At 30.0% G+C, this 230686-nt stretch carries 209 protein-coding genes and 2 pseudogenes (1 of these 211 only partly in view); 89 read left to right on the top strand and 122 right to left on the bottom strand.

Features of this window, described 5'->3' with window-relative positions; translation table 11 throughout:
- The first annotated feature begins 74 nt into the window (after positions 1 to 74).
- The 6 genes from JOP69_RS14185 (at position 75) to JOP69_RS14160 (ending at position 3063) form a co-directional block, all read left to right on the top strand.
- Positions 75 to 410: a hypothetical protein gene (locus JOP69_RS14185; protein WP_203394810.1), complete on the top strand. Its 336-nt coding sequence runs from the start codon at positions 75 to 77 to the stop codon at positions 408 to 410.
- A gap of 44 nt (positions 411 to 454) precedes the next feature.
- On the top strand, positions 455 to 1078 hold the full coding sequence (locus tag JOP69_RS14180) for a thiamine diphosphokinase (RefSeq protein ID WP_249989666.1): 624 nt from the start codon (positions 455 to 457) through the stop codon (positions 1076 to 1078).
- A 9-nt stretch (positions 1079 to 1087) separates the two neighbouring features.
- Entirely contained in the window at positions 1088 to 1321 is a 234-nt protein-coding gene (locus JOP69_RS14175; RefSeq protein WP_203394808.1) for a hypothetical protein, read from the top strand.
- A 99-nt stretch (positions 1322 to 1420) separates the two neighbouring features.
- Complete coding sequence (locus JOP69_RS14170) at positions 1421 to 1795, top strand: hypothetical protein (protein ID WP_203394807.1); 375 nt, start codon at positions 1421 to 1423, stop codon at positions 1793 to 1795.
- A gap of 110 nt (positions 1796 to 1905) precedes the next feature.
- Positions 1906 to 2403, top strand: coding sequence for a hypothetical protein (locus JOP69_RS14165; RefSeq protein WP_203394806.1), 498 nt, complete (start codon positions 1906 to 1908; stop codon positions 2401 to 2403).
- A gap of 276 nt (positions 2404 to 2679) precedes the next feature.
- Positions 2680 to 3063 carry a VOC family protein gene (locus tag JOP69_RS14160; RefSeq protein ID WP_203394805.1) on the top strand — a complete coding sequence of 128 codons (384 nt, stop codon included), beginning with the start codon at positions 2680 to 2682 and terminating at the stop codon, positions 3061 to 3063.
- A gap of 20 nt (positions 3064 to 3083) precedes the next feature.
- Here JOP69_RS14160 and JOP69_RS14155 read toward each other — a convergent pair whose 3' ends face one another.
- The 5 genes and pseudogenes from JOP69_RS14155 to JOP69_RS14140 form a co-directional block, all read right to left on the bottom strand.
- The gene (locus tag JOP69_RS14155; RefSeq protein WP_203394804.1) at positions 3084 to 3638 is read right to left on the bottom strand and encodes a thioredoxin family protein; all 555 of its coding nucleotides are present in this window, start codon (positions 3636 to 3638) and stop codon (positions 3084 to 3086) included.
- Positions 3639 to 3777: 139 nt separating this feature from the next.
- Positions 3778 to 4989, bottom strand: coding sequence for an NAD(P)/FAD-dependent oxidoreductase (locus tag JOP69_RS14150; protein ID WP_203394803.1), 1212 nt, complete (start codon positions 4987 to 4989; stop codon positions 3778 to 3780).
- Positions 4990 to 5044: 55 nt separating this feature from the next.
- A complete protein-coding gene (locus JOP69_RS14145; protein WP_203394802.1) occupies positions 5045 to 5971 on the bottom strand; it encodes a GYDIA family GHMP kinase in 927 nt (308 codons plus the stop codon).
- The gene (locus JOP69_RS18845; RefSeq protein ID WP_368378388.1) at positions 5971 to 6321 is read right to left on the bottom strand and encodes a DUF1569 domain-containing protein; all 351 of its coding nucleotides are present in this window, start codon (positions 6319 to 6321) and stop codon (positions 5971 to 5973) included. The genes JOP69_RS14145 and JOP69_RS18845 overlap by 1 nt, the downstream gene beginning before the upstream one ends.
- Positions 6322 to 6429: 108 nt before the next feature.
- Positions 6430 to 7698: pseudogene (locus tag JOP69_RS14140) on the bottom strand (hydroxymethylglutaryl-CoA reductase, degradative); the annotation flags it as partial.
- 145 nt (positions 7699 to 7843) lie between these two features.
- Here JOP69_RS14140 and JOP69_RS14135 point away from each other — a divergent pair.
- The 4 genes from JOP69_RS14135 (at position 7844) to JOP69_RS14120 (ending at position 13973) form a co-directional block, all read left to right on the top strand.
- Positions 7844 to 10045, top strand: a complete 2202-nt coding sequence (locus tag JOP69_RS14135; RefSeq protein WP_203394800.1) for a S9 family peptidase — start codon at positions 7844 to 7846, stop codon at positions 10043 to 10045.
- Positions 10046 to 10057: 12 nt separating this feature from the next.
- A complete protein-coding gene (locus tag JOP69_RS14130) occupies positions 10058 to 11617 on the top strand; it encodes a peptide MFS transporter (protein ID WP_203394799.1) in 1560 nt (519 codons plus the stop codon).
- A gap of 75 nt (positions 11618 to 11692) precedes the next feature.
- The gene (locus tag JOP69_RS14125; RefSeq protein WP_203394798.1) at positions 11693 to 13258 is read left to right on the top strand and encodes a peptide MFS transporter; all 1566 of its coding nucleotides are present in this window, start codon (positions 11693 to 11695) and stop codon (positions 13256 to 13258) included.
- 196 nt (positions 13259 to 13454) lie between these two features.
- Positions 13455 to 13973: a DUF255 domain-containing protein gene (locus tag JOP69_RS14120; protein ID WP_203394797.1), complete on the top strand. Its 519-nt coding sequence runs from the start codon at positions 13455 to 13457 to the stop codon at positions 13971 to 13973.
- Between the two features lie 275 nt (positions 13974 to 14248).
- On the opposite strand, the gene JOP69_RS14115 is transcribed toward JOP69_RS14120, so the two are convergent.
- The 6 genes from JOP69_RS14115 to JOP69_RS14090 all read right to left on the bottom strand — a co-directional run bounded on the left by JOP69_RS14115 (position 14249) and on the right by JOP69_RS14090 (position 19352).
- Complete coding sequence (locus JOP69_RS14115; RefSeq protein WP_249989690.1) at positions 14249 to 15094, bottom strand: hypothetical protein; 846 nt, start codon at positions 15092 to 15094, stop codon at positions 14249 to 14251.
- A 137-nt stretch (positions 15095 to 15231) separates the two neighbouring features.
- Positions 15232 to 16020 (bottom strand): YgcG family protein, encoded by a 789-nt coding sequence (locus JOP69_RS14110; RefSeq protein ID WP_203394848.1) that lies wholly within the window; start codon positions 16018 to 16020, stop codon positions 15232 to 15234.
- Positions 16021 to 16067: 47 nt separating this feature from the next.
- Positions 16068 to 16505, bottom strand: a complete 438-nt coding sequence (locus JOP69_RS14105) for a TPM domain-containing protein (protein ID WP_203394795.1) — start codon at positions 16503 to 16505, stop codon at positions 16068 to 16070.
- A 1-nt stretch (position 16506) separates the two neighbouring features.
- Entirely contained in the window at positions 16507 to 17118 is a 612-nt protein-coding gene (locus tag JOP69_RS14100) for a LemA family protein (RefSeq protein ID WP_203394794.1), read from the bottom strand.
- A 118-nt stretch (positions 17119 to 17236) separates the two neighbouring features.
- Positions 17237 to 17566 (bottom strand): MerR family transcriptional regulator, encoded by a 330-nt coding sequence (locus JOP69_RS14095; RefSeq protein ID WP_203394793.1) that lies wholly within the window; start codon positions 17564 to 17566, stop codon positions 17237 to 17239.
- A gap of 817 nt (positions 17567 to 18383) precedes the next feature.
- Positions 18384 to 19352 carry a M23 family metallopeptidase gene (locus JOP69_RS14090; protein ID WP_203393160.1) on the bottom strand — a complete coding sequence of 323 codons (969 nt, stop codon included), beginning with the start codon at positions 19350 to 19352 and terminating at the stop codon, positions 18384 to 18386.
- A 160-nt stretch (positions 19353 to 19512) separates the two neighbouring features.
- Between JOP69_RS14090 and alaS the strand changes: the two genes are divergently transcribed.
- The 5 genes from alaS (at position 19513) to JOP69_RS14065 (ending at position 26942) form a co-directional block, all read left to right on the top strand.
- Positions 19513 to 22131, top strand: coding sequence for an alanine--tRNA ligase (alaS, locus tag JOP69_RS14085; RefSeq protein WP_203393161.1), 2619 nt, complete (start codon positions 19513 to 19515; stop codon positions 22129 to 22131).
- Positions 22132 to 22236: 105 nt separating this feature from the next.
- The gene (locus tag JOP69_RS14080) at positions 22237 to 23874 is read left to right on the top strand and encodes a DUF1800 family protein (RefSeq protein WP_203393162.1); all 1638 of its coding nucleotides are present in this window, start codon (positions 22237 to 22239) and stop codon (positions 23872 to 23874) included.
- Position 23875: 1 nt separating this feature from the next.
- Entirely contained in the window at positions 23876 to 25462 is a 1587-nt protein-coding gene (locus JOP69_RS14075) for a DUF1501 domain-containing protein (protein ID WP_203393163.1), read from the top strand.
- Entirely contained in the window at positions 25463 to 26410 is a 948-nt protein-coding gene (locus JOP69_RS14070) for a GSCFA domain-containing protein (RefSeq protein ID WP_203393164.1), read from the top strand.
- 106 nt (positions 26411 to 26516) lie between these two features.
- Positions 26517 to 26942 (top strand): hypothetical protein, encoded by a 426-nt coding sequence (locus tag JOP69_RS14065; RefSeq protein WP_203393165.1) that lies wholly within the window; start codon positions 26517 to 26519, stop codon positions 26940 to 26942.
- Positions 26943 to 27013: 71 nt separating this feature from the next.
- On the opposite strand, the gene JOP69_RS14060 is transcribed toward JOP69_RS14065, so the two are convergent.
- Positions 27014 to 27298: a rhodanese-like domain-containing protein gene (locus JOP69_RS14060; protein WP_203393166.1), complete on the bottom strand. Its 285-nt coding sequence runs from the start codon at positions 27296 to 27298 to the stop codon at positions 27014 to 27016.
- Positions 27299 to 27713: 415 nt separating this feature from the next.
- Here JOP69_RS14060 and gpmI point away from each other — a divergent pair, with 415 nt between their 5' ends.
- Genes gpmI through JOP69_RS14030 form a run of 6 tightly spaced genes read left to right on the top strand, consistent with a single transcriptional unit; the run spans position 27714 to position 32291 of the window.
- Positions 27714 to 29231 (top strand): 2,3-bisphosphoglycerate-independent phosphoglycerate mutase, encoded by a 1518-nt coding sequence (gpmI, locus tag JOP69_RS14055; protein ID WP_203393167.1) that lies wholly within the window; start codon positions 27714 to 27716, stop codon positions 29229 to 29231.
- Between the two features lie 16 nt (positions 29232 to 29247).
- The gene (locus JOP69_RS14050) at positions 29248 to 29790 is read left to right on the top strand and encodes a thioredoxin family protein (RefSeq protein ID WP_203393168.1); all 543 of its coding nucleotides are present in this window, start codon (positions 29248 to 29250) and stop codon (positions 29788 to 29790) included.
- Positions 29791 to 29793: 3 nt separating this feature from the next.
- Entirely contained in the window at positions 29794 to 30195 is a 402-nt protein-coding gene (locus JOP69_RS14045; RefSeq protein ID WP_203393169.1) for a BT0820 family HAD-type phosphatase, read from the top strand.
- A 56-nt stretch (positions 30196 to 30251) separates the two neighbouring features.
- Positions 30252 to 31055 carry a type I methionyl aminopeptidase gene (gene map, locus JOP69_RS14040; RefSeq protein WP_203393170.1) on the top strand — a complete coding sequence of 268 codons (804 nt, stop codon included), beginning with the start codon at positions 30252 to 30254 and terminating at the stop codon, positions 31053 to 31055.
- A 59-nt stretch (positions 31056 to 31114) separates the two neighbouring features.
- Positions 31115 to 31492: a GxxExxY protein gene (locus JOP69_RS14035; protein WP_262501899.1), complete on the top strand. Its 378-nt coding sequence runs from the start codon at positions 31115 to 31117 to the stop codon at positions 31490 to 31492.
- Positions 31493 to 31520: 28 nt separating this feature from the next.
- A complete protein-coding gene (locus JOP69_RS14030; protein WP_203393171.1) occupies positions 31521 to 32291 on the top strand; it encodes a class I SAM-dependent methyltransferase in 771 nt (256 codons plus the stop codon).
- Between the two features lie 179 nt (positions 32292 to 32470).
- On the opposite strand, the gene JOP69_RS14025 is transcribed toward JOP69_RS14030, so the two are convergent.
- Together JOP69_RS14025 and JOP69_RS14020 are read right to left on the bottom strand one after the other, a co-directional pair.
- Positions 32471 to 33607, bottom strand: coding sequence for a hypothetical protein (locus JOP69_RS14025; protein WP_203393172.1), 1137 nt, complete (start codon positions 33605 to 33607; stop codon positions 32471 to 32473).
- 68 nt (positions 33608 to 33675) lie between these two features.
- On the bottom strand, positions 33676 to 34641 hold the full coding sequence (locus JOP69_RS14020) for an FAD:protein FMN transferase (RefSeq protein WP_249989030.1): 966 nt from the start codon (positions 34639 to 34641) through the stop codon (positions 33676 to 33678).
- Between the two features lie 142 nt (positions 34642 to 34783).
- Here JOP69_RS14020 and JOP69_RS14015 point away from each other — a divergent pair, with 142 nt between their 5' ends.
- From JOP69_RS14015 to JOP69_RS14005, 3 genes are all read left to right on the top strand, one after another.
- Entirely contained in the window at positions 34784 to 35632 is an 849-nt protein-coding gene (locus JOP69_RS14015) for an OmpA family protein (protein WP_203393173.1), read from the top strand.
- Positions 35633 to 35713: 81 nt separating this feature from the next.
- Positions 35714 to 36433 (top strand): 3-ketoacyl-ACP reductase, encoded by a 720-nt coding sequence (locus JOP69_RS14010; RefSeq protein WP_203393174.1) that lies wholly within the window; start codon positions 35714 to 35716, stop codon positions 36431 to 36433.
- Between the two features lie 218 nt (positions 36434 to 36651).
- Positions 36652 to 37542: a leucine-rich repeat domain-containing protein gene (locus tag JOP69_RS14005; RefSeq protein WP_203393175.1), complete on the top strand. Its 891-nt coding sequence runs from the start codon at positions 36652 to 36654 to the stop codon at positions 37540 to 37542.
- A gap of 75 nt (positions 37543 to 37617) precedes the next feature.
- Here the strand turns inward: JOP69_RS14005 and JOP69_RS14000 are convergent, their stop codons facing one another.
- Positions 37618 to 37983 carry a Na(+)-translocating NADH-quinone reductase subunit F gene (locus JOP69_RS14000; protein WP_166387593.1) on the bottom strand — a complete coding sequence of 122 codons (366 nt, stop codon included), beginning with the start codon at positions 37981 to 37983 and terminating at the stop codon, positions 37618 to 37620.
- Positions 37983 to 39341, bottom strand: coding sequence for a DEAD/DEAH box helicase (locus tag JOP69_RS13995; protein WP_203393176.1), 1359 nt, complete (start codon positions 39339 to 39341; stop codon positions 37983 to 37985). The genes JOP69_RS14000 and JOP69_RS13995 overlap by 1 nt, the downstream gene beginning before the upstream one ends.
- Before the next feature lie 100 nt (positions 39342 to 39441).
- Here JOP69_RS13995 and JOP69_RS13990 point away from each other — a divergent pair, with 100 nt between their 5' ends.
- The 8 genes from JOP69_RS13990 to JOP69_RS13955 all read left to right on the top strand — a co-directional run bounded on the left by JOP69_RS13990 (position 39442) and on the right by JOP69_RS13955 (position 51684).
- Positions 39442 to 40206 carry a TatD family hydrolase gene (locus JOP69_RS13990; RefSeq protein ID WP_203393177.1) on the top strand — a complete coding sequence of 255 codons (765 nt, stop codon included), beginning with the start codon at positions 39442 to 39444 and terminating at the stop codon, positions 40204 to 40206.
- A complete protein-coding gene (locus tag JOP69_RS13985) occupies positions 40207 to 40728 on the top strand; it encodes a methylated-DNA--[protein]-cysteine S-methyltransferase (protein ID WP_203393178.1) in 522 nt (173 codons plus the stop codon).
- A 56-nt stretch (positions 40729 to 40784) separates the two neighbouring features.
- Complete coding sequence (locus tag JOP69_RS13980; protein WP_203393179.1) at positions 40785 to 44162, top strand: hypothetical protein; 3378 nt, start codon at positions 40785 to 40787, stop codon at positions 44160 to 44162.
- Between the two features lie 306 nt (positions 44163 to 44468).
- Positions 44469 to 44855 (top strand): hypothetical protein, encoded by a 387-nt coding sequence (locus JOP69_RS13975; RefSeq protein WP_203393180.1) that lies wholly within the window; start codon positions 44469 to 44471, stop codon positions 44853 to 44855.
- Between the two features lie 83 nt (positions 44856 to 44938).
- On the top strand, positions 44939 to 49258 hold the full coding sequence (locus JOP69_RS13970) for a CusA/CzcA family heavy metal efflux RND transporter (protein WP_203393181.1): 4320 nt from the start codon (positions 44939 to 44941) through the stop codon (positions 49256 to 49258).
- A 39-nt stretch (positions 49259 to 49297) separates the two neighbouring features.
- The gene (locus JOP69_RS13965) at positions 49298 to 50434 is read left to right on the top strand and encodes an efflux RND transporter periplasmic adaptor subunit (protein ID WP_203393182.1); all 1137 of its coding nucleotides are present in this window, start codon (positions 49298 to 49300) and stop codon (positions 50432 to 50434) included.
- A 112-nt stretch (positions 50435 to 50546) separates the two neighbouring features.
- Complete coding sequence (locus tag JOP69_RS13960; protein ID WP_203393183.1) at positions 50547 to 51110, top strand: DUF3575 domain-containing protein; 564 nt, start codon at positions 50547 to 50549, stop codon at positions 51108 to 51110.
- Positions 51111 to 51180: 70 nt separating this feature from the next.
- On the top strand, positions 51181 to 51684 hold the full coding sequence (locus JOP69_RS13955; RefSeq protein WP_203393184.1) for a DUF3575 domain-containing protein: 504 nt from the start codon (positions 51181 to 51183) through the stop codon (positions 51682 to 51684).
- A 614-nt stretch (positions 51685 to 52298) separates the two neighbouring features.
- On the opposite strand, the gene JOP69_RS13950 is transcribed toward JOP69_RS13955, so the two are convergent.
- Together JOP69_RS13950 and JOP69_RS13945 are read right to left on the bottom strand one after the other, a co-directional pair.
- Positions 52299 to 54263, bottom strand: a complete 1965-nt coding sequence (locus tag JOP69_RS13950) for a hypothetical protein (protein ID WP_203393185.1) — start codon at positions 54261 to 54263, stop codon at positions 52299 to 52301.
- A 130-nt stretch (positions 54264 to 54393) separates the two neighbouring features.
- Positions 54394 to 57195 (bottom strand): TonB-dependent receptor, encoded by a 2802-nt coding sequence (locus tag JOP69_RS13945; protein WP_203393186.1) that lies wholly within the window; start codon positions 57193 to 57195, stop codon positions 54394 to 54396.
- A gap of 336 nt (positions 57196 to 57531) precedes the next feature.
- On the opposite strand from JOP69_RS13945, the gene JOP69_RS13940 reads away from it, so the two are divergent.
- The gene (locus tag JOP69_RS13940; protein ID WP_203393187.1) at positions 57532 to 58761 is read left to right on the top strand and encodes a porin; all 1230 of its coding nucleotides are present in this window, start codon (positions 57532 to 57534) and stop codon (positions 58759 to 58761) included.
- A gap of 74 nt (positions 58762 to 58835) precedes the next feature.
- Positions 58836 to 61091, top strand: a complete 2256-nt coding sequence (locus JOP69_RS13935; protein ID WP_203393188.1) for an inorganic phosphate transporter — start codon at positions 58836 to 58838, stop codon at positions 61089 to 61091.
- Between the two features lie 212 nt (positions 61092 to 61303).
- On the opposite strand, the gene JOP69_RS13930 is transcribed toward JOP69_RS13935, so the two are convergent.
- Together JOP69_RS13930 and uvrC are read right to left on the bottom strand one after the other, a co-directional pair.
- The gene (locus JOP69_RS13930; protein WP_203393189.1) at positions 61304 to 63505 is read right to left on the bottom strand and encodes a patatin-like phospholipase family protein; all 2202 of its coding nucleotides are present in this window, start codon (positions 63503 to 63505) and stop codon (positions 61304 to 61306) included.
- The gene (gene uvrC, locus JOP69_RS13925; RefSeq protein WP_203393190.1) at positions 63502 to 65298 is read right to left on the bottom strand and encodes an excinuclease ABC subunit UvrC; all 1797 of its coding nucleotides are present in this window, start codon (positions 65296 to 65298) and stop codon (positions 63502 to 63504) included. Before uvrC ends, JOP69_RS13930 begins: the two co-directional genes overlap by 4 nt.
- A gap of 173 nt (positions 65299 to 65471) precedes the next feature.
- Here uvrC and JOP69_RS13920 point away from each other — a divergent pair, with 173 nt between their 5' ends.
- The 12 genes from JOP69_RS13920 to JOP69_RS13865 all read left to right on the top strand — a co-directional run bounded on the left by JOP69_RS13920 (position 65472) and on the right by JOP69_RS13865 (position 76390).
- Positions 65472 to 65834: a hypothetical protein gene (locus JOP69_RS13920; protein WP_203393191.1), complete on the top strand. Its 363-nt coding sequence runs from the start codon at positions 65472 to 65474 to the stop codon at positions 65832 to 65834.
- Positions 65835 to 65844: 10 nt separating this feature from the next.
- Positions 65845 to 66498 carry a hypothetical protein gene (locus tag JOP69_RS13915; RefSeq protein WP_203393192.1) on the top strand — a complete coding sequence of 218 codons (654 nt, stop codon included), beginning with the start codon at positions 65845 to 65847 and terminating at the stop codon, positions 66496 to 66498.
- A 103-nt stretch (positions 66499 to 66601) separates the two neighbouring features.
- Positions 66602 to 67417 carry a sensor histidine kinase gene (locus tag JOP69_RS13910; RefSeq protein ID WP_203393193.1) on the top strand — a complete coding sequence of 272 codons (816 nt, stop codon included), beginning with the start codon at positions 66602 to 66604 and terminating at the stop codon, positions 67415 to 67417.
- On the top strand, positions 67404 to 68084 hold the full coding sequence (locus JOP69_RS13905) for a response regulator transcription factor (protein ID WP_203393194.1): 681 nt from the start codon (positions 67404 to 67406) through the stop codon (positions 68082 to 68084). Before JOP69_RS13910 ends, JOP69_RS13905 begins: the two co-directional genes overlap by 14 nt.
- 166 nt (positions 68085 to 68250) lie before the next feature.
- Positions 68251 to 68859 (top strand): phage tail protein, encoded by a 609-nt coding sequence (locus JOP69_RS13900; RefSeq protein WP_203393195.1) that lies wholly within the window; start codon positions 68251 to 68253, stop codon positions 68857 to 68859.
- A 152-nt stretch (positions 68860 to 69011) separates the two neighbouring features.
- On the top strand, positions 69012 to 72566 hold the full coding sequence (locus JOP69_RS13895) for a T9SS type A sorting domain-containing protein (protein WP_203393196.1): 3555 nt from the start codon (positions 69012 to 69014) through the stop codon (positions 72564 to 72566).
- A 24-nt stretch (positions 72567 to 72590) separates the two neighbouring features.
- Entirely contained in the window at positions 72591 to 72752 is a 162-nt protein-coding gene (locus tag JOP69_RS13890) for a hypothetical protein (RefSeq protein WP_203393197.1), read from the top strand.
- 278 nt (positions 72753 to 73030) lie between these two features.
- Positions 73031 to 73201 carry a hypothetical protein gene (locus tag JOP69_RS13885; protein WP_203393198.1) on the top strand — a complete coding sequence of 57 codons (171 nt, stop codon included), beginning with the start codon at positions 73031 to 73033 and terminating at the stop codon, positions 73199 to 73201.
- A gap of 50 nt (positions 73202 to 73251) precedes the next feature.
- A complete protein-coding gene (locus tag JOP69_RS13880; RefSeq protein ID WP_203393199.1) occupies positions 73252 to 74169 on the top strand; it encodes a hypothetical protein in 918 nt (305 codons plus the stop codon).
- A 2-nt stretch (positions 74170 to 74171) separates the two neighbouring features.
- A complete protein-coding gene (locus JOP69_RS13875) occupies positions 74172 to 75047 on the top strand; it encodes a hypothetical protein (RefSeq protein WP_203393200.1) in 876 nt (291 codons plus the stop codon).
- On the top strand, positions 75013 to 75627 hold the full coding sequence (locus tag JOP69_RS13870) for a hypothetical protein (RefSeq protein ID WP_203393201.1): 615 nt from the start codon (positions 75013 to 75015) through the stop codon (positions 75625 to 75627). Before JOP69_RS13875 ends, JOP69_RS13870 begins: the two co-directional genes overlap by 35 nt.
- 1 nt (position 75628) lies before the next feature.
- A complete protein-coding gene (locus JOP69_RS13865) occupies positions 75629 to 76390 on the top strand; it encodes a phytanoyl-CoA dioxygenase family protein (protein WP_203393202.1) in 762 nt (253 codons plus the stop codon).
- Here the strand turns inward: JOP69_RS13865 and JOP69_RS13860 are convergent.
- The 6 genes from JOP69_RS13860 to JOP69_RS13835 all read right to left on the bottom strand — a co-directional run bounded on the left by JOP69_RS13860 (position 76387) and on the right by JOP69_RS13835 (position 83197).
- Complete coding sequence (locus JOP69_RS13860) at positions 76387 to 76983, bottom strand: DUF4230 domain-containing protein (RefSeq protein WP_215602607.1); 597 nt, start codon at positions 76981 to 76983, stop codon at positions 76387 to 76389. The two genes, JOP69_RS13865 and JOP69_RS13860, sit on opposite strands and share 4 nt — an antisense overlap.
- A 105-nt stretch (positions 76984 to 77088) precedes the next feature.
- Complete coding sequence (locus JOP69_RS13855; protein WP_203393204.1) at positions 77089 to 77694, bottom strand: lipoprotein signal peptidase; 606 nt, start codon at positions 77692 to 77694, stop codon at positions 77089 to 77091.
- A 43-nt stretch (positions 77695 to 77737) separates the two neighbouring features.
- Positions 77738 to 78316, bottom strand: coding sequence for a hypothetical protein (locus tag JOP69_RS13850; protein ID WP_203393205.1), 579 nt, complete (start codon positions 78314 to 78316; stop codon positions 77738 to 77740).
- Between the two features lie 144 nt (positions 78317 to 78460).
- Positions 78461 to 78838: a TraR/DksA C4-type zinc finger protein gene (locus JOP69_RS13845; RefSeq protein WP_203393206.1), complete on the bottom strand. Its 378-nt coding sequence runs from the start codon at positions 78836 to 78838 to the stop codon at positions 78461 to 78463.
- 5 nt (positions 78839 to 78843) lie between these two features.
- Positions 78844 to 82251 (bottom strand): isoleucine--tRNA ligase, encoded by a 3408-nt coding sequence (ileS, locus tag JOP69_RS13840; protein ID WP_203393207.1) that lies wholly within the window; start codon positions 82249 to 82251, stop codon positions 78844 to 78846.
- A 181-nt stretch (positions 82252 to 82432) separates the two neighbouring features.
- Positions 82433 to 83197, bottom strand: a complete 765-nt coding sequence (locus JOP69_RS13835; RefSeq protein ID WP_203393208.1) for a TerB family tellurite resistance protein — start codon at positions 83195 to 83197, stop codon at positions 82433 to 82435.
- 377 nt (positions 83198 to 83574) lie between these two features.
- Here JOP69_RS13835 and JOP69_RS13830 point away from each other — a divergent pair, with 377 nt between their 5' ends.
- The 5 genes from JOP69_RS13830 (at position 83575) to JOP69_RS13810 (ending at position 87895) form a co-directional block, all read left to right on the top strand.
- Positions 83575 to 83985 (top strand): BrxA/BrxB family bacilliredoxin, encoded by a 411-nt coding sequence (locus JOP69_RS13830; RefSeq protein ID WP_203393209.1) that lies wholly within the window; start codon positions 83575 to 83577, stop codon positions 83983 to 83985.
- A 231-nt stretch (positions 83986 to 84216) separates the two neighbouring features.
- Complete coding sequence (locus tag JOP69_RS13825; RefSeq protein WP_203393210.1) at positions 84217 to 85173, top strand: hypothetical protein; 957 nt, start codon at positions 84217 to 84219, stop codon at positions 85171 to 85173.
- A 9-nt stretch (positions 85174 to 85182) separates the two neighbouring features.
- Complete coding sequence (locus JOP69_RS13820; RefSeq protein ID WP_203393211.1) at positions 85183 to 86325, top strand: hypothetical protein; 1143 nt, start codon at positions 85183 to 85185, stop codon at positions 86323 to 86325.
- Positions 86326 to 86337: 12 nt separating this feature from the next.
- Positions 86338 to 87180 (top strand): universal stress protein, encoded by an 843-nt coding sequence (locus JOP69_RS13815; RefSeq protein ID WP_203393212.1) that lies wholly within the window; start codon positions 86338 to 86340, stop codon positions 87178 to 87180.
- A gap of 55 nt (positions 87181 to 87235) precedes the next feature.
- Positions 87236 to 87895: an HD domain-containing protein gene (locus tag JOP69_RS13810; protein ID WP_203393213.1), complete on the top strand. Its 660-nt coding sequence runs from the start codon at positions 87236 to 87238 to the stop codon at positions 87893 to 87895.
- A 7-nt stretch (positions 87896 to 87902) separates the two neighbouring features.
- On the opposite strand, the gene JOP69_RS13805 is transcribed toward JOP69_RS13810, so the two are convergent.
- Positions 87903 to 88772 (bottom strand): AraC family transcriptional regulator, encoded by an 870-nt coding sequence (locus tag JOP69_RS13805; RefSeq protein ID WP_203393214.1) that lies wholly within the window; start codon positions 88770 to 88772, stop codon positions 87903 to 87905.
- 209 nt (positions 88773 to 88981) lie between these two features.
- Between JOP69_RS13805 and JOP69_RS13800 the strand changes: the two genes are divergently transcribed.
- The 6 genes from JOP69_RS13800 (at position 88982) to JOP69_RS13775 (ending at position 93771) form a co-directional block, all read left to right on the top strand.
- Positions 88982 to 89560, top strand: a complete 579-nt coding sequence (locus tag JOP69_RS13800; RefSeq protein WP_215602605.1) for a hypothetical protein — start codon at positions 88982 to 88984, stop codon at positions 89558 to 89560.
- 259 nt (positions 89561 to 89819) lie between these two features.
- On the top strand, positions 89820 to 90398 hold the full coding sequence (locus JOP69_RS13795; RefSeq protein ID WP_215602601.1) for a hypothetical protein: 579 nt from the start codon (positions 89820 to 89822) through the stop codon (positions 90396 to 90398).
- Between the two features lie 260 nt (positions 90399 to 90658).
- Positions 90659 to 91237 (top strand): hypothetical protein, encoded by a 579-nt coding sequence (locus tag JOP69_RS13790; protein ID WP_215602603.1) that lies wholly within the window; start codon positions 90659 to 90661, stop codon positions 91235 to 91237.
- A 259-nt stretch (positions 91238 to 91496) separates the two neighbouring features.
- On the top strand, positions 91497 to 92075 hold the full coding sequence (locus JOP69_RS13785) for a hypothetical protein (protein ID WP_215602601.1): 579 nt from the start codon (positions 91497 to 91499) through the stop codon (positions 92073 to 92075).
- 257 nt (positions 92076 to 92332) lie between these two features.
- Complete coding sequence (locus JOP69_RS13780) at positions 92333 to 92917, top strand: hypothetical protein (protein WP_203393215.1); 585 nt, start codon at positions 92333 to 92335, stop codon at positions 92915 to 92917.
- Positions 92918 to 93186: 269 nt separating this feature from the next.
- Complete coding sequence (locus JOP69_RS13775) at positions 93187 to 93771, top strand: hypothetical protein (RefSeq protein ID WP_203393216.1); 585 nt, start codon at positions 93187 to 93189, stop codon at positions 93769 to 93771.
- Between the two features lie 90 nt (positions 93772 to 93861).
- On the opposite strand, the gene JOP69_RS13770 is transcribed toward JOP69_RS13775, so the two are convergent.
- From JOP69_RS13770 to JOP69_RS13705, 14 genes and pseudogenes are all read right to left on the bottom strand, one after another.
- The gene (locus JOP69_RS13770; protein WP_203393217.1) at positions 93862 to 94635 is read right to left on the bottom strand and encodes an enoyl-CoA hydratase-related protein; all 774 of its coding nucleotides are present in this window, start codon (positions 94633 to 94635) and stop codon (positions 93862 to 93864) included.
- Positions 94636 to 94685: 50 nt separating this feature from the next.
- On the bottom strand, positions 94686 to 96095 hold the full coding sequence (locus JOP69_RS13765) for a PAS domain-containing sensor histidine kinase (RefSeq protein WP_203393441.1): 1410 nt from the start codon (positions 96093 to 96095) through the stop codon (positions 94686 to 94688).
- 50 nt (positions 96096 to 96145) lie between these two features.
- On the bottom strand, positions 96146 to 96610 hold the full coding sequence (locus JOP69_RS13760; protein WP_203393218.1) for a hypothetical protein: 465 nt from the start codon (positions 96608 to 96610) through the stop codon (positions 96146 to 96148).
- Between the two features lie 57 nt (positions 96611 to 96667).
- Positions 96668 to 97789, bottom strand: coding sequence for an NTP transferase domain-containing protein (locus tag JOP69_RS13755; RefSeq protein WP_203393219.1), 1122 nt, complete (start codon positions 97787 to 97789; stop codon positions 96668 to 96670).
- 281 nt (positions 97790 to 98070) lie between these two features.
- Positions 98071 to 98550 carry a cyclic pyranopterin monophosphate synthase MoaC gene (moaC, locus tag JOP69_RS13750; RefSeq protein WP_203393220.1) on the bottom strand — a complete coding sequence of 160 codons (480 nt, stop codon included), beginning with the start codon at positions 98548 to 98550 and terminating at the stop codon, positions 98071 to 98073.
- 145 nt (positions 98551 to 98695) lie between these two features.
- Positions 98696 to 98985 (bottom strand): annotated as a pseudogene (locus JOP69_RS13745) (GIY-YIG nuclease family protein).
- A gap of 241 nt (positions 98986 to 99226) precedes the next feature.
- Positions 99227 to 100414 carry a molybdopterin molybdotransferase MoeA gene (locus JOP69_RS13740; protein WP_203393221.1) on the bottom strand — a complete coding sequence of 396 codons (1188 nt, stop codon included), beginning with the start codon at positions 100412 to 100414 and terminating at the stop codon, positions 99227 to 99229.
- An 88-nt stretch (positions 100415 to 100502) separates the two neighbouring features.
- Positions 100503 to 101495: a GTP 3',8-cyclase MoaA gene (gene moaA / locus JOP69_RS13735; protein WP_203393222.1), complete on the bottom strand. Its 993-nt coding sequence runs from the start codon at positions 101493 to 101495 to the stop codon at positions 100503 to 100505.
- Complete coding sequence (locus JOP69_RS13730) at positions 101496 to 101909, bottom strand: YeeE/YedE thiosulfate transporter family protein (RefSeq protein ID WP_203393223.1); 414 nt, start codon at positions 101907 to 101909, stop codon at positions 101496 to 101498.
- Between the two features lie 2 nt (positions 101910 to 101911).
- Positions 101912 to 102469 (bottom strand): YeeE/YedE family protein, encoded by a 558-nt coding sequence (locus JOP69_RS13725; RefSeq protein WP_203393224.1) that lies wholly within the window; start codon positions 102467 to 102469, stop codon positions 101912 to 101914.
- A gap of 1 nt (position 102470) precedes the next feature.
- On the bottom strand, positions 102471 to 103703 hold the full coding sequence (locus JOP69_RS13720) for a 3-deoxy-D-manno-octulosonic acid transferase (RefSeq protein ID WP_203393225.1): 1233 nt from the start codon (positions 103701 to 103703) through the stop codon (positions 102471 to 102473).
- 94 nt (positions 103704 to 103797) lie between these two features.
- Positions 103798 to 104058, bottom strand: coding sequence for a 50S ribosomal protein L27 (gene rpmA / locus JOP69_RS13715; RefSeq protein WP_036782547.1), 261 nt, complete (start codon positions 104056 to 104058; stop codon positions 103798 to 103800).
- Between the two features lie 40 nt (positions 104059 to 104098).
- Positions 104099 to 104737 (bottom strand): 50S ribosomal protein L21, encoded by a 639-nt coding sequence (gene rplU, locus JOP69_RS13710; RefSeq protein ID WP_203393226.1) that lies wholly within the window; start codon positions 104735 to 104737, stop codon positions 104099 to 104101.
- A 147-nt stretch (positions 104738 to 104884) separates the two neighbouring features.
- Positions 104885 to 105760, bottom strand: a complete 876-nt coding sequence (locus tag JOP69_RS13705) for a DMT family transporter (protein ID WP_203393227.1) — start codon at positions 105758 to 105760, stop codon at positions 104885 to 104887.
- 161 nt (positions 105761 to 105921) lie between these two features.
- Here JOP69_RS13705 and JOP69_RS13700 point away from each other — a divergent pair, with 161 nt between their 5' ends.
- Complete coding sequence (locus JOP69_RS13700) at positions 105922 to 106254, top strand: heavy metal-associated domain-containing protein (RefSeq protein ID WP_203393228.1); 333 nt, start codon at positions 105922 to 105924, stop codon at positions 106252 to 106254.
- Between the two features lie 90 nt (positions 106255 to 106344).
- Here the strand turns inward: JOP69_RS13700 and JOP69_RS13695 are convergent, their stop codons facing one another.
- Positions 106345 to 107886, bottom strand: coding sequence for a glycine--tRNA ligase (locus tag JOP69_RS13695; RefSeq protein WP_203393229.1), 1542 nt, complete (start codon positions 107884 to 107886; stop codon positions 106345 to 106347).
- Positions 107887 to 107931: 45 nt separating this feature from the next.
- Positions 107932 to 108474 (bottom strand): class I SAM-dependent methyltransferase, encoded by a 543-nt coding sequence (locus JOP69_RS13690; protein WP_252191120.1) that lies wholly within the window; start codon positions 108472 to 108474, stop codon positions 107932 to 107934.
- Positions 108475 to 108546: 72 nt separating this feature from the next.
- On the opposite strand from JOP69_RS13690, the gene JOP69_RS13685 reads away from it, so the two are divergent.
- Positions 108547 to 109233 (top strand): ComF family protein, encoded by a 687-nt coding sequence (locus JOP69_RS13685; protein ID WP_203393231.1) that lies wholly within the window; start codon positions 108547 to 108549, stop codon positions 109231 to 109233.
- 56 nt (positions 109234 to 109289) lie between these two features.
- Positions 109290 to 110912, top strand: coding sequence for an Ig-like domain-containing protein (locus tag JOP69_RS13680; protein WP_203393232.1), 1623 nt, complete (start codon positions 109290 to 109292; stop codon positions 110910 to 110912).
- A 339-nt stretch (positions 110913 to 111251) separates the two neighbouring features.
- On the opposite strand, the gene JOP69_RS13675 is transcribed toward JOP69_RS13680, so the two are convergent.
- The gene (locus JOP69_RS13675; protein WP_203393233.1) at positions 111252 to 112400 is read right to left on the bottom strand and encodes a cystathionine gamma-synthase; all 1149 of its coding nucleotides are present in this window, start codon (positions 112398 to 112400) and stop codon (positions 111252 to 111254) included.
- A gap of 154 nt (positions 112401 to 112554) precedes the next feature.
- Complete coding sequence (locus tag JOP69_RS13670) at positions 112555 to 113010, bottom strand: DinB family protein (protein WP_203393234.1); 456 nt, start codon at positions 113008 to 113010, stop codon at positions 112555 to 112557.
- Positions 113011 to 113051: 41 nt separating this feature from the next.
- Here JOP69_RS13670 and JOP69_RS13665 point away from each other — a divergent pair, with 41 nt between their 5' ends.
- Positions 113052 to 113399: an arsenate reductase family protein gene (locus JOP69_RS13665; RefSeq protein WP_203393235.1), complete on the top strand. Its 348-nt coding sequence runs from the start codon at positions 113052 to 113054 to the stop codon at positions 113397 to 113399.
- Between the two features lie 36 nt (positions 113400 to 113435).
- Here JOP69_RS13665 and JOP69_RS13660 read toward each other — a convergent pair whose 3' ends face one another.
- The 3 genes from JOP69_RS13660 to JOP69_RS13650 all read right to left on the bottom strand — a co-directional run bounded on the left by JOP69_RS13660 (position 113436) and on the right by JOP69_RS13650 (position 114517).
- Complete coding sequence (locus JOP69_RS13660; protein WP_203393236.1) at positions 113436 to 113735, bottom strand: type II toxin-antitoxin system RelE/ParE family toxin; 300 nt, start codon at positions 113733 to 113735, stop codon at positions 113436 to 113438.
- A gap of 15 nt (positions 113736 to 113750) precedes the next feature.
- The gene (locus JOP69_RS13655) at positions 113751 to 113975 is read right to left on the bottom strand and encodes a type II toxin-antitoxin system ParD family antitoxin (RefSeq protein ID WP_203393237.1); all 225 of its coding nucleotides are present in this window, start codon (positions 113973 to 113975) and stop codon (positions 113751 to 113753) included.
- 65 nt (positions 113976 to 114040) lie between these two features.
- Entirely contained in the window at positions 114041 to 114517 is a 477-nt protein-coding gene (locus JOP69_RS13650) for a DUF4252 domain-containing protein (protein WP_203393238.1), read from the bottom strand.
- Positions 114518 to 114645: 128 nt separating this feature from the next.
- Between JOP69_RS13650 and JOP69_RS13645 the strand changes: the two genes are divergently transcribed.
- Together JOP69_RS13645 and JOP69_RS13640 are read left to right on the top strand one after the other, a co-directional pair.
- Positions 114646 to 115254 carry a DUF4254 domain-containing protein gene (locus JOP69_RS13645; protein WP_203393239.1) on the top strand — a complete coding sequence of 203 codons (609 nt, stop codon included), beginning with the start codon at positions 114646 to 114648 and terminating at the stop codon, positions 115252 to 115254.
- 8 nt (positions 115255 to 115262) lie between these two features.
- Positions 115263 to 116273 carry a glycosyltransferase family 9 protein gene (locus tag JOP69_RS13640; protein ID WP_368377950.1) on the top strand — a complete coding sequence of 337 codons (1011 nt, stop codon included), beginning with the start codon at positions 115263 to 115265 and terminating at the stop codon, positions 116271 to 116273.
- Here JOP69_RS13640 and JOP69_RS13635 read toward each other — a convergent pair.
- Entirely contained in the window at positions 116270 to 117232 is a 963-nt protein-coding gene (locus JOP69_RS13635) for a hypothetical protein (protein WP_203393240.1), read from the bottom strand. The two genes, JOP69_RS13640 and JOP69_RS13635, sit on opposite strands and share 4 nt — an antisense overlap.
- A gap of 100 nt (positions 117233 to 117332) precedes the next feature.
- On the opposite strand from JOP69_RS13635, the gene JOP69_RS13630 reads away from it, so the two are divergent.
- The 3 genes from JOP69_RS13630 to mscL are packed head-to-tail and all read left to right on the top strand — an operon-like array spanning position 117333 to position 119514.
- On the top strand, positions 117333 to 117953 hold the full coding sequence (locus tag JOP69_RS13630; RefSeq protein ID WP_203393241.1) for a thymidine kinase: 621 nt from the start codon (positions 117333 to 117335) through the stop codon (positions 117951 to 117953).
- Positions 117954 to 119051 carry an alanine racemase gene (gene alr / locus JOP69_RS13625; protein ID WP_203393242.1) on the top strand — a complete coding sequence of 366 codons (1098 nt, stop codon included), beginning with the start codon at positions 117954 to 117956 and terminating at the stop codon, positions 119049 to 119051.
- A gap of 52 nt (positions 119052 to 119103) precedes the next feature.
- The gene (mscL, locus tag JOP69_RS13620) at positions 119104 to 119514 is read left to right on the top strand and encodes a large conductance mechanosensitive channel protein MscL (protein WP_203393243.1); all 411 of its coding nucleotides are present in this window, start codon (positions 119104 to 119106) and stop codon (positions 119512 to 119514) included.
- Positions 119515 to 119590: 76 nt separating this feature from the next.
- Here the strand turns inward: mscL and truB are convergent, their stop codons facing one another.
- From truB to JOP69_RS13580, 8 genes are all read right to left on the bottom strand, one after another.
- On the bottom strand, positions 119591 to 120295 hold the full coding sequence (gene truB, locus JOP69_RS13615) for a tRNA pseudouridine(55) synthase TruB (RefSeq protein WP_203393244.1): 705 nt from the start codon (positions 120293 to 120295) through the stop codon (positions 119591 to 119593).
- 9 nt (positions 120296 to 120304) lie between these two features.
- Positions 120305 to 121114: an undecaprenyl-diphosphate phosphatase gene (locus JOP69_RS13610; protein WP_203393245.1), complete on the bottom strand. Its 810-nt coding sequence runs from the start codon at positions 121112 to 121114 to the stop codon at positions 120305 to 120307.
- A gap of 2 nt (positions 121115 to 121116) precedes the next feature.
- Positions 121117 to 121359 (bottom strand): DUF3098 domain-containing protein, encoded by a 243-nt coding sequence (locus JOP69_RS13605; protein ID WP_203393246.1) that lies wholly within the window; start codon positions 121357 to 121359, stop codon positions 121117 to 121119.
- A 4-nt stretch (positions 121360 to 121363) separates the two neighbouring features.
- Positions 121364 to 122242 carry an ABC transporter permease gene (locus JOP69_RS13600; RefSeq protein ID WP_203393247.1) on the bottom strand — a complete coding sequence of 293 codons (879 nt, stop codon included), beginning with the start codon at positions 122240 to 122242 and terminating at the stop codon, positions 121364 to 121366.
- 74 nt (positions 122243 to 122316) lie between these two features.
- Entirely contained in the window at positions 122317 to 122718 is a 402-nt protein-coding gene (gene mce, locus JOP69_RS13595) for a methylmalonyl-CoA epimerase (protein ID WP_203393248.1), read from the bottom strand.
- A gap of 93 nt (positions 122719 to 122811) precedes the next feature.
- On the bottom strand, positions 122812 to 123261 hold the full coding sequence (locus tag JOP69_RS13590) for a hypothetical protein (RefSeq protein ID WP_203393249.1): 450 nt from the start codon (positions 123259 to 123261) through the stop codon (positions 122812 to 122814).
- A 99-nt stretch (positions 123262 to 123360) separates the two neighbouring features.
- Positions 123361 to 124785: a DUF5689 domain-containing protein gene (locus JOP69_RS13585; RefSeq protein ID WP_203393250.1), complete on the bottom strand. Its 1425-nt coding sequence runs from the start codon at positions 124783 to 124785 to the stop codon at positions 123361 to 123363.
- Between the two features lie 20 nt (positions 124786 to 124805).
- A complete protein-coding gene (locus JOP69_RS13580; RefSeq protein WP_203393251.1) occupies positions 124806 to 127562 on the bottom strand; it encodes a carboxypeptidase-like regulatory domain-containing protein in 2757 nt (918 codons plus the stop codon).
- Between the two features lie 141 nt (positions 127563 to 127703).
- On the opposite strand from JOP69_RS13580, the gene JOP69_RS13575 reads away from it, so the two are divergent.
- The gene (locus JOP69_RS13575) at positions 127704 to 128759 is read left to right on the top strand and encodes an endonuclease/exonuclease/phosphatase family protein (RefSeq protein ID WP_203393252.1); all 1056 of its coding nucleotides are present in this window, start codon (positions 127704 to 127706) and stop codon (positions 128757 to 128759) included.
- Positions 128760 to 129367: 608 nt separating this feature from the next.
- On the opposite strand, the gene JOP69_RS13570 is transcribed toward JOP69_RS13575, so the two are convergent.
- From JOP69_RS13570 to JOP69_RS13545, 6 genes are all read right to left on the bottom strand, one after another.
- Positions 129368 to 130891, bottom strand: coding sequence for a ribonuclease E/G (locus JOP69_RS13570; RefSeq protein ID WP_203393253.1), 1524 nt, complete (start codon positions 130889 to 130891; stop codon positions 129368 to 129370).
- Positions 130892 to 131182: 291 nt separating this feature from the next.
- The gene (locus tag JOP69_RS13565; protein ID WP_036824254.1) at positions 131183 to 131473 is read right to left on the bottom strand and encodes an HU family DNA-binding protein; all 291 of its coding nucleotides are present in this window, start codon (positions 131471 to 131473) and stop codon (positions 131183 to 131185) included.
- Between the two features lie 150 nt (positions 131474 to 131623).
- Positions 131624 to 132910 (bottom strand): DUF4302 domain-containing protein, encoded by a 1287-nt coding sequence (locus JOP69_RS13560; protein WP_203393254.1) that lies wholly within the window; start codon positions 132908 to 132910, stop codon positions 131624 to 131626.
- Positions 132911 to 132921: 11 nt separating this feature from the next.
- A complete protein-coding gene (locus JOP69_RS13555) occupies positions 132922 to 133773 on the bottom strand; it encodes a substrate import-associated zinc metallohydrolase lipoprotein (protein ID WP_203393255.1) in 852 nt (283 codons plus the stop codon).
- Between the two features lie 2 nt (positions 133774 to 133775).
- Positions 133776 to 135251: a RagB/SusD family nutrient uptake outer membrane protein gene (locus tag JOP69_RS13550; protein ID WP_203393256.1), complete on the bottom strand. Its 1476-nt coding sequence runs from the start codon at positions 135249 to 135251 to the stop codon at positions 133776 to 133778.
- Between the two features lie 20 nt (positions 135252 to 135271).
- Positions 135272 to 138610 carry a SusC/RagA family TonB-linked outer membrane protein gene (locus JOP69_RS13545; protein WP_203393257.1) on the bottom strand — a complete coding sequence of 1113 codons (3339 nt, stop codon included), beginning with the start codon at positions 138608 to 138610 and terminating at the stop codon, positions 135272 to 135274.
- Positions 138611 to 138784: 174 nt separating this feature from the next.
- Between JOP69_RS13545 and mutY the strand changes: the two genes are divergently transcribed.
- From mutY to JOP69_RS13510, 7 genes are all read left to right on the top strand, one after another.
- Positions 138785 to 139828 carry an A/G-specific adenine glycosylase gene (gene mutY, locus JOP69_RS13540; RefSeq protein ID WP_203393258.1) on the top strand — a complete coding sequence of 348 codons (1044 nt, stop codon included), beginning with the start codon at positions 138785 to 138787 and terminating at the stop codon, positions 139826 to 139828.
- Positions 139829 to 139994: 166 nt separating this feature from the next.
- A complete protein-coding gene (locus tag JOP69_RS13535; RefSeq protein ID WP_203393259.1) occupies positions 139995 to 140438 on the top strand; it encodes a single-stranded DNA-binding protein in 444 nt (147 codons plus the stop codon).
- A gap of 19 nt (positions 140439 to 140457) precedes the next feature.
- On the top strand, positions 140458 to 141780 hold the full coding sequence (locus JOP69_RS13530; RefSeq protein WP_203393260.1) for a gliding motility-associated protein GldE: 1323 nt from the start codon (positions 140458 to 140460) through the stop codon (positions 141778 to 141780).
- Positions 141773 to 142324 carry a gliding motility lipoprotein GldD gene (gene gldD / locus JOP69_RS13525; protein ID WP_203393261.1) on the top strand — a complete coding sequence of 184 codons (552 nt, stop codon included), beginning with the start codon at positions 141773 to 141775 and terminating at the stop codon, positions 142322 to 142324. The genes JOP69_RS13530 and gldD overlap by 8 nt, the downstream gene beginning before the upstream one ends.
- Before the next feature lie 46 nt (positions 142325 to 142370).
- Positions 142371 to 143228 carry a DMT family transporter gene (locus tag JOP69_RS13520; RefSeq protein ID WP_203393262.1) on the top strand — a complete coding sequence of 286 codons (858 nt, stop codon included), beginning with the start codon at positions 142371 to 142373 and terminating at the stop codon, positions 143226 to 143228.
- Between the two features lie 298 nt (positions 143229 to 143526).
- The gene (locus JOP69_RS13515; RefSeq protein WP_203393263.1) at positions 143527 to 145938 is read left to right on the top strand and encodes a TonB-dependent receptor; all 2412 of its coding nucleotides are present in this window, start codon (positions 143527 to 143529) and stop codon (positions 145936 to 145938) included.
- A 24-nt stretch (positions 145939 to 145962) separates the two neighbouring features.
- The gene (locus tag JOP69_RS13510) at positions 145963 to 147270 is read left to right on the top strand and encodes a hypothetical protein (protein WP_203393264.1); all 1308 of its coding nucleotides are present in this window, start codon (positions 145963 to 145965) and stop codon (positions 147268 to 147270) included.
- A 204-nt stretch (positions 147271 to 147474) separates the two neighbouring features.
- Here the strand turns inward: JOP69_RS13510 and JOP69_RS13505 are convergent, their stop codons facing one another.
- Positions 147475 to 148542, bottom strand: a complete 1068-nt coding sequence (locus JOP69_RS13505; protein ID WP_203393265.1) for a hypothetical protein — start codon at positions 148540 to 148542, stop codon at positions 147475 to 147477.
- Positions 148543 to 148562: 20 nt separating this feature from the next.
- Complete coding sequence (gene dprA, locus JOP69_RS13500) at positions 148563 to 149663, bottom strand: DNA-processing protein DprA (RefSeq protein ID WP_203393266.1); 1101 nt, start codon at positions 149661 to 149663, stop codon at positions 148563 to 148565.
- 96 nt (positions 149664 to 149759) lie between these two features.
- Here dprA and JOP69_RS13495 point away from each other — a divergent pair, with 96 nt between their 5' ends.
- The 3 genes from JOP69_RS13495 (at position 149760) to JOP69_RS13485 (ending at position 151770) form a co-directional block, all read left to right on the top strand.
- On the top strand, positions 149760 to 150671 hold the full coding sequence (locus JOP69_RS13495; RefSeq protein WP_203393267.1) for an SPOR domain-containing protein: 912 nt from the start codon (positions 149760 to 149762) through the stop codon (positions 150669 to 150671).
- A gap of 74 nt (positions 150672 to 150745) precedes the next feature.
- Positions 150746 to 151255, top strand: coding sequence for an acyl-CoA thioesterase (locus JOP69_RS13490; protein ID WP_203393268.1), 510 nt, complete (start codon positions 150746 to 150748; stop codon positions 151253 to 151255).
- Between the two features lie 11 nt (positions 151256 to 151266).
- Entirely contained in the window at positions 151267 to 151770 is a 504-nt protein-coding gene (locus tag JOP69_RS13485; RefSeq protein ID WP_203393269.1) for a mechanosensitive ion channel domain-containing protein, read from the top strand.
- A gap of 1 nt (position 151771) precedes the next feature.
- Here the strand turns inward: JOP69_RS13485 and JOP69_RS13480 are convergent, their stop codons facing one another.
- Genes JOP69_RS13480 through JOP69_RS13465 form a run of 4 tightly spaced genes read right to left on the bottom strand, consistent with a single transcriptional unit; the run spans position 151772 to position 155789 of the window.
- Positions 151772 to 153016: a murein hydrolase activator EnvC gene (locus tag JOP69_RS13480; protein WP_203393270.1), complete on the bottom strand. Its 1245-nt coding sequence runs from the start codon at positions 153014 to 153016 to the stop codon at positions 151772 to 151774.
- Positions 153016 to 153786, bottom strand: a complete 771-nt coding sequence (locus JOP69_RS13475; RefSeq protein WP_203393271.1) for a DUF4292 domain-containing protein — start codon at positions 153784 to 153786, stop codon at positions 153016 to 153018. The genes JOP69_RS13480 and JOP69_RS13475 overlap by 1 nt, the downstream gene beginning before the upstream one ends.
- 2 nt (positions 153787 to 153788) lie before the next feature.
- The gene (locus tag JOP69_RS13470; RefSeq protein WP_203393272.1) at positions 153789 to 154772 is read right to left on the bottom strand and encodes a lipopolysaccharide assembly protein LapB; all 984 of its coding nucleotides are present in this window, start codon (positions 154770 to 154772) and stop codon (positions 153789 to 153791) included.
- Positions 154773 to 155789, bottom strand: coding sequence for a sugar phosphate nucleotidyltransferase (locus JOP69_RS13465; RefSeq protein WP_203393273.1), 1017 nt, complete (start codon positions 155787 to 155789; stop codon positions 154773 to 154775). It abuts the gene before it with no gap.
- A 235-nt stretch (positions 155790 to 156024) separates the two neighbouring features.
- On the opposite strand from JOP69_RS13465, the gene JOP69_RS13460 reads away from it, so the two are divergent.
- Complete coding sequence (locus JOP69_RS13460; RefSeq protein WP_203393274.1) at positions 156025 to 157884, top strand: ABC-F family ATP-binding cassette domain-containing protein; 1860 nt, start codon at positions 156025 to 156027, stop codon at positions 157882 to 157884.
- A gap of 208 nt (positions 157885 to 158092) precedes the next feature.
- Here JOP69_RS13460 and JOP69_RS13455 read toward each other — a convergent pair whose 3' ends face one another.
- Positions 158093 to 158809, bottom strand: coding sequence for a 3'-5' exonuclease (locus tag JOP69_RS13455; protein ID WP_203393275.1), 717 nt, complete (start codon positions 158807 to 158809; stop codon positions 158093 to 158095).
- A 94-nt stretch (positions 158810 to 158903) separates the two neighbouring features.
- On the bottom strand, positions 158904 to 159674 hold the full coding sequence (locus tag JOP69_RS13450) for a T9SS type A sorting domain-containing protein (RefSeq protein ID WP_203393276.1): 771 nt from the start codon (positions 159672 to 159674) through the stop codon (positions 158904 to 158906).
- 253 nt (positions 159675 to 159927) lie between these two features.
- Here JOP69_RS13450 and JOP69_RS13445 point away from each other — a divergent pair, with 253 nt between their 5' ends.
- Together JOP69_RS13445 and JOP69_RS13440 are read left to right on the top strand one after the other, a co-directional pair.
- Complete coding sequence (locus JOP69_RS13445) at positions 159928 to 160626, top strand: response regulator transcription factor (protein ID WP_203393277.1); 699 nt, start codon at positions 159928 to 159930, stop codon at positions 160624 to 160626.
- Positions 160627 to 160636: 10 nt separating this feature from the next.
- Complete coding sequence (locus JOP69_RS13440) at positions 160637 to 161677, top strand: cell wall metabolism sensor histidine kinase WalK (protein ID WP_203393278.1); 1041 nt, start codon at positions 160637 to 160639, stop codon at positions 161675 to 161677.
- On the opposite strand, the gene JOP69_RS13435 is transcribed toward JOP69_RS13440, so the two are convergent.
- The 18 genes from JOP69_RS13435 to rnpA form a co-directional block, all read right to left on the bottom strand.
- Complete coding sequence (locus JOP69_RS13435; protein WP_203393279.1) at positions 161642 to 162700, bottom strand: glycosyltransferase; 1059 nt, start codon at positions 162698 to 162700, stop codon at positions 161642 to 161644. The genes JOP69_RS13440 and JOP69_RS13435 overlap by 36 nt on opposite strands.
- A 180-nt stretch (positions 162701 to 162880) precedes the next feature.
- Positions 162881 to 164155: a phosphoribosylamine--glycine ligase gene (purD, locus tag JOP69_RS13430; protein ID WP_203393280.1), complete on the bottom strand. Its 1275-nt coding sequence runs from the start codon at positions 164153 to 164155 to the stop codon at positions 162881 to 162883.
- Positions 164156 to 164267: 112 nt separating this feature from the next.
- Positions 164268 to 165038: a glycosyltransferase gene (locus tag JOP69_RS13425; protein ID WP_203393281.1), complete on the bottom strand. Its 771-nt coding sequence runs from the start codon at positions 165036 to 165038 to the stop codon at positions 164268 to 164270.
- 3 nt (positions 165039 to 165041) lie between these two features.
- On the bottom strand, positions 165042 to 166352 hold the full coding sequence (locus tag JOP69_RS13420; RefSeq protein ID WP_302850207.1) for an exopolysaccharide biosynthesis polyprenyl glycosylphosphotransferase: 1311 nt from the start codon (positions 166350 to 166352) through the stop codon (positions 165042 to 165044).
- Positions 166353 to 166430: 78 nt separating this feature from the next.
- Entirely contained in the window at positions 166431 to 167597 is a 1167-nt protein-coding gene (locus JOP69_RS13415) for a glycosyltransferase family 4 protein (RefSeq protein ID WP_203393283.1), read from the bottom strand.
- A complete protein-coding gene (locus JOP69_RS13410; RefSeq protein WP_203393284.1) occupies positions 167590 to 168135 on the bottom strand; it encodes a putative colanic acid biosynthesis acetyltransferase in 546 nt (181 codons plus the stop codon). The genes JOP69_RS13415 and JOP69_RS13410 overlap by 8 nt, the downstream gene beginning before the upstream one ends.
- Before the next feature lie 2 nt (positions 168136 to 168137).
- Positions 168138 to 169202: a glycosyltransferase family 4 protein gene (locus JOP69_RS13405; RefSeq protein ID WP_203393285.1), complete on the bottom strand. Its 1065-nt coding sequence runs from the start codon at positions 169200 to 169202 to the stop codon at positions 168138 to 168140.
- A 2-nt stretch (positions 169203 to 169204) separates the two neighbouring features.
- On the bottom strand, positions 169205 to 170449 hold the full coding sequence (locus JOP69_RS13400) for an O-antigen ligase (protein WP_203393286.1): 1245 nt from the start codon (positions 170447 to 170449) through the stop codon (positions 169205 to 169207).
- Positions 170446 to 171834, bottom strand: a complete 1389-nt coding sequence (wzy, locus tag JOP69_RS13395) for an O-antigen polysaccharide polymerase Wzy (protein ID WP_203393287.1) — start codon at positions 171832 to 171834, stop codon at positions 170446 to 170448. Before wzy ends, JOP69_RS13400 begins: the two co-directional genes overlap by 4 nt.
- Positions 171831 to 173132, bottom strand: coding sequence for a lipopolysaccharide biosynthesis protein (locus JOP69_RS13390; protein WP_203393288.1), 1302 nt, complete (start codon positions 173130 to 173132; stop codon positions 171831 to 171833). The genes wzy and JOP69_RS13390 overlap by 4 nt, the downstream gene beginning before the upstream one ends.
- Entirely contained in the window at positions 173125 to 173928 is an 804-nt protein-coding gene (locus JOP69_RS13385; protein ID WP_215602599.1) for a glycosyltransferase family 4 protein, read from the bottom strand. The genes JOP69_RS13390 and JOP69_RS13385 overlap by 8 nt, the downstream gene beginning before the upstream one ends.
- A 413-nt stretch (positions 173929 to 174341) precedes the next feature.
- Entirely contained in the window at positions 174342 to 174920 is a 579-nt protein-coding gene (gene rfbC / locus JOP69_RS13380) for a dTDP-4-dehydrorhamnose 3,5-epimerase (RefSeq protein ID WP_203393290.1), read from the bottom strand.
- Positions 174917 to 175774 carry a glucose-1-phosphate thymidylyltransferase RfbA gene (gene rfbA / locus JOP69_RS13375; protein ID WP_203393291.1) on the bottom strand — a complete coding sequence of 286 codons (858 nt, stop codon included), beginning with the start codon at positions 175772 to 175774 and terminating at the stop codon, positions 174917 to 174919. The genes rfbC and rfbA overlap by 4 nt, the downstream gene beginning before the upstream one ends.
- Positions 175775 to 175776: 2 nt before the next feature.
- Complete coding sequence (gene rfbB / locus JOP69_RS13370) at positions 175777 to 176784, bottom strand: dTDP-glucose 4,6-dehydratase (RefSeq protein ID WP_203393292.1); 1008 nt, start codon at positions 176782 to 176784, stop codon at positions 175777 to 175779.
- A gap of 4 nt (positions 176785 to 176788) precedes the next feature.
- Positions 176789 to 177826 (bottom strand): hypothetical protein, encoded by a 1038-nt coding sequence (locus tag JOP69_RS13365; RefSeq protein WP_203393293.1) that lies wholly within the window; start codon positions 177824 to 177826, stop codon positions 176789 to 176791.
- Positions 177827 to 177862: 36 nt separating this feature from the next.
- Entirely contained in the window at positions 177863 to 179542 is a 1680-nt protein-coding gene (locus tag JOP69_RS13360) for a hypothetical protein (RefSeq protein ID WP_203393294.1), read from the bottom strand.
- 27 nt (positions 179543 to 179569) lie between these two features.
- A complete protein-coding gene (locus JOP69_RS13355) occupies positions 179570 to 181201 on the bottom strand; it encodes a S41 family peptidase (protein ID WP_368377940.1) in 1632 nt (543 codons plus the stop codon).
- Positions 181188 to 181580, bottom strand: coding sequence for a ribonuclease P protein component (rnpA, locus tag JOP69_RS13350; protein WP_203393295.1), 393 nt, complete (start codon positions 181578 to 181580; stop codon positions 181188 to 181190). Before rnpA ends, JOP69_RS13355 begins: the two co-directional genes overlap by 14 nt.
- A 171-nt stretch (positions 181581 to 181751) precedes the next feature.
- Here rnpA and JOP69_RS13345 point away from each other — a divergent pair, with 171 nt between their 5' ends.
- Positions 181752 to 182930: an acyl-CoA dehydrogenase family protein gene (locus tag JOP69_RS13345; protein WP_203393296.1), complete on the top strand. Its 1179-nt coding sequence runs from the start codon at positions 181752 to 181754 to the stop codon at positions 182928 to 182930.
- A 155-nt stretch (positions 182931 to 183085) separates the two neighbouring features.
- Positions 183086 to 186535, top strand: a complete 3450-nt coding sequence (locus JOP69_RS13340) for a hypothetical protein (RefSeq protein ID WP_203393297.1) — start codon at positions 183086 to 183088, stop codon at positions 186533 to 186535.
- A 298-nt stretch (positions 186536 to 186833) separates the two neighbouring features.
- Here JOP69_RS13340 and JOP69_RS13335 read toward each other — a convergent pair whose 3' ends face one another.
- Entirely contained in the window at positions 186834 to 187649 is an 816-nt protein-coding gene (locus tag JOP69_RS13335; protein ID WP_203393298.1) for a universal stress protein, read from the bottom strand.
- Between the two features lie 183 nt (positions 187650 to 187832).
- On the opposite strand from JOP69_RS13335, the gene JOP69_RS13330 reads away from it, so the two are divergent.
- A complete protein-coding gene (locus tag JOP69_RS13330) occupies positions 187833 to 190571 on the top strand; it encodes an outer membrane beta-barrel protein (protein WP_203393299.1) in 2739 nt (912 codons plus the stop codon).
- Positions 190572 to 190762: 191 nt separating this feature from the next.
- Here the strand turns inward: JOP69_RS13330 and JOP69_RS13325 are convergent, their stop codons facing one another.
- The 5 genes from JOP69_RS13325 to JOP69_RS13305 form a co-directional block, all read right to left on the bottom strand.
- Entirely contained in the window at positions 190763 to 190972 is a 210-nt protein-coding gene (locus tag JOP69_RS13325) for a DUF2892 domain-containing protein (RefSeq protein WP_203393300.1), read from the bottom strand.
- Positions 190973 to 190992: 20 nt separating this feature from the next.
- Positions 190993 to 191298, bottom strand: coding sequence for a hypothetical protein (locus tag JOP69_RS13320; RefSeq protein WP_203393301.1), 306 nt, complete (start codon positions 191296 to 191298; stop codon positions 190993 to 190995).
- Positions 191299 to 191398: 100 nt separating this feature from the next.
- Entirely contained in the window at positions 191399 to 194593 is a 3195-nt protein-coding gene (locus JOP69_RS13315; RefSeq protein ID WP_203393302.1) for an efflux RND transporter permease subunit, read from the bottom strand.
- Between the two features lie 236 nt (positions 194594 to 194829).
- Entirely contained in the window at positions 194830 to 195909 is a 1080-nt protein-coding gene (locus tag JOP69_RS13310) for an efflux RND transporter periplasmic adaptor subunit (RefSeq protein ID WP_203393303.1), read from the bottom strand.
- Between the two features lie 54 nt (positions 195910 to 195963).
- Positions 195964 to 197274, bottom strand: coding sequence for a TolC family protein (locus tag JOP69_RS13305; RefSeq protein WP_203393304.1), 1311 nt, complete (start codon positions 197272 to 197274; stop codon positions 195964 to 195966).
- Positions 197275 to 197514: 240 nt separating this feature from the next.
- On the opposite strand from JOP69_RS13305, the gene JOP69_RS13300 reads away from it, so the two are divergent.
- Both JOP69_RS13300 and pncA read left to right on the top strand, forming a co-directional pair.
- Positions 197515 to 198912 (top strand): nicotinate phosphoribosyltransferase, encoded by a 1398-nt coding sequence (locus tag JOP69_RS13300; RefSeq protein WP_203393305.1) that lies wholly within the window; start codon positions 197515 to 197517, stop codon positions 198910 to 198912.
- A gap of 65 nt (positions 198913 to 198977) precedes the next feature.
- Positions 198978 to 199583, top strand: coding sequence for a bifunctional nicotinamidase/pyrazinamidase (gene pncA / locus JOP69_RS13295; RefSeq protein ID WP_203393306.1), 606 nt, complete (start codon positions 198978 to 198980; stop codon positions 199581 to 199583).
- A 99-nt stretch (positions 199584 to 199682) separates the two neighbouring features.
- On the opposite strand, the gene JOP69_RS18740 is transcribed toward pncA, so the two are convergent.
- From JOP69_RS18740 to JOP69_RS13200, 20 genes are all read right to left on the bottom strand, one after another.
- Positions 199683 to 199817, bottom strand: coding sequence for a hypothetical protein (locus JOP69_RS18740; protein WP_302850181.1), 135 nt, complete (start codon positions 199815 to 199817; stop codon positions 199683 to 199685).
- A gap of 117 nt (positions 199818 to 199934) precedes the next feature.
- Positions 199935 to 201392, bottom strand: coding sequence for an NAD(P)/FAD-dependent oxidoreductase (locus tag JOP69_RS13290; protein ID WP_203393307.1), 1458 nt, complete (start codon positions 201390 to 201392; stop codon positions 199935 to 199937).
- A gap of 69 nt (positions 201393 to 201461) precedes the next feature.
- Entirely contained in the window at positions 201462 to 203072 is a 1611-nt protein-coding gene (locus JOP69_RS13285; RefSeq protein WP_203393308.1) for a T9SS type A sorting domain-containing protein, read from the bottom strand.
- A gap of 71 nt (positions 203073 to 203143) precedes the next feature.
- Positions 203144 to 205327, bottom strand: coding sequence for an amino acid permease (locus JOP69_RS13280; protein WP_203393309.1), 2184 nt, complete (start codon positions 205325 to 205327; stop codon positions 203144 to 203146).
- 138 nt (positions 205328 to 205465) lie between these two features.
- Positions 205466 to 206587 carry an ABC transporter permease gene (locus JOP69_RS13275; protein ID WP_203393310.1) on the bottom strand — a complete coding sequence of 374 codons (1122 nt, stop codon included), beginning with the start codon at positions 206585 to 206587 and terminating at the stop codon, positions 205466 to 205468.
- A gap of 162 nt (positions 206588 to 206749) precedes the next feature.
- Entirely contained in the window at positions 206750 to 207856 is a 1107-nt protein-coding gene (locus JOP69_RS13270) for an ABC transporter permease (protein ID WP_166383458.1), read from the bottom strand.
- Between the two features lie 206 nt (positions 207857 to 208062).
- Positions 208063 to 208449 (bottom strand): GxxExxY protein, encoded by a 387-nt coding sequence (locus tag JOP69_RS13265; protein WP_203393311.1) that lies wholly within the window; start codon positions 208447 to 208449, stop codon positions 208063 to 208065.
- Between the two features lie 105 nt (positions 208450 to 208554).
- Positions 208555 to 209283 carry an ABC transporter ATP-binding protein gene (locus JOP69_RS13260; protein WP_203393312.1) on the bottom strand — a complete coding sequence of 243 codons (729 nt, stop codon included), beginning with the start codon at positions 209281 to 209283 and terminating at the stop codon, positions 208555 to 208557.
- Positions 209284 to 209339: 56 nt separating this feature from the next.
- Positions 209340 to 210242, bottom strand: coding sequence for an ABC transporter ATP-binding protein (locus tag JOP69_RS13255; protein WP_203393313.1), 903 nt, complete (start codon positions 210240 to 210242; stop codon positions 209340 to 209342).
- 10 nt (positions 210243 to 210252) lie between these two features.
- On the bottom strand, positions 210253 to 210630 hold the full coding sequence (locus tag JOP69_RS13250; RefSeq protein ID WP_203393314.1) for a hypothetical protein: 378 nt from the start codon (positions 210628 to 210630) through the stop codon (positions 210253 to 210255).
- Positions 210631 to 210632: 2 nt separating this feature from the next.
- Positions 210633 to 211070, bottom strand: a complete 438-nt coding sequence (locus JOP69_RS13245) for a hypothetical protein (protein WP_203393315.1) — start codon at positions 211068 to 211070, stop codon at positions 210633 to 210635.
- 14 nt (positions 211071 to 211084) lie between these two features.
- The gene (locus tag JOP69_RS13240) at positions 211085 to 211990 is read right to left on the bottom strand and encodes an HlyD family secretion protein (RefSeq protein WP_203393316.1); all 906 of its coding nucleotides are present in this window, start codon (positions 211988 to 211990) and stop codon (positions 211085 to 211087) included.
- A 37-nt stretch (positions 211991 to 212027) separates the two neighbouring features.
- A complete protein-coding gene (locus JOP69_RS13235; RefSeq protein ID WP_203393317.1) occupies positions 212028 to 213278 on the bottom strand; it encodes a TolC family protein in 1251 nt (416 codons plus the stop codon).
- 1 nt (position 213279) lies between these two features.
- Positions 213280 to 213894 (bottom strand): TetR/AcrR family transcriptional regulator, encoded by a 615-nt coding sequence (locus tag JOP69_RS13230; RefSeq protein WP_349666051.1) that lies wholly within the window; start codon positions 213892 to 213894, stop codon positions 213280 to 213282.
- A gap of 91 nt (positions 213895 to 213985) precedes the next feature.
- Positions 213986 to 214285: a hypothetical protein gene (locus JOP69_RS13225; protein WP_203393318.1), complete on the bottom strand. Its 300-nt coding sequence runs from the start codon at positions 214283 to 214285 to the stop codon at positions 213986 to 213988.
- A gap of 15 nt (positions 214286 to 214300) precedes the next feature.
- On the bottom strand, positions 214301 to 215374 hold the full coding sequence (gene cydB / locus JOP69_RS13220; protein WP_203393319.1) for a cytochrome d ubiquinol oxidase subunit II: 1074 nt from the start codon (positions 215372 to 215374) through the stop codon (positions 214301 to 214303).
- A gap of 3 nt (positions 215375 to 215377) precedes the next feature.
- Positions 215378 to 216709, bottom strand: a complete 1332-nt coding sequence (locus JOP69_RS13215) for a cytochrome ubiquinol oxidase subunit I (protein WP_203393320.1) — start codon at positions 216707 to 216709, stop codon at positions 215378 to 215380.
- A 100-nt stretch (positions 216710 to 216809) separates the two neighbouring features.
- Positions 216810 to 217253, bottom strand: a complete 444-nt coding sequence (locus JOP69_RS13210) for an OsmC family protein (RefSeq protein WP_203393321.1) — start codon at positions 217251 to 217253, stop codon at positions 216810 to 216812.
- 112 nt (positions 217254 to 217365) lie between these two features.
- On the bottom strand, positions 217366 to 218091 hold the full coding sequence (locus JOP69_RS13205; protein ID WP_203393322.1) for a peroxiredoxin: 726 nt from the start codon (positions 218089 to 218091) through the stop codon (positions 217366 to 217368).
- A 191-nt stretch (positions 218092 to 218282) separates the two neighbouring features.
- On the bottom strand, positions 218283 to 219626 hold the full coding sequence (locus JOP69_RS13200; protein WP_203393323.1) for a rhodanese-like domain-containing protein: 1344 nt from the start codon (positions 219624 to 219626) through the stop codon (positions 218283 to 218285).
- Between the two features lie 228 nt (positions 219627 to 219854).
- On the opposite strand from JOP69_RS13200, the gene JOP69_RS13195 reads away from it, so the two are divergent.
- On the top strand, positions 219855 to 220229 hold the full coding sequence (locus tag JOP69_RS13195; protein WP_203393324.1) for a hypothetical protein: 375 nt from the start codon (positions 219855 to 219857) through the stop codon (positions 220227 to 220229).
- Positions 220230 to 220293: 64 nt separating this feature from the next.
- Positions 220294 to 222396 carry a TonB-dependent receptor gene (locus JOP69_RS13190; RefSeq protein WP_203393325.1) on the top strand — a complete coding sequence of 701 codons (2103 nt, stop codon included), beginning with the start codon at positions 220294 to 220296 and terminating at the stop codon, positions 222394 to 222396.
- 85 nt (positions 222397 to 222481) lie between these two features.
- Here JOP69_RS13190 and JOP69_RS13185 read toward each other — a convergent pair whose 3' ends face one another.
- Positions 222482 to 223063 carry a methyltransferase domain-containing protein gene (locus tag JOP69_RS13185; RefSeq protein ID WP_203393445.1) on the bottom strand — a complete coding sequence of 194 codons (582 nt, stop codon included), beginning with the start codon at positions 223061 to 223063 and terminating at the stop codon, positions 222482 to 222484.
- 104 nt (positions 223064 to 223167) lie between these two features.
- Between JOP69_RS13185 and nadA the strand changes: the two genes are divergently transcribed.
- Positions 223168 to 224163 (top strand): quinolinate synthase NadA, encoded by a 996-nt coding sequence (nadA, locus tag JOP69_RS13180; RefSeq protein WP_203393326.1) that lies wholly within the window; start codon positions 223168 to 223170, stop codon positions 224161 to 224163.
- Between the two features lie 9 nt (positions 224164 to 224172).
- Entirely contained in the window at positions 224173 to 225762 is a 1590-nt protein-coding gene (gene nadB / locus JOP69_RS13175; protein WP_252191118.1) for an L-aspartate oxidase, read from the top strand.
- Positions 225763 to 225814: 52 nt separating this feature from the next.
- Here the strand turns inward: nadB and trxA are convergent, their stop codons facing one another.
- From trxA to JOP69_RS13150, 6 genes are all read right to left on the bottom strand, one after another.
- A complete protein-coding gene (gene trxA, locus JOP69_RS13170; RefSeq protein WP_203393327.1) occupies positions 225815 to 226117 on the bottom strand; it encodes a thioredoxin in 303 nt (100 codons plus the stop codon).
- Between the two features lie 20 nt (positions 226118 to 226137).
- A complete protein-coding gene (locus JOP69_RS13165) occupies positions 226138 to 227139 on the bottom strand; it encodes a DUF3365 domain-containing protein (RefSeq protein ID WP_203393328.1) in 1002 nt (333 codons plus the stop codon).
- A 51-nt stretch (positions 227140 to 227190) separates the two neighbouring features.
- Positions 227191 to 227823, bottom strand: coding sequence for a Crp/Fnr family transcriptional regulator (locus JOP69_RS13160; RefSeq protein WP_203393329.1), 633 nt, complete (start codon positions 227821 to 227823; stop codon positions 227191 to 227193).
- A 123-nt stretch (positions 227824 to 227946) separates the two neighbouring features.
- Positions 227947 to 228078: a hypothetical protein gene (locus JOP69_RS18735; RefSeq protein ID WP_284041315.1), complete on the bottom strand. Its 132-nt coding sequence runs from the start codon at positions 228076 to 228078 to the stop codon at positions 227947 to 227949.
- A gap of 66 nt (positions 228079 to 228144) precedes the next feature.
- The gene (locus tag JOP69_RS13155) at positions 228145 to 229473 is read right to left on the bottom strand and encodes a TolC family protein (RefSeq protein WP_203393330.1); all 1329 of its coding nucleotides are present in this window, start codon (positions 229471 to 229473) and stop codon (positions 228145 to 228147) included.
- Positions 229460 to 230686: the 3' portion of an efflux RND transporter permease subunit gene (locus JOP69_RS13150; protein WP_203393331.1), read on the bottom strand. 1974 nt of this gene lie beyond the right edge of the window; 1227 of the gene's 3201 nt are visible here — the last part of the coding sequence; its start codon lies beyond the right edge, outside the window; its stop codon occupies positions 229460 to 229462. The genes JOP69_RS13155 and JOP69_RS13150 overlap by 14 nt, the downstream gene beginning before the upstream one ends.

The following is a 230686-nucleotide window of genomic DNA, read 5'->3' as shown; positions in this document are numbered from 1 at the left end:
TATCCAATTGTCTCAATTATATTATAAGAACAAACATTCTTACTCTTTTAAAAACGAACTTTAAAACATATACTATGGAAACAATCACAAACGGAGATCCTTTATTTATAATCCCATTATTTATCATTTTTATTATTACTATCATTTTACTTATAAAAAGCATTAAAAATAATACACAGAAAAACAGAGAACTTGTTAAAGGAGCAAGCCTATTTGCTTTAGTTTTTGGATTTGGATGTCTTTTTCAAGAATTGTTTTGGATATTCGAAGTAGTTGCAATTGCTACAGACTCATCAGCTGGAGTTCTAGGAATAGGTTTAAAATTTGCTATAACACCAACAATAATTGGTATGACAATTTTTTTAATTGCTAGATTAGGAATAATCGGACTTATTATAAAAGAAAAATAAACCTTAATAATCACTTTCAAAACACCCATTTCATTAATTTTGAAATGGGTATTTTTGTATCCATGAAAAAAGGAAATGTCTTTTTACTTTTAAACGGAAAACCACCAAAAACACTCCCTGATTTAGACAAATATGAAATTATTTGTGCTACAGATGGAGCTTATAAATATTTAAAAGAAAACAATATTAAACCCAATTTTATTAGTGGCGATTTTGATTCTTTAGAAAATTTACCAAAAGACATAGAAGTTATTCATACTCCGAATCAAGATTTTACAGATTTTGATAAAATTCTTCAAATTCTATTTGATAAAGGTTTTAAAAACATTGATATTTATGGTGGAAGCGGACAAGAACAAGATCATTTTTTAGGAAACTTGCACACAACAATTCAGTGGAAAAACAAATTGCAGCTTACTTTTTTTGATGATTATAGTCGTTATTTTTTAGCTGATAAAAGCACCAAAATTACTAATTGTAACGATAAAATAGTTTCTTTGGTTCCTTTCCCTAAAGCAATAAATATTACTACAGAAGGATTGCAATATCCTTTAAAAAAAGAAGATTTATCTTTCGGAGAACGAATTGGTACAAGAAACAAAGCAACTAATAACCAGATTAAAATTAATTTTGAAAGTGGTGAGTTATTCATTTTCATCAACCATTAAAACAAATAAATGTCTAGAAAAATAAAATTATTGTGGGATTTTAGAGGTCCAGATGCAGCACAAACAGCAAAACATCATACCATTCATTTAAAAGAATTTGCAGAAATAGAAAACTTAACGTTCTTTGAAATTGATATTGAAGAAAAGAACCCAATGTTGTTTGCTGCTTTTATTACTGTTGCCGAAAAAGATATGAAAATTTATAGAGATGCTTTAAAACCGCATCGTGGAGAAGTTGGGTGATTTTGTTTTCTTAAAAAAATCATAATAAACAAACTTTTTAAACATCCTAAAATAAAAAAAACTAAGTTTGTACCGTCTAAGTCTTTAGACAAAGAAATAATGAAGCAGAAACACCAAATTCTAAAAGTACTATTACTCATTTCAATTTATTGTTCTGGGATGTACCTTTCTGCAAATACGTCATCTTATTTTAACACGCATAATGTTGCTGAAAATAAGGAAAAGGCTACGTATTTAGAAACTGCTTCTAAAGTATTTTACACTCACACACAACAATCAGAAAATTCAATTTCTGAGCTTACTGAGTTTTCATTACCTAGTTTTCAATTGTCTTCAGACGATTTTTTGACAATTACGTATTCTAATAAACTAGAGTTTAATTCTAAGTTTAAACAGTATAAAAATTACTTAAATACTACTCGAATCAGACACCGAAAATCTGATCTTATATTTCCTTTCCATAATTTTTGGTAATACTTCTCTTTATTAAAACTACCTTTTACGTAGTTAATTAAAGTATTGATATGTTGCGATTTACCGCCTCATATAAAAATTAGTATATCAAAAAATTAAAAAAACACAACATGGATTTAGGAACAATCATTATAGGAATTATTTGTATAGTAATATGTGCATTACCTTTTGTACTAACAAATAAAAACAAAAAGAAAAAAGAAAAAGAGTTATTAGACTTACTTAAAGATTTTGCAAAAGAGCATAATTCTGAAATTACAAATCATGAAATTGGAGAACATTACGCCATTGGTATAGATGAATCTAAAAATGCCATTTCTTTTCTACAAAAAACAAAAGAAAAAAATAATCTTCAATATGTAGATCTTACAACTATTAAAAGTTGTGAAATTAGTAATATCAGTAAATCTTTAGGAAAGAACGAAACAACACTGGATAAATTAAATTTAAAATTGAATGCTATTGATAAAAATAAACCGAACGTTATCCTAGAATTCTACAATTCTGATATTAGCTTTCAACCAGTTAACGAGTTCGATGTTATAGAAAAATGGAATAAACTAATTGGCAATCTTCTTAGTACTAAACTGCAAAGTAAAGCAGCATAAACATCTTAAAAACAAGAAAGAATCTTACATACTAACTAAAAATTAGCGCGTAAGATTCTTTTTTTTTTAGGCGTAATTAGTATTAATACCTTTTAATTTCTTATTCTATAAAATCCGTTTTCAAAAAAATACATTTTAATAATAAATACATCTCTTATCTATTTCATCTAAAAATTAGTCTTGCTATTATTAATTTGGAAACCTTAAAAATTAAATTATTTACTTTTTTAACCCTTAAGTTTGCTCCTATTAAATCAAAATAATAAACTTTTATAAATGCATACTTTCGTATTCAATCACATAGCCATTTCTGTTAAAGACGTAGATATATCTATTGCCTTTTATCAAAAAGTACTGCAACTTAAAGAAATTAAGAATACTGCTTCTAATTCTAAAACTAGATGGTTATCACTTGGAGAAGGTAAACAGCTTCACATAATTCCGCGTCCAGATGCCGAAATAAAAACGAACAAAGCCGTTCATTTTGCTTTAACAACCGTAAATATAGATTCATTTGTAACGCATTTAAAAGAATTAAAAATAGAGTATTCTGATTGGCTAGGTACACCTAATAAAGATTACGTTAGAAACGATGGTATTAAACAAGTGTATTTTCAAGACCCAAATGGGTATTGGATTGAAGTAAATGATGCTATTTAACAATTTTGATTAAAGCAAAACTACTTCCACTTTATTCCACAACCCATACTTGGTTTTTGATTTTCTACTGCAGATTTATTTTCTAATAAATTGTCTAGAGAATTACGTAAATCAATTCCTGTAACAGGTTTTCCATTTCCTGGTCTTGAGTTATCTAATTGACCATGATACACGGCTTCTAAATTGTTGTCAAACACATAAAAATCAGGCGTACAAGCAGCGTCATACGCTTTTGCTACATCTTGAGTTTCATCATACAAATAAGGAAAAGGATAGTTTTCATCCTTGGCAAGCTGCTTCATTAATTCAGGTGAATCTTGCGGATAATTATCCACATCATTAGCACTTATAGCTATAAAATTAATTCCTTTTTGCTGATAATCATTCGCCATTTTTACCAACTCCGCATTTACATGAATTACAAACGGACAATGATTACAAATAAACATAATTACCGTTCCCTTTTCTCCTTTTGCATTTTCGAGCGAAAGAAAAGTATTATCAACCGTATTTAATAAATTGAAATCGGGTGCTTTTGTTCCGTTTTTAAACTCGTTAGATTCTGCTCTTGCCATTAGAATAGTTCTTAGTTTTTAGTCGTTAGTTTATCATTCCGAAATAAGCCTTTTTAGGCGATTGAGGAATCTCACCCAATCGATAAGATTCTTCTTCGTTCCTCATTCGGAATGACACGATTATAAATTTTATACTGTATTAATCTTCTGCCAAAGCGTTCGCACAAATAAAACCTCCTGTCCACGCATTCTGGAAATTAAATCCTCCAGTAACAGCATCAATATTTAAAACTTCACCTACAAAAAAGAGGTTTTTATGTTTTCTACTTTCAAAACGTTTAAAGTTTATTTCCTTTAAATCTACCCCTCCAGCGGTTACAAATTCGTCTTTAAAAGTAGTTCTTCCGTTTGCGTTAAAAACACCTTTTGTCAATTGATTTGCTAAACCTTCTAATTGAGCGTTATTTAAATCTGCCCAATTCTGAGTTGCACTTATGCCTGCTGCAATTACAAAACGTTCCCATAATCTTTTAGAAACCTCAGCAAAAGGCGATTTTAAAATAGCTGTTTTTCTAGGTTCTTTCTTTTTTAAATTCAACAAAACATTCAATACTTTATCCGTTGGTCTAGACAACCAATTTACTTCTACGTTATATTGATAGTTTTTATCCGCTAAAATTCTTGCGCCAAAGGCGGATAATTTTAAAACCGCTGGCCCGCTCATTCCCCAATGGGTAATTAATAACGGTCCGGAAGCCTCTAATTTTGTTCCAGAAATGGTAACCGTAGCATTTGACACAGAAGTCCCTAATAAATCTACCAAACGTTTATCATTTATATTAAATGTAAACAAAGACGGAACAGGCTCAACAACAGCGTGATCTAAAGTCTCACACAATTCCCACACTTTTTTAGAACTTCCTGCAGCGATTACTAATTTATCAGCTTCAAAAACTTGTTCTTTTGTGTTGATAACCCATTTATTATCTTGTTGAGAAACCGAATTTACACCACAGTTTGTCAACACTTTAATTCCTAAGTTATCAACAGCGTTTTGAAAGCAATCTATAATTGCCTGACTGGTATTTGCTTCCGGAAAAACACGATTATCATCTTCTATTTTTAAAGGAACTCCTCTATTTTCAAACCATTCAAAAGTGTCGCCTGTCATAAACTGGTGAAAAGGCCCTAACAATTCTTTTTTTCCTCTTGGATAGAACTCGCAGAGTTCTTTTGGTTCAAAACATGCATGCGTAACATTACATCTTCCACCTCCAGAAATTTTTACTTTCTGTAAAACATCATTCCCTTTTTCGAGAATCGTAATATCTAATTCAGGATTATTTTCTTTTGCGTTTATCGCTGTAAAATATCCTGCTGCTCCACCTCCAATAATTATTACTTTTTTCATGTTTTTTATTTTGACACCTCACAGGTTTTTAAAACCTGTGAGGTCTTATGTGAGTTTATAAAACCATCTGACTGTAAGTCAATATGGTTTCAAATCCTTTATTTTTAAAATAGCTTGGTGTTTCTGGATTTCCTGTTACTAACACAAAATCTCCTCCCCAAGCTCCTAAACTTTTTATCGCTCCAAAATAATCTGGAAACAATTTTTCTTTAACTGTTTTTAGTTTTATAATTGAACTGATAATTTGTTCATGCTCAACTATTAATTTTTCGAATTCTTCTAATGATTTTATTTTTAAAAATGCATCAGAAATTTCTGAAATTCTTTTTATTTCTTTATCAAAATTGATATTGCTTTCTCTAAACTTTGCAATTCCTTCTTTAGAATCTTGTTTCTGATTTAAATGTACAAAAAACAAATTCTCTTTAAAACTCGGGTTGAATTCAATTGGTTCAACGATAGGTTCTTTATCCTTAATTTGATAAAAAACTGGCATATCATTTTGTGCACAAGCAATATCATAACCACTTCCTTTAAAGGAATTCCATAATAATTTAAAAGCATCTACTTTTGCCCAAGAAGCAACAGAATTTATTAATGTTGATGAAGTTCCTAATCCCCAATTTCTTGGAAATGTAAGGTTTGTTTTTACAACATATCCGTTTTCTGCTGCTAAAAAATCTGGATTTAAGTTTTTAGCTTCTTTTAAAATATCTAACAACGTTTCGGCAATTACTTCTCCGCTTCCTTCTTTATCAGATTTGAAGGTACAATTTTTCAAACGTAGTTTTTTTAAATCGAAAACAGCCTCAAACCAACATTCTCCTGTATGTGTAAAACTCCCCCAAATAATCTCTGGTTCTTTTATTCTTTCCACGACTAAATCTTGTCCAAATTTAGTTGGAATTGCCAAAGATTTTGCGCCATCTAAAACAAGATATTCTCCTGTTAATAATAATTTTCCGTTTGAATAAAAATTCATTATACCAATCCAAATTGTTTAAAATGATGTGTAAAATGTTTTACATGAAATTTTTGCCAATAAGCATAATCTAATTCTCCAAAAAATGGATGATTTTCAGCTTTAGCTGTTTCAAAATGAATTTTAAAAGCATCTATTTGAATGAATAAATCCTTTATTGCTTTACCCACAGAATTAAATTTTAAGGCATTTGGTTCTTCAGACAACAGAGGTGCTTTAAATCCTACTTGCAATTCACCTTCTGTATTTAAAAAAGGTTTTCTTCTTGCTGATTTTTCATCAGAAACATAATAATCTGCAGCTACTTTGCCATTAGAAATTTGTAATAAAAAGCTTAAATGTTCTATCATTTGTTGCCCATTCATCTTACCGAAAAGTGGTTTTGAGTTTTCATCAATCTTAGATAATTTAGAACGTACCAAATTTTTATCAAAAAAATCAATCCAATTAATGGTCGGTTTCCGTAACTCATCTATTTTTTCTACCACTGCAGAATGTGTCACCGTTTTTTTATCAAAAAAAGCAGTAACTATTTCTTTTTCTTCTTCTGTAGCATTAAATTGATTTAAGATATTCTGCAAATGCATTTTCATGTGTCCATGCTGAATTCCCTTAGTAGTTAAAGCTCTTAAGGCTGCAAAGTTCTGTGCCAAACCTGCTGCTGCCATAATTTGCATTAAAGTTCTAGCAGATGGTTTTTGCAACATTTCTAACGATAATTTTGCTAATGGATGTAAACCTGTTAAACCACCAACAGTTCCTAGAGCTAACGGAATTTCAATCCAAAATTTAAAAATCCCATCATCAATAGTACAATGAGACAAGCTAGAATATTGTCCGGATCTTGAAGCGTAGGCATGTACACCGGCTTCCACCGCTCTAAAATCGTTACCTGTTGCCAAAACAACAGCATCAATTCCGTTCATTATTCCTTTGTTATGCGTTACCGCTCTATAAGGTTCTATTTCTGCAATTTTTATTGCTTGGTAAAATTTCTCTGCAAATTTCTGTGGGTTTTCGCCTCCCAATTCTTCAATTGTACAACTCACTTCTGCTCTTACTAAACATTCTGGAACATAGTTAGAAAGAATGCTCATTACAATTTCTACATCGTCTTTTTCAAACTTTTTAGCAATGGCTTCTAAACAAGAGTTTATAAAATTTGCACCCATTGAATCTTTCGTTTCAAAGGTTGCATGCAGTTGGTAATAATTTTCTAATTTATCAGTTTTATCAACTAATTTTATATCTAAAATTCCACCGCCACGTTTTTCCATATTTTTAGTAATGGAAGCCGTTGCGGCAAATAATTCCGTTTTATTTTTATTAAAATACGATTCAAGTTCCCTTTTATCTCCTGCATACATAAAATGGACTTGCCCAATTTTAGTAGTACCAATAACCTTCGTTTTAAAACCACCTCTGGTGCTCCAAAACTTACCTACCAAAGAAGCTGCAGCAACCACAGAGCTTTCTTCTACAACCATAGGAATCACATAAGTTCTATTATTAATTACAAAATTTGGTGCAATACCAAAAGGCATGTAGAAATTAGAAATTGTATTTTCTATAAAATCATCGTGTAATTGTTGTAAATCACTATTGTCATTCCAATACTGTTTTATAATTTCTTCTGTTTCGTGTTTATTATGGAAATAATTTTCAGTTAACCACGTAATCTTTTCATCTTTCGTTAACTTAGAAAAACCAGAAATAAGTTTGCTCATTCATTTGGGTATAAAACTATCAGCAACAAAGATAAGTGAAACTGTTAAAACATTAAGGGATATCTAAGTTTTCTCCTTTTTTAAGATATTTTTTATGGATTTTTCCGTAAACTTGGCAAACTTTTATCAAATCCCAAGGTCTACAATGAGAAAAGGAGTAACACTAACAACTATTCTACTATTAATTAGTTGTATAGCATTTTCACAGCAAAATGCAAATCAAACATTAAACAAAAAAGAAATTACATTAGAAGAAATCTGGAACGGAACGTTTTCTGCAGAAAGAATGAATTCTTTAAACTCTATGAATGGCGATTTTTATGCGGTTTTAGATTTTAATAGATTAACAAGATCGGTAACAGTAGACAAATACAGCTATAAAACTTTAGAAAAAGTTGAAACAATTGTAAATAGTGCAGATTTAAAAGGGCTAAATAGTTTCTCTTCTTATAGTTTTAATAATGATGAAACAAAACTAATTTTAGGTACTAACTTCCAGCAAATTTATCGTCATTCTAAGAAAGGAACTTATTATGCCTATGATATTGCTTCTAAAGAATTGACGTTAATTGGAGAGGATATTCAAGAACCTGTTTTTTCTCCTGATAATAAAAATGTAGCCTATGCAAAAGATAATAATATTTTTATTAAAAATGTAGCTTCAAACAAAATTACTCAAGTTACTACGGATGGAAAAATAAATGAAATCATCAACGGAATTACAGATTGGGTTTATGAAGAAGAATTTGCTTTTGTAAGAGCTTTTGAATGGAATAAAACCGGAACTCATTTAGCATTTTTACGTTTTGATGAAACAAATGTCCCTACTTTTTCTATGGATATTGTTGGCACCCAATTATACCCAACACAACAAGTTTTTAAATACCCAAAAGCAGGAGAAAAAAATGCAGCTGTAACATTACACATGTATACACTTGCATCAAAAAATACTAAGAAAATTTCTTTAGGTGATTACGAATATATTCCTAGAATTAAATGGTCTAAGGATGCAGATGTTTTAGTGGCAACTACTTTAAATCGTCATCAAAATAATTTAAACTTATATAAAGTGAATGCTGCACAAGCTAATACTACTTTATTACTTAACGAAACGGACAAAGCATATATTGATATTACAGACAATCTTACTTTTTTAGCCGATAACAGTTTTATTTGGACTAGCGAAAAAGATGGTTACAACCATATTTATCATTATGATTTCAGTGGAAAACTAATCAACCAGATTACAAAAGGAAATTGGGAAGTAACCAACTATTATGGTTTTAACGAAAGTAAAAAAACTATTTATTATCAATCTGTAGAAAATGGATCTATCAATAGAGGTGTTTATTCCATTAATTTAAACGGAAAACATAAAAGCTTATTAAGTAATAAAGACGGGCAAAACACGGCTGCTTTCAGTAAAAATTTAAACTACTTTATCAATACGTATTCATCAGCAGAAACACCACCTATTTATTCTTTATACACTGCTAAAGGAAAAATGTTAAAGGTGATCAAAAGTAATGATGCTTTAAAAGAAAGACTATCAACGTATAAGATGAGTCCGAAAGAATTTTCTACCATCAACATTAACGGAAACGATTTAAACATGTGGATGGTGAAACCGTTAGACTTTGATGCTAATAAGAAATATCCTTTATTAATGTTTCAATATTCTGGTCCAGGTTCTCAACAAGTTGGAAATACTTGGAACGGTAGCAATGATTACTGGCACAATATGTTAGCTCAAAAAGGAATTATTGTGGTTTGTGTTGATGGACGCGGAACTGGTTTTAAAGGTGCTGACTTTAAAAAAGTGACTCAAAAAGAATTGGGTAAATATGAAGTTGAAGATCAAATTGCTGCGGCTAAAAAATTAGCAGCACGTTCTTATATCGACAAAAACAACGTTGGTATTTGGGGTTGGTCTTTTGGTGGTTTTATGAGTACAAACTGTATTTTAAAAGGAAATGACATTTTTACTACAGCTATTGCGGTCGCACCTGTTACTTCTTGGCGTTTTTACGATTCTGTTTATACAGAACGTTATATGCAAACTCCGCAAGAAAATGCTAGTGGTTATGATGATAATTCACCAATAAACTATGCAGAAAAATTAAAAGGAAAATACTTATTGGTGCATGGAACTGGTGATGATAATGTACATGTACAAAACTCTTATAGAATGATAAACTCTTTAATTGAAGCCAATAAACAGTTTGATATGTTTATTGTACCAGACAGAACACACGGAATTTATAAAGGAAGAAATACTCGTTTAAATTTGTTCACAAAAATGACTAACTTTATCGACGAAAATTTAAGTAACAAATCAACTAAATAAAAGAATAATTATATGAGTAATACCGCTAAACTACCACACCAAAAAGAACTATTTGGACATCCTGTAGGTTTATATATATTATTTTTTACAGAAATGTGGGAACGCTTTTCTTATTACGGAATGCGCTCTATATTAGTTATTTACATGATTGCACAAGCCTCAAATGTGAATGGTCCTGGTTTAGAATGGACTGAACTTGAGGCCTATCAATTATATGGTTGGTATGTAATGTTGGTGTATCTTATATCTATTCCAGGAGGAATACTAGCAGACAAAGTGTTGGGGCAAAAAAAGACTGTAATGTTAGGAGCTATATTATTATCAATAGGACATGGTGTTCTAGCTATTGAAGCTGATTGGGCATTTTTTACTGGTTTATTATTCATTATTGCCGGAGTTGGGTGTTTAAAACCTAATATTTCTACAATGGTTGGAGGTCTATATCAAAAAGGAGATATAAGACGAGATAAAGGATTTAGTATTTTTTATATCGGTATTAACTTAGGCTCTTTGTTAGCAACTACCTTTATAGGTTTAGTTGTTGCTAAGTGGGGATGGCATGCAGGATTTGGTCTTGCAGGAATTGCCATGATTCTTGGTTTACTTGTATATATTTGGGGCCAAAAATTTATTACTCATGTAGGTAATAAAATGTCTGTTAAAGAAAAAGAAAATGATGTTTCTATAGGGAAAGTATTTGGTAATATTTTTAAATCGCCTATACACTTAGGGATTATGACCGTTTTAATTATCATATCATTATATGTTGGATATACTAAAGAAGGTGTTGATCATTGGGGTTACGGTGCTCTTTTTGTCTTTTTATCTTTTGTTATAGGACTTCTAATGATGATTTATAAAGATTTAGAGTCAAAAATTATGAAAGATAGATTCTTAGTTCTTTTATTATCATTTCTATTAGTGGTTGTTTTCTGGGGAGCATTTGAACAAGCAGGAGGATTAATGAGTGTTTATACAGAGCAGAAAACAGATAGAATGTTATTTGGTTATTTAATACCAACACCAATGTTTCAAGGATTAAATGCTGGTTTTATTATTTTGTTCGCAGTTTGGATTGCAAATATTTGGGCAAAAAGAAAACTTAATAATAAAGAAGCATCCTCATTGTTTAAAATGGCAACAGGAACTATTATCATGGGACTAGGTTTTGTCTTTATGATCTTAGCCGTAAGAGAGTATGAGGCTAATGGTAGTTCTGGAATGCAATGGTTAATTCTTGCTTATCTATTTCATACCATTGGAGAATTATCTTCATCTCCTGTATCCTTATCATTTGTTACCAAATTAGCACCCGTAAAATATGCATCATTAATGATGGGATTATATTTTGCCGCTACTGGGCTTGGAGGAAAAGTAGCAGGTATTTTAGGTGAAAAATCAGCTCAGTTTGGAGAATACACCATTTTTACAGGAATCGTAGTTTTTACCGTAATTTTTGGATTGATCGTTATTGCTTTACTGAAACCTCTAAAACGTTTAACGCATGGAGCAGAAGATAACGAGGGAACAAAAATGGAGGACAACGAAGGTTTCGAATTAGCCGATAATTAATAAAACAAAATAACAAACTTCATACACTATATCTTAATGAGATTTGTTATTCTTAAATAAATTTAATTTTTTTACATGAATACAGCTAAATACAGATTTGAAGGTTCAGAAATGAACAATAAATTACTGCTAGGACATCCCGCAGGTTTATTTATTTTATTTTTCACAGAAATGTGGGAACGTTTTTCATACTATGGAATGCGGGCATTATTAGTTATTTTTTTAATTTCATCTTTAACAGATGGAGGTTGGGCTTGGAGCAGAGAAGAAGCTTTAGGTTTATACGGTACTTACACCATGTTGGTGTACTTTACCCCTATTATTGGAGGAATATTAGCCGATAGGATTTTGGGTTACAGAAATGCCGTTGTTATAGGAGCTTTATTAATGACACTTGGACATGCATCCATGGCATTTGATACTCCTTGGGCCTTATATGTAGGTATTGGTTTATTAATTGCAGGAAATGGGTTTTTTAAACCAAATATTACTTCAATCATTAATGGTATTTATATAAATGCTCAAGACAAAAAAGATGGAGCCTTTACTATTTTTTATATGGGTGTAAATGCTGGTGCTTTTTTAGGGATTATGCTTTGTGGTTATGTAGGTGAAACCTATGGTTGGCATTTTGGTTTTGGTTTAGCGGGTATTTTTATGTTCTTAGGAATGTTACAATTTTATTTTGCGCAAAGTATTTTTGGTAATGTTGGTCTAAAACCTAGTAAAGTAGCTGATTTATCTGATGCAATTAACAAAGATGAAAAAAGTTATGACGATGTACCAAATAATGTGCAAAGAGACCGATATATTGTTGTTGGTATTTTAGCATTTTTTACTATTTTCTTTTGGGCTGCATTTGAACAAGCTGGTGGTTCTATGACTATTTTTGCTAAAGATTATACTAATAGAGTGCTAGAAGGTAGTGCTGCTACTGTTTTTAGAATAGCAAATACACTACTTACGATTGTTCCGTTAATTATTATTACTTATGTTTTATTTAGTTTGTTTAAAATAACCTTTAAAAAATACGCTTTATCAAATACTTTTTTAGGTATTAGTTTTGCTATAATTTGGATTATCGTAATTACAATGCTAAAAAACCAGTTTAGTGAAGTTTCTACGGAAATACCTGCTTCTTGGTTTGGTATTTTAAATTCATTCTTTATTATAACATTTGCTCCATTATTTTCTAAAATTTGGGAAAGCAAATACAATCCACCTGCAACTATAAAATTCGGTGTTGGATTAATACTATTAGGATTAGGTTTCTTAGTCTTAGCTTATGGCTCTGCTAGTATTCCTCAAGGTGCAAAAACAGCATCTGTTAGTGTTATTTGGCTAATTTTAGCATATTTACTTCACACTTTAGGTGAGTTAAGTTTATCTCCAGTTGGTTTGTCTTATGTATCTAAATTAGTACCCGGAAAAATGATAGCAATGATGTTTGGTCTTTGGTATATTGCCGTTGGTATGGGTAATAAATTAGCTGGTTCTATGGGAGGAATGATTGATGAAATAACAACTAAATACTCTATGAGTACTTTCTTTTTAATATTTACTTTTGTACCTATAATTGCAGGTCTTTTAGTAATGAGCTTAACACCTTTATTTAAAAAATTAATGCACGGAGTAAAATAAACTTCACAGAAATATATAATGAAAGAGGCTGTCTAAAAAGTGAGTTTTTTGTCAATCTAAATTTATTTTAGATTCTTAAGAGTACTGAAATTCAGTAAATTTAAATACTGAAACAAGTGAAGTATGACAAGATTTAATACTTTTTAGACAACCTTTTTTTTTGTAAATTAGACCAAATTATTACGACTTATTAAGCATGAAAAAACAGATATTACTCATTGCAATTTCGATATTTTATATAAATACTTATGCACAAGAAAATATTAAATGGCTTGGTTTTGAAGAAGCTATTGAATTAAACAAAAAGAACCCGAAACCTATTATAGTAGATGTATATACGGATTGGTGTGGCTATTGTAAAAAAATGGACCTCAACACCTATTCTAATATAACAATTGGCGAGTATATAAATAAAAACTTTTATGCCGTTAAACTAGATGGTGAAGACAAAAAAGATATTGTTTTTAATGATCATACGTTTAAGTTTCAAAAAGAAGGAAGGCGTGGTTATCATCAACTAGCAGCTACTTTAATGAATGGAAAAATGTCGTATCCTACTACCTTATTTTTGTCTGAAGAAGTAGAGTTAATAGATAGAATTCCGGGCTATTTAAATAAAGAAGTGATGGAAAAAGTATTAGTCTATTTTTCTGATGAATTATACAAAACAAAGAAATGGGACGAGTTTATAAAAGATTTTAAAAGTAACTTGTAAACACTGGTTACCAAAAATAAAACCACCCTATTTATACATTATTTTTGGTTTTCGTATTTCTGATATAGTAGAAATCTAATCTAAAAAACAAGAAAGGACACTAAAATGTATACTTTCTTATTTAATAGGACCTGCTATTATAGAAACTTATTTATAAAAAGCATCTAAATTAAGAGCAGAAAACCCATTATCGAAGCTGTAGATATTACATACAACAACACCACTACTAATTTAGTAGATAAATTAAAAGAGCGTTACGGGGTTTAGAAATGAAACTATATTTTAAGTTCATAAAAATTACCGCCAGCTCCATGTGCTTTTTCATCGGTAATTAATAATGTACTGTTATTTTTAAAAGCAATTCCTTCTTTTTGTGATAGATGATTTAAAGGTGTTTTTGTTAGTTTTCCAGATAAAAAATCATCGTTTTTGTAATCTGTAAAAATTAAAACCGCAGCTGGAGATAACAACGCTACTTTACTTCCATCCTTAGAAATATCTGCAGAAGTAATCCAAGAATCCATATCGTTACCATTATTAAATTCAGAAATAAATACTGCTTCATGTTTTCCTTCCTTAGCCGGAATTCGATACAAAGAGGTTTTACCAAACTCATTTTTTACTCTACTTTTAGTAAAAATATAAAATGAATTGTTATAGTAGAAAAAAGATTCAGCATCAAAAAAAAGTTGTTTCTTTTTAGGTGGAAACTTCGTTTGATTTGGATATGAAAACTTAATTTTTTCTATTTCAATTTTTTTAGAACTGTTTAAATCTTTCTGTTTTACTTTTAAAATAACTAAATTTTTTCTTTTACTATCGTTGTTTCCAAAATCACCAATATAGAGGTTTCCTTCTTCATCAGAAGTTAAATCTTCCCAATCGTTATTTTTAGCTTTTATAGTAATCTCTTTTATAATCTTCCCACTCTCCGAAACCCCATAAATTCTAGGTTTGTTTCCGCTATCATTTAGCATCCAAATTAAATTAGAGTTAGCAACCACTTCTGTACCAGAAACTTCTCCTAAGTCTTTAGCTAAGTCTGAAATAAGTTTTAAACTACCAAAATTCTGACAACTAACTAAGAACAGAAAACTAAAAATTGCAACTATTTTTTTCATCAATGCTAAAATCTATAATTAATACTTTAATAAAGAAACCCTTCAAGTTTTATAAAATCTGAAGGGTTTAATATCTATTTATTCTTTTATGTAATACGGTTTATATATCCTTCAAAAAAAAAAGGAAACTCGCTTTTCTACCAACCTCCAGAAGCGCCACCTCCACCAAAACTACCTCCACCGAAACCGCCACCAAAGCCGCCTCCGCCAAAACTACCTCCACCAGAAGAGCCTCCAAATCCGCCACCAAAGCTTCCGCCGCCTCTACCGGCGTTACTTAAAATAATGGCATCGAAAATACTTTCTGCAACAGAACCTCTTCTATAACCTCTGCCACCTTTTCCGTTATTTTTATTTCCTCTAGAAATTAAAATAAAAATGATGATCACTATAATAATAAAAATGATAACTCCAGGATCAAACCCTTCGGCATCTTTTTGACGTGTTCCTTTGAATTCGCCATTTAATGTTTTAAAAATATAATCAGATCCTTTGTCTAAACCACTATAATAATCTCCTTTTTTAAACTCCGGAATTATAATTCTTTCAATAATTCTTTTAGATAGAAAATCAGTTAAAAGATGCTCTGTTCCTCTACCTGCTTGAATGGCAATTTTTCGATCATCTTTTGCCAATAACATTAAAATACCATTGTCTTTAACCGCATCACCTATACCCCATTTCTCTCCCCAATTAGCAGCTAAATAATTAATATTTTCACCTTCGGTGGATGCTATAATTGCAATTACAATTTGTGTAGATGTAGTGTCTGAATACTGTACTAATTTACTTTCTAGACTTGTTTTTTGGTCTGCAGTTAATAATCCTACATAATCGTAAACACTAGTTTGAAATTTTGGAATTTCGGGAATTTTATATCCTTGAGAAAAAAGATTTATTCCACAAAAAAGAATTGCAAATAACATCAATTTCCTACTAAAAACTGCCAACCGAATACTGCCTACTAAATTACTCATCCTTTAGAAATTTCATTAGAAAGTTCATCTTCATCATCAATTTGCCAAGGAAAATGAACTTGTAGTTCTTTTCCTGCCTTTAAGATTCCGTCAACAATTCCTTGTTTAAAATCACCTTGTTTAAAATGATTTTGCATTACATCTTTGGTACTATTCCAAAAATCTGTAGGTACTACTTTGTTAATTCCTTTATCACCATAAATAACAAACTTCTTATCTTTTACGGCAACGTAAATCAATACCGCATTATCATCTTTGGTGTTGTTCATTTTTAGCAGGTGAAATACTTCTAACGCTCGTTCATCATGCTGCTTCTCTGAAGAAGCTTCAATATGAATACGGATTTCGCCAGAAGTATTTGTCTCTGCAACTCTAATAGCAGAAATAATTTCTTGTTCTTCTTCTGGAGATAGAAACGCTTCTACTTTAGACATATTATTGATTTTTCTTATTAAAATCGAAGTTTACATCAGGCGCATTTTCAGAACCAGCGTTTGCTTTATAACGATCCATGGCATCAAAATTAAACAGACCTGCTAATAAAGAACCTGGAAACACTTTAATGTGTTTATTATAATTATTTACACCTTCATTAAAACGATCTCTAGCAACGTTAATTCTGTTTTCTGTACCTTCTAACTGGCTTTGTAATTCTAAAAAGTTTGCATTCGCTTTTAAATCTGGGTAACGTTCTACTGAAACCAATAATTTAGATAAAGCACCACTTAAACCAGATTGCGCTTGTTGAAATTGCGCCATTTTTTCTGGAGTTAAATCTCCTGCATTAATATTTACAGAAGTTGCTTTTGCTCTTGCATTAATAACATCTGTTAACGTTTCTTTTTCAAAATCTGCTGCTCCTTGTACTGTTTTTACCAAATTACCAATTAAGTCGTTTCTACGTTGGTAAGCACTCTCTACATTAGACCATGTTGTTTTTGCATCTTCTTGTAAAACAACAGCTGTATTGTTAAAGTTTTTCCCCCAATTGTAAAGTCCGAAAACAACAACAAGGATTACTATTACTGGAATTAACCATTTTTTCATAATTTCTAAATTTTAATTTTTGATTGATTTTTTGTACTACAAAACTACCTAATATTCTTGAGAATGTAAAGAATACAAGCGTCTATCCTACAAATTAGACACACAATTACAGTAAATGTTACAATTGATTTTTAATTTTAATCAGTTCTGCCTTAACCCCTTCTAAACGGGTTATTATTTCTTGATGATCAAAAGTAGATTCTGGATTTTTTTTAAGCTTTTGTTTTGCTCCTTCTAAAGTAAAACCTCGTTCTTTTACAAGACTAAAAATTAATTTAAAATTTTTAATATCTTCTTGGGTAAATAAACGATTTCCTTTAGCATTTTTTTTAGGCTTGATAATATCAAACTCCTTTTCCCAAAAACGAACTAAAGAGGTATTCACGTTAAACGCGTTAGCTACTTCACCTATTTTATAATACCTTTTCTCTGGTAAATCTACGTACATATATTCAGTATTCAGTATTCAGTATTCAGTATTCAGTATTCAGTATTCAGTATTCAGTATTCAGTATTCAGTATTCAGTATTCAGTATTCAGTATTCAGTATTCAGTATTCAGTAGTATTCAGTATTCAGTATTCAGTATTCAGTATTCAGTATTCAGTATTCAGTATTCAGTATTCAGTATTCAGTATTCAGTATTCAGTCAGTATTCAGTATTCAGTATTCAGTATTCAGTATTCAGTATTCAGTATTCAGTATTCAGTATTCAGTATTCAGTATTCAGTATTCAGTATTCAGTATTCAGTATTCAGTATTCAGTATTCAGTATTCAGTATTCAGTATTCAGTATTCAGTATTCAGTATTCAGTATTCAGTATTCAGTATTCAGTATTCAGTATTCAGTATTCAGTATTCAGTATTCAGTATTCAGTATTCAGTATTCAGTATTCAGTATTCAGTATTCAGTATTCAGTATTCAGTATTCAGTATTCAGTATTCAGTATTCAGTATTCAGTATTCAGTATTCAGTATTCAGTATTCAGTATTCAGTATTCAGTATTCAGTATTCAGTATTCAGTATTCAGTATTCAGTATTTCAGTATTCGTAAAATTTCGAAAAAAAAAAATCTTAGTAATACTAATTCGAATTTCCTTAAAACTTATTAACTTTTTTAAAAGATTTATTTTTCTCTTTTCACTCTTGATTCTTGATTCTTGATTCTAAAACTTTGAAAAAACTAACAAATAGTCACATAAAAAACATAGATTTAGTCTTTTCGCTATTATCTAATCTCTTGTTTATTCTTTGTAAACAAAACCTTAATCGTAAGATTGTCCTTCCTCTTCTGCTGCTTTTTGCATTGCAGAAAACTCTTCTGGAGATAAATCTCCATAATAAAAACTAATAGGATTTACTGCTACACCATTTTTATGAACTTCATAATGTAAATGTGGACCAGCAGATAATCCGGTATTACCAACATAACCTATTAAATCTCCTCTTTTTACGATTTTACCTTTTTTAATTACAATTTTTTTCATGTGAGCATAAATGGTTTCATACCCATAACCATGTTCTATATAAACAACATTACCAAAAGAACTACTTCTTTGTGCTCTAATTACTTTACCGTTTGCAGTGGCATAAACAGGTGTACCAACACGCGCCGTAAAATCCATACCTTTATGCATCTTTTTGTACTTTAATATTGGATGCATTCTCATACCATAGCCAGAAGCCATTCTTGTTAAATCTTGTATCTTAACAGGTTGAATTGCAGGAATAGAAGCCAACATTTTTTCTTTTTCTTTTGCTAAAGTTACTATTTCATCTAAAGATTTAGATTGTACCACTAACTTTTTAGAAAGTATATCTATATTTTTTGTTAGCTCGGTTATCATATTAGTATTATCGAAACCTTCTAAATATTTGTATCTGTTTACACCTCCAAAACCTGCAGATCTTTGCTCTTCAGAAATAGGGTTTGCTTCAAAATAAGTTCTATATATATTATTATCTCTTACTTGCAATTGCCCCAGAATAGAAGAACTTTCATCCATTCTTTTAGAAAGCAACTCATAATGCAACTTTAAGTTTTCTAACTCTCTTTTTTGAGATCGCTCTCTTGGCGACATAATAAACTGACTAAAAATAATAAAACCAAAGAAAGCCGTTAAAAGCAAAGCTAAAACTCCGAAAACAGTTTTCTTATAGTAATCACCCTTATTTACAGCAATTTTCCTGTAAGAAAGCGTGTCTGCATCGTAATAATATTTTACTTTTGCCATATTGCTAAATATACTATTTTTGTTTTATAATGTGAGTTTTATATTTGAAACTCATTTTTATTAATTTACGAAATTACAAAATGTTTTACAACTGCTTTTTATTCGCAGTTTATTTTAAAAATAATTTAACATAATCCAACTTGTTGGAAACTTCTTTTATATGAAATCACAAGATATCCGCGCTACTTTTTTAAATTTTTTCCAAGAAAAAGCACACTTAATTGTTCCTTCTGCACCAATGGTAACCAAGGACGACCCAACTTTAATGTTCGTAAATTCTGGGATGGCGCCTTTTAAAGAATATTTCTTAGGAAATGGAGTTCCTAAAAAGAATAGAATGTCTGATTCTCAAAAATGTTTACGTGTTTCTGGTAAACATAACGATTTAGAAGAAGTAGGATATGATACCTATCACCACACTTTGTTCGAAATGTTAGGAAACTGGTCTTTTGGCGATTATTTTAAGAAAGAGGCAATTGCTTGGGCTTGGGAGTTATTAACCGAAGTTTACAAAATTGATAAAGATATTTTATATGTAACCGTTTTTGAAGGATCTGATGATGCTGATAATCTAAAAATGGATACCGAAGCATTTGATATTTGGAAACAATTTATTACTGAAGACCGTATTTTAAAAGGAAATAAAAAAGATAATTTCTGGGAAATGGGAGAGCAAGGACCTTGCGGACCGTGTTCTGAAATTCATGTAGATATTCGTTCTGCAGAAGAAAAAGCGAAAGTGGATGGTAAAACTTTAATTAATGAAGATCATCCTCAAGTAGTTGAAATTTGGAACCTTGTTTTTATGCAATACAATAGAAAAGCAAATGGTTCTTTAGTAGATTTACCAAACAAACATATTGATACAGGAATGGGATTTGAACGTTTATGTATGGTGATGCAAAACGTAAAATCTAATTACGATACAGATGTTTTTACACCGATTATTAGAGAAATCGAAATGATTACTGATGTAAAATATGGTAAAAACTTAGAACAAGATATTGCTATTCGTGTAATATCTGACCACGTTAGAGCTGTTGCATTTTCTATTGCAGACGGGCAATTACCAAGTAATACTGGTGCTGGTTACGTAATTAGAAGAATTTTAAGGCGTGCCGTGCGCTACGGTTTTACATTCTTAAACAAAAAAGAGCCTTTTATTTATAGATTAGTAGATGTTTTAAGTAAAAAAATGGGAGATGCTTTCCCTGAATTAAAAGCACAAAAACAACTAATAGAAAACGTAATTAAGGAAGAAGAAACTTCTTTTTTAAGAACTTTAGATCAAGGTTTACTTTTATTAGATAGAATTATAGAAAACACTTCTGGTAAAGAAGTTTCTGGTGATAAGGCTTTTGAATTGTATGATACTTATGGTTTTCCAATCGATTTAACATCTTTAATTCTTTCTGAAAAAGGATTCACTTTAGATGAGAAAGGGTTTGAAACTGAACTTCAAAAACAAAAAACAAGATCTAGAGCTGCTAGCGAAATGTCTACAGATGATTGGACCATCTTGGTTGATGATTCTATAGAAGAATTTATTGGTTATGATGCCTTAGAAGCAAATGTAAAAATTACAAGATACAGAAAAGTAACTTCTAAAAAAGATGGTGAAATGTATCAATTAGTATTTAACTTAACACCTTTTTACCCTGAAGGTGGAGGACAAGTTGGAGATAAAGGATATTTAGAAGATACTCGAGGAGATGTTATTTATATTCTAGATACTAAAAAAGAAAATAACGTTATTATTCATTTTACTAAAAATTTACCCAAAGACATTAAGGGTCTTTTTAAAGCTGTAGTTGATAAAAAACAACGATCTAAAACAGAATCTAATCACACAGCTACTCACTTATTACACCAAGCACTAAGAGAAGTCTTAGGAACGCATGTAGAGCAAAAAGGTTCTGCTGTACATTCTAAATATTTACGTTTCGATTTTTCTCATTTTTCTAAATTAACCGCGGAAGAATTACGCGAAGTAGAAAATTTTGTAAACAGAAGAATTGAGGGAAAACTTCCGTTAGAGGAAAGTAGAAATATTACTATGGAAAAAGCAATTGCAGATGGTGCTATGGCTTTATTCGGAGAAAAATATGGAGATACTGTTAGAGCTATAAAATTTGGTAAATCAATTGAACTTTGTGGTGGAACACACGTAAAAAACACCAGTGATATTTGGCATTTTAAAATTAAATCTGAAGGTGCCGTAGCTTCTGGAATTAGAAGAATAGAAGCGATAACGAATGATGCTGTAAAAGATTTTTATTTTGAAAATAATAAAGCTCTTTTCGAAATTAAAGATTTATTAAATAACACTAAAGAACCTGTAAAAGCTGTTCAGAAATTGCAAAATGAAAATACTGCTTTACAGAAACAAATAGAACAATTATTAAAAGATAAAGCTCAGAATTTATCTGGCGAATTAAAAAATCAAATACAAGAAATTAATGGCGTACAGTTTTTAGCTACAAAAGTAGACTTAGACCAAAACGGAATTAAAAATCTTGCTTTTGAAATAGGAAAAGAACATAAAAATGCATTCTTATTCTTTGCTTCTTCTGCAGCAAAAGACAAAGCTATGTTAACGTGTTACATTTCTAAAGAACTGGCTATTGAACGTGGCTATGATGCTGGTAAGGTAGTAAGAGAATTAGGAAAATTAATACACGGTGGTGGTGGTGGACAAAATTTCTTTGCAACAGCCGGAGGTAAAAACCCTGGTGGAATTCCGAAGGCTTTAGAAAAAGCTAAAAATTATCTAGTATAAGCATAATACTTATTTTTAAATTTAAGTTATTGATATTGCTACAGTTACTCAAAAAAAGTTATAAATTTGAAAAATTATAATTATTTTCATCTATTAATCTAAACTATGCCCCATTTAGATACTTATTCTGGTAATTGGACCACAAAACAAGCAAGTCATTTATTAAAAAGATCCTCGTTCGGTGTAACACAAAAATTAGTTACGTCCTCGGTTTCATTAGGTTTATTGGAAACTATCAATACCTTATTTAAAGAAACCCCACTACCAGGCCTTCCATTAAAATATCAATATGACGGAAAACCTGGTAGTAATGATGAAATAGAGGATCCTGGTGCAAAATATGAAGAAAGCTGGGTAAATGCACCTCCATACCCCGTAGACATACCTAGTGGTGGAAATAGAGAAAAGATTTTCGCTTCTAGAAAAAACTCTATGTATGCTTGGTCTTTTCTACAAATGCAAAATGAAGAAATGTCTATTAAGGAAAAACTCACATTATTTTGGCACAACCACTTTGTAGCTCAACATGACAATCCACACAGAGAGTTCGTTTATACAAACCTATTACGAGAAAATTCTTTAAAGAACTTTAAAGAATTGGTAAAGCAAGTAACGGTAAATCCAACCATGATGCAATACTTGAGTAATGCTTTCAACTCAGCGATTGCTCCAAATGAAAACTATGCAAGAGAATTATTAGAACTTTTTACGATTGGAAAAGGAAAAGCCGTTGGTAATGGAGATTATACAAATTATACAGAAGATGATGTTGTGGCCATCGCAAAAGTACTAACAGGATGGAGTATTACATCTTTACTTGATTCAGATCCCTTAAAACCTTATTTCAGAGATCATCGGCATACACAAGGAGATAAAATTTTATCACACAGATTTAATGATGCTATAATTTTAGAAAACGGAGAAAATGAATATAAGGATTTAATTGATACCATATTTAAACAAGATGAATGCTCAAGATTCATTACTAGAAAACTCTACAAATGGTTTGTAAGACCTGAAATAACTGCAGATATTGAAATTAATATAATTGAACCTTTATCTAAAATTGTAAGAAACAATAATTACGATATTGTACCTGCTTTAAAAACACTATTAGCATCAGATCATTTCTTCGAAAACACCTTCTGTATGATAAAAAGTCCTATAGATTTAATGTTTTCCGTTACAAAATCATTACAAGTTTCTGCTCCAACAACTTCTGTTAATGAAGAATATAATTATGCCCTATTATTATATAATACTTGTACAGATTTAAATCAGTCAATATTTCATCATCCAAATGTGGCTGGTTGGAAAGCTTATTACCAAGAACCATTATTTGATAAAATTTGGATAAACAGTTATCTACTACCTAAAAGATTAGATTTTTGCAGATTAATGGTAACGGGTGGAGATTTACTTATAGATAATCCGTATAAATCATATACCATTGCTCCTTTAGTTCCTGTTCTACAAATTGCTTCTGAAATAACAAATTCTGAAGATCCAAACATTTTAATAACAGAATTATCTAATCAGTTATTCAATTACCCTATCTCACAAAATCAAATTGATGATTTAAAAGACATCTTAATTCCTGGTTTACCAGATTATGAATGGAAAGTAGAATATACTAATTTTTTAAAGAACTCTTCAAATGAAGGTATACGAATTTCTGTAGAAAACAAACTTAGAAATTTAATTGCAATGATGGTACAAATGTCTGAATTTCAAATAATGTAATATGAAGAAGTCAAAAAAACTAAATAGAAGAGATTTTTTAAAATTAAGTACATTAGCTACTGCTTCTTTACCAATTGCACTAAGTGGTTTTCCGTTATTTGCAAGTGAAAAACCCAAAGACTTCCAATTTCTAGAAGACAATGAAAATATATTGGTTTTAATACAATTACAGGGAGGTAATGATGGCTTAAACACCGTTTTTAATAATAATCAATATGATAATTTACAGAGCGTACGTTCTAACATTATAGTACCAGAAGCTAATTTATTAAGTCTAGATAATGGCGTAGCCCTTCATCCTTCTTTAGCTGGTCTAAAAGAAATCTGGGATCATGAAAAGTTATCTATTATCCAGAATGTTGGATATCCGAATCAAAATGGATCTCACTTTAGATCTACTGATATTTGGAATTCTGCGTCCAGTTCTAATGAAAACATTACTTCTGGTTGGCTTGGACGTTTTTTTGGTGAAGAAAACTCTGAATACCCAGTAAACTATCCAAATAAAGATCATCCACACCCATTTGCAATTACTATCGGAAAAGTAGTATCAGAAACTTGCCAAGGAAAATCCGCTAATTTTTCTATGGCAGTATCAGATCCTAATAACCCAGGAACTGCTTTATTATCTAGTACAGGGGAGATTTCTTCTAATTGTTACGGAGATTCTTTAAATTACATTAATAATACAATTTCACAAACAAATGCCTATGCAGATATCGTTAAAAACGCATCTGAATCAGGTAATAATTTATCAACCAAATACGAAAATACTAACAACACTAAGTTAGCAGGAAAATTAAAAAATGTTGCAAAACTAATTTCTGGCGGATTAAAATCAAAAGTATACATTGTACAATTAGGTGGCTTTGATACTCATAACAATCAAGTTGAAGGAGGAAATGTTACAGAAGGAATTCATAGTCGATTATTAAAGGAATTATCTGATGCCATAGCGGCTTTTCAAGAAGATTTAGAATTACTAAATATTGATCAGAAAGTAGTTGGAATGACGTATTCTGAATTTGGAAGAAAAATTCGCTCCAATAATAGTTTAGGGACAGATCACGGTGCTGCTGCTCCTTTATTTTTATTTGGAACTTGTGCTAAGAACCAAGTTTTGGGTGATGCCCCAGAAATTGACACTAAAGTAGACGAAAAAGAATCAGTACAAATGCAATACGACTTTAGAAACATCTATAGTACAATTTTAACAGATTGGCTAGGTGCTACTAAACAAGAATCTACCTCCGTTTTATTTAATGAGTTTGATGCACTTCCTATATTTAAAAAAGGTTGTTCTGCTTCACTTTCTAGTGATGATTTTTTATTAAAAGAATTAGAGATCTCTGTGTATCCAAACCCTACAATTGATTCGGTTAATATTAAATTTTTAGGAAATAACGAAATCGTAAAAATTACTTTATACAATAGTATTGGTGCCGTTGTAAAACAAATTACAAGCGAAAAATATAGTTCTATACAGCATAATTTAAAAGTTGATGTTCATAATTTACCTAAAGGAAATTACTTTATACATTATCAATCTAAAGGCATTTCTAAAACTAAAAAATTATTGAAATATTAAATGAATCTACAAACAAAAATCCCATTAAAAAAAGCATCAAATAATTTAGTCTGCTTTGAATCTAAATTGATTCTTTTGGGCTCTTGTTTTTCAGAAAATATTGGAAATAAACTCAATTATTTTAAATTTCAATCTAACCAAAATCCATTCGGAATTCTATTTCACCCAAAAGCAATTGAAAATTTAATTACAAATGCTATAAATGAAAAAGAATACACAGAAACGGATTTAATCTTCCAAAATGAACGTTGGCATAGTTTTGATGCTCATTCTAGTTTAAGCACTACTAATAAAGATGAGATTTTAAACAACTTAAACGCTGTAATTTCATCAACAAAAAAAGAATTAGAGGAAGCAACACATATTATAATTACTCTAGGCACTGCTTGGGTATATCGTTTTATTGAAACAGATAAAATTGTTGCAAATTGTCATAAAATTCCACAGAAAAAATTTTTAAAAGAATTACTTTCAGTTGATGAAATTACGGAAAGTTTAGAGGCTATAATTGTACTTTTAAAAGCTATTAATAAAGATATACATGTACTTTTTACGGTTTCTCCTGTAAGGCATTTAAAAGACGGTTTTGTAGAGAACACTCAAAGTAAAGCACATTTAATTACTGCCATACACAATATACTTAATGAAGATAACGTCTCTTATTTTCCTTCTTATGAAATAATGATGGACGAATTAAGAGATTATCGTTTTTATGCAGAAGACATGGTACACCCCAACAAAACTGCCATTAATTATATTTGGGAAAAATTTGTTGCTACTTGGTTTTCTGAAGAGGCTACTTTAATAATGAAAGAGGTAGAAATAATTCAAAAAGGAATTTCTCATAGACCTTTTAATCCAAATTCCATACAACATCAACAGTTTTTAAAAAATTTAGAAGTTAAAAAAGACAAGTTAAATACTCAATTCTCTTTTATCACTTTTTAAAAATACCTAAATAATTAACTACTATTTACTTTAAAAAAAAATTACACTTAAAAAGTATATTTAATTTAAAAAATGTATCTTTATAATAAATAACATTATCCCCTAAATGATGAAAAAAGTATTAATTGGAATAACTTCAGGACTTTTAATAGGTATGTTTGTAACATCAATTTTTGTTACAGATGAAATTAGTGCATTAGAACTAATTCTAACAAAAATTACTATAACCTCAGTAATAACAGGACTTTTTTGCGGTACTTATGCGCTTTTAACAAAATCTAAACTAAAGGTATTTCTTGTTTCTATTGCTATAGGAATTACTATTTTCTACCTAAAATATCTTATTACTGGTCATGATTTTAATCCAATTACAATGGGAGCCTTTGTTGGCTCAATACTTGGCGGAACATTTGCTGTCATAAGAAAACTATCCCACTCTTTAAAAGTATACATTAGACTACAAAGACATAGAAAAATGGGGTTTAGTAGAAGAAAAAATCACTCCGTTTTTTACAAAAAAATAGAATCATAACAAATTAGTTACAATTCTATTTTATTTATAATACAAAAATAAATAATCGGTATGAATCGATTATCTAAAGTTTATTTATCAGAAACGTGTTGATCTACGTTTTGCCAAGGTCCTCCATTAATTACATCTACTCCATTTTTAGCTAAAAACTGAGTAGCTTGCCCACTTCTTGCTCCACTTCTACAAACAGCAATTACTGGTTTGTTCCAAGCTTTAATTTTATCAATTTCTAAAGGAATAACAGTTAAAACCACATGTTTTGCACCTGCTGTATGTCCTTCATCCCACTCCTCTTTTGTTCTTACATCTAGAATTATAGCTCCTTTTTCTAAGTATTCTTTAATTTCTGCACTCATATCTTTTCTTTTAAACATGTCAAATAGACCCATGTTGTTTTTATTTTAATATTAAACTTAGCACAAAACTAATCCATTTTCAATTAGGTTTGTGTAGCTTTTGTTACATTTTAACTCTTCTAATCTTTCTAAAATGGTCTAAAGAATAGAAAGATTATTTTGCAAAGCTACTTCATATAATTCTAAAGTCAATAACCAATCCAATTGAAATTGAGTTTTTAACTGATTAAAAATTTCTATTATTTTTTTATTTGCAAAAGAATGTTTCTCCCCTTATCCTTATAACACTCCTTATTAAAGCAATATAATTGTTGTTTATTTTAACGTTCATTTACGTTATCGGTTTCGTAAAAAAACGAGAAAATCAATAAAAACAATGAAATTTTCCTTAATTTTACTTTTCAATTTTAAGACAATGAACAAGAAAGTTATCCTTATGATTTTGGATGGTTGGGGAATTACGCAAGACCCTAAAGTATCTGCTATTTACAACGCAAAAACACCTTTTATTAATAGTTTATATGACAAGTATCCAAACGCTCAATTAAGAACAGATGGAGAACATGTAGGTTTACCTGAAGGACAAATGGGTAATTCTGAAGTAGGACATATGAATTTGGGTGCTGGTAGAATTGTGTATCAGAATTTAGCGCGTATCAATAAAGCTGTAAAAGAAAATACTTTAGGTAAAGAAAAGGTATTATTAGATACTTTTAAATATGCTAAAGAAAATAATAAAGACGTTCATTTATTAGGACTAGTTTCTAATGGAGGAATTCATGCACATATTAATCACTTAAAAGGATTATTAGATGTTGCTAAAGAAAATGAAGTAGATAATGTGTATTTACACGCATTTACAGATGGTAGAGATTGCGATCCAAAATCTGCTCCTTATTTCTTAAAAGAAGTGCAAGAACACATGGACAAAAGCACTGGTGAAATAGCAACTGTAACAGGTCGTTATTATGCTATGGATAGAGATAACCGTTGGGAACGTGTAAAAGAAGCGTACGATGGTGTGGTAAATGCAGTTGGTACCAAAACAACAAATGTTATTGATACTATAAACGCAAATTACGAAGCAGGTATCACAGATGAGTTTCACAAACCAATCATTGTAACAAATGAAGATGGTTCTCCGAAAGCTCAAATTAAAGAAGGTGATGTTGTACTTTTCTTTAACTACAGAACAGATAGAGGTAGAGAATTGACAAATGCTTTGTCTCAAAATGATTTCCCAGAATTTGGAATGAAAAAATTAGACCTTTATTACACAACCATCACTTTATATGATGCAAGTTTTAAAGGAATTAACGTGATCTATAATACCGATAATATTAAAAATACGTTAGGTGAAGTTTTATCTAATGCAGGTAAAAAACAGATTCGAATTGCAGAGACAGAAAAATATCCACACGTTACTTTTTTCTTTTCAGGAGGACAAGAGACTCCGTTTGAAGGAGAATCTAGAATTTTAAGAAATTCGCCAAAAGTAGCTACCTATGATCTAAAACCAGAAATGTCTGCATACGAATTAAAAGATGCTTTGTGTATAGATTTAAAGAAAGGTGAAGCAGATTTTGTTTGCTTAAACTTTGCTAATGGAGATATGGTTGGTCATACCGGAATGATGGACGCTGCTATTAAAGCTTGTGAAGCTGTAGATATTTGTGCTAAAGAAGTTATAGAAACTGGTTTAGATAATGGATATTCTATTTTATTAATTGCAGATCACGGTAACTGTGAAACCATGATGAATCCTGATGGATCTCCTCATACAGCACACACTACAAACCCAGTTCCTTTTATTTTAATTGATAAAGAAATTAAGTCTGTAAAGAGTGGTGTTTTAGGTGATATTGCTCCTACAATCTTAGATTTAATGGATGTAGCACAACCAAAAGAAATGACACAACATTCTTTATTATAATCATATTTAAAAAAAAATGAAAAGACTTTTTATATTAGCTTTTGTAGTAATACTATCATCTTGTAACGTACAACAGAAAGTAATTAAAACTCAAAAAGTAACCGCAACAAAGAATCAAAGTGGCGATTTAATTGGATTAGCTAACAAAGAGTCTTTTCAACAAACCCCATACAGCACTTGGTTTAATCAAAAGTTTGATACATACACTCCAGACGCAACCACTATTACATCCCTTAAAAAGGAATTAAAAGGAGTTAAAATTAAAGGTTTTATGGGGACTTGGTGTGGAGATAGTAAAAGAGAAACCCCGCATTTATACAAAATTTTAGAACAAGCAGATTTTAATTTAAATAATTTTGAATTAGTTACTGTAAACAGAAGTAAAAAAACACCAGATAACTTACAAGAAGGTTTAGACATTAAAAGAGTACCAACTTTTATCTTTTATAAAGAAGGAAAAGAAATTGGTAGATTTGTTGAATATGCTCGAGAAACTTTAGAAAAAGACATCTTAAAAATTGTTTCAGGAAAAGCATACAAACATTCTTACCAAAAATAATAAATGCTACCAACAAACCCTTTAATTATTGCTGTAGATTTTGATGGTACCATTGTAGAAGATGCGTATCCTAAAATTGGTGAAGAAATAATTTTTGCTTTTCATACCTTAAAGAAACTACAGTCTCAAGGTCATAGATTAATTTTATGGACCTACAGACATGGTAAAAGATTAGATGAAGCTGTTGCTTTCTGCAAAGAAAATAATATTGAATTTTATGCCATAAATAAGAATTTCCCAGAAGAGGAATATGATGAAAAACACAGCCGTAAAATTCATGCCGATTTATTTATAGATGATAGAAATGTTGGTGGTTTTTTAGGGTGGACAGAAATACACAAAGCTATTTTTAACTACGAGCCACCTGAAAAAAAGAAAAAAGGATTTTTCTCTTTTTTCAAATAGACAAACCCTCCTATTTTACCTAAAATGTAGTAAATTTGTCTTTCAATTTATTTAAAATGATTAAGATAAAAACAAGAGAAGAGATAGAATTGTTGCGCGAAAGTGCCCTAATCGTTTCTAAAACATTAGGTATGCTTGCAAAAGAAGTAAAACCTGGAGTTTCTACTTTATATTTAGACAAACTTGCAGAAGACTTTATTAGATCTGAAGGTGCTGTACCTGGTTTCTTAGGCTTATATGATTTTCCAAATTCACTTTGTATGAGTCCTAATTCTCAAGTAGTACACGGTATTCCAAATAAAAACCCACTAATAGAAGGCGATATTATTTCTATAGATTGTGGCGCATATAAAAATGGTTTTCACGGAGATCATGCCTATACTTTTGCCGTTGGAGAGATTGAACCGGCTACAAGAAAACTACTAGATGTAACAAGAGCTAGTTTATATGTAGGTATTCGTGAATTTAAAGCAGGTAACAGAGTTGGTGATGTAGGTTATGCTATTCAAAAATTTTCTGAAGATCATGGCTATGGAGTTGTAAGAGAACTAGTAGGACATGGTTTAGGAAGAGAAATGCACGAAGATCCAGAAATGCCTAACTACGGAAAAAGAGGTAGAGGTAAAAAGTTTGCAGAAGGAATGGTAGTTGCCATAGAACCAATGACAAACTTAGGTACTCATAAAATTAGACAACATTCTGATGGCTGGACAATTACAACTTTAGACAACAAACCTTCTGCCCACTTTGAGCATGATGTTGCTATTGTTAACGGAAAACCAGAACTTCTTTCTACATTTAAATATGTACATGACGTATTAGGGATTGTTACCGATGAGGAAGACGAATTCAGACAATAAAACAGACACTAATTTCACTAATTGTCACTAAAAAATAAACTTTAATTTCACCAAAAAAATTGAAATCTGAACTTCTACATAAACAGGAATCATATAACATTATTGGTTCCTGCATGGAAGTTCATAAAGAATTAGGAAAAGGTTTTAGTGAAATTATTTATGGTGATGCTTTAGAAATTGAATTTAAAAGACGTGGAATTTTATATCAAAGGGAAGTAAAATTTCAAATATTATATAAAGGAGAAAAATTGTCTCATTATTATTTTGCTGATTTTGTTATCGATAATAAAATAATACTTGAAATTAAAGCAATTGAATGTTTAACAAACAGCCATATAAAACAAACTCTTAATTATTTAGCTGCATCAAAAATAAAACTAGGCTTATTAGTTAATTTTGGTGAAGATAGTTTAACCTACAAAAGAGTAATTTTATAACTCTCATTTTGTGTAATCCGTGTAATTCGTGTCTATTTTTAAATCCATTCTAAATACCATCCCAAGACCTTGGTTAATAAAAGCTAGTTATCTAGTAAGGCCAATTATTGCTTTTTCTTTAAAGGGCGATAAATTTACGGATCCTATAGATGGTAAGAGTTTTCGTAAGTTTTTACCTTACGGATACGGTAAGCAACGAGAAAACGCACTTTCTCCTTCTACCCTATCTTTAGAAAGACATCGATTAATGTGGTTATTTTTAAGAGATGAGACAGACTTTTTTACATCAACCAAAAAACTAAAAACCTTACACATTGCGCCAGAACAATGTTTTTTAGATATTTTTAGAAAACAAAAAAACTTAACTTATACCACTTCAGATTTAGAATCTCCAATTGCAGATGTTAAAGCAGATATTTGCGACTTACCTTTTGATGACAACTCGTTTGATGTTGTTTTCTGTAATCATGTCTTAGAACACATTACAGACGACACCAAGGCAATGCAAGAACTTTTTAGAGTAATGAAAAAAGGTGGATTTGGTATATTTCAGATTCCGCAAGATTTATCAAGAGAAAAAACGTTTGAAGATGATTCTATCACAGACAAAAAAAAGCGTGCTGAGATTTTTGGACAATATGATCATGTAAGAGTGTACGGTAGAGATTATTTTAACAAGTTACGTTCTATAGGTTTTAAAGTTGAGGAAATTGATTACACAAAAAAAATCGCTCCAGAAAAACTAGAACGATTTTGTTTAATGAAAGGAGAAATTCTCCCCGTATGCTATAAAGATTAATTGTCTTTATTTTTTCTTAAAAACTCACCCAACTTCTCTAACTCTTCATCTCCCATAACAATTACATTATTTCTAGAAATTTGGTATTTTCCTCCCTCTAATTTCACTACTTTAGAATCTCCTACATATTTCTCATAAGCATCTTTAGCAACACTTACTTTAGCTCCTTCTTGGTTTATCTAAATAACTTTACCTTTTTTAATTGCCTGAAACTTTTCTTCATAAAAAGCACCAACATACTCATAACCACCATCTGAACTTAATATTTTTTTATTAGTAGAACATAAAAAAGAATGTACATTATGGTTCCCATCAAAATATAATGGATGCATTCGCCCTCCTAAATGACCTCCAAAATCATACCATTCTTTGTTTATTTTAACTTCTCCATCTTTATTATATTTATCTATTACATCTTCCCTTTTTAAGGTTTTTAAGAGTTCCGTTTCATTAGAAATTCTAACAATTTTTTTCACATTTAAGTCATAAACCATTGGTTCAAAAGAGTTATTTGGGTAAGTAACCAATCTTCCATTTCCTCTTGGCAACATTACCTGACCATAATGTGTGGCAAGGGAATTAAACTCTGACACATTTGGCAAAAGAAAACCTTTTTTATCATTTGTATTAAAACAGTAAATTTTACTAGCTTCCTCTTTTTTATTTTTTAAAAGGATAAAACCCTCAGAACTAATTGCATCTTTAAAATCTGTAGCTTCTACAATAATTCTCCCCATATCATCTACAACTCCAAAATTTCCATCTTTCGAATATAACGCAACATTATTCGCATTAAAACGATAAATACTATCTACTTTTAAAGACAACGATTCAGACTTTTTCTTCCAAAACATTTTTAAGGAGTCTATTTTTTGGTGCTCCTTTTCTTTCTTGATACGCTCATATTCTTCCTTTTTCATCTTTGCTTCTAACTCTTCAATTGTTTCCTGAATTAAAATAAGATTCTCTAAGTTATTCGTATATTCTTCTGAAGCTTTATTTGTAGTAAGTAAAAAGTATTGTTTATTGTAAGTTTCTGACTTTTTTAAAAAATCTAGTTTTTCTTTATCCGTCTCCTGATATAAATGATTTTCATAATAGATTAATGAAGCTAGAGTGGCTAAATCACTTTCTGTTATAGTATCAACATACTTCAATGCTTTTTCAAATTGAACCAAAGCCCCTTTGTAATTAATACTTGTTTCTATAGCTTCCTTTGCTCTTTTTATATACACACCAGCAATGTCTTTATTAGACTGAGCATTAGTAAGTGCAAAAGAAATTAAGCATAAAAGTATAAGAAGTAATTTTTTCATAGCAATACCAATTATTCTAAGTTATAAATTAAAATGCAATATAACAAAAACAGAAGGTAAAAGCCTAACTACCAGTAAGCATTTGTCTTATATTCCTTTAAAACACCATTCTTATCCATATACAATAAAATAGCATCTATATTTTTATGGTTGTTTAAAAATTCTTTTGCCTTATTAAGCCCCATTGCCATAAAAGAGGTAGCATAAGCATCTGTATCAGCACAATCTAAACTAGCTATTACGGACGCACTTAACAAATTACTTTCTATTGCATAACCTGTTTTAGGATTTACTGTATGCACATATTTTTGTCCATCTTTGGTAACTCTAAATTTTCTATAATTACCAGAAGTAGCCATCGATTTATTAGATAAGTTTATATTTCTATACCCTTTTATACTATCTTTTTTAATAGGATTGACTAACTTTATAACCCAAGGGTGGTTTTCTTTTTTTATGCCTTTAGCACGTATTTCGCCACCGATTTCTATTAAATAATTAGAAATATTTTTACTATTAAAAAAACGAGCTACCTCATCAATTCCAAATCCTTTGGCTATAGAATTAAAATCTAAATAAATATGAGCATCTTGTTTTTTAACCTTACCATCAACAATAGTTACTTTATCTAAACCAACATATTGCATTTCTTCTTTTACCTGATCTTTAGTTAAATTTATTTTTTCTTTTTTAGGACCAAAACCCCAAGCATTTACAAGATTTCCAACAGTTGGATCAAAATAACCATCGGTTTCTTTATAAATTCTTTTAGATTTCATAAAAACTTCTAAAAATAAATCGTCCACAACAACCGTAGAATCTCCTCTATTAATTCTAGAAATATCTGAGCTAGAGATATAAGTTGATAAGGATTTGTTCATTAAAAAAAACAAACTATCAATAGATTTTTGATAGTTCTTAGCACCATTTAAATACGTTATTTTATAGGATGTTCCAAAAACATATCCCTTTAATGTAAAGTCTTTAGTCTTATCTTCTTTAGAACAAGAAAAAAAAACCATTATAAACAGCATAAGAATAATTTTATATTTTGACATCATAACCTTTAGAATCTTTATACAAAAGTAGAACATAAAGTTTTCATAAAATATCATTAATAGTACTTTTTATAGCTACAATTTGTTAAATTTGTTAACTGAATTAAATATCTTATCAATGAAAAAAATATCATTCTTATTATTAACTGCTATCGTAGTGAGTTCTTGTGTTTCTAAAAAAGAATTTGTTACGCTACAAACAGAACATGACAAAACTAAAACAGAATTAGTAAATGTAAAAGCTAATTTACAAAAGTGTTTAATTGAAAACGAAAAAGAATCTACTAAGGCATTCTCGTTATCAGAACAAGTAAAAACGCTAAAAGAAGATAAAAAAGGAGCTTTAAAACAAGTAGAAAACTTAACTGTTTTAACGCAATCTTCTTCTGATAATATTAAAAATGTTATTTCACAGTTAAGTGAAAAAGACAAATACATTAATGGTGTTAGAAAAGCAATGACTCAAAAAGATTCATTAAATCTTGCTATTAAGTATCATTTAACTAAAAACTTAACAAACGGAATTCAAGATAAAGACATCGAAGTAAACGTAGAAAAAACAGTAGTATTTATTTCTATTTCGGATAAACTATTGTTTAAAAGCGGAAGTTATAATGTAAATACTAGCGCATACTCTGTTTTAGAAAAAATTGCAAAAGTAATTAATGACCAACCAGAAATGGAAGTTATGATTGAAGGTCATACAGATACTACACCAATAAAAAGAAATTTAATTCAAGATAACTGGGATTTATCTGTGTTAAGAGCAACTTCTATAACAAGAGTTTTACAATATAAATTTGGAGTAGTTCCAGCTAGATTAATTGCTGCAGGTAGAAGCCAATACATACCATTAGTGCCTAACAACTCTAGTGCTAATAAAGCGAAAAACAGAAGAACAAAAATTATTATTATGCCTAAATTAAATCAATTCTTTGATTTATTAGAGCAAGATTCTGATAAATAATTCTTTTTGAAAAAATAGTTAAAAACCATCTGAAATTCAGATGGTTTTTTGTTTAAAAAAATCTTTATTAAAAATTTAAAAATGGAAAATTTAAAAAACAAAAAAGCCATTATAACAGGTGGTGGAAGAGGATTAGGAAAAGCAACCGCAATAGCCTTTGCAAAAGAAGGAATAGAGGTAGCAATAACAGGTAGAAATGAAACCGTTTTAAAAGAAACTGTTTCTGAACTAAAAGCATTTGGCGTAAATGCTATTTATGAAGTATTTGATGTTGGTGTTTACGAAGAAGTTAAAACAGGAATCAAAAACATTATAGATGCTTTAGGTACTGTAGATATTTTAGTAAACAATGCTGGAATTGCTGCTTTTGGTTCTTTAAACGACATGGAAGTTAGCAAATGGACTCAAATTATACAAACCAATGTTATGGGAATGTATCATGTAACAAAAGAAGTTTTACCTTATTTAATTGATAAAAATGAAGGTGATATTTTTAATGTAGCGTCTACTGCAGGACTATCTGGAAACGCAACTACATCTGCATATTCTGCCTCTAAATTTGCAGTTATAGGTATGTCGGAATCTTTAATGAAAGAAGTTCGTAAAAACAACATTAGAGTTTGTACACTAACACCAAGTACAATTGCTTCTGATATGTCTATAGAACTAGGTATTGCAAACAAAGATTCTGAAGACTCTGTTTTACAGCCAGAAGATTTTGCTGAGTTAATTGTAGCTGGATTAAAATTACCAAGAAGAGCCATGCTTAAAGGTGCTTCTTTATGGTCTACAAATCCATAACAAATAAAAAAATATCATTAAAAAATGATTGTATTTTAATTTAAAATAGTTTTTATACTATTTAAAAACCACTCAACAGAGTGGTTTTTAATTTTAGAGAGAGTATAGTTGAATATGATTCTTAGAGATTAAAAAAACATTTATTTTATTTAAAACTTACAGAATAAATTATAAACAAGGTCGTTATTATACCCACTTAACACTTTAAAATATAAAATATGATTCAATTTAAAAAAGTAGCAACCTTTTTACCACTAGCACTTATAATGCTATTTATGTCTTGTACAGAAAATGAGACAAGCATGGACACTCCTCCAAGTGATACTAATGTTCCTGAAGATAATTTTATTATCCAATTTAAAGATAATAACTTAAAAAAAAGTATTAAAGAAGCTTTAACAATAACAAAGGAAGATATATCTTACAGTGATATAAAAGCTATAGATTCTTTAGATTTAGTAGTATGTAATGATTTTGATAACGATGGAGACGTAACAACTTTATCTGGTATAGAAAATTTCACAAATCTTATTCATTTAAAGATCACAAACACCTGCGATATTAAACTTAGTGTTAAAGATTTAACACCGTTAGAGACTCTTTCTAAATTAGAATCTCTTGAATTAAATTATTCTAGTATTGATGATTTAACACCGTTAATTGGACTTGCTAATTTAACAACATTAAAAATACTACGTTCTGAAGTAGCCGATCTTTCTATAATTAAAGGCTTAAAACAACTTATCGATTTAGATTTAGAAGAAAGCTTAATCGAAGATTTCTCAGACATTAAAGACTTAACTAATTTAACCTCATTAAACTTAACATCTAATGATTTAAAAAATAATTTTGATTTTTTAAATACGTTAACTAATCTTAAAAAATTAAATTTAACTAATTGCAATATAAGCGCTATAAATGCTGTTTCTAGCTTAAAATCAGTAGAAGAAATTACTCTAAGGTTAAATGATATAAGTGATATAAAATCTTTCTGTAACCTAGAAGCGTCTTTTAATGGACTAATTAATTTTAGTGGAAATAGAATGTTAGACGATGCTGATATTGATAACCTAAAAAGTTGTTTACCAAAAGCTAACATCTTATTCTAGCTAAAAGTATATATATAAATGTACGAGAGAAAATTAGAAAACTAATTACTCTCGTACATTTTTTTAAGGTAAATACTATTCTAATATTTTTATAAAATCATCAAAAGCCTCGTAATAAGGCTGATCTTTAAAAACTGGACTTTCCACACTTTCTGCGTTGGCAATTCCTACCCCTGCAAACCAAACTTTAGCATTTTGTTTTTTTGCATGGTTTTTAAAAGTCTCCATCCAAATAGTATCATATTCATTCGGGTTTTGAATATTATTACTCGCCTTTACCAATACAAAAATAGTAGGTTCTCCTTTTTTAAATAACACAAATTGGGGATGTCTTTTTAACTGACTGTTTATAGCCTGAAATTCATACCCCATTTTTGTAAGCTTCTTACCAACAATGTTCATTGCCAAATTATGCAATTCTTGTGCTGTTAAAATCTGCATTATTTTTTCTTTTTCTTGTTATGCTTGTTGTAGTTTTTATCTCCTCTAGTTTTAGGCTTCTTATATTTTGCAGCAATTTCTCGTCTGTAAGAACCACCTAAATTTACTTGACTATTTTTCTCGCTCTTTTCATGAAACGCAGGTCCTGGAACATACTCTAAAGAAGTTCTGTTCTTAGAAATCCCTTGATCTTCTTTCGGACGTTCATCTTCTGTTAATAATTTAGAAATTTCAACATCTTCTGGTAAGTCTAAAACCGGAATTTCATAATTCATTAACTCCTCTATACTTTTCTTTGTTTCTTGCTCTTTTGGCGTAGAAAAAAGAATGGTTTTCCCTGCTCTTTCTGCACGACCTGTTCTACCAATTCTGTGCATATAGTTTTCCGGAAATTCTGGTGTATCAAAATTGATAACATGAGAAACATTATCAAAATCTAAACCACGCGCCATTACATCTGTAGCTAGTAAAATTCGGTTTTTACCTTCATCAAACTGTTTTATAGAACGAATTCTGTAATTCTGAGTTTTATTAGAGTGTATTAAACACATTTCATCATTAAACGCTTCTTGTAAGTGCTTAAATAACAAATCTGCTGTTCTTTTAAAACCAACAAAAATTAATACTTTATTATAGGTTTCTTTATCGGATAAAAGCTCGTGTAACAAATTAACTTTGGTAAAAAAGTTAGGAATATTATAAGAAACTTGCTCAATATTATCTAGTGGCGTTCCACTTACGGCAACAGATATTTTCTCTGGATTTTTAAAGAAATCGTAAATTAACGCATCTACATCCTCCGTCATCGTCGCAGAAAACAATACATTTTGTCTTCTTTCTGGGATCACGTCAAAGATATTCATCAACTGAAAACGGAACCCTAAATCTAACATCACATCTACTTCATCAATTACTAATTTCTGAATAGATTTTAGCTTTAAAGCATTGCTCAACGCCAAGTCATATAAACGACCAGGAGTCGCCACAATAATGTCTTGCCCTTGTAAAATAGCTTGTTTTTGGGTGTTGATGTTTGTACCACCATACACGCCTAAAACACGCGTATTAATATATTTAGATAATTGTTCTATCTGTTCAACCACCTGTAAAACTAGCTCACGCGTTGGTACTAACACCAAAACTCTTGGGTGTTGTTGTTTAGAAAACTTTAAATCTTGCAAAATAGGCAACATGTACGCAAAGGTTTTTCCGGTTCCTGTTTGCGCAATTCCCACAACATCTTTCCCTGATCTAACCACAGAAAATGCTTGTTCTTGTATTGGCGTCGGGCTTACAAAGCCTAAATCGTCAACAGCATATTGTAATTGATTAGAGATTCCTAAATCTTGAAAAGTCATTCTTAATATTTTTCTGCAAAGGTACGTTTTATAAAACGCTAAACAATAGCTCTTTTCACTAAGAATATTTAGTAATTTTGCAATTGAAAATTTACACTAAATGATTACAGATACGCATACCCATTTATACTCTAGTCAGTTTAAAGAAGATCAAGCAGAAATGATGCAACGCGCTAAAGACGCAGGCGTTACTCGTTTTTTTATTCCTGCCATAGATTCTACGTACACAGAAAAGATGTTACAATTAGAAAAAAATTATCCAAATGATGTTTTTTTAATGATGGGCTTACATCCTACTTCTGTAAAAGAAAACTATTTAGAAGAATTGGCATTGGTTAAAGATTGGATCGATAAAAAAGATTTTTACGCCATTGGAGAAATTGGCATGGATTTATATTGGGATACAACTTTTTTAACACAACAACAAGACGCTTTTAGAACACAAATACAATGGGCAAAAGAAAGAAAAATGCCGATTAACATTCACTGTAGAAATGCTTTTGATGAAGTTTTTGAAGTCTTAGAATCTGAAAAAAATGATGATTTAAGAGGGATTTTTCATTGTTTTACAGGAACCTTAGAACAAGCAAAACAAGCTATCTCTTACAATATGAAATTAGGAATTGGTGGAGTTGCTACTTTTAAAAATGGTAAGATTGATAAGTTTTTAAATGAAATTGACATAAAACACATTGTTTTAGAGACCGATGCGCCTTATTTAGCACCAACTCCATATAGAGGAAAAAGAAATGAAAGTGCTTATTTAACCAACGTAGTAGATAAATTAGTAGATATTTATGGTCTTCCTTTTGATGAAATTGCAGCAATTACAACCCAGAATTCTAAAGATGTTTTTGGGATTTAAATGTTAGAACCACAAACCACATACTACAAAACACCATTAGGTACCGCAAAAATTGTAGGAGACGAAAACGGAATTCAATCTGTTTCGGTTTTAGATGATGATCCCTTGTCTGAGTTTATCTTGAGCGAAGACGAAAGACTCGAAGTGACAAATTCTGAAATCCCTGAATATTTACAAGAATGTGTCGCTCAATTAGAGCAATACTTTTCTGGAGAAAGAAGTAATTTCGATTTAAAATTAAATCCTCAAGGAACCGATTTTCAGAAAAAAGTATGGGACGAATTATTAAACATTCCTTTTAATAAAACAAGAACCTATTTAGAACAAAGCAAAGCTTTAGGAGATGTAAAAGCGATAAGAGCGGTTGCTTCTGCAAATGGCAAAAACCCAATTTGGATTATTATTCCGTGTCATAGAGTTATTGGTTCGGATGGTTCTTTAACGGGTTATGCAGGCGGAATTTGGCGTAAAAAATGGTTATTGGCGCACGAAAACCCAGTAAAACAGCAATCGCTGTTCTAATTTTATTATTCAAACATTAAAAAACATATTTTTACGTTTAAAACGTATAGTTTTTTATGATTCAAAGAATTCTCTTTTTCTTTTTACTTTTTATTGGATTCTCAATCCAATCTCAAACTGTATCTAAAGATTTTAGAATACAGAAATATTTGATTGAAAAAGATACCGTTCAATTAGATTCTGTAGCTTTAAATCCAGAGAAATTTAAAGTCTTAGATGCTTTTTCTAAAGAAATTCCTACTTCAGAATTTACAATCGATTTTAGTAATGCTATTTTAAGTATCAACTCAAAAAAATATACAGAAATTACGGTAGAATATTTTCGCCTACCAGATTTTATCACCAAAATATACACTCCTTTTGATGAAAAATTCATCCTGCCAAACGGCACAAATACCGGCAAGTTATACAGTTTAACCACCAACAAAAAAGCTTCAGATATCAAATTGTTTGATGGTTTACAAACCAAAGGTTTTATCTCTAGAGGAATTACCTCTGGAAATAACCAGAACGCAGTTACAAGTTCTGCTTTAGATTTAGAAATTTCTGGAAAACTATCTAAAGACGTAACCTTAAGAGCCAATATTTTTGACACGAATATTCCCATTCAAGAAAACGGATATTCGCAAAACATCACCGATTTCGACCGTATTTTTATTGAAATGTTTACTGATAATTGGCGTGTAAAAGCGGGAGATATTTCTCTAAAAAACACCAAAAGTTATTTTTTACCGTTTACCAAACAAGTTTCAGGCTTACTGGTAGAAGCTAATTTAAATGACAACCTTAAAGTTGCCGCTTCTGGCGCTGTGGTGAGAGGTAGATTTAGCTCATATAACATTACTGGTGTAGAAGGCAATCAAGGTCCGTATAAAATTTTAGGGACTAATAATGAAACTGCCATTTTAATTATAGAAGGCAGCGAACAGGTTTTTATCAATGGAATTCCTATTAAACGCGGAGAAGAAAACGATTATACTATTGATTATAATTTAGCTGAAATAGAATTCAATACCACATATCCAATTACTAATGATATGAGAATTAAAATTGATTTTCAATATTCAGAAAGAAACTATACTCGTTTTATAACCTATGATGAAGCTTCTTACGAAGGTGAAAAATTTAGTATTGCTGGTTATTTTTATTCGGAAAATGATGCTAAAAATCAACCAATACAACAAAATTTAACAGACGAACAAAAACGAATCTTAGAAAGTGCTGGTAATAATACCGATTTAATGATTGCAGAAAGTGCCTATGAAGATGCTTTTAATGAAAATAAAATTCTGTATAAAAAAGTACTTAATGGAAGCAAAGAAATTTTTGAATATTCTAGCAATCCAGCTGATGAATTGTACACGGTAACTTTTTCTAACGTTGGCAGTAATTTAGGAGATTATGTATTGGACCAAACCACAGCAATCGGAAATATCTTTTTATTTGTTGGCACAAATCAAGGGAATTTCAACCCTATTATTCGTTTAACTCCACCTACAAAATCGCAATTATTTATTGTTCAATCTGCATACAATCCTTCTGGAAAAACAATAATTAATACCGAAGTTGCATTGAGTAATAATGATGCCAATTTGTTTTCTACTATAGATGATGCCCAAAATAAAGCCATCGCTACAAAAGTAAATTGGCAACAGACTTTAATTGATAAAAAATGGAAATTACAGAGTAATGTAAGTCATGAATTTGTGCAGAATAATTTTAGAACAGTACAACGTTGGGAAACGGTAGAATTTAACAGAGATTGGAATATTCTAACAAATGACGCCACCAAAAGCTATTTTCAGTCTGAATTTAGCTTACAAAATAAAAAGGAAGATTTTATTTTATACCGATATAACAACTTAACGTACAAAGATATTTTTTCTGGAAACAAGCATGAATTACAATCTAAGATGAAGTTAAAAAACACTTCCTTTTATGTAAATGGTAGTTTTTTACAAAACACTTCAACAACCGAAGACAACTCGTTTTTTAGAGCGAAAGCTAAAGTAGAACATGATTTTAATAAAAAATGGTTGGGAGCATTTATCAACTTTGAAACCAATAGCAGAAAAGACCTTACCACACAAGAATTTATCAATACAAGCCATAAATTTAAAGAATATGAAACCTATTTCGGAATTGGAGATTCTACCAATGTATTTGCCAAATTCGGATTTAATTACAGAAATAACGACAGTATAAAGTCGAATAGTTTTACAGAAATTAATAATAGAAAAACATTTTACATCAACAGTAAAATCATACAAAACAAACAAACCAATTTAAGTGTTTTTGCGAATTACAGACTTACAGAAAACAAGTTTACAGACAATGAAAAATCGTTAAACTCTAAAGTTGTTTTTAATCAAGCATTATTTAATAGTTTCATCAATTTAGGAACCGTTTATGAAACTTCATCGGGTAACGTTGCCCAACAAGAATATATTTATGTAAAAACAGAACCTGGTTTGGGGTATTATACTTGGATAGACTATAACAGCGATGGCGTTAAGGATTTTGATGAATTTGAAGTTGCAGAATTTCAAGATCAAGCGGAATATTTACGTTTACCAAAACCAAATTTACAATTTATTGCCACTCAAAGAGCAAAATTTACGCAGTCTATAACATTAAACCCAAGAATTTGGACAGCTAAAAATGGGGTTAAAAAAGTACTTTCTAAGTTTTATAACCAGAGTTTTTTAAGTGTAGAAAATGAACAGCAAAGAATAGGGAATTCGTTTAATTTTAATCCTTTTGATTTTGATGAAAGTAAACTGATTGGTTTAAATTTCAGTCTTAGAAATAGTCTATATTTCAACAGAAACCTTCAAAAATATAGTACAACATATACTTACGGAAAAAACAGAAATAAGCAACAATATTTTATCGGAAATCAAGAAAATAACATTGAGTTACATCAGCTAGATTTTGCACATAAATTTGCAACTTTTTGGTTGCTTGAGTTGATGGGTAAAACCGCTGAAAATGATTTAAAAACAGCCAATTTCAACAATAGAAACTACACCATTAATGCCAATGAGTTTCAGCCAAAAATTAGTTTCTTATACAATGAAAGCAATCGTTTAACTGCTTTTTATCACTTTAAAAATAAAGAAAACCAACTCGCAGATTTCGAACAGTTGAAGCAACAAAAATTCGGAATTGAATACTTCTACATCAACAGTAAAAAGAATCAAATTTCTGCCAATGCAAACGTATTTTTAAATGATTTTACTGGTGATACCAACTCGCCCGTTGCCTACCAAATGTTAGAAGGTTTACAGGATGGAAAAAATTATACTTGGAATCTTTTATTCAATCAGAAATTAAATGCTTTTTTAAATCTGAACTTATCTTATTTAGGTAGAAAAAGTGAGAACTCAAAAACCATTCATACCGGAACTGTGCAGTTAAGAGCTATTTTTTAATAATTTATCTCCGATAATAGACATAAGACCGCTTCGCTTTTAGAATCAAGAACCAAGACCTGACTATAACTTAACTTTTTTTTATCACTCTTACATTGGTTGCAATTTTTTTCTTTTGTCAGTTCTAGCGCAATCGATAACAATATAGCTTCCCAAATAGGTTTCGACTAAGCTAAACCAGACATATCTTTTTCTTTAAAACTGTAAATTATAACACTTTTTTCTGATTATTTAAAATGTTAATTTTCTTCTTATGTAACAATTATTTCATTAAAAGTTTAAAAAAAATGGTTAATTTGCATCGTAATGATGAAACTTACAGCACTTTTATTATCAAATTTAATTCTCTTGCAGAGTTTTAATATTGGTTTAGAAACTTTTTCTAAAATCAATGTATTGATAGAACACGCCCAATTTCATCAAGAAACATACGGGGACACTTTTACAGATTTTTTAATAGAACATTATGGAGATAAAGAATCTATATCAAAAAAACACAAAGAACATGGCGATTTACCTTTTAAACAAGATTGTGTAAATCACAACCATTTACCGTCTGTTTTTACTTTAAACACGCAAATTTTTGAATTGAAACAAACCCCAACAATTCAAATTCAACAAAATTATTTTTACAAAGAATCTTATTCTTTAGTTGATAAACCTTCTGTTTTTCAACCACCCAAACACGCATAATTCATTTTAGATTTTTAATTCTGGATTCGTTTAACACATAAACGGAAACCAGGAATTTATTTATTTCTTAATTTTTATGAATTATGTTAGAAAACATTATAAAAATCAGCTTAAAACATAAGCTAATTACTTTCCTTTTCACGGCATTTATTATTGGTTTCGGGATTTTCTCTTTAACGAGAATTCCTATTGGTGCTGTGCCGGACATTACCAACAATCAAGTACAAGTTATTACCACATCTCGTAATTTATCTACCCAAGATGTAGAGCAATTTATCACCTATCCGGTAGAGTTAGAAATGGCAAATTTACCGGGAGTAGAAGAAATTCGTTCTGTTTCTAAATTTGGTTTATCTGTAGTAACCATTGTTTTTAGCGATGATATGGGTACTTATTTACCACGACAATTAATTGCCGAAAAAATAAAATCGGCTTCAGAAAAAATTCCACAAGGATTCGGAACACCAGAAATGGGGCCCATTACCACAGGTTTAGGAGAAATTTATCAATATATATTAGATGTTAAACCAGGGTATGAAAACCAATATTCTCCCACAGAATTAAGAACTATCCAAGATTGGATTGTAAAACGACAGTTATCGGGAATTCCAGGTGTTGTTGAAATTAATACTTGGGGAGGTTTTTTAAAACAATATGAAGTTGCCATTAATCCGAATAAGTTAAATGCAATGGATATTTCTGTATCCGAAATTTATGAGGCATTAGAAAAAAATAATAGTGTTGCAGGTGGTGGATATATTGAAAAAACCAACGAAACCTTTTTTATTAGAGGAGAAGGTTTGATAAAATCGCTTGAAGATGTTGGCAATATTGTGGTTAAAAATGAAGGCACTCCTATTTACATAAAAGACATAGCCAAAGTAGGTTTTGGAAGCGCTACCCGTTTTGGTGCCATTACCGGAAACGGACAAGGAGAAAAAGTACTCGGACAAGTTATGATGCTGAAAGACGGCAACTCCAAAGCAATTATTGACGCCGTAAAAGAACGTGTAGCTTCCATACAAGGTAGTTTGCCAGAAGGCGTTTTTATCAACGGATTTTTAGAACGTAGCGAATTAATAGACAAAACAACTTTTACCGTTTCCGAAAACTTAATTTTAGGGTCGCTGATTGTCATCTTTGTAGTGGTCTTATTATTAGGAAACCTTCGTTCTGGATTGGTGGTAGCATCCGTTATTCCTTTAAGTTTATTATTTACTATTTCATTGATGAATCTTTTTGGCGTAGATGCCAATTTAATGAGTCTTGGAGCCATCGATTTTGGAATTATTATTGACGGAGCCGTCATAATTGTAGAGTTTATTGCTTTTAGAATTATTACAGAAAGTGATAAACTAAAATCCCTAGAAAAAGAAGCTAAACAAGATGAAATCGATGCAATTACCTTAAAAAGCGCTTCAAAAATGATGAATTCGGCCATTTTTGGACAATTAATTATTTTGATTGTTTTCATCCCTATTTTGTCATTAAGTGGTGTGGAAGGAAAAATGTTTAAACCAATGGCATTAACCTTTAGTTTTGCATTAATTGGTGCTATGTTATTATGTTTAACCTACGTACCCGTTATCTCTTCCTTATTTTTAAAACCGAGTAAACCTAGTGATAAAAATATTTCAGTACGTTTAATGAAGATCTTAAATTCATGGTACAAACCTTCTATTCATTGGGCTTTACAGCATAAAAAAATAGTACTTAGTTTAGCGGGATTTCTTTTAACATCGAGTATTTTCTTGTTTACTACTATGGGTGGCGAATTTGTACCCACTTTAGATGAAGGTGATTTTGTAATTCAACCTGTATTAAAAACGGGAACTTCGTTAGGAAAAACCATTGAAATCACCACAAAAATAGAGCAAATTCTTTTAGACAATTTCCCAGAAGTAGACCAAGTGGTGAGTAGAATTGGTGCTGCAGAAGTGCCAACAGACCCAATGTCTATGGAAGAAAGTGATGTTATTATAAAACTTAAGCCTAAAGGCGAATGGGTTTCTGCAAATAGTAAAGACGAATTAGCAGATAAATTTAAAGAAGCCTTAGCCATAATTCCTGATATGGAAGTTGAGTTTACTCAACCTATAGAAATGCGTTTTAACGAATTAATTACAGGTGTTAGAGCAGATGTTGCTATTAAAGTATTTGGAGACGATTTATCTGTTTTAGCTACCAAAGCAGATGAAATAAAAGAATTGATTAAAAACGTAGAAGGTGCTTCTGATATTATTATTGAAAAAGTAGAAGGCTTGCCGCAAATGAGTGTCACTTTTAACAGAAGTAAAATTGCACGTTATGGTTTAAATATTTCTGATGTAAATCAATTAATTTCTATGGGATTTGCAGGCGGAACCGTTGGTAATGTTTTTGAAGGCGAAAAACGTTTTGATTTGGTACTTCGTTTAGATGAAAATAACAGAAAAGACTTATCTAGTCTAGCGCATTTATATGTAGACACACCCGATGGAAATAAAATTCCTTTAAGTGAATTGGCTGATATTAAATACACCACAGGACCAGCAAAAATATCTAGAGATGACACAAAACGTAGAATTGTGGTTGGTGTAAACGTAAGAAACAGAGATTTACAATCTGTAGTAGACGATGTTAGAGCTATTATTGACAAAAATTTGAAATTACCTGTTGGCTATAGCGTTACATATGGCGGACAATTTGAAAATTTACAAAGTGCCAAAGCTCGTTTAAAAGTTGCAGTACCTATTGCACTAACCTTAATATTTCTACTACTCTATTTTGCATTTGGCTCTATAAAAGAAGCTTTATTGGTCTATTCTGCCATTCCGTTATCCGCCGTAGGAGGCGTTTTATTATTATGGCTGCGTGGTTTGCCTTTTAGTATTTCTGCTGGTGTTGGTTTTATTGCCTTATTTGGTATTGCCGTATTAAATGGTATTGTATTGATAGAGCATTTTAAAGAGCTAAAAGAAGAAGGAATGGACGATATTGAAGAACGTATAAAACGCGGAACCGCAGAACGATTAAGACCTGTTTTACTAACTGCTGCAGCCGCTGCACTAGGTTTTTTACCGATGGCCATTTCTACCAATGCAGGCGCAGAAGTACAACGTCCTTTAGCAACTGTAGTAATTGGTGGTTTGGTAACAGCTACTATTTTAACCTTAATTGTTTTACCCGTTTTATACGCTTGGTTTGAAGAGAAAAAATTGATCAAACTCAATAAAAAAGGAGCTTTAACTGTAATTGGTTTGTTTTTGATGATAAGTGCAAATGCGCAATCTAAATTAACGGTGGAAGAAACATTAAACTTGGCTTTAAAAAATAATGCCAGTTTAAAAGCTTCTAATTTAAAAATAGACGAAAGCAAGGCTTTGGTGGGAAGTGCTTTTAGTTTTGATAAAACTGCTGTTTACTATAATTATGATGAAAATAATTTAGCAACAAACAATCAACCTTTAAAAATAGTTGGCGTTGCACAAGACTTTAAATTCCCAACAGTTTATTTTGCTGATAAAAAAATAAACAAAAGAAAAGTTTTAATTGAAGAAACAAATTATAACATTCAAGTTCAGCAAATTAAAAAAGCGGTGTATGCAAATTATTATCAACTCAGTTATGCTAAAAATAAGGCTGAAACCTATCGATTTTTAGATAGTTTGTATCAAGATTTTGCAAAAAAAGCAGCACGTAGGTTTGAGTTGGGTGAAACCAATTATTTAGAAATGATTACTGCTAAATCGAAACAAAAACAGTTAGAAACCGTCTACAAACAGTCTTTGCAAGAAATTGTATTAGCAACCAATCAATTAAAAAGTATTGTACAGATTGATACTTTAAATATTTTGAATCAGCCGCTTCAGAAATTAGAAGTACAACAAATATCAACCAAAGATAATTTAGGCATTCAATATTTTAATGACGTTAAAAACTATCAAAATGCTTTGTCTCAAAAGGAAAAACAAAACCTGTTGCCAGATATTAGTTTAGAATATTTTCAAGGCACAAATAATCTCTTAAAAAGCCCTATTAAAGGCTATCAAATAGGATTAAAAATTCCGTTGTTCTTTTATGGAAATGCTTCCAAAATAAAAGCTTCAAAAATTTCTGAAGAAATTGTTTTAGAGCAACAACAAGATTATAAAGTGAAACTAGAATCTGAGCACAACGCTCTTTTAGCAACTTTACAGCAATATAAAGAAGCCATTAATTATTACGATTTACAAGGAAGAAATTTGAAAGATGAGATTATTAAAACCGCTAACAGAACATTTAAAGAGGGTGAAATTGATTTTTTTCAATACATACAAAGTTTAGAAACGGCCAAAGATATTGAGCTTTCGTATCTAGACAATTTAAATGCGTACAACCAAACGGTTATCAAGATAAACTATCTTATTTTAAATACTTTTTAAAGTTGATTCAATAAATAATAATTACAAATTTATAAAAAAATGAAATACACATATATCCTTTTATTTTCGGTGCTTTTTTTAGCCTGCGGAAATAAAGAAAAAGCAACAGAAAACAGTGAAGAAATTGTAGTAAACAACAATTTAATTGAAATAAGCGAGCAACAATTCAAAAGCGAAAACATGCAATTAGGTTCGCTTTCAGAACAAGCTTTTAATACCGTAATAAAAGCAAATGGCACCATCGATGTTCCGCCAGAGAATAAATCGAGTGTAAGTACTTTTGTGGGGGGTTATGTAACTAAAATTCCACTTTTAGTGGGCGATAAAGTCAAAAAAGGGCAATTAATAGCCAGTTTAAAAAACACCGAGTTTATAGAAATTCAGCAGCAATATTTAGAAATTTCTGCACAATTGAATTTTCTAAAAAATGAGTTTAACAGACAAAAAACTTTGTTTGATGAAAATATTACTTCCAAAAAAAATTACTTACAAGCAGAAAGTACCTACAAGGTTAGTTTAGCAAGTTATAACGGATTGCGTCAAAAATTACAAATGATGAATATCAATCCGAATGCAGTAGACAAAGGACAAATAACAGCAACCATCAATTTATACGCTCCAATTGGCGGATATATTACAAAAGTGAACGTAAGTAGCGGTTCTTTTGTTTCTTCGGCAAGCGAATTGTTAGAAATTATAAATACAGATCATATTCATTTAGAATTAGCTGTTTTTGAAAAAGATATTTTAAAAATAAAAAAAGACCAAAAAATAAAATTTAAAATACCAGAATCTTCTAATGAAATATTTGATGCAGAAGTGCATTTGGTGGGTACATCTATAAATAAAGACAGAACTATTAAGGTGCATGGTCATATTAATGATGAAGAAGCTACTAATTTTATTTCAGGCATGTATATTGAAGCTGATATAATTTGTGATTCTAAAAAAGAAATATCATTACCAAAAAGTGCACTTAAAAAAAGTGGAGACCTCTATTTTGCATTGGTTTTAAAACAACAAAAGGATGCTAATTATATCTTTGAAAAAGTAAAATTAAAGATTGGTGTGCAAGATGAAAACAACGCACAAATATTAAATCCAGATATTTTAAAAGGAAAGAAAATACTTATTCAAGGAGGGTTTATGTTATCTAATGATTTTAATGGAGCGTAAACATTTTTAATACATTAAATACAAGATAATTTCAGGTTTTTAATTTGTGTTATTTTTTAGATTTTCGGATCGTTTTTTGATACGTTTGCATTATCAACCAAAAAAAATGAAAATGAAAAACATTACGCTATTAGTGCTATTATTTATTTCTGCTATTTCAATAGCACAAGAAAAAGAAGAAAAATACCCACAAGACATCAATAAAAAGCACGAAGTAAAATTAAATGCTTTTGGCCTTTTAGCATTTGAATGGTTAGATGTTTCTTATGAATATTTAATTAATGATGAATCCTCTTTTGGTGTTGGAGTATTAGTAGGTTTTGACAATAATGAAGATATAGATGAGTACAGAAAGTTTTCTTTAACACCGTATTACAGAAGATATTTTTCTAACAAATTTGCTAGAGGTTTTTTTGTGGAAGGTTTTGGAATGTTACACTCTTATAAGAATAATAATTACGACTATTATCTTGATGGTTATGGAAATTATAATAGTTCTTATAACGGAGACACCAAAACAGAATTTGCTGTTGGTATTTCTGTTGGAGGGAAATTTATTTCTAAAAAAGGGTTTACTACAGAAATATATTTAGGAGTAGGTCGTAATTTAGGAGGAGATAACAGTTCTTTAGAGGCCGTGGGTAGAGGTGGAATCTCTTTAGGATATAGATTCTAAATCAATCTTATTTACTAAGTTTGCAACATAATTAAAGTTTAAAAAAAACGTTATTCATAAAATTAAAAACATGAAAAAATTACTTTTGGCTTTCGGACTATTAATCAGTTCTTTAAGTTACGCACAACAAGAAATTAAATTAGACATTGGAGACGCATTGGTTATAAAGAGTTTAGAGTTTTCTTATGAAAACTATATCACAGAGACTTCTTCTTTTGGTGTTTCTGCTTTATTTAACTTAGCAAAACAAGATGCTAATTTTAGATACAATGAAAACACTATGATTACACCTTATTATCGTAATTATTTTTCTAAAAACGACCAATGGAACTTTTTTGGAGAAGCTTTTTTAGGAATCAATTTTGGAAAAAAAGAGTCTGATGAAGAAAACGCTCCTGGAGTTTACGATAACAAATATACAGATGGCGCCTTAGGTGTTGCTGTTGGTACAAAGTATATTACAGGAAGTGGTTTAACTATTGATATACACGCTGGTCTTGGTAGAAACTTATTTGGGTCAGATTCACCTACGTTAGTACCTAGATTAGGTGTAAATGTTGGTTGGAGATTCTAATTACTTTTTTACTTTACAAAAGTATTACATCTTGTAATACTAAACTTGTTTCAGTATCTCAACTTACTAAAAGTAAATACCATAAGAATCTGAAATAAATTCAGATTGACAAAAAAACGCACTTTAGAGTGCGTTTTTTTTGGATTATAATTACACCTCAGCAGATGATTATTATAGACTTCAGATCTTCTCTACTTTAAGATAAAACTTATAACCTCGTCATTTTAAACACGTATTTATACTCTTTCCAAATTTATTTTTTGCTTTTACACCTACAAGGTTTTAAAACCTTGCAGGAAAACATAATCATTTCATTTATTTACCAAACATTTAATAATGGTGTTCAGGGTCATATTATACCAAACAAACATCAAAAAGATCGATTAAATTCGTTTCTTTTCCCTTAATATTTTAATATATATAATAGAATCATAACTAAGACTATGATTCCATTTTCTATTTCATATTAAGAAAAAACAATTCAACTTTATCATCAATCACATTAAAATTCATTTGGTATTCGTTAAACATTAAATAAAAAAACCTCTTGAAGCGAATGGCTTCAAGAGGTTACAAAATATATAGCTAAGTAATTTTACAATTACTGAATTTTATTATAAGCTTGCACTTTTCCAAGACCAAGTACTAACATCTACTTTAGTTCCTGTTTTATAATCTGCTGTTGTAGAAGCTGTAGAACCATCTATAATTACATTTGCTAAAGGACCATCATTTTTCATGTCGATATTTTTTGCATATCCTTCTAACCAAATGTTAGTAATTGTAGCTCCAGATTGTAACTTAAATTGCAAAGCAGTACCATCTACACTAGAAATAGCTGTTAGGTTTACAAATTTTGGATTTCCGTTTACTTTATCTCCTTCAAATGCAGTAGAAAAACCAGTAACTGTATGAGAAATATACGTATTAGTTATAGTTCCGTTCCATCCTTCTGTCCAGTCTACAGAATCATCTTCATTGTTTTCTAAATACACATTTGTAGCAGAAACAGTTCCTCCAAAAAACTCAACTCCGTCATCTGCTCCATTAATTACAGAGATATTCTCTATGGTAGTTCCAGATCCAACAGCGTAAAAAGAAATTCCGTTGTATTGAGAATCTGCATTAATCTGAGCTCCTGTTCCTTTAATTACTAAATATTTAATAGAACCAGAGCTATCTGCATCGTTTGTACCTCCGTAGATAAAACCACCTACTTCTGCTTCTGCATTTACACCTGCAGAAGTAGTTGCATCTCCACAGATTGTTAAACCTCCCCAATCTCCAGCTGTTGCTGATGTAGAAGAAATAACCACAGGACTTGTTGCTGTTCCTTGAATATCTATTTTACCACCTTTTAAAACAGCTATATAAACACCTGTTCCACCATCTCTAGCGATTATCTTAGTTCCTGCAGGAATTACTAATTCTCCACCATCTTGAACGATGTAAGAAGAGTTTAAACTATATACTATAGAAGCATCTAAAGTTACTTTATTTGTTACTGTTCCCTGTAAAATTGAAGTTGGTATAGAAACACTTGAGTTTACCCAAGTAAAACTTGCAGCAGTAGTTACTGGCGTATTTGTATAAGATAATAATGGGTTTGCAGCAACACCATCAATTAGAACATTTGCTAAAGGTCCATCATCTTTCATATCTATAGAAACATCGTAACCAGACAATGATAAACCTGTAATTGTACCTCCAGATTGTAATTTAAATTGTAAAGCTGTACCACCAACTGTAGAAACAGCCGTAATATTATTGAATTTAGGATTGTTATTGGCTTTATCTCCTTCAAAAACGGTAGAAAAACCTGCAATAGTATGAGAAATATAAGCATTATCTACAGTACCATTCCATCCTTCTGTCCAATCTATAGCATCGTCTTCGTTATTTTCTAAGTATAAATTACTTACAGAAACGGTACCTCCAAAAAACTCAAAACCATCATCAGAACCATTAATTACAGCTACATTACTAATTTTAGTTCCAGATCCTACTGCATATAAAGACACTCCGTTATATTGAGAATCTGCATTAATTTGAGCACCTGTTCCTTTTATTACTAAGTAATTGATAGATCCAGAATTATCTGCATCATTTGTTCCTCCGTAAATAAAATCACCAACCTCTGCTTTTGCATCAGCTCCTGCTGTAGTTGTTGCATCTCCACAAATTGTTAAACCTCCCCAATCTCCAGGATTACCAGAAGCAGAAGACATAAATACTGGGTTAGACTCAGTACCTTGAATATCTATTTTACCACCTTTTAAAACTGCAATAAATACACTTGTTCCTCCATTTAAAGCTTGTATTCTTGTTCCTGCAGGAATTGTTAATGTTGCACCTGATTGTACTATAAAGGATGCATTTAAATTATAAACTGTACTAGCGTTTAAAGTAAAATCTTCGTCTAAACTACCATTCATTACACCAGAAGCTAAATTTCCGATAACTTCTGAAGTTGGTTCTTCTATGAAGATAGAAGGCTCTTCACTACCACAATTTGTTAGTGTTAAAGTAACAACAGAAAATGCTACTATGTTTAAAATTTTAAAAATTGATTTTTTCATTTTTAGTTTAATATGTTTGTTATTTTATACAAAGAAATGGTCTTATTCTTTCCTTTTCTTTACCTAAATATTAATAGTATGTTAGGATTTATTATAATTTTGATAGCTTTGTTAAGTAATCGTTAATTGACTAAAAAGTATATTTAACACTTAATGTTAACTGACTTCCTTTTTTATAAGATAATACGGTTTCATTGGTTTCTACATCTGTATTTATATCCTTAACGAATTGTGTTTGTTTAATTTCTGGATTCAATAAGTTTCTACCAACTAACTTCAATAATAAATTTTTACTTATTTTTTTACTAACTACAAAGTCTAGTGTAACAAACCCTTTTTCTATAATTTCATCATTATATAAGGATGCGCTATTAGAAAAATCTTCTGGAGAACCCAAAACATAAATTTTATCCGAAGAATAATTACCACTTAAAGTTGCCACCAATTCTTTTTCTTTATTATCAGAATAACTTAAAGAACCATTTGCAATAAAGTCTGATGCGCCTTGTAAACTAGATGCAGTAACATCTTTGTATTGAAAGTCTTTTAATAAATCTTGCTCTAACCACATTTTGGTAATGTTACCCGTAATGTTTAAAACACTTTCGTCATCATCATTTTTTAGTACATCTGTTTTTGCTTCTAATTCTAAACCATAAACAGTTGCTTTCTCTCCTGTATTTGCGTAATAAAAATATCCTGATGAACCTCTTGTTTGAGCTAAGTTTATTGGATTATTAATTTGTTTGTAAAATGCTGTTGCAGAAAAAAGTTGTCCTCTTTGAGGAAACATCTCATACTTTAAATCAAAATTATAAATTTCTGATTTTTCTAAATTCGGATTCCCTTTTGTAACACGACCTGTTGGAGAAACATATTCAAACGGAGATAATTCTTTAAATTCTGGTAAAGTTTGTGTAATACTAGACGCAAAACGCAAATATTTGTTTTCTGATAATTCATATTTTAAATTTACACTTGGGTACAAACTTTGGTATACTCTATTTAAAGTACCTATTCTTTCACGACTATTTTCTAAGTCGTAGTAGTTGGCAACATCCCAAATGGCATTTATTTCATCTCTTTCGAAACGGAAACCTAAATTACCAGACAATTTATTATCTAAAGCAAAATCGAAGTTTACAAAACCAGCCATAATAGCTAAATCTGCTTCAAACCTATCGGCAGGAGAAGTTCTTAAAGTTAAACCATTATTAAACCCTTTAGTAGTAATTACTGAAGATAACTCATCTATCGATGGCGCGGTATATCCTTTTGCTTTTACACCCACAAATAAAGATTTAAAGGTTCTTTCTTTATATCTATAATTTACTCCATAGTTTAAAGAATATGGTTTATCATCATTTTCATCCTTAACACCTAAAGCCCACTTATTCTCTATAAAACCATTGTACTCTGTATCTTGAATTTTCTGACTCGATTTTCTTTGTTGAAAATCTCCAACATGAGAAAACTGTACTTCTGGAGAAGTAGTAATATCTAAAATATTTACTTCATTTCTAATTCTATTTGGTTCTTCTGCCAATACAAAATTGTAACCTCCAGCCCAATTTAAAGTATTGTTTTCATTCCATTTATGCTCACCTAAAAGTTGATTAACAAACATGGTAGTTTGTCTAAAATTTTGGTCTCTTACAAAAGCGCCTTCTTCTTGCGGATCTTGATCAAAAACATATCCTAAACCTTTTCTTCCTTGTTCGTATAAATTATCTGTAGATTTATTTACAAATAAAGTATTGTATCTAATTTTGTTATTATCATTTAATCTTACTCCAACATTTACATACCCCGTAGTATTTGTTTTAGAAATAAAGCTTTCTACATCATTTGTAGCAGCAACACTTCCATTAGAAATATCTGGAAACGCTTTATTTAAAACATTAGATCTATACGATCTAAAAATTCCTTCTTGATATTCAAAAGATTTAGAATGAGAACCTGTAAGAAAAATAGCAACTTCTTTTCCGAAGATTTCAAATTTACTTCCTGCAGAAAAAGAACCACTATAGTTTATTGGAGTTGTTACTTTTTCTGTATCCCAACCTTGTAGTGTTATTAAATTCTGTAATGCATATTGCTTTTTATGAAAACCAAGAGATACATCATTATTAATAACCGTTTTTCTAAATGTATCTGAAACTCCTAAAACATTTGTATTTGTTCCACCAGAAACAGAAACCGAATATCCTTTTTTAGAATACTCTTTAGAATTTACATCTACATTACCAGATCCTTGATCTGCATAACTAGCTGTTGAGTATGTTTTACTAATACCTACATTTTGAATAACGTTAGTAGAAAACAAATCTAAATTTACATTCTTATTTTCTACATCATCCGAAGGAATAGGTAAACCATTCATGGTAGTAGAAAGGTATCTATCTCCTAAACCTCTAATGTAAATATTTCCAGAACCTTCACTTTTAGTAACACCAGAAATTTTAGTAGTTGCATTGGCGGCATTAGAAACTCCGGTTTTAGCTAAAGTTTGCGCTCCAATACTTTCTTTAATTACAGTTGCTTTCTTTTGATCTAGCAATAAAGCAGAAACAGATTCTCTAGATGTAGCAGCCTTAATAACTACCTCTTCTAAAGAGACTCCTTCTTCTGCAGATAATACTTGGTTAAGCGTTACAGATTCGTCTGCAACAATTGTAACCGATTTCTCAACGGTCTTATATCCTAAGAAACTAAATTCTACAGTATGCTTTCCTGCGGATACATTTAAAATGTAATTTCCGTCAAAATCTGTAGTTGTACCAATTGCGGTACCTTTAATAATGACGTTTGCGAACGGTAACGGCTCATTATTTGTTTCTTTGTCCGTTAACACACCCTTTAACGTTCCTTTGCTTTGCGCAACTATTAATTGACTAAAAGCTAATAAGGTAATAAATAAAAATTTTTTCATTTTTTTCGTATAATTTACTGCCGCAAAAGTCTACTGCATTTGTAAACTCTATGTTAGTTGTAAATTATGCTTGCATCACAAAAACATTAACTAAATGTTAAATAAATAAAAATAGTTAACCTTTTATTAATTTTGATATAACATTCATTTTAATTTTTGATTAGATATTTGACCATTCTTTAGAGATAAAGATTCGCATAAATTTAATTAGTTTTTGTCGACTACAATTTATGAACGACTGCCTTTGGCCAAGGCAGTTTTTTTGTTTTAATAACACTTTATTAACATTAATTTAACATAATTAACGGTTCTTTGCAGTGACAAAAACTAATAATTATGCAATTCTCCATACTACGTAAAGTAGTAACCTTCATTATTGTATGTACCTTTTTAAGTGTACATGCACAAGAAACGAATGCGCCAAAATTTGGAAAAGGACTTTTTAACCTCGTTGGTAAAGACAGTACTTTTACAATGAAGGTTGGATTGAGATTTCAAACCCTTGCGACTTCTCAATGGGATGTAAGTAATGGGCTTTCTAACCCAGAAAGTTCTATGTTAATTAGAAGGTCTCGATTAAAATTTGATGGTTTTGCCTTTTCACCTAAATTAAAATACAAAGTAGAATTAGGTTTATCTAATAGAGATCAATCTGGTGCTTCATATTATACACATGAGTCTCCTAGATATATTTTAGATGCTGTTTTAAAATGGAATTTCTCTGGAAACTTTGTTTTATGGTTTGGACAAACGAAACTACCAGGAAACAGAGAACGTGTAATTTCTTCTGCAAATTTGCAAATGGTAGATCGTTCTTTATTAAATAGTAGATTTACTATTGATAGAGATATCGGAATTCAATTAAGACATCATTTTAATCTAACGGATAAATTTGTAGTAAAAGAAATTTTCTCTATTGCCCAAGGTGAAGGGAGAAATATAACCAGAGGCAACCAGGGCGGTCACCAATACACTACAAGAGTAGAATTATTTCCTTTTGGAGAATTTGCAAGCAAAGGAGATTATAAAGGAAGTGATTTAAAATTTGAACAAAAACCGAAATTATCTCTTGGTGTTGCCTATGATTTTAATAACAATGCTTCTAAAACAAAAAGTAATCAAGGTTCTTATATGTATATAGATGGTACTTTAGAAGGTTCTAGTGCAGAGTTTTATCAAACTAACATATCTACACTTTATTTAGATGCCATGTATAAGCATAATGGATTTTCTTTTATGGCAGAATATGCAAATAGAGATGCAAAAGATCCTTTAGCAAAAAATTCTGATGGTACTTTAACAGGAGATAAAGTACAAGTAGGTAACGGATTAAATTTACAATCTGGTTATATGCTTTCTAAAACGATAGAAGTTTCTGGTCGATACACAAACATTTCTTTAGATAAGGATATAACAGGTAAAGGTGCCGAAAATCAATATACTTTAGGTGTCTCTAAATATATTGCTGAACATAAATTAAAAGTACAAACAGATTTAAGTTACACAGACATTGGTTTTAATACAAACCAACTATTATTTAGACTACAAGTAGATATTCATTTTTAATAAAAAAGATAACATAAACCTAACATAGGCATTCTTTTAAGTCTATAAATTTGCAAAAAAATTAATCAAACAAAATGGGAGATCCATATATTTTAATGTTAGTAGCTCTAGCTGTATTAGCTATAGTAGATTTAGTTATAGGTGTTAGTAATGATGCCGTTAACTTTTTAAATTCAGCCATCGGCTCAAAAGCAATATCTGTAAAAAATATTATGATTATTGCAAGCTTAGGTGTGTTTTTTGGAGCAGTTACCTCTAGCGGAATGATGGAAGTTGCTCGTAAAGGAATTTTTAATCCTAATATGTTTATGTTCCAAGACATTATGTTCATTTTTATGGCAGTAATGATTACAGATATCTTATTACTAGACATCTTTAATACCCTTGGAATGCCTACATCTACTACTGTTTCTATAGTTTTTGAACTTTTGGGAGCTGCTGTTTGTATTTCTTTGATAAAAATATCTGCTAATGACGCACAGTCTTTTAATGATATTTGGAGTTACATTAACCATGAAACAGCCACTACCATTATTTTTGGTATTCTACTCTCGGTAGTAGTTGCTTTTTCTGTAGGGGCTATTGTCCAATTTTTTTCAAGGATGATTTTTTCTTTCAATTTCGAAAAGAGACCTACCTATATTAGCGCTCTTTTTGGAGGATTTGCTATTACAGCAATTACGTACTTTATTATTATAAAAGGGATGAAAGGAACACCTTGGTATAAAGATATAGCACATATAATAGAAGGAAATACATTTCTAATTATCGTTGGAAGTTTTGTTGTTTGGTCTATCATTTCTCAAATTTTAATCCATTTCTTTAAAATTAATATTCTAAAATTAATTATTGGAGTTGGTACTTTTTCTTTAGCCATGGCTTTTTCTGGAAATGATTTGGTAAACTTTGTAGGGGTACCAATTGCTGCCTGGAACTCTTACCAATCTTGGAACCTTTCTGGTGTTGCTCCAGATGCCTTTTCTATGGGTATTTTAGCGAAGAAAGTACCTTCTAATATTTGGTTATTATTATTAGCAGGTGCTATTATGGTAGTTACTTTATGGACTTCTAGTAAAGCACAAAATGTAATAAAAACAGGTATCGATTTATCTAGACAAGGAGAAGGTCATGAAAAATTTCAACCAAACCCTTTATCTAGAGTTGTGGTAAGATTTGCAATGGGTCTTAATTTTGGAATTAGTAAAATTTTTCCTAAAAAAATGTTGTCTTATGTAGATACTAAGTTTCAAAAACCAGTTATAGAATTGCCAAAAGATAAAACCTATGAATTACCTGCTTTCGATTTAGTAAGAGCATCTGTAAACTTAATTGTTGCTGGTATTTTAATATCTGTAGCAACTTCTATGAAATTACCTTTATCTACCACATATGTAACTTTTATGGTAGCAATGGGTACTTCTTTAGCAGATAGAGCTTGGGGACGTGAAAGTGCTGTTTACAGAGTTGCAGGAGTAATAAACGTTGTTGGTGGATGGTTTTTAACCGCAATTACTGCTTTTTTAGCAGCCGCTCTTGTTGCTTATTTAATTAGTTGGGATATGGTTATGATTCCTATTTTATTAGCACTAGTTGCTTTTTTAATTGGAAGAAACACCTTAATTCACAGAAGAAGATCTAAAGAAATAAAAAAACAAGTATATATAGAAAGATCAGAATTAATTACTATTAATGGTGTAATTGAAGAAAGTGCAGACCATATTTCTGAAGTAATACATCGTGTAAATAAATTGTATACCAATGTTGTAAATGATTTAGCCAATCATGATTTAAATAAATTACGTAAAACAGATAAACACGTTGCAAAACTTAATGAAGAAATAGATGGTTTAAAAGATGGTGTTTTCTATTTTATTAAATCTTTAGACGAAACCTCTGTAGAAGCAAGTAGATTTTACATTATGGTTTTAGGGTATTTACAAGACATAGCACAATCTATTAGTTATATTTCTAGAGCTAGTTACAAACACGTAAATAACAATCATAAAAACTTAAAGAAAGGGCAAATAAAAGATTTAAAAACAATTGATGTTGCTTTATCTATTTTGTTAACTAAAGAAGCGGCTATTTTTGAAAACAGAGAATTAGACAATTTAAACAGCCTATTAATAGAAAAGACAGAATTGTTACAAAGTGTAAGATCTTCTATTGAAAAACAAGTTGCTAGAATTAGAACTGATGAAACAAGCCCTAAAAACACCACTTTATACTTTAGCGTACTGTTAGAAACAAAAGATTTAATTAAAGCTTTAATGAGTTTATTAGAAACTTATGAAGAGTTTCACGTAAGTACAAAACAAGTAAAATTATAACAGTTTTCTATACATATAAAAAAGCCATGAAATAAACTTCATGGCTTTTTTTATGTTACAATAAATTTTAACTAGTTACTATCTTTTGTCATAAAGGTTTCTTAATATGAAATAAAAAATCTTATCGTAGCCGTAGTTATAAGGCTCTTTTACATTAAAATATTAAGTAGAAAAGAAATTATTAATAGCGACATAATTCAGTTAAATTAGTATTAAAACCAAAAACCCAAATTAAACAACCAATAATTTTCTTTATTATCTGGAGACCAACTATATTTTATTTCTAAGGGACCTATAAGAGAATTATAACTGTAACCAATAGCATAACCTGTTTTAATATTTTCAAACAGGTCTATGTTCTTAAAAACATTGTCTTCTAATCTTCCGTAATTAGCTATTAGAGACAGATAATGTTTGTCTGCAATAGCATATCTAAAATTAAACTCTGACTTTAAAAAAGTATTATCAGAAAGCTCTGCAAAATCATAGCCATAAAAAGAAACAAACGTGTTAATATAATTTTTGTTATAGCCACCAAGATAAAAATCAAAAACATCAGAATTTACATCATTTAAAGTAAAACCTGCTTCATTTGTCATTTGAAAAGTAAGTTTATCCCAAAAAGTAGTGGCAAAGCCTAAGGTTCCTTTTGTTTGAGCAAAAGGTGAAAAATCATTATTATGATCAGATGAAACCATGTACCACTTAAAGTTTAAATCTCCAAAATATCCTTTTGTAGGAAAATACTTTTTATCATAAGTATCTAACTTTAAATAACCAAAACTATTTAAATAATTACTATTATCAAAAATGGTTACTCCATTGCTAGCAGAAGCAATAGTCTCTGTAGTTGCCTTTACATATTTATGCTCTAGACCTACCCCTAAAGTAAATCTTCTATTAAACGCTGTTTGAAGAAAAAACTGACTAGTAATATCTGTGTATTTTAAATTAATACTACTAATGGAAGGATATTGAGAGATTATTGAATTAAACTTAGAATTTGTTCTAAAATGATTATATCTAGATCTAAAACCATAACTTATATAGAAACCGTTATCTACAAAATAATCTAAGCTATATCTTAAATTGTCTCCTAAAACCATATCTAAAGAAAACAAATCATTATCTAATAATAAGTGTTTTTGATTATAGTTTACTAAAAACCCAGATTTATATAAAAAATCGTAATGAACGCCTAATTTAAGATTTGCATTTTCATTTGTTTCATTTAACTGCAATTTTAAACTATACGTATTGTCTTTCTTTTTAGTTAGGTGATACGCTATTCTTTCGTAATTTTTTGTTGATGATAAAAGGTGAATTCTTTTTGTAATTTCTTTTCTAGACAAACGATCTCCTACCTTTACTTTTACTTTACCCAAAACAAACGCTCTTGTATATAACTTAGAGCCAGATATATCAATATCAGAAATTAAGAACTTCTCTTTATTAAAATGTAACTTTTTACGGGCAGTTTTATGGGTTTGTTTTAATGCTAATTCCTTAAAAACTTTATTAAACTTTTGTCCTTCTTCAATTCCTTTTTGTAAAATTTCTACTTTTTTATCAAAACTAACAACATTATATCCCTTAATTTCTGGATGAATATAAACATCCAATATTTCTTTTTCTTTATCTGTTTTACGATACATCTGGTAACTAACAATCTGGTTCATTAGATCTACAACAGTATTTAGTTTTTCTTTTTGATTTAAACTCCCCTCAACATCTACCCCAATTACAATATCCATTCCTTTAGATTTCATAACACTTATAGGAAAATTATTTGCAATACCTCCATCAACCAACAATTTATTATCTAAAACAACTGGGTTTAACAAAGTAGGAAATGAGCCACTAGCCCTTAAAGCCAAGGGCAAAGAACCTTTTTCTAACAATACAGCGTTTCCGTCTTCTACATCTGTAGCAATACAAAAAAAGGGAATAGGCAATTTTTTAAAATCAGAAATACCTTCTACTGAAGCTAATAATTCCATTAAAAAATTTAAGACATTCTGACCTTTAGAAACTGCTTTAGGAAATCCTACAGCACCTTTATGAACAGGTAAAGTAATAAAGGTCTTTTCGCCAAATTCTTTTTCAAAAAATGGTTCAGAATTTCTAGGCAATTTATCTTGTAACAGAGAAACAAAATCGGTTTTTAAAACAATTTGTTCTATTTGTTCTCCAGAATAACCAATAGCATACAAACCACCAACAATTGCACCCATACTAGTACCACCCACATAATCTATCTGTAAACCTGCTTTGTCTATTTCTTTTAGAACGCCAATATGAGCAAACCCTTTTGCACCACCTCCACTTAAAACCAAACCAACTTTTGGTTGCTTTTCTTGGCTATAAAAAGTAACAGAAAAAACTAAATAAAATACTACTAATAACTTTTTCATTCTTTATTCGGTTGAAAATATTCGTATACCTTTATGGCTCTTGCATTTCCTATAACTTCTTTTAACTCTTCTAAAGAAGCTTCTTTAACGCGCTTTGCCGACTTAAATTTACGTAATAAAGTTGTAATGGTCTGTTCACCTACATCCGGTATTTGTTCCAATTCAGATTTTATAGCACTTTTACTCCGTTTATTTCTGTGAAATGTAATTCCGAATCTATGGGCTTCATTTCTTAAGTACTGTGTTATCTTTAACGTTTCAGATTTTTTATCTAGATATAAAGGTATTGGATCTCCTGGATAATAAATTTCTTCTAAACGTTTTGCAATTCCTATAATGGCTATTTTACCTCTTAAACCTAAATTTTCTAAAGCTTTTAAACCAGATGATAGTTGTCCTTTACCACCATCCACAATAATTAATTGTGGCAAAGGTTGCTCTTCTTCTAACAAACGTTTGTACCTTCTATAAACAACCTCTTCCATAGAAGCAAAATCATCTGGACCTTCCACTGTTTTTATATTGTAATGTCTGTAATCTTTTTTACTTGGTTTTCCATCTTTAAAAACCACACAAGCTGCAACTGGGTTGGTTCCTTGAATATTAGAGTTATCGAAACATTCTATATGACGTGGCTCTACATGCAAACGTAAATCTTTTTTCATTTGCGCCATAATTCTTTTTACATGTCTATCCGGATCCACAATTTGTACCTGCTTAAATTGCTCCATTCTATAATATTTTGCGTTTCTTTCAGAGAGTTCTACAATACGTTTTTTATCACCTAATTTAGGGATAGTTACTTTTATATTTTCTCCCAAATTCACTTTAAATGGCACATAGATTTCTGGTGATTGAGAATCGAAACGTTGTCTAATTTCTACAATAAATAACTCTAATAATTCTTTATCTGTTTCGTCTAACTTTTTCTTAATTTCGGTGGTATGAGATTGAATAATAGATCCGTTAGAAATCTTTAAAAAATTTGCATACCCGTGTGTTTCATCAGAAATAATAGAAAAAACATCTACATTATTTATAGATGGATTTATAATAGTACTTTTAGATTGATAATTGCCCAACAAATTAAGCTTCTCTTTAATTTTCTGTGCTTCTTCAAACTCCATTTTTTCTGCAAAGCCCAACATCATTTCTTGAAACTTATCTAAGCTTTCTTTAAAATTCCCTTTAATAATATTTCTAATTTCTGCAATAGAATTATTGTAATGGCTCTCTGTTTCTAAACCTTCACAAGCACCTTTACAGTTTTTTAGGTGATATTCTAAACAGACTTTATATTTACCTTCATTTACATTCTGCGGACTTAAATCGTATTTACACGTTCTTAACGGATACAATTCTTTAATAAGATCTAATAAAACTCGCACCGTCTTAATAGACGTATAAGGACCAAAATATTCCGACCCATCTTTTATAACTCTACGCGTCATAAAAACTCTTGGAAAACGTTCTTTTTTTATACAAAGCCAAGGGTAAGATTTATCATCCTTCAATAAAACATTGTAACGAGGCTTGTATTTTTTAATTAAATTATTCTCTAATAATAAAGCATCCGTTTCTGTATTAACTACAATATGTTTTATACGAACAATCTTTTTTACTAATACCCGTGTTTTACCATTTTCATGGTTTTTATTGAAATAAGAAGCAACTCTTTTCTTTAGATTTTTGGCTTTACCAACATAGATAATTACATCTTCCTTATCAAAATATTGATAAACTCCGGGTTCATTTGGTAAGGTTTTTACTTGAAGTTCTAAAGGTGTAGACATCGCGCAAAATTACGTATTTTTTTTAAAGATATAGTGATGAGAAATCACTTCTAAAAACAAAATCTAAAAAGGTATTTTATATTTAAAATGATATAATAAGATTGCTCTTTCTATATTTTTCTATACTTTTAAAGCCTAACTAACATTATTTATAAATAACTAATACCTATTACATGACTAAAAAAAATACAATTTCTTTACAAACCGCTAAAAGATGGACTAATAGATGGCGCAAAATGGAAGGTACTTATAATGCCCACCAAGACTGTAGAGCTTTTAACATTCCATTAGAAGATTTAAAAGAAGCTATTGCAGAAGGAGCCGTAACAGTAAGGGCTTATTTAGGCGTTCATAAACAGAAAATAGAAGGAGAAATTGTTTTTGAAGAAAAATTAATTATTGTTGGTGTAGATGCTAACGGAAAAGATATGATTTCTTCTAAAGATGGCAAAAATTTAGATAAAGATAGTGGTGATATTTATGATTTAACATCTCCTTGTCCAGACAAATGCGATAATGAGAGCCCTTTAAACTAAACTGATTATTATGAGTTTAGATGATTTTATTGTAAATGCTGGGTACTTTTTTTTAATAATAAATACCCTAGCATTTATTATAAGTTATAATAAAAAACACAAAGCATTAAAATACTTTATTATGTATTTAATGCTATGCGTTTTTGTTCAAATTTATTCTAGTTTTTTAAGTTCCTTAAGAATAAACAACCTCTTTCTAAGTCATTATTTCTTTATTGGTCAGTTTATTTTTTTAAGTTTCTTCTTTTCTACTTTATATAACTTTAAAAAGTTAATTAGGCTTTTAACCTTCTTAATAGCATTCTCTTTTATTACATATTTATACAACTTTCCAGAAACACTAAAAAAATGGAATGTTTTAGAAATTGCAATTACATCCATACCTTTATTAGTTTATAGTTTTTTCTTTTTTGTAAAAAAAATAGACAACAATATAGATAAAAAATATATTTACTTTAACTCTGGTTTCTTTGTATACACCCTATGCAGCACACTTATTTTTACGTTAGGAAACATAGGGTCTAGAGAATTAAAATTTTATGTCTGGCAGTTTAATGCTTTTTTATACCTTATTTTTCAGATTATGGTTTTTGTGGAATGGTACAAAAACTTTAGAAAACCGATAAAAAAACCAAGTTTTATCCATTTTAAAAAACAAGTATAAACCCCTGTTTTTCCATAAACATCTTAAAAACTTAAGATAAACTACTATTTTTACCGTAAACTTATTTTTCCGTAATTTTGGTTTTACTTTTCAAAACCCCTTTATGGAAGAATTGCTTACTAAAGAAAACCAAGTGATAGTTATCGTTTTAATAGGTGTTTTATTACTTCTTCTAATGGGAGTTGCATTCCTGTTATTTTTCTTCTTCTCTAGAAAAAAAATAGTGGATAAAGAACTAGAGAAAAGAAACCTAGAAGTAAACCATCAAAAAGAAATTATACAGTCTATTATTATAACTCAAGAAGAGGAACGCAAACGCATTGCACAAGATTTACATGATGATATTAGCTCTAAACTAAATGTAATTAACTTAAATGCAAACCTTTTAAAAGATGGAGGTTTAACGCCAGAAGAGTACATAACTGTTAACAACGGTATTTTAGAAGCTACAGATAAAACCTTAGAAAGTGCTCGTAAAATTGCACACAATCTTTTACCACCAATACTAGAAGAATTTGGCTTTAAAGACGCAGTAGAAGAACTAGCAGACTCCTTTAATAACAGTAAAAAAATTAGTATTAAATACAATATAAATTACACCAACAAACTTTTAAACCCACAAAACGAATTACATTTATTTAGAATTACTCAAGAATTAATTAATAACTCTGTAAGACATGGTAAAGCTAATAATAGTACTATAAATATTTCTCAAAAAGACAATCGACTAATTTTTAGCTATACAGATAATGGCATCGGTTTTAATTCTGATGATAAAAATAATAAAAAAGGTCTTGGAATGAAAAATATAGAAAGTAGGGTTTCTTTATTAAACGGAAAATATAATATTGGAAGTGAAGTAGGTAAAGGATTTAACATTTTAATTGTAATACAACCCCCAGAATATGCAAAAAATTAATATTATAATTGCCGATGATGAAGAGCTTTTTAGAAAAGGAATTCGTTTTTTATTAGAAAGAGAACCTAACTTTAATATTTCTTTTGAAGCAGAAAATGGTAAAAAATTAGTAGATTTTATAAGAACTACAGAAGGATTTCCAGATATTATTTTGATGGATTTAAAAATGCCAGAAATGAATGGTGTTGAAGCTACTAAAGTTATTCATAAAACACACCCAGACATAAAAATAATTGCATTAACCAGTTTTGATGGTAAATCTTTTATTACCAACATGATCGATGTTGGCGCCTCTTCTTACCTACTTAAAAATACAAGTCCAAAAATGGTAGTTCATACAATTAATGAGGTGTATGAAAAAGGTTTTTATTATGATGAAAAAGTATTGACTATTATTCATGAAAACATTATTTCATCTAGTGGAAAACGTATAAAAAGCGATTTAGACAAAAAATTACTTTCTAAAAGAGAAATTGATGTTTTAGAGTTGATTTGCGCTCAAAAGACCACTACAGAAATTGCCGAAAAACTTTTTATAAGCCCAAGAACTGTAGAAGGTCATAGAAACAACCTACTTTTAAAGACACAGTCTAAAAATGTTGCAGGTTTGGTTATTTACGGTATTCAAAAAAAGTTAATAGAAATTACACCAGATTTCAACTTATAACAATCTTCATTTTTACTTTAAGGGTATAAATACTTATAAAATAAGTATTTATACCCTTTTTGTTTTTCAGAAAGTTGTTCTCTAAAATCAATGAAATCTTACGAGTAATTTTGAATTGTACAAAGCGTACAAACTAAACTTATTAACTTAAAAATTTATTATTATTATGGAACCTTTTATTGCACAAATTATAATGTTTGGCGGAAACTTTGCACCAAGAGGATGGGCTTTTTGCGACGGACAATTATTACCTATTAGCCAAAACACAGCTTTATTTTCTTTATTAGGAACCACTTATGGTGGAGATGGAAGAACTTCTTTTGCTTTACCAGATTTAAGAGGTAGAGTTCCAATAGGCCCAAGACATGGTCCTGGTTTAAGTCCTGTAAAATTAGGGGAAAGAGGAGGAACAGAAACAAATACTTTAACCATTACTACATTGCCTAACCATAATCATACTGCTTCTGTAACTGGAATGACTGCTGCTTTTTCTAATGGAGTAGGTACTATTCCTGTAAATAGTGAAGAGGGTTTGGCAGATGAAAAAAATCCTGCTGGAGGTGTTTTAAATAATGCAGAAGCTGATATATATACTTCAGAAGCTGCAAATGCTGTTTATGGAGCAAATGTTGCTGTTACTGGAGATGTTGCTATTACAGGTGGAAATATAACAGTAGGAAATACTGGAGGTCAACAACCAGTTAATAATATGCAGCCTTTTCTAGGTATTAATTATATTATTGCTTTAGAAGGTATTTTTCCTTCAAGAAGTTAAATAATAAAAAACACAAATTATCTTAAAAACTCTGATGAAATCATCAGGGTTTTTCTTTGTTCAATACAAATTCATCAAAAAACACGTATAAACACCTATAAATTATTTAATCATTAAAAATATATTTGTACTAACCGCTAAAACCAACTATTATGAAAAAAACGACCTTTTTTAAACAGAAAACTATTTACTTTTTATTTTTCTTACTTACTTATAATTTTACCTTTTCACAAAACCAAAACGGAGCTATAGATGCTAAGGGAGACATTATTATTGTTGCTTTAGATAGTACAAATGATGATGGTTTGGCTTTTGTTTTACTAGATGATGCTCCAGCTGGAACAACCATTACATTTGATGATGATGAGTGGAATACTACTGTTTTTAATACTCCAAATGGTGAAGGACAATTAAGATGGGAAAATAACACCGGTTCTACCATTGCTGCGGGTAAATTTATAAAAATAACGAATGCAGATGGTGATGGTATTTCTGTAAACATAGGAAGTATTGCTGAAGTTGAGAGTGGGTTTTTATTAGGAACCAAGAATGACCAGGTATATGCTTACACAGGTACACTACGTTCTAATCCTGGAACTTTTTTAACTTTTGCAGGAGCTTTAGCTTTAACAACATTTGGTATGCCAACACTTTCTGGAACAGGGTTAACCAATGGTACTAACGCACTTGCTATAGATGATAGTAATTATATAGGTAGGTATACAGGTCCAACTAATTTTGGTGGAGTATCTATTGCTGCAGTTTCTGCAACATTAACCAATCTTTCTAACTGGACTTTTGGACCTTTTACATTTTCAACTCAAGTAATAGGAGATCTTACTGGAAGTGCTTTTGTAAATAATACAGCCCCAGTAATTGGTGCCACATCTGCAGGACAAAATGTAAATGATACTGCTACATTAAATCCTTTTTCTTCAATAACAACATCAGATGCAGATGGAGATAATGTTTCTGCAACTATTACTTTAGACAACAATGCTAAAGGTGTTTTATCTGGTACAGGTTTAACAGGTACAGGACCTTATGCTCTTGCAAGTACTACAACTGCAGACTTACAAGCAAAATTAAGAGCGTTAAGTTTTAACCCTACAGATAATAGAAGTTCAACATCAGAAACTACAACTTTTACAGTTGTTATTAATGATGGCACAGACACAGATACAAACAATGGAACTACTGTTATTTCAAGTGCAGTAGCACCAACAGTAACTAGCGTAAGTGCAACAACTGCAAACGGAACTTATAAAGCAGGCGACAATGTTATTGTAACCGTAACTTTTAATGAAAATGTTACTGTAACTGGTACACCACAAATTACATTAGAAACTGGTACAACAAATAGAACCATAAACTATAATGGTACAGGTAGTGGAACTTCAACTTTACAATTTACATATACTCTACAAGCAGGAGATATAAGTGCAGATTTAGATTATCTAGCAACAAACTCACTTACTGCAGGAACAAGTATTCAAGATGCTGGTGGTAGTAATGCTACATTAACATTACCTACACCAGGAGCAGCAAATTCTTTAGGTGCAAACAAAGCAATTGTTATTGATGGTAATGCACCTTCTACAACAAGCTTCACAAGAAAAACACCAACTACTCAAACTACTAATGCAGATGTCTTAACATTTTTAGTAACTTTTGATTCAGATGTTACAGGAGTTGGAGCAGCGGATTTTGCGGTTTCAGGTCCTTCTGGATCTAGTATTGGTGTAATTCAAGTAACAGCTTCTACTTATGATGTAACTGTATCTGGTGGAAACTTATCAACATTAAATAGTAATGTAGGTTTAAATTTTAGTGGTGGAGTTTCGATTACAGACCTTGCAGGTAATTCTTTACCGAGTACAGAACCAGCTATTGATGAAACATATACTTTAGACAACCTTGCACCACGTATCAGTAGTATCGTTCGTCAAAGTCCAACAACAAGCCCAACAGATGCAGATGCATTGGTATGGGATGTGACTTTTGATGGCGTAGTAAGCAATGTGAGCATAGCAGATTTTACAGCAACAGCAACTACAGCAACTACAACGAGTGTAACAAATCCTAGTGGAAACGTATATAGAGTAACGGTATCTGGCGGAAATTTAGCAGCATTGAATGCTACTGTAACTTTAGGGTTCGCCGGTGGACAGGATATTCAAGATGCTTCAGGTAATGTCTTATCTAATTTAACTCCAACAGGAACGAATAACAATACATTTGTTGTAGACAACACACCTCCAACATATACTTGGACAGGAAGTACCGACAACGATTGGAACACTCCTGGAAACTGGAGCCCTACTACTGTACCTTCTACAAATGCAGATATTACAATTCCAAATGGTTTAACAAATTATCCTACAGCTAATGTTTCTCTGGTATTTAACAGTATGGTTATTAATTCTGGAGCTACTTTTATACCTAATAGTACCGTTTCAGGATCTGTAACTTATAAGAGAAACTTACCGACAACCAATTGGTATTTAGTAGCTTCACCTGTAAATGGAGAAACACAACAAGATGTAATTGCAAATCATACCTTTGCTACAGGTTCTGTTTCTAATATTGGTCTTGGAGGGTATTCGAATACTACTGGACCAGCCTGGAATTATTCTACTGCTGCATCAACTGGTTTTATACCTATTGGTGTTGGTATATCTATGAAATTAGCTGCTCCTGGCGATGTATCTTTTACTGGTGATGTGATTCCAAATAATATTGCATATCCTATTTCACAAGGAACTAGAACTAATTTTAATTTATTAGGTAATCCATATACTGCATATATGAATTCAGCTACATTTGCTACTACAAATACAGCATTACTTACAGAAGAAACAGTTTGGTTATGGAACGGAACTAGTTACGTAACTTATAATGCAGTTAGTCCTATAGAAATTGCACCTGCACAAGGTTTCTTTGTAGAAGCGAGTACTAATAATAATGTTTTATATCAAACAAGTAATAGAAGCCACCAAAATAGTGATACTTTTATGAGACAGACTCCTAAGAGTAATTTTGAATTATCTATAGCAAATAATGATGCTACTGCTTCTACTAAAGTATTTTATATAGAAGGAAAAACTACTGGTTTTGATAATGGGTATGACTCTAAAATGTTTGGAGAAGCAACAACAGAATTTGCTATTTATACAGACTTAGTTACAGAAAGTGTAGGTAATAAATTAGCAATACAAACTTTACCAATTGATAATACTGCTGCAATTTCTGTAGGTTTAATAGCAAATGCTGGTGAAGAAATTACGTTTTCTGCTGAAAGCCTAAACTTACCAGAAGGAACAGAATTATATTTAGAAGATAAAGTTAGTGGTGCGTTTGTTAATTTATCTGAAGGAGATTATAAAACTACTTTAAAAACGGATGCAAATGGTATTGGTCAATTTTACATACAAACAAGTGCTAAAAGTTTAAGTACAGACAATATAAATGCAACGATAGCTAATGTAAATATTTATAAATCTTCTAGTAACCAAGTTACAATTTCAGGTTTAAATTCAGAAGCTACCGTTAGTATATTCTCTTTATTAGGTAAACAAGTACTGAAATCTTCTATTAAAGCTAGTACTGTTAACAAAGTAAGTTTACCAAGTTTAAGTACTGGTGTTTATATTGTTAAAGTAAACTCTGTAAACGGAGAAATTACTAAAAAAATAACTTTAAACTAACACTTACTTTTAAAACAATATATTATGAAAACAAATAATAAAAATGAAATTACTCGTAAGCAAGCAATTAAAAAAATTGGGAATTACGGTAAATACGCTGCTTTAACAGCATTAGGTACTTATCTAATTTTAAACCCACAGAAAGCGCAAGCTTCTAGTCCTGAGGCTCCAGGTGCTGGGTTCTAAAAATAAAGTATTACAGTTGAGGAATTGTAATACTAATTCTAAAAAGGTTGTCAAATTTGGCAACCTTTTTTATTTTAAACTACTTTTTATAAAGGCTGTCAAATTAATTTTTGATAGCCTTTTTTTATATGGGTACTTTCACCCTTTTAGATAAATCAGTATTTATGCTCTTAAATAAAGAATACTTTCTCGGTAATTTTACAGTATTCTTAATACCTTTTAAGAATAGCCGAATCCGAAAAGCTATATAGAGTAGGAAATATTTTAAATTATATATTATGAGCACAAATTCAAAACAAGCAGTTTTAGATGCATTAAAAAAAGAAGGAGTAACAAACTTAGAGCAATTTGCAGATTTTGCTTCTAACCTAGCTAGTAAAGGAGACCAAAAAGGAAATCCAATTGTTATGACAGCAATTATTTCTCCAGGATTTTTTGTATCTCACTAATTCTTATAAAGAAGAGTATTCAATAAGAATACTCTTCTTTATTATAAAACATGAAACAACAATTAGAAATATCGATTGATAAAAGTCTTACTTGGATAAATAATAATCTGCATTACTTTAATATAAATAGTAATGATGTAGAAAAAAATCCGAATTTAGATATGCAAAGAAAACGTTTAGGAGAACTTGCAATAACATTGTTAATTCTTAGCAGAAATACTTCTTATAAAGAAGACTATCGAGCAAAAAAAATCATCTCCTTTATAAAAGAAATTTGTAATTCTAAAGATTTTTACAGAGGTATTACAAGAGATCTTAATCTTTTCCCTTTCTATTTAATGTTATACAATGGTTTGTATAGTATGAAAATAGAATTTAAAGACTATAAACAATTATTACAAAACATTATAGATGCAAACTTTATGGATTGCATTGAACGAACTGCTTGGAACCAAATAGATTTTAAATATCAATTAGACTTTGGAGGTTTTAAACATAATATGGCTTCTTATGATCAGATGTACAAAACTTCTAGTTTGTATCACCTTCCAAATTTAATTCACATAAGAGATATTGATGTATATGCTTTAACGCATATTTTATTTCATTTAACTGATTTTGGAAATAAAAATATAGATCATCTTTTAGAAGATAAAAAAGATAAAACAGCCGAACATATTGGTAATTTAATGATAAAATATGCATTAAAGGAAGATTGGGATTTACTAGCAGAACTTTTAATCTGCTGTCATAATCTTAATTACAGAAACCATCCTTTGTTTATAGAATGTTGGCAAAAATTATTAAATGCACAAAATAAGAAAGGTGATTTTACAAGTAGGTATATACAAGAAAAATTGAAAAAAGGAGAAATGGTAAATGATAAAGATGTCTTTGACGTAAACTACCATCCAACTCTAGTTGGCTTATTTGCATGTTTATTAGAACACGAATATTTAATAAATTAATTATGGCGTTTCAAAAAGTACTTAAAAAAGGATTCTATTTTGCAATAAAAAACACAAATAATACGGATAAAGAAACCGCTTTAACAGCAATTATTTTAGCTTCAATTTGTAGTTATAAAGACACAAAAATTCAAAAAGAATTTAAACATTTAATAAAAGAGTTTGAAAAAAAAAGAACTGAAAAAGTTAATCTAAAAAACCTACAATTATTATTACAATATGCAATTGTCTATTTTGAAGTTAATGAAGAATATCCTAAAGGATTAAAAAATTTAATAATTGACTATTATAAGGTTCTTTCTTCTGAAAAAATCACAAAAGAGTTACTTCCCTCTTTTTTACTTTTAACAACTGCAAACAAACAACATATTAGTAGTAAACACGTACCATTCTCTTTAAAAATAGCATCTAATTTTACTACTATGACAAAAAAAGAAATTGGTTTTCTTTTAAATGAAATTGAACAAAAAACATATCATGGTTTAATTTCTATTACAAACCGTCCTCTTAAATTAATTACAATTTTAGAAGCTTTTTTAATAATAGCTTGTAGCGATTATAATTTACAACAAGTGAGTAGAATATTAAATGCTTTATCCTACGTTAATGCTCCAAACTCATTAGCAATAAATACTGCCTTAACTTTTTTAACACACAACCAAAGTACAATTGGGTTTATTGGATACTATGAAAAAGAGTTTTCTTCCTTAGAAAAAAATCAAAAAGTAAATGAAATAGGGATACAATTGTCTTCTACTCTACAAACAATTTCTGCAATGCTAACTTATAAAACTGGGTTTCGATTTTATACTTCCTTAGGAAAAAACGATAAACAAAAAAAACATGAAATGGAACTTATACAAACATCCATTAGCTAATACTAATATTAAAAATGGAGCTACAGTTGGCACGCTATTAAGTATCTATATTAGTAATGATAAGAAAACACTTAAACGTGTTTATGATATAAATGGAACAACTGTTTCTGGAAAAAAACCAGTGATAAATTCTGTTTTAGAAATGCGAAAATTATTTGCGAATGAACTGCATTGGCTATCTATTCTTAAAGACAGTAAATATGTTCCTACATTAATTGATTATAATGAGAATGAAATGAGTATTGTTCAAGAGTTTGTTAATAATGATTTATATACCATTCTAGCAAACAAAGAAAAAATGCCAAAAAACATAGTACAACAAGTTGTTGAAATGTATAATGAGTATCAAAAAAATGGATTATTTAAAGGGAATGGAGATCCTAGAAATTTAGCAATTAAAAATAATCAACTTATTGCTTTCGATTTTAAATGGGCTAAACAAAGAAGTGAAAAAGGAGTTTTTTATGAATGGATTAGTATGTGTCATTTTTTAAAAAGAATTCACCCTAATCTACTTCAAGAATTAAAAGCAACTTTTAATGATTTTCCTAAAGAAGAAGAACTTCTAAAAATTTATTAAAATGAACAAACCAAATTTACCTTTATCAAAAGATCAAATAGTATTTTTTAAAGAAAACGGATATTTAATTTTAGAAAATATTATTGAAAAAAATATTACTGATACATGGCTTTCTGATTTTGAAAACTATTTCGGACTTGATATTTCAAAACCGACTTCTTATCCATTAAAAGAGAAAGGAAATGGAAAAAGTGTTAATTTTTTAAAATTTTCTAATAAAAAAAATACAATTAACAATCATTCTAAAATTAAAAAAGCTGTACAACAATTAGCAGGTAAAACTATAGATGGTGGTATGGAGCAATTTATTATTCATGCTCCTAACCCTACAAAAAAATGGGCGTTACCTAATTTAGCACATATAGATTTAACGCCTAAAAATTTTAATTGGCGTTTTATGATTGGGTACACTGCCTACGCGATTGAAACCAAAGAAAATGGAGGCTGTTTTATTTTTTGGCCAAAAAGTCATAAAAAAATATGGAAGTTTATAAAAGAGAATCCAAATTATTATTTTGATATTTCAAACCTAACTGCAGATAAAATTCAAGAAAAATACCAAGAAATTGTATCTGGAAAACCAATACAATTTACAGCAAAACCAGGTACTGTTTTATTATGGCATTCTATGCTTCTACACAATGGTTCTATGAATACAAATGCAACACCTAGAATAGGAATATTTGGACGGTTTGGAAAACATTTAAAAGAAAATGAAACTAGAGAAACTTTTAAATCTATGTGGGGAGATTGGTCAATTTAATCTTTAAATTGTTTCGAAAAACCAGAACCCGTATTATCTACAACTTGCCAATCGTAAATTACAGAGAGTTGATAAATTTTAGATAATTCTTCAAAAAGCCTTTCTTTAGCTTTCTTTTTTAAATCAGTTACTTCAATTGTTTGTTTGATTTTCTCAATACTTTTTTGGTTGATTTTATTTAAATCATACTTAGAAAAAGTATTAAACTGACTTTGTTGTAAATCGAAATATTTTACATCAGGAGAAATTACAACTTCTTCTTTTGGTATCTTATTGATGATAATTCTTTTACCAATAGAATCTATTTGAATTTCTAATTTAGATAAATCATATCCAACCTCAACATTGGCATTTACCGTAATAATAGCTTTTTTATCAAAAGAAAGATAGTCGTAAAAATATTTTTTAGAATCTGAATAATTATAAACTTCAGAGAAAGTACCTTTAGAAACAACTAGTTTACTCAAATTCTTAATGGAGGTTACCACAACTTGTATTTCCTCTTTTTCGTGTGTTGCCTCCTTTTTATTGCACAAAAATTTAGCAAATATAAATCCCAAAAGAAAAATAGTAAGATATTTAAGATAACGCATAATTTTAGACTTTTTGAAAAATTAAAAAAACATCATCAACAGACAACTTTAAAACCTTAAATACAAATAAATCTTTGCGAAAACTCTGTAATCTTCATGAAACAACTACTCCACTTCCTTTGGAAAAGCTTGTTTGCTAAAAAGAAACAATAAAACAACGCCAATACTTATAAAAGCATCTGCAGGATTAAAAATATATTGAAAAAAGGTATACATTTCTCCTCCAATAAAAGGAATCCAATCTGGTAAAACACCTTCCCATAAAGGAAAATAAAACATATCTACTACTCTACCATGAAATAATTCTCCATAAGGTTGGTCTGCAAAAAGTGTTGCTACTTTATTATTAGATCCATCAAAAATAACTCCATAAAAAACAGAATCAATGATATTACCCACTGCACCAGAAAAAATTAAAGCAATCGCAATAATTACGGCATTGTGTACTTTTCTTTTTATATTTTGCCATAACCAATAGATAATTCCAGTTACAGCAACCAGTCTAAACAAGGTTAAAAAAAGTTTACCTGCTCTACCGCCAAACTCAAAACCCATTGCCATTCCGTTATTTTCTGTAAAATGGATTTTAAACCAATCGAAAACCACTACTTCCTCACCTAAGATAAAGTGTGTTTTTACATATATTTTTATAACTTGATCTAAAATAATAGCAATTAAAATAGTTAGAATAGCAAGACTCTTTTTTGACATTTTTATTTAATTTGTACGCACAAAAATAACAATATTATTGTGTTTATTGGGCTGTTAAGAAAATATTAGCTTTTATAGAATTTATACTAATTTTTTTATCAGATTTTTCTACTAATTTTTGATAGCTTTTTTCAAAAAAAACATCGTTAATTTTAATTTTACCTTTTTTAGAAACAACATCAATATTTGTACTATTTATGGATGCGTATAGGTTTCCTGAATACATTTTTACAAGTAAATTTGCCTTTACTTTATGTAAATTTAAAATCCCTTTTTCAATAAATATTTTTAAATCTCCTTTATAACTTTTAGCTTCAATATTTATTTCATCACCAAAAATAGTAAGGTCTTTATTATTTGGAATTTTTATAATGGCACTTGCTCTATGCAATCTTTCTGTAATAAACTTTCTAAAAATTTTCTCTTCTAATATAATTTCGGGTATGTTAAACTGAATCTTTACCATATTATATTCTTCCTTATACAGAATATGTTGTTCTGCTACGTTTTCTGCTATCAAATAAATTTCCACAAAATTAGAATCCGAATTTTCTATCACTAAATTATCTAACCCTAGTGTAGAAATTTCTATTTCTTTTAACTGGGTTTCAAAATTTTTCATGACTTTTTTCTGCGATAAAATCACAGTAGAAATCAATAAAAAGAAAAAACAAATTTTCGACTGCGCTCTAACCAACATTACGTAAAAAATTAAAAAAAAAGCTTCTTAAAAAAGAAGCTTTTAAATTATTCTATAAATTAAGTATTATTGTTTACGTTTCGCTTCTATACTTAACGTTGCATGAGGCACTATTCTTAAACGTTCTTTCTGTATTAATTTACCTGTTACTCTACAAACACCGTACGTTTTATTTTCTATACGTAATAAGGCGTTTTTTAAGTCTCTAATAAATTTTTCTTGTCTTATAGCTAACTGAACATTTGCTTCTTTGTTCATTACTTCAGAACCTTCATCAAAAGACTTAAATGAATGAGAAGTATCGTTTGTACCGTTATCTGAATCATTTTTATAAGCAGCTTTTAACAAAGCTAAATCTTCTTGTGCTCTCGCTATTTTTTTTTCTATAATTGCTTTAAACTCTTGTAAGTCTTCAGCTGAATATTTTAGTTTTACTTCTGACATAAATCCTACATTTTTTCGATTAATATTCTACTTTTTATGGTATCAAACTCAATTTCTGTACCATCTTTTAATTCATCAACAAAAACCAATTCCTTAGTTAATGTTTCACTCATTATGTAGTCTTTATTATCCGTGATAGATTTTTGTAAGTTCTCGAAATTTAAAACCGTTAATTTTATTCTATCTGTTACTTCTAAACCTGTGTCTTTACGTGCATTTTGGATTCTGTTTACCAATTCTCTGGCAACTCCTTCTTTACGCAATTCTTCTGTTATGGTAACATCTAAAGCTACTGTTAACGCTCCTTCATTTGCAACTAACCACCCTTCTATATCTTTAGATGATATCTCTACATCTGAGAGTTCTAAAATAATGCTTTTTCCATTAATGTTTAGAGAAATGTTTTTATCTTTCTCTATTTTGTTAATATCTTCTTGGTTAAATTTCTGCACCTCAGCAGCAATAAAACGCATGTCTTTTCCAAACTTTGGACCTAATGTTTTAAAATTAGGTTTAATTTGTTTGATTAAAATATCTGAAGCATCATCTAAAATTTGAATCTCTTTAATGTTTACTTCATTTTTAATAAGGTCTGCAACCGCTAAAATTTCTTCTTTCTGTTGTGCATTATCAACAGGAATCATAATTTTTTGTAATGGCTGACGCACTTTTATCTTTTCTTTTGCTCTTAGTGATAAAACTAAAGAAGATATAATTTGTGCATTTTCCATTTTACGCTCTAAGCTCTTATCTACAAAACTAGCATCGTACACTGGGAAATCTGATAAGTGAATACTTTCTGATGTTTCTTTACCAGTTACAGAGTTTAAATCTTGATACAATCTGTCCATAAAAAATGGTGCAATTGGCGATGCTAATTTTGCAATCGTATTCATACAAGTGTATAAAGTTTGATATGCAGAAATTTTATCTGTTTCGTAAGTTCCTTTCCAAAAACGTCTTCTACTTAAACGCACATACCAGTTACTTAAGTAATCTTGCGTAAAATCTGATATTGCTCTTGCAGCTCTTGTTGGCTCATATTGTTCATAGAATTTATCAACCTTATTAATTAAAGTATGTAATTCTGATAAAACCCAACGATCTATTTCTGGTCTTTCTTCTAAAGGAATATCTGCTTCTTCATAAGAAAAGTTATCAAGGTTAGAATATAAAGTAAAGAACGAATAGGTGTTGTATAAAGTTCCGAAGAATTTACGTTTTACCTCTTCTATTCCGTCTAAATCAAACTTTAAATTATCCCAAGGATTTGCGTTTGCAATCATATACCAACGCGTTGCATCTGCACCATACGTAGATAATGTTGTAAAAGGATCTGTTGCGTTTCCTAAACGTTTAGACATTTTATGTCCGTTTTTATCTAAAACCAACCCGTTAGAAACTACGTTTTTATACGCTACAGAATCAAAAACCATCGTTGCAATTGCATGCAATGTATAAAACCAACCTCTGGTTTGATCTACTCCTTCTGCTATAAAATCTGCAGGAAAAGATTCGTTTCCATCAATTTTTTGTTTGTTTTCGAACGGATAATGCCATTGTGCATAAGGCATAGAACCAGAATCGAACCACACATCAATTAAATCGCTTTCACGTTTCATTGGTTGTCCCGATGCTGAAACTAAAACAATTTCATCTACAATATTTTTATGCAAATCTATTTTAGCGTAGTTTTCTTCGGAATTATTATCAACTTCAAAATCTTCAAAAATATCTTTTGCTAAAACACCAGCTTCTACAGCCTTTGCCATTTCTTCTTTTAATTCCTTTACAGAACCCACACAAATTTCTTCTTTACCATCTTCTGTTCTCCAGATTGGTAATGGAATTCCCCAATAACGAGAACGAGATAAATTCCAATCGTTTGCATTTGCCAACCAATTACCAAAACGTCCAGTTCCTGTTGATTCTGGTTTCCAGTTAATGGTTTTATTTAGCTCGTGCATTCTATCTTTTACATCAGTTACTTTAATAAACCAAGAATCTAATGGATAATATAAGATTGGTTTATCTGTACGCCAACAATTTGGGTAACTGTGTTTATATTTTTCAACCTTAAAGGCTTTATTTTCTGTTTTTAACTTAATAGCTAGTTCAACATCAATAGATCTTTCTGGCGCTTCACCATCATTATAATATTCGTTCTTTACATATTTACCTGCAAACTCGCCCATTTCTGGTCTAAATTTACCTTGTAAATTTACTAAAGGAACTAAATTATCATTTTCATCTTTTACCAACATTGGTGGAATTGGTGGTACTGCTTGTTTGGCAACCATTGCATCATCTTGACCAAAAGTTGGTGCTGTATGTACAATTCCTGTTCCGTCTTCTGTTGTCACAAAATCTCCTGCAATTACTCTAAAAGCATCTTGCGGATTGTCGTTTGGTCTACAATAATCTAAAACGGGTTCGTATTTAATATCAACTAAATCTTTACCAATAAATTCTTTTATAACGTGATAAGGTATTTTTTTATCACCAGAATTATATGTTGATAATTCCTCAGTAGTTTCAACCTCAACATTATTTTTACCTGCAAATTGTTTTCCAACTAATTTTTTAGCTAAAATTACTTTGATAGGTTCAAATGTATATTGATTAAAAGTTTCTACTAAAACATATTCAATTTTAGGTCCAACTGTTAATGCAGTATTAGATGGCAATGTCCAAGGAGTAGTTGTCCAAGCGATAAAATAAACCGTTCCTTCGTTTTGCAAAAAGTCTGGTAATGTATTTTCTACAGCTTTAAACTGTGCAACAACTGTAGTATCTGTTACATCTTGATACGTACCAGGTTGATTTAATTCGTGAGAACTTAAACCTGTACCCGCTTTTGGCGAATAAGGCTGAATTGTATACCCCTTGTAAATTAATTCTTTGTTGTAAATCTGTTTTAGCAACCACCAAACAGACTCCATATATTTAGGTTCATACGTAATATATGGATCTTCCATATCTACCCAATAGCCCATTTTATTGGTTAAGTCATTCCAAATACCAGTGTAACGCATTACTGCTTTTCTACAAGCTGCGTTATAATCTTCTACAGAAATGGTTTTTCCAATATCTTCTTTGGTAATTCCTAATTCTTTTTCTACGCCCAATTCTATAGGTAAACCATGAGTATCCCAACCAGCTTTACGCTTTACTTGGTAACCTTTCATAGTTTTATATCGTGGAAAAATATCTTTAATAGCTCTTGCTAAAACGTGGTGAACTCCTGGAAGTCCGTTTGCAGAAGGAGGTCCTTCAAAAAATACAAAAGGTTTTGCATTTTCTCTAGAAGATACACTCTTTTCGAAGATGTTATTTTCTTGCCAATAGCTTAAGATTTCTTCTGCTACTTTTGGTAAGTCAAGTCCTTTATACTCAGGAAATTTCGCTTTCATTTTCTGTCTTTTCTAATAAGATTGCGAAATTAAGGATTTTCTTCTAATTTTTGAGTTTGTTTGTGAAGAAGTTACAAAGCATAAAAAAAGTTACAAAGTTGCAAAGAAACAAAAGACTAAACTTAGAAACTCTGTAACTTTGTAACTCTGCGACTATGTTACTTTTAATCTGTTACTCTTATTACAGACCACGTTCATTTTTTATCTTTTCATACGCTGCTTGTATGCTTTGAAATTTTTCATTAGCACCTTTTAAATGCTCTTCTCCTAAACCTTGTAATTTATCTGGATGGTATTTTTTTACCATTTTTCTATAACCGCTTTTCACCTCTGCATCTGTAGCTGTTTTTTCTAGATCTAAAATTTTATAAGCATTCTCTGAAGCATCATAAAACATAGCTTTTATAGATTCAAAATCGCCTTGGTTAATGTATAGATAACCTGCCATTTTACGTATTTCTTCTACCTCTGGCTCCGATACATTTCCATCTGCTTTTGCAATACCAAACAAAAAGTGCAACAATTGTAAACGAGATGCATGAGACATGTTTTGTCTAATTTGTATACAAACTTGGCGTGCAGAAACTTCCTTTTTTATAATTCCGCTAAAAAGTTTAAAAGCATTATTGGCTCTTTCTTTACCGTACATTCCAACAAATTGAGATCTTACAAAGTCTAATTCTCGTTGATCTACTTTTCCGTCAGATTTTATAACGATAGATGCTAAAACGAGTAAACTCATTTCAAAATCTCCAGATTGTGTGTTTGCAGAACTTCTACTAGTACCAGATTGTCTGTTTCTTTCGTAATCTATTTGTTCTTGATTTAAATCTTTTTCTGAAAAACCATCTACAAAACTACCTACTGCAAAACCAATGGCTGCACCTATTGGACCCCCAAAAGTAAATCCTAAACCTGCTCCTAACCATTTTGTAAAACTTCCCATTTTTTATTTTTTTGAAGTGGCAAAGATATAAAATAGATTGTTGGATTCTTAGATTGCTCGATTTTTAGATTACTGAATTATTGGATTGTTGAATCTTTTGAAGCTTTAAAAATAATTAGACCACATTTGCGTGAAGGATTGAAGCATTTGTTTGAGCTCTTTTTTGTTTTTCTCAAAAAAAGCGAGTGCGGAAAGCCTGACAATTTTTAAATAAAAGTGTAGTGTAAACGGAACTTTTATTTAAAAATGGGCATGCCCAAAAAGAAGTACTATTTATAGAGTATCAATTTTATTGATATTTCTATTGAAACTAGCATTTTTAGGATATTGAATTTTGTTAAACAAATACTTATCTTTGCATTTTAAATTTAGAAAATATGTATCCAGAAGAATTAGTAAAACCAATGCGCGATGAGTTAATTAACGCAGGTTTTGAAGCATTATATACCAGTGAAGACGTTGTAAACGCAATGGCTAAAGAAGGAACAACTTTAGTTGTGGTAAACTCAGTTTGTGGTTGTGCAGCAGGTACTGCAAGACCAGGAGCAATTGCCTCTTTAGGTGCAGATAAAGTACCAACAAACTTAACTACTGTTTTTGCAGGTGTAGAAAAAGAATCTACGCAAAAAGCACGTGAGTTTATGGTTCCTTTTCCTCCATCATCGCCAGCAATTGCATTGTTTAAAGACGGGAATTTAGTACACATGTTAGAACGTCATCATATTGAAGGTAGATCTGCACAAATGATTGCACAAAATTTAGCACAGGCTTACGAAGAGTTTTGTTAAGCTAATAAAAAGAATACTTTTTTTGATTGAAGAATCAAATTTTAAATCCACGTTTATTAACGTGGATTTTTTTTATGCCTTATAATTACTGTTATATTTTAAACTTACTAACCATTTAATAACCTAAGGCACCTAACTTTACCTTTATTTAAATTTTAAATAACATACTCCCTTTAATAATAAAGTTCCTTTGTTTAGTACTTATACTTTTAACTAACTTTTTTTTATTTTATGGAAATAACAGTAATGTATCTAGGTTTTATCTTAGCAGCTTACTCGGTTGTAGGAAACGACACAATACAAACATTAGGTACTTTTTTAAGTTCTAATGAACGAAAAAAATGGTGGGTTTTATGGTTCTTTGCTGGCGGAATCTTAGCTGTAACCTTAATTTATGGTTACTTTACACATAATGGCGACGTTTCTTATGGTAGGTTGGCAAAATATCCGTTACCAGAACCTTTTGCTTGGTACTATATTTTACCTCCTATTGTTTTAATGCTTTTAACCCGCACAGGGATTCCTGTAAGTACTTCTTTTTTAATACTTACCTTTTTTAATGAAAAGAACTTAACTGGTATGGTTGTAAAATCTATGTCTGGTTATTTAGTAGCTTTTGGGGCTTCTATTATACTGTACTTTATAATATCTAAAAGTGTTGAGAAAAAATTTATTAAAAACCCGATAACCCATAAACAAAAAAAATTGTGGACAACTCTACAATGGATCTCTACAGGTTTTTTATGGTCGCAATGGTTAATACAAGATTTTGCAAACATTTACGTGTACTTGCCTCGATCAATCAGTTATTGGGAATTAATAGGATCACTAATTATAATTTTAGGCTTATTGGCCTACATTATAGCTTCTAAAGGTGGAGCGATACAAAGTATTATTCGTTCTAAAACCAATACTGTAGATATACGTTCTGCTACTTTAATTGATTTTACGTATGGTATTGTTCTCTTTTATTTTAAAGAACTAAACAATGTACCTATGAGCACTACTTGGGTGTTTATTGGTGTTCTTGCCGGTAGAGAAATTGCTTTAAATTTTGTATTACGTAAAAATGAAGCCCGCAAAGACATGTTTAAAAGTTTAGGTAAAGATTTATTTAAAGTTTTTATAGGACTTGTTGTAAGTATTGCGCTGGTATATGGTGTTAAATTTTTAGCTACTTCACTTTAAGAAATAACCATGAAATTAAAAAACATTATTCTATTTATATTACTATTCTATTCTTTAAATACAACCATTGCACAAGAACAAAAAAACGGCATAGATTCTGAAGAAAAAGGAATTACAATAGCAAACTTTTTAAAAATGTCTGGTAATTGGTTTATTGCTTATAGAGATGGTATTGCCCAAACCCAAGCCGATGATGAAATAGGTATTATAAATGAACACAAAAGTGCATTTGTTTTAAAACGAAGTTATTTTACTTTAAAAAAAGACTTAGACAAAACCTTTTCTGTAAGATATACTATGGATTTAACGGTAGATAGAGATGGACCAGATGCTGGTAACATAGAAACCAGATTAAAATACCTTTATGTAAAAGCTAAACCTAATTTTAATAGTAATGTATTTACAGGAAACTGGATAGAAGTAGGTATGGTACACACTCCTTGGTTAGATTATGAGCAAAAAATAAACACTTACAGAGTGCAAGACAATATGTTTATTGAAAGAAATAAAATTTTTAACTCTGCCGATTTTGGTGTAACTTTTGGTGGTAATATTGGCCCTGTAATGAATAAGAAATTTTTAAAAGAAGTTAACGGAGCTATGCCTGGTAAATACGCAACCTATGTAATTGGTATTTATAATGGAGCTGGATATTCTGGTGAAGAAAAAAATAATAATAAAATAATATCTGGCCGATTATCTCTTAGGCCTTTTGCTAATACGTTACCAGAATTTCATATAAGTGGTTATTTTAATGTTGGTAAAGGAAATAGTGAACAAGCCCCCAAATTTAATCAACTATTAGGTTTTGTTACTTACACAAGTAAACAACTAACACTAACCGCACAAGCACACCGTGGTATAGGAGATTTTAGAGCAGCCTATTTATATGAAGGCACAAACAAACCTATTAAAAACAATGGATATAGTTATTTTGGTGAATATAAAATAAAAAAAACACCATTCGCTATTTGGGGAAGATATGATTCTTTTTACTTAAAAACGGATGATGTTAGAGGTACCAAACGTTACATAGGCGGCGTGTCTTACACTGTTAATAAATATTTACGTTTAATTGCAAACGCAGAACACAATGACAAGGCATTAAACGAAAATAATATTTATGAATTAAATCTTGAAGTATCATTTTAAACACCTACTAGCATGAAAAATATTTTATTTCCTACAGACTTTTCAGAAAATTCTTTAAACGCATTTGCATACGCAATGGCATATGCCCAAAAATTAGAAGCTACTTTAATCGTATATCACTCTTACCATGAAGATGTTTTAGTTGATGAAAAAACACAAACCATTTATGATAAAATTGATATTGATAACTTTAGAAACAAGAAAGATAAATTTCCGCCTTTTGAAAAACTAATTAAAGCAAGTAAAAAAGGTAATTTAAAAGTAAAATACATTGTAGACCAAGGTGTCTTTGTAAACTCTTTGTTTAAATATGTTGCCAAAAGAGATGATAAAATAGAGATTATTATAATGGGAACACAAAATACCGGAAATAGCAGTCTGTTTAACATTTTTATGGAAACAGATACCATTAAAATCTTAGAAGAACTAGACAAACCCGTTATTGCCGTTCCTTCTAGAGCAAAATTTGACGGAGAATTGAATGATATTATGTTTTTAGTAGACTATAGAGACGAAGAAATTATTCCATTAGAAAAACTCACCAAAATTGCAAAAGAATTTAAAGCCAATTTACATGTTGTTCATTTTGATTTAGCCCATGGAGAATCAATTACTCCGCTAATGGATAAATTTAAAGGAAACATAAATGTAAATTATAACAAAACACAATTTATTTCTATAGATTCTATAAATTTAAAAAAATCACTTACAACGTATTGCAAAGACAATAAAATAGATATTGTTTGCCTAATAAATCAAGAACGTAATTTATACCAACGCTTATTTACCTTTAGTTTGGCAGAAGATTTAATAAATCATATAGACATACCGGTAATGGCAATTTACATAAAATAACATTTTTAATGACTAACTAAACCACCAACTAAATCATTTTTAATATTTTTGATGAATGGATAAACACAATATTATTAAGAATACCATTCAATTTGCAAAAAAGGAATTAAAAAATGCCGAAGGCGGACACGATTGGTTTCATATAGAACGCGTATATAAAAATGCTGTTTTAATTTCTAAAGATGAAAATGTAGATGCTTTTGTGGTTTCTTTAGGTGCTTTATTACACGATATTTCCGATCCTAAGTTTTATAATGGTGATGAAACTGTTGGACCAAAAATAGCCACTGAATTTCTAGAACAACAACAGGTAGATAAAGAAATTATTAACCATGTTATTAATATTATAAAACATATTTCTTTTAAGAATTCTTTTGATAAAACGGGTAAGAAATTTACTTCTAAGGAGTTAGAAGTTGTGCAAGACGCAGATAGATTAGACGCTATTGGAGCAATAGGTATTGCACGTTGTTTTAATTATGGTGGCTTTAAAAACAGACCACTTTATGATCCGGAAATTGCACCTAATTTAAACATGACAAAAGAAGAGTATAAAAATTCTTCTGCACCAACCATTAATCATTTCTATGAAAAATTACTTTTATTGAAAGATAAAATGAACACTTCTTCTGGCCAACGAATCGCTGCAGATAGACATTCTTTTATGGAAACGTTTTTAAAGCAATTTGATGATGAATGGAACGGTAGTAAATAAATTTTTCTTATTGCACCAAACTAATCATTTCACTTCTATATTTTGATGCTGATTTACCTGTAAATTCTTTAAACAATTTATTAAAGTGAGAAAAGTTATTAAAACCACATTCAAAACAAATATCTGTTATACTTGTCTGACTTTCTGATAGTAATTTAGTTGCATGTACAACTCGGTATTCATTTACCAATTTTGTAAACGTTTTACCGGTTGTTTTCTTAAAAAATCTACAAAACGCAGGAACCGTCATACTAACTAGGTCAGAAATTTCATCTAAACTAATGTGTTGATTAAAATTCTCGTTTATATGTTTAAAGATAACATCTATTTTACTACTGTCTTGTGGTTGTGTTTCAAATGCAAAACCATCTGCATTTAATAGAACATAATCTTCAGACTTAGAAAGAGTATGTAATATTTCTAACAAAATTAAAATTTGTTTGAATCCTTTTTTTTCTGATAACCTCTCTATCCTTGGACCTAGTTTTTGTTTTGTTTTTACACCAAAAAGAATTCCTTTTTTTGCTTTTTCAAACAAAATACTAATCGGTTTCATTTCTGGTACTTCAAAAAAATCTTCTCCTAAAAAATCTGGTTTAAACTGTACTAATGTTTCAGATCCGTTAGTGGTTAGCCTATCTGTAAAACCATTATGTGGCAAATTAGAACCTATTAATAATAACTGACTATTATTAAAGTAAGATAAATGATTACCAATATGTCTTTTCCCCTTTCCTTTATTCACATAAACTAATTCGATTTCTGGATGAAAATGCCAGAATGCCTTTATTTGCTTTAAAAACTCTGTATGTTTTTTTACAAGTATTGAGCTTCCAAAATCTGGACTAATTTTCTCTAAAGTGGGTTTCACATTCATAATATAGTATTATTGAGCTGCAAATTTACGACACTAAACCCTAAAAACGTGTATAAAATTAACAAAATTATACGCTATATTAACTTTACTTTGTTTTTACATATAAATAACAGATAATTTAGCATATAAACTTACCAATTTTGATGTTTTTAGACTAAAACTTCTGCCATAATTTTGCAGTGTTATTAATCATATAAATGACAAATAAAATGGAAATTAAGAAAATAATATTAGTTGCTTTAATGTTCGGAACATTAATAACTAACGCAAACGACAAAGATAATACCAACTCTAAAGAAGCTAAGAGAACTGTTAAAGTTGAATTTAATAATGTAAAAAAAGGTCAGACTTTAACCATTAAAAATGCCAACGGTTTAACTGTATATAATAATGACATTCAAAATTCTGGAGACTATTCTAGAACATTTGATTTTTCTGCTTTAGAAAACGGAATTTATTCTGCTGAGTTAAATAAAGACTTCGAAATTATTATTAAACAATTTTACGTTGAAAACGGATTGGTTACTTTTTTAAATAACAAGAATGAAAAAATATTTAAACCAGTAATTAGAACTGAAAATAATTTGTTATATGTTTCTAAAATTGCTTTTAACAAAGAACCTTTAAAAGTTGTTATATATTTTAATAATGAAGTAGTTCTATCTAACACAATACAAGGAGAAAATATCTTAAAAAGAATTTATAAGTTATCAGAAAAAAAATCTGGAAACTATAAAGTTGTTATTAATTCTGATGACAGAACTTACGTTAAAGAATTTACAATATAAAAATTTAGTTAATTGTTTCGTTAAACTACTGCTATAGTTTAATGGTAAAAGCGAGTCCAAAAGGACTCGCTTTTTATTTGAAACACTTTTTTTTAAAATAAATAAAATTACCACTATTATATGCTATTTTAACTTAACAATAAATTAACATCAATCAATAGTGATAATATAACACATAATTGTACCAATTTTGATGTTTTTAAAACTTAATTACCACCATACCTTTGTAGTGTTATTAATCATATAAATGACAAATAAAATGAAAATTAAAAAAATAATATTAGTTGCTTTAATGTTCGGAACATTAATAACTAACGCAAAGGACAAAGATAATACCAACTCTAAAGAAGCTAAGAGAACTGTTAAGGTTGAATTTGCTAATGTAAAAAAAGGTCAGACTTTAACCATTAAAAATGCCAACGGTTTAACTGTATATAATAATGACATTCAAAATTCTGGAGACTATTCTAGAACATTTGATTTTTCTGCTTTAGAAAACGGAATTTATTCTGCTGAGTTAAATAAAGACTTCGAAATTGTAATTAAACAATTTTATGTTGAAAACGGTTTGGTTACTTTCTTAAACAATAAGAATGAAAAAATATTTAAACCAATCATCAGAAATGAAGGACATTTATTATATGTTTCTAAAATCGCTTTTAACAAAGAGCCTTTAAAAGTTGTTATTTATTATAAAGGGAATACGATTTTATCTGAAACCATATCTGGTAACGATCTTTTAAAAAGAGTGTACAAATTATCAGAAAAAAAAGTTGGTAATTATACTGTAGTTATTAATTCTGATGACAGAACTTATACCAACAACTTTACAATATAAAAATTTAGTTAATTGTTAGGTTAAACTACTGCTATAGTTTGATCGTAAAAGCGAGTCCAAAAGGACTCGCTTTTTATTTGAAAACACTTTTTTTTAAAATAAATAAAATTACCACTATTATATACTATTTTAACTTAACAATAAATTAACATAAATCAATAGTGATAATATAACACATAATTATACCAATTTTGATGTTTTTAAAACTTAATTACCACCATACCTTTGTAGTGTTATTAATCATATAAATGACAAATAAAATGAAAATTAAGAAAATAATATTAGTTGCTTTAATGTTCGGAACATTAATAACTAACGCAAACGACAAAGATAATACCAACTCTAAAGAAGCTAAGAGAACTGTTAAAGTTGAATTTAATAATGTAAAAAAAGGTCAGACTTTAACCATTAAAAATGCCAACGGTTTAACTGTATATAATAATGACATTCAAAATTCTGGAGACTATTCTAGAACATTTGATTTTTCTGCTTTAGAAAACGGAATTTATTCTGCTGAGTTAAATAAAGACTTCGAAATTATTATTAAACAATTTTACGTTGAAAACGGATTGGTTACTTTTTTAAATAACAAGAATGAAAAAATATTTAAACCAGTAATTAGAACTGAAAATAATTTGTTATATGTTTCTAAAATTGCTTTTAACAAAGAACCTTTAAAAGTTGTTATATATTTTAATAATGAAGTAGTTCTATCTAACACAATACAAGGAGAAAATATCTTAAAAAGAATTTATAAGTTATCAGAAAAAAAATCTGGAAACTATAAAGTTGTTATTAATTCTGATGACAGAACTTACGTTAAAGAATTTACAATATAAAAATTTAGTTAATTGTTTCGTTAAACTACTGCTATAGTTTAATGGTAAAAGCGAGTCCAAAAGGACTCGCTTTTTATTTGAAACACTTTTTTTTAAAATAAATAAAATTACCACTATTATATGCTATTTTAACTTAACAATAAATTAACATCAATCAATAGTGATAATATAACACATAATTGTACCAATTTTGATGTTTTTAAAACTTAATTACCACCATACCTTTGTAGTGTTATTAATCATATAAATGACAAATAAAATGAAAATTAAAAAAATAATATTAGTTGCTTTAATGTTCGGAACATTAATAACTAACGCAAAGGACAAAGATAATACCAACTCTAAAGAAGCTAAGAGAACTGTTAAGGTTGAATTTGCTAATGTAAAAAAAGGTCAGACTTTAACCATTAAAAATGCCAACGGTTTAACTGTATATAATAATGACATTCAAAATTCTGGAGACTATTCTAGAACATTTGATTTTTCTGCTTTAGAAAACGGAATTTATTCTGCTGAGTTAAATAAAGACTTCGAAATTGTAATTAAACAATTTTATGTTGAAAACGGTTTGGTTACTTTCTTAAACAATAAGAATGAAAAAATATTTAAACCAATCATCAGAAATGAAGGACATTTATTATATGTTTCTAAAATCGCTTTTAACAAAGAGCCTTTAAAAGTTGTTATTTATTATAAAGGGAATACGATTTTATCTGAAACCATATCTGGTAACGATCTTTTAAAAAGAGTGTACAAATTATCAGAAAAAAAAGTTGGTAATTATACTGTAGTTATTAATTCTGATGACAGAACTTATACCAACAACTTTACAATATAAAAATTTAGTTAATTGTTAGATTAAACTACTGCTATAGTTTGATCGTAAAAGCGAGTCCAAAAGGACTCGCTTTTTATTTGAAAACACTTTTTTTTAAAATAAATAAAATTACCACTATTATATTCTATTTTAACTAAATAATAAACCAACACTAATCAATAGTGATAATATAACATATAATTGTACCAATTTTGATGTTTTTAGAACTTAATTACTACCATACCTTTGTGGTGTTACTAACCTTTAAAAAAGAAAAGATGAGAACAATAATGAAAACAATTTTAGTAGTAACATTAATGTTTGGAACATTAATTAGTTACGCAAACGACAACAAGAAATCTACTAATGCAGTAGCTGCAAAAAGAGTTAAAGTTGAATACAAGTCTGTAAAAAGAGGACATGCTCTAACTATTAAAAATGAAAATGGATTAACAATATATAAACAAGTCATACAAAGTTCTGGAACCTATTCTAAAACATTCGATTTAACAAACTTAGAAGATGGTTTATACACCACGGAACTTGAAAAAGACTTTGAAATTATTGTAGACAAAATTGAAGTTAAAGATGGTTTTGTTACTTTCTTAAATGAAAAAAGTGAAACAATTTTTAAACCAGTAATTAGAACGGAAGGAGATTTGGTTTTAATTTCTAAAATTGCTTTTAACAAAGAACCATTAAAAGTAATTTTATATTATGACAACCACGTTATTCTTTCTGAAAAAGTTGAAGGGAATAAACTTATAAACAGAGTTTACAAATTAACCAACACAGAAAAAGGAGCATACAAGGTTGTTATTTACTCAGACAATAAAATGTATGAAAAAGAATTTACAATCTAAAAAACTATTGAACTCATCAAACTACTGCCATTTTGATGATAAAAGCGAGTCCCCTGGGACTCGTTTTTTTGTTAATGAAAGAATCATTTTCTATTTCATTCAACATACAGATTTTAAGGAATTAACCAAAATATATACATAATTACCTTAACATTTAATTAATGTTTTAATAATAGATAAAATAGGACACAAACCTACCAATTCTGATGTTTTTAGAACTGAACTTCCAACATATCTTTGTAGTGTTATTAATCTTTAAATCAAAAGAAATGAGAACCACAATTAAAACAATCTTATTAGTAACATTAATGTTTGGAACATTGATTAGTTACGCAAACAACGACACAAAATCTACTAACGAAGTAGCTGTAAAAAGAGTTAAATTTGAATACAAAGCTGTAAAAAAAGGCCATGCTTTAACTATTAAAAATGAATATGGATTAACAATATATAAACAAGTCATACAAAGTTCTGGAACCTATTCTAAAACATTCGATTTAACAAACTTAGAAGATGGAATTTACACTACAGAACTAGACAAAGACTTTGAAATTATTGTTAAGAAAATTGAGGTAAAAGAGGGCTTTGTTACCTTTTTAAAAGAAGAAAACAAAACAATTTTTAAACCTGTAATTAGAACAGAAGGAGATCTGGTATTAATTTCTAAAATTGCTTTTAACAAAGAACCATTAAAAGTAACTTTATATTATGACAACCATGTTATTCTTTCTGAAAAAGTTGAAGGTAATAAACTTATAAACAGAGTTTACAAATTATCTAACGCTGAAAAAGGAGCGTATAAAGTTGTAATTTTTACTGATAACAGGTCTTATGTAAAAAACTTTAGAATATAAAATAATCATAAATTTCTTCATCAAACTACTGCCATACTTTGATGTTTAAAGCGAGTCTAATTTAGACTCGCTTTTTTATTTATAACCAATTTAAAAATTTGGCTTTCTCTTATCCAAAAAAGCTGAAGTACCCTCAACAAAATCATCAGTACCAAAACATTCTCCAAACTCATCTATTTCTACATCAAAACCATTTATTCCATCCTCAAAACCAGCATTAATTGCTCTAATTGCTGCAGAAATTGCCACAGAAGAATTTCTTGTAATTTTACTTGCAATTTTTTCTGCTAACGGTATTAATTCTTCTTGTGCAGTAACATGATTTACCAACCCACATCTATATGCATCTTCAGCAGAAATCATACCAGCAGTCATAATCATTTCCATTGCTTTACCCTTACCAACTAATTGAGGCAAACGTTGCGTACCACCATAACCAGGTATCACACCTAAAGAAACTTCTGGAAGCCCCATTTTTGCATTCTCTGATGCTATTCTAAAATGACAAGACATTGCCAACTCTAAACCTCCTCCTAATGCAAAACCATTAATAGCTGCAATTACTGGAGTAGATAAGTTATCTACATAATCAAATAAAGTATGATGCCCTAGTTTAGATAATCTAGCTCCTTCATCTACAGAAAAATCTGCAAATTCAGAAATATCCGCACCTGCAACAAAGGCTTTTTCTCCACTACCCGTTAAAATAATTGCTCTTATATTTTCGTCATCTTCTAAATCTTCAAAAGCTGCATTTAATTCAACAATTGTAGCTTTATTTAGAGCATTTAATTTTTTTGGTCTGTTGATAGTTATTTGAGCTAAACTATCTTTTTTCTCAACTAAAATATTTTCAAATTTCATTACTTATAAATTTAGTTACCTATCTATTCATTTCTAGGTGATGATTAACATTAACTTTTTGGTAAGACTACAGTAAAAACAGTTCCTAATCCTTCTTTAGATGTAAAAGAGATAGATCCATCATAAGCCTCTATAATATTCCTTATCATACCTAAACCTAATCCCATTCCGCTTGATTTAGTTGTAAATTTAGGCTCAAAAATTAAATCTTTTAAATCTTCCGATATTCCTTTTCCATTATCTGAAACTGTAATTACTATATTTAAATTTTCCGAGAAAATTTTAACTTCAATTAAAGGGTTTTCTTCCTTATCTACAGCCTGAATAGCATTTTTAACTAAATTAGTTACCACTCTTATCAATTGAGTTTTATCTAAATTAGCATATAACTCTTCTTCTTGTGGATAATATTTTATATACCGCTCTGTAAAAATATCTAGCGCAAACTTTACAACACTAATTAATTCTATTTGTTCTTTCTTTTGAGTTGGCATTTTTGCAAAATCAGAAAAAGCAGAAGCTATAGAACTCATTACATCTATTTGCTGTATTAAGGTTTGGGAAAATTCTTTTAACTTCTCTTTTGCCTTTTCATCTAAAGGATCAAATCTTCGCTCAAAACTCTGAACGGTTAAACGCATTGGGGTAAGCGGATTCTTTATTTCATGAGCTACTTGTTTTGCCATTTCTCTCCAAGCTTGTTCTCGCTCACTTTTTGCTAATTTAGCAGCACTTTCTCCTAATTCATCAATCATGTGATTGTATGCCTCTACCAAAATTTCTATTTCTGAGCTCGCCTTGTCTAGAATAATTTTTTCATTCCGTTTATTTAAACGGGTTTGCTGCATTTTTTCTGAAATGGTTTTTATAGACCTTGTAATATAACTTGATAAAAAATAAGCTATTGCAATAGCTATCAAGAACATAAGTATATAAACCACCCCTAATCTCAACATAAATTCTCTTAATTCGTGTTCTATCTCTGAGTTATCTTGTGTAAACTGGAGTTCTAATATTCCTATTCTTTTAAATTTCGGATCATGAATAAAAGAAAATGACGATTGAAAACTAATCCCATTTTCTTCGCTTGTTTTTAATATTTTATGATTAGAATTATTTGCCAATTCCTTTAAAACATTCACCGGAATAGGATTTGAATCCACTTTTTCAAAGGCACTTGCAGTGGATGATTTTAATAAATTACCTTGTAAATCGTAAAAAGAAATATTCAATTTGTTTATAGACGAAATTTCAAAAATACGCTCCTGAAATATTTTAGATAAATTTTCTGTATTTACAGGATAGGTTGTTTTATTTTTAAGTTCTAATTCAATCGTTTCTTTTGTGGTTGCTTCCTTACGTTCAAAACGTTGAATATTATAGTCTTTTGTCTGTTCATCATATTGATAAATAGTGACTACCAAAATTAATACGGATGCCAACAACACCAATAAAATCATTGATAAAAAAATACGTATTCTTAAAGATATCTTTTTTAAAATTGCCAAATCTAGTCTATTTTTATTCTCTTGGTTTTCATTGTTAACAAATCATCATAATCCCCATCCTCATCCCAATCATACTTACTTTTCCCTATAAAACCTTCATTCGTTTTTGTTATATGATAACTCACTTTCATATCTCTACCTCCATAAGTAAAAGCTACTTTTAAAGAATCTCCTATAACATCCCACTTTCCATCAGCTCTAGAAACTTGCACTCCTTTTTTATTTTTAAACCAAGCCGAAAAAGTACCATCTTTATTATATTTAGATTGGGCTACTAATTCCGGATTATCATCAAATTTATCTTCATAAACCTGCAAAGAGTCTGTTTTATTAACAGTATACATTTCTATTTTTAAATAGGTAGTTTCCCAACTATCTACCATAAAATCTTTCGTAGAAAGTTCAGGCTCACAACTCATAAAAAGAATTCCAAAAAGAGTGCAGAAAAATAAAGTTTTTGTTTTCATTTTTAATTCAAAATTAAGGTTCTGTAAACTAAAAAATTTAAAGAATCTAATTTACAACTAATTTAGCTCTTTTTTAGCTTCCTTAAACTCTTCTGGAGTATTTATGTTTCTGATAAAATCATCATCAATTTCTAAAATTTCAACATCCGAATTAATTAGCACTTTTCTAGGACAAGAATAACCTTGTGCTAAATATTGTAATAAAACAGAATACGCTTTTGGCTCATAAATTGTAATTAAAGGCTCTGGAAAATCTTTATCCTTCCCCTTAATTGCTGTCGCAACTTTACTGGGGTCTCTATGTTTTAGAAGCAATTGAATAAGCGTTGCATTTATAAAAGGAACATCGGTTGCCAATACAAACCAGGCTGTATTTGGATCTTTTTGAAAAGCAGAACAAATTCCGCCAAACGGACCTAAATTTATAAACTTATCAGAGATTTCACCTTCTTTTTCGGTATCACCTCGAGACTCGTTTAAAGGTTTAACGGAATAAAACGTTTCTAAATTGTTACTTTCTAACAATTCTTTTACTATTTCTTTCTGAGGCTTTCCAAAATAATCCAATTTAGATTTATCTTGCCCCATACGTGTACTTTTACCACCAACGAGAACCAATCCTTTAACGGGAGCAATTTTTTCCTGAATTAGGTTCTTAATATGATTTGAGATTGCATCAACTTCATCAATAGTGTAACACGTAATATTTTTTATCTGGGGATATTTGTCCTCTAAAAAATCAAAATATTTAGATTCCGAATTTAGTTTTATTACAAACTGAATACGATCTAATTGTTCTAATCTTTTTAATACAGAAGCTTCTTTAGCTTCGTCTAAAATTAGGATTTGCTTTGCTCCTTGATAATGATTTCCGTTGATAAAAACATAATCGAATGGTGCAAAATCTAAACGTTGCTGAAACTTATTTATATTTCCAGAAGTGGTTATTTGTAAATTTCCTTCGTGATGAAAAACATATTCAGACAACTTATTTTTTGCAACATCTTTTGCGTGAGAAGCATCAAAATAAGCTAATTTATAATTCGATAAATTTTGAGAAACCTTATGAACTAAATCAGAAATATTTCCACAATTTGTTCCTAAAATTGCAATTTCATTGGGCGCAAAATTATCATTATCTCTTCTTTCTAAATTGGTATGTTTGCTATGTTTTTTCATTTTATTCTTTTATTGTTTTATTGTTTCTAAAACAATTGTCATTTAGAAATGAGCTTTTTTTTAAGCGATCTAGAAATCTCATCATTTAGAACTCCAAAAATTTGTAATCTTATGCGGTCTCCCCTTAAGAAGAAACAACAAAACTGTGCCGAATTAGTTAACCGTTACAATATATACTTTAAAAATTAGATTCCTCAATCGACTAAAAAGTCTCATTTCGGAATGACAGGTTCACTTTTATATCAAAAATAACATAAGAGTGTTTCTTCCCTTCGGGAAGATTAAGAAGGGCTTTTAATATCAGACTTACCACCTGTTTTTTCTAATAACTTTACTTCTTTAATTACCATTTTCTGACTGATGCTTTTACACATATCATAAATGGTTAAACACGTAATATTTGCACCTGTTAAAGCTTCCATTTCTACACCGGTTTTACCTGTAATTGTAACTTCACAAAGAACTTCAACACTTTCTGAATCTATAATATTGATATCAATATTTACCCCATTAATCAATAGCGGATGGCACATTGGTATTAATTCTGATGTTTTTTTTACTCCTTGAATTCCGGCAATAATTGCCGTTTGAAAAACAGGTCCTTTTTTAGTAAATAACTCATCATTTGTAAAATGAGCAATGACTTCTTTTCCTAAAAACATCGTTGCTTTTGCAATTGCCGTTCTTTTGGTAATTTTCTTATCAGAAACATTTACCATTTTAGGATTTCCTTTTTTGTTTATGTGGGTAAAATCACTCATTATTTATATCTATATGTTCTCGATACAATTCCGATGAAAAATCGGAATCACTCAAACTGACAGTATGTAAATTACAAATTGATAAACACACAGTCACTTCGAATGAAATTATTTTTTCAAGAATTTTGTATCGAGAAGCTTTTTATTATTTAAATTTCTTCTTTGCTAAATTAGGAAGTTTTTCATACTCATCATTAATTAATGCCTCCTTTTTAGCCTTAGACCATTTTTTATTTGCTTTTCGGTGTCAATTGCAAATCCAGCAACTGTAAATTCGCAATAAAAGACTAATTCTAAAGGTTGTCTTTTGTATGTGTAACTTTCTATATGCTTTCCTTGTTGATGTTCAAAAAAACGTTTCTCTAGATTTGAAGTAAAACCTGTATAATAGGTGTTATCCGAGCATTTCAAAATATAAACATAATAGATTTTCATGGTTTTAGATTAAAATGTTCTCGATACAATTCCGATAAAAAATCGAAATCACTCGAACTGACAGTATTTCAATTACAAACAGATAAACACAATGTCACTTCGAGTGAAATTCTTTTTTCAAGAATTTTGTATCGAGAAGTTTTGTTAATTATTTATAATCTCCACCTTCTAAAAAGGTTCTCGATTCAAATTTTTCGTACCTCAAAATCCCCTCGAACTGACAGTGTATAAAAAGCTATAATTACCTATACTTTAAAACCGGAAAAACTTCCCCTTTTTTAAACGCTATTTTATCATTTGGTAATTGAATAAAAGCATCTGTTTTTACCAAACTTGCTAAGTCTCCAGAACCATTTCCATTAATTGGAGTGGCAATTAAATGCCCAAACTTCGAACTTAATTTTACTTGTAAAAAGTACGTTAAATTAGGTTTAAAAGAAACATCAGCATTTAATATTGCTGTTTCAGCTTCCATCTTTATTCCTATAGATTTATAATACCAAGGATAAAAATACGCCAAACAATTTACAAAAGTAGAAATTGGATTCCCAGGAAACCCGAAGACATTACAGATATCCGTTTTACCATAAAAGAAAGGTTTCCCTGGTCTTTGAGCAACTTTATGAAACAGTTTTTCTACGCCTAATTCATCAAAAACTTCAGGTAAAAAATCATATTTCCCTTTACTGACGGCTCCACTAAAAAGCAATACATCATATTCTTGTAAGTAACTTTCTATTTTCGACTTTAAAATAGGTTTATCATCTGCAATATGAGCTGTTTCTGAAGGAATATTCAATCTTTCTAACAAAGACACTAATGTAAACACGTTGCTTCTTCTAATTTGATGTTCGAGCGGAATCTCATCAACACCTACCAATTCATCACCTGTAGAAACAATCATTACTTTGGGTTGTTTTGCAACTTTTACTGTCGATTTACCAACCGTTGCTAATACACCAATTTCTGCAGCAGAAATTATTGTATTTTTTGTAATCAACACATCTCCAACTTTTCCATCTTTTCCTTTTGCATGCACATTTTGACGGTCGCAGACCGTTTCTATATTCACTCTTGCTTTTCCATTTTTAATTTCTACATCTTCATATCTAATAACCGTATTTACATTATTAGGTAAAACCGCTCCTGTCATTACTTCAATGCAATTTTCAGAATTTTGAAGTGTAATTTGTTTACTCCCTGCAGCTTGAATTCCTTCTATTTTAAAATCTCGTTGTCCGTTTTTAAATTGTAAAAAATCAATTGCAATTCCATCCATAGAAACTCTATTAAATGGTGGAAAATCTCTGTCTGCAACAATAGTTTCTTTTAAAATTCTACCTACAGATTTTATAAACGGAATTTCTTCCAATTCAAAATTTTGCGTTGAATTTAAAATGGTTTGTAAAGCTTCTTTTACTGAAATCATTATTTTAAATCTGTATTTTTCTTATGCTTAATCGTGTAATTGTTAAACCTAGTATACACAATTAAACACTTACACGATTACACTTTTGCTATCCTCCAATGGTACTCATACTTTCTGAAGCACCACCATCCTTTCTATTCGCTTCTGCTATAAAACCATTTTCAGGCTTCTGTTTTACCAAACCTAAAAACAGTTCTTTTAAATCGTCATTAGAAGCTCCTTTCCTTATAAAATCTCTTAAATTAAAAACACCATCATCAAACAAACAATTTTTAAATGTTCCTGTTGATGTTATTCTTATTCTATTACAATCATTACAAATAGTTCTGGTAAATGCAGGAATAATCCCAAAAGTTCCTAAATGGTTGTCTACTTTATAATTTCTAGAAGTTGATGATTTTTCTGATTGGATTTCCTTTACATCAAACTCCGTTTTTACTTCATTTAAAATCTTATTGAAAGTCCAATTTTCTTTCATATCGCGTTGTCCTTTTCCGTTAAAAGGCATTTCTTCAATAAAACGAACCGCAACATTTTTGTCTTTTGTCAATCTTACAAAATCTACAATTTCATCCGTATTAAAACCAGATTGCACTACTACATTCAGTTTTAAATTCAAACTACTTTTTTCAAGTAACTTAAAGGTTTTATAAACCTCCGGATATACATCTCTTCTTGTAATTTTGGCAAACTTTTCTCTATCTAAACTATCAATACTTAAATTGATGTTTTTTACTTTTTTTAGCTTTTCAATTTTATCAATATGATGAGAAATTAAAGCTCCATTTGTAGTAATATTAATTGCTTCTAACAAATCGTTATAAGACAACATTTCTAAAAAACCAACAAAATCTTTACGAACAAAAGGTTCTCCACCAGTTAAACGGACTTTATTAACACCCAATTCTGTTAACACCCTAATTAAGCGATACATTTCTTTAAAAGTAAGTAGTTCTTGCCTAGGAACAATATCTATTCCATGAGCGGGCATACAATATTGGCAACGCAAATTACAACGATCAGTTACTGCCAATCTTACGTATTCCATTTGACGTCCAAAATTGTCTACGAGTTTGCTCATTTAATTAGGTAATTTTTTACTTAAAATTCCGTAGATAAATGTTCCTAAAAGTGCACCAACTAATAAAATAATTGCCGGTACTAATTTAAACCCAAGAATCACAAAAATTGGTGCTGCACAAGCCCCAGAAATCCCCCAACCTAAACCAAAAAATGTTCCTCCTAAAAGAGTACTTATAACCCCTTTTTTCTTTTTCTCTGGAACAATTTTATTACCATCAATATCTTTTATAACTCCTTTTTTAAACAATTGCATAAATATTGCAGAGATAACAACTGCGCCCCCAATAATTCCATACATATGAAAAGATTGAAACTTAAACATTTCGTAAAAACGATACCAAGAAATGGCCTGTGATTTACTAAGAACAATAGCAAAAAAGATTCCTAATACTAAAAATTTAATATTTTTCATACCTAAAATAAAATTGGAATTATAACCCAAGTAGCAATAATACCACCAATAAAAAAGCCTATTACAGACAATAAAGACGGTAATTGCAAACTACTTAAACCTGTAATTGCATGTCCAGAAGTACAACCACCAGCATAACGAGTTCCAAAACCAACTAGAATTCCTGAAACTAGTAAAATTAAAAAACCTTTAATGGATAAAAAGGATTCGGCTCCAAAAATCTCATCTGGAAAATATTGATTTCCAATATTGGCAAACCCTAAATCTGTTAATTCTTTAACCGTTTTCGGGTTCAAATCTATATCTTGATTGGGAATTAAATACTTTGCAGAAATAAAACCTCCAATAATTAACCCAACTACAAACATCAATGCAAAATCTCTATCTTTCCAATCTTTCTTAAAATAATCGGAAAACTTATCGGCACCTGCCAAAGTACAAAGCGTTTCAAAATTTTTTGAAGCGCCAAAGTTTTTACCAAAATAAAAATATAATAATAGCGAAATAGCTATAAGTGGGCCTCCCACATACCAAGCCCAAGGTTGTAATATAAAATTCATTTTAAATTTTATCTTTTAAATAATTCATAATTAATTTTGTAGCTCCAAGATGATCTTGAATATATCTTTTATTAATGACTCCTGTTAATTTCCTAAAGTTTTCATCATTTTTTAAACTGATAAAATTTGATGTAAATTCTTCTTGATTTTTGATTGAAATACAACCTCCAATTTTCACTAAATCTACAGCTTCTTTAAATTTGTCGAACTTATCACCAATAATAACAGGAATTCCGAAAGTTGCAGGTTCTAAAATATTATGTAAACCTGTTTTTAAACCTCCACCAACATACGCCAAATCTGCCCCAGCATAAATTTTGGTTAAAATACCAATCGTATCAATAATAAAAACCTGGTATTCAGCTAGGTTTTTATCCGCTTTTGCGGAAAATAAAACAGTTTTTTTGTTTATCGATTTCTGTAATTCTAAAATTGCATCATTCTTAATATTATGAGGCGCAATAATAAATTTTTCATCTTCAGATGCTTTATTATTAATGTAATTTACCAATAACGTTTCATCTTCTTGCCAAGTACTTCCCGCTACAACTGTATATTTATTGTTTTTAAATTGATTGATAAAATCTAACGAATTATCTTGTTCTAGTATTTTAGAAACTCTATCAAAACGAGTATCTCCTGCAATGGTAACGTTCTTAAAATTAATTGAATTCAATAATTTTTTAGAATTTTCATCTTGCACAAAAAAGTAATGAAAGGCCTGTAATGAATCTCTCATAAAACCGCCATAACTTTTAAAGAAAAGTTGCTTCTCTCTTAAAATACCAGAAACTAAAATAGTAGGAATTTCTTTTGATTTTAATTCACCTAAAAGATTTGGCCAAAATTCATATTTAATAAAAACTGCTAGCTTTGGGTTTACAATTTCTACAAATTTTCTTGCATTCGATTTAGAATCTAAAGGCAAATAACAAATAACATCTGCTAAATTATAGTCTTTTCTAATTTCATACCCAGAAGGGGAAAAAAAAGTGACTAAAATTTTATAAGTTGGGTACTCTTTTTTAATTTCTTCGATAATTGGTCTTGCCTGCTCAAACTCCCCTAAAGAAGCAGCATGAAACCAAATTGTATTTTCGTTTTTTAAGGAAGCTATTTTAGAAAACGTTTCTTTTCTTCCATCAATAAAAAGTTTTATTTTTTTATTAAAAAGAGCTACAATTGGTAAAAGAAAAATTGCTTTAAAAACAACAAGATCATATAAAAATTTCATAAATGTAAAAATACAAAACGGATTTTTCCTAAAACAAAAAAACGCCCAAACATTTACATGTTTGAGCGTTTTTAAATTTTAAAAGCTAAATTTCTTAAGCTTCAAATGGAGTAATAGATACATATGATCTATTATCTTTTTTCTTACGGAATTCTACAACACCGTCAACCTTTGCATGTAAAGTATGATCTTTACCCATGTAAACGTTTTCTCCTGGATTGTGAGTTGTTCCTCTTTGACGAACAATAATGTTACCTGCAATTGCAGCTTGTCCTCCAAATATTTTTACTCCTAGTCGTTTCGATTCTGATTCTCTACCATTCTTCGAACTACCTACACCTTTTTTATGTGCCATCTTATTGAGTTTTTATAGGTTAAAGTTAAATTTTTAGGAATTATTTTTCAATACCTCCGTCTAATCTATCTTGTAATTCTTTTAATTCATCCCACTTACCTTCTGCAGCTAAACCAGCTTGTTTAGGCCAAGTAGTTGTTACTAAATGAGATAATCTAGAACTTGCTTCAGTTAAGATTTCACTCAATTTTGCTGGATCTGCTTTTGCTACTTTTGCAAAAGTATCTAAACCTGCATTTACTAAAGCTTCTGCAGCTTTAGGTCCTGCACCTTCAATTTTCTTTAAGTCGTCTGCTTTAGCAGATTTCTTTGGAGCAGCTTTTGCTTTTGGAGCAGCTTCTTTTTTAGGAGCAGCTTTTTTAGAACCAGAAGCAGCAATAGATTCAATAAGAATCTCGCTTAAAAATTGTCTGTGTCCGTTTTTCTTAATGTAACCTTTTCTTCTTTTCTTCTTGAAAACGATTACTTTATCACCTTTTAAGTGACTTAAAATTTGAGCTGTTACTGAAGCTCCTTCTATAGCTGGGGCGCCAATAGTTACATTACCTTTTTCATCAAGTAAAAGTACATTATCAAAAGTAACTTTTGATCCTACTTCTCCTTGTAAACGGTGAACGTAAACTTTTTGGTCTTTTGCAACTTTAAACTGCTGCCCTGCCATCTCTACGATTGCGTACATACTATTTGTTTTGCGTTTATTACTAATTATTTTGCAGTTTCCTAATGAAAATGCGGGTGCAAATATACATCTTTTTTAGAACTAACCAATATAGTTTTTATAAATACTTCTATCAAAATCAAGAGAATACCTTTTCTTTATAAAAAACTACTTTGTCTTATTTACAAAGTATACACCTAAAAGTATAATTACACCTCCAATAAGCTGAATGAAACTTAACTTTTCACCATCTAACATTCCCCATAAAATAGCCACAATAGGAATTAAATAAGTTACTGATGATGAAAAAACTGGAGAAGAAATATGAACTAACTTATTATAAATTGTTTTTGCAATAGCCGTACCAACAACAGATAAAACAGCTAAATAACCCAATGAATGCATGAGAACCTCATTATCTGTATCAAACGTATTAAAAAAATCTGTAAAACTTAAAACAAAGGTTGCAGGAATAATCAATAATAAAAAATTACCGGTTGTTATTGCCAATGCATCCAAGTCATACAAATATTTTTTAACCATATTGGCATTAAAAGCATACCCAACAGAAGCAATTATAATTAAGAAAGCATACCAATAATTTTGATTTGGGTTTACATCTGCTCCTTCTAATATTAAAATTAGAGTACCTATTAAACCAATCAAAATTCCATACAACTGAGCTTTTCTAAAAGCAAAACCAAAAACAATTGCTCCAAAAATTAAAGTATTAAAAGGTGTAAAAGAATTTAGAATAGACACAATAGCACTATCTATACTGGTAATTGCAAAAGCAAATAGAAAACCGGGTATAAATGTACCTACAAGTGCTGTGTATGCAATATATTTCCAATGTCTTTTCTTTATTTTTTTTATGGATGGAAAAGCGAAAGAAAGTAAAAATATAGCCGTAAAAATCATTCTTAACGCTCCTAATTGAATAGGAGTTACCCCTAAAAGAGCTTTCTTCATTAAGATAAATGAACTACCCCAAACTATTGATAAAATAATAAGGTAAAACCATTTTTGTTGCTGATTATTCATTGACTAAAAAAGTATTCTGTAAAAATCCGACAAAAGTTTAAATTTCAGTACTTTTATTGATAAATTTGCATAATAATTTTACAATTTAACCTTATGCAATTCGTTAAGGGGTTATTCAAATTATTTTTTAACTCAAATATTTATATTCTAAATCTATTTTTATGAAAATTAAAAAAATATTATTTTCTTTTCTACTTGCTTGTTTCGTTTTAATTGGCTGTAAAAGTGAAGCAAAAAAAGAAGTACTTCCTGTTAACAAACAAAGTGTTTCTTTAGCAATTTCTGGAATGACCTGCGAAATTGGTTGTGCAAAAACTATTCAATCTAAATTATCTAAAAAAGAAGGTGTTATAGATGCTAAAGTAATTTTTACAGATAGTATTGCCAATATTCAGTTTGATGCAAACACCACTTCTAAAGAAGATTTAGCTTCTTTTGTTAGCGGAATTGCTGGTGGAGAACTTTACAAAGCCTCTATCTCATCAAAAGAATAACTTTTTTAAAAAGTTAACAACAAAATCATATATCAAAAAAAAAGCTGAATCTCAATTGAGATTCAGCTTTTTTTTACGCCTTAACTTTAATTACATTTTCTGTAACCAAGTTTTTACAGCTACTTCTGCTTTTATAATTTCTTTTAAATCTGCAATAGCAACTCTTTTCTGCTCCATCGTATCTCTATGTCTAATAGTAACACATTTATCGTTTAAAGTATCATGATCTACGGTAATACAAAATGGTGTTCCTGCAGCATCCTGACGTCTGTAACGTTTACCAACAGCATCTTTTTCATCGTAAAAAACGTTGAAATCCCATTTTAATTCATCCATAATTTCACGCGCTACTTCTGGCAAACCATCCTTTTTAACTAAAGGAAAAATAGCTGCTTTAAACGGTGCTAAAACCGATGGTAATTTTAAAACCGTTCTTGTAGTTCCGTTTTCTAGCTCTTCTTCTACTAGAGAGTGAGAAAAAACAGCTAAGAACATTCTATCTAAACCAATAGATGTTTCCACCACATAAGGTGTGTAACTTTTATTTTCTTCATGATCGAAATACTGTAATTTCTTACCAGAAAATTTTTCATGTGCTTTTAAATCGAAATCTGTACGAGAATGAATTCCTTCTAATTCTTTAAATCCGAAAGGAAAATTAAACTCAATATCTGCAGCAGCATCTGCGTAATGTGCTAATTTATCATGATCATGAAAACGGTAGTTCTCTGCGCCCATCCCTAAAGATAAATGCCATTTTAAACGCGTTTCTTTCCATTGATCATACCATTCTTTTTGAGTTCCTGGTTTTACAAAAAATTGCATTTCCATTTGTTCAAACTCACGCATTCTAAAAATAAACTGTCTTGCAACAATCTCATTTCTAAACGCTTTACCAGTTTGCGCAATACCAAAAGGAATTTTCATTCTTCCTGTTTTTTGCACGTTTAAGAAATTTACAAAAATTCCTTGTGCCGTTTCCGGACGTAAATATAAATCCATTGCAGTTTCTGCAGAAGCACCTAATTTGGTACCAAACATTAAATTGAACTGTTTTACATCTGTCCAATTTCTAGAACCTGTTAAAGGATCTGCAATTTCTAATTCTTCAATTAACAACTTTACATCGGCTAAATCTTCTTTTTCTAAAGAAGCACCCATTCTTGCTAAAATGGTATTTATTTTTTCTTGATACCCAACTACTCTTCCGTTGGTAGCCAAAAATTCTTCTTTATTAAAAGCATCACCAAAACGTTTTGCCGCTTTAGCAACTTCTTTATTTATTTTTCCTTCAATTTTAGCGCAATATTCTTCAATTAAAACATCAGCTCTATAACGTTTTTTAGAATCTTTGTTATCAATTAATGGATCATTAAAAGCGTCTACATGCCCAGAAGCTTTCCAAGTTGTAGGATGCATTAAAATAGAAGCATCTATACCCACAATGTTTTCGTGCATTTGCACCATTGCTTTCCACCAATAATCTCTAATATTTTTCTTTAGCTCAACTCCGTTTTGAGCATAGTCGTAAACCGCACTTAAACCGTCATAAATTTCAGAAGACTGAAATACATAACCATATTCTTTAGCGTGCGATAATACTTTTTTAAATTGATCTTCTTGTTTTGCCATAATGGCGACAAATATACATCAATCTAAAAATTTATCAATAAAAATTTAACCTACTTTTTTACAATGATAAACAAAGGCTGGAGGAAAATTTAAGGGCTCAAAACCTAAAGATATAGATTGATTAAACATACTTTTAAGTTTTTTGAAATATGTTAAACTATACTGAAACTGAATAAATGTTCCATTATCTTCTAGAACATCAAAAGATTTCTCTAAAATTTCATTTGTAACTTCTTCTGGAATGATGGTTAACGGCAAGCTAGAAATAATATGACAGGTTTTATGAAAGTTTAATTTTTTTAACTCTTCTCCAATTTTTTCTGCAGAAGACTTCACCACAACAAGCTGTTTATTTTTTATGTCTGATAGTTGATCGTAAAAATTATCATTGATCTCAAAACAAATTAAAGTAGCATTTTTAGGTAATTTTTCTAAGATCAGTTTCGTTATAACTCCATCTCCTGGTCCAAATTCAACTAAAACCTCCACTTTAGAAAAATCTATTTTTTTTAGCATTCTTTCTGCTAAAAACCGAGAACTAGGCGTAACGGTTCCTAATGTTTTTAGATTTTTAATTGACTCTTTCAAAAAATTTAACCTGCTAATCAAATCTCGTTCTTAAATTATATTATTATCTTTCCAAAAAAAGACTTTGTAAAAATGCGAATTTTAAAAGACTTATTCAATCTTTTTTATCCTAAATTATGTGCTAATTGCGACGACCAACTAACACAGAACGAAAATGTAATCTGTACATTCTGTAGGCACGACTTGCCTTTAACCAATTTTACAAACTACACAGAGAACAAAATATCTAAAACTTTCTATGGACGAGTTGCCATAGAAAAAGCATATTCTTTATTGTTTTATAGAAAAGAAGGCATCACAAAAAAGTTAATACACGAATTAAAATACAAAGGAAATGAAGAAATAGGCATCTTTTTTGGTAATTGGTTAGGAGAAATTTTAAAAGAAAATAATGAATTTTCAGACATCAATATTATTATTCCAGTTCCGTTGCATCCTAAAAAACGTAGGCAAAGAGGGTATAATCAGGTTTCGAAATTTGGAAACATGTTAAGCAATCACTTAGAAAAACCGTTTAAAGAAACAGTTTTATTGAGAACATCTACATCAAAAACCCAAACTTTTAAAGCTCGTTTTGAGCGTTTTAATAATAACGATACAAAATTTCAGTTATCTAACTTAACTGCCTTAAAAAACAAACACATTTTATTAATTGATGATGTAATTACAACGGGTGCAACCTTAGAAGCTTGTGCAAAAGAGTTGCAAAAAACCGAAGGTGTAAAAATCAGTATTTTAACAATGGCATATACCGAATAAAATTTATGCTTTTTAAGTCAAAAATATATTGTTAATTTGTATCAAATTTACTTTTTGTGAAACCCATTTTTAGATTTATTTTTTTTAGCATTTCAATTGTAATTTTAACCAACTGCGCAAGAACAGGAAACCCAGAAGGTGGGCCTAAAGATGAGGATGCACCTTTGTTTGTAACCTCTAAACCGGCTTATGAAACTATTAATTTTGACGCAAAAGAAATAGAGTTAAATTTTAATGAGTATATAAAATTAAAGGATTTAAACAAACAGCTTATTGTTTCTCCTCCTTTAAAAACACCTTTATTGGTAACCCCACAAAGTACCGCAAGCAAATTTTTAAACATACAAATTCTTGATACTTTAATTAAAAACACCACCTATATTATAAACTTTGGTAATGCTATTGAAGATAATAATGAAGGAAATAAATTAGAAAGTTTTAAATATGTTTTTTCTACAGGGAAATATATCGATTCACTGTCTACTTCTGGTAAAATTAAAGATGCATATTCAGATGAAAGTCAGAAAAATATTAATGTGCTGTTATATAAAATAGATAGTTCTTTTACAGATTCTATCGTTTTTAAAAACAAACCAAATTATGTAACAAACAGTTTAGATACCTCACTATATAATCTTACTAATTTAAAAGAAGGTAAGTATCTAATGATTGCCCTAAAAGAAACTACCAACGATTACCTTTTTAATCCAAAGGAAGATAAAATAGGTTTTTTTACAGACACCATAACTTTACCTAGAGATAGTATTATTAAAAAACCAATTGTATTATTTAAAGAAACGCAACCTTATCAATTTAAACGTGGTAAAGAAATTACGAGAGGTAAAATTGAATTTGGCTATGAGGGCGAAATAAAAGATCTAAAAGTTAAAATTATTTCTGATACTCCTGATGACTTTAAGAGTGTTTCTAAATTTGAAATAGACAAAGACACCCTAAACTATTGGTACAAACCTTTTGAAGCAGATTCTTTAAACTTTATAGTTACCAACGACAATTTTATAGATACCGTTACCGTAAAACTTCGTAAGAAAAAGATTGACTCCTTAATTCTAAGCGCTTCTACTGAAGGGACGCTTCATCTTAGAGATACTTTTTTTATGAAAGGAAATAACCCGCTTGTGAAAATTGATACGAGTAAAATTACCCTTGTAGATAAAGACACGTTAACGATTCCTTTTGTTAGTTTTATTTCTGATAAAGAAAATAAAATAGCTTTGGTTTTTAATAAAAAACCACAACAAAAATATGCCTTAAAAATGATGCCGGAAGCTATTTCCGACATATTTGAACAAAAAAATGATACCTTAAATTATAAATTTACAACAAAAGAAATTGAAGATTACGGAAGAATAACAATGGATATTGTAAATGAAACTTCTAATCATTTAATTATTGAACTTTTAGAAGGAAAAGACAAAGACAAGCTTATAGAAACAAAGTTTATTTCTGGTTCCGGGCAAATACAATACAATCTTTTAGAACCTAAAAAGTACTATATAAGAGCTATTGTTGATGAAAACAAAAATAATAAATGGGATACTGGTAACTACTTACTAAAACAACAACCAGAAAAAATTATCTATTATTCTGAAGAATTAGAAGTAAGAGCAAATTATTATTTAGATGGAAATGTGTTTACTGTTAAAATCCCAGAATAAGTTTAAAAACTTGTCATGCTGAGGCACAAGACAAAAAAAATTCTCAAGCATTAATGATGACGTACAGCTTTATCATTTCGACCCCAAGGGAGAAATCACATAATATTGCTCAATTTTGCGTTCTCTTCTTTATGAGACTTCTCCCAAAAGGTCGAAGTGACAGGTATGTGGAGTTTTTTTTATAATTTGAAAAAATGTAATAATTAACTGATATATAGCTTATTACTGAAATCGTCAAACGTAACTTGTTTCAGTATCTAAAATAACTAAAATTTAAAAACCATAAGAATCTAAAATAAATTTAGATTGACAAAAAAAAGAGCCAATTGGCTCTTTTTTTTATACTTTTAATGCTTGTTCTAAGTCTGCAAGTATATCTTCTATATCTTCAATACCAACACTTAAACGAATTAAGGAATTTGTAATACCCATTCGTTCTTTTTCTGGTGCAGGAATAGAACCATGAGACATACTTATTGGGTGATTAGATAAACTTTCTACGCCGCCTAAAGATTCTGCTAACGTAAATATTTTAGTGTTTTCTAAAAATGCATATGCTGCTTCTTGAGTCTCCTCTTTTAGTCTAAAAGAAACCATTCCGCCAAAGTCTTTCATTTGACTTTTAGCCAATTTATGATTTGGATGCTTTTCTAAACCAGGATAATACACCACGCTTACTTTTGGATGTTTTTCTAAAAATTTAGCTACTATAATTCCGTTTTCACAATGTCGTTGCATTCTTATATGTAACGTTTTTATGCCTCTTAATGCTAAAAAAGAGTCCATTGGTCCAGAAATTGCTCCTGCGGCGTATTGAATAAAATGAATGTCTTCTGCTAGCTTTTTATCCTTTACAATTAAGGCTCCCATAATTAAATCGCTATGACCACCTAAATATTTTGTTGCAGAATGCATTACAATATCGGTTCCTAAATCTAAAGGTTGCTGTAAATAAGGCGTAGCAAATGTATTATCTACTCCTATTAAAATAGCAGCATCAATATCTTTTACGGCTGATGAAATTGCTTTTATATCGGCAATTTTCATTAACGGATTTGTTGGTGTTTCTATCCAAACTAACTTTGTATTTTCTGTAATGGCATTTGTAATGTTTTTAACATCGTCCATGTTTACAAAAGAAAACTCTAATCCGTATTTTTGAAACAACTTGGTAAACATTCTATAACTACCTCCATATAAATCATCTCCGGCTATAATTTCATCACCTGGGTTTAATAAACGTAAAACAGCATCTATTGCTGCCAAACCAGATGCAAATGCAAATGCATGTGTTCCATTTTCTAAAGATGCTAAACTGTTTTCTAAGGCTGCCCTTGTTGGGTTTCCTCCTCTAGAATATTCAAATCCTTTGTGTTCTGTAGGACTCGTTTTTGCAAAAGTAGATGTTAAAAAAACTGGTGGCATTACTGCTCCGGTAGTTTCTTCTGGTTTTTGACCTCCGTGAATTGTTTTGGTATTGAATTTCATCGTTAAAAATGTATTGATGATTTTATTATTGCTATAAGTTGGCAAACTAGTTTAGCCCAGATTGAACGGTCTGTTTGAGCTCTTTTTTGAGATGCTGTTTTTTAGCATCTCAAAAAAAGCGAGTAGTGAAAGCTGGAAACAGCTTCTAATAAACCTATAAAAATTTCTTGATAGATCTTATAATTCCATAATGAATTCCTTCGTGAAAATTGTTGAAAGAAATGGCTGCTTCTATAGAATTAAGCACAAAACCGGTACTGGTTGGATATTCTGCAAAATTTTCAAAAATACCTGCTTCGTAATCTTCTTGCAAAGTGTCTGGTAAACCTAAAAGCAACTCTTTAACTTCTTCAAACTCCTCTTCTGTAAAAGTTTTTGTTGGTACTGTTCCTTTTTTAAAGTCTTCGATTAACTCATCTGGACACAAACAGTTTAACCCTGCTAATTTGTAGTTTAAAAGCTGTTGTGTAACCACTAAATGCGCAACATTCCAAGCAATATTATTTTTAAAACCTGCAGGAATTGTATGGATTTGCTCTAAAGTTAAGCCCTCTAATTCTTTTAAAACTAGTGTGCGAGATGTTCTTAAAAGATCGAATTGTATGTTCATTTTTTTGTGTAATTTTGGAGATGTAAATATAATCTATAAAAATGAAGAAAGTCTATTTTTTACAAACTTGTGATACTTGCCGAAGAATTTTAAAAGAGGTAAATACCGATGGTTTTGAACGACAAGAAATTAAAGCAAACAATATAACTGCAGCTCAATTAGAAGAAATGTATGCACTTTCTGGTAGTTACGAAGCACTTTTTAATAAACGTGCAAAGTTGTATAAATCTATGGACTTGAAAAACCAAACTTTGTCTGAGGCGGATTATAGACAATTTATTTTGGATGAATACACATTTTTAAAACGTCCGGTTTTTATAGTTGATGAAGAAATTTTTATTGGAAATAGTAAGAAAGTAATTGAAGCTTTAAAAGAGAAGATTGGTTAAACCTTCTCTTTTTATTTTTTTGTGAAAATATCGAAATTATTTAAAGTTTCTAGGAATATCTTTACTACCATGTAAAACTCTAACAATCCTTATATGGTTATTTAATAGCCTGTAAAAAACAATGTGTTGTTGCTCTGTAATTGAGAACAAATCTTGTTTTATTTCATTTCTTTGACGCCCAATTTCTGGGTGAATTACTAAATTATTAAAAACAGCTTCTAAATCTGTTAGATAACTTACAGCTTGGTTAAAACCATATTCTTTTTCTGTATAATCAAATATTTTTTCTATGTCAAAATCTGCTTCTTGGGATAAGTTGTAGTGAAGTAATTTCATTAGACCAATACTGCTTTATCTTTTTTTCCTAAAGTTAATTATATCTGAAACAGACCTTTTACTTGGTTCCCCAGACCAACCTATTTCTATTTCATTTCTTAAATCTTTAATAACTTTATCTCTATAAATACTATGTAATCTCAAAGCATCTCTAATAACCTCGCTGTTATTTTGATATTCGCCAGTCTCCACTTGTTCCGAAATATATTCTTCTTGCTTTTTTGTAAAACTAATATTCATTTGATATAAAAATAAAAATGTCCATATTTAGTAAATATAGACATTTTTTAATCAATTTAAAAATTTTAATTTGATGAATACTTTACATCCGAAGAAGAAATCATAGCTGCTAGTTCATCGTGTGTAATTTTAGTTTTTACCCCAAAAAGCACCATTTTATCTGAATCACTGTTTGCTCTAATAATTATTTCTCTAATATATTTCCCTTCTTCTATAAAAAACAATTCGGCTTTACTTCCGTTTTCTTTTACTCTTGCCAATGTTTTTAGGTTGTTTTTTCTGCTGAATTTTCTAAAGTCTTTTGAAAGATTGCTATCTTCATTATTGAAAATCATTAATTTAAAATCGCTCGATTTTCTAATAATATTCATTAAATCATCATCGTCTTCATTATCTAAAAATGAACCAGCCAAAGAAGCTGATAAATTGATAGAAAAAGTAGATTTCTCTTTATTTACGCTATAAAAATTTTCGAATGCCGCATCTTGTGCAGAAATAGAAGTTATAAAAAATGCGAATAAAATGGTTGTTAAATGTTTCATGTTAGTGGGTTTTAAATTGAAGACGACTACGAACTACATATGTTACAATACACGTTTTATTTTAAGAAATTATATCACCTAAAACCTAACATTAATTTTGTAATTTTGTATTCTAAAATTTAAAGTATATGTTTTCTAAAAAAGCCAACGAGATTTTTGATAATTGTATAAAAACTTATAAAAAAAACACAGAAGTAGAGCAAGTTTGCATAAATCCTTTTGATAAAAAAAGTGATTTAATCGATTTTCTTTTGTTTGAAAAATGTTGGGTAGATGCTACACAATGGGCTTATGAAGATATTATTAGAGACCCAAATATAAATGCAGAAGATGCACTTGTTTTAAAAAGAAAAATTGATGCTTCTAACCAAGTTAGAACTGATAATGTTGAATTTATCGATAGTTATTTTTTAGATAAATATAAAGACATCAACGTTTCTAAAGACGCAAAAATAAATTCTGAAAGTCCGGCTTGGGCAATTGATAGATTGTCTATTTTAGCTTTAAAAATTTATCACATGCATTTAGAAACAGTTAGAGAAGACGCTTCTGAAGCACACAAAGCTAGTTGTTCTAAAAAATTAGCTATTCTTTTAGAACAACGTACAGATTTATCTACTGCTATTGATGATTTACTAGAAGATATTGAAAACGGTAAAAAATATATGAAAGTGTACAAGCAAATGAAAATGTATAATGACGCTGAATTAAACCCTGTTTTAAGAGCCTCTAAATAACACCACTCTTGTCTAATTCTAAAAATAATATTTTAATAATACGTCTTTCAGCAATGGGAGACGTAGCTATTTTAGTACCTGTTTTAAATGCTTTATTTAAACAAAATAAAGAGGTTAACGTTACTATTTTAACTCAGAAATTTTTTACTCCTATATTTAAAGACTTTAAAAACGTTACTGTTTATCCGGTTGATAAAAAAGGAAAGCACAAAGGTTTTTTAGGATTATTTAGACTATACAAAGAATTAAAACCTTTTAATTTTACTGCAATTGCAGATATACATAATGTTTTAAGAAGTAATGTTTTAAAACTGTTGTTCTTCAATAAAAAATGTATTCAGATTGATAAAGGAAGAAAAGAGAAAAAAGAGTTAATTTCTAAAGAAAACTTTAAGCAATTAAAAACCTCTAGTGAACGTTATGCTGATGTTTTTAGAAAATTAGGTTTTACTATTGATTTATCAAATCCTGTTTTTCCAGAAAAAAAACCAATTCCTAATATTTTTAAAAACGTTATTAATAGCGAGCGTAAAACAATAGGAATTGCCCCTTTTGCTGCTCATAAAAGCAAAATGTATTCTTTAGAAAAGATGAAAATTGTTGTAGCACAACTTTCTAAAAATTATACCCTATTATTATTTGGTGGTAAAAGTGATGTTGCACAATTAGAAACGCTTAAAACAAACCAAAATATTTATTTAGCCGCAGGAAAACTAAGTTTTACAGAAGAATTAGATACCATTTCTAACCTAGACTGTATGTTGTCTATGGATTCTGGAAACGCTCATTTAGCAGCAATGTATGGCGTAAAAGTAATTACTATTTGGGGAGTTACGCATCCGTTTGCTGGGTTTGCGCCTTTTAATCAACCAAAAGAAAATGCTTTATTAGCTGACACTAAAGAATATCCTTTAGTGCCAACTTCTATTTATGGTAATAAGTACCCGCAAGAATATATTAATTGTGCAGACAGTATTACTACCGAGCAAATAATCAATAAAGTAAACAGTATTCTTTAAGCAAATTTACGCTCTACAATTTCTATAAAACGAGCTTCTAGTTCTTCTTGTTTAGACCAATCGTAATCTGGTTTTACCATCTTATTAAGAAACTTTTTAGCTTCTTTTTCTGTTCCGTAGGTATTTAATTGAGAAACTACTCTGTTAAAATCTTCTTGACTGCCTTCAAACAAATTCTTAACAAACGCAATTCTATCATTTAAACCAATCTGAATGTTTGTATTTAACCTATCGTTTAAAGATTTTGGTGCAGTAACAGGGATATCAAATAAAGTAGCCATTTCATCCACAGAAATAGTGTCTTCTAACTCTTCTTCTAAAGACAATACTTTATTTTCTGTTACTTTAACCTCTTCCTTTATTTCTACAGATTTAGGTTCCGCAAACATAATTTCTTCTAACTCCGCAAAAGGTTGTTCTATAATTTCTTCTACTACAACGGCTACTTTCTCCTCTTCTTTCTTTACCTCTACTGCTTCCTCCAATACAACTTCTTCAACTAATGCTTCCTCAATTAGTTCTTCTACAGGTAAAACGTTTTCCTCTTCTTCAATTTCATAAAGTTCTACTATTTCTTCTTCAATAGAGTCATTAACTGATTCAAATTCTTCAATCTCCTCATCATCAACAGAAGCAATCTCTTCCTCTTCTTCGATTTCGTAAAGCTCTACGATTTCTTCCTCAATAGATTCAACTTCATTAACCGACTCAACATCAGCAGAAACAACTTTTTGCTCTTCTTTTAACTCTAATCCTTTTTCTACCTTAATAATTAATTCTTCTTTTGTTTCTTCTAAACCTGGAGTTGTATTTACATATTCTTCTACAAAAGCCAATAAAGATAATTTTTCATAAATTTCTTTCGATTTTTCTTTTAAAGCAAACACATCTTCTTTATTTTTTAATTGTAAAATACTGTGTGCTAAACTGATTAAATCAGCTTCTAATTTTTTGTGCATAAGTTGTTTCTTGAAGTTATTTTTTACTCGTAAATATTCCTAAATTTGTTGAAATTCAAAGTAACATCAAATTTAACATTCTAATGCCTAAAATTACAAAATGTTTCTCGAAAATACAGTAAATCATTCAGAACAATTTGGTTGGATTGAAGTAGTTTGCGGCTCTATGTTTTCTGGTAAAACAGAAGAATTAATTAGAAGATTAAAACGTGCTCAATTTGCAAAACAACGTGTAGAGATCTTTAAACCTGCGGTTGATACTCGTTACGATGAAGAAGAAGTGGTTTCTCATAACGATAATAGAATTCGCTCTACACCTGTGCCTATTGCATCTAACATTCGCCTATTAGCTACTGATGTTGATGTTGTTGGTATTGATGAAGCTCAGTTTTTTGACGATGAAATTGTTGCCGTTTGTAACGATCTAGCAAACCGAGGTGTTCGGGTAATTGTTGCCGGTTTAGATATGGATTTTAAAGGAAATCCTTTTGGGCCAATGCCTGCTTTAATGGCAACTGCAGAATACGTTACAAAAGTACATGCCGTTTGCACACACACCGGAAACTTGGCGCATTACAGTTTTAGAAAAGCGAAAAATGATGATTTGGTAATGTTAGGGGAAACTCAAGAATATGAGCCTTTAAGTAGAGCTGCATATTACAAAGCAATACAAAAACAAAGAATCTTAACCCAAAAAGATTCTGATTCAACTTCAGAATAAATGAATAACCATGTTACAGTTTTAGAAATTGATGGTGATGCATTGTTGCATAACCTAAATTATTTTAAAGGAAAATTACAACCAGAAACAAAAGTTTTGGCAGTTGTTAAAGCTTTTGGTTATGGTAGTGATGCCGTACAAATTGCTGAATTTTTAGAAGACAAGGTAGATTATTTTGCTGTAGCATATGCTATAGAAGGGATAGCTTTACGAGAAGCTGGTGTAGAAGCCCCCATTTTAGTGCTGCATCCTCATATTCAAAACATTGCCTCTGTTGTAGAATATAGGCTGGAACCTTGTTTGTATAATTTTAGAATTTTTAACGCCTTTTTGCAACTGGCAGATGAAATTCCGTTAATGAATTACCCTGTACATCTAAAATTTAATACAGGCCTAAATAGATTAGGGTTTTGGCATACCGATATTCCTAATATAATAGCTAGTTTAAAAGAAACAACCCACGTAAAAGTAGCTTCTTTGCTTTCTCATTTAGCAGCAAGTGAAGATTTAGAAGAACAAGATTTTACGATCAATCAAATAAATAACTTCGCTTATATTGCTCAGCAATTCTACAAACATTTAGGTTATGAACCTATGCTACACATTTTAAATACTTCCGGACTAATAAACTATCCAAAAGCACAATTTAATATGGTTAGAATTGGTATAGGATTATACGGTTTTGGTAATGAAGAAAAAGAAACAGCTCAACTTAAAAATACACATAATTTAAAATCTATTATTTCTCAAATTCATATTATAGAACCCGGAGAAACAGTGGGTTACAATAGAGCATATACAGCTACTAAAAAAAGTAAAACCGCAACAATACCAATTGGTCATGCAGATGGTTTATCTAGAAGATTAGGTAATAAGAAAGGATATGTACTTATTAATAATCAAAAAGCTTATATAATTGGTAATGTTTGTATGGATATGATTATGGTCGATATTACAAAAATTGATTGTAGAGAAGGTGATGAAGTAATTATCTTTAATAATCAAGCTATGATACAGCATATTGCTGATGTTTCTGAGACCATTCCGTACGAAACATTAACAGCAATCTCTCAACGTGTTAATAAAGTGTTAAAGTGATAGTTATTTTTATTACTTTTGCAATCTAATATTTAATTAAAATTAAAATAAGATGTTAAAAGAATTTAAAAAGTTTATTACCGGTGGTAATGTAATTGAATTTGCAGTAGCAGTAATTATGGCAGGTGCAATTGGCCTAGTTGTAAAAGGATTTGTGAGTAATATTGTGATGCCAGTTGTAGGTTTATTTACAGGAGGTGTTAGTTTTGCTGATCAAAAATATGTTTTAACTGAAGCTGTATTAGATGCAGCAGGAAAAGTTACTAGTCCAGAAAATGCAATTACTTATGGTGCTTGGATTGATTCTATTATCAATTTAATTATTGTTGGTTTTGTAATGTTTATGATGATTAGACAATACAACAAAATGAAGAAAAAAGAAGAAGTTGCTCCAGAAGCTCCAAAAGGACCAAGTCAAGAAGATTTATTAGGAGAAATTAGAGATTTATTAGCTAAAAAATAAATTTTTACTTTTCTTTATAAAACAAAAACCCAAGCAATTGCTTGGGTTTTTTTATGCTTAAATAAATATTTTTTTGTTAAGATTCTATAGAATTTTCTTTTAAATTTTCAATAAAACCTTCTACAGAGACTCCATTTTCTACAGTAAAATTACCAATTTTAGTTCTTCTTAATGCTGATAAATGTGCACCTGAGTTTAAAGCTAACCCAAAGTCGTATGCTAAAGAACGAATATATGTCCCTTTACTACAAACCACTCTAAATTCTACTTCCGGTAAATTTATTTTTGTGATTTCAAATTCTGTAATACTTACAGTTCTAGACAGAATTTCTGTAGTTTCACCTTTTCTTGCTAACTCGTACAAGCGTTTACCATCTTTTTTTATTGCAGAGAAAATAGGTGGTTTTTGTTGAATATCACCAAAAAATTGTTTGGTAGTTTCACGTAATAATTCTTCTGTAATATGTTCTGTAGGATATGTTTTATCAACCTCTGTTTCTAAATCATAACTAGGTGTAGTTGCCCCAATTGTAAATGTACCTGTATATTCTTTTTCTTGCCCTTGATAGACATGTATTTCTTTAGTTTGCTTACCGGTACAAATAATTAACAAACCAGTAGCAAGAGGGTCTAAAGTACCCGCATGACCAACTTTAATCTTTTTAATATTAAAACGTTGTCTTATTTCCCAACGAAGTTTATTAACAACTTGAAATGAAGTCCAGTTTAAAGGTTTATCTATTAATAAAACTTGACCGTTTTTATAGTCTTCTTCTGTCATCAACAAAAATTATATAGTTAATCTATAAATGAAAAAGTGAATAATTAACAGAGAAATCCCTAATACTATTCTATAGTACCCAAATATTTTAAACCCTTTTTTACTTAAATAATCTATAAAAGATTTAATAGCAATTAACGCTACTACAAAAGCAATAACATTACCAATAATTAAATAATTAACCTGGTCTGTAGACAACTCAAAACCTGCTTTATAATACTTATACATTTTATAAGCAGTTGCCCCTAACATTGTTGGTACTGCTAAAAAAAACGAAAATTCTGCAGCAGCTTTTCTATTGATTTTTTGCGTCATACCACCCACAATACTTGCACCACTTCTAGAGGTACCAGGAATCATTGCTAAACATTGAAAGAAACCAATTTTTAACGCAGTCATATAACCAATTTCTGTATGTTCTGTTGGGTTTTCTGCATCATAGACTTCATTCGATTTAAACCAATCATCTACTTTTAAAAGAATAAAACCACCTATAATTAATGAAACTGCAACCGTTACCGGGCTTTCTAACAAACTATCAATTACATCATTTAATAACAAACCTAAAACAACTGCAGGAATAAAAGCTACTAATAATTTAAAGTAAAAATCGATACTTTGAAAGAATCTTTTCCAATATAAAACAACTACAGATAAAATGGCCCCTAATTGAATTACAATTGTAAAAAGTTTGGTAAAATCGTCTGTAGCAATTTTCATAAAAGACGATGCAATAATCATGTGTCCAGTAGATGACACAGGTAAATACTCTGTTATTCCTTCAATAACAGCTAAAATGATTGTTTCTATTAAATTCATTCTTATTTTTTGGGATTTGCTAAAATAGCATAAATTTCAATTCCTAAACCAATAATTACTAATGTTGGTGCTAAACGAATACGTTGCCAATTGTAGATTTCTTCATTAAAAACCTCAGGATTATCACTTCCTCCTCCTGCCATAAATATAAAACCTAAAGCAATAACGATAATACCAACAATCATGATTGTATAGTTTTTTTTACCAAATAAAAAAATTGGTTGTTCTGTGTTTTCGTTTTTCATTGTATTAATAATAAAGTTCGTCTGTTTGTAAGTTTAAAAAACGTTGTGTTGCAAAGAAAGTACTAATCCAAGTAATTAAAAAGGCCGAAATTAAAACGCCTCCAACTAAATATCCTAACGTAACATAATCTTTAATCAACTCTAAACTAGGTATAAATTTATCTACATAATAAATAACCGCACCTAAAGCTATTAATGCTAAAATTGCTCCTATTATACCCAATTTAATACTTTGCCAAATAAAAGGTTTTCTAATAAATCCTTTGGTAGCACCGACCATTTGCATGGTTTTAATATTAAATCGCTTAGAATATATAGATAACCTAATAGAACTATTAATTAGAATCATAGCAACTAAACCAAAGAAACCACAGACCACTAATAACCAAAAGCTAATTCTTTTAATGTTTTTAGTTAATAAACTAATTAATGATTTATCATAAGAAACATCAGATACATAGGCGTTTTTAAGGAAACGTTGTTCTAGTTCTTGCATTTTTTCTGGAGTTACAAAATCTGCTTTTAAATAAATATCTATTCCATTTTTTAAAGGATTTTCTCCTAAGAACTTCAGAAAATCTTCACCAATTTCTTTACTATAAGTTTTGGCTGCTTTTTCTTTACTTGTATAAATAATAGTTCTAGTAAACGGCTCTTTCAGTAAAGATTCTTTAAAATTATTCCTATTTTTAGTAGAAACATTGTCTTTTAAGAACAACGTTATTGCAACTTTTTCTTTTACTTTATTAGCAACAAAGGTAGATTTTAACAAAACCAACCCCAAAATACCGACCATAAAAAGCACTAAAGCTATACTTATTACTACTGAAAAGTAAGAAGATAGCAGTCGTCGTTTTTGATAAGAATCAAAGCTAGATGACATATTTTAAAATGGTTTTAAGAGTTGGCAAGATAATAATTAGAATGCAGTTTCCGTAACTGTTAGCAGTATTTTAACTAATCTATTTCTTGACATAATTCAATAAGGACTCCATTCGTAGATTTTGGGTGTAAAAAAGCGACCAATTTATTATCAGCTCCCTTTTTTGGATCTTTATTTAAAATGATAAACCCCTCTTTTTTAAGCCTTTTTATCTCTGCTTTTATATCTAAAACCGCAAAGGCAATATGATGAATTCCTTCTCCTTTTTTTTCTATAAATTTGGCAATAGTACTTTCTGGGTTTGTGGCTTCTAATAATTCTATTTTATTTGGACCTGATTTAAAAAAGGATGTTTTTACACCTTCGGAAACAACTTCTTCTGTTTTATAATGCGGCTTGCCAAAAAGTGAAGCAAACAAATCATTTGACTTTTCTAAATCTTTTACGGCAATGCCAATGTGTTCTATTTTTTTCATTTTGTAAAAATAAAGAAAACGCTTCATCCTAAATTGAAACGTTTTTATTGTAAACAGATAATTCTTTTTTTATGGTTTTATAATTAAATTATTTTAAGCCACATTTAGCTTATCTACCTTTAGATAAACATCTGTCATGTTTAAACTATTAGCATTAAAAATTTCTGCACTTAATGCTATTGTTTCGTTTTCTCTTAACAATAAAGTAAGTGTTTTATGAGATGATTTTACAGTTTGAATGTTGGCAGATTCTTTAGTTATTTTTGCTTTATCCGCATAAATTCTATTGTTTATTACCAATCCTAATTCTGTTTTAGAGTTTCTATAAAAAGTACTTATTGAATTCTGATGAAAACCCCAAGAAACTTTATAGACTCCATAAACAGGGATTGTTAGTTTTTTATTGTTCCAATAAGATTGAATATTATTATTGCCATTATTTTGAAATCTAACAACTCCATTTACAGAAAGTTCGCTCAATTCTGCATTTAAAGTAAAACTACATTTACTTATAGCTGATTTTTCTAATCCTTCATTATTCATAGCCTTTTTTTTACAAAAATATACATTTAAACAAATTACTTAAAGAGGAAAAACACCCGATTAACAAAAAATACTTCCTTTTTAACAACTTATTACTTGTTATGGTTTAGCATTAATAACAATATTATCTAACTCATAAGTTCCATCAAAATTCACATTCCCATTACCTATATATTTAAAAGCGATAAAAGCAGTTCCTGAATAATTTGACAATTCGATATAAGTAGAATGAATCCAACTCTTATAATTCTCTCCATTAGAAACTATTTTTGCGGGTAAAATACTCCAATTTGCAGCATTGATATTATTTTCATTTCCATCAAAATTGGTAGAAATTAAAGCTTGTAATTCGCTACCATTTCCAAAACTATTAGAAGTTTCAAAAGACAAAAATTCTTGTGATGTTATATCTAAGTCAATCCCCGAGGTAATTAACCAAGTAACCGTACTTTCATCTCCAGAACTACTAGACCCCATTCTTGCCGCTTTACTTTGCGAATAAGTATCCGTATAAGATCTCCATGACTTCGTCCCTACTTCTCTATAGTTTATCCAATTAAAAACATCAATATCTCCAGATTCATTATCAAAATTTTCTGATAATAAAATTGTCGAATATTCTTCCGCAGGTAACGGTGTGCACCTTTCATCAATCATAGTAACATCATTGGTATCATTTAAAACCAGTACAATTAAATCACCTCCATAATCTTTAGAAACAATGGCTTTTATTGTACCTGCATTTTCTGGTAAAGTTTCGTTTGAAAAACGAGAAAACGAACTCGTTTCTACTAATAATTCATCATACCCCAACCCTAAACAAGTTTGAATTTTACGTTGCGTATCAAAATCTTCTATGGGATCTACATAGGATTTACCAGCTAGTTTAGCATCGAAAAACACGTTTTCTAAAGCTACAAAGGTTCCTATATCTGTTTCGTTTATACCTGCAAAATCAATTACTTTTGGCACAATTTCTTCTGTAGTTTCTGTTCTATAAATATGATTCGGAATTTGATTTGTAGTTACGTTTTCAATCTCTGTAAGATCTGTCGCACTTATTTTTCCGCCAATGGTAATATTTCCATCTCCAGAATTGGTTTCACCAACATATAAACCTTTTAAACGAATATAAATTTCTCTACCAATATTAAATTTATTGTAACTATTACTTAAATTTAAAGCAACTTTTATGCCTGCTGTTGGGTTTTCTGGTTCGTCTTGCATATAAAACTCCTTATAGAAATTCCCAGATTTATCCGAAGAAATAACATATCCTTTTACCACGATATCAGAGACAATTTCTAAAGGATCATCTCCAATAATATACAATTCCTTTAGCTGTTTTATGGTTTTTAATTGAAGAGCGCCAGAAGAAATACTGTCTATAATTTTATTAACAGCTTCATTTTCTTCATTTCCTAAACTTTCTGGTACTTTAAAATCTCCATCGTCTACACAAGTTACAAAAGAGATACTTGCTATAAGCGCCAAAACTATTGTGATTATTCTATTCTTTTTCATCTTTCTTTTTTTTCTTTTTCTTAAAACGACACACTTACATTCATAAAATAAGTTGCGCCTCTACCATACCAATATTTATTGCCAAAAACAGGTTTATCTAAAGATTTATCTTCTAATAATTGTCTGTAATTGGCATTTCTTCCTTGTTCAAATCCGCCAGATTTATAGATTTTATTTAATAAATTATTTACCGTTGCAAAAACACTGATGTAATACTTTTTAATGATAAAAGATTTTCCGCCAATTAAGTTTACAACCGAATAATTAGCGAATTTCTCTTGCTCTAAAAGTCCTTTTGAAATCTCATTATCATATTCTAAAAAGGGCAAACCATCATCATCTGTGTAAAAATTTTGAGACCTATTTAAAGGAGAAACATCAATAAATGTATTACTGAAAAAATTTAGTGTAGCTCCAATTAACCAATAATCCGGATCTCTATATTCAAAACCTAAGGAATACGCCTTTTGTGGTCCTGCAGCTAATTTGTAATTTTTGAGATTTGTTTTCCCAAAATCTTTAAATCCGTTTACAAAACCAGCAACCAAAGATTCCGTATCTGCTTCTGTGGTTAAATATAAATTCGGGTTATTATCATACGTAAACTGACCAATAGCAGCGGCTCCTTTTAAATTTATGGTTGATGTAACTTGAGCTTCCAAACCTAATTCTAAGCCCAAATGCTTTTTGTTAATTCCATGTAGTATTTCTTGCACAAATGCCGTATTATCTCCTCCAACTCCATCAGCAAAGTAAAAAGAAATCTCTGTTGCATCTTTTACAGAAGTGTAATATGCGGTTACTTTTGATGTAATAATTGGGCTTCTAAAAACATAACTAATATCTGTAGACAGTATTTTTTCGCTTTGTAAATCTAAAACAACATTGTTATTTTCTCTTGAGTTAGAAAAGGTGTTTCTAATTGTTGGCGCAGCCGATATATATGCAACATTTAGATCTACCAAATGCCTTCCTGTAAACTTATAAGTCACACCCGTTTTAAAACCATAGTTCATAAATTTCTGTGCTTCTGATTTTCCTAAAGAACTTTCAGAAAAACTTCCATTTTTATACAAACCTTCTCGCTGATGTGTTGTACTAGAAACATTTAAAGCAGCATAAAAATCTGTTTTGTTATACCTAAATTGAGCTTGGGTAAAAGCTGCTATTATAGTAGAATTTAGATTGAAATTATATTTAAACTCATCTCCTTCTTTCACTATTCTATTCGGGTTTAAGAGATCGTTTTGTTTCTCTTCTTCATTTGCCCCAAAAGGATCAATATCTAAATAACCTTCCCCTCCTAACAAATCAATAACAGATGCAAAATTATGAGAACGCAATTGTTTATATTCTATTTTTCCGTTGATAGAAATATTTTCATTTATCTCAGTATTTAAGATGCTATTTATAGTTAATTGTTTGTCATCATTTCTATCTTCATACAAAACATAGGCATTTTCTAAACCTGAATCTTTATTGGTATTATTGGCGTCAAAAATCCGATTCCAATTTATTTGTCCGTCGTTTTTAAAATTATTTTCTGCAGTATACGCACCTTCAAAATCATCATATCTTAAAAAATAACTCGCTAAATTTTGATAATAAGCGGCACTCGGATTCGACCCTCCATTATAATCTATTCTACTATTACCAATTTTCCCAAATTGATAGGCAATACTTGCGTTTATAGCTGTCTTTTTAGAAAGATTCCAATAATGATTCAACATTAAAATGGGCTCACTAACTTCTTTAATTCTAGAATTTTTCTTTTTGCCATTTAAAAAGCCCCAATAATCATTGTACTTTATTCCTTTTAAATCGAATACTTCTTGTGTGTTAGGTGATGATTTACCTCTTCTATTTGGTGTATAAATTCCTGTAAAATTAATGCTACTTTTATCGCTTAACTTTTTTTCTATGGAGGTAAAAAAGGAATATGCATTGTAAGAAGTTGCGTCATTAAAACCTTCATTACCTATTCTTCTACTTCCAGAAAAAGTAAATGCCCAGTTATTTTTTAACATTCCGCTAGAATAAGTAGCCATCATTCTATGTTGATAACTTCTGTTGGAAGAAGAATAAGCTATCTTTATCCCTGGCCTTTGTTCGGATGCTCTCGTATTCATATTTGTAGAACCCAAAAGACCTCCAAAAGTAACGTCTGAAGGTGTTAAACCATTTCTAAATTCCTGATTTCTTAACACATCATTTAATCCTCCCCAATTTCCCCACTGTGCTCTACCGTCATAAACTTTATTCATTTCTACGCCGTTAATTAACACTTTTCCGTTGCCCGAATCCAATCCTTTTATCTTAAAAAAAGACGAACTAAATTCATAAGCGGCAGTTCTAAGAAAAATATCCTTTGATGATTGTAGTAGTCCAGAAATATTATCTGCAGAACTAGCGTCATCATTTAACTCATCATCCGTAAGTGTAATTAAGCTTAAATCTTGATTTTCTATAACTTCTTTAAATAAAAAGATACTGCCTAAATCTAAAGTTTGACCAGAGGTTTCGATTGGAATATTTTGGGTTTCGTATCCAACCAATTTTAATTCTAAAATGACTTTTCCATTTTGGAAATTCCTGATTATAAAATTACCATTTAAGTCTGTAAATTGATTTTTAGACGTGTTTTTAATTTTAACTAAAACATCTTTAATCGGTTTTTTAGAATCGTTATCTAAAACGATTCCCTTCACTATACTCTGCCCATTAACCACCGAAAACGAGGCCAATAGCAAGCAAGTTGCCATAACAATTTTTTTCATAATTAGTAAATTGTACTTTAAATTTCCTTTTTCTTTGCTCTTAAAGTTAGTCAAAAAAAATTAAATCATTGAATTTCAAGCTATCTTAACACATAAAATTGCTTTAGTTTCTTACTTTTGTAGAACAATAAAAACACTAAAATGAATAAGAAATTATTTTTTATTTTTATTTTTTCGTTAACAATTACAGCATGTAATTCTCAAAAAAATGGAAAAAAATATAACATTAGAACCATTGCTTTTTACAACTTAGAAAACTTGTTTGATACTATTAACGATGTAAATAAGAATGATGAAGCGAGTCCAATGATGGAATTAAAAACGAATAGATCTAAGGTTTATTGGGATAAAATTGAAAAACTAAGTAGTACAATTGCTCAAATAGGAGCGGATAAAACGAAGACAAGTCCTGCTATTATTGGTGTTTCTGAAGTAGAAAACCTAAGTGTTTTAGAAGATTTAATACATTCTAAACATTTGGTTAAAAATGATTATGGCATTATACATTATGATTCTCCGGACAAAAGAGGGATAGACGTTGCGTTATTGTATCAGAAAAAATATTTTAATCCCATTCATCATGAAGCATTTAATCCAAAAATATTTAAAGATAACTATCCTGTTTACACTAGAGATCAATTATTAGTTTCTGGTTATTTAGATGATGAATTAATACACGTTATTGTAAACCATTGGCCCTCTAGAAGGGGTGGTGAAGCTGCGAGCAGGCCTAATAGAGAAAAAGCAGCCTACCAGAACACTAAAATAATAGAGCAGGTTAGAAAGCAAGACGCCAAGGCTAAAATATTAATTATGGGAGATTTTAATGATGACCCTAATAATTCTAGTTTTAAAAACGTTTTAAAAACAAAGAGTACAAAGAAAGATGTACACGAAGGAGATTTATACAATCCTTATGAAGATATGTTTCGTAGAGGATTTAATACGTTAAAATACAGAGATAAAATAAATTTATTTGATATGATTTTCTTTACCTCTCCTCTTTTAGACAAGGGAGAAAAAGATTTTTCTACGTATAAAATGTACAAAGCAATGATTTTTAACAAGCGCTTTTTAACCACTAAAAAAGGTAAATATAAAGGATATCCTTTTAGAAGTTTTTCTAACGGTGGTTACACGGGTGGTTATTCTGACCATTATCCTGTTTATCTGTATTTGATTAGAGAAGCTAAATAGTATTCAGAATTACATTGTTATTCTTAGCATTCAGTTGGTTATTTCGACTATGCTCAATATAAACTTAGGAGAAATCTCATGAAGTTACTCTGTTTTGTGTTAGCTTCTTTATGAGATTTCTCCTAATGTCAAAATGACACGGTTGTGTTTTTTTTTGCGCTCTGTTTGTCTTTTCGAACTTTTGAGAGAAATCTCATAAAGTTTGGGTGGTGGTGCGGTATCACTGTTATGAGATTTCTCAGTACTTCGAAATGACAAGTTTTGTGGCTCAATTTTGTGTTATCACTGTTATGGGATTTCTCAATACTTTCGAAATGACAAGTTGGGTGGTTAATTTTAAAGACCTCAAAGGTTTTAAAAACCTTTGAGGTGTCTATGTTACTCTAAAATAACTTCCTTTTCTAGTTCTCTATACGCGTTAAGGATAGAGCAATTGTTTGAGCTCTTTTTTATTCTTTTTCTGAATAAAAAAAGCGAGTGCGAAAGCCTGACCCTTGTGGTAACGCCCAAAAGAATTAAGAAAACTTTATAAAACACAAAACCCCGAAACATAGACGTTTCGGGGTTTTTTGATAAAAAATTATTGCCTTTAAATTATTAATTTATCTCTATATAGATTTAAATTTATAATTTAAGTATGTGTAAGCGTCACGAGGTATAATTGTAATCCACTTTTTGTGTTTTAAATACCATTTAAAACGTATAGAATTTACGCCTTTTGTTAGATAAGCTGCAATAAAGGGGTGTACATTTAATTGTACTTTTCCTTCTTTAGAGTTTGACATAAATTTCTCTAAATCTGCTTCTATTTTGTCTAACAAAACAATAGGTGCTTCTACTTCTCCATTTTTATTTGGGTTGGCTTCGGTAGTTTTTATACTTAACTCTGGTCTTACCCTTTGTCTTGTAATTTGTACCAATCCAAATTTACTTGGAGGTAATATTTTGTGCTTTGTTCTATCTAAAGCCATTTGATCTTTCAAGTGCTGAAACAGTTTATTTCTGTTTTCTGCTTTGTGCATATCTATAAAATCTACAACTATAATTCCTCCCATATCACGTAATTGTAATTGGCGAGCTATTTCTGTAGCTGAAATTAGATTTACTTCTAATGCAGTATCTTCTTGAGAACCAGCTTTATTAGAACGGTTTCCGCTATTAACATCAATAACGTGTAATGCTTCTGTGTGCTCTATAACTAAATAGGCACCTTTACTCATAGAAACTGTTTTTCCAAAAGATGTTTTTATTTGTCTTTCTATTCCGTATTTTTCAAAAATAGGAGTATCAGATTTGTGTAATTTTACAATTTTTTCCTTTTCAGGATATATTTCTTGTAAATACTCTTTTATTTCTTCTTTCAAAGTTTCATCATTTGTTACAATACTAGTAAAGGAATCATTCATTACATCTCTTAAAATAGAGGATGCTCTGTTTAACTCGCTTAAAATCTTTGTTGGTGTGTTTGTATTTGGTATACTTTTACACATTCTTACCCAACGTTCTAATGAGTTTTGCAAATCTTTATCTAGTTCTGCTACTTTTTTGCCTTCGGCAACAGTTCTTAAAATAACACCAAACCCTTTTGGTTTAATGCTTTTTGCTAATCTTTTTAAACGTTCTTTTTCTTTTGGGTCTGCTATTTTTTGAGAAACAGAAACTCGGTTAGAAAAAGGAACTAAAACCAAAAATCTACCTGCTATAGACAACTCTGAACTTAATCTTGGGCCTTTTGTAGAAATTGGTTCTTTTACTATTTGTACTAATAGGTTTTGCCCTGTTTTTAGTACTTGGTTAATACTACCGTCTTTGTTAATGTCTTCTTCCTTTTGGAAGTTCTTTAAAGTGAATTCTTTATACTTACCTGTGCTTACTTTCTTAATGAACGAATTTAATGAGTTTACTTGCGCACCTAAATCATGATAATGTAAAAACCCATCTTTTGGGTATCCTACATTTACAAAGGCTGCATTTAAACCAGTTAAAACTTTTCCTATTTTGGCTAAAAAAATATCGCCAACCGAGAATTTGTTATCACTAGTTTCATTATTTAATTCAATAAGTTTTCCATCTCTTAATAAGGCAAAATCAATATCAGATGAATTTGAACGAATTATTAATTCTGTTTTCATGCTGAAATGGTTTTAACTCCACACATAATTGTGCAGATGGGATTAATATTGTCAGGTATTTTGTAATACCGTGTGAGATTGTTTAATCTCTTATGTCAATGAACTTTTTGTTTTTTCGCTATACAATAAACGAAAAAGTAAGCGGATGCTTACTTTTTCTTGTGTCTATTTGCTCTAGCTCTTTTCTTTCTTTTGTGTGTAGAGATCTTTGCTCTCTTTCTTTTTTTACCGCTTGGCATAATTTCGATTTGTTTTTAAATCCGTTAAGATTTAGATTAATATTGTGTGTTTTTACTTAACTACTACTTTACTTTTTACTCCTTCTGTAAAAGTTTTTGCCGGTTTAAAGGCTGGAATATTGTGCGCTGGAATCTTAATTGTAGTATTCTTAGAAATATTTCTACCAGTTTTTTCTGCTCTTGTTTTGATTATAAAACTACCAAAACCTCTCAAATAAACGTTATCACCATTTTCTAATGCATCTTTCACTTCAGTCATGAATGCCTCTACAGTTGCTAATACATCTGTCTTTTCGATTCCTGATTTATCTGATATTTTCGATACGATATCTGCTTTCGTCATGTCTCTATTTTTACTATATTTTTATTAATTTACTTTCAAAAATGCGGATGCAAATATATGATAATTAATCAATTCCAAGTAATTAAAGAGTTAAAATTTATTTAAAAATAAAAGGCCTTGAAATTATTAATTCAAGGCCTTTTGTTTTATTTAAAAAATTCTAATTAAAAACCAGACATCTGGGTTAGATGCACTTGTTAATTTCACTACTGTTGGGTCAATAGTGGGTGTTGGTTCTATTTGATAAGGTGCATTATCTGCAATTAAATCTACCAACGGTTGAAATTGCGTATAAAAACGCCAATTATAAGCTCCTTCAACTTTTGTTATATTTAACTGATTAGGATTACCAAAAACACCTGCAAATGATAAATTGTATTGAGCCCAATAAGCATTTCCTGATGGTATATGTTCTGATCTAAAAATTATTCCTGAAGCACCCAAAACACCTGCAGGGTCAAAAGGAGTACCTCCAAAAAAGATTCTATTTGCTACTAGTGTTTCTCCATGTCTATTGGTATTTGCTGTATAGATTTGATTAAAAGTATTTAAAAATGTATCCGAAACTTCATCAGCTGTTGTTACATTGATTGTCCAAACATCACTAATATTAAAAGGAGAAACTAATATTTCTATAGAAAATTCACCATCTTCAGACACAAACTTATTTTTAGCATCATTTAACGTAAAATTAGAATACTCATTACCGTTATCCGCTTTTATTGCAGGACTTACTATAATTCCTGTTGGTGTATAACCAATTCCAAAATCAGTATCGTTTACTTGAGTATCTAAATTAGACATAAACCTTCTAGCATTATTAAAACTAAAAAAACTAACATCTCCATCAACCTCGTAAGCTAACTGCCCCGTAATAGCACCTACGATAGCGTCATTTTTACTTAAATCACTCCAATCAGTAGAAGTAGCTTTTTTAAATACAACCTCATTAAAACCTCTATTTGCTCTAAAGATAATATCATCTCCATCTGTACCATAATATAAGAATTCAAAGCTTCCTAAATATCCTTGACCAGTTAAATTAGCATCAGGAGCATTATTAGAATCTGATAATTCGTGTATTTTATTTCTAGTTGTAAAAGTAAGTTTTACAGTAGACCCCAAAGTAACATCCCATTCACTAGCTGTTCTTGTTCCTTTAGTAGCACCAAAGTCAGAGTCCATTTCAACGGTATTGTCTCCCGTAAAATCCATTAAATACGTATATCCTCCTAATTGAGAATCATCTGTAAAATAGGTTACTTTCCACCCCTCTTCAGAAGACTGAAGTAACTCTTTTAAATCCTCTTTTTGCTTAGCTAACCTTACTGATGGCACTTCATTAAAAACTTCATCAGGATCATTATTTGTTGTACATGCATTTAGAATAAAAAATGCAACAGCAATAAGACTTATTTTATTTATAATTTGTTTCATTTGTTTCATTTTTAATTTAATACTTTTAATACATTTTCCGCTGCAACTCTTTGAAGCTCATAAATATCTAAATCAAATTCTGATTTAAAATAAGTAACTACAAGCGCTTCTTTTGCTCTAATATCAATCTTTGCTTGTTCACTTGTAATTGCATCAATAATTGCATTATAACTTGCATTATCATTAGAAAGCATTGCAGTAACCATTTCTGCAAAATCTTCTGTTTCATTAGACCTCGCATAATCCGATATAAACCCTAATTCTCTTGCTTCTGAAATAGAACTATTAAACCATTGAGCCGTATATCCTGAAGGGGTTATTTGCTCAAAAGTTTCTTTATCGAAAGGTACTGTTTGATTGATAATGTGTGTATACTCATGTTGTATTGTTGATACAAATCTAATTAATTGATCTCTATCTTTTAGATCTACTAAGTCTGTATTAAAAAAGGTAATTCTTTTACCCCCTTCTGCAAGACCTAATGTAATAGTTCCGGAAGGATTTAAATTGATACCACCTATTAATAAAATTTCTCTTGGTGCTATTAATTTTATAAAATCATCACCAGCTACTTCTCTATAAGTTTCCAACCAAATAGTTTTTACAGCCTCCATTGCAGGCATTACTTTTTCTACTGTTGGAGGAAATAAATACCTATTAAAATCTACTCTATTTTCATTCCAGTTATAAAAAACCTCAATATTGTAAGGAGAGGTGTAATTATCCCTTAACCAAACATCTGTAGTGTTTAAAGAGGGTGTTTCTGTATCTAAATTACTACCTGTTAAAACATCTTCTGTTTTTGAACAAGAGGTAGCCAGTGTTAGAAAGACGAATGCTATTAAAATATATATATATCTCATAATTATCTAGGATTAGGTGTTACACCAAAATTTTGTGCTGTTAATGGTATTTGTAATTCTTTTCGCTTATCTTCTTTTGTTAATACTATAGGAGAGTTATTAAATGAATGTGTAACTTCTAATTGAAATCTTTTTACATCAAACCATCTTAAACCTTCATGATAATATTCTCTTCTTTTAAAATCTGCAATACCTTTTATAAATGATGTTTGCGTATCATTTAAAGCATAGAACGGTGTAAATTCATCTGCTATTACTGGGTATCTAGAAACCACATCAGACTCTTCTAGTATATCTGTTGCCGCATTAAACCCAGCTGTTTTTAAAGATAAAAAAGCCGTTAAATCATTTAAAGATGCTGAATAATTTTCTTTCATAGCATAAGCTTCTGCTCTGTTTAACAACACCTCATCTTTATCAAATAAAACAATACCCAAATAAGGTAGACCTGTACCTGCACTTTGATTGGTTATTTTAAAATATTCATCAAATTTTGGCAAGTTATATACCTCATCATTTCCAAATACTCTATAAGCCCATGCTTTTCCAAAAGGGTTTCCACTACCTCCAAAAAATAATGCACTTGCAAGATTAGAACTTAAACCAAATCTAGAACTCGCAAACTTACGTGCCCATAAAGATGAAGTTGAACTTAATAGTAAATTTGTTCTATCTAAAGCACTAGTATATACTCTAGCTGTTTCTGAATAAGATAAACTACCATACGAAACATCGTCTCTAATCTCTGTTTGTGGATTAGAAATAACTTTAGAAGCATATAATATTACATTATCCCAATCTCCCTTATATAAATAAAACCTAGTTGCAAATGCATTGGCTGCATCTTTGGTAAAATGAAACTTAGGTTCTTTATATTCATTTTTCACTAACGCAATACCTTCTAATAAATCTTTTTCAATTAGGTCGTATACTTCTTGTACTGTATTTCTTGTATATTCTTGTATTAATGCTGTTTCTGGACTTAGCACATAAGGCACTCCTAAATCTGAACTTGCTGTAGCCGGATTATAGGTTTTTCCCCAAAATGTTACTAACATAAAATGTGCATACGCTCTTGCTAAAAGTGCTTCTCCTTTTTGTGCATCTAAATTTATAGAACCAGAAAGTTCTTCTATAGACGCTAAAGCTTGGTTTGCTTGAGCAATTGCTTCATATGTATTATTCCAAAAGAATACTGGAGCATCTCTGTCTGTTTCTAAATTAGAATCTTGCCATTGATACATTTCAAGATCTAATTGATCTCCTCCATTTATATATTTTTCAGCAGCATTGTCTGACATTAACTCTGCTATTAACATATAATTCCCTTCCGTATAAGCTCCTGTAATTAATGCTGATATTTTATCTGCAGAATCAATATTAGTCCTATTATCCGGTAACTCGGTTAAATAACCTTCACACCCTAAAAAAGAGAAAATGAAGATATAAAGTAAAAAATTAAATTTATTTTTTAACATGTTTTTTTTTTAAAGATTAATTATATACTAAGATTTAACGACATTGTGAATTGTCTTCTTATAGGAAGAGCAACACCTCCTGTATTATAAAACTCTGGATCTTGTCCGTTTAACGCAGAATCTGAATAAATTAGGAACAAGTTAGTACCTTGAAATCTTACGCTAAAAGAAGAAAGACCTAGCTTATCGGTTAATTGCTTATTAAACGAATATCCTAAAGCAATGTTTTTCATTCTTAAGAAATCTCCGTCTGCAACACGAGCAGTTGAATAATTATAAGCATTGTAAGCTAAATTTAAATTATTAATAGTTGCTTCTTGTTGCGCACTAGCAATAACAGGAATATTTGTAAAATTCTCATCTCCAGGAACCGTCCATCTATTTACAAAATCTTTAGAGAAAACATCTAAATCTGAATATTGGCTAGAGTATAAAGGGTTTAAACGTACTTTATTACCACCAGACCCAGTTATTAAAACATCTAAACTCCAATTTTTATACTTAAAACTATTAGAAAAACCTCCAGAAATATTAGGATCTACAGACCCTTCAAAAACTAAATAATCTGTAATATCTACAGAGTCTTGAAAATCTACACCTGTTGTAGCATCAGATCCTTCTGGAAGTGCAAATGTTGGAAAACCTCTACTATCTAAACCATCAAAATTAAAAGAAAACAATGAATTAATTGGGTATCCTTCTATATTACCACCTGTTTGATCTACTAAACCTAACGCAATAGGCGTATTTTCTAGTTTTGTTATTTTTTGATCATAATAAGAAACATTTAAAGATGAAGTCCATTTAAAATCTCCTGTATCTATGTTGGTAGTTGATAAGCCAAGTTCAAAACCATTTGTAGTAACATCTGCGTTATTACCTTGTTTTATAAATTGTCCTCCAATACCAGAAGTTCTAACAAAATCTACGTTATCAAAAATATCTCTAAAATAAACATCACCAGTTAAATATACTTTATTATTAAACAACCCTAAATCAAATCCAAGATTTAATTCATATTGTTTTTCCCAAGTCAATTCAGAGTTTTGTAAATCATCAATATCTAAATAAGTTTCTCTATCTCCAGGAATTAATCTATTGGTTATTAAACTTTCAAATATTGCTGCAGCATTGGTAGCAGAACCTGGCGTTGCAACCAAACCATAAGAACCTCTTAAGGCTAAATTACTAATAGTATTAGAGTCTTTAAGAAAATCTTCATTGGTAGCATTCCATTTAGCACTTACAGAACCTGTAGGCAACCATCTAGAACTTGATGTTTGACCTTGTCTATTAGAACCATCATATCTCCCTGTTAAAGAAAATATATATTTATCATCAAAACCATAAGTTGCTTTTCCAAAAAAGGCAACAGTTCTTTCTCTTTCATTGTTAATTCCAAAATAATTACCACCTTCAGTAATTACTTTTTCTAAAACTCTAGGATCTGTAAATGGTACATATCCATTTTCGTACTGTAAACCATAGCCAGAAAAATTATTGCTACTTCTATCTACATATCTTAACTCTTGCCCCAATAGAACATTTAACTCATGTTTATCTTTAAAAATATTATTATAGTTAAAACTGTTTCTTAAATAATAAGTTGTTAAGTAGTTGTCGTTTTTATTATAAATACCTCCTTCTGGCAAAACAGGAACTGGAGTTGCATTAGGATTTTCTGGATCTGTAAATAAAAAGATATTTGCATCTCTTTCTATAGTTGTTTCATTCGCATTATATGCTTTTATAACATTAGAATTTTCTTTTACATTATGCTCTCTAACACTATTTACATATCTAGCAGCAGAATTAAAATCATAAGTTATATGTTCTGATAATTTATATGAAGCATCTATTTGAAAACGGATATCTCTTAAATTTAAATCTATATAATTATTATCTATTTCTTCTAAAATATTAAAATCCGCCCAGTTATTACGGTAATATTCCAAATTACCATTAGCATCTCTTGGTCTTAAAGTTCTAGAAGTATTTAACGCGTAACTAAATGGATTGATATCAAAATCTCTAGAAACATCTCCAGAAACATTATCTGTCTGACGCTCAAATGTTCCTGGCGCTCTTTGCTCTCTTATAGAAGCATTAGAAGACAGTGTTAAATTAAATTTATCTGAAAAGTAAAAAGTGTTTTTTAAATTAAATGTTAATCTATTTACGTTTTCTGCAACAGACCACCCTGGATCATTAAAAAAACTAACAGAAGCATACATTGCACTCTTTTCTCCACCACCAGAAAAACTTAAAGAATGATTCTGAGTTAAAGACTGTCTAAACAGTTTTTTAAACCAATCTGTGTTCCCTAACTCATATTGTTGTAAAAAACTATTTCTAGCTTCTGGTGTGTTTTCAAGTAAAAACCTTCCAGTTTCAGGATTATACGTATTTGTTCTATTTGCCATAATAGCATAAACCCCTCCATATCTTGCTTGTGCTACACTTGGTAATTCTAAAAAACCTTTAGACTCTAATTCTTTTAAAATACTTAAATTCTCTTTAGAATCTAAAATATCATATTGAGAATAAGAAGGTATATCTCTTACTGTTTGCTCTAAAGAATAAGTTACTTTTAAAGGAGAAGATTTTCTACCAGCTTTAGTGGTAATTACTACAACTCCATTTCTAGCACGTGCACCGTATAATGCTGTAGCAGAAGCATCTTTTAAAATATCTATTTTCCTAATATCATTTGCATTTACACCTGCAATAGATGAACTTATTAAAGTCTCTGCATTTCCTGATGCTAACTGATCTAAATTTGCCTCTACAATATCTTCCTGCACAACACCGTCAATAACATACAATGGCGCATTGTTTCCAAATATTGAAGACGACCCTCTAATAGTAATCTTCGGAGCAGCTCCAAAAGTTCCTGAAATATTCTGAATTGTTACCCCCGGAGTTCTACCTTCTAACATTCTTGCAACATCAATAACTCCATCAATCTTTACATCTTCCATTTTTATGGTAGTTGCAGCACCAGTAAAAGATTTTTTATTTATTTTATCATACCCTGTTGTAATTACTATCCCATTTAAGTTTTCTGAACTTTCAGAAAGAGAAGCATTTATTACAGTATTCTTACCAACTATTTTTTCTAAGGTTTTCATACCTAAATACCTAAACATTAAAATATCTCCAGCTTTTGCCATGATAGAATATTTACCATCAAAATCTGTTTCCACTCCTCTGTTTGTACTTTTTAACACAACCGATACCCCTGGCAGAACACCTGTTTTATCTGAAACAGTTCCAGAGATTTTTTTATCTTGCGCAAAAGTAACTTGCACTACAAACGCCAAAAATAGCGTTAAAATAAAGTTTGTTTTTAATTTCATTTATATCTTGTTTGAATTAATTTCCGTAAACATCATAATTTACTGACAATAAAACAAGACAAATGTTAATTTTAACAAAATAATTAGTGATAATTACCAAAAATTGCCAAATTAACTAAAATACCACATGTGTTTTAAGATAAAACCATATTTTAACATAAAATTTAATAAAAATTGAAATTTCATAAAACACTAATATACTGGTACTTACAAAATAACAGAGATTTACCCTGGCGAAAAACCAAAAATCCATATTTTATTTGGCTGTCAGAAATCATGTTACAACAAACAAGAGTTGCCCAAGGTTTGTCTTATTATTTAAAATTTACCACAGATTTTCCAACTGTTTTTAACCTCGCTAAAGCGGATGAAAGTACCGTTTTAAAAATGTGGCAAGGGTTAGGATATTATTCCAGAGCCAGAAACCTTCACTTTTCTGCAAAACAAATCGCAAATGAATTAAATGGCGAATTCCCATCAACATATAAAGAAATTATAAAACTAAAAGGAATTGGAGATTATACAGCCTCTGCAATTGCGTCTATCTGCTTTAACGAACCCACCGCAGTTGTAGATGGAAACGTTTACAGAGTACTTTCTCGTTATTATGGTATAAATACACCTATTAACTCATCTGCAGGAATTAAAGAGTTTAAAACACTAGCCCAATCATTAATTGACGAAACTCAACCCGGAACCTATAACCAAGCCATTATGGATTTTGGCGCATTACACTGCAAACCTCAAAATCCGCTATGTGATACTTGTCCTTTTTCTGATAGTTGTGTGGCATTAGAAAAAAAATTAACCAAAGAATTGCCTGTAAAAGAGAAGAAAATAAAAGTTAGAAAACGTTATTTTAATTTTCTTGTGATAAAAACCAATGATGATAAAACTATTTTATCCGAAAGAAAAGGAAAAGGGATTTGGCAAGGTTTGTATCAGTTTCCATTAATAGAAAGTGATACAATTATTAATAAAAATCAATTAATTGCATCCAAAGAATTTATCAATCTATTCCCTTTAGAAACCACCATATCACTTTTTAATCCAAAAGAGATTGTACATAAATTATCGCATCAACATTTATATACCCAATTTTGGATTGTAGAAACCGCAAATTCTACCGAAACAACTATAAAATGGAGTGAAATTGAAAAATATCCTGTTCCTATTTTGATTGCAAATTTTTTAGAAACTTTTCGAGCTAAAAAGTAATTGATATTTTTAGTACTTTTGAGGTATTATTATTGAGCATAATATATTTACCTCCTCGAACAATACTGAAATCAAAAATATAAGTTGACTGAAAGTAAGAACGTAGTTTTTCGAGAATTTAAAACCAATAGATCTAGACTACGCAAGATCTAACAACAAAAAAGGGATGGCTGCAGGAACTATAAATAAAGTAATTTTAATTGGTAATTTAGGTGATGACGTTAAAATGCATTATTTTGATGATCAAAACTGTATTGGTAGATTTCCAATAGCAACTAGTGAAAGTTATACAAACAAACAAAACGGAGAAAAAGTTACCTCTACCGATTGGCACAACCTTGTGGTAAGAAATGGATTGGCAAAAGTGTGTGAAAAATACTTATCTAAAGGAGATAAAGTATATGTTGAGGGTAAATTAAGAAACCGACAATGGGAACAAGATGGTGTTAAACGTTATGCTACAGAAATTCATGTAAATGAAATGACCATGTTGTCTACCAAAAAGAATGCAGATAATGTAGCACCAATTACACCACAACAAGACCCAAAACCTGTTGCTCCTGCTCCAAAAGCTGCTGCCCCAGAAGAAGACGATGATTTACCATTTTAATTAATCTAACCTATAACAATTGGACCCAGATCCCGAATTTTTATTTTTTGCTTCAATAGATTTTGTAACTACCTTAAATGCAGTTTTTCTAATTATTCTATTAGTAAGTTCTGCATTAGTTTCTGGAGCAGAAGTTGCCTTTTTCTCTCTTTCTCAGACAGATTTAAATGAACTTTCTAACCACGGAAAAGAACAAAACATCGTTGTATCTTTATTAGAAAGACCCAGAAAATTATTAGCTACAATATTAATAACCAACAATTTTATAAACATTTTAATTGTTTTATTATTTGCATCCTTAGCAGATACAATGTTTGGCAATTTTAACTATCAACTAAATCTTTATTTCTTTACAGTTCCTATTCGTTTTTTATTAGAAATTGTTTTAGTAACCTTCTTAATCCTTTTATTTGGTGAAGTATTACCAAAGGTTTACGCTTCTAGAAATGCGCTTCGTTTTTCTAAAACAATGTCTAAATTTATACATGCAATAAATATTTTGCTAACACCTTTTAGTTTGCCCTTAATAACCCTTACAAAATGGATTGAGAACAAACTGGGTAGTAAAAATTCTAATTTTTCTGTAGAAAGGTTATCACAAGCATTAGAGTTAACTTCTGAAGGCGCTACCACAAAAGATGAACAAAAAATACTAGAAGGCATTGTTACTTTTGGAAACACAGAAACGGTACAAATTATGGTACCTCGTATAGATATATTTGCACTTTCTGACGACGAATCTTACGAAGATGTTTTAAACAAAATTCTAAAAAACGGCTATTCTAGAAACCCTGTTTATAAAGACAACATAGACAATATAGTTGGGGTTTTGTATGCCAAAGATTTACTTGCTCATTTAAATAAAAAAACCTTTAAATGGCAAGAATTAGTAAGAGAACCTTTTTTTGTGCCAGAAAATAAAAAGTTAGATGATTTATTAGCCGACTTTAGAGAGAAAAAAAATCACTTAGCAATCGTTGTTGATGAATATGGAGGAACAAGCGGATTAGTTACCTTAGAAGATGTAATAGAAGAAATTGTTGGCGATATAAATGATGAGTTTGATGATGAAGATTTATCGTACTCTAAAATTGATGAAAACAATTATATTTTTGAAGGAAAAACTTCTATTAAAGATTTTTGTAGGGTTTTAGATGATGAAGATGAAGAAATATTTGAAGAAGAAAAAGGTGAGAGCGAAACCTTAGCTGGTTTTATTTTAGAAATTTCTGGTAAGTTCCCTAAAAAAGGGGAGAAAATAAATTTCAAGAATTACACGTTTACAATACAAGCGTTAGATAAAAAACGCATTAAACAAGTTAAAGCTACTAGAAATGCGTAACATTTTACCCTTACTATTTACAATACTTTTTCTTTCATGTAAAGATGATATTTTACCAAAACCAAAAGGATACTTAAGTTTAACGTATCCTACTAAATCTTACAAAAAATTAGATTTAGAAAGACCTTACTCTTTTGATGTTTTAGAAAACACCCAAGTTATTAATGAAGCAAATAATTGGTTAACTATTAAATACCCAAATTTAAAAGCTTCTATTGATATTACTTACAGACCGGTAAAAAATAACATTAAAGAACTATTAACGGAGGCAGAAAAACTAGTTTTTAAACACACTATAAAAGCAGATCAAATTATTCCAAAAGATTTTATAAACCCAAAAAAAAGAGTTTTTGGAAGTATTTATGACATTACTGGAAATGCCGCCTCTCAAATTCAATTTCATTTAACAGATAGTACCAAAAACTTTATAAAAGGTTCTTTGTATTTTTACGCAAAACCAAACTACGATTCTATTTTACCTGCTGTAAGTTATATTAAAGAAGATATTTTACGCTTAATAGAAACTTTAGAATGGAAACAATAACTTAAATACCACTCACCACTTCCTTACCCCACCCCCAAAAATAAAAATGGAAAACTCACACGGCAAAAATTTATCATTTTTACTTTTAGGAACTCTTTTTGTAAGCACTTCTGGTGTATTAGGAAAATATATTGCTTTACCAGCAGAAGCTATCATTTTCTGCAGAGCTATTTTAGCAACTATTTTTATTTTTATCTTTTGTAAAATTAAAAAGATAGATTTAAAAATAAAATCGAGAGCAGATTTTATTTCTTTTATCATTAGTGGTTTTTTTATGACAGCCCATTGGGTTACTTATTTTATCGCCCTAAAACTCTCTAACGTAGCTCTAGGAATGCTCTCTATCTATACTTTCCCTGTAATTACAGCTTTCTTAGAACCTTTTTTCTCTAAACAAAAATTAAATCCTGTGCATGTATTTTTAGCCGTTATCGTTTTAATTGGCGTGTACATTCTAGTACCTGATTTTTCTTTAGAAAATGATCATTTAAAAGGAATTTTATTCGGAATTTTTTCTGCGTTCTGTTATGCACTTAGAAACCTTACCATAAAAAAACACGTAAAAGAATATGATGGCAGTATGTTAATGCTACATCAAATGATAGTAGTTGCAGTACTTTTAATTCCTACTTTATTTTTTAGTGATTTTACAAACCTACAAAGTCAAATTCCGCTTTTAATACTAGTAGCCTTACTAACCACTTCTATTGGGCATACAATGATGGTACACTCTCTAAAACATTTCTCTGTTGCTACCGCTAGTATTATTAGTAGTGTTCAACCAATTTTTGGAATTATAATTGCCTATCTTTTTGTAAACGAGATACCTAGTTTTAATACTTTTATTGGTGGTGGTTTAATTTTATCTACCGTTATTATTGAAAGTATTAGAAGTAAAAAGTAAAATTACTTAACTAGCTATTACTACCCAACTAATTTAGTTTTCTTATTGTAGGCATCTCCTAAAATACATCATTAACTGTTTTTTTTAGAAGATAACCCTCCTAAAAAACGACAAACTCACAACTCTTATTTTACACAATCATTAATAAAATAGACTTATTTTTAATAATTCCACATCTTAATACTAAAAAAGAACCCTATTTCTCTTAGAATCATCCTGAAAAATAATTTGTAAAATTTATTAAGTTTATTTAGACCAATTATAAATAGTTCTTATATTTGCCGAAAAATAAAAACAAATGCCTTCTTTTTTTAAAACTTTTATACTACTATTTATATCATATACTACTTTTGGTCAAGAAGGAGATTTTTACGGAAAAGTAAAATTTAATAATAACGAAATTGCAGTTGATGCTTACATTGTAATAAGTGGTCAAGATTTTTTTAAGGAAACAACTTCAGACATAAATGGTGATTTTTATTTAAGAAAAGTTCCTTTTGGCGATTATACAATTCACTTTACCTCTTTAAATTCAAAAATTAAAAAAATTAATATTACTCTAAACTCCCCACAAAAAGAAGTAAATGTAGTACTCGATTATACAGTAAACCAATTAGACGAAGTTCTTATTGTATCTAAAACAAGAAAAAAGAAGATTGAAGAAAAGGGTTTTGCCGTAAATGTAATTGAAACCAAAAAAGTAGCCGTACAATCTATTCAAGTTAATGAACTTTTAGACCAATCTGCAGGTGTAAGAGTTAGACAATCTGGTGGTTTAGGTTCTCATACTCATTACAATTTAAACGGAATGACAGGTAATTCTGTTAAAATATTTATTGACGGTGTTCCTATCAGAAATTTTGGCCCTTCGTTTTCTTTAAACAGCATTCCTCCATCATTAATAAAGCGTATTGAAGTTTACAAAGGAGTAGTTCCTCCTCATTTGTCAGATGATGCAATGGGAGGCGCCATAAACATTGTATTAAATGGAGTTACAAAAAATGAATTGCGAGCTTCCGTTTCTGCGGGTTCGTTTGGCACCTATCGCTCAGACGTAATTGGTGGTTACAGAAATAATAAAAACGGATTTACGGCAAGAGGTTCTGCCTTTGTTAATTATGCAGATAACGATTATAAGGTTTGGGGAGACCAAGTAAGGGTAACCCCAGTTTATAAAGGTCCTAGTGTTTTAATAAAAGCAAAACGTTTTCATGACAGATACAGGTCGCAAGGCGGAAAAGCAGAAATTGGGTATACCAACGTAGATTGGGCAGACAAATTTTTATTTGGCGCTTTACTGTCTAACATGGATAAGCAAATACAAACAGGTGCTACTATGGAAATTGTTTACGGTAACAGATTTACAGAACAGCACACTAATATGTATAGTTTAGAATATGCTAAGAAAGATGTTTTTAAAAATTTAGACATTAGTGCTTTTGCTTCTTTATCTACTCTTAACAGAAAAGTAATTGACACAATTGCTACACAATTTAATTGGTTAGGCACACCAATTGTTAATGATAAAAACCAAATTACAGAATGGACAGAAGGTGCAGAAGCTAGTAAACCTACGTTACAAAAAGACATTGACCAAACCTTTAACTCGCGAGTTAATTTAGCTTACAAAATTAAAGAAAACAATACATTGCAATTAAACAATTTACTAAATACATTTAATAGAGATTCTAACGACCCAATACTTCCGGCTGCAGAAAGTGCATTAAAAGAAGAACGGAAATATACCAAAAACATTACAGCTCTTTCTTTTGAAAATTTATCTTTTGAAAAAAAATTACGTACAACTGCTTTTGCAAAGTCGTATTTTATGGATAGAACTTCTAAAATACGCACCCGAACTTCAAACACATCAGGCGCAACCATAGAAATTGAAGAAAACAATATAAAATCTAACAATTTTGGGTATGGAGGAGCAATTTCTTATACAATTTCTCCTAAACTGACAGTATTTGGTTCTGCAGAAAAAGCCATTCGTTTACCAAATGAAGATGAAGTTTTTGGTAATGCTGCTGCAGGAGAATATGCCGCATTAAACCTAAAGCCAGAGCACAGTAATAATTACAACTTAGGAGTTTCCGTTACCAATATTACTTATAAAAAACATACCGTTGGTGTAACCTCTAACCTGTTTATACGTGATACCAAAGATTTAATTATGAAATTTCCCGTAGGAAACGATGAAGAGTTTTTTGAAAGTACCAACATCGGAAAAGTACAAACAAGAGGTTTCGATTTTGAGTTAAACTACAATTACAATAAAGCTTTATTCTTTAATGGTAATACCTCTTTTTTTAATGCTAGAGAATACACAACTACTTTTAATACAGATGGAAAAGCTATTTTAGAATCTTATGACAGACTTAAAAACACACCTTATTTTACTATGAATTATAATGTGAGGTTTATTAAAAAAGACCTCATACAAAAAGGATCTAACTTCTCTTTAATTACCAACTTTTTGTATGTGCACGATTTTCTACGCCACGGAACTAAACTTGGTGGCGCAAACAAAACAACCATACCAACTCAAAAATCTTTAAATGCTGGTTTTGCATACACTTTTCCTAAAAACAAAGTAACACTAAGTTTTGATGTTAAAAATATATTTGATAATCAACTCTTTGATAATTACGCTTTACAAAAACCTGGAAGAGGGTTTTATACAAAACTTACATTTTCAATTTTATAACCACAACTATTAAAAACAAGTATTATGAATTTCAATTTTAAATCTTTATTAAAACTAGCCTGTTTATCGGCTTTAACAGCATCAACTTTTTCTTGTACGAGTAATGATGATGAAGGCTCCTTAACTCCAGATCCATCAACAGAACGCACCTATCATTTAGTATTAGGTTCTAGCTCTACAGGCAACTCTGCAACATATGCACAAGGAGCAACTGTTACAGAACTTAACAACCCTAACAAAACATTTACATTTAGTGGCTTTGGATACGAAATACCTTCTACACGTACTGCAAGAGTATACGCTTCTAATGATGGAAATGTTTTATACAATTTAAATTATGGTGGTGGTACCGTTACAAAGTATGATTATTTAAGTGGTCAAAACTATAATTTAACTGCAACAACGCAAGTTGAAGCTGTTATGGGAACTGCATATCCTCGTTGGACTAAAATTGATGAAAATTACGCCATGTTACAAAACGTAAGTACAGAAAACATTTATGAAGACCCAAATGATGAAACTTCTACATACTTAAAAACGGAAGCAACCATTACTTTAGCGCGTGTAGACTTAAAAACAATGTCTATTTTAGAAGACAATTCTTTTAAATTTCCGATAAGTGAAACAGAAGCTGCAGCCGGTATTTATGTTTCTAGAATTGATGCACCCGTTGTAACAAATGGAAAACTATACTATGGTGTTGCTAAAAGTTTTTACGATGCAACAACAGGAGAAAAAGGTACAATGGTTTATGAGAATATAGAGACTTTAGTAGTAGATTACCCAACTTTAGATAATGAAACAACAATTACTTCTACTTTAGCACAAGGTTCTACAAACGGATATAGAACTCCTGTTGCACATAAGGATGAAAATGGAGACACTTATCAATTGGTTACAAATGGTGATGTTTCTATGATGAAAATTACAAATGGCATTTATGATACTTCTTATGGTAAGTTTGACGTTAAATCTCTTTTAGGACATGGTGCAGAAGCCAATACAGGTTGGTTTTATGTTGGTAACGGAATTGGATATGTTCCTGTATTAAATACTGATAAAGGTGATAATGCAAGTTCTAATTGGGATGTTGTTCGTGTAGACATCTATAACAAAACCGCAATTACCATGAATATTCCTTTAGATTTATGGTTGCGCCAATACCAATGGGCAAGTGTAATTGATGGTAAATTATACATGGCTTTAACTTCTTTAGGTGGTGAAGGAAATGTATATATTTTTAATCCTGAAGACGCTACGGCAAATGGTTTTACAAAAGGAGCTACGTTAAAAACAGGTACTACAGACGCATCTTATATTGGTCTTTTTTAACTAAATTTCTTTTTAAATATTAGATAAAAAGCAAAAGGACGTAAATTAATTTTTCCGTCCTTTTTTTCAGTTAAAAACCTTTCTTATATTGATGTTTGAAATTCTTTAAGTAAAAAAGTATACAAACAAGTCTAGCCCAGATTGAAGTGTCATCCTTTTTTTGTTTTTTCAAAAAAAGATATAACGGAAAGCTGGAAATAGCTTCTAAAACAATTCTTTATTACTAATGTCTAAATAATTACGTTTCACAAAAGAAAGAATGGCTTCTAAGATTTCTCCCATATTAGTACAGTCTTTAAACTTTACATCTCCCACATATTTCATTAATTGCTTCTTTAATAACGCTACATTTTCTGGATAAGAAATGGTATCGTTTTTCATACATCTTATTAAAAATTCTGTTCTTCTTGGCGCTGTAATCATACGTTTTGCCATAAAGGAGCGTTCTTCTATTTTGTATTGTTCTATAGAACTATTTTGTAACTTTTTACTTACCATTTCTACCATTTTAAAGTTTTCCTTCATAAATTGTAGGTTGTAAACTTTTAAATTCCCTTCAAAAGATTGTTGATCGAAATCGATGGCCCTAATCTTATAAATGATGCTAAAAAAATCGTGTGTTGGCGTAACCACATAATTGTAAGAACGCATGTCTCCTAGCAAACGTACCAAGCAACGTTCTTTAAACTTTACAAATTCTTTGGCGATTTGAGATTTTTCTGACTCTGTACATTTTGGTAGGAAGTTTTTGATAAAATCATCTCCCGGAATTCCTACAATATGCTCTTCTATTAACGTGTCTTTATACACCAAAAAATTGATATTATGCGGAGATAATATGTGTTCTAATTCTAAACCGTACACACGAGAAGCATCTGCTTTTTTTACATAGAAATAGGTAAAATTATCATTTAAAATATTTCTTACTTTAATTCTAAAGGGTTTAGAATTCCCAAACGTACAGAAATCTATGGCATCTACATTTAAAAAAGGTAGTGTCGCATCACTTCCATCAGAAAGCAACATCATGTATATTTTCTTTAAACTATTGTCTATTTCTACTCGATCCCATTCAGAATAATAAGTACGTATCCAAAGTGTGTCTTCATCATTTTTATCATACACAGTTACCGAGCCTTGAAAACGCAATAAATCATCATAAAAAATTGGAATTTTTACATTCCTTTTATATTTTTTTAAATAATCACTCAACATCTCATTAACAGGAAATGTTGGTTTTTTTTTAGACATTAATTTTCTTTCTGGCTTCATAGTTTCAAAAATAGACAATATTAAGCAAGTTCAAACATCTTTCCGGGTAAAGGTTTTGTAACTCCTTTTAATTCTAATTGCAATAAAATGGATGATAATTGATAAATAGGAATATTACATTCTAAAGAAATAACATCTAATAATTGTTTCCCTTTATCGTGTAATAAATCATGAATTTTTTGCTCGTTTTCATTGAGTTCTACAAACAATTGTTTCTGAATTGTTTTCGATTTTTCTTGAACATCCCAATTTAACATTTTTACAATATCTGTTGCTGAGGTTAGCAAATGAGCTCTATTATTTTTAATTAAATTATTACAACCTTTACTGTAAATATCGGTAGTTCTACCCGGTACCGCAAATACATCTTTATTATAAGAATTTGCAATATCTGCCGTTACTAATGAACCTCCTTTTGATGCAGATTCTACAATAATGGTTGCTTTAGAAATACCTGCAACAATTCTATTTCGTTTTAAAAAATTTTCTCTCAACGGTGCTTCTTCACTCCAAAATTCAGTTAAAAACCCTCCATTTTCATTTACTTGATTGATATATTTTTTGTGAACCTTCGGATAAATTTGCTCAAAACCATGTGCCAAAACAGCAATAGTCTGTAAATTATTTTCTATTGCCGCTTTATGCGCACAAATATCTACTCCGTATGCAAAACCACTTACAATAATAGGATTATGAACCGCTAGTTCCTTAATTAATTGATTACAAAAATCTCTACCATAAGAACTTATGTTTCTAGTACCTACAATAGAAATAATTCTTTGATTAGAAAAATCTAAGTTTCCATCTTTAAACAATAATATGGGGCTATCCATACAATGTTGTAGGTTTTTAGGATAATCATCATCTAAAAAATAAGTGTAAGAGATATTATTATCTTGAATATATTTTAACTCTTGCTGCGCTAATTCTATGTTTTCTGCATCAAACAAATGTTTTAAAGCGTGACCACCTATTCCGTTAATTTTTGAGAGTATTGCTGACTTTTCTTTAAACACCTGCTCTACATCACCCACGTTTACAATGAGCTTTTTGGCCAAAATATCGCCAACAGCTTTGCATTTTTGTAATCTTAAGACCGCTAATAATTTTTCTTCTTTCAATATGGTAACAATTTGAATACCAATATATAAAATATTTGTTGATAAAATTGTTAAGAAATTGTTTTACAAAACACCATAATTTCTATATTTGTTGCAATGAATTTAGCGACTTACATAAACGATTTACTTTACAGATACGATTGCGTAATTGTACCAGATTTTGGAGGATTTGTAACCAATAGAATTGGTGCAAAAGCCAATAATTTTACACATACTTTTACTCCACCTACTAAACAGGTTACGTTTAATAGTTTGTTAAAACATAACGATGGTTTATTAGCTAATTATATTGCTTCTGCCGAAAACATTTCTTTTGAAAAAGCATCTACTGCTATTTCATTGTCTGTAATTAAATGGCAAAATGAACTACAATCTAGCTCGGTACAAATTGATAATTTGGGTGTGTTATCTTTAAATGAAGAAAAACAAATTATTTTTGAACCTAACATGGCCGTTAACTATTTAACAGCGTCTTTTGGTTTAGACACCGTAACATCTTCTGCTATTTCTAGATATAAAGAACAAGTAAAACCTTTAATTCCTGTTTCTATAAAAGAAGATAAAAAAGGAATTCCTGCATTTATAAAATACGCTGCAACTGCCGCAATTTTATTAACATTAGGCTTTGCGGGTTATAGTGGTTATGAAAATAATCAACAAAAAGTAAACTTAGCAAATCAAGAAAAAGCTATTCAGAAAAAAATACAGTCTGCAACTTTTGTTATTTCTAATCCTTTACCAACTATTAACTTAAACGTTGTTAAAGAAATAGCAAAACCATACCACATTATTGCCGGTGCTTTTCAATTTGCAGAAAATGCACAAAAAAAAGTTGATGAATTAAAAGCAAAAGGATATAATGCTAAAATAATTGGCGTTAACAAATGGGGACTTACTCAGGTTACTTTTAACAGTTATTCTGACCGTAATGAAGCTACAAACAACCTTTATAAGATTCAAAAAACAACTTCTAAAGATGCTTGGTTACTGATTGAAAAATTAGATTAATTCCAATTTTCTTTAACAATTTTAAAACTCTTTTTTAAATAAGCGATTGCTATCTTTGCAAAAAATATTTTTTGATGGAAGCAAAAACGCCAAAAGAATCTTTAACAATACTTACTGATTTAGTATTACCCGGTGAAACTAATTATTTAGACAACCTTTTTGGTGGAGAATTATTAGCAAGAATGGATAGAGCCTGCAGTATTGCTGCAAAAAGACACTCTAGAAGAATTGTTGTTACTGCATCTGTAAATCATGTTGCCTTTAACAAAGCAATCCCTGTAGGGAGTGTGGTAACTATAGAAGCTAAAGTTTCTAGAGCCTTTAACACCTCTATGGAAATTTATGTAGATGTTTGGATAGAAGACAGGCAATCTAGATCTAGAACTAAAGTAAACGAAGGTATTTATACTTTTGTAGCGGTAGATGATACCGGAAAACCAGTTGTTATTCCTCAAGTTAGACCAGAAACAGATTTAGAAGAAACACGTTATGAAGGTGCTTTAAGACGTAAAGAATTAAGTTTAGTTTTAGCCGGAAAACTAAAACCAGGAGATGCCACTGCTTTAAAAGCATTATTTAATTAAATAAAAGAACAATGGAGTTGTACAAATATAAAATCATTTACTCAATTGCAATTTTTATAACTGCCGTTTTAACACGTTTATTAATTACCAATTCTTTAAAGAAAATTCAAACAAAATTCGGATTTCAAAAAGCTAGAATTATAGTAACTAATAAAATTGTTTCTGTACTTATTTATATCACTATAATTGTTGTTATCTCTTTTATTTGGGGTGTTGATGAAAAACAACTACTCGTTTACGTTTCTTCTTTTTTAACTATTTTAGGTATTGCTTTTTTTGCACAATGGTCTATACTTTCTAACATTACAGCAGGCTTAATTTTATTTATAAACTATCCTGTAAAAATTGGTGATACCATAACAATTTTAGAAAAAGACAATAATATTACGGGTGAAATTAGAGATATTGGCGCATTTTTTATCACTTTAAGAACACCAGAAAAAGAATTAATTACACTACCGAACGCTATTATTCTTCAAAAAAATATTAAATATTCTCCACAACCAGACAATTAAATTACCTTCTTAAAATCCAAGAAGAAGGGTTTAAACGTGTTGTATTTTTAAATAACACAAAGATTAATTTTGTTTTTTTAGAAACTTTATCCGTAAAAATCTGACCAATTTTTTGACCTGTCACAACAGTATCTCCTTTCTTAACATACGTTTTTTCTAAATTATTGTATGATGAAATATAATTACCATGCTGAATTAAAACATTTTTTCTACCATCTGCACTTACCAAAACATTTAACACGCTTCCGTTAAAAATAGCTTGCGCATCTTGCCCTTGCTTAGTAACAATATGCAAACCGGTGCCGTTTACAGTAATCCCCGGAAATGATGGATGAGGCTGTTTACCAAATTTTCTAACCACAATACCTTCGCTTACTGGCCAAGGTAATTTCCCTTTATTTAGCTCGAATTTTGTTGCCAAAGCCTTCGCTTCCGGACTTAAAATAAACTCATTCTTTTTAACAGACTTTGGTTTCGTTGGCGCGTTCTTTAATTTTTCTCTTGCTATTCTGTTGGCGCGTTCAATTTCTTCTCGAATTTTCCTATCTATCTGGGCAGTAACTCTTTTCTCTGCTTTTACCTTACTTTGAAGCTCTCTTTTATAACTACTTTCTTTTTTCTTGATGGTAGCTAATAATTTTTCCTGATGTTTTTTATCAACTTCAATTTCCTTTTTTTGATCCTTTTCAGACACTATTAATTTGTCTTTTAAGGCTTTTTGAACTAATAAAGAATCATTTACAGCTTGTACTTCATTTGAGTGATGCACAATCTCTTCTCCTTGTTTTTTTCTAAAATCAGTATACTGCTTCATATACTCTAACCTTTTATAGGCTTGATGAAAATTCTGTGAAGAAAGTAAAAACATCATTCTACTTTGTTGAGATTTACTTTTGTATGATTTAAAAATCATATCTGCATAATCTTCTTTTAGATCTGCTAACTTCTTTCTTAATTCCTTTAACTCTGTTTCATTAACACGAATCTCTTTTGATAAAATTCTAGCTTCTGAGTTAATTGTAGCAATTAATTTAGCCCTAATACTTATTTTTCTATTTAAATCATTTAAGTCTTCTAGCGCATTATTTACTTTTTTCTTTTCTTTAAAAAGTAACGAATTTACCTGCTTAATTTCATAATTAAGTTTTTTACGCTGCTCCTCTAGTTGTTTTCTTGTTTGCCCAAAAACAGAAAAAACACTTAAAAATAAAATAAAAACGGATATGTAAAATTTTCTACTTTTCACTATAATTTAATTTGCTTATACCCTTTAGGAATTGAAAAAGAAGCATCTATATCTTTATTAAACTCAACAGATTTCACAATAAAATCGATGTCTGTAAATTTACCTGGTTGTTTCGCTTTTATATTAATTTCTGATGGAAAAACAGTATCATCAACCACTTTATAAGATGGGTAAAAAATATCTAAACGTTGCTTTTTTACTGAATTTACAATAGATTGCTTGTCTAATTTAAAGTGCGAAGGGTTTACAGAAAAGAAAATATCGAATAAACTTGCTTGTATTTCTGGCGATAAAACATATGAATTACCCTCTATAATAACATTTTGTTTTTGCTCTTTTACATTAGTTAAAGACTGCCCCAATAATAAATTTTGAAGCTGATTAAAATTAATATCTGTCCCCAATAACTTTTTTAACATTGTAAAATCTCCTTCAAAATAATTTTTAGCATAAGGAGAATAATAACTTACGGTTGTTGGTGTTATTTTAGCTTTAAAGACCGTAATAAATTTAGTCCCTTTTAACCAAATTACCTCATCTTTTATCATTTTTAAACTAACCGAAATACTTTGTTTTAATTTTCCATTATTAAAATTGGCTTTCAACTTTGCGTCTACTGTTTTTTTATCAAAATTAGATGCAATATGTTTTCTAGCAACTTTTTTTGCAGACATTTCTACAGCAACACTATTTGCATCTATTAAATTCTTTTTTGTTTTACAAGATGTAAAGACAATTGTAAAGACCACAAAATATTTTAAAAACCTCATTCTTACTCTTTTATTTTTTTTGATTTCTCAAGAAACTTTTTTTCCTCTATAAAATTACCTAAACCTTTGTAAGAAGCTGCCATTTCTTTGTAAAAATCTGCTTCCATCGCATCCTCTATTACAAAATCGATACCATTCTGTAAACTCAATAACGCATCTTTATACTTTTTCTGATAATTTAATGTCTTTCCTTTTATTAAATACACAAAAGGTTGCGCAGGAAAAAGTGCTATTCCTTCCTCTGCATACTTTAAAACTATTTCAGGCTTATCTTTAGATGCTAATAATAGTTGCTTTAAAACGGTATAGGATTTATTCGCTTTAAATTGATCTTCTAATGAGCCAGAGGCAACATCAGTTGTTTTTTCTTCAACTATCGGATTATTTTTTCTTTTTTCTAGACTACTTTTTAATTTTTGAAAAGATGAAGAAAGTCCATTGATCTGCTGCATTCTATTCATTAAAGTAATCGCTTTCTCTTCTTCTTTATTGTTTAAATATAGCTTTACCAACAATTCTTGTCCATTTAAATCAATCTCAACAACTTTTTGTTGAATAGCTATAGCTTCAGAAAAGTTTTTATCTTTTATATGAATCTTAACCAAATGTTTTAGCATCCAAATATTATTTGGTTCACTTTTAAGAGCCCTTTCTACATATTCTTTTGCTAATAAAGTTTTATTAAGTAATAAATAATTTTTAGAAAACTCAAAGTAAACAGCTACATTATCACTAATAATTTGGTTACTGCTTTCTAAATTCTCAATCGCTTTTTGATAATTACCTATTGATTTTTCTGACAAAGCTTTAAAAAAAAATTGCTGAAAATCTAACTCTTTTTCTTCAGTTAAATCCTTAGCAATTGGTATACTATCTTGTGAAAAAGAAAAAAAAGAGAAAAGAAAAAAGAGCATAGAAAAGAGCGCATTCTTACTACTACAAACTCTCTTTATTCTATGCTCTTTATTCTCTATTCTAATCTTCATTTATATTAATTCTGTATAATCACCAATACTTACAGAAGTATATTTACCATTATATTTTGCATGGTTACCAATCATAGCATTGTCTAATTCTGCATTAGAAATTGCCACATTAGATTGAATCAATGAGTTTACAATAGTAGAATTTTCTACAATACTATTGGCTCCAATAGAAACATAAGGACCAATTTTAGTGTTTTTAAGCACTACGTTTTCTCCAATAAAACAAGGTTGTATAATTTCTGAATTTTCTAAAACAACATCTTTAGCAACTAAATTATTACCTGCAGCATGCTCAAAACCTAAAACTTGGTGGTTTGTATCTACAGTTGGATCTTTTTTACCACAATCCATCCAAGCATCTACCCTTCCAGGAATAAATTTTGCGCCTTGTTGTTTTAGAGATTCTAAAACGTTTGTTAATTGATATTCATTATTTTCTTTTAAATCGTTATCAATTAAATATTGAATTTCTTCTAATAATTTATCGCCACTTTTAAAATAATAAATTCCAATAATTGCTAAATCAGAAACAAAATCTTTTGGCTTTTCTATAAAATCAGTAATAATACCATCTTGTAATTTTACAACACCAAAAGCACTTGGGTTTGCTACTTTACTTACCCAAATTGCACCATCTGCATTTACATCTAACGTAAAATCTGCCTTAAACAAAGTATCTGCATACGCAACTACACAAGGCCCACTTAAAGATTCTTTGGCACAATAAATTGCATGCGCAGTACCTAAAGCTTCTTCTTGCACATAAACAGATCCTTTAGCACCTAACTCTGCAGCAATTTCTAACAATTGTGCTTCTGTATCTGTAGGAAACCCTTTGGCTGTAGTACCTATAACAAATGCAATTTCATCAATTTTTTCATCAATAACAGAAGCAATATCTTCTACTAAACGTTGTACAATTGGTTTTCCTGCAATTACTGTTAAAGGTTTTGGAACTGTTAATGTATGTGGTCTTAAACGAGACCCAATTCCGGCCATTGGTACTATAATTTTCATGTTTTAATTTTATTGATAATATGACTGCAATATAACACTAATTAAGAGACCCTAAAAATTAGATTTTCATGAAACACTACTATTTTAAGTCATTAAAAGCTACCTTAATTTACTTCAAAATACAACCTATTTTACACAAAAACAGCCAAGAAATGTTTCTAATAAATTAAATGACCCCAAAAATTCAAGTTAACGCTTGGGTTTTTTGTTTCTTTGCAAAAATAAAATTATTTCTGTGAATTATTTATCAGTTGAAAATATCTCTAAATCTTATGGAGAACGTATCTTGTTTGAAGACATCTCTTTTGGAATTAGTAAAGATCAAAAAGTTGCTTTCGTAGCTAAAAATGGAAGTGGAAAAACCTCTATCTTAAATATTATTGCGGGTTTAGATGTTCCAGACTCCGGACAAGTTGTAAGTAGAAAAGGAATTTCTATTGCTTACTTGGCTCAAAAGGATAACTTAAATGCTGAGTTAACCATAGAAGAAACCATATTTGCAACGGATAATAAAATTCTTTCTATTGTTAATCAATACGAAAAAGCTTTATTAAACCTAGATGATACAGATGCCTACCAAGCTGCTTTTGAGCAAATGGAGCATTACAATGCTTGGGATTTTGAAACGCAATACAGACAAATTTTATCTAAATTAAAATTAGACGATTTAACTTTAAAAGTAGGTGCGCTTTCTGGAGGACAAAGAAAACGTTTGTCTTTAGCCATTGTTTTAATTAATAAACCCGATTTATTAATTTTAGATGAGCCAACAAATCATTTAGACCTAGAAATGATTGAATGGCTAGAAGCTTTCTTTGCCAAAGAAAAAATTACATTATTTATGGTTACCCACGACCGTTATTTCTTAGAACGTGTGTGTAACGAAATTTTAGAATTAGATGAAGGTAAAATATATAAATACAAAGGGAATTACTCTTATTATTTACAAAATAAAGAAGAACGTTTAGCTTTAGAAGCTACCAATTTAGGAAAAGCCAAAAGTTTATTTAAAAAAGAATTAGAATGGATGCGAAAGCAACCAAAGGCTAGAACTACAAAGTCTAAATCTAGAACAGATGATTTTTATCAAATAAAAGAAAAAGCGCATCAGCGTAGACAAGATCATCAAGTTCAATTAGAAATAAACATGGAGCGTTTAGGAAGTAAAATTCTTGAGCTTCATAAAGTATCTAAATCTTTTGGAGATAAGAAAATTTTAGATGGGTTCGATTATGTTTTTAAACGTGGAGAACGTGTTGGTATTATTGGTAAAAACGGAACAGGAAAATCATCTTTTCTAAATATCATTACAGAAACTGCACCTGTAGATTCTGGTAAAGTCATTTTGGGTGAAACCGTAAAATACGGTTATTATACCCAAGCAGGAATCAACATAAAAGAGGGGCAAAAAGTAATTGATGTTGTTAAAGAATTTGGAGAATTTATACCTTTAACAAAAGGAAGAAAAATTTCTGCTTCACAATTATTAGAACGCTTTTTGTTTGATAAAAAGAAACAATATGATTTTGTAGAAAAACTATCTGGAGGTGAGCAAAAACGTTTGTATTTATGTGCTGTTTTAATTCAGAATCCGAATTTCTTAATTTTAGATGAGCCAACAAATGATTTAGATGTTGTAACCTTAAATGTGTTAGAAAACTTCTTATTAGATTACCCAGGAAACCTTTTAGTAGTTTCTCATGACAGGTATTTTATGGATAAAATTGTAGACGCACTATTTGTTTTTAGAGGTGAAGGAATTGTAGAAAATTTCCCAGGAAATTACTCAGATTTCAGAGCCTATGATGATGGCTCTGCATTAACAGAAATTGTACCCAAACTAATAGAAAAAAAGGTTGAAAAAAAAGCAACTAAAAACACTTTAAGTTTTAATGAAAAAAGAGAATTTGGTGCTTTAGAAGGTGATATTGAAAGACTTCAAAGAAGAAAAGAAACCATTGAAAAGCAGTTTTTAAATGTAGAAATTGCTCCTGATGATATTGCCAAAAAATCTGAAGAGCTACAAGAAACGATCACTAATTTAGAGCAAAAAGAAGAACGTTGGTTAGAGCTTTCTATGAAATTAGAAGACTAAAAATTATTGCACAGAGATTCACCGATAAACTGTGTAGAGACCTTGCAGAATGAAATAAATTTTATTCACCTGCAAGGTCTTTTTTTTTGACCTTGTAGCTGTTATAGTAAATAGCTTAAATACCTACAAGATTTTTGAAACCTTGCAGAAATTTTTTTTTATTTTCTTTCCGTGTCGCTTAGTTTCTCAATGAATCTCCTTGCAACAACTAAACACTTACAATATCTTTATCTGTTAATAATTTTTGGTTGTTAAAACGCAATAAAATTTGAGCCACTGCAATCGTATCTTTTTCGCAATACGTTACAATTCTTTGTATGTTTTTTTCTTTATAATACACATCAGCAACCTCACTCCCATCAATATCATCTTTAGGAGATGGAATTCCTAAAATAGACGTTAATAATTTTAGAGAGGTATAATGTTTATAATCTCCAAACTTCCACAATTCTAAAGTATCTATATGCGGAACTTCCCACGGTTTCTTGCCAAATAAATTTAATTTATTAGGTAAATCTATTTGATGTACAATCATTCTTCTGGCAATAAACGGAAAATCGAATTCCTTACCATTATGCGCACATAAAACGTTGCTTTTCTTCGTAAAATGCTTGTTCAATAAAACCTTAAAATCAATTAAAAGTTGATGCTCATCATCACCATAAAAAGAAGTTAAACGCAATTGTTTTATATTTTCTACATCTACAAAATACCCCACAGAAATACAGATTATTTTCCCAAACTCTGCCCAAATTCCGGCACGTTCATAAAATTCTGCTGCCGTAGTATCTTCTTTACGTTGATACAGTGTTTTCTTTGCGTAAAGCTCTTGTGTTTCTTTAGACAGCTGTTCCCAATTTTCGTATTCAGGAACCGTTTCAATATCCAAAAACAGGACATCATTTAGTTTTAAAGGTAAATTCATAGCAATATATTTTCTTTTTCACCTAGAAAGATACTAAAAATAAAAAAGCCTCGAATTAATTTCGAGGCTTTATAAATAAAAATGAGTTTAGAAATTATCTAATCACTAATTTTTTTGTTGATGTTTTAGCTCCTTCTGTAACTTTTAAAATATAAACACCAGAATTAATTCCGGATACATCTAAATTTTTCTTTAAACCAGAAAAAGAAGTAGAAAACACTTTTTTACCAATAACACTAAAAACAGCTACCTGTTTAGTATCTGAACTGCTACTAGAAACTGTAAACTTTTTATCTGTAATTGGGTTTGGGTATGTTGCAAAACCTTCTATTGCATTATTTTTTACTGATGCAGTAGCGTTGTGGAAAAATGATAAATCATCCCAATAAACCGTAACACCTTTATAAGTTCTTAATTCGAAATAAAATGCTTCTGCACCTGCTGGGGCAGTTACTGTAACCTCATATTTAGCCCAACTACCAAAGTTATTACTTAAATAACCATTAGAATTATCTCCTCCTCTTATTTTATCATCTGTAGCCTCATCTGTTATAGAACTATTACCTGCGTCTTTCCAATAAGACCAAATACGTATATCTGTTCCGTCTGTTTCTACATCAACTTTATACCAAAGTGTAATTGTATAGCTGTCTCCAGCAACAACACCAGTAATTGTTTGAGATAGATCTTTTGTACCTCCTACATGCTTTGCTGAAAAAGAACCACCATGTATCTCCGTAGCCTCTTTAGTTGTGTTTTCTGCTTTTGTCCAACTTGTTGGAGATGTATCATCATCCCAATTTTCTAAACCTCCGTTTAAAAGCATTTCTTGTCCAAAAGAAACTCCTGTTAAGCAAAGTGTCATTAATAAAGTAAAAATGTAATTTTTTTTAAGTTATATACGTAAAAATATAAATAATTAAATTAATCACACCTCATAACAAATTAATTTAGAGTTAACATAACAAATAAGTCAAAATATTGAATTTTAAACAACTAGATTCACATACATTAGATTAACGTTAACAGAATCCTTCTACATTAAATGATTGTTAAGGAATCGTTATAGTCAAATAATTATTACTATTTTTGAACTTACATAGTTTTTAAATCCATTTATGAATAAAAGTGATATTAAAATTTTATTGGTTGATGATGAGCCAGATATTATAGAAATTGTAGGTTATAATTTAAAAAACGAAGGCTATCAAATATTTACAGCAACCAATGGTCTTGAGGCTGTAAAATCTGCTAAAAAAAATATTCCACATCTAATTTTATTAGATATTATGATGCCAGAAATGGATGGAATAGAAGCTTGTGAAAAAATTAGAAAAGTAAAAACATTAGAAAATGTTATCATTTCCTTCTTAACAGCAAGAGGCGAAGACTACTCTCAAGTAGCTGGATTTGAAGCTGGTGCAGATGACTATATTACAAAACCTATTAAACCTAAAGTTTTAATAAGCAAAGTAAAATCTCTTTTACGTAGATTAAAAACAGAAAAAGATAGCGAAGAAACCTTTAAAATAGGTGACATTGTTATAGATAGAGATGAATATGTAGTTTACAAGGCCGGAAAAAGAATATCTCTACCAAGAAAAGAGTTTGAATTATTTTCTTTATTAACTTCTAAACCAGGTAAAGTTTTTAAAAGAGAAGTTATTTTAGATACTGTTTGGGGAAATGAAGTTGTTGTTGGTGGTAGAACTATTGATGTACACATTAGAAAACTGCGTGAAAAAATTGGTGACGATCACTTTAAAACCGTAAAAGGTGTTGGTTATAAATTTGTTTTAGAAGGCGCAGAGCATTAAAATTGCCTTAATGAAATTTAAAAAAACATATTCTTATGCACTTTGGTCTGCAGTTTATTTAACGCTATTAACTGTTACAATTGCAGCTGTATCTTATTATTTTTTCACAAATCATTTAGGTATTAGCGCTATACTTTTATCTATTGTAGTACTTTTTGTAATTTCATTTTTTATTATTCAATATAGAACAGAACACTTTATTTATAGACGTCTTAAAAAAATATATGAAGACGTTTCTATTTTAGATGTAAACGATTTACGTAGAGACTCTGTAACTACAGATATTGAAAAACTTTCTAAAAGAATGCAACGATTTGTAGAAGGTAAAAGATTAGAAATAAAAAGCTTAACAGAAAGAGATTCTTTTAGACGCGATTTTTTAGGAAATGTTGCGCACGAACTTAAAACGCCTTTATTTACTGTACAAGGCTATATTTTAACCCTAATTGAAGGCGCTGCCAACGATAAAGAAATTAGAACAAAATACCTAGAAAGAGCTAATAAAGGCGTAGAAAGGCTAGTTGCTGTTATTAAAGATTTAGATATGATTGCCAAATTAGAAAACGATGGTATGAAACTAAATAAAGACGTCTTTAATATTTTAGAACTTGTACAAAATGTTTTTGACATGTTTGAAATGAAAGCTAAAAAGAGAAATATTACATTAAAGTTTGATAGAATTTATGAGTTTCCGCTTTTTGTTAAGGCTGATATAGAAAAAATTGAACAAGTTTTAATAAACCTAGTCGTTAACTCTATTAAATACGGTAAACCCAATGGCACAACTATAATTACCGTAGAAAGCTATAATGAAAATAAGTTTATTGTTAAAACGATAGATAATGGAGAAGGCATTAAGCCACAACACCTTTCTAGACTTTTTGAACGTTTTTACAGAGTAGACCAAAGTAGATCTAGAGAACAAGGTGGTTCTGGCTTAGGTTTATCTATTGTTAAACACATTATAGAAGCTCATAACGAAACCATTTTATTAAAAAGTACATATGGAGAAGGATCAGAGTTTTCTTTTACGCTCGAAAAGCCTAAATAAACCTGAACCTAATATCGTTTCAGTCGTTTTTAAACCTTTATAAATTTCCGTTTTAGAAATATCTTCTTTTACAAAATCTTTCATTTCAGAAAATGGAGCATACTTTTTTTGTTCTAAAAATGACGCCAAATATTCTTGCTCTTGCTGATGTTCTGTAGGAATAAAAAACACTTTTTTACCTAAAACCGCCAAATCCATAATAGAGGAATAACCAGATCTACAAATAACAATTTTACTAGAATTGATTAACTTTTGCAGATCGTTTGAAAGCAAATAATTGTAAAAAGTATTATTTTCTGAAATCCAACTTTTTTGAGTTGCTACTACTTTCCCTAAAACAAAAACTATACTTCTAGAATCGTTTTTAAAAGCTGATATCAATTTATTTTCTAAAAAGCTCCTGTTGGGCTCTAATCCAGATAAAATGACTAAAACAGCTATATTTTGAGTTAATTCTTCTTTTTTAAACCTACTTAAGACTCCAATAAACTTTATATTCAGATTTTTTTTGGTTGATGATAGTTTTCCTGAAAACTCAGAATCTTTATTATCGGGAACCCAGCACTCATCAAACTTTTTAATTATTTTTTGATGAAAATAGGATGTTAAAAAAGTAGTACTGCCAGATAAAACATTTACTTGATGTGTAATATAAACAGAAGGAACTAACGAGCTTCTTACTCCGAATCTATTATCTGAAATAAGACCGACAACGTCTTTATTTTTAAGTATAAAATCATTGATAATTTTACGCTCTTCTCTAACTGCTTTTAAAACTTTAGGTATTTGCAAAAGTAATCCCAACTTTAAATTTCTATGGTAAGAAATATTATAAGCTGGGATTTCTAAATATTCTAAGTTCGGAAACTCTTTTTTTAAGAAGGTTAAAGCATTACCGTCTGATGCGATAATTGGAATATAATTATTTTCTAATAATGCTTTTATAATAGTCACACAACGAGTTGCATGGCCTAAACCCCAATTTAAAGGTGCAATTATTATTTTCTTTTGGATCGCTTTCATTTTTTAATAATCACTAAAAAACTCGAATAAAACAGTTGCTTTTAAACAAGTGCGTTAAGGATTGAAACGGCATCCTTTTTTTCTTTTTCTGAAAAAAAGATATAATCTTTCGACTCCGCTCAAGATAAATTCCAAGCCTGTTAAAACCTGCCTGCGGCAGGCACCCAAATAAAAACAGATCTACACTAAATCGAAACCAATGTCTTTTCTATAATTCATTTTATCGAAATGAATCTTATCTATACTTTTATAACTCTTTTCTAAAGCCTCTTCAATGGTGTCGCCAAAAGAGGTTACCGCGATAACTCTACCTCCGCTTGTAACAACTTTGCCGTCTTTAATGGTAGTTCCGGCATGAAAAACGAAAGAATCTTCTACGGTATCGAAACCTGTAATTTCCTTATTTTTCTCGTATGCTTCTGGATATCCGCCTGAAACCAACATTACCGTAGTTGCCGTTTTATCGGTTACAGAAAACGATTTTTCATGTAAATTCTGATTTGCTACTCCTTCAAATAATTCAAATAAATCTGAGTTTATTCTTGGCAACACAACTTCCGTTTCCGGATCTCCCATTCTTACGTTGTACTCAACAACAGAAGGGTTTCCGTTATCGTTCATTAAACCAATAAAGATAAAACCTCTGTAATCTATTCCGTCTTTTTGTAAACCTGCAATCGTTGGTTTTACAACCAATTCTTCTACTTTATCTAAAAATGCTTTATCTGCAAATGGTACAGGAGAAATTGCGCCCATTCCGCCAGTATTTAAACCTGCATCTCCTTCGCCAATTCTTTTATAATCTTTTGCTGATGGTAAAATTTTATAACTTTTTCCGTCTGTTAAAACAAAGACAGATAATTCTATTCCTTTTAAAAATTCTTCGATAACAACGGTTGTAGATGCTGCTCCGAATTTTTTATTAGAAACCATTTCTTCTAATTCGGTTTTTGCTTCTTCTAAAGAGTTTAAAATTAACACTCCTTTTCCTGCTGCTAAACCGTCTGCTTTTAATACAAAAGGTGGTTCTAAGGTTTCTAGAAAATCAAAACCTTCTTGTAAATTATCTTTCGTAAAAGATTGATATCTTGCTGTTGGAACTCCATGTTTTTGCATGAATTGTTTAGAGAAATCTTTAGACCCCTCTAACAATGCTCCGTCTTTTTTAGGTCCAATTACTGGAATATTTTTCAACGCTTCGTCTGCCAAAAAGAAATCGTGAACTCCAGCTACCAAAGGTACTTCAGGACCAACAACAACCATTTTAATGTCATTTTCTAAAGTTACTTTTTTAACCGCTTCAAAATCTGTAGCATCAATATTAATATTGGTGGCTATTTTATCTGTTCCTGCATTTCCTGGAGCTACAAAAAGTTGATTAATTTTTTTACTTTCTAATAATTTAATTGCAAAAGCGTGTTCTCTACCTCCAGAACCTAAAATAAGTACATTCATTGTTTGTTGTGTTGTTGTTACCGCAAATATATTTTAAATTCTTTGGATTCTCGCTTTCGATAGAAAGACATTTTGTAGAAACCTTAATTTTTAAGGAGCTCCTTTTTTAAAATCATATTCCCCATTTAAAAAAATATTTAATAGCTGAAGCTGAATGATGTAAAAAAAGTTTCATATTCTTTGATGATCCTTTTTTTAACACATGTATGATTTCTTCATTAGGATAGTAAATTTTTCTTTTACCTATTAGATCTATCTTTTTACAGATATCAACATCTTCCATATACAAGAAATACCGTTCATCAAAACCTTCTATTTCGATAAAATCTGCTGTTTTATATAAGTGAAAACAACCAGTTACCCACTCAACAAAAAAGGGATTATCTAAACCTTTATCATTATATTGACCTTTAAATTTATTAGATTTTAAAAGTGGTTGTAAGAAAGAAAATCTTCTCACTAAAAGTTCTAATACTAAAGGAAATCTTCTGCAAGAGTATTGATGATCTCCATTAGGAAATAAAACCTTTGGAGCAATCATAGCGGTATCTTCATTTCTCTGCAATTCTGAAATTAAATTAAGTATTACTATAGATTTAAAACTAACATCTGGATTTAAAACCAAGTGAAAATTAGATTTTTCTTTTATTTTTGATATAATTACATTGTGCCCTGCTCCGAAGCCAATATTCTTACCTACAGCTATATATTCTATTTCTTTTTGTTTAAAAATATCTTGAAATAATTTTTCTTTAGTATTATCTATTAAATAAAGTTTTTTCTTTAACGGTATACTTAAAAAACAATTTATTGTATTTGTAAGTTCCTCTAAATTCTCATTGTAAAGAACAATAGATACAGTAATGTCTAACTTTTCTTTCATTTATTAATATGCGTTTTCTTCTCCGTTAAAAACGTTTAAAATAGTTTTAATAATAATCTTAATATCTAAAAAAAACGACCAGTTTTCTATGTAAAATATATCTAAACGAACTCTATTTTTAATATCAGATGCTTTTCTAATTTCTCCTCTATACCCGCTAACTTGCGCTAACCCCGTAATTCCTGGTTTTACTATATGTCTTTTAAGATAATCATCCACATCCTTTTGATACTCCAAAGACAAAATTTCTAAATGTGGTCTTGGCCCAACAACACTCATATCTCCCATGAAAACATTAAAAAACTGAGGTAATTCATCCATACTCGTTTTCCTTAAAAAGGCACCCATTTTTGTAACTCTAGTATCATTTTTTGTAGCATGAATTTTATCTGCGAACTTATTTATTTTCATGGATCTAAACTTATAACACATAAATTCTTTACCATTAATACCTTCTCTTTTTTGTTTAAAAATTAAAGGCCCTTTAGACTCTAGCTTTACTAAAAGCCAAAGAATGGGCATTAACCAAGATAATACAAACAAAAAAACAAAAAAAGAAAATAAAATATCAAATACTCTTTTTGTATAAAAATTTTCAGCAAACTCAAAAGGTAGTTTATTTACATTTAAAACCATTAAAGTATCATCATAATACTCTACACTTTGATTTTTACTATATAATTCGGTAGCATTAGGAATTAATTTTAATTCAATATTTTTATCAATTGCAAACTTATTTATTTTTTTAATTTCTTCTTGTGACAAGATTGTTAAAGAACAATAAATTTGATCTACCATATTCTGATTCACATATTCAAAAACACTTTCTATACTTCCTAAATACTCTTTATTCTTATAAACTTTTTTAGAAAAAAACCCCAGATATTTATAACCTAAATTAGATTTACTTTTAAAAAGTTTAATAATATTTTTAGAGGAATCATCAATACCAATAACAATCGTTGTTCTAAGGTTGTTACCTAAATATCGATATCTTTTTAAAAGAAAATACCAAATAAATTTTAAAAGAGAAATTGAAACAAAGATTAATGAGAACACAATATACTGACCTTCAATAACATCACCTACTTTAAATATACCGAAATAAGCAAAAAAACCTAATAAAAAAATAAAAAACTGCTTAACTATTAAAGTTAAAATTCTAAGAATTCTTGTATACCTATATACTTGATAAAAACCAAAGGAATAGCTTGTAATAAGCCAAAATAAAGAAATATATGATAAAAAATAAACATTTAAAAATGCTTTATCATATATTAAGTACACGATAAGATTAATAATAAAAACATCCAAAAAAATCTGTAATGGTTTTATTAGGTAAGAGTATCTTTTTGTCAAGATTGATTTGGTATTTAATAAGAATATAAAGTTTTAACGGAAAACTTTAACAATCATTTTATCAATAGTAAATAATTTTTTAGCAATTGTTTTTTGATGCGTTACATCTATTTGTTTATTTATTAAAAATTGTAGTTTTTCAATCAATAAATTGTTATTCCAACTAGTAACAACTAAATCTAAATTATTGTTTAAAAACAGCTCCTCAATTTCACTTTCTGCATCCGTTATAACTAAAACTTTACAACCTGAAGCTAACAAGTTTGGTAATTTAGAGGGCAAAGAACCTTTAGATGTATTTTCTTTTTGTGGTATTATTTGCACGGAACTTCTATTGTACAATTCTTCTAAATTATCTTTATGGACTAAATTATGAAAAATAATTTTTTTATTCTTATTTATTTTCTGCAAGTTTTTTAAAGTTTCTCCTTCAGAGAAAAAATGAAATACTGTATTCTCAATTTGTTTTGATGCTTCAGAAAAGAAATTAAAAAGCTGTATTGGATTTTGCTTCTCACCTAAAGCACCAGAATAAACTATATTAATTTTCTTTTTATCAAAATAAGTTTCAAGATCATTAGTAATAGTATCTTTAATAGTAATGAAAGGATATTGCACTTCTAATTTTTCTTCAGCTAGTTGATATAATTTTTTAGCTTCATTTTTCATTTCATTAGAAAGGAATATTAATTTATTACAATTTTGATAACATTTTTTCTCTATGTTATGAATAAAAAAGCGAACTACTTTATCCAAAAAACCCGATTTACCTTGAGAATATACCTCTTGTAAATCGTGAACCATACCTACTTTTTGTATTTGTTTATTTAAAAAAGGAAGTGCAAAATAAAAGGCAAAACTTGGTGGAAATATTGGTATCACCAAATCTTTATCTTTTTGATGTTTATATAATTTTCTTAACACAAAAAAAGCAAACCCAAACTCTAGAATTAATCTTCTAAAAATTGTTTTTTTTGTGTAAAATAAGTTTTTACCTCCTCTTATTATTTCTACTCCATTTATTTGTTCATTGCTATTTTTAGCTTTCCAATCTGGATAAAACGGATGAAAGCATAAAATAGTTACTTTGTGACCTTTTTCTATTAACCCAGTTACAAAACTAGTATTAAACTTACCCGTAGAAATAGGTTCTGGATAAAAGAAAGGAGATATTACTAAAATATTTTTATTATTATTCACTTATTCTTTCTCTTATTATTTTTGCAGGATTCCCTATGCATACTTTATTTGAAGGTAAATTCTTATATACACTACTTCTAGAACCTACAACTGTTCCTTTTCCTATTGTTATACCTGGTGCAACAAATACATCTGTTGCTAACCAACATTGATCTTCTATTGTAATTTTTTTAGCAAAAATAGGAAAATCAGATTTTAAATAATCATGTGAAGCAGCACATATATACGATTTCTGGGAAATTACTACATTATTTCCTATTTCTATTCTTCCTAATGAATACAAAACAACATCGTCTCCAATCATAGAGAAATCTCCGATTGAAATTTTCCACGGATAAGTAATTCTCACTGTAGGTCTAATAATTACATTTTTACCAATTTTAGCTCCAAATAAACGTAATAAAAAACGTCTAAAGCCATACATAAACTGGGGAGAATTACTAAATAGAATACTTTGAACAAGCCACCATAATTGTACTATAAAAGCATTTCTACCTCTAAAGTTTTTAGGAAGTTTAAATGTATTTAGTTGTTGCATTCTTATAAATTTATTATTTTCTCAATTTTTGAAACAAACTCCTCTTCTGTAAATCCTTTAATAATATTAAAATTATTCAAAATTCTTTTTTTATCAAAACTTAAACTTTGTTTTGTTAAAGAGTTAACTATATCTTTAGTTGATTTCCCTTGAATGAAACTAAGGTTTTCTTCTGTAAAAAGATCATTTAAAGCTGGGTGTTTAGTTGTTATAACCGAATTTCTAGTAACTATTGCTTCCAATATAGATAAAGGAAACCCTTCAACTAGATAAGAAGGAAAAACAAATGTATTAGCCCACTTCAACATCTCTTTTTTCTCTTTATTTCTAACAACTCCTAAATATTCTAAATTATCATTCCCTTTAAAATAGCTCATTATACTATCAAGAATATGATTATCTATATTCCCTGCAAATTTGGCTTTAAAAACAACCCCTTTCTTTTTTAAACTAACCAAAGCATCTAATAAATAGAAAACACCTTTTTCTGTCATTAAATTACCAATATAAACAATTCTTAAACTCTCATAATTCTTTGTATTTATTTCTTTAGAATTTAAGTATAATTCATCTTCAACAAAATTTTCGACAACAAAAATATTTTGTGGTTTTAAAAATAAACTTAGATTATGTTTTAATGAATTAGAAAGAACAATTCCATAATTAGGTATTGAAAGAATCTTTTTTATAATTGTTTTTTTTAAAAAAGATTGGCTTTTATACATTTCTCCCAACTGATTACCATGTAAATGAATTACTACTTTCTTTCCAAAAATTTTAGCTGTAATAAAAAAAAGTGAATATTTAATGACACCAAAAAAACTTTGTCCGATAGTGATATAAATTGAGTCATAATTATAGATTTTAAAAATTTTAAAATTTAATTTTAAAAAAAAAATCATTTTATAAAAATTAAAATCCCCTAAAACCTCTTCAAACCTATAATAAGACATGTCAATATAATCGACTTTATTATTTTGTTTTAACCCTTTATATAAAACTTCATTTGCAAGAGATAGCCCCGTAATTGGTTTTGGAAATGGCCCAACTAATAATATTCTTTTCATTTTTATTTAATAAGTTTATTCTTTAAGTTCCAATTAGCCCTAAGTAAAAAATTTATAAAAAAAGCATAAACTAAAACCCCAGACTCTCTCTCTAAAATATTTTCAGACATCATATTTAAGCATAGAAAAACGAATATACAAAGTAATAAAATGTCATTTTTAATTAATGCTATTTTAAAAATATAAATTATGTAGCTAATAAAAATAACAAAACCAAATAAACCAAGAGATATTAAGTAACTTAAATATTGATTATGTGAGTTGTAAATTTCTGTCTCTTTTTGTAGTTGGTTCGCTAAATCATCTGACAAAATTATATTTGCATCTCCTGTTCCAACTCCTAATAAAGGGTTTTTTATAAATAAGTTAAACACACTTTTATATAAAAAAACCCTTTTACCTATTGATGTTTCTGGGTTATTAATTGTAGAAACTATATGGTTAAATTCATGAAAACTATTTTGATTCTTATACCTTGGTAAAAAAACAACACCTAATACTATAGCCGTAAAAATAACAACATAATAAACCAAGGTTAACTTTTTCTTTTTAATTTTTTTTAATTCTACAATTATATAAATTAAACCTACCATCAAAAGGGCTATTATTGCCATTCTTTTGTTAATTATTGCAATAAGTAAAACGGTATACACTATAAATACAAAAGTGATAATTTTTAAAATAATATTCTTTATTTTTTTTACTATAAAAAACGAAAAAATAAGACTAAGGCCAACATTTAATGCTAAATAAATAGGGTGTATCCTATATTTAGGATGAATTGATAAATTGGTTAAAATATTATTATGCTGAATTATATATGTTAGAGATCTTTCTTCAAAAATTTTAAAATACAAAAACACAAAACTTGTAAAAATAAAAGTAGCAAAACAGAACGATCCTAAAATATAATTTAATCTATTATCTATTTGCCATCGAATTATATTTTTTGGCAGCAAAGCAAAACATAAAGGGTATATTAACAATGAAGAACCTGTTTCTAGCGATTTAAAACCATTAGAAATATTATCTGTAAACAACATGCCTAATATTAAAAGTAGATAAGGTATTGATGCAAAAACAAAAAAAACAGAACCTTTATTTTTATTTTTAAAAAAATAATAACATGAAAATAATAATAAAGCAAGTACTGGTATAAATTTAAAATTGCTTGGAAAAAGTATTATTATTGCGTTTAAGCAAAGAATTATAGTTAATACTAAATGGTTTGTTTTATTTATTTTCATCTTAATAATTTCATTATTATTTTAGGAAAAACAAAGAAAGAGAAAAAAGGAATAATATAATAAACATACCCATTTGTTAGGTCTCCTCTTAATAAAAAAATTAAGTGTATAGAAAAATAAAACGCACTTAATTGCCTTAGCGGGTCATTTGATTTTAACCAACTTACAAATTTTAGACAAAGGAAAGCCAAAAGTATTGCATAAATTACAACTCCAATAACTCCAAAATCTATATACGATTCAGCTACAAATGGTACTGCTAAATTATGAAACCATATACTTTTATCGTGATATTTTTGAATATGTTCCCCTATCATTTCTCCAGTAGTAATAGGCTTGCTTACCCAAATAGCTCTTGGTATAAAAAATAAACCAGAGGGTAATAATTGACGCCCCATAGAATGTCCTTCTCTCTCTACATAATCAATAGTAGCTGCTGTCATTAAAAAAGCATCAAAATTTAAATTAGTAAACTGACCAGAAACACGCTCTTTAACATTTTTATAAGAAACAATTTCATTAAAAGACATTTCAGACAAATTCTTATCTGAATGCGTAAGTAAACTAGATAACGGAAATAAAACAATTAAACTAAATAACAACAAAAACAATATTTTAAAGTTTGTATTCACCCATTTTGGGATAAACATAAAAATTAAAGTAATATAAATGGGCCCTAATGCATTTCTCTTAGCTGTTAATGGATTGTTATATAATAAGAAAATAAAAAGTAGTGTAATTACAATTGAGTAAATTATATAAAAATTTTGTTTTCTATTATTCCAATTCTTCTTTAAGTATTGTACACCAAGCGCTAAAGGAGCAAACGGCAAGTAGAAAAAAAACTTAGCGTTAAGTATAGCACTCATTTTACTTGTTACTTCAGAATAAGATGCTAAACTAATTTTAGTCATTAAATAATCATATTTTATAATAAAAACGAATATATTGATGACGAAAAAAAGTAAAATATAAAAAGGGATATTTTTACGGTACGTAATGGTTTTTATATTTTTATAATATTTGTTTAAATAAAAATATACACTCAAAAAAATTATATTAAATGTGATTATTAATAAATTAGCTTTTAAAATAAGGGCATTAGAATAAATTAATCCATTAAAAAAACGTTTGTTATTTCCTCTAAAAAGCTCATCTAATTGTAGTATTGGTGCCATAATAAAGAACATAAAAGAAAACACAATATAGGAGGCTATAAAAGGTGAGAAGTCTTTTTCATTAAGTAAGTAAAATGCTGTAAAAAATAATAATACCACAAAATTAGTAATAAACAATAGTCTATGTTGTAAAGGAAAAGTATTACTTATTTGAAGAATTATAAAAACGATAAGAAGCACTAATAAAATAAATAAGCGTTTTTTCATTTTAGGAAGCGTTTTTGTGTTTTTAATATGGTATAATTAAGCTTCAACACTAAAAACAACATTACTAGGTCTATAAAGATAAAACTAATAGCTAACCCAGTTAAACCTGTTTTAGGTAATATAAAATATTGAACAATTAATACCACAATACCCAAAAGAGGGTATAACGCTAATTCATTCATTCTATTAATAGACATTGGTAACATACTAGCAGCATTCCAAAGATTATAAATAACAATAGAGCATAACATAAATGCTAAAAATTTAACATCATAAGAAAAACTATTTTTAAACCATAATTCGAAAATAAAATCTCTTAAAAAGTATATTCCAAACGCAGATGCTAATGATATCAAAAAGATTAAAATCATTAATTTTTTTAATTTTAGAAATGCTTCTTTTTTTAAATTTTTTGTTATCAAAATTGTAAACTCCTGCATTGTAGGAATATATAAAATACTAATAAATGATCTCAATGTATTTACCAAAGTTCTAATTGTATTAAATATTACAACCATTGCTGGTCCTAACACCATTCCTACCAAAAACGTGCTTCCTTGAATAAAAAAAGCAGTGCCTAACTGAAAAAAACTGAATTTTAAAGATACAGGTAACATATTTATTACTCTATTTAAACCTAGTGTAAAACCAAATTTATAGAATTTATATTTTTTTAATTGGGCATTCACTATTAATATCATTCCAAAGCGAATGATAAACATAGTAATTGGAATAAAATACAGGTCAACGTTTAAATTTAAAATAATTAAAGTAGCAATAAAGTCTAGAAAAAGAGTTAATGCTAAAAAATATTCGTGCTTATGAAATAAATTAAGAGCTTTAAAATATCCTATAGTAACTAGAAATATTAAATAACTAAAAATATTTATCATAAATCCACCAAGTATTAAAAAAACGTCTTTAGTAGATAAAAATTGAAAATTTAGTAATTTTCCAAAATCTATAAAGTTGGATAAAATTATAAACACAAAAATCAGAAAAACACCAACTAAGGAAAGGAAGGTTAATGTGGCTTTAAATAATTTCTGCTGACTCGAGTATTCCTTTATATTTATTAATCTACAAATTTCGTTTGTTACAGTCAAAGTTAATCCCAAATCACTCAACAAAAGGTAATTAGGTATTGTTGTCAATATTAACCATTCTCCATATTGATCAATCCCTAAATTTAAGATAAAAGCAGGAATTAAAAATAATTGTGACAATATCATAGCGAACCTTTGCAAGAAAGATGAAAAGTAATTATGAAAATGCTTACTAGTAATTGATTTAATCATGCTTTTTAAATTCTTCCAGATGTTCAATAGCCATATTTTCAAAAGTTTTTTGTCTAATAATTTCCAGATTATTTACGCTTAACTTTTGGCTATAATCATCATCTTCACTAATTTTTTTAAGTATATTTCCTAAATATACGTAATCGTCAACAGTGAAAATACATTCTTTATCAGGTATCAATTCAAGGCCCGCAGGACACTTATCTGTTGTAACTACAGGAAGTCCTTTAGCCATAGCCTCGTTTATTACTAAGCCCCAAACATCTGCTCTAGTTGGTAAAACGAATATATCAGCAGCTAAATACCAAACGTCTAATTTCTCTTTCGATAAAAAATCGATAAAATGTAAATTTTTTAATTTTAGTTTTTCTTTAATTTCGAGGTATTCTTTAGTTGGTTTTCCTCCTATAATATAAACCCCAACATCTTCCTTTAACAAAGCGCTAGCTTTAATTAAGATATCGAAGCCTTTTATATTAATAAACCTTCCCACTCCAATTATCATTTTTTTATAGGGAATGTTAAGGCTATCCTTTAATTTCATTTTTTGTTCTTTTGAGAGAACATTCTTTATTACATCTTTTTTATATAAACTAGTAAAACTATATCTTATAAGATTCTTTTTCTTGGCACCATAATTCATCAAATACCTATCACATTGCACTCCTGTACTAAAATAGGATTTTGCATTTGATATTAATAGTTTTTTAAAAAAGACATTCAATTTAGATTCATTTTCTCTAAGTAAACCTCCATCAGTTTCGAAATAATATTTTTTATTTAAAATTTTAAGCAATAAAATTAATATAGATTGTGTTCTTGTACTATAACAACTTATTACAATTTTATCAAAGTTACCAAATAGCACTTTTTTAATAATTTGGAAATTAATTTTTAATTCATTAAATATTTCATCAAAAAAAATTGCATTAAAAGATGAAATACTTTTGTCGTTCCAATTGAAAATTATCTCTTTATCATTAGACCTCTTCCCTTCAAAAAAAACAGTTAATTCACAATGTTTAGATAATTCTGAAAAAAAATTAACTCTATACGGACTCGGAAGATTAGTTATAAATAAAACTTTCATAGACACCTTTACATAAAAACATAAATATCAATAATTATAATAATGAAATAAATAAAACTTCATTATTATAATTATTCGACTTTATTTATTAAAAACTGTTTTAAGTATTAATAGACTTACTAAATACCTTTATATGAATTTTTACTAGATAAATAATCAGACATTACCTTAAACCCTTTTAACCCTGAATCCTTCTCTGACAAAGTAATTTTATCCGCAGGTATTTTCCAGTCAATATTTAAATATTTATCATTAAAAATCACACCATCTTCTGCTTCTGGCTCATAATAATTATCACATTTATAAGAAACAATGGTATCATCTTCTAAAACAGAAAAACCATGTAAAAAACCTCTTGGCACAAATAATTGCTTGTTATTCTCTGCAGATAATTCTACAGAATACACTTGTCCAAAAGTTTCAGAATCTTTTCTTGCATCAACTGCAACGTCTAAAATTTTACCTTTTACAACTCTAACTAATTTTGCTTGTGCAAACTCGCCTCTTTGTAAATGCAAGCCTCTTACAACGCCATATTGAGAAGTAGATTGATTTCCTAAAACAAAATCTCCATCAAAACCTGTTTTTTCTTGAAACTCTTTTTTATTATATTCTAATAAAAAACACCCTCTATTATCTTTAAAAAAAAGCGGTTCTATTACAAAGCAATCTTTTAATCCTGTCTCTTTAACTATCATTTTATTTCTAATAAGTTTTTTCCATAACCACTTTTTAATAATGGTTTTGCTAATTCATACATTTCTTGTTTAGTAATAAAACCTGCTCTAAAAGAGGCTTCTTCTAAAGAACCTATTTTTAAACCTTGTCGCTCTTCTATTACTTGCACAAATTGAGATGCTTGCATTAAGGAATTAAAAGTACCTGTATCTAACCAAGCCGTACCTCTATCTAAAACGGTTACTTTTAACTTTCCTTTTTCTAAATACGCTTTATTAATATCTGTTATCTCCAATTCACCTCTTTTACTTGGCTTCATATTTTTTGCAATTTCTATTACAGAGTTGTCATAAAAATAAATTCCTGGAACCGCAAAATTAGATTTTGGGTTTTCTGGTTTCTCTTCAATAGAAATAACATTAAAGTCATCATCAAATTCTACAACACCGTAGCGTTCTGGGTCATTTACATGATATGCATATACAATTCCTCCGTCTGGCTTTATATTTTCTTTTAATAACCTAGGTAATCCAGAACCATAAAAAATATTATCACCTAATATTAGAGCTACATTATCTTTTCCAATAAATTCTTCACCAATAATAAATGCTTCTGCCAATCCATTTGGTTTTTCTTGTACAGCATATTTAAAATCACATCCATATTTTTTTCCATCACCCAATAATCTTTTAAATAATGGTAAATCTTGAGGAGTAGAAATTATTAATATTTCACTAATCCCAGAAAGGATCAAAATAGAAATAGGATAATAAATCATCGGTTTATCATATACTGGCATTAACTGCTTACTAATTGCTATTGTAAGAGGATGTAGCCTTGTCCCAGACCCTCCAGCTAGTATAATTCCTTTCATATTTAATTATATTTTTCTAAATACCATTGAATGGTTTTTTTAATTCCTGTTTCAAAATTTTCTTGGGCATTCCACCCTAAGTTATTTTCTATTTTAGAAGCATCAATTGCATATCTAAAATCGTGGCCAGGTCTATCTTTTACAAAGCTAATTTGTTCTTTATATGATTTTTCTTTAGGTAACTCTTTATCTAAAATTTCACAAATAATATTTGCGATATACAGATTATCTCGTTCATTTTTACCTCCAATATTGTAGGTATCTCCTGTTATTCCTTTCTTATAAACTAGCTCGATACCTTTACAGTGATCTAAAACATACAACCAATCTCTAATATTTTTTCCATCTCCATAAATGGGGATATTTTCTCCAGAAATTGCTTTTCTAATTATTGTAGGTATTAACTTTTCGTCATGTTGTTTTGGTCCGTAGTTATTAGAACAATTTGTGGTAATAACATTCATTCCATAGGTATGAAAATAGCTTCTTACCATAAAATCTGATGATGCTTTTGAAGCACTATAAGGGCTATTTGGCGCATATGAAGTCTCTTCTGTAAACAAACCTGTTTCTCCTAAAGTTCCGTACACCTCATCTGTAGAAATATGATGAAATCTACAATCTTGATAACCTTCTTTATATACGTTTGGAGATTCCATCCAGTAATTTCTCGCAATATCTAATAAATTAAAAGTTCCAAAAACATTTGTTCTTACAAAAGCATCAGGATTTTTAATGGAATTATCTACATGAGATTCTGCTGCAAAATGAATTACTCCAGAAAAATTATATTTTTTAAATAATTCTTCTACTAAATTCCGATCACAAATATCTCCTTTAATAAAAATATATCTAGAGTTATCTTTAATCTCACTTAGATTAGAAACATTACCGGCATAGGTTAATACATCTAAATTTACAACTTGTAAATCTTTATTATTTTTTAAAAAATAAGGAATAAAATTTGCACCTATAAACCCTGCTCCTCCTGTAATAAGAATTGTTTGCATTTATCTATTTTTTATAATTCCCTAAATACTTGTTAAGCTTTAATAAAACTAATAATACAATCATAAAAACGGCTCCTAAGACACCTAATAAAAAAGCATAATTTTTGGTTACTCCTTTAATTTTAGTTCCTATTGGTTGAAAATTAGAAATAACGTTAATGACCTCGTATTGTGTAGCCTTTTGTGATGCAATATTTTTTAAATCATTATTAATCTGTCTATTCTTATCAAACAGTTCTAACTCTTTTGTAGTTCTTTTTTCTCCACCTAAATCTATATTGGTACCTGTAGTTTGCTTCTTTGCTTCTACTACCATCACCTGCATATAAACCTTTCTTAAAGAATCTATTTGCGTTAAGTTTTGTCGATATAAAGAGTCTGTTCTATTTAAGTTTCTATTCGTTAATTCTTTTAATCGATTAAAGTATTTATTCTTTACTACCGAAGAAATTATTACTTCATCTAATTTATCAAAAACATCATTCTTTTTTGCTGTAACTGTTACTTTATGAAATCTATAATCATAATCAGTAAACGATTCCTTAAACTCAAGAAAAGTATAGCTCTTTACGGTTGTAGTATCTACAGATAACACAAAACTATTGTAAGAATTAATAATATCATTCTCTGTTACAATAGGTGAAATCTCAAATTTATTAAGACTAGCAGCATCCCCTTTATCAAGCTTAAACGTTTTTTCTAATGCTAACGTATCTCTTTGCTTAACAAGATTATTGTAGTAATTTATATTATCATATAACTGTCTCGTACTTTTAAAATTTGGTTCTAATAATAGTTCAGACTCAAATGTATCTGTTTTTTTTACTTCTAAAAATACACCTGCAATTAAACCGACAATAGCTGCAATTCCAATTTTTATTATATTTTCTTTTAAGAAAATTAAAATTGATATGATAAGATGAAATATTCCTTTAAAAATACTTCCTATAAAATTAAAAAACTTAGAAAACCCTTTACCTATAATTACAAATAAGGATCCTAAATCTACCTCTTCCTCATTATTGTTTTGACTTGTTGACATTTTTTTTATTTGGTTATAAAATTTAAACTTTAGCTATTAAAAAATTTGTTCTAATATTTTTTTAGTAATAGCATATGTTGGTGTAACTCCTGTCATCCCTAAACCTCCAGAGGCTAATGTAGCACCTGTTTCTAAAGGGTTATCTGATGCGTAATACGCATATCTTACTTTTACATTTTTAGAAATATTCCCTCTAATTTTAGAAGCAGATTGTATTGCTTTTTGATAATGTGCTCCTTCCATTTCTAACCCAATAACATTCCAAGTAGAATCATGAAAAAACTGTAACAAGTCTTTGTTTTGTAATGACGTTCCTAATACAGAAATCATAGAACCATCAAAAACCTCTACGCCAAAACCTTCTAAATCTTCTTTAGACAACTCATTTTTAAACGGATAATTGTCTGCAGTACCTTCAAAAATATGTGCACTAGGAATCATAATATCTCCTTTACCGCCTTCTAAAATACCTGCTTTACCCATTATAGAAACAGATTTTACATCTAAATGGTTTTTCTTCTTAGTATTTTTATAAGGCTTTAAAAGCTCATCCATTGTTTCATAAGCTTGCTCACCAAAAGCATAATCCATTACAATTATAACAGGCTTTTTATTTACAGAATTTACTTTATCGAATGGAGAATTTTCAAAATTAATTTTCTCGGTATCTATTACCTGAACATTTATATTTGTTCCCGAAGTGTCTTTAATATAAATTAAACCATTTTCTGAAGCGTATTCCTTCACCTTTTTTTGTAAAGGTTTACTATCAGAATTACTTAATAACTGATACAACCCAAACCCTTCATATTCTTCGGCTTCATTAGGTAATGCTCCTTTGGCATAAATAGAATTTAACACACTGTGCATGTTTGCACTAATAATATGTATAGGTCTTCTTAGTAGTCCATTCTCTTTTAGTACTTTCTTAATGTTATCTGCCCAAATATCTCCATAAATATGATGCCCAATTTCTTCGATTAAAACAGAACTAAAAGTAACCTTTCTCTTTTTATTATCTAAAACCTCGTTAATGGCTAATTTACCTAACCAATAAATTAAATGAAAAAATCGATCTTTTTTTTCTGATGTTTCAAATGCTTTATGAATATCTATTACTTCCTCAAAAGTTCTTCCTAAAATATTACTTAAATGAGCAGTAGCAACCTCTCTTTCTTGATCTGTAATTGTCTTATTGTAAATAACAATATCTTCTAAATATTTCCATTCTCTAATAAAATCTGCACCTTCGTTTATGGTTACTCTTTTTTGAATTTTATGAGATTCAATAAATAAAAAAGTTAAATGCGTAAGAATATCATAGATTTCAGAACGACCACGCGTAATCTCTATGTTCATTTGGTCTTTGTCTATTCGGTAACAATTTCTTCTTCTTTTTGGAGGAATTATTGTTTCAAAATGAGAACCACTATAGCCTTCATCTGCAGTTAAATTTATAAACTGGCATTCTTCAATTCCTTTCGGAAGCCTTTCTATTACGTAAATTAACCCGTTTAACTCAATTCTTTCTTCTGCAATTGAACCATAAATTTCTGGTCTTAACGAAAGTAAAGACTTACGTAAAGTTTCTCCTGAAATTCCCATTGGTTTATAAAAGCCTCTGCTAAACAAATGACGCATAGAAATGTATAATTTTTCTATTGCATTTGTAGATTCCTGTGCTCTAGTCCTGTCTGTTTTATTTAATTTTGTCATTTTAATTTTTAGTCTTCAAATATAAAATTATTTAGCGGATAAAATTTGCTTATATTTATTTTGATCTTTCAGCAATTTAACTGCCTCTTCTACAACCAAATCTTTCGTTAAATTATGTGTATAAACCCCTTCTTGATAATAGTATTTATTTAATATTTCTTCTGTTAGGGTTTTCTTTAAAATATCTTTGTTTTTTGTTATCTCATTAATCTTATCCTCAAATAATTTTTCTTGAATTTGTTCATATTCTTTATAAATATTTTTTAATAAGGATGCCTTATAAGCTTCTTTAAACAAAGCTTCTTGTTTGGTAACAAATGTGGTGTCTAACTTTAGATAATTGGTGAATTCTACAAAATCTGCATCTTTAAAGTCAAAATCAATATCTTTTTCTATGGATGGATGTTGATAATAATAATTTACAGAAAAATTAAAAACCGCTTTAGAATTCAATAACTTCTCTGTCGCTTCCGTTTTTTTCGATGTTTTAATGACTACATCTGGTAAAACACCACCGCCATCATATACTTTTCTTCCGTTAGCCGTTTTAAATTCATGAACTCCTGTATCAGAAAATTTAGGAACTTTTCCATTTTTATCTCTGTTCGTATAATCTAATTCTTGAATACATCTACCACTTGGGGTATAATATTTAGAAATAGTTAATTTTAACTGCGTACCATAAGTCAATTTTCTATAACGCTGCACCAATCCTTTTCCAAAAGAACGTTTTCCCATAATTACAGCTCTATCATAATCTTGCAAAGACCCACTTACAATTTCTGAAGCAGAAGCAGAACGGCCATTTACTAAAACAACTATGGGGATTTCTAAATCTAAAGGTTCATTGGTGCTTTTGTAAGTATTACTCCATTTTTTAATTTTTGCTTTTGTAGTAACAAGTGTTTTTCCCTTTGGCAAGAAAAAGTTACAAATGTTTAAAGACTCTAATAAAGAACCTCCCGGATTTCCTCTTAAATCGAAAACAAGCTTTTTCATTCCTGCTTTCTTTAACTTTCTAAAAGCTTTTTTTACTTCGGATGAAGCTTTTTCATTAAATCGTGTTAATACAATATATCCAGTTTCTTCATCTATCATTTCAGAAAAAGGCACCGGATTTACAACCACCTTATCTCTCATTATTTCTTTCTGAATGTTTTTTCCTTGTCTTTCTATCTCTACAGAAAAGGTACTGTTAGGTGTTCCTTTTATCAACATAGAAAGTTGCTCTCTTTCCATATTTTTCACAGATTGCCCATCAACAGAAACAATAACATCTCCAGATTTTAAACCTGCTTTATCTGCAGCATCTCCTTTAAAAATTTCTTTAATCTGAATTCCTTGTTTTAAATAATAGATAGAAACTCCAATACCTCCATATTCGCCTTCTCTTAGAATTCTGGCATCTTCTACATCTTGCTCATTATAGAAATTTGTATAAGGATCTAAATCTTTAAGCGTATTTTTAATTGCTTTTTCTGTTAATTCTGCAGGATTAATTTCATCTACATAATACATATTTAACTCCTTAAATAAAGTATTGTAAATTTCAATTTGCTTTGCAACCTCAAAAAATTTCGATTTAAAAGCAAAGGATAAAAAGATTGTTCCTACTAGAAGAACAATAATTGTATTTTTCGAAAACTTAAATCTCATCATTTTTCTTAGTATTTATTTCGCTAACAAACCGAGTTAGTAATTTTTCCATTTTTAAGTACATCTCTTCATACGTACATTTTTCTTTCCCAATATACGAAATCATAAAAACATAAGGTTGCTCTATATTATTGTAGACAATTTCTTTTTGCAAACGATAAGATTCTCGCATTAACCGCTTAATTCTATTTCTATCTACAGCCAATTTAAAATTACGTTTTGGAACAGAAACTCCAACCTGAGCAGGGAATTTTGAGGTATGTTCTGTTTGTAAAAAAATCATTCTAAGAGGAAACGCCTTCACAGAATTCCTCTCCAAATAAAGTTTTTCTATGAGCTTTTTACTCTTTAAACGCTCTTCTTTTCCTAAAGTATGCTTCATGCATACAAACTTAATAGAAAAGAACTAATTTTCCATCCTTTACCTTCCTGAACTTTACACTTCTTTAATTTATTATAAAATTTACAATCCTTATTTTTGGATTAAATTTACATATTCTTTAATAAATGAACATGTAAATTTAGAATTATCTAATTTTAAAAGAAACTCAACATGAAACAAGACCTTTTTCAAGCCCCAGATTATTATAATCTAGATGATTTATTAACAGAAGAACACAAATTAATACGAAATACAGCTAGAGAATGGGTAAAACGAGCTGTTTCTCCTATTATTGAAGAATATGCTCAAAAGGCAGAGTTTCCTACTCAAATCATAAATGGTTTGGCAGAAATTGGTGCTTTTGGCCCTTATATTCCTTCAGCATATGGTGGCGCAGGCTTAGATCAAATTTCTTACGGATTAATAATGCAAGAAATAGAACGAGGCGATTCTGGAATTCGTTCTACCGCTTCTGTACAATCTTCATTAGTAATGTATCCTATTTTTAAATATGGAAATGAAGTACAACGTAAAAAGTATTTACCCAAATTAGCTTCTGGCGAATGGATGGGATGTTTTGGCTTAACAGAACCAAATCATGGTTCCAACCCTAGCGGGATGGAAACGAAGTTTAAAGATATGGGAGATCATTATCTTTTAAACGGTGCAAAAATGTGGATTTCTAATGCGCCTTTTGCTCAAATTGCTGTGGTTTGGGCAAAAAATGAAGAAGGTAGAATTCATGGACTAATTGTAGAACGCGGAATGGAAGGTTTTACAACGCCTACAACTCATAATAAATGGTCTTTGCGTGCTTCTGCAACCGGAGAACTTATTTTTGACAATGTAAAAGTGCCTAAAGAAAACTTATTGCCTAACAAATCTGGATTAGGAGCTCCGTTAGGTTGTTTAGATTCTGCAAGATTCGGAATTGCATGGGGAGCAATTGGTGCGGCTATGGATTGTTATGATACCGCTTTGCGTTATTGTAAAGAAAGAGAACAGTTTGGCAAACCGATTGGCCAGTTTCAATTACAACAGAAAAAATTAGCAGAAATGATTACAGAAATCACCAAAGCCCAATTATTGGTTTGGAGGCTTGGAACTTTAAGAAATGAAGGAAAAGCAACTTCTGCTCAAATTTCTATGGCAAAACTTAATAATGTAAATATGGCAATTACCATTGCAAGAGAAGCAAGACAAATGTTAGGCGGAATGGGTATTACTGGAGAGTACTCTATTATGCGCCACATGATGAATTTAGAAAGCGTAATTACCTATGAAGGAACGCATGATATTCATTTATTAATTACAGGTTTAGATGTAACTGGTTTAAGTGCATTTAAATAATTTTTCTTACATTTGGTTAAACGTTTAAACAATGTTGAAATTATCACAAAAACAACTAAACCGATCTATTTTCAACAAACTATAAATACACAGTATTTCAACAACTTAGCTTTAAGAATTATACATTATTTTTATCGTTGAATAAAATTACAATCATGCAAGAAACGAGAAACGACATTATTCAGTTTATCAACCTACAATTAGCTTCTTTAGGGCAGCCTACTTTTAAAGACAAACCAGAAAATTCTACTCAATTTTTAGATCCAAAATTTGAAGAATTAACGGGTAGTCTTATTACAAGTATTCAGCAGAGATCAAGATTATTATCTAACCATCTTTCTCCTATAGATACAAGAATACAAGAATTTATTAATGATTATTTAAAAGAGGTATCTATTAATAAATCTCTTGTAATACCAAACAACACTCTTGTTTTATCTAAAAAAGGTCAAGCAAGAGAGATTAGTTTGCCGCCAGATGGAGATACTTTTAAAAGCGATTTAGTTACCACAAATAGAGTAAAACAAGGTATTTTAAACAATCCTTTAAACGATAAAAGAACCACAAAAGGTACTTTTCATATTGTGGAAGGTAGTTTACCTGTACCATTAGATAAAAAAGAGGTGCCAAAAGAAACTTTTGCTCATTTATTACATTCTGCTTTTAATCCTTCGGATGATTTAAAAACACTTCCGTTTACTTCTAGTCAAGAAAACCAAGCAAAGGTAATGGTTTCATCACTTTTAAGACCTGTGGTTTGTCCGGAGGTAAAAGGAGTCATTTCAGAAAAATCGTTAGAAGTTCACTTTTTTGTTCCAGGAAACTTGGTCAGTAATTTAGATTTTGTTGAATCTATTTTCGGTAATGCAGGAGATCATAATTTAGCACAAAATGATGCTGCCTTAGATACAGAGCATTGGACTGGGCACACAGGTTGTATTGTTTTAGCGCCTCAGTTAAAAGAATTAAAAAAGAAAGATGTGGGTTTACCTCATTTTGATGATGCTACAGAACGTCAAAGAAAAGACGAAATGTGTTGGAAAGATGAAAACGAACTTTATAATGAAGGTGGTGCTTTTAAAATTACGTGTAGAGATGATAGAGGTGTTGTTATTACGTTAATTGCAGACAATTACTACGGATACTCTAAAAAAGAAATTAAAACGCAAATTAGCTACTCTGCCAACTTATTTGGTTTAGTAGAAGAAGAACATGCTGGTGGTGCCATTGCATTTGCTAGAAGAGTGATGGGAGATACCGTAGATGGTAAAGTGCAATCTGAGTACTATAACTTTAAACATACTTTTGAGGGTGTAAAACAACTTTTAGGAGATAGTATAGAAGTAAAACCAGAAAATTATGCGGTAGATAAAAAATACCCAAATATTGTTTACATTCCAGAATTTTCATACATAAACACCAACACCAACAGTATTACTTGGATGCATAATAGTAAAGAGCAAAAATTAACATTGTCTCCTTACAAAACTTATGTACATCCTACTGGAAGTAAATTAAAATTAGAAAAACATAAATCAATAGATTTATGGAGAATTATAGAAACCTTTGCAGAAGGTGTTTTTTGCCATAAACCTTGTACTGTTTCTGGTGGTGGTAAATCTGAGATTTCTAAACCAATGCAAAATGCAATTACGTATAGTACTTTTAATATTCATAATATAGAAGAAGACTTTAAAAAAGCAGACGAAATTATAGAATACGTTTATTCTAATCGATGGAAAGTAAAAGATCCTAACAGACCTGTATCTAGATCTTTTTTAAGTGAAAAAAGAACGTTAAGTTCTGCCGTTAAATTATTAATTCCGTCGAAGCATAATTCTGATGAGTTTAATCAATTTTTAGAAGAAATTCCTGTTCACATTCGTTCTTTGGTCCTTTTTGTAAAAAGGTTGTTTAGACAAGCACACGGAAATTTCAACTGGAAAGATTGTATGTCTGTAGAAATTATCAACGGAAAAAAAGGAACAAGCCTTTTATACAACAACACACCCGTTGTAGGTAGTTATGTTCGTATCGGTTTTAACCAGCAAGGAAACTGGATGTTAAACAAACTGCGTTCAGATTTTTCTCCTTCAGAAAAAGTACAAACAGAAGATGATATTACAGCTTCTATTACCATACCAAGAAATCAATTAAAAAACTTAAATCCAGAATTTACAAATAAGAGTTTAAAATTATTAACTAATTGTGAAGCGCATCTTTTTCAAAGACCAGATGAAGCCGTAGTAAGAGGTTACGATAAAGCTGCCGAATTAGATTTAGTAACAAACGGACGTTTTTTAACCAACTACGAATTACTAAAAAAAGAAGATGCAATTGCTTTATATGAAGACACCATCAACTTTGATAAATACACACAACCTGTTAAAGACTTTGTAGAAAGTATTGTAAAAAGTGATAAAAAAGAAGCGTTTTTTGCGCTACCTTCTCATACTAGAATTGTAAACGGAGAACCAACAAAAAACCCTCGTTATCTAGAGCCTTGTAAAAATGTTGTAGAAACAGAAGAAACTTATTTAGCAGATATTGGTGTTCGTTTGGTAAGAAAAATTAACTTAAACGAACCTGTATATCATGTGGTAAATGCGGTTTTACCAGGTAGAAGAAATAACCCTGTGGATAAAGCTGCAGGAATAAGACCTTTAGCAGTTTACAACCCAATTCACTATCAAGAAGCACCAGAATTATTTATGGACTTTATCTGTAGTTTAACAGGTAAATCTCCATCTACAACCGGTGCTGGTACGGAAGGAGCTTTAACAAAAGCACCTTTTAACATGTTAACGCCAACAACAGACTTAAACAATGCATTGTTATCTCATATTTTAACCGAATCTAACGGTTTTAGTACCGCTGCAGGTTATGTAGGTGCAGAAAATAAAATAGACCACGATGTAAGTTTATTAATTCCTGAAATATGGGCAAGATTAGAACCGAAAGATAGAGATCCTAAAGAGTTAATTAAAAATGGTTCTTTAGAAAAAATTAATGATTTTGAATACGAAGGAGAAACTATTTTAGCAAGTAGATTAGGGTATAGAATTACAAAAAATTTCTCTTATACATGTATGCATCGAATTTTTGATGAGCCTACAGCTGTTTTTAGCGAAAGAATGTTAAAACCAGAAATGCAAGGTTTAGAAGATTATGTAGACGGAATTAAAAATATTGTAGAAGCACAACAAAAAGTAGCTTTAAACTATTTTGAAGATGGTAGTATCGCTGCTGCAATTCCGCCTTTAAAAGTACTTTTACACATTATGGCATATGGTAATTATGAAGGAAAACACATTAGTGACCCAGAATTACGCGAACTGTTTGAAAGAGATTATGTGATTAATAGCGATTGGTATAAAGAAAGATTGCAATTAAAACAACAAAAGGATATCGCTTTCTATGCGAATCAGATTAAATATTCTGAAGATTTTATAGCAAATCCTTATAATAATTCTATTACTTCTGAAATGGATATCAATACTCGTTTAGAAAACTTAAAATTACAATATAAGTATGTAAATTCTACGGAATACCTAGAAAGTTTAATGGGTACAATAGGTACAGATCCTTTATACAGAAAGGGATAATAAATAATTTACGCTAAGAAGCTTTTAGCAAAATATTAGGGCATCGCTTACAGTTGATGCCCTTTTTTTTATACTTATTGCAACAGTTACTCTTTGGTTTTATGCAATTTGAAGAACAAACACTATCACATACAGATGTATTTAATAGAGAAGCTACAGGCTTATTTTCAGTATAAAAAACGATCATAATAAATAATTATGTCGCAAATATAGTGTTTATTTAGAATAAATTAAAATAACCATAATTTATAAACGTTCATAAATTATATTTCGAAAATAAGAAAAGGTTACATGAACCTTACAACCTATTTTCATTAAAACTCATTAATGGAATGTTTCCTAAAGTTTCCATTTTCTTCACTAAATCTACATGAAAAAGCATATTTATTATTCCTTTTGAATTTCTTTCTAACATCGTAACCATATCTGCATTTTTGTCTTCTAAATAGGTTTTTAAAGACTCAAAAATATTTTCTCCATAAATTATTTCAATATCAATATTATTATATTTTACTTTTTCATTCAACAAATTCATAAACCAATCCCTCTTTTTTATTTCGGTACCATCTTTTAGTGCAGAAATATGAACGATTTGTATCTTAGCATTAAGAGGTTTAGCCATACTGACTAAATTGTCAATTGCACAGACATCTTCTTCTTCAAAATCTGAAGCATACACAATTGTATCCATTCTATATAGGTTTGCATTCTTTGGCACAATTAAAACAGGGCAAAGTGCTTTTGATATAAGTTCTTTTGCTTTATTTTCTATAAGTAATTCTTTCAGCCCCATTTCACTTTTTGTCCCACTTATTATTAAATCTGCATGTAAGCTATTGGCTTTTTTTAGAATTCCGTTTATCACAGAATCATCGGCAATTGCCTCAAAACTTACGTCCAATTTTTCTATATCTCCCCCATAATGTACCTTACAAAAATCTGTTAGTATCTTGTTATGTTTTTCTTTGGTCTTGCCCCCAAAACTATCTGACACAAATTCATACACATAAATCACAAACAAACTTGCCTGTAATTTTTCACTTAAACTAAAAGCATATTTTAATGCTGGTATTGAATTTTCTGAATAATCTGTAGTGTATACTATTTTTTTCATTTTGTGAAATTTAACCCCCAAATTTAAATATCATAAATAAATTCTAAAATGACACAGATCAATTTATTCAAAAAAACAACGTACTAGTTTTCCTAAAATTTTGTTAAAACACCTGAATTTCTAATTTTCAAATTAAACCTTTACTTATAAAAATAGTTACATATATTCAACCAACCCACAATAATGAAGAAAATTACATTCCTTACCTTCTTACTTTTAAGCTGCATTACCTATTCTCAATCAAAAAAATTCGAAATTACCGGAACAATTAAATCTTTAGAAGATAATGAATTGTTAGAATCTGCAACGGTACATACAGAAAGATTAAAAGACAGCAGCATCATTGCCTATACAATTACCAACTCTAAAGGTTATTTTAATATTGGTGGAAAAACTGCAGATGCTAAAGTAAAACTAGTCGTTTCTTATATTGGTTACAAACCTTATACAAAAATAATAAGTGTAAAAGACCAAAATATTGGTACCTTAATTTTAGAACCAGCTAATGTATTAGATGCAGTTGTAATTAGATCTAGTGCACCCATCACCATTAAAAAAGATACGGTAGAATTTAATGTAAAATCTTTTAAAACCAAGAAGGATGCTAATGTAGAAGATTTATTAAAAAAATTACCTGGTGTAGAAGTAGATGATGAAGGAAAAATAACCGTAAACGGAAAAGAAGTTAATAAAATACTCGTAAACGGAAAACCTTTCTTTGGAAATGATCCTACTATTACTACGAGAAATTTAACGAAAGATATTATCGAGAAAATACAAATTTCTGATACAAAAACAAATGCTCAGGCTTTTTCTGGTGAAGATTCTGATGGTGAAAATAAAACCATTAACTTAACTATTAAAAAAGAAAATAATAAAGGCTATTTTGGTAAAACTGCCGCTGGTATTGGTACAGACAAAAAGTATGAGTATGCAGGTATGGCCACTCGTTTTAAACAAAGTGAAAGAATTGGTCTTTTAGCAGGTGGTAACAATGTAAATTCTCCTGGTTTTAGTTTCGGAAACCAACGTTTACAGTTTGGTGGTAATAACAGAAGTTTTGGTGGTGGACAAGGTATTGTTACTTCTAATAACTATGGTCTAAATTACATCAATGCTTTTGGAAAAATGTTTGAGCTTTCTACAGATTATTTTTATAAAAACAGTGAATCCGATAATAAAACAACCCAAAACCGTGAAACATTTTTAGCTGATGGAACTAGCTTTACCACAAATTCTAACAATACTTCTTTTAATGAAAGTAATAGTCATGATGCAAGCGTAGATTTTGAAATTGAAATAGACAGTACTTTTAGAATTGATATTGAATCTGATTTTAATGCAGATATAAATAAGAACACTTACACCAGTGCTTCTGAAAGTTTTAATAATAGCAGTACACTTACCAACGATTCTAACTCTAATTCTATTGCAGACTCTAATAGTAAAAAGTTTGATAATGAGGTAAATTTAACCAAAATGTTTGGTGATAGAGGTGCTTTTTTAAGAGTAGAACTTACAGCAAATGTAAATAACTCTGATACTGAAGACTTGGTGAAATCTGAAACCAATATTTATGGAGATAGCCCAAATCAAATAATTAGAGATCAGTTTTCTGATGGAAATACAGACAAAACAAAAATTGGTAGTGAAGTTACCTATCGTTATCCAATATTATCTAGACTTTTATATTTAGATGTTAGTTATGAATATTCCAATACAAAAACTCAAAAGAAAAGAAGTACGTTTAATTTTGATAAAAACACCAACAACTACACCGATTTTAGCGACCTATTAAGTACCGATTTTGAATATCAAGATAACGTTAAAAAACCACGTGCAAAGCTATCATTCAGAAATGAAAAATGGTCTACATCTGCAAGCATCGCTTACCTAAACAGGACTTTAAAAAACACAGATTTTTTAAGGCCAGAAACCAATTTAGAAAGAGAATTTAATAATTTAGAATACGGCGTAAATATTCGTTTTAGGAAAGACAGAACAAGTAGTTACCGATTAAGATATAATTTTAAAAACGGAACGCCTTCATTATCTCAATTACAGCCATTTAGAGACGAATCTAATCCTTTAAACATTGTAACAGGTAATCCAGAATTAGCCCCAACTAAAACACACAGCTTACGTTTTGGAGCATCTAATTTTAATTGGAAAGAAAGAACTGGTTTCTGGGCATTTGGTAATATTTCTTTAACGAATGACAGAGTAGTTGCAAATACCGTAATTGATCCTAACACTCTTATTAGAGAGACTTCTTATGCCAACGTAGATGGTTTTTATAGCGTACAAGCTGGCGGAAGTTATAGCGTTACAAAAAAATGGGAAGATTTTGGTAGCTTAAAATCAGAATTTAGAGTTTTCGGTAACCACAATAAAAATATTAACTTTAACAATGGCGTACAATACTCTAGTAAAGCAACCTCTATTTCGCCAAGAATTGGTTTCGATTTTATGTGGGATGACATCTTACAGATTAGACCTTCATACTCCATTTCTTTTAACAGAAACACGTACGACATAGATAGTTTTAGTGATAAAAATTTTACAAGTCATGATGTATTAATAAGTACCTCTACCTTTTTACCTAAAAAGCTAGAATGGCGAAATGATGTAAAATATAATTTCAACCCAAATATTGCAGACGGGTTTCAAAAAAGTGCTTGGTTTTGGAATACCACTTTGCGTTATTCAATCTTAAAAGATCAAGGAGCGGTTGGTATAAAAGTGTATGATATTTTAAATCAGAATACAAACGCAAGAAGAGTAGCTACAGAAGATTATATTCAAGATTCTTCTAGTACCGTTTTAAAACAATATGCAATGCTAACTTTTACCTGGAAATTTAATAGTTTAGGTGGTGAAGGAAAAAAGTTTGAACCAAAAAGAGGAAGAAGATATCATTAAAAATAGGGTTTGTTTTGTTAAAAAGGTTGATGAAATTACTTTCATCAACCTTTTTTTGTAAATCTAAATTTATTCTAGCTTCTTATAAATATTCAATTTCAGTTCGTTCAGATGCTGAAACAAGTTCCGTATGACAAGATTAAAACCTTTTAAAACAGTCGGTTTGTTATATCAGTGTTATTAAAAGTAACCTAACAAGAAGAACAAGAACCACCTTCTTTTTTAACACCTAATTTCACTAAAATCGTTTCAAGTAAACACCATTTTGTAAATGCAGATTGAATTAAATTTAATCCAATAAAAACTCCAAACCACAACCAATTTACACTCACATAGTAGGTTAATGCAACCATTAATAAAACCATTACTCCTACTATAACTCTAAAATATTTATTTAACATTTCTTACTTTATTTTTTTAATTATATATATCTTTCTACTGGAAGAACAATTCCTCTAACAGGATTATTAGTTTCTGCATTGTTATTAAACGCTGCTATAAGATTGAAGAGTCCATCAATTTTTTCCTCTTTAGTAAAAGAAAAAAACATAATAGATTCATTACCGTTCTTTTCTGCAGAAAACCAGTTAGATGCTTTTAACAAAGAAGGCGCATTTTTATAACCATCAATATCAGAACTACTAAAGTTTTCAATATTTGCTTTCTTGAAGATTTTTAAAACCTCCTTTTGAAATTCTTCGACTGCTGTAACTATTACTAATTTCATGAGTTTTTTCTTTTTTGCTTCCCGAAGATATCTCGGATAATAGCAGATTTTTATGGAACTCTTCTGCGTAAATCCGCGAAATCTGCGGGAGAATTAATACCTATTTATAATTTTTCTTCTCTATCATATAATATACCAATGGCACAACTAACAACGTTAATACTGTAGAAACAATCGTTCCTCCCATTAATGATATTGCTAGTCCTTGAAAAATAGGATCAAACAAAATAACGAATGCTCCAATTACAACGGTCCCTGCAGTTAATAAAATTGGAGTTGTTCTTACTGCTCCTGCCTCAATACAAGCTTGTTTTAAAGGAATACCTTCATCTGTTCTTAAGTTGATAAAATCAATTAACAACACTGAGTTCCGTACCATAATTCCCGCCAGGGCAATCATTCCAATAAAAGAAGTTGCCGTAAAAAAGGCACCCATAATCCAGTGTCCTAAAATAATTCCTATTAATGATAACGGAATTGCCACCATCATTACAATTGGTGCTTTAAAGTTTTGAAACCATCCAACAATTAAAATATAAATTAAAATAATGGCTCCCATAAAAGCAATTCCTAAATCTCTAAAAACTTCTAAGGTAATTTGCCATTCTCCATCCCATTTCACAGTATAATCATCTTCAAAATCTGGCTGACCTAAATACATTTCGTTTAATTTAAAGCCTTCAGGAAGTTTTATTTCTTTCAACTTATCTTCCATTCCCAAAATAGCATACGCCGGACTTTCTAATTCTCCCGCCATATCAGCAGTTACATAAACTACACGTTTTTGATTTTTTCTATAAATGCTTTTTGCGGCTGTAGTTTCTTTAATTTCCACCAAATCTGCAATAGGCACCATATTTCCTTGTTTAGATTTTACTTTCAATTGAGAAATATCAGAAATAGTAGACTTTTCTTTTTCATCTAAAGTCAACAATAAACCAACTTGGTTCACGGCATTTTCATCATACAAATTAGTAACAGGTCTGTTAGACAACGCCATATTCATGGTATACGCAATTTGTTGTGGTGCAACTCCGTACAACATTGCTTTTTCTTTATTTATTTCAAATTGATATTCTTTTTGGTCTGCTTCCACCATCCAATCTACATCTACAACATCCGCAGTATTTTTTAAGATATTCTGAACATCATTGGCAATTCTCATTTGCTCATTATAATCTGGTCCATATACCTCAGCAACAATGGTAGATAAAACTGGAGGTCCTGGTGGAACTTCTACCAACTTTACATTTGCATTATATTTAGCAGCAATACGTTGCATTTCTGGTCTTAATAATTTTGCAATTCCATGACTCTGAATCGTTCTATGTTCTTTATCAATTAAATTCACTTGAATATCTGCCATATTAGACCCACCACGTAAATCGTAATGACGTACCAAACCATTAAAAGTAATTGGTGCAGAAGTACCTACATAATTCTGATAATTTACCACCTCTGGTCTTGTAGCTAAATATTGCGAAATTTCTTGAGCAACCACGCCTGTTCTTTCTAAAGTGGTACCTTCTGGCATATCAATCACCACTTGAAATTCGTTTTTATTATCAAAAGGCAACATCTTTACAGCAACAGATTTTGTAAAAAACAAGACCATAGTAGCCATTAAAACAACAAATGTTCCTCCTAAAAACAACCAACGTAACTTTCCGTTTTCTAACAAAGGTCTTTCAAACTTGCTATAAATTCTATAAATAAAAGTTTCTTCTAAAGGTTTTTCAACTTTCTCTACACCACCTTTTTTGTCTTTTTCTCTTAAGAAAATATATCCTAAATAAGGGGTAATTGTCAATGCTACAAATAACGATAAAATCATTGCAATTGATGCTCCAATTGGCATTGGCGCCATATAAGGCCCCATTAAACCAGACACAAAAGCCATGGGTAAAACAGAAGCAATCACTGTAAATGTTGCTAAAATTGTTGGGTTACCAACCTCATTAATTGCATACAAAGCCGCTTGTTTAAAAGGCAGTCGTTTCATCTTAAAATGTCGGTGCATATTTTCTGCAATAATAATGGAATCATCTACCACAATACCAGTTACAAATACCAACGCAAACAAGGTAATTCTGTTTAGCGTGTAATCCATCATATAATAACTCAACAACGTTAAAGCAAACGTAATCGGCACAGATAAAAACACCACTAAACCACCACGCCAGCCCATTGCTAACATAACAACTAAAGTTACTGCAAAGATAGAACCAATAAGATGCCACAATAATTCAGATACTTTATGAGACGCTGTTTCTCCGTAATTTCTTGTAATTTCTACATGTACATCATCCGGAATTAAAGTGGTTCGTAAGTGATCTACTTTTGTTAAAATAACCTCTGCAATTTTCATGGCATCGGCTCCTTTTCTTTTGGCTACAGAAATTGTAACTGCAGGATATTCAGATTTGTAATCTCCAGATTTTTCACTCCCTTTTCCAAAACCTAAAGACACATAATTTTGTGGAATTTCAGGCCCATCTACAATATTGGCAATTTGCTTTAAATAAATAGGTCTGTTCTGCTGCACACCAACCACTAAATTCTCTACATCTGTTACAGACGCTAAAAACTTACCAGTATTTACTAAAAATTCGGTATCATTTTTATCAAAACTACCAGAAATTAATTGGGTATTATTGGCTTTTATCATTTCAGAAACCGATAAGAAATCCAATCCGCTTGCGGCCAATTTATCTTTGTCTAAAACTACACGTAATTGACGATTTCTTCCACCAATTTTATGCGTAATAGAAACATCATTTACCTTCTTAATTTCCGATTCTAACTCTTGCGCCATTTGACTTAATTGATAATCGCTGTAGTTTTCACTCCACAACGTTAAACCCAACATTGGCACATCATCAATAGCACGTGTTTTTACTAACGGAAACGTAACACCCGCAGGCATTTGATCCATGTGTTTGTTAATTTCGTTGTATAATTTCACAAAAGAACGCTCAATATCTTCGCCCACATAAAATTGCACAATTACCATTGCTTTTTCATTCATAGAAGTAGAATGCACATACTCCACTCCCTTAATATTCGAAATTAATTTCTCTAAAGGTTTTACAACTCTACTTTCTACTTCCGTAGGACTCGCACCCGGATAACCCACAAAAATATCTGCCATGGGCACATCAATTTGCGGCTCTTCTTCCCTCGGAATCAAAAACGAAGCATACACACCAACCACCATAAAAACGATCATTAGCAACACGGTCAATTTCGATCCAATAAAGACTTTTGCAATTTTTCCAGCTAAACCTTCTTTCATATTTTCTTATATTTTGGGCGTTTTAACAGGCTATCCGTTACAATCTTTTTTTGCCATATATGGCAGCAAAAAAAGGATTTCCACTGCTATCCTTAACGCGACAATTCTTATTCTTAACTAAATTTGTTATTTTATTTATACCTACAAAGTTTTTAAAACCATGAAGGAGTACTCGTTACTGTATACTACAACTACCTACTGATGACTGAATACTGAGACTGTAAACTGAATACCGCCTACTGAACACTAACTTTAGCCCCATTAAATAACTTCCCTTCCGCAGAAACGATGTAAGATTCATTAGCATTTAAGCCTGATAAAACCTCAACACTATTTCCATACGTTCTACCTAAACGCAACCAACGCAACATTGCTGTATTACTTTCACTTACCGTATAAACTCCAGATAATTGACCGTTAGTTACAATTGCTTTATTAGGAATTAAAACCAATTCCGATTTTACTTTTCTTTCTACCGGAAACTGAACTGTAGCAAACATCCCTGATAAAATAGACACCTCTGTTTTGTCTAAATTTATTTTCACTAAATATTGTCCACCTGTATTTTTAGCAGAAGTACTTACTTCCGTAACTTTCCCTGTTAATGTTTTGTTCATAGATTTCACTAATACATTTACCGTTGTTCCTTTTTTAATTTGCGAAATTTCTGTCTCAGGAACCATGGCAATTACTTCAAACTCTTTAGGAGTTTCTATACTAATTAAAGGCATTCCTGGGTTTGCCATATCGCCACTTTCAATATTTTTACTTGTAACTACACCACTAAAAGGCGCTGTTATGTTAGAATACGCAAACTGTGCATTAATTTCATTTTTCATTTGATTTGCAGATTCTAAACCTGCTTTTGCCATTTCGTAATTTGCAGTCATGTCATCCATTTCTTTTTGAGTAACACTTTTACTCTCAAATAAATTTTTAAAACGATTGTAATTCTTTTCGGCGTTGTTAAAAGCAGTTTTTGCTTGCGTAATTCCTGCGTTTACTTGTCCTTTTTTAGCTTGTAAATCAGCATTATTAATAGACACTAACAACTGCCCTTTTCTAACTTTATCACCTACATTTACATGAACTTTTTTTACATACCCCATCATTCTTGTGCTTAAATCTGCACTGTTAGATGCTTGTATTTTTCCACTTACAGACAAAAACGGACTGTTACTGTTTACGGCAACTTTGCTAACTGAAATTTTAATTGCAGGTGTATTGTCTACTGCTGCCTTTTTTTCTTCACTTCCACAACTCGTCATTATTAATGAAGCTGTAAATAATGCTATTATGTGTATGTATTTTTTCATTGAATTTGGTTTTATTTTTTACTGTAAACTGCGACTGCTTGCTGTCAACTTTCTTTATTTCTTGGTTAGGAAGTTTAAATACGTTTGTGTAAAATTGAATTGATAAATTGTTTGATAATATTCTAATTGTTTTTGCGCAAATTGCGTTTCTGCCATTAATAAATCAGATGTTTTTTCTAAACCTTCTTTAAACCTGTTTTTTCTAATTCTTAAAGACTCTTCAGATTGTTGCACCGCTAAATCTGTTAATTCTAAACTGTTTTTTGCATCTACCAATTGACGTTTTACTTTGTTCAACTCTAAATTACTTTTAGACACATATTGATTGTATTCTAACTTCGATTTTTCTAATTCGGCTTTACTTTTTTGTGCTTTTCCAAAACGTTTAGAACCCTGAAAAATATCCCAACTTAGTTGGGCACCAATTAAATACCCATTTGCATCACCCTGAAAAATTTTATTGTCATACATTTCATAACTACCAAAGGCATTTAAACGCGGTAGAAAAGCCATTTTATCTGCTTTATTCATGGCTTCGTATGCTTTAGAAGCCAAGTGCATTGCTTTTATATCTGCTCTATTTTCAGAAATTGTTTTGTTATCAACATTAAAACTAACAACAACTAAACTTTCTGTTGGTTTATATAAAACATCGCTTTCATCATTCATTAAAAATGATAGATAATTAGAGGCATTTTGCACATTACTTTTTGCCATCTGCAATTGGTTTTTAACTTCTGTAACACGTATTTCAACATTTAAAACATCTGCACGTTGCAAAAAACCTTGTTTAAAACTATTGTCTGCCATTTGTTTATTGGCATTTGCAGCCTCTAAAGCCTTTTCTAAAACTTCAACTGCTTTGTATGCTAACTGCAATTGCATATAAGATTTATCCACTTCAAAGGCTAAATAATCTTGCGTTCTTTCCGTTTTTAAAGACATGGCTTCCATTTTAGTTTTGGCTGCTTTTCTTTTATAAAAACCATCTAAATTAATTAAGGGTTGCTGAATTTCTATCTTCGTTGCAAAGTTTCTAGTAGTTGTTGGATCATTTAATAATGATGGATTAAAATCTGCAGCTGTCAATATTTCTTGGTTCAATTTAGATCCAAAAGACATTAACGGGTTTGTGGTAGAAATACCAGTATGACTTGCTGTAATGTTTGGTAAAAACACGGCATTTGTTTGTCTATAATCTGCTTTAGAAGCATTAAACTCTTCCTCAGAAATCTGAATCGTTGTATTTTTCTCTGCAACTTTAGCTAAGACTTCTACTTTTGATATTGGTTTTACTTCTTGCGCTTCTACAAGGAAAGTAACTGTAAATAAGCAGAGTATGGTTATGTATATTGTGTTTTTCATGTATTCTTTAATTATCTGTGGCAAATGTACATTGGATAATTTCTCAAGTCAGTAACATAAGTTACCGAGCAAAGAATGATAGTTCGCTATAGTTGCATACTTATTTCTAGGAAACGCACAGATTCACTATTACAAATAGAATTATGAGTGATTGTAGAATAAAGGAATACGTTTTTTTCCTGAAGGCTTAGGAATAATATATCTTTTTTAAATACCTTCACATTTTAAAACTAAATCGGCATGAAAATTACAGCGGCTTATACAGACCTTTATCAACTTACTATGGCTCAAGTCTATTTTAAGACGAAACCAGATGGACGAGCCGTCTTTGATTATTATTATCGCCACAATCCTTTTAATGGTGGCTATTCTATTTTTGCAGGATTAGAAGATGTATTAAATGTTTTGGAAACTTTTAAATTCTCTACTTCTGATATTGAATATTTAAAACAGCATGGATTTGAAAGTGATTTTTTAGAATATTTAAGGAATTTTAGTTTTAAAGGAACTATTTTTTCAAGTAAAGAAGGTGATGTTGTTTTTCCTAATCGCCCTATTTTACAAGTAGAAGCGAATATTATTGAAGCACAAATTATAGAAACTTTTTTACTAAACATTCTTAATTTTCAGACTTTAATAGCAACCAAAGCAAGCAGAATTAGATATAGTGCAAAAGAGGAAGTTCTATTAGATATGGGTTTACGTCGTGCCCATGCCACTGGAGGCTATTATGCATCAAGAGCCGCTATAATTGGTGGTTTTGATAGTACAAGTAATGTCATTGCTGCCAAAGATTATAACATTCCGTCTACGGGTACAATGGCACACTCATTCATACAGAGTTATAAAGAAGAAATACAAGCATTTAGAGATTTCGCAAGCATACGACCAAAAGGCTGTGTACTTTTAATAGATACCTACAATAGTTTAAAAAGTGGATTACCAAAAGCGATTACGGTAGCCAAAGAAATGGAAGCTAGAGGAGAAAAATTACTTGGAGTTCGTTTAGATAGTGGGGATTTGGCATATCTATCTAAAAAGACGAGAGAAATTTTAGACGAAGCCGATTTAGATTACGTAAAAATTGTAGCCTCTAATCAATTGGATGAATATGTTATAAAAAGTCTTAAAGAGCAAGGAGCACCTATTGATATTTTTGGTGTTGGAACCAATTTAGTTACAGGAAATCCAGATGCTGCCATGGATGGTGTTTATAAATTATCAGAATACAATGGAGAACCAAGAATTAAGCTTTCTGAAAACATTATAAAAGTATCACTCCCTTACAAAAAACAGGTTTTTAGAATGTTAGATGATAAAGGCATGTTTTATGGTGCAGATGCTGTAGCCTTGTATAAAGAAGGAGAGGTAGCGAAAATAGAACATCCTTTTGATGCTACAAAAAGTTTAAATTTAGATGCTTTTAAACAAGAGCCATTGCTAGAGAAAGTTATGGAAAATGGAAAAAAAATAGTTCCTTCTAGATCTGTTTCTGAAATTGCTGAATATTCTCAATCGCGTTTAGCACAGCTTCCAAATGAATACAAACGTTTTCAAAATCCGCATATTTACAAAATAGGACTTAGTTTAAAATTAAAACAAGACCGTGATCAATTGATACAAGAACATAAATTCTAAATTGAATATTCATGAGACTATTGTGCCTATCATGATTATATATTAATTTCAAATAAAAACGATTTATGAAAATACTCCTTATAATCGATGTACAAAACGACTTTATTCCCGGTGGATCACTTCCTGTTCCTAATGGAGATAAAATAGTTTCAATTATCAATGAGATACAACCTAAATTTGATTTAGTGATTGCTACCCAAGATTGGCATCCTGAGGATCATATTAGTTTTGCTTCCAATCATATTGGAGCATCTCCTTTTGATGAAATTGAAATAAAAGGACAATCACAAACCTTATGGCCAAATCATTGTGTACAAGGATCTAAAGGAGCAAAATTGCATCCTAAACTAAACACATTAAAATGTGAAACCATTTTTAGAAAAGGAACAGATAAAGAGATTGATAGCTATAGTGCCTTTTATGATAATGGACACCTAAAATCTACAGGATTAGCTGGATATTTAAAAGAAAAAGGAACTACCCAACTTTTTATCTGTGGTTTAGCATCCGATATTTGTGTTTATTATTCCATTCGGGATGCTGTTAAAGAAGGTTTTGATTGTTTTTTTATTGAAGATGCTTCCGAAGCACTAGACAATGAAGGTTTTAAGAAAATTAAAGAAAAAATGGTTGATATGGGTGTAAAAATTATTTCTTCGAAATCCATATAAATTGTAGATTATAAAACAAAAAAAAGAGAGCCTAAGCTCTCTTCTTTCAAGATATTGAAACCAACCAACATCTTTAACCAACTAAAACTGATAACCACATCAATTTACTTTTCTAGTGCCTCCATGCCCTCCTGCTACAATAACCATAATTTTAACACTTAAAATTATAAATTTAAAAAATTGAAGAACTGGGTTCATCATTCTAAATTTCATTCTTGGTGATATTCTTTTCATGATCTTTTAATATTTTATATTTTTCACTAAATACGGTAACTACTTACTATTTTACTCTGCAATTAACTTTTTAAGATTTGATCCCTATTCAGGAATCAACCTGTTTTAGTTTGATCCCTATTCAGGAATCAACCACCAAAAAGGTTTCATTTTTGCTTTATAAATAAATGCATGATGTAACATTAATTTTAACCAATGTCCTGCCAGACCAATGGCTCCAAAAGTTTTTCCTAAATGTCTTCCGTGAGAATCTGGATATTTTTCAAAATCTGGCACTATAGGAAAAGTGGTAATACTTACCCCACTTCCTTTCCAAAAACCAAACCCTGCAGATGCAATACAAGCTGCCCCCATATTTCCCATAGAACCTCTATGGTTTAAGGATTCCTTGTTCGTTTTTATAGAATCTATAATATTTTCTGAAACTAGTTTTGCTGTAATCCCAGATGGCATTCCTGTTCTTGGTGGTGCAGGAAATATTGCTGTACCGTTTTTACTAAATCTTGGTTTAGAAATAGTATGCGGAGGAGCAAATGCTATTCCGGGAGCAAAAATATTTTTATAACTTGGGTTTTGATACGTTTCTGGCCAATCTTGTACAGACCATTCTTCATAAGGTTTTTGCGTGTAATCTGCATCTACCAGCATAAAACCTTTAAATAATTTTTCGGTAATCTCTTTTTCGTTTTTATCAAAAGCTTTAAAACCATGACCAGAAAAAGCAGGAATTAGCATGGCAAAATCATAGGTCTCAGATTTCTGTTCTCCATCTAAATTTTCGTAATGCGCAATACCATCTTCTATTTTATTTACTCCAGCTTCTAAAATCCATTTAATGCCTCTATCATCAAAAATCATTTCTACCATTTCGCTAGATTTCATAATCATGTCTCCATAGCTCATTAACACGCCATCCATTCCAAAATCTCCTAAACTATATTCATTAGAAATCCATGTTATTTCTGCCATGTCACGTACTTTGTGATTGCGAAGTTCTTGTTCTACATTTAATATATACTCAAAAGCAGCTCCCTGACAAGTAGATTTTGCATGCCCCGTACCAATAAGAATTTTTGCTTTTTTACCCTTCTTCATTTCTTGAATTAAGGCTTTTAAGCCTGCCCAAGCATGATCTGCATGAGAATAAGTACATACAGAATAAGCTTTATTTTGCCCAGGTATTAAGCCTTCTGTAGCTTCAAAATCTAGTTTTGGACCTGTAGCATTTATCAAATAATCGTAGGTTACTTTTTCTTGCTGGCCTTTATTTTCTCCAACAACATATTCTGCTAAAATGTAAGGTTTTTCTTCTTTTTTATCTCCTTCAGGATGAAACGAAAGTGCTTTGGCTTGTTTATAACCAATTCCTTTCTTTTTATATAATGGTGCTAATGGAAATAAGATTTTTTCTGATTTCATTCTACCAATACCTACCCAAATATTAGATGGAACCCATTGATAATTGCTGTTTGGAGAAACAACAACTACCTCATGCTCTTTAGATAATTTTCTACGTAAATGAGCAGCAGCTACGTGACCAGAAATTCCTGCTCCCAAAATGACAATTTTAGACATGTGGTTATTTTTTAGTAAAGTTAGATTCAACCAGACAATTACACAGTAACTTTTGTTACATTAATAGCACTAATCCTTAATTATTTTTTTTTCAATAATATTTGTGTTATTCTTAAACTTTAAAATGTATTCGCCGGATGCCATTTCTGATAAATCTAAAGGGATGGTTTGTAATCCAATTGAATTCTCTATTTCTTGAGTTTTAACTTTTTTACCTAGAATATCATACACATCTAAACTGCTTTTTTCTAAATTCGGAATAAATACATCTAAAGAAAAAATAGCTGTTGACGGATTTGGATATACTTTAAGATTATAAATATTGTTTAAATTCAGTTTTACTTCACCTGTACTCAAAGTAGTTTTGTTTATAAATACTTTAAAAGCCAAGTTACTAGCACTACTTTGCGAACCATCGTTTATAAAAAAAATATTTTCTTGTGTGCTTTCTATTCCTCCAAAAATATAACCCGCTAGAGTATTTCCTTCTTGCAAATTATTAATTGCTATAATTTCTTCCGTTAAAAAAATAGAAGTATCGTTTGTTGGAATAAATTCTGCTCCAGAACCTAACAATGTCGGCATTTCTATACCCAAACTACTTTCTGTCATAGAACCATCGCTAAATCTAGAAACCTTGCTAATGGTTTTTACAAAAGGCACATTATCATCTTGAATTAAATTATTATTTGCATCTAATTTATACTGACTTAAACCTCCAAAAAATAAGGTATGCATGGTATTATTATCAGTATCATAAATTGGAATTTTAGCACTGTGATATTGACTTAAATATTGATTAAATGTATTATTTACCGTATAACCAGAAGCAGAAACATCTACCGTATTTAACCAAGGTAAATTTGCTGTAGGTTGAAAAACACCGCTAAACATGGTAAAACCTTCGCTTCCATCAGGAAAAATTTGTGGCGCCATATTATAGTCTCTTCTGTGTAAGTGATCGGTGTCGTTTTGTGCTGAATAATTTACGATGGAAAGATTTGTGCCATCATCATTTATTTTAAAAGTTCTAATTTCATCTGTATAACTCTGAATAAAACCTTGCGCATTATTTGGACCTTGAGGGTTGTATTTTCCTTTAAAATATTGTCCTCCACACAAATAAAAAACATCATTTAGCAAACCTAATTGTCCTCCAGTTACTGCCAAATTTGTGTTGGATATTTGTCTAAAGAAAGAAGTAATAGTTGTGTCATTAATAACAGCGTTCGCTAATCCATCTACATCTATTGCTGTTAATTTATCATAGGTAATATGATCATTATCTGTGGCACTAAAACCATAACCTCCAATAATATAAAGTGTATTTTCTTTCTGATAAAACTCTTGATTTGTAGCTTGTAACTGTTCAAATATAGACGCTTGTAAAACACTAAGTGTAGTGCTCCATGTTTTATTTGCAACCGGATCTATCACATAAACACTTTTGTTGTTATCGTTTTCTAGGAAAGTAGTGTTAGGTTGTCTTTGATGTAATCCATCAATTCTACCTCCAATAACTATCCATTTTCCATCACTCGTTTTTCCCCAAGAAAAGGAATGTACACTAGGTGCGTCTATGATTGTTAAAGGCTCTATTTGAACTGTAAATTGGTCTTGAGCAAATAAATTAAAAAACACCAATACAGAAAACGCTAGTACTACATGTTTTTTCATCATAATTTGTTCTTGAAAAACAAATTTAAGTTGAATAAAGAAGAATAACGGTATCTAATGTTACACTGGTTTACCTATTTTACTTCCACAAAATCTAAATCTAGCACATTAAAATTATTAGCTGCTTTTACCAATAAAGTAGAACCAATAGTTTCGAACAAATCATTTGTTTTAAGTATAAATTGCGCTTGTTTTTCAATTTTATAATTCGGAATTCCTACTACAGTTAAGTCCGTAGATTTTGAATATTTTTTTATCAAATCGTAAAAAGGAATTTGGTCTACAACATTTTCTACAATCACAATTTCTACAAGTACCCTAAGATCTTCTACTAGTTTAGCTATTTTAGCTTGAATAATAGTTGGGTTTACATCGTTATTATCTACAAATAAAACACGAATAGAAGTTTGATCCCACTTAGGAGCAGCAATAATAAAACGAGCAATATTTAGCATCATTTCTGCATTTTTACTATCGGTTTCTCGCCACCATAAATCGATGGTTTGATATCGACCAAATTTCGATTTTCTGTCAAAATCTAAATACAATAAATTATAATCTAAGTAGAGTAAGGTCTCCGTCATTTCTTCATATTCTGAAGAACCCTCAAGTCCCTTTGGCCAACCCATCATAATTGTATTTGGTTCTATACCAGAAAACCCAAAAGTTGTGGCAATGTTGGTGATTCCTTTATACAGATTATCTACTTTTATTTGTCTTGCAAAAATTCCTAAATCATTATAGATATCTTCTCTAACAACCTGTTCTGTCTTTTTTAAAGGAATTTTGTTCTTTTTATCTACAATCAACTTAAAATTGGTAACCACACCTATTTTACCAGAAATAGCTTTACTTAGTTCTAATAAATATCCTTGATGTTCACTGCTACCACTAAAAAGAATAATATTTGGGTTCCAACTAGCGTTAATATCATGTTTTGTATCAATCTTCATCAATCCTTTATTCACCACATTTTCCCAAACACTTTTCCAGATATCGGTAGAATTTATTTTCACTTCCTTGCGTTGTAACATAAAATACAAACCACTAATTACAGCCAAAGCCCCTATCATTGCAATCATATCTAGTTTAAACATCACCCCAAAACAAGCTACAAAACCAACCAAACCAATCCATCTTTTAATTTTAAAAGTGGGTTGAAAGTCTGGATTTGCCCAACTTTCTAAAAAATAAGAGATATTAATAAAACCATAAGCAGTTAAATAAAACATCGATACTACACGTGCAATAACATCTAATTCACCAATTAAAATTCCGGCTTCTGCAATTAGAAACACCAATAATAACGCGTTTACAGGTTCATTACTTTCACCGCTACCTTTGGCAAAAAAACGAGGGGTAACTTTATCTACAGACATGGCTTGTAAAATTCTTGGTCCGCCTAAAATTCCGCCTAAGGCGGATGATAATGTGGCTCCCCAAACCCCAGCAATTACGGCAGGAGCAAAAAAGGCTACTTTCATTAAAATATTATAATCTGTTTTTAAAACATCAGCATTTATGGTGTAGGCTATAAAAACGGCTAATACTAAATAGACTAGTAAACCAACTCCAATGGCAAATAAAGTACCTCTTGGAATAGAGCGTTTCGGGTCTTCTAAATCTCCGCTCATGGCTATACCGGCTGTAAAACCAGTAACAGCAGGGAAAAATATAGCAAATACCACTTCTAAAGGAACAGCTCCTCCGGAAGAAAACATTGGAACTGATTGTGGTGCAAAATCGGGTGATCCAAAAAATATGGAAACAAGTGATAACACAATTGCACCTAAAATAAAATATTGTGATTTTATAGCAGCAGAAGTACTAATTAATGCCAATGCCGTTAGCACTACAAGGGCAATAGTTCCTGTAACTCTGTAATCATTTATAGTCATTCCAAAGCCAAAATATCCATTAAAACTTTCTGCAAAACCTATTAAATACAGTGCGATAGAAAAAGCGGTTCCCACATACAAGGCAATACCAATAGAACCACCAATTGGCACTCCCATACTTCTAGAAAGGACATAGTAAATTCCGCCTGCACCAATTTTTTTATCAGTAGCAATAGAAGATACACTTAAACCGGTTGAGATAGAAATTACATGCGCAATTATTATAATTAGAATAGCGCCTAATAAACCTGCGTTTCCAACTACCCAACCCAAACGCATGTACATAATTACACCTAGAATGGTAAGTATTGATGGTGTAAAAACACCTGCAAATGTGCCGAATTTTTTTGTGTTTGACATTTCTTAAATCCTATTTATTAAAAAGAACTAATCTGAATACAATTTTTGAATGCTGTATTCTTTTCCTACTGCAAGGTAATAATTACGTAGCCACAACACTAACTTAACCTTCGATTTTCTAATAATAACTCATACTATTTATGAGGTTTTCTTATAACTCCAAACGGCTAAACTATTCATAACAATGGCATAAAATAATGTTTTTAATAACTGAGGAAGAATATCTGTAAAACCAGCACCTTTAAGCATTACCATTCGCATAACCTCTACAAAATATTTTATTGGATTGAATTCTGTAACTATTTGCGCCCACTCTGGCATACTTTCGATAGGTGTAAATAAGCCACTCATCAAAATAAAAATAACAGTAAAAAACCAAGCAATAAACATGGCTTGCTGTTGTGTATCCGTAAAGTTAGAAATGAATAGACCGATGCCTAAAATTACCAAAATATAAATAGAAGTGTATAAATATAGGAGAGGTAAACTACCAATCATTGGAACGTTAAATATCAGTTTTGCTAAAATTAACCCCACCGTTAACAAGCCCATTCCTATCACCCAAAACGGAAAAAGTTTACCAATTATAAACTGACTTTTTTTAATGGGTGTAACGTTTATTTGTTCTAAAGTTCCTATTTCTTTTTCTCGAACAATATTCATCCCTGAAAGGAATAAAGTAATCATGGTAACCAACAAAACAAGAATTCCCGGAACCATAAATGTTTTGTAATTCAATGTTTTATTATACCAGAATAAAGGAATGGTTGCAATACTAATTGGTTGAATTTGTTTGTCTGAAATTTGCAATAAATCTGTTTTTATCTGTTGATTAAAACTTTGTACAATTTGTGTTACATAAACGTTTTCTACACCTGCTGCTGCTCCATCAATAGCGTTAATAGTTATTCCTAATTTATTGTATTTATCTTTTTGTAAATCGCGCTCAAAGTAGTGGGGGATTTCTAACACAACATCTACCTTTCCTTTTAGCATTTCTGAACTTGCTAATTCTTCCGATGGAAAATCGGTTAATACATCAAAATAAGTAGAAGCATTAAATTTTTCTATCAATGCCCTAGAGGTTGAGGTATGATCATGATCGATATAGCCAAATTTAATGTTTTTCACTTCAAAAGTAGCTGCATTAGATAATATAACGAGTTGTAATAACGGTAAAACAAAAATGATTGGAAGCATTCCTTTATTTCTAAAGATTTGCTTAAATTCTTTCTGTATGATGTATAATATTGTTTTCATATTTTTAAAAGAATAAAGAGAATAAAACAGAGAAAAAAGACGTTTTTAGTACTGTCCAATATTCTCTCTAACCACTATCATTTATTATCTAAATTTCACTTTTTTGTTTAACTGAATACTGTGACTGTCAACTGCTACTGATTACTGCTACTGCAAACTGTTTCACTCCAATCTAATTTTATATTTTTTAATACTTAAGGCGATAAAAAACACAGTCATTCCTAATAAAATTAAGGTTTCTTTCCACACATATTGTAACCCAACACCTTTTAACATAATGCCCTTTATAATGATGATAAACCATTTTGCAGGTATAATATTACTGATCACTTGCAATGGAAATGGCATACTTGTTATTGGAAATATAAAACCCGATAATAAAATTACAGGAAGCATTAACCCCATTAAAGAAATCATCATGGCAGTTTGTTGCGTAGCCGAAATAGTGGATATTAAAATACCTAAGGCCAGTGCTGAAATAATAAATAAAACACTTTCTAAACCTAACAACAATAAACTTCCCTGAACCGGCATTTTAAAGATAAAAATACTCAGCAAGACAATAACAACCGCATTAATTATAGACAGAAAAATATAAGGAAATACTTTTCCTATAATTACTTGAAACGGTTTTATTGGTGACACTAAAAGTATTTCCATGGTGCCCAATTCCTTTTCTTTGGTAATAGAAATAGAGGTCATCATTGCAGAAACCAACATCAAAATAATAGTCATAACACCAGGCACAAACATGTACACACTTTTTAGTTCTGGGTTGTAAACCATACGTGTTTGTGGAATAATTTGATACGCAATTGTAATTTCTTTATTTAATTCTTGTTGATATTTTTGCAGAATCGCATTTACAAAATTACTAATGGTATTGGCTGTATTTGGGTCTGTGGCATCCGTAATTATCTGAACCGTTGCTTTGTTTTCTTTGATAAGGTTTTTACTAAAATCTTTTTCAAAATTTAAAACAGCTTTTACATGTCCTTTTTTAAAAATAGTTTCAATATCAGCTTCTTTTTCAATAATTTGCTTGATGCTGAAATATTTCGAAGCCGCTATTTTATTAATAATTTCCTCTGTAGTTGCATCCTTAGAATGATCTAAAATAGCAATATCTACATTGTTGATTTCGTTGGTAATAGCAAAACCAAAAAGCATAATTTGGGCAATCGGCATTCCAAAGAGGATAAACAACGAGCGTCTATCTCTAAATATATGGTAGAATTCCTTCTTTATAAAGCCTATAAATCTTTTCATTTTATATTTTTTTCTCTGGCGGATTTACCTCCCGCTGATTTCACGGATTATCGCAGATTTTTTTATTCTCTTTTCTGCGAAAATCAGCGTAATCTACGTCAAACACATACTAATCAACTCTTTACCTCTCGCTGATTTCGCAGATATCCGAAGTTTTTTTAATCAGTGTGTTTTATTTTTTCTTTTACGCTCATATGCGGGAAAATCTATAACCCGTTTACTTTTCTAAAAATTCCTTTTGTAATATTATCTTCATTAAAATTGACTAATATTCCTAATTTCAATTTTGAAAGTTTTAAATAAGTGAGTACTTGCTTATGATGAACCTTAGCTAATTTTTCAACAGATTTTATTTCTACTATTACTTTATCATTTACTAATATATCTAATCGATATCCATTATTTAGTTCAATATCATCATAAAATATTGGTAATATTACTTGCCTTTTAACAGTTAACCCTTCTTTTTCTATTTCGTAAGATAAAACTGTTTCGTAAACAGATTCTAACAAACCTGGACCCAATTCATTATAAACTTTAAAAATAGCTCCTCTAATTATATAGGATATTTCATTTTCCGTTTTTCCTTCCATAACTTTTGTTTTTTTTCATTTGTCACTCTCGCGGATCACACAGATAAGCGCAGATTTTTTCAATCTCTTTTCTGCGTAAATCCGCGTGATCTGCGGGAAAGTTTTTCAGCCCCTTGCAAGTTTTAAAAACACATCATTCATATTATCCACTTTAAACTGTTCTTTTAATTTTTTTGGCGTGTCTAAAGCTTCTATTTTACCATTTATCATGATGGAAACTCTATCGCAATATTCTGCTTCATCCATATAATGTGTAGTTACAAAAACAGTAGTTCCTTGGTGCGCAGCTTTGTAAATCAATTCCCAAAACTGACGCCTAGTAATTGGATCTACGCCTCCAGTGGGTTCATCTAAAAAAACAATTTTTGGGTCGTGAAGCAAAGACACCGAAAAGGATAACTTTTGTTTCCAACCCAATGGTAATGAACCTACCAATTTCTTAGCAACACTTTCTAAGCCTAATTCTGCTATTAAAATTGCTGATTTTTCTTTGATACGTTTTCTTGTCAAACCATAAATTCCACCAAAAAAGGTGATATTTTCTTTCACGGTTAAATCGTCATACAAAGCAAACTTCTGACTCATATACCCAATATTTTTTTTGATATCCTCTGCATGTGTAAACACATCAAAACCTGCCACTTTTGCTTTACCTGAAGTCGGAGTAGAAATACCAATCAGCATTTTCATTGCCGTCGTTTTTCCTGCACCATTTGCGCCTAAAAAACCAAATATTTCGCCTTTTTCTACCTCAAAAGTAATTTTGTTGACGGCTGAAAAATCTCCAAACATTTTGGTTAATTCTTCTACTTGTATGACTTTGTTGTTGTTCATTTTGTTTTATTAGAGACCTCACAGGTTTTAAAAACCTGTGAGGTCTAATACGCTGTTTATTTTGCTAGTTCCATAAAAGTATCCTCAATAGTTGCTGATGTTTTTTCAATTAAAACATTAGATAGGTTTTTAGATTCCAAGTATGTTTTTAAATCATCTGGATTAAAATCTGCTCTTGTATCTGTATAATGCACAAACTCTCCAAAAGGATATACACTATGGTTATATTCATACTCTTTTAAATTATTGATAAGCTGATACATGTTATTTGCCCCTACATTGTAAATTTGATACGGATAATGTTTTACAATGGCTTCTGGTGTATCAATTTCTAAAATTTTCCCATCCTGAATTAAAGCTATTCTATCACACAAAGCAGCTTCATCCATATACGGTGTAGAAACCAAAATGGTGATGTCTTTTTTCTGCAAACGTTTTAACATTTCCCAAAATTCTTTTCTAGAAACGGGATCAACTCCTGTTGTTGGTTCATCTAAAAACAACACTTTTGGTTTGTGAATTAAAGCACAACATAAGGCTAGTTTTTGTTTCATTCCGCCAGATAATTTTCCTGCCCTACGATTCTTAAACGGTTCTATTTGAACATAAATATCTTTAATTAAATCGTAATTTTCATCTATCGTTGTACCGAAAATAGTAGCAAAAAAATCTAAATTTTCCTCTACAGTTAAATCTTGATACAATGAAAATTTCCCTGGCATATAGCCAACGTTTTTTCGAATACTTTTATAGTCTGTAATTACATCAAAACCAGCAACGGTTGCAACACCTTCATTAGCAATTAAAAGCGTGGTTAACACTCTAAACAAAGTAGTTTTACCTGCTCCATCCGGACCAATCAAGCCAAAAAGTTCTCCTGGTTTTACTTCAAAAGAAATGTCTTCTAAAGCCTTTACGTTTTTATAAGATTTTGATATGTTAGAAACCGTAATGCTCATCAGTTTATACTTATTTTTTATAAAAATATTTTGGAATTACAATGATTAGAATTGCAATTACCACCCAAACACTTACTCTAAAAACCATGGCTTGAATACTTTCTACAGCAACAGTTTCACTTATAAATTTCAGATACAAAAAGATTGAAAAATGCATTCCTAAAATAACTAGAATCAACTTTTTGCTAATTGGTACATTCTTCCAAATTAGAAAGGCCGTAACAATAGAAATAACTCCAAGAACCACATTATAAATTACAAGCCATTTCAATACATTATAGTCTTTAGACTCAGCACCAAGTAACACAGTGGTCCCCGCGAAAGCGGACATTACCCCCAGAAATAAAGCAAATACAGCTCCGATAATATGTAAGAATTTCTGTTTCATTTTTAGTTGAAATAATCAGCGTATTCATTAATATTCTCCTCGATACTTTGTTTTAATTTTGCAGCTTCTTCAATTGTATTCGCTTCCGAAAGTGCATCTAATTTTGCAATTAAGGGTAAAAGCCAAACATGTAAATTATCATGCGAATCTCCTTTCATGGTGCAGTTCTTTATCACATAGTTTTTATCTACATTCAATTTTTCTGCCAATTCATAATAGCCTTCTAATGTATTGGATGAAAAATCTTTAATGCTATTTTGCATTTTTAACACACCTTCATTCGTTTCAGAATTCGCTTGCCATTTCTTACCATTATCTAGTTTAATTTCTTGTATCCAAGAATTAGAATATAGATCATTTACTTCTGCAGCTTCTTGTTTCTTAGTTGGTTTACAACTCACTAAAGCAAACAGCATTAATACATAAAATATAGGCTTCATCGTTTGAGTATTTATTAATTATTAGTATCTGAATTGCCAAACCACATTTCTGCTGGCATTCCAATTTTTAAGCTTCCGTCATTTGCCACATTAACTTTTACTGCATATACTAAAGCAACACGTTCTTCTTTAGTTTGAATAATTTTAGGCGTAAATTCCGCTTCAGAAGCGATCCAACTAACAGTACCTTCAAAAGATTTCATATCTTCGGTAGCATCAATTTTAACCGTAACTTTTTGTCCGATTTTAATGTTTGCCAATTGTGTTTCACTAATATAAACACGTAGTTCCATAGTACTTAAATCTGCAATTTTATACAAAGGCTTTCCAAAAGCAGTAATTTCATTTGGTTCTGCAAACTTGGTTAAAACGGTTCCGTTTACAGGGTTTATTATTTTACTTTTTTTAATTTGATCGTCAATTTGTTTTAATTGAACATCAATACTTTTTAGTTCGTTTACAACAGGTGCATTTTGTATTTCTACACTTTTAATCTGACTTTTAATAACATCTATTTCACCAGAAACATCATCTAATTGTTTTTGTGTACCGGCATTGTCTTTAATTAAATTCTCTACTCTATTTTTATTAATTCTGGCAGTATTTAATTTTGAATTTAACACAGAAATCTGTGATAAAACTCCTTTAGACTTGGAGCTAATTACAGACTTTGAAACGATTAATTGTTCTCGTTTTAAAGCTAATTGCACTGTATCTATAAAACCAACAAATTGATCTTTTCCTAATTGATCTCCTTCTTCTATAGAAAACTTCATTAATTTCCCGTTATTTTCTGCCGAAATAGTTATTTCTGTAGCTTCAAAATTTCCATAACCATCTGCTTTATCGTTGTTATTTCCACAGGAAAATAGAGTTGTAGCAATTATGCTTAATGTTAATATGTAATTATAGTTTTTCATTTTGTATGTTTTTTCTGCGTATATCAGCGGTAAAAATTTACTTTCCTTTTATCGTATTATAATTTGCTTTTGCTAATTGCACTTGTATTTTATGTCTTAATAAAGTGTTTTCTGCTTCAAATAAATTGGTAAATTCTGTAATATAAACCGAAGATGTGATGACACCATTTTTAAGTTGAGAATCTAATGTTTTCAATACTTTCTTCCGAAGATTGATGATCTCTTCATCCGAATTTATAAAAGCTGAAATCTTTTCTATTTCTTGTTGTTGTTTGTTGAGTTCTATATTGGTATTTAATTTAAAAATTTCAGTTTCATTTTCAATAATATCTTTGTTAATTGCCACTGTTGCTTGTTGCTTTTTGTTGGTATTCCAATCAAATACATTCCAATGTAATTTAACGCCCACTATATAATATGTCTGAAAAGAGTTATCCAACATATTTAATCCAGGATTTCCATAACCGCCAGTTGCAAAGCCATTTAATTTTACCGAATTTTGTTTAGAAATTAATGCTTCCTGACTGTTTATTTCTTCCTTTTTCAATTGAAATAAATCTAGTTCTGGTCTTGATATTTCCGTTTGTAATTCCGTTTTAACTAAAGGTTTTTCAAATTTTGTAGCGGTACTTACAGATTGCCCAATTATACTCGATAAAGTATTAATTAAAGTTGTTTTCTGACTTTCAATTGCTATAAATTGTTGTTTAATTTTTAAGATTTCAGCCTCTAAAACACTATCAGAAGAAGGCAATAAAACGCCGTGTTTTATACCCGATTGTACTTCCTTTAGTTTAGCTTCTAATTGCTTTTTTTTAGCTCCTAATAAGTTGAACGTTTCTTGGGTTAATAGAACAGAAAAATACAGTTGATTAATTTGTGCTTTTAACTGATAGATGTTGGCATCAACTTGTTTTTGTTTTGTTTTTAATTGTGCTTTTTTAACCTTTAAATTCGCAGCTGTTAAACCACCATTATAAATCAATTGATTTACAGATAAAGTTGCTTTGTATTGATCTTTATTTAAGGGATCTATATTCGCACTCGGAATCGGAATTTGAATAACTTCAGATTGATACGTTGCTTGTGCATCTAAGTTAATTTGTGGCAATTTCGAATTCGAAATAATTTCTGTATCTAGTTGATGTTGCTTCTCTAACAACTGATGTTGCTTAATTAAAGGATAATTTGTTTCTACTAAATTATAACAATCATTAAGCGTTAAACTTTCTTGGGCGAATGCCGAGATACTTAGTACTGTTATTAAAATGAATACTACTTTTTTCATCTTATTTTTTTATTGAATTAATGATAAAGTCGGCAACTTCAGTTTTACGATCTTCTATGAGTTGCTGAAATCCGTCTTCTTCAACTGCTATTAAACCTTGAATTAAAGGCTTGGCTATAAAAGGAAATACATTTAAGGCTAGAATATTGATAAATAATTGTGCTGCATTAACATTTTTGATAGTACCATTTTTAACTTCAAGAGCTACCTGTTTTTTAAATTTTTCTAGATTTGGAAATCCATTATTTCCTTTCATTTTTAACATAAAATCAGGATTTCTATTTAATTCTTGAATAATAAAATTAGGCAAATAAGGATGCTGCTCAATAAACGAAATATAGTTCGAAGAAAAATTTCGTATTTTATTTTCTATGGATGAATCGTCATTTAAAATAGCATTTATTTGAGGCGCTAATAAGGAAAAAGCATTTATAAAAACAGCTTCAAAAAGTAATTGTTTACTTCTATAATAATAGTGCAACATTGCTTTGTTTATGCCTGCCTCATTCGCAATTTCCTGCATACGAGCCCCATCCATTCCTTTTATCTGAAAAATGGACTTTGCAGCTTCTAAAATTTGACTTTCAGTATTTTCGTTTTTCTTATTTTTCATCATCAACTAAATAGTTTAACCAAACGGTTAACAAATGTACAAAAAATAATCAAACACCATATATGTTTGATTATTTTTCTAGAAATTCTCTTCCTTATTTTTTACTTAATTTTCTTTTAATCATACTAATTACAATCAACCCTAATATACCACCTAAAAGAGAAACCATAAAATTTAGACCAAGAAGCCATCCATGAAATGTTCCATTATGCATTATAGATTGTGGGTTAAAACCAAGTCTTCCAAAAAACTTAATTAAAAAGATACTGCCAAAAACACCTGCAATTGTATTGCCAACAATTCCAAATGAATATTTTTTAAATAGAACTCCAGTTGCAATTGCTCCAATTATTCCTATTAAAATACTTAATAAAGAAATTAAAGTTTCTGTCATAATACTCGATTTAGACTAATGCCCATAATCCATTTTATCTACTTTACCGCCCATTAATCTTTTTTGAATAATTGCATAAATTACAAGTAGAATAAAACCTATAATTCCCCATACTAAAGCTACTGATAATCCATACTCGGAAGCAGCGGTATTATAAATAGTTAGTGGTTCATGAATATCATTTACAGAAGGTAAAATCACAGGGAACAAAGATGCTAAAGAAGATGTAATTCCCCCTAATATTAATAAGGTTGACAACCAAAAAGCATGAATATCTTTTTTAATTTTTTTGATAAAAAACAAGCCGATTAATCCTGTAAGATAAATAAGAGGAAACACCAATAAATAAGGTTTATCAACAAAGTTATTTAAAGAATTAGGATTCACTATTTGCCAAACAAATAAAGAAAATATCGTTAAAACTGCCAAAGCAATATTCAATTTAAAAACAATACCTTTTAGTTTCTCGTTTATAGAAGAATTGGTTTTTAAAACCACCCAATTTGCACCATGTATTGCCAAAGTAACTACAGAAATTAAACCTATAATTATGGTAAACCAATCGATTACTCCTGGTGTAGCACTTAACGGACTAAAACTACTATCCCAAAGTGGCAAGAAAAAATAATGCCCTTCGTGTAAAGCGATTCCGTTTTCTACTGCACCTAAATTTACACCTCTCACAATGTTTCCTAATGCAATACCAAAAAATAAGGCTAATAACAAACTAGAAACTCCAAAAGAAACATCCCAAATGTCTCTCCACATTTGATATTTAAATTGACTTCTAAACTCTAACCCAATTGCTCTAAAAATAATTAACCATAAAACGATGATTAAGGGTAAGTAAAAGCCACTAAAAACCGAAGCATAAAACGTAGGAAAAGCCATAAAAAGCATTCCTCCTGCAGCAACTAACCAAACCTCATTAGAATCCCAAAATAATCCTGCAGATTTTGCAATTACTTCTTTGTCTTTTTCTTTTTTAGCAAAAAATAAATGAATAATTCCTGTTCCAAAATCATATCCGTCTAAAACAAAAAAGATTCCTAAAACAGTTGCTATTGTTATGTACCAAAATATTTCCATAGTTTAATGTTTTTGAAGTTTTGGACCTTCGTTAATAGTTTTTCCAACGAGTACTAAAAATAATAAACCAAGTAGCATATATAAAGCCACAAAACCTAATAAAGTAAATAAGGTGTTACCAGATGAGACAGTTGGCGAAATACCATCGCTTGTTTTTAACAATCCATATACTAAATACGGTTGTCTCCCTAATTCTGCCGTATACCAACCCGTAAGATTTGCGATATATGGAAACGGCACTAAAAACATAATAAACCAAAGTATTGGCTTAAAAGTATACAGTTTTTTTCGCCATAAAAAGAATAATGCTAAAGCCATTATACCAATAAATATAGTACCTAAACCAACCATTATATGATAAGAATAATAAAGAGCCGGAATATTATCTGGCAATTCTTCTTCTTTAAATTGATCCATTCCTGGAATCTGCTTGTTCCAATCTTGATGGGTTAAAAAACTTAAAATATTAGGAACTGCAATTTTATTATCTAGTTTTTTGTCTACCATATTTGGCTGACCAACCAAAACAATTTCTGCTCCAGCTTCTTCAGTTTCAAAAATTCCTTCCATAGCTGCAAAAGACGCTGGTTGGTGTTCTGCAACATTCTTAGCATTCCAATCTCCTGTTGGAAAAGCAACTAGTAAACTAGATATTAATCCGAAAATTACACCTGTTTTTAAAAATAGTTTTCCGTATTCTAATTGTTTTTTTCTTAAGATATAAAAAGCACCAATACTTGCTACCACAAAAGAAGAGGTTACAACAGAGGCCATTTGATTGTGTAAAAAAGCAGGCAACAACCAAGGATTACTAAACAAGGCTGAAAAATTTTCTAGAACATATTTACCGTTTTCTAAAATTTCATAACCTACAGGGTGTTGCATCCAAGCATTGGTAGCTAAAATAAACCAACCACTTGCCCAAGAACCTAGAAACACCAAGAATCCTGTTAAGAAATGGAGTTTTTGTCCCATTAATTTTTCACCAAAAATAAAGAGCGCTAAGAAGGATGATTCTAAAAAGAAAGAAAACATTCCTTCCATGGCTAAAGTTTGCCCAATAATCCCACCTGTTAATTCAGAAAATTTTGCCCAATTGGTACCAAATTGAAACTCCATAGGAATTCCTGTTACAACACCCATTGTAAAATTTACTGCAAAAATTTTCATAAAAAATTTAGCAGCATTGTTATATTTTTCGTCATTATTTCTTAAATATTTCCATTTAAAATAGACAATCATTAAAGATAGTCCCATTGTTAATTGCGGAAATATATAGTGAAATGTGATAGTAAATGCAAATTGCAACCTATCGTAAAAAATCATGTCTTCCATAGAAAACTTTTTAAATGTATTATAAAATATTAATTATTCTAAGCGCCAATAAAAATACGAGATTCGCAACTTAAAACCTTACTTTGTTGATTGAAAATTTTCAGCTTTCTTTTACTTTAATCGTAACCTCTAATTTAATCGTAGAAGTAATAGAATTAGAAATTAAACAAGCTGCTTCTGCTTTTTCTACCACTTTTTTGGCCAATTCAATATCAGCTTCATTAGAAATTGTAACAGTAGGTTTTAAAATAACTTCACTCATTTTAAATTTACGATCTACCATTTCTAGTTTTCCTTCTGCATCCGATTCAAAATCTATAAAATTGAGTTTAAAGTTTTCTGCAACTGCTAAAAAGGTAGTCATTAAACAACCATTAATAGCTGCCACAAAATAATGTTCTGGAGTCCAAATATTTGCTTCTCCTTTTGGGAATTCTGGAGGAGTTGCAATTGTAATTTTTTCATCTATTACATCAGAAGATAAAGTTCCTTTTCTATTTTCGTTCCAATTTACTTTTACCTGATAAAAATGTTCTTTTGCCATTTTAAATAATTTATTGGTCAAATTTATGGCCTTTACACAAAGCTATATGTAACTTATATTACAAAAGAGGCTGTCTTACACAAAACAGCCTCTTTATTTTAAAAATAGGGGATTATTTTTTTAGAATGCTATCTAAAACTAAATCTTTATCTAATTTCTTAGTACAGAAAAACCAGTCTTTACAGTCTAGTTCTTCTGTAGAATTCATTCTTTGCTCTGCAACACCACAAGAACCAGCTGGAGATACAATTACATCATCACCAGGATTCCAATCTGCTGGAGTTGCTACATTAAATTTATCCGAAGTCTGCATTGCAATTAAAGCTCTGTATAATTCATCAAAATTACGTCCTAAACTTAATGGGTAATAGATAATTGCTCTTACAGTTTCATTAGGATCTACAAAAAACACCGCTCTAACTGCTTGTGTTTTGCTTTCTCCTGGTTGAATCATTCCGTATTTTTTAGCAACATTCATAGAAATATCTTCTATTAAAGGAAACTTAACTTCTATGTTTTTCATTCCGTTAAATTCAATTTTATCTTTAATAGTTCTTAACCAAGCAATATGGCTATACAAACCATCTATAGACAATCCGATAAGGCTACAATTTGCTTTCTCAAATTTTTCTTCTAAATGTGCAAATGTCATAAATTCTGAAGTACAAACAGGCGTAAAATCTGCTGGATGACTAAATAAAATAGACCATTTTCCTTTATAATCTGAAGGGTAATTAATATCTCCTTGAGTTGTTACTGCTGTAAATTGAGGTGCTTTATCTCCAATTCTTGGCATTGCAAATGTTTCTTGTTCTTGATTTGTTTCTTGAGTATTCATATATGTTATATTTAATTGTTATCTGAAGTAAAATTACTTTAGAAATAGTACTTGCTTTGTAACATTTGTAACTTAAACCATACCGAAACTTTATGTTGTTATAAGGATTGTTAATGGTTTAAAAGTTGCCGTTTTATTATTTCGAAATTCATTTTAGCATCTAAAAAAGTTTACTGTTTTTAATATAATTGTTAATAAAAATCGTTTATGTTATCACTAAGATCATAGATGTTATTACTTTCTATTATGTTAGAAATAACACTACTTCCTGCTGCACTTCTGTAGCCTCCTGCACAATGCACTACAATGGGTTTATCTGTTGGGATTTTACTTTTTGATGCTCTTAACTGATGCAGTGGAATTGAAATAGCGTTTTCAAAAATCTTACCTTCATCAACTTCACTTTTATTTCTAATATCTATAATTGTGTATTGATCTGTATTGTTTTTAAAATCCTGAAGATCTAAAGGTTTAGAAGTTTCAAAACTAGTGCTATCTAAAGTTATAATAGATTTTACTTGTTTTTCGTAACCTATTTTAGCAATTCTACTAAGTATCACTTCTACATCATCAACCGTATTAATTACTAAATGAAAACTCTCATTTGGTTCTATAATAGATCCCAACCATGTTTCTACTTTGTCATTTTCTGTTTCTGCGATGATATTAAAACTTCCTTTTAGATGATTTTTTTGAAAATCGTCAGCACTTCTAACATCTAAAATTAAATCATTATTATTCTTAAAATCTGTAATTCCAAATTTAAAAGGGATGCTACCAAATACCGATTTAAAATTGTCGGCACCATTTTTATTGATATCAACATTAAACTCAAAATAAGAAGGAATAAAGGGTTGATCTTTTAAAATATGATTCATAAATTGTACTTCTGTCATATCTTGAAAAGCCCAATTTTCTTTTCTTTCTTTACCTAAAGTACTTTGAGAATCTGTACTCATATTTTTACCACATAAAGAACCTGCTCCATGAGCCGGATACACAATAGTTGCATCTGGTAAATGTGTAAATTTATGTTGTATTGTATGATACATCTTTTGGGCAAGCTCTTCTCTTTTAGCTTTCATATTACCCGCTTTTTCTCTTAAATCGGGTCTTCCAACATCACCAATAAATAAAGTGTCACCAGAAAACATTGCATGGTTATTTTCTTTATCAACAGCAATTATGGTAATACTGTCTGGTGAATGTCCTGGAGAATTTATAGAAGAAAACGTAACATCTCCAATAGAAATTGAATTACCATCATCAAAAGCTTCATGTGTATAATTTGCACCAACTAATTGGCTAACATAAATTTTTGCTCCAGTTTCTTTATGTAATTGTAAATGACTACTCACAAAATCTGCATGAGGATGTGTTTCAAAAATGGCTTTAATTTTTACTTGATGTTTTTCTGCCAATTCATAATATGGTTTTGGATCTCTAGAAGGATCTACCAAAGCCATATCACCGCCACTAATAATAGCATACGAATAATGTGCTAATGGCTTATCTTCAAATTGTATAACATTCATCTTTTTTATTGTTTATAAATTAAATTCCGACCTACTATTTTCATTCTCAATAACTGGTTATTAATTTTACTTATGCAAATTTAATAAACAATAGTTTTTATAAATGCAACAAATGTTACTTAGAAGAAAATTTTATATGATTATTTTTGTAAAAACTGTGTAGAAAACAAAGATTTTTAATGATAAAAATCATACTAAAAGATATGTACATCTTTTAAATTTATATTTGTGAAGAACTGGAAAATCATTTTCCCAATATTATTTAGTACTCTTATACTCTACAATAGTTTAAGAGTGTCTATTACGTATATCTATTATAATTTAGACACAGCGGGTTTTATAGAAGCGTATTGCGAAAACAAAGACAAACCAGCATTGCATTGTGATGGTAAGTGCCACTTAAAAAAAGTGACAAAAACTACAGACGAAGAAAAAAACCAACCAATACAACTTACTGATTTTAAAGATCTATTATTATATAGTGAAAAAGTGTCTTCTTTTCATTTAACTAAATTTACAGATCAAAATACATCTACTTTTCAGTATTTAAATCTCTATCATTTTAAATTACTAGCATCTTGTTTTCATCCGCCAAATGCATAATTTTCTTTTTATTTTATAGAACTTCTATAAAAAAACTACATAGTTAAAATTAAAATTATTACAGATGAAAATATTTTATAGTGTGCTTTTATGCACGCTAATTTCTGCTACATCTTATAGTCAAGAAAAAGTAGCCTCCAAAAAAGATAGTACGAAACAAAAAGCAGTACAACTAGATGAAGTTATCATTACAGGAAAAACAAAGAAAGACCCTGTATTTAGTTCCATCGCTAATAAATATGCTAAAAAAATAGTACAGCCAAAAAATGTTGCCGATTTATTTAACAACATCAATGGTTTTTCAGTAATTAAAAGAGGAAATTATGCCATAGACCCTTCTTTTAGAGGTGCGCAATATGAGCAATTAAACATTCAATATGACGGTGGTACAAAAGCAATGCATGCGTGCCCTAACAGGATGGATCCTGTAACAACACACATAATTCCTGAAGAAATTTCTAGAATTGAAATCATAAAAGGCCCTTATACCGTTAGATATGGTGCTACTTTTGGAGGAATTATAAACTTAGTTACACAAAAACCAAATTATGAAGATTATGGTTTTCATGGAAAAGTTTCTGGCGGCTTTGAAAGTAACGGAAACTCCATGGTTAATTTAGCAGAACTACAATACATCAATGAAAAATTTGATATTGTTGCCAGTGGTGGTTATAGAGATTTTGGAAACTATAAAGATGGCTTTGGAACTGAAATTCCGTCTTCTTTTAAAAGCTCTGATTACGGAATTAAAGTTGGCTACAACTTTACCGAAAACCAACGTTTAAAAGTAGATTGGAGACAATCTTTTGGTCGTGATGTTTTACACGCTGCTTTACCAATGGATACAGAATATGACAACAGTAGTATTCTTTCTGTTGACTATAAAATAGACCATATAGCAAAAGTTATAAAAGCGATTACAGTAAAAGGATACCATAGTTATGTAGACCATTTAATGACCAATACTAACAGACCTTCTTTTATGATGACGGAAGCTGCTTCTTCTGTTGAAGCTACTACTGCTGGTGGTAAAATTGAAATCAATTGGCTACCCTCTAAAGCTCTAGATATGTATTCTGGAATTGATTTAATGAATATTGCAAGAGATGGTGGAAGAACTAGAATTGTTAAAATGATGAATGGAAGTATGCTTGCAACACCAAAAACTTTTTATGATAAAACTTGGCAAGATTCTTACATTACAGACCTTGGTTTTTTTACAGAAGCAAAATACAGTATCGCAGAAAACACCATTCTAACAGCTGGTATTCGTTATGACAATGTAACGTCTGATATTAAAGATCCCGCTGCAGATTTTGCCGAAATGTATAATTTAAAAAAACGTACAGAACATACTTTTAGCGGAACTGTTTCTATTAAAAAAATGATTTCTGATGCCTTTACTTTTGAGGCTGCTTATGGCCGTGGAATAAGAACTGCTAACATGATAGAGCGTTATATAAATCATTTTACAGTTGGACAAGACCCTTATAAATATGTAGGAAATCCAGATTTAAAAGCGGAGGTAAACAATCAGTTTGAAATTGGAATTAAAGGCTTTGAAGAACTTAAAAACGGATTTAATAGTTTTCAGTTTGAAACTTCGGTGTACTATTCTTATTTCGAAAATTACATTGTAGGAATCGTAGACCCAAGCATTTCAAGAAAATTTAATCCAACTACAGATCCTACTAGTGTAAAAGTATTTCAGAATTTAGACGAAGCATACAAAACTGGTTTCGAAGCGATGGCTCGTGTAGATTTTTTAGATTTCTATAATTTTAAAACGGAGTTTTCTTATGTGTATACAAAAAATAACGATTTAGACGAATCTTTACCTTTAACCCCACCTTTTACCACCAAATTTACTTTCGGTTTTCAAAAAGAATATATTTGGGCAAATGCGCAATATAATTTGGTTTCTAAACAAGACAATATTTCTGAAAGTTACGGAGAAACATCAACCGCAGGTTACCAAACTTTAGATCTTCGTTTTGGTGGAAAACCTCTTAAAAATATTACCTTAGGTGTTGCTGTTTTAAATGTATTTGACAAAGGATATAACAGTCATTTAAACTTTTCATTTACAAACCAAGCAGATTTTGGAAGAACTCCGGTTACAGAACCAGGACGTAATTTCTCTGCATTTTTACAGTATAAGTTTTAGAAAAAGAGAATGTACAAAACCTCAAAGGTTTTTATAACCTTTGAGGTTTTGTTTCAGATTTAACTCTAAAAATATCGTGTAATTTCTATTTCTTCACAAACTTAACAAACAACTCCATTTCTTGTCTATTCTGATAAGAATTATAACATTTTTCAAAAATATCCAAAGAAAAATAAGATTCGAAATAAGATAGATATTCTTCTTTATTCCCACCAAAAGGTGGATGATCTTCATTGAGTTTTGCATCAAAAAGTAAACCAACTAATTTACCTTCATCATTTAATAAATCTCTCATTTTTGATGCGTATTTTACTCGTAAATCAGGATTGATAGCACAAAAAAAAGTTTGTTCTATTATCAAATCGAAAGTAGCTTCTAAATCAAAAAAATTGCCATGAATTAATTGATTTTCCGGAAAACTAGGAACTCTATCTTTCAAATTCTCAAGCGGATTATGGCAAATATCAACCACAGAAACATTTTTAAATCCGTTGTTAAAAAGATACTCTGCTTCGTAAGAATTTCCACCACCCGGAATCAATATTTTAAGTTCTTTATTTGTTAATTGATCAAAATAAAATTTTAAAGGCGGAGAAACAACTCCTAAATCCCAACCAATTTTTTGAGTTTCATACTTTTTCTCCCAAAACTTCTCAGATAAATTCAACATTTCTAGTATTATAGTTATTATTTCATAGAATAACGGTAATCATTTTACTACCTACAAAATAGAGTTTATATTTGTAGTCTAGTTCAAAATAAACACTTTTTATGGAAACTTTAGATGCTGCAAAGAAAAATCTAACTGAAAAGGGATTTTTAGATATTGAAACTCCTAATATTGATTATGTTGAGGAAATCTTAAAACTAAAAAAAGAGAAGAATGCCGTTATTTTAGCGCATTATTATCAAATAGATGAGATTCAAGAAATTGCAGATTTTGTTGGTGATAGTTTAGCATTGGCGCAACAAGCCGAAAAAACAGATGCAGATATTATTGTTTTTGCCGGGGTTCATTTTATGGCAGAAACTGCCAAAATATTAAATCCGACTAAAAAAGTTTTATTACCAGACTTACTAGCAGGTTGTTCTTTAGCAGATTCTTGTCCGCCAGAACAGTTTTCAGAATTTAAAAAGAAACACCCAGACCATATTGTTGTTACGTACATTAATTGTTCTGCAGAAATTAAAGCGTTAAGCGATTACGTTTGTACCTCATCTAACGCTAGAAAAATTATCGATTCTATTCCGCAAGATCAACCTATTATTTTTGCACCAGATAGAAATTTAGGAGATTATTTAAACAAAGAAACAGGTAGAGAAATGTTACTTTGGGATGGCGCTTGTATGGTTCACGAAGCTTTTTCTATGGAAAAGTTAATAACTTTATACACAGAACACCCAGATGCAGAATTAATTGCGCATCCAGAATCTGAAGCACACATGCTAAAAGTGGCTAAATATATTGGCTCTACTTCTGGTCTTTTAAATCATGTAAAAAACAGCGATAAAAAGAAATTTATTGTAGCTACAGAAGCTGGTATTTTGTTTGAAATGATGCAAGAAAATCCTGATAAAATAATTATTCCTGCACCAGCAAAAGAAGATAATACTTGTGCTTGCAGCGAATGTGCATACATGAAAATGAATACAATGAAAAAATTGTATTTATGTTTAAAACACGAATTACCCAATATAGAAGTTGAAGAAGAATTGGCAAAAAAAGCAATTATTCCTATCAACAGAATGTTAGAACTTTCTAAATAACACCTTAAAATGTTACCTGATAAAAAAATAATTTCTACAGATTTTCTAGTAATTGGTTCTGGTATTTCCGGATTAACTTTTGCCCTAAAAACGGCAACTAAGTTTAAAGATGCCAAAATTACAATTGTTACAAAAGACGAACAAAGTGAATCTAACACTAAGTATGCACAAGGTGGAATTGCTACTGTTTATAACAGAACTGTAGATAGTTTTGAGCAACATATAAATGATACTTTAGTTGCTGGAGATGGTTTGTGCGATGAAGAAGTAGTAAAAATGGTGGTAGGTGATGCTCCAAAAAGACTGCAAGAATTAATTGATTGGGGAACCCAATTTGATGAAAATGAAAATGGAGATTACGATCTAGGTCGTGAAGGAGGACATTCTCAAAATAGAATTTTACATCATACAGATATTACAGGAGCAGAAGTTGAACGTGCCTTATTAGCACAAGTAAATGCACTTGAAAACATTGATTTTTTAACGCATCATTATGCAATTGATTTAATTACCGAGCATCAAACAAAAAAGAGAAAGACGAAACGAAATGGCAAAATTTCTTGTGATGGTGCTTATGTTTTAGATGAAAAAAATGCAATTGTAAAAACTTTTGTAAGCAAATTTACCATTTTAGCTTCTGGTGGTAATGGACAAGTATATGAAACTACTACAAACCCTGTGGTTGCTACTGGTGATGGAATAGGAATTGCATACCGTGCAAAAGCAGAAATATCTGAAATGGAGTTTATTCAATTTCATCCAACGGCATTATACAACCCAGGAGAATACCCTGCTTTCTTAATTTCTGAAGCTGTTAGAGGTTTTGGTGCTAAGTTAAGAGACTACAATGGTGACTTCTTTATGCATAAATATGATGAAAGAGAAGAATTAGCCTCTAGAGATATTGTTGCTAGAGCTATAGATAACGAATTAAAGAAGAGTGGAAAACCACATGTATATTTAGATTGTACGAATTTAGATATGGAAAAATTTAAAGAGCATTTTCCTAATATTACAGAAAAATGTGCTTCTTTAAATATTGATGTAACTAAAGATTTTATTCCTGTTGTACCTGCATCTCATTACATATGTGGTGGTGTAAATGTGAACAAAAAAGCGAAGACTTCTATTAAGAATTTATACGCTTGTGGCGAGGTTACCAGAACTGGTTTACATGGTGGAAATAGATTGGCATCTAATTCTTTATTAGAAGGATTAGTCTATGCTCATAAAGCTTTTTTAAATGTTTCTAAAAAATTTAGTAAAGCTAAAATGCCTAAAGATGTTCCTGTATGGAATGACAATGGTGTTATTAAAAACATGGAAAAAATATTAATTGCTCATGATAGAAATGAAGTAAAAACTATTATGACAAATTATGTTGGTATTGTGCGTTCTAACGAGCGTTTAAAACGTGCTGAGAAGAAGTTAAGGGTACTTTATGAAGACAACAAACGCTTGTATGATTATTCTGAACTTTCTGTAGATTTATGCGAATTAAGAAACCTTATTACAACAGCATATTTAATAACCCAATTTTCTAAAAAGAGAACCGAAAACTGTGGTGGTTTTTATAGTTTAGATTGTATTACTGAATAACGAAAGCACCTAAAATTAATTAGATGCTTTCATTTAATTCTATTGTAAATAATTAAATCCCCCGATTATTATTTACAATAGAAACTAAATCTTTTTTCTGAACAACGCCAGATTGCCTCCAAACCTGTTTTCCAGATTTAAATAAAATTAAAGTAGGCACACCTCTAACTTGGTATTTTGCTGCTATAGGTTGATTTTTATCAACATCTATTTTAATAATAGAAACGGTATCACCTAAAGTGTCTTTTACTTCTTTTAAAATTGGACTCATCATTTTACAAGGTCCACACCATTCTGCAAAAAAATCTACTAAAACAGGTTTATCTTGATTTATAATTTCTGAAAAATTGCTCATGCCTAAGAACTTTTTTATGATTATTTGTTAAAGGTAATACTCCAAATTCCTCTTACTTGGTTTTCACTATATCCAATTGCCAAATCATTTGGATATAACTTATCTATTTGCGCTAAAGTGCTATTTTTAATATCTACAGTTGGTTTTCCGTGACATTGTAAACACATACTATTTGTTTTAATTGGATAATACACTTTTACATTTTCTGCAGATTCTATAACAACTGGTACTGACTCTTTATTTAATTTAGCCTCTTCTTTAAACACTGTAATATACCCATTTTCTATAGCATCTGCCTTATTCTTAGGATTTCTAGGTTTATCAGACACCCTTTTAATAGTTGCTTTGTGTACCACAGACATACTATCTGTTAAAGGGAATGCTTTTACATTACAAAATTTTAATGCAGCTAGCGTTCCTTCTTTTTGAATTTTACTCATTAAGTTTTTCCCTAAAACAGCCTTCGTAGAAAGTGCATATTTTAAACCTCTTTCATTGTAAGGTACGTTTTTAAAATTATTTCCTTGTTGTTGTCTTCGCATTCCATTGCCATTCCCCATTCCATTACCGCCTCCGTTTCCATTTCCATGCTGTTGATTATAATGTTCTTCAAACCATGCTGGTTTTTCAATATCAAACTCAAATATATAATCTGCAATTTGTTTGACTGTCTCTTCTGGAAAATCCATTTTAGGCATTACTCCAAAACGTTTTACAGCGCCATACATTTTAGCATTTTCTGCTGTTGGGTTTTTAATAAAATCTTGCAAGGAATTAATAAATGCTTCTTTAGAACTATTGCCCATTGAATAACGCTTTTTTATAGCAATCATTGGTGGTGCAATTCTATTATCTTCTATGGTGGTTGGGTTGTGGCATACATAACAGTTTGTTTCCATTAACTTTTTACCAGGATGGTTTTGCATTTCTGAAACGTCATCCTTCTTAGAATAAGAAGGCTTTTTAGCATCTTTGCAACCAAACAGAACAGCAATTGCTATGAAAAAAGTAAAATATTTCATTGTTTTTATTACAAAAATAAGACTCCACTTTAAATTACACAGTAACTAATGTTACAGTTCTAAAACTTTTATACTATTTCTAAATAATTGAATTTTACTTTCGTTTTCTAATTTTTTTAATAATCTAGATACTACAACTCTAGAGGTGTGTAAGTCTTCAGAAATTTGTTTGTGTGTAACATGTAAAAGATCATTATGGGTAACCATCGCCTTGTCTTTTAAGTATTTAAAAAGGCGTTCATCCATTTTTAAAAAAGCAATCGTATCTAAAGCTTCTAAAAGCTCATCCATTCTACTGTGATACGTTTGTAAAATATAAGATTGCCAAGATTTATATTTCCCTAACCAATCTGCCATTTTTTCTTTTGGCAACATAATTAGCTCAACATTTGTTTCTGCAACAGCTCTAATTTTACTTTTTGTTTGTCCCATACAACAAGAAAGCGTCATGGCACAAGTATCTCCTTTTTCTAAATAGTATAAAACAATCTCATCACCATTTTCATCTTCTCTAAGAATTTTAATAGCTCCAGAAATTAATAAAGGCATAGATTTTATATAATCTCCAACTTCTATAATAGTAGTATTTTCTTTAAACTCCTTAGAAACACCTAATTGCTCAATCTCTAAGATTAAATCTTTCTCTAAAAGATAACCAAAATTATTTTCTAGTTTATTAGTCATATACCTTATTTTTTTCATCTATAAAAATAGTGAAATAGTTGTTAAAAATAAAGCATATTCTAACTTAATGTAACCACAAAAGCCCGAGATAACCTCAGGCTCTTATAAAATATTTGGGGGAAATTATTTTGCTTTTTTATCTGTACTCATTAATAAATAAACCGTGACAACCAAACCAACAACAACTACAGCAAAAATACCTATCATAATGGTACCATTTACCCAAGAAACCTGTGGTATATTTAAAAAATTCATAAGCGTTTTATTTTAAATTCAAAATTAATATATAAAATTATTTTAAGATATGACAAAAATCAGTTTTTAAAAACGCACATTTAGAATGTCTCCACTTAATTGTAAAAGCTGTAATTCTATCAATTTTGCATCAAATTTAGCATTATTATATGCTGTTTTAGAATTGATAAAATTAATTTGAGCTTGTCTAAACTCAATAGAAGTAATTTGCCCCAACTTGTAACGCTCTCTACTTCTATCAAAATTATTTTGTGTAGTTAACACGTTTTTTTCTTGTGCTTTTAGAATAAATAATTGGTTTTGATAATTTTCCCAAGTATTTTTCAGATTATTATCGATGGTTACTTTTTGCTGTTCTAATAATATTTGCTGATTTTCTAATGCTATTTTTGCGTTGGCAACCCTTGTTTTTGTGCCTCCTCCGTCGAACAAATTCCAAGACAAACTTAAACCAGCATTTAATCCGTTAGATGATGTAGATTTTGGCTGAAAGGCATTGGCAAGGTTTTCGTTATCATTCTGACTCCAACCATAAGATGAACTAAAGCCTAAAGTTGGTAAATAATTTGCCTTATTTATTTTGATATTAAACTCGCTAATTGCAATGTTTTTTTCATTTTGTTTTAAAATAGAATTATTAGCAATTGTTTTTTGTTGCAAATCTTCAAAATTCATCATTTCATTAAAACTAACCTCTGTTTCAACACTATAAGTTACCTCTGTTTCAATCCCTAAAATAATGTTTAAACCTCGTTTTACGTTGCTTAATTCTTGGTTGGCATTTATTAAAGTAATGCTATCATTATTTACATCAACCTCTGCATTTAATAATTCTAACCTTGTAGATTGCCCGTATTCATATTGATATTTTGCACGTAGTAAACGTTGTTTAGAAATAGACAATGCTTCGTCTAAATTCGATTTATTTTCTGATAACCTTGCAATTTGAAAATAAGAGGTAAACAATTGTAAATACGTGTTTTCAATCGTTTCTCTGGCTTGTAATTCGGTTAAATTATACGTTTCTTTTAATTGCTGATAATTGTATTTTCTTCCCAAACCATCAAAAAGAGTATAATTTAAACCAATACTTGCACTATAAGACTTGGTTATTGCACCTGTTGTAGATGTTGGGTCTCCTGTCTGTGGTGTGTTGGTTTGATTATTATTACTATAATTTGCACCAGAAGAAATACTAGCTGTCGGTAAAAAACCAGTATTGTAAATACTTTTATTGTTTTTTGCAACGTCTAAATTATTGTTCGCTATTTTAATTCCGAAATTATTTTCTAAGGTAATTTCTAGCGCTTCTTTCTTTGTTAGAATTTCTTGCGAAAATCCTTGTAAAGTCGATAAAAATCCGACTACTAATATGGTGTTTCTAATGATCTTCATGTTCATCAAATTTAGATTCTATGATAGCTCTTTCTACTTCTTCTTTATCTACTTTCTCTCCTGTTTTTAGCCATTTTATGCCCACTTTTACACTGTTAGAAACAGATAATAATAATGGCAACATTACCAATGTTAATATCGTTGCAATGGCTATTCCGTAAGAAATAGATATTGCCATTGGTATTAAAAATTGTGCTTGTCTACTTTTTTCTAATAATAACGGAGCCAAACCTGCAACTGTTGTTAAAGAAGTTAATACAATAGCTCTAAAACGAGATTGACCTGCTCTAATAAGAGCTTCATCGAATTTCATTCCTTCTTTTAAGTAAGTGTTGAATTTACCAATTAAAACCAAGCCATCATTTACCATAATTCCTACCAGAGCTATAATTCCTAAAAAGGATAAAATACCAATTGAAAAATTATGAAAATAATGTCCCCAAACAACACCAATCATACTAAAAGGAATCATTACAATTAATAATATTGGTTGACTGTAAGAACGGAATGTAAAGGCAATTACAATATAAATCAATAGTAAAATAATAGGACCTACTACGCCAACTGAATCTGTAGTTTTCTTAGCTTCTCTATTTTGACCTTCATACAAAGGAGTTACGGTGTGGTATTTAGAAAGTATTTCTGGCATTACTTTTAACTTAATGTCATCTAAAACTTCTGTTGCACTCGTTTCAAGGTCTTTTAAATCTGCCGTAATTTGAATTTCTCTTTTACCATCTAAATGATTAATGGCAATATCTCCTCTTTCTATGGTATAATTTGCAATTTCAGAAAAAGGAATTCTTGTTCCTGTTGCTGTAATAATACGCATGTCATCTAAATCTTTTATAGAAGACCGGTCTTTTCTATCATAACGAACCCAAACTTTAATTTCATCTTGACCTCTTTGAAAACGTTGTGCTTGAAAACCAAAGAAACCAGACCTAACTTGACTCATTACAGATTGCAAGGTTAAACCTAATAAGTAGGCATTGTCTTTTAATTTTATTTTTACTTCTTTAATTCCTGCCGGATCGTTGTCTGAAATATCTTTTAAAAGCGGATTATTTTCTAACTCATGTTTTAGTTCTTCTTTGGCAGCTTTTAATTCTGTAATGTTATTTCCTAATAAAGAAACCGCCACTGGGCTTCCTCCAAAATTACCACCAGAACCAAAGATTAAACTCTCTACACCTGTAACTTTACCAACTTT

The sequence above is a fragment of the Polaribacter sp. Q13 genome, from assembly GCF_016858305.2.
Classification (GTDB): Bacteria; Bacteroidota; Bacteroidia; order Flavobacteriales; family Flavobacteriaceae; genus Polaribacter.
Note: the sequence above shows the minus strand (reverse complement) of the source record. Positions and strands in the feature narration are given on the sequence as shown.

Bases quoted from the DNA above. Each gene is read 5' to 3' on its own strand.
- JOP69_RS14050 (WP_203393168.1), top strand. From the start codon at position 29,248: ATGAAAAGACTTTTTATATTAGCTTTTGTAGTAATACTATCATCTTGT.
- JOP69_RS13280 (WP_203393309.1), bottom strand. From the start codon at position 205,327: ATGTCAAACACAAAAAAATTCGGCACATTTGCAGGTGTTTTTACACCA.
- JOP69_RS13875 (WP_203393200.1), top strand. From the start codon at position 74,172: ATGGCGTTTCAAAAAGTACTTAAAAAAGGATTCTATTTTGCAATAAAA.
- JOP69_RS13310 (WP_203393303.1), bottom strand. From the start codon at position 195,909: ATGAAAAAATACATACACATAATAGCATTATTTACAGCTTCATTAATA.
- JOP69_RS13725 (WP_203393224.1), bottom strand. From the start codon at position 102,469: ATGAATTTTATATTACAACCTTGGGCTTGGTATGTGGGAGGCCCACTT.
- JOP69_RS13410 (WP_203393284.1), bottom strand. From the start codon at position 168,135: ATGCAACAACTAAATACATTTAAACTTCCTAAAAACTTTAGAGGTAGA.
- JOP69_RS14080 (WP_203393162.1), top strand. From the start codon at position 22,237: ATGCCCCATTTAGATACTTATTCTGGTAATTGGACCACAAAACAAGCA.
- JOP69_RS13995 (WP_203393176.1), bottom strand. From the start codon at position 39,341: ATGACTTTTCAAGATTTAGGAATCTCTAATCAATTACAATATGCTGTT.
- JOP69_RS13705 (WP_203393227.1), bottom strand. From the start codon at position 105,760: ATGAATAATCAGCAACAAAAATGGTTTTACCTTATTATTTTATCAATA.
- JOP69_RS13405 (WP_203393285.1), bottom strand. From the start codon at position 169,202: ATGAAAAGAATATTATTAGTTGGGCCATTTCCAAAACCAATTACGGGG.
- JOP69_RS13780 (WP_203393215.1), top strand. From the start codon at position 92,333: ATGAGAACAATAATGAAAACAATTTTAGTAGTAACATTAATGTTTGGA.
- JOP69_RS13605 (WP_203393246.1), bottom strand. From the start codon at position 121,359: ATGAAAAACGAAAACACAGAACAACCAATTTTTTTATTTGGTAAAAAA.
- JOP69_RS14150 (WP_203394803.1), bottom strand. From the start codon at position 4,989: ATGAAAAAAGTAATAATTATTGGAGGTGGAGCAGCAGGATATTTTACA.
- JOP69_RS13760 (WP_203393218.1), bottom strand. From the start codon at position 96,610: ATGAAAACAAAAACTTTATTTTTCTGCACTCTTTTTGGAATTCTTTTT.
- JOP69_RS13210 (WP_203393321.1), bottom strand. From the start codon at position 217,253: ATGGCAAAAGAACATTTTTATCAGGTAAAAGTAAATTGGAACGAAAAT.
- JOP69_RS13275 (WP_203393310.1), bottom strand. From the start codon at position 206,587: ATGAAAACAATATTATACATCATACAGAAAGAATTTAAGCAAATCTTT.
- purD (WP_203393280.1), bottom strand. From the start codon at position 164,155: ATGAATGTACTTATTTTAGGTTCTGGAGGTAGAGAACACGCTTTTGCA.
- JOP69_RS13655 (WP_203393237.1), bottom strand. From the start codon at position 113,975: ATGAATATTAGTTTTACAAAAAAGCAAGAAGAATATATTTCGGAACAA.
- JOP69_RS13910 (WP_203393193.1), top strand. From the start codon at position 66,602: ATGGAAGAATTGCTTACTAAAGAAAACCAAGTGATAGTTATCGTTTTA.
- JOP69_RS13765 (WP_203393441.1), bottom strand. From the start codon at position 96,095: ATGATTTTATTGGTGTTGTTGGCATCCGTATTAATTTTGGTAGTCACT.
- JOP69_RS14005 (WP_203393175.1), top strand. From the start codon at position 36,652: ATGATTCAATTTAAAAAAGTAGCAACCTTTTTACCACTAGCACTTATA.
- JOP69_RS13700 (WP_203393228.1), top strand. From the start codon at position 105,922: ATGAAAATTAAAAAAATATTATTTTCTTTTCTACTTGCTTGTTTCGTT.
- JOP69_RS13900 (WP_203393195.1), top strand. From the start codon at position 68,251: ATGGAACCTTTTATTGCACAAATTATAATGTTTGGCGGAAACTTTGCA.
- JOP69_RS18735 (WP_284041315.1), bottom strand. From the start codon at position 228,078: ATGAATTTTTTAAATATACCACAGGTTTCTTGGGTAAATGGTACCATT.
- JOP69_RS13935 (WP_203393188.1), top strand. From the start codon at position 58,836: ATGGGAGATCCATATATTTTAATGTTAGTAGCTCTAGCTGTATTAGCT.
- nadA (WP_203393326.1), top strand. From the start codon at position 223,168: ATGGAAACTTTAGATGCTGCAAAGAAAAATCTAACTGAAAAGGGATTT.
- JOP69_RS13945 (WP_203393186.1), bottom strand. From the start codon at position 57,195: ATGAAAAAATTTTTATTTATTACCTTATTAGCTTTTAGTCAATTAATA.
- rpmA (WP_036782547.1), bottom strand. From the start codon at position 104,058: ATGGCACATAAAAAAGGTGTAGGTAGTTCGAAGAATGGTAGAGAATCA.
- JOP69_RS13940 (WP_203393187.1), top strand. From the start codon at position 57,532: ATGCAATTCTCCATACTACGTAAAGTAGTAACCTTCATTATTGTATGT.
- JOP69_RS13720 (WP_203393225.1), bottom strand. From the start codon at position 103,703: ATGAAATTTTTATATGATCTTGTTGTTTTTAAAGCAATTTTTCTTTTA.
- JOP69_RS14095 (WP_203394793.1), bottom strand. From the start codon at position 17,566: ATGTACGTAGATTTACCAGAGAAAAGGTATTATAAAATAGGTGAAGTA.
- alr (WP_203393242.1), top strand. From the start codon at position 117,954: ATGAATAACCATGTTACAGTTTTAGAAATTGATGGTGATGCATTGTTG.
- JOP69_RS13965 (WP_203393182.1), top strand. From the start codon at position 49,298: ATGAAATACACATATATCCTTTTATTTTCGGTGCTTTTTTTAGCCTGC.
- JOP69_RS13260 (WP_203393312.1), bottom strand. From the start codon at position 209,283: ATGAACAACAACAAAGTCATACAAGTAGAAGAATTAACCAAAATGTTT.
- JOP69_RS13330 (WP_203393299.1), top strand. From the start codon at position 187,833: ATGAAGAAAATTACATTCCTTACCTTCTTACTTTTAAGCTGCATTACC.
- JOP69_RS13730 (WP_203393223.1), bottom strand. From the start codon at position 101,909: ATGAAAAATATTAAATTTTTAGTATTAGGAATCTTTTTTGCTATTGTT.
- rfbA (WP_203393291.1), bottom strand. From the start codon at position 175,774: ATGAAAGGAATTATACTAGCTGGAGGGTCTGGGACAAGGCTACATCCT.
- JOP69_RS13585 (WP_203393250.1), bottom strand. From the start codon at position 124,785: ATGAAAAAGAATAGAATAATCACAATAGTTTTGGCGCTTATAGCAAGT.
- JOP69_RS14015 (WP_203393173.1), top strand. From the start codon at position 34,784: ATGAAAAAAATATCATTCTTATTATTAACTGCTATCGTAGTGAGTTCT.
- JOP69_RS13485 (WP_203393269.1), top strand. From the start codon at position 151,267: ATGGAGTTGTACAAATATAAAATCATTTACTCAATTGCAATTTTTATA.
- JOP69_RS13345 (WP_203393296.1), top strand. From the start codon at position 181,752: ATGAAACAAGACCTTTTTCAAGCCCCAGATTATTATAATCTAGATGAT.
- JOP69_RS18845 (WP_368378388.1), bottom strand. From the start codon at position 6,321: ATGATAGAACATTTAAGCTTTTTATTACAAATTTCTAATGGCAAAGTA.
- JOP69_RS13895 (WP_203393196.1), top strand. From the start codon at position 69,012: ATGAAAAAAACGACCTTTTTTAAACAGAAAACTATTTACTTTTTATTT.
- JOP69_RS13920 (WP_203393191.1), top strand. From the start codon at position 65,472: ATGACTAAAAAAAATACAATTTCTTTACAAACCGCTAAAAGATGGACT.
- JOP69_RS13810 (WP_203393213.1), top strand. From the start codon at position 87,236: ATGGATAAACACAATATTATTAAGAATACCATTCAATTTGCAAAAAAG.
- pncA (WP_203393306.1), top strand. From the start codon at position 198,978: ATGAAAATACTCCTTATAATCGATGTACAAAACGACTTTATTCCCGGT.
- JOP69_RS13205 (WP_203393322.1), bottom strand. From the start codon at position 218,091: ATGAATACTCAAGAAACAAATCAAGAACAAGAAACATTTGCAATGCCA.
- JOP69_RS14120 (WP_203394797.1), top strand. From the start codon at position 13,455: ATGAAAAAACAGATATTACTCATTGCAATTTCGATATTTTATATAAAT.
- JOP69_RS13675 (WP_203393233.1), bottom strand. From the start codon at position 112,400: ATGAAATTCAATACCAAAACAATTCACGGAGGTCAAAAACCAGAAGAA.
- JOP69_RS13425 (WP_203393281.1), bottom strand. From the start codon at position 165,038: ATGAAAGAAAAGTTAGACATTACTGTATCTATTGTTCTTTACAATGAG.
- JOP69_RS14165 (WP_203394806.1), top strand. From the start codon at position 1,906: ATGGATTTAGGAACAATCATTATAGGAATTATTTGTATAGTAATATGT.
- JOP69_RS13880 (WP_203393199.1), top strand. From the start codon at position 73,252: ATGAAACAACAATTAGAAATATCGATTGATAAAAGTCTTACTTGGATA.
- JOP69_RS13440 (WP_203393278.1), top strand. From the start codon at position 160,637: ATGAAATTTAAAAAAACATATTCTTATGCACTTTGGTCTGCAGTTTAT.
- JOP69_RS13305 (WP_203393304.1), bottom strand. From the start codon at position 197,274: ATGAAAAACACAATATACATAACCATACTCTGCTTATTTACAGTTACT.
- JOP69_RS13265 (WP_203393311.1), bottom strand. From the start codon at position 208,449: ATGGAAGGAAAAACGGAAAATGAAATATCCTATATAATTAGAGGAGCT.
- JOP69_RS13290 (WP_203393307.1), bottom strand. From the start codon at position 201,392: ATGTCTAAAATTGTCATTTTGGGAGCAGGAATTTCTGGTCACGTAGCT.
- JOP69_RS13565 (WP_036824254.1), bottom strand. From the start codon at position 131,473: ATGACGAAAGCAGATATCGTATCGAAAATATCAGATAAATCAGGAATC.
- JOP69_RS13360 (WP_203393294.1), bottom strand. From the start codon at position 179,542: ATGACAAAATTAAATAAAACAGACAGGACTAGAGCACAGGAATCTACA.
- JOP69_RS13950 (WP_203393185.1), bottom strand. From the start codon at position 54,263: ATGAAAAAATCAATTTTTAAAATTTTAAACATAGTAGCATTTTCTGTT.
- JOP69_RS13495 (WP_203393267.1), top strand. From the start codon at position 149,760: ATGAATTTAGCGACTTACATAAACGATTTACTTTACAGATACGATTGC.
- JOP69_RS13980 (WP_203393179.1), top strand. From the start codon at position 40,785: ATGATTCAAAGAATTCTCTTTTTCTTTTTACTTTTTATTGGATTCTCA.
- JOP69_RS14000 (WP_166387593.1), bottom strand. From the start codon at position 37,983: ATGCAGATTTTAACAGCACAAGAATTGCATAATTTGGCAATGAACATT.
- JOP69_RS13300 (WP_203393305.1), top strand. From the start codon at position 197,515: ATGAAAATTACAGCGGCTTATACAGACCTTTATCAACTTACTATGGCT.
- JOP69_RS13905 (WP_203393194.1), top strand. From the start codon at position 67,404: ATGCAAAAAATTAATATTATAATTGCCGATGATGAAGAGCTTTTTAGA.
- uvrC (WP_203393190.1), bottom strand. From the start codon at position 65,298: ATGTCTACACCTTTAGAACTTCAAGTAAAAACCTTACCAAATGAACCC.
- rnpA (WP_203393295.1), bottom strand. From the start codon at position 181,580: ATGAAGCATACTTTAGGAAAAGAAGAGCGTTTAAAGAGTAAAAAGCTC.
- nadB (WP_252191118.1), top strand. From the start codon at position 224,173: ATGTTACCTGATAAAAAAATAATTTCTACAGATTTTCTAGTAATTGGT.
- JOP69_RS18740 (WP_302850181.1), bottom strand. From the start codon at position 199,817: ATGAAAAGAATATCACCAAGAATGAAATTTAGAATGATGAACCCAGTT.
- JOP69_RS13685 (WP_203393231.1), top strand. From the start codon at position 108,547: ATGCGAATTTTAAAAGACTTATTCAATCTTTTTTATCCTAAATTATGT.
- JOP69_RS14075 (WP_203393163.1), top strand. From the start codon at position 23,876: ATGAAGAAGTCAAAAAAACTAAATAGAAGAGATTTTTTAAAATTAAGT.
- JOP69_RS13775 (WP_203393216.1), top strand. From the start codon at position 93,187: ATGAGAACCACAATTAAAACAATCTTATTAGTAACATTAATGTTTGGA.
- JOP69_RS14100 (WP_203394794.1), bottom strand. From the start codon at position 17,118: ATGAAAAAATGGTTAATTCCAGTAATAGTAATCCTTGTTGTTGTTTTC.
- JOP69_RS13535 (WP_203393259.1), top strand. From the start codon at position 139,995: ATGGCTGCAGGAACTATAAATAAAGTAATTTTAATTGGTAATTTAGGT.
- JOP69_RS13660 (WP_203393236.1), bottom strand. From the start codon at position 113,735: ATGAAATTACTTCACTACAACTTATCCCAAGAAGCAGATTTTGACATA.
- rplU (WP_203393226.1), bottom strand. From the start codon at position 104,737: ATGTACGCAATCGTAGAGATGGCAGGGCAGCAGTTTAAAGTTGCAAAA.
- wzy (WP_203393287.1), bottom strand. From the start codon at position 171,834: ATGAAAAAACGCTTATTTATTTTATTAGTGCTTCTTATCGTTTTTATA.
- JOP69_RS14125 (WP_203394798.1), top strand. From the start codon at position 11,693: ATGAATACAGCTAAATACAGATTTGAAGGTTCAGAAATGAACAATAAA.
- JOP69_RS13560 (WP_203393254.1), bottom strand. From the start codon at position 132,910: ATGAAACAAATTATAAATAAAATAAGTCTTATTGCTGTTGCATTTTTT.
- JOP69_RS14130 (WP_203394799.1), top strand. From the start codon at position 10,058: ATGAGTAATACCGCTAAACTACCACACCAAAAAGAACTATTTGGACAT.
- JOP69_RS13270 (WP_166383458.1), bottom strand. From the start codon at position 207,856: ATGAAAAGATTTATAGGCTTTATAAAGAAGGAATTCTACCATATATTT.
- JOP69_RS14185 (WP_203394810.1), top strand. From the start codon at position 75: ATGGAAACAATCACAAACGGAGATCCTTTATTTATAATCCCATTATTT.
- JOP69_RS13455 (WP_203393275.1), bottom strand. From the start codon at position 158,809: ATGAATTTACCTTTAAAACTAAATGATGTCCTGTTTTTGGATATTGAA.
- alaS (WP_203393161.1), top strand. From the start codon at position 19,513: ATGAAATCACAAGATATCCGCGCTACTTTTTTAAATTTTTTCCAAGAA.
- JOP69_RS13190 (WP_203393325.1), top strand. From the start codon at position 220,294: ATGAAAATATTTTATAGTGTGCTTTTATGCACGCTAATTTCTGCTACA.
- JOP69_RS14060 (WP_203393166.1), bottom strand. From the start codon at position 27,298: ATGAGTGCAGAAATTAAAGAATACTTAGAAAAAGGAGCTATAATTCTA.
- JOP69_RS13225 (WP_203393318.1), bottom strand. From the start codon at position 214,285: ATGACAGAAACTTTAATTTCTTTATTAAGTATTTTAATAGGAATAATT.
- JOP69_RS13785 (WP_215602601.1), top strand. From the start codon at position 91,497: ATGAAAATTAAAAAAATAATATTAGTTGCTTTAATGTTCGGAACATTA.
- JOP69_RS13915 (WP_203393192.1), top strand. From the start codon at position 65,845: ATGAGTTTAGATGATTTTATTGTAAATGCTGGGTACTTTTTTTTAATA.
- cydB (WP_203393319.1), bottom strand. From the start codon at position 215,374: ATGGAAATATTTTGGTACATAACAATAGCAACTGTTTTAGGAATCTTT.
- JOP69_RS13255 (WP_203393313.1), bottom strand. From the start codon at position 210,242: ATGAGCATTACGGTTTCTAACATATCAAAATCTTATAAAAACGTAAAG.
- JOP69_RS14160 (WP_203394805.1), top strand. From the start codon at position 2,680: ATGCATACTTTCGTATTCAATCACATAGCCATTTCTGTTAAAGACGTA.
- JOP69_RS13160 (WP_203393329.1), bottom strand. From the start codon at position 227,823: ATGACTAATAAACTAGAAAATAATTTTGGTTATCTTTTAGAGAAAGAT.
- JOP69_RS13610 (WP_203393245.1), bottom strand. From the start codon at position 121,114: ATGAATTTAATAGAAACAATCATTTTAGCTGTTATTGAAGGAATAACA.
- JOP69_RS13865 (WP_203393202.1), top strand. From the start codon at position 75,629: ATGAACAAACCAAATTTACCTTTATCAAAAGATCAAATAGTATTTTTT.
- JOP69_RS13515 (WP_203393263.1), top strand. From the start codon at position 143,527: ATGCCTTCTTTTTTTAAAACTTTTATACTACTATTTATATCATATACT.
- map (WP_203393170.1), top strand. From the start codon at position 30,252: ATGATTAAGATAAAAACAAGAGAAGAGATAGAATTGTTGCGCGAAAGT.
- JOP69_RS13435 (WP_203393279.1), bottom strand. From the start codon at position 162,700: ATGAAAGCGATCCAAAAGAAAATAATAATTGCACCTTTAAATTGGGGT.
- JOP69_RS14175 (WP_203394808.1), top strand. From the start codon at position 1,088: ATGTCTAGAAAAATAAAATTATTGTGGGATTTTAGAGGTCCAGATGCA.
- JOP69_RS14110 (WP_203394848.1), bottom strand. From the start codon at position 16,020: ATGTTATTTGCAATTCTTTTTTGTGGAATAAATCTTTTTTCTCAAGGA.
- JOP69_RS13240 (WP_203393316.1), bottom strand. From the start codon at position 211,990: ATGAAAAACTATAATTACATATTAACATTAAGCATAATTGCTACAACT.
- JOP69_RS13215 (WP_203393320.1), bottom strand. From the start codon at position 216,709: ATGGAAGACATGATTTTTTACGATAGGTTGCAATTTGCATTTACTATC.
- JOP69_RS13650 (WP_203393238.1), bottom strand. From the start codon at position 114,517: ATGAAACATTTAACAACCATTTTATTCGCATTTTTTATAACTTCTATT.
- JOP69_RS13870 (WP_203393201.1), top strand. From the start codon at position 75,013: ATGAAATGGAACTTATACAAACATCCATTAGCTAATACTAATATTAAA.
- rfbB (WP_203393292.1), bottom strand. From the start codon at position 176,784: ATGCAAACAATTCTTATTACAGGAGGAGCAGGGTTTATAGGTGCAAAT.
- JOP69_RS13930 (WP_203393189.1), bottom strand. From the start codon at position 63,505: ATGAAAAAGTTATTAGTAGTATTTTATTTAGTTTTTTCTGTTACTTTT.
- JOP69_RS13235 (WP_203393317.1), bottom strand. From the start codon at position 213,278: ATGAAAAAAGTAGTATTCATTTTAATAACAGTACTAAGTATCTCGGCA.
- mscL (WP_203393243.1), top strand. From the start codon at position 119,104: ATGTTAAAAGAATTTAAAAAGTTTATTACCGGTGGTAATGTAATTGAA.
- JOP69_RS13825 (WP_203393210.1), top strand. From the start codon at position 84,217: ATGGAAATAACAGTAATGTATCTAGGTTTTATCTTAGCAGCTTACTCG.
- JOP69_RS13830 (WP_203393209.1), top strand. From the start codon at position 83,575: ATGTATCCAGAAGAATTAGTAAAACCAATGCGCGATGAGTTAATTAAC.
- JOP69_RS14115 (WP_249989690.1), bottom strand. From the start codon at position 15,094: ATGAAAAAAATAGTTGCAATTTTTAGTTTTCTGTTCTTAGTTAGTTGT.
- JOP69_RS13200 (WP_203393323.1), bottom strand. From the start codon at position 219,626: ATGAATGTTATACAATTTGAAGATAAGCCATTAGCACATTATTCGTAT.
- gldD (WP_203393261.1), top strand. From the start codon at position 141,773: ATGCGTAACATTTTACCCTTACTATTTACAATACTTTTTCTTTCATGT.
- JOP69_RS13335 (WP_203393298.1), bottom strand. From the start codon at position 187,649: ATGAAAAAAATAGTATACACTACAGATTATTCAGAAAATTCAATACCA.
- JOP69_RS13645 (WP_203393239.1), top strand. From the start codon at position 114,646: ATGTTTTCTAAAAAAGCCAACGAGATTTTTGATAATTGTATAAAAACT.
- JOP69_RS13890 (WP_203393197.1), top strand. From the start codon at position 72,591: ATGAAAACAAATAATAAAAATGAAATTACTCGTAAGCAAGCAATTAAA.
- JOP69_RS13975 (WP_203393180.1), top strand. From the start codon at position 44,469: ATGATGAAACTTACAGCACTTTTATTATCAAATTTAATTCTCTTGCAG.
- JOP69_RS13970 (WP_203393181.1), top strand. From the start codon at position 44,939: ATGTTAGAAAACATTATAAAAATCAGCTTAAAACATAAGCTAATTACT.
- moaA (WP_203393222.1), bottom strand. From the start codon at position 101,495: ATGAGCAAACTCGTAGACAATTTTGGACGTCAAATGGAATACGTAAGA.
- JOP69_RS13635 (WP_203393240.1), bottom strand. From the start codon at position 117,232: ATGCACAAAAAATTAGAAGCTGATTTAATCAGTTTAGCACACAGTATT.
- JOP69_RS13475 (WP_203393271.1), bottom strand. From the start codon at position 153,786: ATGAGGTTTTTAAAATATTTTGTGGTCTTTACAATTGTCTTTACATCT.
- JOP69_RS14170 (WP_203394807.1), top strand. From the start codon at position 1,421: ATGAAGCAGAAACACCAAATTCTAAAAGTACTATTACTCATTTCAATT.
- JOP69_RS13315 (WP_203393302.1), bottom strand. From the start codon at position 194,593: ATGAAAGAAGGTTTAGCTGGAAAAATTGCAAAAGTCTTTATTGGATCG.
- JOP69_RS14065 (WP_203393165.1), top strand. From the start codon at position 26,517: ATGATGAAAAAAGTATTAATTGGAATAACTTCAGGACTTTTAATAGGT.
- trxA (WP_203393327.1), bottom strand. From the start codon at position 226,117: ATGAGCAATTTTTCAGAAATTATAAATCAAGATAAACCTGTTTTAGTA.
- JOP69_RS13590 (WP_203393249.1), bottom strand. From the start codon at position 123,261: ATGAATAATGAAGGATTAGAAAAATCAGCTATAAGTAAATGTAGTTTT.
- JOP69_RS14020 (WP_249989030.1), bottom strand. From the start codon at position 34,641: ATGCTGTTTATAATGGTTTTTTTTTCTTGTTCTAAAGAAGATAAGACT.
- JOP69_RS13285 (WP_203393308.1), bottom strand. From the start codon at position 203,072: ATGATGAAAAAACATGTAGTACTAGCGTTTTCTGTATTGGTGTTTTTT.
- JOP69_RS13250 (WP_203393314.1), bottom strand. From the start codon at position 210,630: ATGAAACAGAAATTCTTACATATTATCGGAGCTGTATTTGCTTTATTT.
- JOP69_RS13835 (WP_203393208.1), bottom strand. From the start codon at position 83,197: ATGGGAAGTTTTACAAAATGGTTAGGAGCAGGTTTAGGATTTACTTTT.
- JOP69_RS13570 (WP_203393253.1), bottom strand. From the start codon at position 130,891: ATGAAAACAGAATTAATAATTCGTTCAAATTCATCTGATATTGATTTT.
- gpmI (WP_203393167.1), top strand. From the start codon at position 27,714: ATGAACAAGAAAGTTATCCTTATGATTTTGGATGGTTGGGGAATTACG.
- JOP69_RS13665 (WP_203393235.1), top strand. From the start codon at position 113,052: ATGAAGAAAGTCTATTTTTTACAAACTTGTGATACTTGCCGAAGAATT.
- JOP69_RS13470 (WP_203393272.1), bottom strand. From the start codon at position 154,772: ATGAAGATTAGAATAGAGAATAAAGAGCATAGAATAAAGAGAGTTTGT.
- JOP69_RS13320 (WP_203393301.1), bottom strand. From the start codon at position 191,298: ATGAAATTAGTAATAGTTACAGCAGTCGAAGAATTTCAAAAGGAGGTT.
- JOP69_RS13960 (WP_203393183.1), top strand. From the start codon at position 50,547: ATGAAAAACATTACGCTATTAGTGCTATTATTTATTTCTGCTATTTCA.
- JOP69_RS13230 (WP_349666051.1), bottom strand. From the start codon at position 213,894: ATGATGAAAAATAAGAAAAACGAAAATACTGAAAGTCAAATTTTAGAA.
- JOP69_RS13365 (WP_203393293.1), bottom strand. From the start codon at position 177,826: ATGTCAACAAGTCAAAACAATAATGAGGAAGAGGTAGATTTAGGATCC.
- JOP69_RS14145 (WP_203394802.1), bottom strand. From the start codon at position 5,971: ATGAATTTTTATTCAAACGGAAAATTATTATTAACAGGAGAATATCTT.
- JOP69_RS13770 (WP_203393217.1), bottom strand. From the start codon at position 94,635: ATGAAATTTGAAAATATTTTAGTTGAGAAAAAAGATAGTTTAGCTCAA.
- JOP69_RS13555 (WP_203393255.1), bottom strand. From the start codon at position 133,773: ATGAGATATATATATATTTTAATAGCATTCGTCTTTCTAACACTGGCT.
- rfbC (WP_203393290.1), bottom strand. From the start codon at position 174,920: ATGATAGTTAAAGAGACAGGATTAAAAGATTGCTTTGTAATAGAACCG.
- JOP69_RS13860 (WP_215602607.1), bottom strand. From the start codon at position 76,983: ATGCGTTATCTTAAATATCTTACTATTTTTCTTTTGGGATTTATATTT.
- JOP69_RS14135 (WP_203394800.1), top strand. From the start codon at position 7,844: ATGAGAAAAGGAGTAACACTAACAACTATTCTACTATTAATTAGTTGT.
- JOP69_RS13805 (WP_203393214.1), bottom strand. From the start codon at position 88,772: ATGAATGTGAAACCCACTTTAGAGAAAATTAGTCCAGATTTTGGAAGC.
- JOP69_RS13575 (WP_203393252.1), top strand. From the start codon at position 127,704: ATGAATAAGAAATTATTTTTTATTTTTATTTTTTCGTTAACAATTACA.
- JOP69_RS14155 (WP_203394804.1), bottom strand. From the start codon at position 3,638: ATGGCAAGAGCAGAATCTAACGAGTTTAAAAACGGAACAAAAGCACCC.
- JOP69_RS13850 (WP_203393205.1), bottom strand. From the start codon at position 78,316: ATGAAAAATTTTGAAACCCAGTTAAAAGAAATAGAAATTTCTACACTA.
- JOP69_RS13740 (WP_203393221.1), bottom strand. From the start codon at position 100,414: ATGATTTCAGTAAAAGAAGCTTTACAAACCATTTTAAATTCAACGCAA.
- JOP69_RS13670 (WP_203393234.1), bottom strand. From the start codon at position 113,010: ATGAACATACAATTCGATCTTTTAAGAACATCTCGCACACTAGTTTTA.
- JOP69_RS13355 (WP_368377940.1), bottom strand. From the start codon at position 181,201: ATGATGAGATTTAAGTTTTCGAAAAATACAATTATTGTTCTTCTAGTA.
- JOP69_RS13490 (WP_203393268.1), top strand. From the start codon at position 150,746: ATGGAAGCAAAAACGCCAAAAGAATCTTTAACAATACTTACTGATTTA.
- JOP69_RS13815 (WP_203393212.1), top strand. From the start codon at position 86,338: ATGAAAAATATTTTATTTCCTACAGACTTTTCAGAAAATTCTTTAAAC.
- JOP69_RS13520 (WP_203393262.1), top strand. From the start codon at position 142,371: ATGGAAAACTCACACGGCAAAAATTTATCATTTTTACTTTTAGGAACT.
- JOP69_RS13325 (WP_203393300.1), bottom strand. From the start codon at position 190,972: ATGTTAAATAAATATTTTAGAGTTATAGTAGGAGTAATGGTTTTATTA.
- JOP69_RS14010 (WP_203393174.1), top strand. From the start codon at position 35,714: ATGGAAAATTTAAAAAACAAAAAAGCCATTATAACAGGTGGTGGAAGA.
- JOP69_RS14045 (WP_203393169.1), top strand. From the start codon at position 29,794: ATGCTACCAACAAACCCTTTAATTATTGCTGTAGATTTTGATGGTACC.
- moaC (WP_203393220.1), bottom strand. From the start codon at position 98,550: ATGAGTGATTTTACCCACATAAACAAAAAAGGAAATCCTAAAATGGTA.
- JOP69_RS13855 (WP_203393204.1), bottom strand. From the start codon at position 77,694: ATGTCAAAAAAGAGTCTTGCTATTCTAACTATTTTAATTGCTATTATT.
- ileS (WP_203393207.1), bottom strand. From the start codon at position 82,251: ATGAAAGCGAAATTTCCTGAGTATAAAGGACTTGACTTACCAAAAGTA.
- JOP69_RS13505 (WP_203393265.1), bottom strand. From the start codon at position 148,542: ATGAAGCCAGAAAGAAAATTAATGTCTAAAAAAAAACCAACATTTCCT.
- JOP69_RS13445 (WP_203393277.1), top strand. From the start codon at position 159,928: ATGAATAAAAGTGATATTAAAATTTTATTGGTTGATGATGAGCCAGAT.
- JOP69_RS13550 (WP_203393256.1), bottom strand. From the start codon at position 135,251: ATGTTAAAAAATAAATTTAATTTTTTACTTTATATCTTCATTTTCTCT.
- JOP69_RS14025 (WP_203393172.1), bottom strand. From the start codon at position 33,607: ATGAAAAAATTACTTCTTATACTTTTATGCTTAATTTCTTTTGCACTT.
- JOP69_RS13755 (WP_203393219.1), bottom strand. From the start codon at position 97,789: ATGAAAAAACATAGCAAACATACCAATTTAGAAAGAAGAGATAATGAT.
- JOP69_RS13885 (WP_203393198.1), top strand. From the start codon at position 73,031: ATGAGCACAAATTCAAAACAAGCAGTTTTAGATGCATTAAAAAAAGAA.
- JOP69_RS14180 (WP_249989666.1), top strand. From the start codon at position 455: ATGGGTATTTTTGTATCCATGAAAAAAGGAAATGTCTTTTTACTTTTA.
- JOP69_RS13580 (WP_203393251.1), bottom strand. From the start codon at position 127,562: ATGAAAAAAATTGTTATGGCAACTTGCTTGCTATTGGCCTCGTTTTCG.
- JOP69_RS13245 (WP_203393315.1), bottom strand. From the start codon at position 211,070: ATGAAGCCTATATTTTATGTATTAATGCTGTTTGCTTTAGTGAGTTGT.
- JOP69_RS14090 (WP_203393160.1), bottom strand. From the start codon at position 19,352: ATGGCAAAAGTAAAATATTATTACGATGCAGACACGCTTTCTTACAGG.
- JOP69_RS14105 (WP_203394795.1), bottom strand. From the start codon at position 16,505: ATGTCTAAAGTAGAAGCGTTTCTATCTCCAGAAGAAGAACAAGAAATT.
- JOP69_RS13695 (WP_203393229.1), bottom strand. From the start codon at position 107,886: ATGGCAAAACAAGAAGATCAATTTAAAAAAGTATTATCGCACGCTAAA.
- JOP69_RS13165 (WP_203393328.1), bottom strand. From the start codon at position 227,139: ATGAAATATTTTACTTTTTTCATAGCAATTGCTGTTCTGTTTGGTTGC.
- JOP69_RS13630 (WP_203393241.1), top strand. From the start codon at position 117,333: ATGTTTCTCGAAAATACAGTAAATCATTCAGAACAATTTGGTTGGATT.
- JOP69_RS13450 (WP_203393276.1), bottom strand. From the start codon at position 159,674: ATGACACTTTGCTTAACAGGAGTTTCTTTTGGACAAGAAATGCTTTTA.
- JOP69_RS13465 (WP_203393273.1), bottom strand. From the start codon at position 155,789: ATGAAAATTATAGTACCAATGGCCGGAATTGGGTCTCGTTTAAGACCA.
- JOP69_RS13400 (WP_203393286.1), bottom strand. From the start codon at position 170,449: ATGAAAATAAATAAAACAAACCATTTAGTATTAACTATAATTCTTTGC.
- JOP69_RS13955 (WP_203393184.1), top strand. From the start codon at position 51,181: ATGAAAAAATTACTTTTGGCTTTCGGACTATTAATCAGTTCTTTAAGT.
- truB (WP_203393244.1), bottom strand. From the start codon at position 120,295: ATGACAGAAGAAGACTATAAAAACGGTCAAGTTTTATTAATAGATAAA.
- JOP69_RS14070 (WP_203393164.1), top strand. From the start codon at position 25,463: ATGAATCTACAAACAAAAATCCCATTAAAAAAAGCATCAAATAATTTA.
- JOP69_RS13845 (WP_203393206.1), bottom strand. From the start codon at position 78,838: ATGTCAGAAGTAAAACTAAAATATTCAGCTGAAGACTTACAAGAGTTT.
- JOP69_RS13990 (WP_203393177.1), top strand. From the start codon at position 39,442: ATGATTACAGATACGCATACCCATTTATACTCTAGTCAGTTTAAAGAA.
- JOP69_RS13820 (WP_203393211.1), top strand. From the start codon at position 85,183: ATGAAATTAAAAAACATTATTCTATTTATATTACTATTCTATTCTTTA.
- JOP69_RS13985 (WP_203393178.1), top strand. From the start codon at position 40,207: ATGTTAGAACCACAAACCACATACTACAAAACACCATTAGGTACCGCA.
- JOP69_RS13800 (WP_215602605.1), top strand. From the start codon at position 88,982: ATGGAAATTAAGAAAATAATATTAGTTGCTTTAATGTTCGGAACATTA.
- JOP69_RS13790 (WP_215602603.1), top strand. From the start codon at position 90,659: ATGAAAATTAAGAAAATAATATTAGTTGCTTTAATGTTCGGAACATTA.
- JOP69_RS13340 (WP_203393297.1), top strand. From the start codon at position 183,086: ATGCAAGAAACGAGAAACGACATTATTCAGTTTATCAACCTACAATTA.
- JOP69_RS13510 (WP_203393264.1), top strand. From the start codon at position 145,963: ATGAATTTCAATTTTAAATCTTTATTAAAACTAGCCTGTTTATCGGCT.
- JOP69_RS13600 (WP_203393247.1), bottom strand. From the start codon at position 122,242: ATGTCATCTAGCTTTGATTCTTATCAAAAACGACGACTGCTATCTTCT.
- JOP69_RS13545 (WP_203393257.1), bottom strand. From the start codon at position 138,610: ATGAAATTAAAAACAAACTTTATTTTAACGCTATTTTTGGCGTTTGTA.
- JOP69_RS13795 (WP_215602601.1), top strand. From the start codon at position 89,820: ATGAAAATTAAAAAAATAATATTAGTTGCTTTAATGTTCGGAACATTA.
- JOP69_RS13155 (WP_203393330.1), bottom strand. From the start codon at position 229,473: ATGAAGATCATTAGAAACACCATATTAGTAGTCGGATTTTTATCGACT.
- JOP69_RS13390 (WP_203393288.1), bottom strand. From the start codon at position 173,132: ATGATTAAATCAATTACTAGTAAGCATTTTCATAATTACTTTTCATCT.
- mce (WP_203393248.1), bottom strand. From the start codon at position 122,718: ATGAAAAAAATAGAACACATTGGCATTGCCGTAAAAGATTTAGAAAAG.